At 37.0% G+C, this 230,686-nt stretch carries 243 protein-coding genes, 3 tRNA genes and 1 pseudogene (2 of these 247 cut by a window edge); 43 read left to right on the top strand and 204 right to left on the bottom strand.

Annotated features, from left to right (window positions below):
* The 6 genes from BQ5367_RS08935 to BQ5367_RS08910 form a co-directional block, all read right to left on the bottom strand.
* Positions 1–1,092, bottom strand: partial view of an amino acid adenylation domain-containing protein gene (locus BQ5367_RS08935; RefSeq protein ID WP_071442178.1) — the 5' portion only. It extends 414 nt beyond the left edge of the window; the window shows 1,092 of its 1,506 coding nt (coding positions 1–1,092); it begins with the start codon at positions 1,090–1,092; its stop codon lies off the left edge, out of view.
* Between the two features lie 108 nt (positions 1,093–1,200).
* Entirely contained in the window at positions 1,201–2,784 is a 1,584-nt protein-coding gene (locus tag BQ5367_RS08930) for a HAMP domain-containing sensor histidine kinase (RefSeq protein WP_071442177.1), read from the bottom strand.
* On the bottom strand, positions 2,765–3,454 hold the full coding sequence (locus BQ5367_RS08925; RefSeq protein ID WP_071442176.1) for a response regulator transcription factor: 690 nt from the start codon (positions 3,452–3,454) through the stop codon (positions 2,765–2,767). The genes BQ5367_RS08930 and BQ5367_RS08925 overlap by 20 nt, the downstream gene beginning before the upstream one ends.
* Before the next feature lie 4 nt (positions 3,455–3,458).
* Positions 3,459–4,040, bottom strand: coding sequence for a 4'-phosphopantetheinyl transferase family protein (locus BQ5367_RS08920; protein ID WP_071442175.1), 582 nt, complete (start codon positions 4,038–4,040; stop codon positions 3,459–3,461).
* Between the two features lie 67 nt (positions 4,041–4,107).
* Positions 4,108–4,797, bottom strand: coding sequence for a DNA/RNA non-specific endonuclease (locus tag BQ5367_RS08915; RefSeq protein WP_083383217.1), 690 nt, complete (start codon positions 4,795–4,797; stop codon positions 4,108–4,110).
* Positions 4,798–4,813: 16 nt separating this feature from the next.
* A complete protein-coding gene (locus BQ5367_RS08910; protein WP_071442173.1) occupies positions 4,814–6,769 on the bottom strand; it encodes a sigma-54-dependent Fis family transcriptional regulator in 1,956 nt (651 codons plus the stop codon).
* 154 nt (positions 6,770–6,923) lie between these two features.
* On the opposite strand from BQ5367_RS08910, the gene BQ5367_RS08905 reads away from it, so the two are divergent.
* Positions 6,924–8,861 (top strand): oxidoreductase, encoded by a 1,938-nt coding sequence (locus tag BQ5367_RS08905; protein WP_071442172.1) that lies wholly within the window; start codon positions 6,924–6,926, stop codon positions 8,859–8,861.
* 51 nt (positions 8,862–8,912) lie between these two features.
* Here BQ5367_RS08905 and BQ5367_RS08900 read toward each other — a convergent pair whose 3' ends face one another.
* The 5 genes from BQ5367_RS08900 to BQ5367_RS08880 are packed head-to-tail and all read right to left on the bottom strand — an operon-like array spanning position 8,913 to position 12,553.
* Complete coding sequence (locus BQ5367_RS08900) at positions 8,913–9,665, bottom strand: amino acid ABC transporter ATP-binding protein (RefSeq protein ID WP_071442171.1); 753 nt, start codon at positions 9,663–9,665, stop codon at positions 8,913–8,915.
* Positions 9,666–9,674: 9 nt separating this feature from the next.
* Positions 9,675–10,334: an amino acid ABC transporter permease gene (locus BQ5367_RS08895; RefSeq protein ID WP_071442170.1), complete on the bottom strand. Its 660-nt coding sequence runs from the start codon at positions 10,332–10,334 to the stop codon at positions 9,675–9,677.
* A 4-nt stretch (positions 10,335–10,338) separates the two neighbouring features.
* On the bottom strand, positions 10,339–11,130 hold the full coding sequence (locus BQ5367_RS08890) for a transporter substrate-binding domain-containing protein (protein ID WP_071442169.1): 792 nt from the start codon (positions 11,128–11,130) through the stop codon (positions 10,339–10,341).
* A 1-nt stretch (position 11,131) separates the two neighbouring features.
* On the bottom strand, positions 11,132–12,298 hold the full coding sequence (locus BQ5367_RS08885; RefSeq protein ID WP_071442168.1) for a MalY/PatB family protein: 1,167 nt from the start codon (positions 12,296–12,298) through the stop codon (positions 11,132–11,134).
* Between the two features lie 15 nt (positions 12,299–12,313).
* On the bottom strand, positions 12,314–12,553 hold the full coding sequence (locus BQ5367_RS08880) for a hypothetical protein (protein ID WP_071442167.1): 240 nt from the start codon (positions 12,551–12,553) through the stop codon (positions 12,314–12,316).
* Between the two features lie 131 nt (positions 12,554–12,684).
* On the opposite strand from BQ5367_RS08880, the gene BQ5367_RS08875 reads away from it, so the two are divergent.
* Positions 12,685–13,572 carry a LysR family transcriptional regulator gene (locus tag BQ5367_RS08875; protein WP_071442166.1) on the top strand — a complete coding sequence of 296 codons (888 nt, stop codon included), beginning with the start codon at positions 12,685–12,687 and terminating at the stop codon, positions 13,570–13,572.
* A 41-nt stretch (positions 13,573–13,613) separates the two neighbouring features.
* Here the strand turns inward: BQ5367_RS08875 and BQ5367_RS13965 are convergent, their stop codons facing one another.
* The 6 genes and pseudogenes from BQ5367_RS13965 to BQ5367_RS14020 form a co-directional block, all read right to left on the bottom strand.
* Entirely contained in the window at positions 13,614–13,739 is a 126-nt protein-coding gene (locus tag BQ5367_RS13965; RefSeq protein ID WP_202615289.1) for a cyclophilin-like fold protein, read from the bottom strand.
* A complete protein-coding gene (locus BQ5367_RS13960) occupies positions 13,736–13,960 on the bottom strand; it encodes a cyclophilin-like fold protein (protein ID WP_202615288.1) in 225 nt (74 codons plus the stop codon). Before BQ5367_RS13960 ends, BQ5367_RS13965 begins: the two co-directional genes overlap by 4 nt.
* A gap of 15 nt (positions 13,961–13,975) precedes the next feature.
* Positions 13,976–15,013, bottom strand: a complete 1,038-nt coding sequence (locus BQ5367_RS08865) for an aldo/keto reductase (RefSeq protein ID WP_071442165.1) — start codon at positions 15,011–15,013, stop codon at positions 13,976–13,978.
* A gap of 11 nt (positions 15,014–15,024) precedes the next feature.
* On the bottom strand, positions 15,025–15,555 hold the full coding sequence (locus BQ5367_RS08860) for a flavodoxin family protein (RefSeq protein ID WP_071442164.1): 531 nt from the start codon (positions 15,553–15,555) through the stop codon (positions 15,025–15,027).
* 24 nt (positions 15,556–15,579) lie between these two features.
* A complete protein-coding gene (locus tag BQ5367_RS08855; RefSeq protein ID WP_071442163.1) occupies positions 15,580–16,251 on the bottom strand; it encodes a DUF4405 domain-containing protein in 672 nt (223 codons plus the stop codon).
* Positions 16,252–16,288: 37 nt separating this feature from the next.
* Positions 16,289–16,774 (bottom strand): annotated as a pseudogene (locus BQ5367_RS14020) (flavodoxin).
* Between the two features lie 120 nt (positions 16,775–16,894).
* On the opposite strand from BQ5367_RS14020, the gene BQ5367_RS08840 reads away from it, so the two are divergent.
* Complete coding sequence (locus BQ5367_RS08840) at positions 16,895–17,176, top strand: hypothetical protein (RefSeq protein ID WP_071442160.1); 282 nt, start codon at positions 16,895–16,897, stop codon at positions 17,174–17,176.
* Positions 17,177–17,263: 87 nt separating this feature from the next.
* On the opposite strand, the gene BQ5367_RS08835 is transcribed toward BQ5367_RS08840, so the two are convergent.
* On the bottom strand, positions 17,264–17,857 hold the full coding sequence (locus BQ5367_RS08835; protein ID WP_071442159.1) for a helix-turn-helix domain-containing protein: 594 nt from the start codon (positions 17,855–17,857) through the stop codon (positions 17,264–17,266).
* Between the two features lie 235 nt (positions 17,858–18,092).
* On the opposite strand from BQ5367_RS08835, the gene BQ5367_RS08830 reads away from it, so the two are divergent.
* Positions 18,093–19,832, top strand: a complete 1,740-nt coding sequence (locus BQ5367_RS08830; protein WP_071442158.1) for an N-acyl-D-amino-acid deacylase family protein — start codon at positions 18,093–18,095, stop codon at positions 19,830–19,832.
* 73 nt (positions 19,833–19,905) lie between these two features.
* Here BQ5367_RS08830 and BQ5367_RS08825 read toward each other — a convergent pair whose 3' ends face one another.
* Positions 19,906–20,316 carry a TIGR04076 family protein gene (locus BQ5367_RS08825; protein WP_071442157.1) on the bottom strand — a complete coding sequence of 137 codons (411 nt, stop codon included), beginning with the start codon at positions 20,314–20,316 and terminating at the stop codon, positions 19,906–19,908.
* A 185-nt stretch (positions 20,317–20,501) separates the two neighbouring features.
* On the opposite strand from BQ5367_RS08825, the gene BQ5367_RS08820 reads away from it, so the two are divergent.
* The 4 genes from BQ5367_RS08820 to BQ5367_RS08805 all read left to right on the top strand — a co-directional run bounded on the left by BQ5367_RS08820 (position 20,502) and on the right by BQ5367_RS08805 (position 22,727).
* On the top strand, positions 20,502–20,873 hold the full coding sequence (locus BQ5367_RS08820; protein WP_071442156.1) for a GntR family transcriptional regulator: 372 nt from the start codon (positions 20,502–20,504) through the stop codon (positions 20,871–20,873).
* Positions 20,874–20,875: 2 nt separating this feature from the next.
* Positions 20,876–21,727: an ATP-binding cassette domain-containing protein gene (locus BQ5367_RS08815; protein WP_071442155.1), complete on the top strand. Its 852-nt coding sequence runs from the start codon at positions 20,876–20,878 to the stop codon at positions 21,725–21,727.
* Positions 21,724–22,377 (top strand): ABC-2 transporter permease, encoded by a 654-nt coding sequence (locus BQ5367_RS08810; protein WP_071442154.1) that lies wholly within the window; start codon positions 21,724–21,726, stop codon positions 22,375–22,377. The genes BQ5367_RS08815 and BQ5367_RS08810 overlap by 4 nt, the downstream gene beginning before the upstream one ends.
* A 128-nt stretch (positions 22,378–22,505) precedes the next feature.
* Positions 22,506–22,727, top strand: a complete 222-nt coding sequence (locus BQ5367_RS08805; protein ID WP_071442153.1) for a hypothetical protein — start codon at positions 22,506–22,508, stop codon at positions 22,725–22,727.
* Positions 22,728–22,876: 149 nt separating this feature from the next.
* Here BQ5367_RS08805 and BQ5367_RS08800 read toward each other — a convergent pair whose 3' ends face one another.
* The 19 genes from BQ5367_RS08800 to BQ5367_RS08720 form a co-directional block, all read right to left on the bottom strand.
* A complete protein-coding gene (locus tag BQ5367_RS08800) occupies positions 22,877–23,755 on the bottom strand; it encodes an XRE family transcriptional regulator (RefSeq protein ID WP_071442152.1) in 879 nt (292 codons plus the stop codon).
* 175 nt (positions 23,756–23,930) lie between these two features.
* On the bottom strand, positions 23,931–25,679 hold the full coding sequence (locus tag BQ5367_RS08795) for an ABC transporter ATP-binding protein (RefSeq protein WP_071442151.1): 1,749 nt from the start codon (positions 25,677–25,679) through the stop codon (positions 23,931–23,933).
* The gene (locus BQ5367_RS08790) at positions 25,680–27,482 is read right to left on the bottom strand and encodes an ABC transporter ATP-binding protein (RefSeq protein ID WP_071442150.1); all 1,803 of its coding nucleotides are present in this window, start codon (positions 27,480–27,482) and stop codon (positions 25,680–25,682) included. It lies immediately after the preceding gene.
* A 77-nt stretch (positions 27,483–27,559) separates the two neighbouring features.
* A complete protein-coding gene (locus BQ5367_RS08785; protein WP_071442149.1) occupies positions 27,560–28,180 on the bottom strand; it encodes a TetR/AcrR family transcriptional regulator in 621 nt (206 codons plus the stop codon).
* A gap of 317 nt (positions 28,181–28,497) precedes the next feature.
* Complete coding sequence (locus BQ5367_RS13585; protein ID WP_235858757.1) at positions 28,498–28,908, bottom strand: hypothetical protein; 411 nt, start codon at positions 28,906–28,908, stop codon at positions 28,498–28,500.
* Positions 28,909–29,362: 454 nt separating this feature from the next.
* Complete coding sequence (locus BQ5367_RS08775; RefSeq protein ID WP_143052378.1) at positions 29,363–29,773, bottom strand: winged helix-turn-helix domain-containing protein; 411 nt, start codon at positions 29,771–29,773, stop codon at positions 29,363–29,365.
* 73 nt (positions 29,774–29,846) lie between these two features.
* Positions 29,847–31,703, bottom strand: a complete 1,857-nt coding sequence (locus tag BQ5367_RS08770; protein ID WP_071442146.1) for an LPXTG cell wall anchor domain-containing protein — start codon at positions 31,701–31,703, stop codon at positions 29,847–29,849.
* A gap of 222 nt (positions 31,704–31,925) precedes the next feature.
* On the bottom strand, positions 31,926–33,803 hold the full coding sequence (locus BQ5367_RS08765; RefSeq protein ID WP_071442145.1) for an InlB B-repeat-containing protein: 1,878 nt from the start codon (positions 33,801–33,803) through the stop codon (positions 31,926–31,928).
* 112 nt (positions 33,804–33,915) lie between these two features.
* Entirely contained in the window at positions 33,916–35,973 is a 2,058-nt protein-coding gene (locus tag BQ5367_RS08760; RefSeq protein WP_071442144.1) for an LPXTG cell wall anchor domain-containing protein, read from the bottom strand.
* Positions 35,974–36,141: 168 nt separating this feature from the next.
* Positions 36,142–37,794 carry an LPXTG cell wall anchor domain-containing protein gene (locus BQ5367_RS08755; RefSeq protein ID WP_071442143.1) on the bottom strand — a complete coding sequence of 551 codons (1,653 nt, stop codon included), beginning with the start codon at positions 37,792–37,794 and terminating at the stop codon, positions 36,142–36,144.
* Positions 37,795–37,821: 27 nt separating this feature from the next.
* Positions 37,822–38,361 carry a hypothetical protein gene (locus BQ5367_RS08750; protein WP_143052377.1) on the bottom strand — a complete coding sequence of 180 codons (540 nt, stop codon included), beginning with the start codon at positions 38,359–38,361 and terminating at the stop codon, positions 37,822–37,824.
* A gap of 42 nt (positions 38,362–38,403) precedes the next feature.
* Positions 38,404–38,544, bottom strand: a complete 141-nt coding sequence (locus BQ5367_RS13525) for a hypothetical protein (protein WP_154667088.1) — start codon at positions 38,542–38,544, stop codon at positions 38,404–38,406.
* Between the two features lie 33 nt (positions 38,545–38,577).
* On the bottom strand, positions 38,578–38,922 hold the full coding sequence (locus BQ5367_RS08745) for a hypothetical protein (RefSeq protein ID WP_071442141.1): 345 nt from the start codon (positions 38,920–38,922) through the stop codon (positions 38,578–38,580).
* Positions 38,923–38,974: 52 nt separating this feature from the next.
* On the bottom strand, positions 38,975–40,111 hold the full coding sequence (locus tag BQ5367_RS08740) for a hypothetical protein (RefSeq protein ID WP_071442140.1): 1,137 nt from the start codon (positions 40,109–40,111) through the stop codon (positions 38,975–38,977).
* Positions 40,112–40,206: 95 nt separating this feature from the next.
* Positions 40,207–40,527 (bottom strand): hypothetical protein, encoded by a 321-nt coding sequence (locus BQ5367_RS13105; RefSeq protein WP_074022014.1) that lies wholly within the window; start codon positions 40,525–40,527, stop codon positions 40,207–40,209.
* Positions 40,528–40,572: 45 nt separating this feature from the next.
* Positions 40,573–41,985 carry a helix-turn-helix domain-containing protein gene (locus tag BQ5367_RS13100; RefSeq protein ID WP_074022013.1) on the bottom strand — a complete coding sequence of 471 codons (1,413 nt, stop codon included), beginning with the start codon at positions 41,983–41,985 and terminating at the stop codon, positions 40,573–40,575.
* Between the two features lie 39 nt (positions 41,986–42,024).
* Entirely contained in the window at positions 42,025–42,237 is a 213-nt protein-coding gene (locus tag BQ5367_RS08730) for a helix-turn-helix domain-containing protein (RefSeq protein WP_071442138.1), read from the bottom strand.
* Between the two features lie 223 nt (positions 42,238–42,460).
* Positions 42,461–42,916: an SLOG family protein gene (locus tag BQ5367_RS08725; RefSeq protein ID WP_071442137.1), complete on the bottom strand. Its 456-nt coding sequence runs from the start codon at positions 42,914–42,916 to the stop codon at positions 42,461–42,463.
* 377 nt (positions 42,917–43,293) lie between these two features.
* Complete coding sequence (locus BQ5367_RS08720; protein WP_071440588.1) at positions 43,294–44,937, bottom strand: IS1634 family transposase; 1,644 nt, start codon at positions 44,935–44,937, stop codon at positions 43,294–43,296.
* A gap of 179 nt (positions 44,938–45,116) precedes the next feature.
* Here BQ5367_RS08720 and BQ5367_RS08715 point away from each other — a divergent pair, with 179 nt between their 5' ends.
* The gene (locus tag BQ5367_RS08715; RefSeq protein ID WP_071442136.1) at positions 45,117–45,401 is read left to right on the top strand and encodes a helix-turn-helix domain-containing protein; all 285 of its coding nucleotides are present in this window, start codon (positions 45,117–45,119) and stop codon (positions 45,399–45,401) included.
* 86 nt (positions 45,402–45,487) lie between these two features.
* Here BQ5367_RS08715 and BQ5367_RS08710 read toward each other — a convergent pair whose 3' ends face one another.
* The 7 genes from BQ5367_RS08710 to BQ5367_RS13390 all read right to left on the bottom strand — a co-directional run bounded on the left by BQ5367_RS08710 (position 45,488) and on the right by BQ5367_RS13390 (position 51,154).
* Entirely contained in the window at positions 45,488–46,204 is a 717-nt protein-coding gene (locus BQ5367_RS08710) for a reverse transcriptase domain-containing protein (protein ID WP_074022012.1), read from the bottom strand.
* 95 nt (positions 46,205–46,299) lie between these two features.
* A complete protein-coding gene (locus BQ5367_RS08705) occupies positions 46,300–47,319 on the bottom strand; it encodes a site-specific integrase (protein ID WP_071442134.1) in 1,020 nt (339 codons plus the stop codon).
* Positions 47,300–48,280, bottom strand: coding sequence for a tyrosine-type recombinase/integrase (locus tag BQ5367_RS08700; protein ID WP_071442872.1), 981 nt, complete (start codon positions 48,278–48,280; stop codon positions 47,300–47,302). Before BQ5367_RS08700 ends, BQ5367_RS08705 begins: the two co-directional genes overlap by 20 nt.
* Entirely contained in the window at positions 48,258–49,478 is a 1,221-nt protein-coding gene (locus BQ5367_RS08695; RefSeq protein ID WP_202615287.1) for a site-specific integrase, read from the bottom strand. Before BQ5367_RS08695 ends, BQ5367_RS08700 begins: the two co-directional genes overlap by 23 nt.
* Positions 49,479–49,617: 139 nt before the next feature.
* Positions 49,618–50,253 (bottom strand): reverse transcriptase domain-containing protein, encoded by a 636-nt coding sequence (locus BQ5367_RS08690; RefSeq protein ID WP_074022011.1) that lies wholly within the window; start codon positions 50,251–50,253, stop codon positions 49,618–49,620.
* A gap of 382 nt (positions 50,254–50,635) precedes the next feature.
* Complete coding sequence (locus tag BQ5367_RS13955) at positions 50,636–50,758, bottom strand: hypothetical protein (RefSeq protein WP_268874449.1); 123 nt, start codon at positions 50,756–50,758, stop codon at positions 50,636–50,638.
* 81 nt (positions 50,759–50,839) lie between these two features.
* Positions 50,840–51,154 carry a hypothetical protein gene (locus BQ5367_RS13390; RefSeq protein WP_143052376.1) on the bottom strand — a complete coding sequence of 105 codons (315 nt, stop codon included), beginning with the start codon at positions 51,152–51,154 and terminating at the stop codon, positions 50,840–50,842.
* Between the two features lie 210 nt (positions 51,155–51,364).
* On the opposite strand from BQ5367_RS13390, the gene BQ5367_RS13830 reads away from it, so the two are divergent.
* Positions 51,365–52,480, top strand: a complete 1,116-nt coding sequence (locus tag BQ5367_RS13830; protein ID WP_235858756.1) for a hypothetical protein — start codon at positions 51,365–51,367, stop codon at positions 52,478–52,480.
* A gap of 52 nt (positions 52,481–52,532) precedes the next feature.
* On the opposite strand, the gene BQ5367_RS13095 is transcribed toward BQ5367_RS13830, so the two are convergent.
* The 4 genes from BQ5367_RS13095 to BQ5367_RS08665 all read right to left on the bottom strand — a co-directional run bounded on the left by BQ5367_RS13095 (position 52,533) and on the right by BQ5367_RS08665 (position 54,487).
* Positions 52,533–52,703 carry a cysteine-rich KTR domain-containing protein gene (locus BQ5367_RS13095; RefSeq protein ID WP_074022010.1) on the bottom strand — a complete coding sequence of 57 codons (171 nt, stop codon included), beginning with the start codon at positions 52,701–52,703 and terminating at the stop codon, positions 52,533–52,535.
* The gene (locus BQ5367_RS08675) at positions 52,700–53,686 is read right to left on the bottom strand and encodes a helix-turn-helix domain-containing protein (RefSeq protein ID WP_071442131.1); all 987 of its coding nucleotides are present in this window, start codon (positions 53,684–53,686) and stop codon (positions 52,700–52,702) included. The genes BQ5367_RS13095 and BQ5367_RS08675 overlap by 4 nt, the downstream gene beginning before the upstream one ends.
* Positions 53,687–53,806: 120 nt before the next feature.
* Positions 53,807–53,986, bottom strand: a complete 180-nt coding sequence (locus tag BQ5367_RS08670; RefSeq protein ID WP_027969185.1) for a helix-turn-helix domain-containing protein — start codon at positions 53,984–53,986, stop codon at positions 53,807–53,809.
* 123 nt (positions 53,987–54,109) lie between these two features.
* Entirely contained in the window at positions 54,110–54,487 is a 378-nt protein-coding gene (locus tag BQ5367_RS08665) for a TnpV protein (protein ID WP_071442130.1), read from the bottom strand.
* 702 nt (positions 54,488–55,189) lie between these two features.
* Between BQ5367_RS08665 and BQ5367_RS08660 the strand changes: the two genes are divergently transcribed.
* A complete protein-coding gene (locus BQ5367_RS08660; RefSeq protein ID WP_071440703.1) occupies positions 55,190–56,374 on the top strand; it encodes an IS110 family RNA-guided transposase in 1,185 nt (394 codons plus the stop codon).
* Positions 56,375–56,563: 189 nt separating this feature from the next.
* On the opposite strand, the gene BQ5367_RS08655 is transcribed toward BQ5367_RS08660, so the two are convergent.
* The 5 genes from BQ5367_RS08655 to BQ5367_RS08635 form a co-directional block, all read right to left on the bottom strand.
* The gene (locus BQ5367_RS08655) at positions 56,564–57,007 is read right to left on the bottom strand and encodes a GNAT family N-acetyltransferase (RefSeq protein WP_235858755.1); all 444 of its coding nucleotides are present in this window, start codon (positions 57,005–57,007) and stop codon (positions 56,564–56,566) included.
* Between the two features lie 175 nt (positions 57,008–57,182).
* On the bottom strand, positions 57,183–57,827 hold the full coding sequence (locus tag BQ5367_RS08650; protein ID WP_071442129.1) for a helix-turn-helix domain-containing protein: 645 nt from the start codon (positions 57,825–57,827) through the stop codon (positions 57,183–57,185).
* A 286-nt stretch (positions 57,828–58,113) separates the two neighbouring features.
* Positions 58,114–62,958 (bottom strand): beta-N-acetylglucosaminidase domain-containing protein, encoded by a 4,845-nt coding sequence (locus BQ5367_RS08645; protein WP_071442128.1) that lies wholly within the window; start codon positions 62,956–62,958, stop codon positions 58,114–58,116.
* A gap of 1,155 nt (positions 62,959–64,113) precedes the next feature.
* The gene (locus BQ5367_RS08640; protein WP_071442127.1) at positions 64,114–64,563 is read right to left on the bottom strand and encodes an arsenate reductase ArsC; all 450 of its coding nucleotides are present in this window, start codon (positions 64,561–64,563) and stop codon (positions 64,114–64,116) included.
* 26 nt (positions 64,564–64,589) lie between these two features.
* Positions 64,590–64,925 carry a thioredoxin family protein gene (locus BQ5367_RS08635; protein ID WP_071442126.1) on the bottom strand — a complete coding sequence of 112 codons (336 nt, stop codon included), beginning with the start codon at positions 64,923–64,925 and terminating at the stop codon, positions 64,590–64,592.
* Positions 64,926–65,108: 183 nt separating this feature from the next.
* Between BQ5367_RS08635 and BQ5367_RS08625 the strand changes: the two genes are divergently transcribed.
* Positions 65,109–66,560: a transposase gene (locus tag BQ5367_RS08625; RefSeq protein ID WP_071441052.1), complete on the top strand. Its 1,452-nt coding sequence runs from the start codon at positions 65,109–65,111 to the stop codon at positions 66,558–66,560.
* 101 nt (positions 66,561–66,661) lie between these two features.
* Here BQ5367_RS08625 and BQ5367_RS08620 read toward each other — a convergent pair whose 3' ends face one another.
* The 24 genes from BQ5367_RS08620 to BQ5367_RS08505 form a co-directional block, all read right to left on the bottom strand.
* Positions 66,662–67,645: a permease gene (locus BQ5367_RS08620; RefSeq protein ID WP_143052407.1), complete on the bottom strand. Its 984-nt coding sequence runs from the start codon at positions 67,643–67,645 to the stop codon at positions 66,662–66,664.
* 140 nt (positions 67,646–67,785) lie between these two features.
* Positions 67,786–68,070 (bottom strand): ArsR/SmtB family transcription factor, encoded by a 285-nt coding sequence (locus BQ5367_RS08615; RefSeq protein WP_071442123.1) that lies wholly within the window; start codon positions 68,068–68,070, stop codon positions 67,786–67,788.
* A gap of 177 nt (positions 68,071–68,247) precedes the next feature.
* The gene (locus BQ5367_RS08610; RefSeq protein ID WP_071442122.1) at positions 68,248–69,507 is read right to left on the bottom strand and encodes an ABC transporter substrate-binding protein; all 1,260 of its coding nucleotides are present in this window, start codon (positions 69,505–69,507) and stop codon (positions 68,248–68,250) included.
* A 314-nt stretch (positions 69,508–69,821) separates the two neighbouring features.
* Entirely contained in the window at positions 69,822–71,144 is a 1,323-nt protein-coding gene (rlmD, locus tag BQ5367_RS08605) for a 23S rRNA (uracil(1939)-C(5))-methyltransferase RlmD (RefSeq protein ID WP_071442121.1), read from the bottom strand.
* A gap of 28 nt (positions 71,145–71,172) precedes the next feature.
* On the bottom strand, positions 71,173–71,766 hold the full coding sequence (locus tag BQ5367_RS08600; protein ID WP_083383216.1) for a hypothetical protein: 594 nt from the start codon (positions 71,764–71,766) through the stop codon (positions 71,173–71,175).
* Between the two features lie 34 nt (positions 71,767–71,800).
* Positions 71,801–73,225: an Asp-tRNA(Asn)/Glu-tRNA(Gln) amidotransferase subunit GatB gene (gene gatB / locus BQ5367_RS08595; protein WP_071442120.1), complete on the bottom strand. Its 1,425-nt coding sequence runs from the start codon at positions 73,223–73,225 to the stop codon at positions 71,801–71,803.
* Positions 73,215–74,639, bottom strand: coding sequence for an amidase family protein (locus BQ5367_RS08590; RefSeq protein ID WP_071442119.1), 1,425 nt, complete (start codon positions 74,637–74,639; stop codon positions 73,215–73,217). Before BQ5367_RS08590 ends, gatB begins: the two co-directional genes overlap by 11 nt.
* Positions 74,639–74,932 (bottom strand): Asp-tRNA(Asn)/Glu-tRNA(Gln) amidotransferase subunit GatC, encoded by a 294-nt coding sequence (gatC, locus tag BQ5367_RS08585; RefSeq protein WP_071442118.1) that lies wholly within the window; start codon positions 74,930–74,932, stop codon positions 74,639–74,641. The genes BQ5367_RS08590 and gatC overlap by 1 nt, the downstream gene beginning before the upstream one ends.
* 11 nt (positions 74,933–74,943) lie before the next feature.
* Positions 74,944–76,116: a CamS family sex pheromone protein gene (locus BQ5367_RS08580; RefSeq protein ID WP_071442117.1), complete on the bottom strand. Its 1,173-nt coding sequence runs from the start codon at positions 76,114–76,116 to the stop codon at positions 74,944–74,946.
* Positions 76,103–78,097 carry an NAD-dependent DNA ligase LigA gene (gene ligA / locus BQ5367_RS08575; RefSeq protein WP_071442116.1) on the bottom strand — a complete coding sequence of 665 codons (1,995 nt, stop codon included), beginning with the start codon at positions 78,095–78,097 and terminating at the stop codon, positions 76,103–76,105. Before ligA ends, BQ5367_RS08580 begins: the two co-directional genes overlap by 14 nt.
* Positions 78,098–78,105: 8 nt before the next feature.
* The gene (locus BQ5367_RS08570) at positions 78,106–80,250 is read right to left on the bottom strand and encodes an ATP-dependent helicase (protein ID WP_268874448.1); all 2,145 of its coding nucleotides are present in this window, start codon (positions 80,248–80,250) and stop codon (positions 78,106–78,108) included.
* A 141-nt stretch (positions 80,251–80,391) separates the two neighbouring features.
* A complete protein-coding gene (locus tag BQ5367_RS08565) occupies positions 80,392–81,546 on the bottom strand; it encodes an FMN-binding protein (RefSeq protein WP_071442115.1) in 1,155 nt (384 codons plus the stop codon).
* A gap of 144 nt (positions 81,547–81,690) precedes the next feature.
* Complete coding sequence (locus BQ5367_RS08560) at positions 81,691–82,125, bottom strand: hypothetical protein (RefSeq protein WP_071442114.1); 435 nt, start codon at positions 82,123–82,125, stop codon at positions 81,691–81,693.
* 60 nt (positions 82,126–82,185) lie between these two features.
* Positions 82,186–82,578 carry a bis(5'-nucleosyl)-tetraphosphatase gene (locus BQ5367_RS08555; RefSeq protein ID WP_071442113.1) on the bottom strand — a complete coding sequence of 131 codons (393 nt, stop codon included), beginning with the start codon at positions 82,576–82,578 and terminating at the stop codon, positions 82,186–82,188.
* A 226-nt stretch (positions 82,579–82,804) separates the two neighbouring features.
* Positions 82,805–82,893 (bottom strand) — tRNA-Ser (locus BQ5367_RS08550).
* A 407-nt stretch (positions 82,894–83,300) separates the two neighbouring features.
* Positions 83,301–83,801, bottom strand: a complete 501-nt coding sequence (locus tag BQ5367_RS08545; protein WP_071442112.1) for a helix-turn-helix domain-containing protein — start codon at positions 83,799–83,801, stop codon at positions 83,301–83,303.
* 138 nt (positions 83,802–83,939) lie between these two features.
* Entirely contained in the window at positions 83,940–85,271 is a 1,332-nt protein-coding gene (locus tag BQ5367_RS08540; protein ID WP_071442111.1) for an ABC transporter permease, read from the bottom strand.
* An 89-nt stretch (positions 85,272–85,360) separates the two neighbouring features.
* Entirely contained in the window at positions 85,361–86,038 is a 678-nt protein-coding gene (locus BQ5367_RS08535) for an ABC transporter ATP-binding protein (protein ID WP_071442110.1), read from the bottom strand.
* Between the two features lie 10 nt (positions 86,039–86,048).
* A complete protein-coding gene (locus tag BQ5367_RS08530) occupies positions 86,049–87,662 on the bottom strand; it encodes an ABC transporter permease (RefSeq protein WP_071442109.1) in 1,614 nt (537 codons plus the stop codon).
* Positions 87,663–87,876: 214 nt separating this feature from the next.
* Positions 87,877–88,308 carry a hypothetical protein gene (locus tag BQ5367_RS08525; RefSeq protein WP_071442108.1) on the bottom strand — a complete coding sequence of 144 codons (432 nt, stop codon included), beginning with the start codon at positions 88,306–88,308 and terminating at the stop codon, positions 87,877–87,879.
* A gap of 344 nt (positions 88,309–88,652) precedes the next feature.
* Positions 88,653–89,555, bottom strand: coding sequence for a pseudouridine-5'-phosphate glycosidase (locus tag BQ5367_RS08520; protein WP_071442107.1), 903 nt, complete (start codon positions 89,553–89,555; stop codon positions 88,653–88,655).
* Positions 89,546–90,493 (bottom strand): carbohydrate kinase family protein, encoded by a 948-nt coding sequence (locus BQ5367_RS08515; protein WP_071442106.1) that lies wholly within the window; start codon positions 90,491–90,493, stop codon positions 89,546–89,548. The genes BQ5367_RS08520 and BQ5367_RS08515 overlap by 10 nt, the downstream gene beginning before the upstream one ends.
* A 1-nt stretch (position 90,494) precedes the next feature.
* Positions 90,495–91,085 carry a hypothetical protein gene (locus BQ5367_RS08510; protein ID WP_071442105.1) on the bottom strand — a complete coding sequence of 197 codons (591 nt, stop codon included), beginning with the start codon at positions 91,083–91,085 and terminating at the stop codon, positions 90,495–90,497.
* 46 nt (positions 91,086–91,131) lie between these two features.
* Complete coding sequence (locus BQ5367_RS08505) at positions 91,132–91,884, bottom strand: hypothetical protein (protein ID WP_071442104.1); 753 nt, start codon at positions 91,882–91,884, stop codon at positions 91,132–91,134.
* Positions 91,885–91,998: 114 nt separating this feature from the next.
* On the opposite strand from BQ5367_RS08505, the gene BQ5367_RS08500 reads away from it, so the two are divergent.
* Positions 91,999–92,877 (top strand): class I SAM-dependent methyltransferase, encoded by an 879-nt coding sequence (locus tag BQ5367_RS08500; RefSeq protein ID WP_071442103.1) that lies wholly within the window; start codon positions 91,999–92,001, stop codon positions 92,875–92,877.
* A 56-nt stretch (positions 92,878–92,933) separates the two neighbouring features.
* Here the strand turns inward: BQ5367_RS08500 and BQ5367_RS08495 are convergent, their stop codons facing one another.
* From BQ5367_RS08495 to malQ, 12 genes are all read right to left on the bottom strand, one after another.
* A complete protein-coding gene (locus BQ5367_RS08495) occupies positions 92,934–93,353 on the bottom strand; it encodes a helix-turn-helix domain-containing protein (RefSeq protein WP_071442102.1) in 420 nt (139 codons plus the stop codon).
* A 75-nt stretch (positions 93,354–93,428) separates the two neighbouring features.
* The gene (locus BQ5367_RS13950; RefSeq protein ID WP_202615312.1) at positions 93,429–93,605 is read right to left on the bottom strand and encodes an amidohydrolase family protein; all 177 of its coding nucleotides are present in this window, start codon (positions 93,603–93,605) and stop codon (positions 93,429–93,431) included.
* Positions 93,578–94,258 (bottom strand): amidohydrolase family protein, encoded by a 681-nt coding sequence (locus BQ5367_RS13265; RefSeq protein WP_083383213.1) that lies wholly within the window; start codon positions 94,256–94,258, stop codon positions 93,578–93,580. Before BQ5367_RS13265 ends, BQ5367_RS13950 begins: the two co-directional genes overlap by 28 nt.
* Before the next feature lie 88 nt (positions 94,259–94,346).
* On the bottom strand, positions 94,347–95,006 hold the full coding sequence (phoU, locus tag BQ5367_RS08485) for a phosphate signaling complex protein PhoU (RefSeq protein ID WP_071442101.1): 660 nt from the start codon (positions 95,004–95,006) through the stop codon (positions 94,347–94,349).
* A gap of 1 nt (position 95,007) precedes the next feature.
* Positions 95,008–95,757 carry a phosphate ABC transporter ATP-binding protein PstB gene (gene pstB / locus BQ5367_RS08480; RefSeq protein ID WP_071442100.1) on the bottom strand — a complete coding sequence of 250 codons (750 nt, stop codon included), beginning with the start codon at positions 95,755–95,757 and terminating at the stop codon, positions 95,008–95,010.
* A complete protein-coding gene (gene pstA / locus BQ5367_RS08475) occupies positions 95,744–96,628 on the bottom strand; it encodes a phosphate ABC transporter permease PstA (protein WP_071442099.1) in 885 nt (294 codons plus the stop codon). Before pstA ends, pstB begins: the two co-directional genes overlap by 14 nt.
* Positions 96,628–97,476: a phosphate ABC transporter permease subunit PstC gene (gene pstC, locus BQ5367_RS08470; protein WP_071442098.1), complete on the bottom strand. Its 849-nt coding sequence runs from the start codon at positions 97,474–97,476 to the stop codon at positions 96,628–96,630. The genes pstA and pstC overlap by 1 nt, the downstream gene beginning before the upstream one ends.
* 1 nt (position 97,477) lies before the next feature.
* Positions 97,478–98,332 (bottom strand): substrate-binding domain-containing protein, encoded by an 855-nt coding sequence (locus BQ5367_RS08465; RefSeq protein WP_071442097.1) that lies wholly within the window; start codon positions 98,330–98,332, stop codon positions 97,478–97,480.
* Between the two features lie 128 nt (positions 98,333–98,460).
* Positions 98,461–99,318, bottom strand: coding sequence for a patatin-like phospholipase family protein (locus BQ5367_RS08460; protein WP_071442096.1), 858 nt, complete (start codon positions 99,316–99,318; stop codon positions 98,461–98,463).
* A 10-nt stretch (positions 99,319–99,328) separates the two neighbouring features.
* On the bottom strand, positions 99,329–100,855 hold the full coding sequence (cls, locus tag BQ5367_RS08455) for a cardiolipin synthase (RefSeq protein WP_071442095.1): 1,527 nt from the start codon (positions 100,853–100,855) through the stop codon (positions 99,329–99,331).
* Between the two features lie 94 nt (positions 100,856–100,949).
* Complete coding sequence (locus BQ5367_RS08450; protein ID WP_071442094.1) at positions 100,950–101,594, bottom strand: lysoplasmalogenase family protein; 645 nt, start codon at positions 101,592–101,594, stop codon at positions 100,950–100,952.
* Positions 101,595–101,651: 57 nt separating this feature from the next.
* Positions 101,652–103,094: a 4-alpha-glucanotransferase gene (gene malQ / locus BQ5367_RS08445; protein ID WP_071442093.1), complete on the bottom strand. Its 1,443-nt coding sequence runs from the start codon at positions 103,092–103,094 to the stop codon at positions 101,652–101,654.
* Between the two features lie 277 nt (positions 103,095–103,371).
* Between malQ and BQ5367_RS08440 the strand changes: the two genes are divergently transcribed.
* The 4 genes from BQ5367_RS08440 to BQ5367_RS08425 all read left to right on the top strand — a co-directional run bounded on the left by BQ5367_RS08440 (position 103,372) and on the right by BQ5367_RS08425 (position 105,068).
* On the top strand, positions 103,372–103,902 hold the full coding sequence (locus BQ5367_RS08440; RefSeq protein WP_071442092.1) for an NUDIX hydrolase: 531 nt from the start codon (positions 103,372–103,374) through the stop codon (positions 103,900–103,902).
* Positions 103,903–103,984: 82 nt separating this feature from the next.
* A tRNA-Ile gene (locus BQ5367_RS08435) sits at positions 103,985–104,061 on the top strand.
* A gap of 18 nt (positions 104,062–104,079) precedes the next feature.
* Positions 104,080–104,155: transfer RNA gene (locus BQ5367_RS08430), tRNA-Ala, on the top strand.
* A gap of 652 nt (positions 104,156–104,807) precedes the next feature.
* On the top strand, positions 104,808–105,068 hold the full coding sequence (locus tag BQ5367_RS08425) for a hypothetical protein (protein ID WP_071442091.1): 261 nt from the start codon (positions 104,808–104,810) through the stop codon (positions 105,066–105,068).
* 20 nt (positions 105,069–105,088) lie between these two features.
* Here the strand turns inward: BQ5367_RS08425 and BQ5367_RS08420 are convergent, their stop codons facing one another.
* The 9 genes from BQ5367_RS08420 to epsC form a co-directional block, all read right to left on the bottom strand.
* Positions 105,089–105,754: an N-acetylmuramoyl-L-alanine amidase family protein gene (locus tag BQ5367_RS08420; protein ID WP_071442090.1), complete on the bottom strand. Its 666-nt coding sequence runs from the start codon at positions 105,752–105,754 to the stop codon at positions 105,089–105,091.
* A 6-nt stretch (positions 105,755–105,760) separates the two neighbouring features.
* On the bottom strand, positions 105,761–106,651 hold the full coding sequence (locus BQ5367_RS08415; protein WP_071442089.1) for a phosphatase PAP2 family protein: 891 nt from the start codon (positions 106,649–106,651) through the stop codon (positions 105,761–105,763).
* Positions 106,652–106,729: 78 nt separating this feature from the next.
* Positions 106,730–107,416, bottom strand: a complete 687-nt coding sequence (locus BQ5367_RS08410; RefSeq protein ID WP_071442088.1) for a biosynthetic peptidoglycan transglycosylase — start codon at positions 107,414–107,416, stop codon at positions 106,730–106,732.
* Positions 107,417–107,494: 78 nt separating this feature from the next.
* A complete protein-coding gene (locus BQ5367_RS08405) occupies positions 107,495–108,010 on the bottom strand; it encodes a Fe-S-containing hydro-lyase (protein WP_071442087.1) in 516 nt (171 codons plus the stop codon).
* On the bottom strand, positions 108,007–108,855 hold the full coding sequence (locus tag BQ5367_RS08400; protein WP_071442086.1) for a fumarate hydratase: 849 nt from the start codon (positions 108,853–108,855) through the stop codon (positions 108,007–108,009). Before BQ5367_RS08400 ends, BQ5367_RS08405 begins: the two co-directional genes overlap by 4 nt.
* A complete protein-coding gene (locus BQ5367_RS08395) occupies positions 108,852–110,009 on the bottom strand; it encodes an NAD(P)-dependent malic enzyme (protein ID WP_071442085.1) in 1,158 nt (385 codons plus the stop codon). Before BQ5367_RS08395 ends, BQ5367_RS08400 begins: the two co-directional genes overlap by 4 nt.
* Before the next feature lie 9 nt (positions 110,010–110,018).
* Positions 110,019–111,026, bottom strand: coding sequence for an aspartate--ammonia ligase (asnA, locus tag BQ5367_RS08390; protein WP_071442084.1), 1,008 nt, complete (start codon positions 111,024–111,026; stop codon positions 110,019–110,021).
* A gap of 2 nt (positions 111,027–111,028) precedes the next feature.
* On the bottom strand, positions 111,029–112,321 hold the full coding sequence (locus tag BQ5367_RS08385) for a M18 family aminopeptidase (protein WP_071442083.1): 1,293 nt from the start codon (positions 112,319–112,321) through the stop codon (positions 111,029–111,031).
* Positions 112,322–112,374: 53 nt separating this feature from the next.
* Positions 112,375–112,941, bottom strand: coding sequence for a serine O-acetyltransferase EpsC (gene epsC / locus BQ5367_RS08380; RefSeq protein WP_071442082.1), 567 nt, complete (start codon positions 112,939–112,941; stop codon positions 112,375–112,377).
* Positions 112,942–113,104: 163 nt separating this feature from the next.
* On the opposite strand from epsC, the gene BQ5367_RS08375 reads away from it, so the two are divergent.
* Entirely contained in the window at positions 113,105–113,899 is a 795-nt protein-coding gene (locus BQ5367_RS08375) for a gluconate 5-dehydrogenase (RefSeq protein WP_071442081.1), read from the top strand.
* Between the two features lie 52 nt (positions 113,900–113,951).
* Here BQ5367_RS08375 and BQ5367_RS08370 read toward each other — a convergent pair whose 3' ends face one another.
* From BQ5367_RS08370 to BQ5367_RS08345, 7 genes are all read right to left on the bottom strand, one after another.
* Positions 113,952–114,347 carry a hypothetical protein gene (locus tag BQ5367_RS08370; protein WP_071442080.1) on the bottom strand — a complete coding sequence of 132 codons (396 nt, stop codon included), beginning with the start codon at positions 114,345–114,347 and terminating at the stop codon, positions 113,952–113,954.
* Positions 114,348–114,451: 104 nt separating this feature from the next.
* Positions 114,452–115,315: an aminoglycoside phosphotransferase family protein gene (locus tag BQ5367_RS08365; protein ID WP_071442079.1), complete on the bottom strand. Its 864-nt coding sequence runs from the start codon at positions 115,313–115,315 to the stop codon at positions 114,452–114,454.
* A 146-nt stretch (positions 115,316–115,461) separates the two neighbouring features.
* Positions 115,462–115,791 carry a DUF3221 domain-containing protein gene (locus tag BQ5367_RS08360; protein WP_071442078.1) on the bottom strand — a complete coding sequence of 110 codons (330 nt, stop codon included), beginning with the start codon at positions 115,789–115,791 and terminating at the stop codon, positions 115,462–115,464.
* A gap of 903 nt (positions 115,792–116,694) precedes the next feature.
* Entirely contained in the window at positions 116,695–116,799 is a 105-nt protein-coding gene (locus tag BQ5367_RS13825) for a PF20097 family protein (RefSeq protein WP_235858754.1), read from the bottom strand.
* Positions 116,800–116,879: 80 nt separating this feature from the next.
* On the bottom strand, positions 116,880–118,196 hold the full coding sequence (locus BQ5367_RS08355) for a replication-associated recombination protein A (protein WP_071442077.1): 1,317 nt from the start codon (positions 118,194–118,196) through the stop codon (positions 116,880–116,882).
* Positions 118,197–118,234: 38 nt separating this feature from the next.
* The gene (locus tag BQ5367_RS08350) at positions 118,235–119,134 is read right to left on the bottom strand and encodes a nucleotidyltransferase family protein (protein WP_071442076.1); all 900 of its coding nucleotides are present in this window, start codon (positions 119,132–119,134) and stop codon (positions 118,235–118,237) included.
* A gap of 79 nt (positions 119,135–119,213) precedes the next feature.
* Positions 119,214–121,769: a cation-translocating P-type ATPase gene (locus tag BQ5367_RS08345; protein ID WP_071442075.1), complete on the bottom strand. Its 2,556-nt coding sequence runs from the start codon at positions 121,767–121,769 to the stop codon at positions 119,214–119,216.
* A 270-nt stretch (positions 121,770–122,039) separates the two neighbouring features.
* On the opposite strand from BQ5367_RS08345, the gene BQ5367_RS08335 reads away from it, so the two are divergent.
* Positions 122,040–122,498: a hypothetical protein gene (locus BQ5367_RS08335; RefSeq protein ID WP_071442073.1), complete on the top strand. Its 459-nt coding sequence runs from the start codon at positions 122,040–122,042 to the stop codon at positions 122,496–122,498.
* 9 nt (positions 122,499–122,507) lie between these two features.
* Positions 122,508–122,630, top strand: coding sequence for a helix-turn-helix domain-containing protein (locus BQ5367_RS13090; RefSeq protein WP_074022031.1), 123 nt, complete (start codon positions 122,508–122,510; stop codon positions 122,628–122,630).
* Between the two features lie 716 nt (positions 122,631–123,346).
* Here BQ5367_RS13090 and BQ5367_RS08330 read toward each other — a convergent pair.
* Genes BQ5367_RS08330 through BQ5367_RS08320 form a run of 3 tightly spaced genes read right to left on the bottom strand, consistent with a single transcriptional unit; the run spans position 123,347 to position 125,039 of the window.
* Entirely contained in the window at positions 123,347–123,862 is a 516-nt protein-coding gene (locus BQ5367_RS08330) for a hypothetical protein (RefSeq protein ID WP_015541387.1), read from the bottom strand.
* A 36-nt stretch (positions 123,863–123,898) separates the two neighbouring features.
* Entirely contained in the window at positions 123,899–124,699 is an 801-nt protein-coding gene (locus BQ5367_RS08325) for a helix-turn-helix domain-containing protein (RefSeq protein ID WP_071442072.1), read from the bottom strand.
* A gap of 34 nt (positions 124,700–124,733) precedes the next feature.
* Positions 124,734–125,039, bottom strand: coding sequence for a hypothetical protein (locus tag BQ5367_RS08320; protein ID WP_071442071.1), 306 nt, complete (start codon positions 125,037–125,039; stop codon positions 124,734–124,736).
* Positions 125,040–125,493: 454 nt separating this feature from the next.
* Between BQ5367_RS08320 and BQ5367_RS13080 the strand changes: the two genes are divergently transcribed.
* From BQ5367_RS13080 to BQ5367_RS08290, 6 genes are all read left to right on the top strand, one after another.
* The gene (locus BQ5367_RS13080; protein WP_074022009.1) at positions 125,494–125,907 is read left to right on the top strand and encodes a cysteine-rich VLP domain-containing protein; all 414 of its coding nucleotides are present in this window, start codon (positions 125,494–125,496) and stop codon (positions 125,905–125,907) included.
* 111 nt (positions 125,908–126,018) lie between these two features.
* A complete protein-coding gene (locus BQ5367_RS13075) occupies positions 126,019–126,414 on the top strand; it encodes a replication initiator protein A (RefSeq protein WP_074022008.1) in 396 nt (131 codons plus the stop codon).
* A 289-nt stretch (positions 126,415–126,703) separates the two neighbouring features.
* Positions 126,704–127,540, top strand: coding sequence for a MobV family relaxase (gene mobV / locus BQ5367_RS08305; protein ID WP_456243195.1), 837 nt, complete (start codon positions 126,704–126,706; stop codon positions 127,538–127,540).
* Between the two features lie 72 nt (positions 127,541–127,612).
* Positions 127,613–127,807, top strand: a complete 195-nt coding sequence (locus tag BQ5367_RS08300) for a hypothetical protein (protein ID WP_071442069.1) — start codon at positions 127,613–127,615, stop codon at positions 127,805–127,807.
* A 100-nt stretch (positions 127,808–127,907) separates the two neighbouring features.
* Positions 127,908–129,530 (top strand): recombinase family protein, encoded by a 1,623-nt coding sequence (locus BQ5367_RS08295; RefSeq protein WP_071442068.1) that lies wholly within the window; start codon positions 127,908–127,910, stop codon positions 129,528–129,530.
* 52 nt (positions 129,531–129,582) lie between these two features.
* Positions 129,583–129,927: a hypothetical protein gene (locus tag BQ5367_RS08290; protein WP_071442067.1), complete on the top strand. Its 345-nt coding sequence runs from the start codon at positions 129,583–129,585 to the stop codon at positions 129,925–129,927.
* Positions 129,928–129,978: 51 nt separating this feature from the next.
* Here the strand turns inward: BQ5367_RS08290 and ftsZ are convergent, their stop codons facing one another.
* Together ftsZ and BQ5367_RS08280 are read right to left on the bottom strand one after the other, a co-directional pair.
* On the bottom strand, positions 129,979–131,055 hold the full coding sequence (ftsZ, locus tag BQ5367_RS08285) for a cell division protein FtsZ (protein WP_071442066.1): 1,077 nt from the start codon (positions 131,053–131,055) through the stop codon (positions 129,979–129,981).
* 13 nt (positions 131,056–131,068) lie between these two features.
* Positions 131,069–132,313 (bottom strand): cell division protein FtsA, encoded by a 1,245-nt coding sequence (locus BQ5367_RS08280; protein WP_071442065.1) that lies wholly within the window; start codon positions 132,311–132,313, stop codon positions 131,069–131,071.
* Between the two features lie 191 nt (positions 132,314–132,504).
* Between BQ5367_RS08280 and BQ5367_RS08275 the strand changes: the two genes are divergently transcribed.
* The 3 genes from BQ5367_RS08275 (at position 132,505) to BQ5367_RS08265 (ending at position 134,203) form a co-directional block, all read left to right on the top strand.
* Positions 132,505–133,278: a nucleoside phosphorylase gene (locus BQ5367_RS08275; RefSeq protein ID WP_071442064.1), complete on the top strand. Its 774-nt coding sequence runs from the start codon at positions 132,505–132,507 to the stop codon at positions 133,276–133,278.
* An 84-nt stretch (positions 133,279–133,362) separates the two neighbouring features.
* On the top strand, positions 133,363–133,551 hold the full coding sequence (gene rpmB / locus BQ5367_RS08270; protein ID WP_071442063.1) for a 50S ribosomal protein L28: 189 nt from the start codon (positions 133,363–133,365) through the stop codon (positions 133,549–133,551).
* 22 nt (positions 133,552–133,573) lie between these two features.
* Positions 133,574–134,203: a YggS family pyridoxal phosphate-dependent enzyme gene (locus BQ5367_RS08265; protein ID WP_071442869.1), complete on the top strand. Its 630-nt coding sequence runs from the start codon at positions 133,574–133,576 to the stop codon at positions 134,201–134,203.
* Between the two features lie 519 nt (positions 134,204–134,722).
* Here BQ5367_RS08265 and BQ5367_RS08260 read toward each other — a convergent pair.
* The 7 genes from BQ5367_RS08260 to BQ5367_RS08230 form a co-directional block, all read right to left on the bottom strand.
* Positions 134,723–135,958: a pyridoxal phosphate-dependent aminotransferase gene (locus BQ5367_RS08260; protein WP_071442062.1), complete on the bottom strand. Its 1,236-nt coding sequence runs from the start codon at positions 135,956–135,958 to the stop codon at positions 134,723–134,725.
* A 17-nt stretch (positions 135,959–135,975) separates the two neighbouring features.
* The gene (locus BQ5367_RS08255; protein ID WP_071442061.1) at positions 135,976–136,347 is read right to left on the bottom strand and encodes a RidA family protein; all 372 of its coding nucleotides are present in this window, start codon (positions 136,345–136,347) and stop codon (positions 135,976–135,978) included.
* Positions 136,348–136,365: 18 nt separating this feature from the next.
* Positions 136,366–138,282: a BglG family transcription antiterminator gene (locus BQ5367_RS08250; protein ID WP_143052372.1), complete on the bottom strand. Its 1,917-nt coding sequence runs from the start codon at positions 138,280–138,282 to the stop codon at positions 136,366–136,368.
* A 71-nt stretch (positions 138,283–138,353) separates the two neighbouring features.
* A complete protein-coding gene (locus tag BQ5367_RS08245) occupies positions 138,354–139,517 on the bottom strand; it encodes a MupG family TIM beta-alpha barrel fold protein (RefSeq protein ID WP_071442059.1) in 1,164 nt (387 codons plus the stop codon).
* Positions 139,518–139,546: 29 nt separating this feature from the next.
* Positions 139,547–140,836: a PTS sugar transporter subunit IIC gene (locus BQ5367_RS08240; RefSeq protein ID WP_071442058.1), complete on the bottom strand. Its 1,290-nt coding sequence runs from the start codon at positions 140,834–140,836 to the stop codon at positions 139,547–139,549.
* Positions 140,837–140,851: 15 nt separating this feature from the next.
* Positions 140,852–141,172, bottom strand: a complete 321-nt coding sequence (locus tag BQ5367_RS08235; RefSeq protein WP_071442057.1) for a PTS sugar transporter subunit IIB — start codon at positions 141,170–141,172, stop codon at positions 140,852–140,854.
* 8 nt (positions 141,173–141,180) lie between these two features.
* Positions 141,181–141,492 (bottom strand): PTS lactose/cellobiose transporter subunit IIA, encoded by a 312-nt coding sequence (locus BQ5367_RS08230; protein WP_071442056.1) that lies wholly within the window; start codon positions 141,490–141,492, stop codon positions 141,181–141,183.
* A gap of 492 nt (positions 141,493–141,984) precedes the next feature.
* Here BQ5367_RS08230 and BQ5367_RS08225 point away from each other — a divergent pair, with 492 nt between their 5' ends.
* A complete protein-coding gene (locus BQ5367_RS08225; RefSeq protein ID WP_071442055.1) occupies positions 141,985–142,575 on the top strand; it encodes a flavodoxin family protein in 591 nt (196 codons plus the stop codon).
* Positions 142,576–143,572: 997 nt separating this feature from the next.
* Here BQ5367_RS08225 and BQ5367_RS08220 read toward each other — a convergent pair.
* The gene (locus tag BQ5367_RS08220; protein ID WP_083383211.1) at positions 143,573–145,027 is read right to left on the bottom strand and encodes an MFS transporter; all 1,455 of its coding nucleotides are present in this window, start codon (positions 145,025–145,027) and stop codon (positions 143,573–143,575) included.
* Between the two features lie 49 nt (positions 145,028–145,076).
* Positions 145,077–145,874, bottom strand: a complete 798-nt coding sequence (gene proC, locus BQ5367_RS08215; RefSeq protein WP_235858753.1) for a pyrroline-5-carboxylate reductase — start codon at positions 145,872–145,874, stop codon at positions 145,077–145,079.
* Between the two features lie 195 nt (positions 145,875–146,069).
* Here proC and BQ5367_RS13365 point away from each other — a divergent pair, with 195 nt between their 5' ends.
* Entirely contained in the window at positions 146,070–146,765 is a 696-nt protein-coding gene (locus BQ5367_RS13365; RefSeq protein WP_143052371.1) for a transposase, read from the top strand.
* Positions 146,766–146,873: 108 nt separating this feature from the next.
* Here BQ5367_RS13365 and BQ5367_RS08205 read toward each other — a convergent pair whose 3' ends face one another.
* From BQ5367_RS08205 to BQ5367_RS08180, 7 genes are all read right to left on the bottom strand, one after another.
* Positions 146,874–147,626, bottom strand: coding sequence for a protein-ADP-ribose hydrolase (locus BQ5367_RS08205; RefSeq protein WP_071442052.1), 753 nt, complete (start codon positions 147,624–147,626; stop codon positions 146,874–146,876).
* A gap of 9 nt (positions 147,627–147,635) precedes the next feature.
* A complete protein-coding gene (locus BQ5367_RS13670; protein ID WP_202615286.1) occupies positions 147,636–147,947 on the bottom strand; it encodes a 4Fe-4S dicluster domain-containing protein in 312 nt (103 codons plus the stop codon).
* Positions 147,948–147,951: 4 nt separating this feature from the next.
* Entirely contained in the window at positions 147,952–148,200 is a 249-nt protein-coding gene (locus BQ5367_RS13665) for a pyridoxamine 5'-phosphate oxidase family protein (RefSeq protein ID WP_328586479.1), read from the bottom strand.
* 202 nt (positions 148,201–148,402) lie between these two features.
* On the bottom strand, positions 148,403–148,843 hold the full coding sequence (locus BQ5367_RS08195) for an Rrf2 family transcriptional regulator (protein ID WP_071442051.1): 441 nt from the start codon (positions 148,841–148,843) through the stop codon (positions 148,403–148,405).
* Positions 148,844–148,861: 18 nt separating this feature from the next.
* Positions 148,862–149,434: a thioredoxin domain-containing protein gene (locus BQ5367_RS08190; protein ID WP_071442050.1), complete on the bottom strand. Its 573-nt coding sequence runs from the start codon at positions 149,432–149,434 to the stop codon at positions 148,862–148,864.
* A 78-nt stretch (positions 149,435–149,512) separates the two neighbouring features.
* Positions 149,513–149,809, bottom strand: a complete 297-nt coding sequence (locus tag BQ5367_RS08185; RefSeq protein ID WP_071442049.1) for an MGMT family protein — start codon at positions 149,807–149,809, stop codon at positions 149,513–149,515.
* Positions 149,810–149,819: 10 nt separating this feature from the next.
* The gene (locus BQ5367_RS08180) at positions 149,820–151,088 is read right to left on the bottom strand and encodes a galactokinase (protein ID WP_071442048.1); all 1,269 of its coding nucleotides are present in this window, start codon (positions 151,086–151,088) and stop codon (positions 149,820–149,822) included.
* A 151-nt stretch (positions 151,089–151,239) separates the two neighbouring features.
* Here BQ5367_RS08180 and hutH point away from each other — a divergent pair, with 151 nt between their 5' ends.
* Genes hutH through BQ5367_RS08155 form a run of 5 tightly spaced genes read left to right on the top strand, consistent with a single transcriptional unit; the run spans position 151,240 to position 157,550 of the window.
* Positions 151,240–152,772 carry a histidine ammonia-lyase gene (hutH, locus tag BQ5367_RS08175; protein ID WP_071442047.1) on the top strand — a complete coding sequence of 511 codons (1,533 nt, stop codon included), beginning with the start codon at positions 151,240–151,242 and terminating at the stop codon, positions 152,770–152,772.
* 1 nt (position 152,773) lies between these two features.
* A complete protein-coding gene (locus tag BQ5367_RS08170) occupies positions 152,774–154,762 on the top strand; it encodes a urocanate hydratase (protein ID WP_071442046.1) in 1,989 nt (662 codons plus the stop codon).
* Positions 154,755–155,708, top strand: coding sequence for a glutamate formimidoyltransferase (ftcD, locus tag BQ5367_RS08165; protein WP_071442867.1), 954 nt, complete (start codon positions 154,755–154,757; stop codon positions 155,706–155,708). The genes BQ5367_RS08170 and ftcD overlap by 8 nt, the downstream gene beginning before the upstream one ends.
* Complete coding sequence (hutI, locus tag BQ5367_RS08160) at positions 155,698–156,924, top strand: imidazolonepropionase (protein WP_071442045.1); 1,227 nt, start codon at positions 155,698–155,700, stop codon at positions 156,922–156,924. Before ftcD ends, hutI begins: the two co-directional genes overlap by 11 nt.
* The gene (locus tag BQ5367_RS08155) at positions 156,918–157,550 is read left to right on the top strand and encodes a cyclodeaminase/cyclohydrolase family protein (protein WP_071442044.1); all 633 of its coding nucleotides are present in this window, start codon (positions 156,918–156,920) and stop codon (positions 157,548–157,550) included. Before hutI ends, BQ5367_RS08155 begins: the two co-directional genes overlap by 7 nt.
* A 27-nt stretch (positions 157,551–157,577) precedes the next feature.
* Here BQ5367_RS08155 and BQ5367_RS08150 read toward each other — a convergent pair whose 3' ends face one another.
* A complete protein-coding gene (locus BQ5367_RS08150) occupies positions 157,578–158,384 on the bottom strand; it encodes a mechanosensitive ion channel family protein (RefSeq protein WP_071442043.1) in 807 nt (268 codons plus the stop codon).
* 484 nt (positions 158,385–158,868) lie between these two features.
* On the opposite strand from BQ5367_RS08150, the gene BQ5367_RS08145 reads away from it, so the two are divergent.
* Positions 158,869–159,558, top strand: coding sequence for a queuosine precursor transporter (locus tag BQ5367_RS08145; RefSeq protein ID WP_235858752.1), 690 nt, complete (start codon positions 158,869–158,871; stop codon positions 159,556–159,558).
* Positions 159,545–160,756 (top strand): tRNA guanosine(34) transglycosylase Tgt, encoded by a 1,212-nt coding sequence (gene tgt, locus BQ5367_RS08140; protein ID WP_071442042.1) that lies wholly within the window; start codon positions 159,545–159,547, stop codon positions 160,754–160,756. The genes BQ5367_RS08145 and tgt overlap by 14 nt, the downstream gene beginning before the upstream one ends.
* A 102-nt stretch (positions 160,757–160,858) precedes the next feature.
* Here tgt and BQ5367_RS13945 read toward each other — a convergent pair whose 3' ends face one another.
* The 17 genes from BQ5367_RS13945 to BQ5367_RS08060 form a co-directional block, all read right to left on the bottom strand.
* Positions 160,859–160,993 (bottom strand): hypothetical protein, encoded by a 135-nt coding sequence (locus BQ5367_RS13945; RefSeq protein WP_268874447.1) that lies wholly within the window; start codon positions 160,991–160,993, stop codon positions 160,859–160,861.
* Positions 160,990–161,394, bottom strand: a complete 405-nt coding sequence (locus BQ5367_RS08135; RefSeq protein ID WP_071442041.1) for a hypothetical protein — start codon at positions 161,392–161,394, stop codon at positions 160,990–160,992. Before BQ5367_RS08135 ends, BQ5367_RS13945 begins: the two co-directional genes overlap by 4 nt.
* A gap of 208 nt (positions 161,395–161,602) precedes the next feature.
* Positions 161,603–162,385 (bottom strand): phosphonate ABC transporter, permease protein PhnE, encoded by a 783-nt coding sequence (gene phnE, locus BQ5367_RS08130; protein WP_071442040.1) that lies wholly within the window; start codon positions 162,383–162,385, stop codon positions 161,603–161,605.
* 1 nt (position 162,386) lies between these two features.
* Entirely contained in the window at positions 162,387–163,166 is a 780-nt protein-coding gene (gene phnE / locus BQ5367_RS08125; protein WP_071442039.1) for a phosphonate ABC transporter, permease protein PhnE, read from the bottom strand.
* On the bottom strand, positions 163,163–163,930 hold the full coding sequence (gene phnC, locus BQ5367_RS08120) for a phosphonate ABC transporter ATP-binding protein (RefSeq protein WP_071442038.1): 768 nt from the start codon (positions 163,928–163,930) through the stop codon (positions 163,163–163,165). The genes phnE (BQ5367_RS08125) and phnC overlap by 4 nt, the downstream gene beginning before the upstream one ends.
* A gap of 3 nt (positions 163,931–163,933) precedes the next feature.
* Positions 163,934–164,851, bottom strand: a complete 918-nt coding sequence (locus tag BQ5367_RS08115) for a phosphate/phosphite/phosphonate ABC transporter substrate-binding protein (protein WP_071442037.1) — start codon at positions 164,849–164,851, stop codon at positions 163,934–163,936.
* A 119-nt stretch (positions 164,852–164,970) separates the two neighbouring features.
* The gene (locus BQ5367_RS08110; RefSeq protein WP_071442036.1) at positions 164,971–165,678 is read right to left on the bottom strand and encodes an MBL fold metallo-hydrolase; all 708 of its coding nucleotides are present in this window, start codon (positions 165,676–165,678) and stop codon (positions 164,971–164,973) included.
* A gap of 65 nt (positions 165,679–165,743) precedes the next feature.
* On the bottom strand, positions 165,744–166,397 hold the full coding sequence (locus BQ5367_RS08105) for a hypothetical protein (RefSeq protein ID WP_071442035.1): 654 nt from the start codon (positions 166,395–166,397) through the stop codon (positions 165,744–165,746).
* A 170-nt stretch (positions 166,398–166,567) separates the two neighbouring features.
* Positions 166,568–167,074 (bottom strand): group II intron maturase-specific domain-containing protein, encoded by a 507-nt coding sequence (locus tag BQ5367_RS08100; RefSeq protein WP_235858751.1) that lies wholly within the window; start codon positions 167,072–167,074, stop codon positions 166,568–166,570.
* Between the two features lie 217 nt (positions 167,075–167,291).
* A complete protein-coding gene (locus tag BQ5367_RS08095) occupies positions 167,292–167,576 on the bottom strand; it encodes a hypothetical protein (protein WP_071442034.1) in 285 nt (94 codons plus the stop codon).
* A 274-nt stretch (positions 167,577–167,850) separates the two neighbouring features.
* Positions 167,851–169,104, bottom strand: coding sequence for an LURP-one-related/scramblase family protein (locus tag BQ5367_RS08090; RefSeq protein WP_071442033.1), 1,254 nt, complete (start codon positions 169,102–169,104; stop codon positions 167,851–167,853).
* A gap of 47 nt (positions 169,105–169,151) precedes the next feature.
* Positions 169,152–169,844 (bottom strand): hypothetical protein, encoded by a 693-nt coding sequence (locus tag BQ5367_RS08085; RefSeq protein WP_071442032.1) that lies wholly within the window; start codon positions 169,842–169,844, stop codon positions 169,152–169,154.
* 13 nt (positions 169,845–169,857) lie between these two features.
* Positions 169,858–170,481: a response regulator transcription factor gene (locus BQ5367_RS08080; RefSeq protein WP_071442031.1), complete on the bottom strand. Its 624-nt coding sequence runs from the start codon at positions 170,479–170,481 to the stop codon at positions 169,858–169,860.
* Positions 170,478–171,509: a sensor histidine kinase gene (locus tag BQ5367_RS08075; RefSeq protein ID WP_071442030.1), complete on the bottom strand. Its 1,032-nt coding sequence runs from the start codon at positions 171,507–171,509 to the stop codon at positions 170,478–170,480. Before BQ5367_RS08075 ends, BQ5367_RS08080 begins: the two co-directional genes overlap by 4 nt.
* Before the next feature lie 2 nt (positions 171,510–171,511).
* The gene (locus tag BQ5367_RS08070; RefSeq protein WP_071442029.1) at positions 171,512–173,146 is read right to left on the bottom strand and encodes a hypothetical protein; all 1,635 of its coding nucleotides are present in this window, start codon (positions 173,144–173,146) and stop codon (positions 171,512–171,514) included.
* 162 nt (positions 173,147–173,308) lie between these two features.
* Positions 173,309–175,579, bottom strand: a complete 2,271-nt coding sequence (locus tag BQ5367_RS08065) for a hypothetical protein (protein WP_071442028.1) — start codon at positions 175,577–175,579, stop codon at positions 173,309–173,311.
* A gap of 460 nt (positions 175,580–176,039) precedes the next feature.
* Positions 176,040–177,071, bottom strand: a complete 1,032-nt coding sequence (locus BQ5367_RS08060; protein WP_071442027.1) for a hypothetical protein — start codon at positions 177,069–177,071, stop codon at positions 176,040–176,042.
* A 308-nt stretch (positions 177,072–177,379) separates the two neighbouring features.
* Between BQ5367_RS08060 and BQ5367_RS13940 the strand changes: the two genes are divergently transcribed.
* The 3 genes from BQ5367_RS13940 to BQ5367_RS13520 all read left to right on the top strand — a co-directional run bounded on the left by BQ5367_RS13940 (position 177,380) and on the right by BQ5367_RS13520 (position 179,123).
* Positions 177,380–177,784, top strand: coding sequence for a transposase (locus BQ5367_RS13940; RefSeq protein WP_071442026.1), 405 nt, complete (start codon positions 177,380–177,382; stop codon positions 177,782–177,784).
* A 13-nt stretch (positions 177,785–177,797) separates the two neighbouring features.
* Positions 177,798–178,670 (top strand): IS1380 family transposase, encoded by an 873-nt coding sequence (locus BQ5367_RS08050; protein ID WP_071442025.1) that lies wholly within the window; start codon positions 177,798–177,800, stop codon positions 178,668–178,670.
* 294 nt (positions 178,671–178,964) lie between these two features.
* Positions 178,965–179,123, top strand: coding sequence for a hypothetical protein (locus BQ5367_RS13520; RefSeq protein ID WP_154667087.1), 159 nt, complete (start codon positions 178,965–178,967; stop codon positions 179,121–179,123).
* Positions 179,124–179,129: 6 nt separating this feature from the next.
* On the opposite strand, the gene BQ5367_RS08045 is transcribed toward BQ5367_RS13520, so the two are convergent.
* The 4 genes from BQ5367_RS08045 to BQ5367_RS08030 form a co-directional block, all read right to left on the bottom strand.
* On the bottom strand, positions 179,130–179,378 hold the full coding sequence (locus BQ5367_RS08045; RefSeq protein WP_071442024.1) for a hypothetical protein: 249 nt from the start codon (positions 179,376–179,378) through the stop codon (positions 179,130–179,132).
* Between the two features lie 445 nt (positions 179,379–179,823).
* Positions 179,824–180,627: an aldo/keto reductase gene (locus BQ5367_RS08040; protein WP_071442023.1), complete on the bottom strand. Its 804-nt coding sequence runs from the start codon at positions 180,625–180,627 to the stop codon at positions 179,824–179,826.
* 314 nt (positions 180,628–180,941) lie between these two features.
* Positions 180,942–181,292, bottom strand: a complete 351-nt coding sequence (locus BQ5367_RS08035) for a DUF1016 N-terminal domain-containing protein (protein ID WP_071442022.1) — start codon at positions 181,290–181,292, stop codon at positions 180,942–180,944.
* Positions 181,293–181,566: 274 nt separating this feature from the next.
* The gene (locus tag BQ5367_RS08030; RefSeq protein ID WP_071442021.1) at positions 181,567–182,925 is read right to left on the bottom strand and encodes an ATP-binding protein; all 1,359 of its coding nucleotides are present in this window, start codon (positions 182,923–182,925) and stop codon (positions 181,567–181,569) included.
* 986 nt (positions 182,926–183,911) lie between these two features.
* Between BQ5367_RS08030 and BQ5367_RS08025 the strand changes: the two genes are divergently transcribed.
* Entirely contained in the window at positions 183,912–185,186 is a 1,275-nt protein-coding gene (locus BQ5367_RS08025; protein ID WP_071442020.1) for an ATP-binding protein, read from the top strand.
* Between the two features lie 860 nt (positions 185,187–186,046).
* Here the strand turns inward: BQ5367_RS08025 and BQ5367_RS08020 are convergent.
* The 11 genes from BQ5367_RS08020 to BQ5367_RS07965 form a co-directional block, all read right to left on the bottom strand.
* Positions 186,047–187,069, bottom strand: coding sequence for a PDDEXK nuclease domain-containing protein (locus BQ5367_RS08020; protein WP_071442019.1), 1,023 nt, complete (start codon positions 187,067–187,069; stop codon positions 186,047–186,049).
* Positions 187,070–187,191: 122 nt separating this feature from the next.
* Positions 187,192–187,596 carry a 30S ribosomal protein S9 gene (rpsI, locus tag BQ5367_RS08015; protein ID WP_071442018.1) on the bottom strand — a complete coding sequence of 135 codons (405 nt, stop codon included), beginning with the start codon at positions 187,594–187,596 and terminating at the stop codon, positions 187,192–187,194.
* A gap of 11 nt (positions 187,597–187,607) precedes the next feature.
* A complete protein-coding gene (rplM, locus tag BQ5367_RS08010) occupies positions 187,608–188,042 on the bottom strand; it encodes a 50S ribosomal protein L13 (protein ID WP_071442017.1) in 435 nt (144 codons plus the stop codon).
* 126 nt (positions 188,043–188,168) lie between these two features.
* A complete protein-coding gene (locus BQ5367_RS08005) occupies positions 188,169–188,954 on the bottom strand; it encodes a histidinol-phosphatase (protein ID WP_235858750.1) in 786 nt (261 codons plus the stop codon).
* Positions 188,955–188,965: 11 nt separating this feature from the next.
* The gene (truA, locus tag BQ5367_RS08000) at positions 188,966–189,700 is read right to left on the bottom strand and encodes a tRNA pseudouridine(38-40) synthase TruA (RefSeq protein WP_071442015.1); all 735 of its coding nucleotides are present in this window, start codon (positions 189,698–189,700) and stop codon (positions 188,966–188,968) included.
* Positions 189,691–190,491: an energy-coupling factor transporter transmembrane component T family protein gene (locus BQ5367_RS07995; RefSeq protein ID WP_071442014.1), complete on the bottom strand. Its 801-nt coding sequence runs from the start codon at positions 190,489–190,491 to the stop codon at positions 189,691–189,693. Before BQ5367_RS07995 ends, truA begins: the two co-directional genes overlap by 10 nt.
* On the bottom strand, positions 190,484–191,344 hold the full coding sequence (locus tag BQ5367_RS07990; protein WP_071442013.1) for an energy-coupling factor transporter ATPase: 861 nt from the start codon (positions 191,342–191,344) through the stop codon (positions 190,484–190,486). Before BQ5367_RS07990 ends, BQ5367_RS07995 begins: the two co-directional genes overlap by 8 nt.
* Positions 191,329–192,147: an energy-coupling factor transporter ATPase gene (locus BQ5367_RS07985; RefSeq protein WP_071442012.1), complete on the bottom strand. Its 819-nt coding sequence runs from the start codon at positions 192,145–192,147 to the stop codon at positions 191,329–191,331. Before BQ5367_RS07985 ends, BQ5367_RS07990 begins: the two co-directional genes overlap by 16 nt.
* Before the next feature lie 677 nt (positions 192,148–192,824).
* Positions 192,825–193,319 carry a hypothetical protein gene (locus BQ5367_RS07975; protein ID WP_071442010.1) on the bottom strand — a complete coding sequence of 165 codons (495 nt, stop codon included), beginning with the start codon at positions 193,317–193,319 and terminating at the stop codon, positions 192,825–192,827.
* Positions 193,320–193,521: 202 nt separating this feature from the next.
* On the bottom strand, positions 193,522–194,037 hold the full coding sequence (locus tag BQ5367_RS07970; protein ID WP_071442009.1) for a GNAT family N-acetyltransferase: 516 nt from the start codon (positions 194,035–194,037) through the stop codon (positions 193,522–193,524).
* 10 nt (positions 194,038–194,047) lie between these two features.
* Positions 194,048–194,497 (bottom strand): GNAT family N-acetyltransferase, encoded by a 450-nt coding sequence (locus tag BQ5367_RS07965; protein WP_071442008.1) that lies wholly within the window; start codon positions 194,495–194,497, stop codon positions 194,048–194,050.
* A 321-nt stretch (positions 194,498–194,818) separates the two neighbouring features.
* Here BQ5367_RS07965 and BQ5367_RS07960 point away from each other — a divergent pair, with 321 nt between their 5' ends.
* Positions 194,819–196,555: an IS1634 family transposase gene (locus BQ5367_RS07960; RefSeq protein ID WP_071442007.1), complete on the top strand. Its 1,737-nt coding sequence runs from the start codon at positions 194,819–194,821 to the stop codon at positions 196,553–196,555.
* Positions 196,556–197,135: 580 nt separating this feature from the next.
* Here the strand turns inward: BQ5367_RS07960 and BQ5367_RS07955 are convergent.
* From BQ5367_RS07955 to feoB, 44 genes are all read right to left on the bottom strand, one after another.
* Positions 197,136–198,599: a glycoside hydrolase family 1 protein gene (locus BQ5367_RS07955; RefSeq protein ID WP_071442006.1), complete on the bottom strand. Its 1,464-nt coding sequence runs from the start codon at positions 198,597–198,599 to the stop codon at positions 197,136–197,138.
* A 4-nt stretch (positions 198,600–198,603) separates the two neighbouring features.
* Positions 198,604–200,487 carry a beta-glucoside-specific PTS transporter subunit IIABC gene (locus BQ5367_RS07950; RefSeq protein WP_071442005.1) on the bottom strand — a complete coding sequence of 628 codons (1,884 nt, stop codon included), beginning with the start codon at positions 200,485–200,487 and terminating at the stop codon, positions 198,604–198,606.
* Between the two features lie 102 nt (positions 200,488–200,589).
* Positions 200,590–201,432: a BglG family transcription antiterminator LicT gene (gene licT / locus BQ5367_RS07945; RefSeq protein WP_071442004.1), complete on the bottom strand. Its 843-nt coding sequence runs from the start codon at positions 201,430–201,432 to the stop codon at positions 200,590–200,592.
* A 213-nt stretch (positions 201,433–201,645) separates the two neighbouring features.
* Positions 201,646–203,658 (bottom strand): bilirubin reductase, long form, encoded by a 2,013-nt coding sequence (gene bilR / locus BQ5367_RS07940; RefSeq protein ID WP_071442003.1) that lies wholly within the window; start codon positions 203,656–203,658, stop codon positions 201,646–201,648.
* A gap of 12 nt (positions 203,659–203,670) precedes the next feature.
* Complete coding sequence (locus tag BQ5367_RS07935; RefSeq protein WP_071442002.1) at positions 203,671–205,617, bottom strand: FAD-dependent oxidoreductase; 1,947 nt, start codon at positions 205,615–205,617, stop codon at positions 203,671–203,673.
* Positions 205,618–205,754: 137 nt separating this feature from the next.
* A complete protein-coding gene (locus BQ5367_RS07930) occupies positions 205,755–206,813 on the bottom strand; it encodes a helix-turn-helix transcriptional regulator (RefSeq protein ID WP_071442001.1) in 1,059 nt (352 codons plus the stop codon).
* Between the two features lie 17 nt (positions 206,814–206,830).
* On the bottom strand, positions 206,831–209,377 hold the full coding sequence (locus BQ5367_RS07925; protein ID WP_071442000.1) for a translation factor GTPase family protein: 2,547 nt from the start codon (positions 209,375–209,377) through the stop codon (positions 206,831–206,833).
* 54 nt (positions 209,378–209,431) lie between these two features.
* Positions 209,432–209,983, bottom strand: a complete 552-nt coding sequence (locus BQ5367_RS07920; RefSeq protein ID WP_071441999.1) for a ribonuclease E inhibitor RraB — start codon at positions 209,981–209,983, stop codon at positions 209,432–209,434.
* A gap of 21 nt (positions 209,984–210,004) precedes the next feature.
* Positions 210,005–210,604 carry an O-methyltransferase gene (locus BQ5367_RS07915; RefSeq protein WP_071441998.1) on the bottom strand — a complete coding sequence of 200 codons (600 nt, stop codon included), beginning with the start codon at positions 210,602–210,604 and terminating at the stop codon, positions 210,005–210,007.
* A 36-nt stretch (positions 210,605–210,640) separates the two neighbouring features.
* Entirely contained in the window at positions 210,641–211,285 is a 645-nt protein-coding gene (locus BQ5367_RS07910; RefSeq protein ID WP_071441997.1) for a helix-turn-helix domain-containing protein, read from the bottom strand.
* Positions 211,286–211,439: 154 nt separating this feature from the next.
* The gene (locus tag BQ5367_RS07905; RefSeq protein WP_083383204.1) at positions 211,440–213,746 is read right to left on the bottom strand and encodes an HAD-IC family P-type ATPase; all 2,307 of its coding nucleotides are present in this window, start codon (positions 213,744–213,746) and stop codon (positions 211,440–211,442) included.
* Positions 213,747–213,860: 114 nt separating this feature from the next.
* Positions 213,861–214,226 carry a 50S ribosomal protein L17 gene (gene rplQ, locus BQ5367_RS07900; protein ID WP_071441996.1) on the bottom strand — a complete coding sequence of 122 codons (366 nt, stop codon included), beginning with the start codon at positions 214,224–214,226 and terminating at the stop codon, positions 213,861–213,863.
* A gap of 22 nt (positions 214,227–214,248) precedes the next feature.
* Positions 214,249–215,208, bottom strand: coding sequence for a DNA-directed RNA polymerase subunit alpha (locus BQ5367_RS07895; protein ID WP_071441995.1), 960 nt, complete (start codon positions 215,206–215,208; stop codon positions 214,249–214,251).
* A gap of 30 nt (positions 215,209–215,238) precedes the next feature.
* Positions 215,239–215,637: a 30S ribosomal protein S11 gene (rpsK, locus tag BQ5367_RS07890; RefSeq protein ID WP_071441994.1), complete on the bottom strand. Its 399-nt coding sequence runs from the start codon at positions 215,635–215,637 to the stop codon at positions 215,239–215,241.
* Between the two features lie 19 nt (positions 215,638–215,656).
* Positions 215,657–216,022: a 30S ribosomal protein S13 gene (rpsM, locus tag BQ5367_RS07885; protein ID WP_071441993.1), complete on the bottom strand. Its 366-nt coding sequence runs from the start codon at positions 216,020–216,022 to the stop codon at positions 215,657–215,659.
* Between the two features lie 18 nt (positions 216,023–216,040).
* Entirely contained in the window at positions 216,041–216,154 is a 114-nt protein-coding gene (rpmJ, locus tag BQ5367_RS07880; protein ID WP_022936356.1) for a 50S ribosomal protein L36, read from the bottom strand.
* Between the two features lie 23 nt (positions 216,155–216,177).
* Entirely contained in the window at positions 216,178–216,396 is a 219-nt protein-coding gene (infA, locus tag BQ5367_RS07875; protein ID WP_071441992.1) for a translation initiation factor IF-1, read from the bottom strand.
* Positions 216,389–217,162 (bottom strand): type I methionyl aminopeptidase, encoded by a 774-nt coding sequence (gene map / locus BQ5367_RS07870; RefSeq protein ID WP_071441991.1) that lies wholly within the window; start codon positions 217,160–217,162, stop codon positions 216,389–216,391. The genes infA and map overlap by 8 nt, the downstream gene beginning before the upstream one ends.
* Positions 217,163–217,807: an adenylate kinase gene (locus BQ5367_RS07865; RefSeq protein ID WP_071441990.1), complete on the bottom strand. Its 645-nt coding sequence runs from the start codon at positions 217,805–217,807 to the stop codon at positions 217,163–217,165.
* A 17-nt stretch (positions 217,808–217,824) separates the two neighbouring features.
* The gene (secY, locus tag BQ5367_RS07860) at positions 217,825–219,117 is read right to left on the bottom strand and encodes a preprotein translocase subunit SecY (RefSeq protein WP_071441989.1); all 1,293 of its coding nucleotides are present in this window, start codon (positions 219,115–219,117) and stop codon (positions 217,825–217,827) included.
* Positions 219,117–219,557 (bottom strand): 50S ribosomal protein L15, encoded by a 441-nt coding sequence (gene rplO / locus BQ5367_RS07855; protein WP_071441988.1) that lies wholly within the window; start codon positions 219,555–219,557, stop codon positions 219,117–219,119. Before rplO ends, secY begins: the two co-directional genes overlap by 1 nt.
* Positions 219,558–219,572: 15 nt before the next feature.
* Entirely contained in the window at positions 219,573–220,082 is a 510-nt protein-coding gene (gene rpsE, locus BQ5367_RS07850) for a 30S ribosomal protein S5 (protein ID WP_071441987.1), read from the bottom strand.
* Between the two features lie 12 nt (positions 220,083–220,094).
* Positions 220,095–220,451 carry a 50S ribosomal protein L18 gene (rplR, locus tag BQ5367_RS07845; protein WP_071441986.1) on the bottom strand — a complete coding sequence of 119 codons (357 nt, stop codon included), beginning with the start codon at positions 220,449–220,451 and terminating at the stop codon, positions 220,095–220,097.
* A gap of 21 nt (positions 220,452–220,472) precedes the next feature.
* The gene (gene rplF, locus BQ5367_RS07840; protein WP_071441985.1) at positions 220,473–221,018 is read right to left on the bottom strand and encodes a 50S ribosomal protein L6; all 546 of its coding nucleotides are present in this window, start codon (positions 221,016–221,018) and stop codon (positions 220,473–220,475) included.
* Between the two features lie 17 nt (positions 221,019–221,035).
* Positions 221,036–221,431: a 30S ribosomal protein S8 gene (gene rpsH / locus BQ5367_RS07835; protein WP_071441984.1), complete on the bottom strand. Its 396-nt coding sequence runs from the start codon at positions 221,429–221,431 to the stop codon at positions 221,036–221,038.
* Between the two features lie 20 nt (positions 221,432–221,451).
* Positions 221,452–221,637, bottom strand: a complete 186-nt coding sequence (locus BQ5367_RS07830) for a type Z 30S ribosomal protein S14 (protein WP_071441983.1) — start codon at positions 221,635–221,637, stop codon at positions 221,452–221,454.
* Between the two features lie 13 nt (positions 221,638–221,650).
* Positions 221,651–222,190 (bottom strand): 50S ribosomal protein L5, encoded by a 540-nt coding sequence (gene rplE, locus BQ5367_RS07825; protein ID WP_071441982.1) that lies wholly within the window; start codon positions 222,188–222,190, stop codon positions 221,651–221,653.
* A 16-nt stretch (positions 222,191–222,206) separates the two neighbouring features.
* Positions 222,207–222,515 (bottom strand): 50S ribosomal protein L24, encoded by a 309-nt coding sequence (rplX, locus tag BQ5367_RS07820; protein ID WP_071441981.1) that lies wholly within the window; start codon positions 222,513–222,515, stop codon positions 222,207–222,209.
* Positions 222,516–222,526: 11 nt separating this feature from the next.
* Positions 222,527–222,895: a 50S ribosomal protein L14 gene (rplN, locus tag BQ5367_RS07815; RefSeq protein WP_071441980.1), complete on the bottom strand. Its 369-nt coding sequence runs from the start codon at positions 222,893–222,895 to the stop codon at positions 222,527–222,529.
* A 16-nt stretch (positions 222,896–222,911) separates the two neighbouring features.
* The gene (rpsQ, locus tag BQ5367_RS07810; protein WP_071441979.1) at positions 222,912–223,172 is read right to left on the bottom strand and encodes a 30S ribosomal protein S17; all 261 of its coding nucleotides are present in this window, start codon (positions 223,170–223,172) and stop codon (positions 222,912–222,914) included.
* An 11-nt stretch (positions 223,173–223,183) separates the two neighbouring features.
* Positions 223,184–223,384, bottom strand: coding sequence for a 50S ribosomal protein L29 (rpmC, locus tag BQ5367_RS07805; protein WP_071441978.1), 201 nt, complete (start codon positions 223,382–223,384; stop codon positions 223,184–223,186).
* Between the two features lie 3 nt (positions 223,385–223,387).
* Positions 223,388–223,804 (bottom strand): 50S ribosomal protein L16, encoded by a 417-nt coding sequence (rplP, locus tag BQ5367_RS07800; protein ID WP_071441977.1) that lies wholly within the window; start codon positions 223,802–223,804, stop codon positions 223,388–223,390.
* Entirely contained in the window at positions 223,804–224,589 is a 786-nt protein-coding gene (rpsC, locus tag BQ5367_RS07795; RefSeq protein ID WP_071441976.1) for a 30S ribosomal protein S3, read from the bottom strand. Before rpsC ends, rplP begins: the two co-directional genes overlap by 1 nt.
* A gap of 10 nt (positions 224,590–224,599) precedes the next feature.
* Positions 224,600–224,935, bottom strand: coding sequence for a 50S ribosomal protein L22 (rplV, locus tag BQ5367_RS07790; RefSeq protein ID WP_071441975.1), 336 nt, complete (start codon positions 224,933–224,935; stop codon positions 224,600–224,602).
* A gap of 13 nt (positions 224,936–224,948) precedes the next feature.
* Positions 224,949–225,227 carry a 30S ribosomal protein S19 gene (gene rpsS / locus BQ5367_RS07785; protein ID WP_071441974.1) on the bottom strand — a complete coding sequence of 93 codons (279 nt, stop codon included), beginning with the start codon at positions 225,225–225,227 and terminating at the stop codon, positions 224,949–224,951.
* A 20-nt stretch (positions 225,228–225,247) separates the two neighbouring features.
* Positions 225,248–226,081, bottom strand: coding sequence for a 50S ribosomal protein L2 (gene rplB / locus BQ5367_RS07780; protein WP_071441973.1), 834 nt, complete (start codon positions 226,079–226,081; stop codon positions 225,248–225,250).
* A 62-nt stretch (positions 226,082–226,143) separates the two neighbouring features.
* Entirely contained in the window at positions 226,144–226,431 is a 288-nt protein-coding gene (rplW, locus tag BQ5367_RS07775) for a 50S ribosomal protein L23 (protein WP_071441972.1), read from the bottom strand.
* On the bottom strand, positions 226,424–227,059 hold the full coding sequence (gene rplD, locus BQ5367_RS07770) for a 50S ribosomal protein L4 (protein WP_071441971.1): 636 nt from the start codon (positions 227,057–227,059) through the stop codon (positions 226,424–226,426). The genes rplW and rplD overlap by 8 nt, the downstream gene beginning before the upstream one ends.
* A 3-nt stretch (positions 227,060–227,062) precedes the next feature.
* Complete coding sequence (rplC, locus tag BQ5367_RS07765) at positions 227,063–227,752, bottom strand: 50S ribosomal protein L3 (protein ID WP_074022007.1); 690 nt, start codon at positions 227,750–227,752, stop codon at positions 227,063–227,065.
* Positions 227,753–227,767: 15 nt separating this feature from the next.
* Positions 227,768–228,079, bottom strand: a complete 312-nt coding sequence (gene rpsJ, locus BQ5367_RS07760) for a 30S ribosomal protein S10 (RefSeq protein WP_071441969.1) — start codon at positions 228,077–228,079, stop codon at positions 227,768–227,770.
* 616 nt (positions 228,080–228,695) lie between these two features.
* Positions 228,696–228,968 (bottom strand): hypothetical protein, encoded by a 273-nt coding sequence (locus BQ5367_RS07755; protein ID WP_071441968.1) that lies wholly within the window; start codon positions 228,966–228,968, stop codon positions 228,696–228,698.
* 370 nt (positions 228,969–229,338) lie between these two features.
* A complete protein-coding gene (locus tag BQ5367_RS07750; RefSeq protein WP_071441967.1) occupies positions 229,339–229,707 on the bottom strand; it encodes a helix-turn-helix domain-containing protein in 369 nt (122 codons plus the stop codon).
* Positions 229,692–229,817 (bottom strand): FeoB-associated Cys-rich membrane protein, encoded by a 126-nt coding sequence (locus BQ5367_RS13070; protein WP_083383203.1) that lies wholly within the window; start codon positions 229,815–229,817, stop codon positions 229,692–229,694. The genes BQ5367_RS07750 and BQ5367_RS13070 overlap by 16 nt, the downstream gene beginning before the upstream one ends.
* A gap of 1 nt (position 229,818) precedes the next feature.
* A protein-coding gene (feoB, locus tag BQ5367_RS07745) for a ferrous iron transport protein B (protein ID WP_202615282.1) crosses the window boundary here: on the bottom strand, positions 229,819–230,686 show its 3' portion. It continues 1,463 nt past the right edge of the window; 868 of the gene's 2,331 nt are visible here — the last part of the coding sequence; its start codon lies off the right edge, out of view — the gene reads right to left on this strand; the stop codon is at positions 229,819–229,821.

Here is a 230,686-nt window from a genome sequence, read left to right as displayed (position 1 = left end):
ATTATAATAACCTAATGCCAAAGCTCTTCCAGCCACACAGATTTCACCTGTTTTCATAGCTTCTTTCACTTCTTTACCTTGATCATCTAATAAAAAAACTTTTTCATTAGGAAAGGCTCGTCCAATAGGAAGACCTTGGTCATAACAATTCCTGCGATCAATGATATGATACGTACAGTTACAAGTAATTTCAGTAGGCCCATATAAATTTACAAATGTAGCTTTCTGAAGATGTTCCATCCATATCTGAAGATGTTTTAAAGGCATTGTTTCCCCACTGAAAAGAACTTTTGTTACTGTATGAGGTACCTTATAATCCAAGGCATGGAAAGATGTTAATAGACATAAAGCAGATACGGCCCATACCATTACGGTTACTTGATGTTCACATATGAAATCCAGCAGAGCTGAAGGCTGTGAAAACAGATGTTTAGGAATCACTAGAATCGTAGCTCCCATTTTCAAAGAAGAGTAAATATCTTTGACTGATACATCAAAGTCAAAAGGAGCCTGATTTCCAAAGATCTCATCATTTTTAAACTGAAAGATTTCACAAAATTCATCAATAAAATCAATGACATTGCCATGACTGACAACAACTCCTTTAGGATTTCCTGTTGATCCTGAAGTAAAATTAACATATAAAGGATCCGTATCTAAAGACAGATTTTGGATTTCTTGCAATCGCTTTTCTTGAATAGCCGCTTCTTTTAAATCTTCCATTTTTAAGATAAGCGCTTGAGGAAAGATATTTTTTGCCAATTCCTCATTTTCATGATCTGTAATGACAACCGATGCCTGTAATATTTCTTGGATCTGGTTTAAGCGATATAATGGTAACTTAGGATTCAACAAACAGTAAAAATTTCCTGAATAAACAATTCCTAAAAAGGCTGCTAAGGTATCTGCATTTTTTTCCATAACGACGGCGACCGGTTCGTTATGCTTCTTTAAATTTGCCAATACGCTTCCTATCTGCTTGCTTATCTTTGAAAGCTTTGTATAAGTATAAGATTGCTTTTCATCAATGACAGCTATCTTATAAGGATATTTTCGAGTACTATTTTCTAAATATTTTAATACATTTTGCATAGGTTCCTCCTTTTCATACCACTATCTTATCTGGTTTATCTTCATATAATATTCAGCTAACCTTAATTTTTGTAAAGAAAAAGCCATGCATATAAATCGCATGGCATATTATTTAGATAAAGTAATTCTTATCTCAGTCGCATAAGAAGTTTTATTTCCTGAAAGCAGTTCAATGTGACCATGATGAAGCTCAACGATTTTCTTAACGATTGATAATCCTAATCCGCTGCCGCTGCCGCTTGTACGGGCCACACTTCCTGTAACAAATGGTTCGAATACCTTATGAACAATTTCTTGAGGGATTCCAACTCCATCATCCGCAACTATCAGAATCATTTCTTTTTCTAATTCTGTTAAAGAGACATCAATGGCAGTTCCTCTAGGATTATAACGAAGGGCATTGCTGAGCAGATTATCTAAAAGACGTGTCATCAGCTTTTTATCAAATAAAGTCATTATTTTCTTATCTTCAATTTCTACATTGAGAACAAATTCTTTATCTTCAATTTCACTATATTTTTTTGCCAGAAAAGCCTTTATGAATTCTCCCAGATCGCCTTCTTCTAAATTTGCCTGGTATCCAGGATGTTCCATTTGCACATATTCAAACAAAGTATTGAGTAAATCTGTTGCCAGCTGAGCTTTATTCATAATGGCATTCATATACTTATCCGTATCTTTTTTATCAATTTTTCCATCTATGAATGCTTTCGCATATCCTTGAATTACGGTCAAAGGAGTTTTCAAGTCATGAGAAATATCTACGATTAGTTGTTGTTTTTCTTTATATAATTGATCTTTCTGTTTTTTTGCTTCTTCAAGGTGATCTCTTAAATCTGAAAATTTATCTAATGTCCTTTTAAATTCAAGAGGCATCTTTTTTTCATCTGCATCAACGATATTACCGCTCTGATATGAAACAATTGATTCATCTAATTGTTTCATTGAATTTTTAACTCTTCTTGAAAAGAAATAGCTTTGAACTATAATCATCAGAAAAATAAGCGGTACTGCAAATAACCAAAGCTGATTGGCTTCATTCAGTACCCTTTCATAAGAGTTTTCATTGATATGAGGCGATATAAAGACAAGGATCCTTTTTTCATCGTTTACACTTACATATTCATACTTTTCAATATCTCTTTCTGAATCAAAACGGCCTTGAATTAGATTTAACTCTTGTTTTGTAAGATAGCTTCTGTCTGAAAATAAATTCCCATCAATGATTTGATAATTCTCATCTAATACACAATCATCAAGCAGAGAAAGCGAAGCATCTTCTCCATACTGATAAAATGAAATATAATATCTTTTCTTTTGTTCTATTTGATCAAAACCAATTGACAAAGAGTAAAACGTATCTGCATCATATCCATGAATCAGCATCAAATCATTGCTGCTAAGCTGATTCCTAATATTTTTACTAGTAGAATATAGGTCATTTCCTTTCTCATCATAGATAATAAAATCACAGTCCTGATATTTGTGAATCGGTATCTGATAATATGCATCATGCATCAGATCATCCTGATATTCTAAAAGAGAATCTATAGAAGGAAACGCATTTTCCAGACGCTTGTTTATTGAATAATTCGTCAGCATATATAAAAGCAACAGAACAAATGAAAATAAGAAGAAATGAAAAACACAGATCGTTACAAAGCTGATACTTTTATTTCTTTTTGTTTTCAATTTTATAACCTAACCCCCTCACTGTCTTGATATATTGCGGATTGGCAGGATCCTCCTCGATCTTAGAACGAATATTAGAAATATGAACCATCATTGTATTATCATCACTTTCATAGAGTTCTCCATTGATACATTCATATAGCTGGGCTTTCGTATATACCCGCTCAGGAGTTTTCATCATCTTAGCAACGATTTTTAATTCAGTTAATGTTAAAGGGAGGACTAAGCCATTTTTTCGAAGAATAAACTTCTCCATATCTAATTCAAGTTCACCAAGCTTTAAGACTTCTTTTTCCTCTGTATTCTTAACACAGCGTCTTAATAGCGCTTTGATATAGGCAATAACTTCTAAAGGATTAAAAGGCTTAGAGATATAGGCATCTGCACCGATATCCAGTCCCATGATCTTATCCGCATCCTGATTTCGTGCCGATATGATGACGATCGGTATATCACTGATCTGGCGGACTTCTTTGATGAATTCATAACCATTCATTTCAGGCATCATAATATCCACTAATGCCAACGATATTTTATCATGTTTCATGATTTCTAAAGCTTCTATACCGTTGTTCGCTACGCAAACACAAAAATCAGCACTGTCTAAATAAAGAGTCAGTAATTCAACAATATCTGCATCGTCTTCCGCAATTAATATATTCTGTTTCATTTTATCACCTCTCATCTTTTTTTATTAATATCTCTAATTCCATTTCCCTAGATGAACAAACAGATAAAAAATAACCTTTTTCTAATATAAGCGAATAAAAGAAAACCCCGTTTTTATTCCATGACAGATCCTGATGTCCAGTGATATTTTTTTTATGATTTGGAAGAATAGAAATTGAAGAAAAATTCTCATCAATGCCTTTTCCGATATATTTTGCATAACTCTCTTTTAATGTCCACAAGCGAAAAAAAGAATCAGAATCATGAACAATTGCTGCTTCATCAGGATGAAAAAAACGTTTTGCAAGTTTCAAGTGATCGATCTTTTTTTCTTTTTCAATATCAAGACCTATCTTTTCTTTAAAAAAAACACATGCCCAGCAATCGCCACTATGACTTATTGAAAAATGAATTTTTGGATAATATACAAAAGAAGGTTTTCCATAACTGTCTTTAACCATTTCCAAGTCTTTATCAATCTTGATCCCATTCATCTTGGCATAATGTAGAAATGATTGACAAATATTTCTATATGAGTTGTTTTGATGATTATTTTTTATAATATAAATGACTGCCTTTTCACACATAATAGCTCCTATTATGTTCAAAGAATATCATATTTTATATGTATATACAACAGTTGTATCATGATGTTTAATCAGCAATATGGCTGCTGCCGTCTGCATAATTGATTACGATTCCCGGCTGTACATTATAAACAAAAACATTAAAACTGATTTTGTCATCTTCTACTGAGCGAGCTTCCATTTGTACTCCGGATGCTACCAGATTTTCTCCTTCAAATATTGGTGTTACCCGATATAATACATGATGACCGGTTTCTTCTATATACTCAGCCACCATATTCTCAAAAGGAAGCATTCCTTCAACATTCATATAACGGGTTCCGGTAATCAAGTTTAATTCATTTGCATTTTCTCCTGCTAACTGAAAACCAATCAGATGACATCGATTATATAAATACTTTCCTTCTACGATATCATCATAACGAATCGTCTGCCATCCAGAAGGTTTGACCATACCGATCGATCCTCGCTCTTCCATAGGCATCAAATCAAAACTGAGATTCGCATAAGCAGTGCCGCATCTTCCTAATTCATCCAATTCACTGTAAATTTCAAATGATTCTGTAGTAATCTCACTTTCATCAAACGTCGGCGCATTGCCATTTAATTCTACATACGGATTTCCATCATATGAAGGAATGGATGATAGTTCGATGATATCAGCATTATTTTCAAAACCTAGAAAATTATTTTCCTTAACTGTATATGCCCCTGCTAATACTAATATACCACAAATTACTTTTACTAATTTTTTCATATTGCCTCCATTTTGTTTAAATTCTTTTTTCAAAATCTTTCGGATAAATGTGATATTTATTAATTTTCCGATAAAAAGTACTTAATGACATATGAAGTGCCTCCGCAGCTTTTTTCACATTTCCATGGCTTGCTTTCATTGCATATAGGATCTGATTATATTCCTGTGCTTTAGGATGCAACGAAGAATCTGTTTTTTCTAAACGGTTACTTGCATAGAAATACAGTGAATTTTTTTCTGCATAATAATCATTGATAATATCTAAAGGCAAAGAATTTAATCCTATCTCTTTTCCATTTGAAGCATTGACTGCACAATCAATGACACTTTCTAATTGTCTGACATTTCCTGGCCATTGATAATGCATTAATGCATCTAAACTTTCAGCACTAAGCATAGGCTGTTCTATTCCTAAAGATTCACTATATTGTTTCACATATACTTTTGATAAAACAAGTACATCTTCCATACGTTCTCTTAAAGGAGGAATGGTGATATGAAGACCATTTAACGCATAATAAAGATCTTGACGAAACATACCTTTTTCCACAAGTGTATACAGATTTTTACTCGTGGATGCCAGAATTCTGACATTTAATTTTTTCTTGTAATTTGTCAAAGGATTTATAAATTCATTTGTTTTAATAAAATGATATAGTTTCTCTTGAGCATCCATAGATAAGTTACTTACTTCAACCAAGAAAAGAGTTCCTTTTTGAGCTAATTCCAGTTTTCCCGGTTTTTTATCTGTCAGATCACCACTGCCCCATAATTCAGCTTCCAGATATCCTTTTTGTACTGTACTGCAATTGACACTTACAAAGGGTCCTGTTTTATGACTGCTGGCATTGTGAATCGACTGGGCTACCATATCTTTTCCTGTACCGGCTTCTCCAAAAATCAAGGCAGGCTGATCAGAACTAGCAATCGTTTTTCCAAGAAGCTTTAAATTTTCAATAGCCTTAGAGGTACCTTGAATATCCTCAAATGTGTAAATAGCCGTTGTTCCAGCTAATTGATTCGCCAAACGATGGACTTCATTTTGCAGATCTATCAGTATCAATGTTGAATCCATCGATTGAGGCTTTATCGTTAAAGATACATCTACATGAACTTGATTTGAATTGATGAGCGTACACTCAATATTCGTGTAAGCTTCCTGAAAAGAGCGTAAAGCCTCAGGAAGCGAATCGTAGTTTATGATATCATAGATCGATTTATTCGTTAGATCTTGTTTAGAAAGCTGTAAAACTCTAAATATCTGCTGATTGAAATGAATGATTTTCTGTTGATGATCTAAAACTAAAACAGCACTGTTTAACGACTCCATCGTTGAATTTAAAAGATGATTCGTCGTCGTTAGTTCAAATTCTTTTTCTATACCTGCTACAGCGGCGCTTAACATTCCCATGATCATCGGGTTAAAAGAGGAAAGTGGTCCCACGATCAAAAGGCAGGCAATGATTTGATTCATAAAATCATATATAGGAGCACTATAACAGACAACATTATGATATATTTCTAAATAATGCTCACTTCCTATGACCATCACAGGCCGTTTTTGCTGGAGACAGACACTGATACCATTGGTACCCGCTTTTTCTTCTGTATAAAGACAGCCATCAAAAAGCTGCTTTTCTTTCGCAAATTTATCTTGCTGTTTATTATCTGCAATTCTTTTTAACTGGCATCCTTCTTTATCTACTAGAAAAATTTGATAATCGGTTGATTGAAGATAATGATAAAACTCTAAAAGATAAGAATAAGCAATTTTGATTAAAAGAGCATTTTCCGACATTTTCTTTTCTAAAATATCACTTGATACAAATGACATCTGTTTTTGAAAAGGATCAAGCTGTTGTTTACAGCGTTTCCATGATTGAATGATTTCATCACGGACCCCCTCTATATGATCAGGAATATCATTTGAATGAGCAACATATGTTTCCCATGCTTGTTTGACAATATCCATTTCTTTTTCTCCTTTTTCATTTATTATAACATGATTTGAGAATTTTCAAGATTATTTTCTCATAAAGTTGAGAATTATGAGAAAACATTGTGAATAAAATATCATTGTTTTATAATAACCTTAAACAAGGCTTATATATTAAGGAGGGATTTTGATGAGCACTTGTAAACTGATGGAACCTATTCAGGTAGGAAGTTATACGTTTAAAAATCGTATCGTTATGGCTCCTATGGAAACCAGACTGTGTACGCCGATTGGTGATACGACACCACAGATGTGTGATTATTATGCGGAAAGAGCCAAAGGCGGAGCAGCCGCAATCATTGTTGAAAATACATTTGTAGATTCCATTGCTTCGAGATCTTCCATTTCATCAAGTGGATTGAATAGTGATCATTTGATAGCAGGGAAATATTATCTGGCACAGGCAATCAAGGAAAATGGAGCTGTGGCAATTCTCCAGCTTTCTCATGGCGGTATTCAGGCAAATGGTAATGCCGTTCCTGGACAGGAATGTGTTGGACCTTCTGCTGTTGCCAGCAAGTTTGTAGGAAGAATGCCAAGAGCTTTGGAAGTTGATGAGATCGTGGCAATTGAAGATGCCTTTGCAGATGCCGCTTATCGAGCTAAATGTGCCGGATTTGATGGCGTTGAGATCCATGGTGCACATGGTTATCTGATTTGTAGCTTCTTGAGTCCATATACCAATAAAAGAACGGATGAATATGGTGGAAATCCAGAAAATCGTGCTCGTTTCCTAAAAAATATCATTACGAAAGTACGTGCCAAAGTAGGTTATGAATTTCTTGTTGGTTTAAGAATTAGCGGTTGTGAATATGTTGATGGCGGTCTTACGATCGAAGATACGACAGCCATCGGAAAGATGGTAGAAGATGAAGTAGATTACATCCATGTATCTGTAGGTAATTATGAAACGATGGCAAATTGGATGATTTCTCCGATGTATCGCCCTGAAGGAGCCATTGTTAATCTTGCTTCTGCAATGAAAAAAGCCGTTACTAAAGCAAAAGTCATTACTGTCAATGCTTTAAATCCAGAATTAGCTGAAAAAGCATTGGAAAACGATGATGCCGATCTGGTTGCTTTTGGGCGTCCTTTAATTGCCGATCCTTATCTGCCTTTAAAAGTAAAAGAAGGACGTTTGGAAGATGTTCGTCCATGTATGAGAGGCCATGAAGGCTGCATTACCTCTTTCTTTGCAGGACATCCTATTCGTTGTGAAGTAAATGCCCAGGCCGGACGAGAAAGAGAATTTAAGGTTTATCAGGTTAAAAATCCTAAACATGTTGTTGTCGTTGGTGGCGGTATGGCTGGTATGGAAGCCGCCCGTGTAGCTGACTTGCATGGTCATAAAGTAACCCTCTTAGAAGCTGGCAATGAATTAGGCGGACATTTCATTGAGGCAACAGAAGCTCATTTTAAAAAAGCCGCTCGTGGTGTCTTAAACTGGGAAAAAGTTCAGCTTGAAAAGTCTAAGGTAGATGTTCGCATGAACACAGCTGCGACAAAAGAAATGATTGAAGAATTAAAACCAGATGCACTGATCATTGCCGTGGGTTCTGAATATATCGTTCCTAATATTTTAGGCATCGAAAAAGCTTATACTGCAGAAGAAGTTATCATGGACCCTGATAAAGCTGTTGGCAAAGTAGCAATTATCGGTGGTGGTCTGGTTGGAACAGAAACAGCTTTAATGCTTGGACAAGCCGGTAAAGAAGTAACTATCGTTGAAATGAGAGAAGGTATTGCTCTTGAAGATGAACCTCTTTCTCAGATAGCCTTGAATACTGAACTTTCTAAAGTGAATACAGAAATTTTAGTAAATGCCAAAGTAAAAGAAGTTACAGATTCCGGAATCGTTTATGAAAGTCAAGGAATTACGCATGAATTAGCTTGTGATACTGTTATTGCGGCTTTAGGTCTTACTTCACGCAGTAATGTCGTCGATTCTTTAAAGATTGATGGTCTTGAAACTTATGTGATCGGCGATGCTAAGAAAGGACGCAAGCTATTCAATTGTACAAGTGAAGCCTGGTTAGCTGTTAAGAAAATTAACGGAGATTACGAATAATAATAATAATAAAAGTCTTGGGATGACATTCCAAGACTTTTATTTATGCTCTTATTTATCTGATTCAGTTCTCATTCTAAAAGAACTTAAAAATTGACGTGTTCTTTCATTGACAGGAAAATCAAAAATCTCTTCTGGCTTTCCTTCTTCAACAATCATCCCTTTATCCATAAAAATTACCTTTGTACTGACATTTTTCGCAAAATTCATTTCATGAGTCACGATGATCATCGTCATGCCTTCTTTTGCCAATGTCCGAATAACTTCTAACACTTCACCAATTAATTCAGGATCAAGAGCTGAAGTAGGTTCATCAAATAAGATTACTTCAGGATCACTAACAATGGCTCGAGCGATGCCTACTCGCTGCTGCTGTCCTCCAGAAAGCTGATGGGGATAATAGTTATAACGCTCCTCCATGCCTACTTTAGCCAAGGCTTTCATCCCTCTTTCCTCAGCTTCTTTCTTAGGCATTTTTCTACCTATGATAAGTCCTTCGGTCACATTTTCCAACGCTGTTTTATTCGTGAAAAGATTATAATTTTGGAAAACAAAAGCTGTCTTTTTTCGTATGCGAGCCATATCTTTCTTGCTTACTTTATTCATATCAAAATGTTCATCATCAAAAATCATTTCTCCCGAATCAGCAATTGTTAGAAAATTGATACAACGTAAAAGCGTTGTCTTGCCTGATCCGCTAGGCCCTATGATAGAAATGACATCTTTTTGATTCACCTGAAGACTTATGCCATTTAATACTTTTAAATCACCAAATGACTTTTCAACATTTTTTACTTCAAGCATATTTTCCTCCTATTCTATCTGTAGCTTTTTCTCACAGAGCATCTGTAATTTTGTCAGCACTGTACAGAAAATCAAATAAATCACAGCTACCTCTAAATATAAAGCAAATGTTTCATAAGTTCTCGCAGCAATTCTTTGTGAAGCTAAAAACATATCGTAAATCGTAATGCTGGCTGCCAGTGAAGTATCTTTCAGTAAACCAATCAGTGAATTACTTAAAGGTGGAAAAGCTGTTTTCAAAGCTTGTGGAAGAATGATCCGTCTCATGATCTGAATATAGTTCATACCTACACAATACCCTGCTTCCATCTGTCCTTTTGGTACAGCTTCAATAGCGGCTCTTATCGTTTCTGATGCATAAGCTCCGGTATTAAATGAGAAAACAAGGATTGCTGATGGAAAAGCATCTAAAACGATTCCTAAACTGGGCAGTCCATAAAAAATAACAAATAACTGTACTAAAAGCGGGGTTCCACGAATGATCCACACATAAAATCGAGCCAGCTGTTTGAATACTTTTATATTTGCCACCTGAACGATTGCTGTAATTAAGGCAATGATCATTGCCAATAAAAATGAAATAATCGTTAAAGGAATCGTCACTTTGATACCTTGTATAAAAATTTCTCCAAAAGAACTTATCAGCAAATCAAACAATCTTTCATTCATGACCTTATCTTACCTCATTGCTCGTCACATCCATACCAAAATACTTTTCTGAGATTGCTTTTAATTCTCCTGATTGACGCATTTCTTCAAGTGCCTGATTGATAGCTTCTAATAAATTCTGTTCACCTTTTCTTACAGGAATAAGTGAAGAAGAAGTCGTTTCTGTCAGTGCTACGATTTTTACCGGTTCTTCTGGATGATTTCGCATATAATCACCAAAAGCTGTTTCCGCATTTAATGTCGCATCTGCACGATCACTGCTTAAAAGATCCATTACCTGATTCAGTGTATCCACACTTACAAGCTCAGCTCCATATTCTTCAGCCATTCTGCCCCAGCTGCTCGTTAAATTCTGAGCAGCACGCTTGCCTTCAAGATCTTCAAAAGAGGTGATATCTGTATTATCATCAGCAACCAATAAAGCTCCATGTACATAAGTATAAGCTTCTGAAAAATCATATTTTTCAGCTCTATCTTCAGAATATTCAACTTCATTGATCACCGTATCCACTCTTCCAGAATCCATTGCCGCAAACAAAGAATCCCACTCAGCTTCAAAGAATTCTACTTCAACACCTAAATGTTCACCAACGGCTTTTGCCACTTCTACATCAAATCCTACAAGATTTCCCTCTTCATCATGATAGCTATTTGGAGAATAGGTTCCCTCTGTACCCACTACTAAAACTCCCTCTTCTTGAATTTCTGTTAATTGATCCTGCTCACTCTTTTGATTGGCACATCCTGTTAAGACCATGGCTGACAACAGAATCATCTTGATCCAATTCTTTTTCATATTAACCTCCAATTTTTATCATTTCGATTGCATGATGCAATCTATTTAAAGCATCTATCATTACTTTTCTTGGATAAGCTGTATTCATTCTTAAATAATGAAACCCATCTCCTCTATAAATTTCACCGGAAGATAAAATCAAACCGGTTTTCTTTCTTATCTCATTCACAAGTTCTGTGGAATCATTAGTGATTTCTCGACAATCGATCCATAACAGATAGGTCGCTTCTGAATCAAGCACTTTTAATTCTGGAATATGAAGTGCGATATACTCACGTACTAATTTTTTATTTTCAAATATATAATTGCGTAATTCATCTAGCCAATACTGTGAGTGATATGCAGCAATAGTAGCGCTCATCGCAAAAGCATTTGGCTCTGCCACCTCATCTGTATTGATCGCCCGATTTACTTTATTTCGTAAAGCTTCATTGGCAACGATGATTGCGGCACTTTGCAGTCCTGCAAGATTAAATGTTTTTGAAGGAGCAACACATACGATACTGTTATTTAAACAATTCTTTGAAATCGAAGCATAAGGAAGATAAGATTTTCCAGGATCTGTCAGGTCACAATGGATCTCATCAGATACTACGACCACATGATGTTTCTCACAAAGTTCACCGATTTTTTCAAGTTCTTCTCTGTTCCAGATCTTCCCGATCGGATTATGAGGATTACATAAGATCATCATCGTTGTCTGAGGATCAGATAGTTTGCTCTCTAAGTCTATAAAATCGATCTCATATCTCCCATCTTTTTCAACTAACGGACACTCTAAAACGACTCTGCCATTATTCAAGATAGAATTAAAAAAGATATTATAAATTGGTGTCAACACAACTATTTTTTCCGCAGGTGTCGTTATCTTTCTTACGATACTTGAAATAGCAGGTATTACTCCCGTACAAAACATCAGCCATTCCTTTTGAATTTCAAATTGATGTCTTGTTTGCCACCAATGGATGATACTTTCTTTCCATTCATCCGATACATCACTGTATCCAAATATTCCATGCCGGATCCTTTTAGATAAAGCTTCTATAATTTCAGGTGAAGCTTTAAAATCCATATCAGCCATTGACAATGGCAATTCATTCTCTTGCACATTCCATTTAGAAGAATTACTTCCTCTGCGATCAATTATTTCATCAAAATTAATCTTCATATTTCCTTCCTTTCATCATTTCTTTTCCTTTTCATCATCTTCAATTTGATATGAAAAATAATCAAGACAATCAATCTGGCGTTGTCCCTCATGGACTTGTTCCAATAGTTTTTTACGATGCTGAGAAATAACTTTTTTTCTTTTTTTTATATTGCCATTCTCACAGCATTCTAATATGCAATCAATCGTATCACCGTCACAGCCAGCATCTTTTAGATTTTGTTTAATAAAATCTTCCGTTAACTTTCTTTTCATAAATCACATCTTTCCTTTGCATATTCATCGTAACACTTAAATCTACAGATAACAAATACTTATACTTAATAGTTTGGTATGCTTGATTTGAATAGAAAACTTCATTATAATATCTATAGGAGGATCATTTCATGGAATTAAGAGTATTAGAATATTTTTTAGCGATCGCTCGTGAACAGAATATATCAGCTGCCGCTGAATTTCTTCATCTTTCACAGCCAACACTTTCAAGACAGATCAAAGATCTTGAAGAATCTCTAGGAAAACAATTATTTATTCGAGGAAACCGTAAAATAACCCTCACTGAAGAAGGGATGATCTTACGCAAACGTGCACAGGAAATATTAGATTTAGTGAAACGATGCGAAGATGAACTTACTCTTTCTGATGATATCAGCGAAGGCGATATTTATATCGGTGCCGGAGAAACTGAAGCGATCCGTTTACTTGCCCAGGCAGTTTATCAGCTTCAAACAGATTATCCAAAAATTCGTTTTCATATCGCTAGCGGAGATACGACTGATGTACTTGAAAGACTTGATAAAGGGCTCTATGATTTTGGAGTTTTATTAAGCAATGTTGATACCTCAAAATATGAATATCTTGAAATACCTTATAAGGATACTTATGGTGTTTTGATGCGAAAAGACAGTCCATTATCAAGTAAAAAATTGATTGAGCCTAAAGATTTAGAAGGGCTTCCTTTGATCATCAATAGAAATATCTATGATGGAGACCCATTAACTTCCTGGATGAAAAAAAGTCGCAATGAAATGAATATCGTTGCAACCTATAATCTTATTTTTAATGCTTCTATAATGGTTGAAGAAGGACTGGGATATGCACTTGGATTAGATAAGATCATAAATGTATCCGGTCATTCAAACCTTTGTTTCATTCCTCTTTCTCCTTCTCTTAAAATCAGCATGTATCTCATTTGGAAAAAGTATCAAAAACTATCTAGACCTAGTGAAAAATTTCTAGATCAAATATATGATTTATTTGAATTACAGCATTAATACAAGAAAATGTTCTATTTTATTCAGAACATTTTTTATAATTATTCCAGTGATAAAGTAACCGTCACATCCTGATGACCTAACAGTTTTTTTAATTCTTCTTTGCTTACATTCTCAATTCTTCCAAGCTTTGTGAAATTCCAATAATTCTTAGCATAATAAATCACAAAAAAAAGCCTTGATATAAGATTAAGTCTTTTGCTTCTGTTTGTGTGTACCGGTCATTTACAGGCAGATAAAAACCAAGATCTCCTACTTTTTCCATTCTTGCATAATCGTTCATATGAATCGTAAGCGGACCTTGCGCAAGCTTTTTCTTTAATGCTTTTGTCGAAGAATTATCAACAAGCTCTGCTTTTAAAATCGTATCGTTTACCTTTATAAACATCTTTGCTCCTCCATTTCAGATATTCTGATTACCTGTTGACCATACATGCTTTTCTTTTGCAGCTGCAGGGGTATTCTGAGCCATGACACCCACTAGGGCATGTGGCACATAACATTCTTCCAGATAAATCATTTCATCCTCACTTAATTTCAGATCGACTGCTTTGACAGCTCCTTCAATATGACTCGTCTTTGTTGTACCAACGATTGGAGATGTGACCTTCTTTAAAAGCCACGCTAATGAGATTTCAGTCATGCTGACACCATGCCTATCTGCCAGTTCCATAACTCTTTCAATAATCAGATGATCTTGTTTCGCAGTGGCATCATATTTTAATTTCGCATAGCTATCTTCTACAAGTCTTTTACTCGTTTCATTTGGGCGTTTTGCTAACCGCCCACCGGCTAAAGCACTATATGGAGTCATTGCGATATTGTCCTGTGCACATAGTTTTGCCATTTCTCTTTCTTCTTCTCTAAAGATCAAATTATAATGTCCCTGTACAGATATAAATTTCGCAAAACCATATTTTTCAGCCAAGGCATTAGCTTGAGCCAGTTGAAAAGCAAAACAGTTTGAAATACCAATATATCTTGTTTTACCTGCTTTGACCATATTATTCAACCCTTCCATGATCTCATATAAAGGTGTCTGATAATCCCACATATGATAAATATAAAGATCTACATGATCCATACCTAAATTCTCTAAGCTCTTATTCAACATTCTTTCGATATGCTGCTGACCACTGATACCCTTATCTATTTCTTCTTGTGTACGAGGAAGAAACTTTGTCGCAACCACAACTTCATCTCGTTTCACAAAATCTTTCAAAGCACGTCCTAAATACTGTTCACTCGTTCCACTTTGATAACCAATGGCTGTATCAAAGAAGTTAACACCAAGTTCAATTCCTTTTTGAATAATTTCTCGACTCTTTTTTTCATCAAGCGTCCATGAATGCTGACCATTATGAGGATCGCCAAATCCCATACATCCCATACAAATAGCCGATACCATTAAATCTGAATTTCCTAATTTACGATATTCCATAATGTCTCCTTTTATAAATTTCTACCTAAGCTATAAGCTTCTTCAAGATATTTCCTTGGCATCATCCCTACTGTTCCAGCCCCTTTAGCCAATATCATACCTGCATTTTGAAAATCAAGATAATCAAAAATAATTTCAAAATGTGTTTTAATTCCCTTCATCACTATTTCATCATCATTCCATGCGGTTGTCAGTAAGATGGCCTTCATATGCTTACGAGTAATATTTCCATTTTGTGCATAGAAACGATCGATCATCATTTTTAATTGCGCACTCATACCAAAATAATATATAGGGGTTGCGAAAACAATGAGATCACTTTCTAAGATCTTAGCTAATACCTGATTACCCTCATCTTTTTGAATACATTTTCCATTCATCCCACAAGCATCACAACCTAAGCATGGATGAAGATTTCCATGAGCACAGTCATAGATTTCTACCTGATGTCCAGCTTCTACAGCTCCTTTTTTAAATTCACTTACTAATGTGTTAGAAGTACCTTTCTTATGAGGACTTCCTGTTAATATCAATATTTTCATAAAATCACCTTCCTTATAATTATATTATTTGTTAACTTTTAATGAACGTAACCATTTTGATATATAATATGCGATAAAAATAAAGAAACCCATTAATGCGAGATAATCAAGATAGAATCTGATTTTTGATTCATTGAAATCTAAAAATACAAATTCTGTTTGTACAAGCATATAGGTTAATAAATCACGCTGAATAAACACCCCCAGTCCCATAAGTGCAATAACTACAGCAATCAATAATGTAATACGAGGTTTTAACCTTAATACAAAAACCATATTTTTACGTACAAGAGCTACTAGTACGCCCCAATTCAAACCTAAATGCAAAGCCATCAAAACATAGCTCCAATAAGCTGTTGCCATATGCAAGATCCTCGCAAAAGAAGTCATCCCTTGAATTTTCAGAAATGAAAGTACATGACTTGATAACAAGATACTGCTAATCATAAGTCCGATCATAATGAAAAATAATGATATATCGATGATCAGCTGAAATATACGCACAGGTGTATATCGGCCACGAAAAAGATTTTTATACCATTGGATATTTAATAGATGATGGAGAATAAATAGTATAAATAAGAAAAATCCTACCCACTCATGAGCTGCATCTCCCCAAAACTGATATCCCATTAAAAATAATAATAAGATTGTCATGAGAATATCAACGCCTATTTTTATCTGACTTTTTTTCATTTTACACCTTCTGTCTTTTATAGATCATACTTTATTTTTATATATCAAGACTTGTTAGCCACTGCTTGATTGCCGGCTGTGAATCATCAACATCCAAACGATAGATACCTATAGGTTCTAAGATCGTTACCGTTTCATCAAGCGAATTTGTCAGATCATTGATCGTATTAGATAATCCTCCTGTACCATGCGTAACAAAAGGAATGATCGTTTTTCCAGAAAAATCATATTCTTCCAAAAATGTATGAACGGACATCGGAATCGTATACCATCAGTTAGGAAAACCTAGAAAAATAATATCATATTCATCCATATTCTCAACGTGTGTCGCTAAAGCAGGTCTGGCATTTGATGCCTTTTCCTCAGAAGCTCTATCCAGGCATTCGTCATAATTACTTGAATACAGATCCTCTACTTTTATTAAAAACAAATCACCTCCTACTTCTTCCTGTGATAAAGATGAACAAGCCACAAGTGAAAAAGATAACAGGATTGAAAATACAGTAAAGACATATCTTTTCATTAAAATACCTCCTTTTATATTTGAATTATAAAATTGAAGACTTAATATGTAAATTACTTATAATCTATATTGAATCATGCCTTTTATGCATAGAATTATCTATTTAAAACCTGATACAGCTTGTATCAGGTCAAACGTTACGATATCAGTTATATTTCTTTTGTTTTTCATCGTATGAATGTTTTGACTACAAATTTTCTTGCCACTGTTTCAGCATTATCAAAGGATTTAAGAAATGACGATACATACAGAGTGCTGATTCCGTTAGCTGATCCTGAATTAAATGCAAGGTATCAGTTCTCTTTTTTAAAATCTAATTTAGAAAAGATCATCACAAAAAGTAATAGAAAGTGTTATGCTTTGTGGATGACACCGAACAAATCTCTTTTCATCTGTAAATAAAGTCATACATCTGCCTATCATTCAAAAATGTTTTCTAATAAATAAAGCCACATTGACAAAGCGTTCATGTGACTTTTTCTATATCATTTATTTTATCTTCCAGATATACCGCCAATATTTTAAATCTAAGTAAATTACACAAATTGCAGTAACGATATCTGATAAGAAATAATTCATTCCTTTTTCATGAAACGGAAGCATCCGTGGTAAAAAGAATATTGAAATGATCATGATACTTCCTGTCATAATCTGTATTTTATCCATTTGATGTTTTTTATTCATATCTATAGATGTTATAAACATCAAAATAATGCCTATTCCTAATAAAGCAAGCCAATAAAGTGGAAGTTTTGCATACAATCCAGATGAATAGCCATCCCATCCGGCATTCACAAGACACACAGCTATAAATCGTCCAGCTAGCATTTTAGAATTATGATGGCGTTGTTTTATTTTATCTTTTTTTTGGATTTCTTCATTTGTTTGTCTTATTTCAACTAAATCTGAAACACTTGTTTCTAATACAGCTGCTAATTCTGCTAAGTTTGCTGCAGAAGGTTCACTTTTACCGTTTTCCCATTTGGCTACTGCCTGCCGGCTGATTCCCAATTGATCTGCAATATATTCCTGAGACATTTTTAACTTTATTCGCCTTTTTTTAATATTTTCACTTAGTGCCATTGAGTATTCCTCCTATAATTGAAGTATAGATGCTTTTTATGGTACATGCAAGCAACTATTGGGCAACTTTCTGAAATAAAAATGTCAATACTAAAGTATTGTTCATGCTTGATATGACCTTTCCATTTCTGATCTGTATAAATTTCATAACTAATGCTTAATTACAGTTAAATCATTGACATTTTGTTTATAAAAGCTAGAATATTTACAAAGAATGGTTAGGAGGAGATAGTAAATGTACGATTTGATTATTAAAAATGGAAGGATCGTTGATGGCACCGGCAAAGATGCTTTTTTAGGAGATATTGCAATCACAGATGGGAAAATCGCTGATATCGGCATTTTGGATGAGAAACAGGCATTATCTTCTATTGATGCGAAAAAGCATTGGGTAACACCGGGATTTATCGATCCCCACAGTCATGCAGATATGTCACTTTTGGTATGGCCGCAAAATGAAGCTTATGCCATGCAAGGTGTTACAACACTTATCTGTGGCAATTGCGGATTAGCTGCTGGTCCGATTGGTGATGAAACATGGGAATTCTGGTGCTGGGAATATAAAAGTGTCAATCGTGTCCATAAAACGATCTTTCAGCCTTATACGTTCCAAACAGATGCAAAGAAAATGAAAGAAGCCTTGAAAGAAGATTATCATTTAGATGTGACATGGAAAACATTAGGAGAATTTATGGATATAGCTGAACAAAAAGGTTTTTCATGTAATTATTATCCTTTATCTGGCCATAATCATATCCGCAATGCTGTTATGGGGTGTGCTCAGCGTCCTGCAACTCGTGAAGAAATTGAACAAATGAAGGCCCTGCTTTATGATGATATGGAACATGGATCACAGGGTTTTTCAACAGGTCTCGATTATCTTCCAGGAAGATTTGCCACCATGGAAGAGATTCTTGAACTGGTGAAAGTTGTTGCTGAATATGACGGCGTATACAATACCCATGTGCGTGGTTTTGACCCAGAAAATCCTCAGATACCCAATCGATTATATGGTGTGCGGGAAGCTACAGAAATCTGTCGAAGAACAGGTATAAAAACAAATATCTCTCATATGTCATCACTGTACAGCTACTCGCCATCAATCAATGAAGAAATAGAAAAGCAGATTGCAAGAGCTTCTGTGTTAGAATTAGAAAAAGGCTGGCGTGAAGAAGGATTACCTATGATGTATGATGTTATCGCAAATCCTAGCATGGGTGGTTCCACTATTCCTTATTTAATTTCCCTTCTCCGTCCATGGGTACTGATGTGTGGTTCTATTGAGAATTTTATAGATAAGCTTGCCTATGATGATTTCATAGAGATGATGAAAGAACAGGTAAAAGGCGGAAAAGCCATGATGCTTGCAGATAAAGAAATCGTAGAAATGATCTATATAGAACAATGTGCCTGTCTAAAATATTCAAATAAATCTTTACGTCAGATCATGGAAGAAGAAAATAATGATGATCTGATTGACATCCTGATAAATATCGTTTCAAAAGATGCCTATACGACCATGACTTTCCGTGAATCTGGTGGAGAAGATACTGTAAAGATCCTTCTTGATAGTGAGCGTTCTATGCCATGTGCTGATGGTTTTTCATTTAATTTAGAAACAGAAATGGATCTTCCTCGTCCATTAAATCGTTTACCCCACCCTAATAACTATTGTTTTGCCATCCGTTATCTATTAAATTACGGCCCTCAGCGTTTTGAAGATAAGATTCGTCAAATGACCAAAGTCCCAGCCGACTGGTTCAATATTTCAGATAGAGGCACTTTAGAAAAAGGTAAATGGGCAGATATCGTTATCCTTGATAAAGATCATCTACGTACAAATGAAGATCCGGTAAATCCAGGCAAAGCACCGGATGGTATCGATTATGTGATCATCAATGGTAAAATTACTGTGGATCATAAAAAACATACCGGAATGCTGAATGGAAAAGTACTTCGTAAAATACATAAATAAAATAGGAGTGATTGCTCCTATTTTTTTCACAACTATTAGCTTATTAATTTTTTGTATTTTTTATATCATTTTATTAACCCGTATAAGCATCACCTGCTTTATTCTTGAAATTCTGTTTCTCAAGCCATTGTTTTTCTTCTTCTGTTTCCGGAATATCAATTCTTTCAATTTTGAATATAACAGGTCTTGTTCCATCATTACAGCAGGCAATCATCATTCTTTCATCATTTGTCCACTTATGCATGATAGATCCACCCTGTAAAGCTGTATAAACGTATCTACTAATCGCATCCCATGCTTCACCACAAAACTTTCCATGCATCAGATGATAGAAATCATCTTGCTCTTCATTTCTTTTTAAAAGAAAAGTATCTCCTGCTTTGAAAAAAGGACATGGACCTGATTGAGGATCAGCAAGATATTTTTCTTGATATTCAGGGAATACTTTCGTTTCTAATACAGTTATTTTGCATTCATGCTGCATGTTTTTACCTCCATTCATGATAATTTAATTTTAACATCATCTTCTCAAACTATAAAATAAATCCTGTGTTTAAGACAAGAGCAGATTCTTATCATCTACTGATATATTTATATTAATAAACACCATATAACACTTGACAACAGTTATTTACTGTTATATACTGTTTGCACAAGGAGGCAGATATTATGAAAATCATAATTAATACAAGCTCAATGGTTCCCATATATGAACAAATCATCGATCAAATTAAAACACTTATCCGTAATGGCGACCTTAAAGAAAATGATCAGCTTCCTTCTGTTCGTACTCTATCAAAAGAGCTTAGAATCAGTGCTTTAACAGTAAAAAAAGCCTATGATATCTTAGAAAATGAAGGATTTACAATTACTATTCACGGTAAAGGCACCTATGTAACAGCACCTAATACTGAATTACTATTGGAAGAACAAAAGAAGGAATTAGAAGCCGATTTAGAAAAAGCAATTCAAAAAGGACGGCGTTGTGGTATCAGTGATGAAGATATCAGAAATTTATTTGAATTATTATTGGAGGAGTAGATATGTTGAAAATCGAACACTTACAAAAACATTATGATCATTTCTCTTTAGACTGTTCCTTAGAAATTAAGGAAGGATGTATCACTGGACTCATCGGACAAAATGGAGCTGGAAAAAGTACTACATTTAAGGCTCTATTAGGTCTCATTTCAATGGATGGTGGTAATATTTCTATTTTTGAAAAAGATATTCATGATATCACAGATCAAGATAAGGAAGATATAGGTGTAGTTCTTTCTGATTCTGGATTTAGTGGTTATTTAACGATTCAGGACATTCTTCCTATCTTGCGAAATCTTTATAAAAGATTTGATGAGACTCTCTTTTTAAAACAAGTTCATCGTTTTCAATTACCACTAGACAAAAAAATCAAAGATTTTTCAACTGGTATGAAAGCTAAATTAAAAGTATTAGTTGCCTGTACACATAATGCCCGACTTTTGATTCTAGATGAACCAACTGCAGGGCTTGATGTCATCGCCAGAGATGAACTTTTAGAAATTTTAAGAGAATATATGGAAGCCGATGAAACACGTTCTATTTTGATCAGTTCTCATATTTCCAGTGATTTAGAAAGTTTATGTGATGATATCTATATGATTCATGAAGGTAAGATCATCATGCATGAAGAAACAGATGTTTTATTAAGTGATTATGCACTTTTAAAATTAGATGAGGATCAGTTTGAGAAGTTGGATCAACAGTATATTCTGCGGTTTAAAAAGGAAAGTTATGGATATAGTGCTTTAACCAATCAAAAACAGTTTTATATAGAAAACTATCCTTCAATTGTAATTGAAAAATCAACGATTGATGAAATCATAACTATGATGGTAAGGGGGAAAGAAAAATGAAAGGATTACTCATTAAAGATTTTAAGCTTATGAAAGAGCAAAAGAATTTCCTTCTGATTATTCTTATCATTACTATAGGCATGTCACTTTTTACCAATGACTTATCATTCGCCTTAGGCTTTCTTACATTTATTGTTTCTTTATTCTCATTAAGTACTATCAGTTACGATGAATTCGATAATGGAAATGCCTTTTTATTTACATTACCGATTACTCGTTCTAAGTATGTGATTGAGAAATATTATCTAAGCATGATCCTCGGTATAGGTTCATGGATCTTATCTATCTGTATCATTTCTATCGTTAATATTTTTAGAAATCTTCTTCCTTTCTCAGATGTCCTCATGACTGCTTTATTCATTTTACCATTTATGTTATTGATTCAAGCCATCATGATCCCATTTCAATTAAAATTTGGCGGAGAGAAAGGTAGAATTGCTATCATCGCATCAATCGGAGCTTTACTTTTATCAGGTATCGTTCTCGTAAAGATAGCCTCATTCTTCAATATAGATATCATTTTCATTCTTAATCATCTTCCTGTAGTAAGCATGGGAATGCTGGTGAGTATTTTAATTATTGTTGCAGGTATGCTATGGTTCATATCTTTAAAAATAAGTATGTCCATTATGAACAAAAAAGAATTTTAAAATTTTTATATCTAAAAGAGGTGTCTATATGGATCTAACTATCTTATTTGTAATTCTTTTAATAGGAATAGGAATTCCGGCAAGAAATTCCATTATTAGAAAAATCCGTAATAAAATAGGAGCTCAAGATGAAAGTTTCAGGAAAATGCCCTAAATGTCAATCCACAAATATCATACGTATTCCTGATCAGCCTAAAAGATACATGGCCGGAAATAATATTTATACTACATCAATTACGCTGCTTGGAAAAATTCCAGTCATTCGCTATGTTTGTTGTAACTGTGGCTATGTAGAAAATTGGATCGATCATCAAAATGAATTACATAAAATCAAAGAACATTTTGGATAAAATAAACTCATGCAAGACGCATGAGTTTTTACCATGATTTCCTCCTTACACTTAAATTTATCAAACTATAGTATTTTATCTTTCTGATATACATTAACCCAAGAACATATATAAGTAATAAGTTTCATAAGTTTCTATAACATAAATATTTATATCTTCCCCAGTGATTTCCTAAAATAATATATCAAAGATATGATTGCAGGAACTCCGATCCAAGCAAGAATTGCCACTAAAGTCACTGTTTCAAAATGATCCAATGTCATTGCTCCTAAAATATAAAGAACTGCAATAGGTAATGAAATAAAACCAATCATTTTGTGTGCCAGATTCCATGTATCTTCATCCTGAACAGTCCATGGAAGACGAAGACCTGTATGTCGATTAAATGGTAATTTTGGAGAAATCATTCCAGTAAAAATCATGATGATAGAAACAAATATCATGGCAAGAATTTTTTCGTTATCTTCTGATAGTTTTAAAATACCAAGTCCTGTTAATACTGCAGCTAAAATACAAATCAGTAAAAGACTAACATTAAATATGGTTGTTATTTTTAATGCTCTTATTTTGATTTCATTTGTTGATATGCTTGTAAGAAGTGCGAGATTGCGATATAAAACAGCTAACGCAATTAAAAAACATAATCCGATCAGGCAAATAGAAACTATATGATTTTTTATAAGTAATGCGAAAAACAGCGCTAAAAAACACATAAATATAATGAATCCTCTTTTTTTCTCCGCTAGTTGCATATTTCGTACAAGTCTGTTTTTCTCTGCAATGATCTCATTTGCTTTAGCTAATTCTTCAGCTAAGTTATCAACTGAATGATTGATATTTACACCTAATATTTCATTTACCGAAGTATGGAATAGCTCAGCTATTTTTATGACCATTTCTGCATCCGGTACCGATAATCCATTCTCCCATTTAGAAATGGTTTGTCGGGTTACTGCAAGGTGAACCGCTAAATCTTCTTGACTCATATGAGCATTTTTTCTTAATCTTTTGATGTTATCCTCAATCATATTATTATCTCCTCAAGCATCATTATATCAATTAAACTATTATCTTCAAGCAATGAAAATTAACATAGTTACAATCAGCATAAAGAAAAAGCAGCTATTGATCATAGCTGCTTAATCACTTTCAATATGTGAGATTATTTATATAAATATAATTTTAAGATTAAACAATCTTTAACTACTTACTGTCAATCTGCCATTTCGAACTCTCTTTTTGTAATTCGACCATATGATGATAAAGTCCATTTTTTTCATATAACTTCTCTGGAGATCCTTCTTCCTTGACCTTGCCATCTTCTAAAACAATGATTTTATCTGCTGCTTGTACCGTCCGCATACGATGTGCAATAACTAAAACGGTCTTGTTGGCTAAAAGTCGAGATATAGCTTCTTGAACCTTTGTCTCATTTTCAACATCAAGACTTGCTGTTGCTTCATCAAGCAAGATGATTGGCGCATCTTTAAGAAGTGCTCTGGCAATTGAGATCCTTTGCCTTTCACCACCTGATAATTTAATTCCATTCTCACCTATTTGCGTATCATAGCCGTTAGAAAGTTTTTTAATAAATTCATCACAATTTGCTGCTTTGGCAGCTTTGTATACTTGTTCATCTGTTGCCCCTTTTTTTCCTAAACGAATATTTTCTTTTATACTGGCATCAAACAAAACGACATCTTGAAACACCATTGAATAATCACTCAATAATATCTCGGGATCAACGGTCTTAATATCAACACCACCTACTCTGATAGTCCCTTTATTGACATCCCAAAGACGAGCAGTTAATTTAGCACAGGTACTCTTACCTGAACCAGACGGTCCAACCAAAGCTGTTACTTCACCTTCCTTAGCAATAAAACTTACATCCTTTAATACATCATGATCATCATAAGCAAATGAAACATGATCAAATTCAATATCATGGCCTTTTGGTTCAAAATTCTTTTTGCCTGATGCTACTGGAATATCATAGATTTCCATCATACGATTGGCTGATACCTGTGATACAAACATCTCAGCAATAAGAGCTAAACTTTGATCAAATGGAGCATAAATTCGGGTAATCACTAATAAAAACATAAAGAATATCATAAAGTCAACCTGTCCATGAACGATAAGATTAGCACCGGTTAAGATTGTAGTAGCAACACCTAAACGCATAATAACACTTGCTGCATTAACAAAAAGGCCAGATATCAGTTCTCCTTTAACCATTACTTTTTCATGCTCATCGATTTTTTCATATAGACCTTGAAGATATGTTTCTTCTTGATTGACTGCTCTAATTTCCCTAACATTTTCCAATGTCTCCTGAATACCATCTGATACTTTAAGAGCTGCATGTTTGAGTCTTTGTGAAGCATTTGAAGTAAATTTACGAGAACCAAACAATAAAGCAAATGCGACAGGAACACCCCAAAGACAGGCAATGGCTAAACGCCAGTCATAAATGAATAAAAAAATAGCAATGATTCCTGTTGAAATATACGATCCATGTAAATAACCTAGTACATGTGACCAGACATGTTCCATTCGATTTACATCACCCATAAGGGTTTCTGTAAGATCGGCAATGTCTTTCTTATTGAAATATCCTAGCGGCAGTTTACGAAGCTTTTCTGCTAAAGCGATCCTTGTATCTTTTACCTCACCATAAACAAGTCCATATGTCGCCTGGTATTGTTGAAGATGTGTCATAAATGATAAGAGTACAAATATTATGAGCAAGATTAAGATCATTATTGTATTTATCCCTAATTGATCATCTATTAAAACTGCTATGAGATCATTCATAAGTAAATATAAAACACTGATACCACCCATCACGATCAAATTCACAATAACAGTCCATAATGTACCTTTTTTGACATTCTGAACTCCTTTGTCTGTCAAAGCATACTTACGTTTAAAACTTTTCCCAAACATTTACAAGGCCTCCTTTTCACTTGTTATCTTCCATTTTACCGCCTGATTATAGTCATTCCACATTTTGTGATATAAACCGCCTTTATCTAATAATTCCTGATGAGTGCCTTCTTCTACGATATGCCCCTCATCTAAAACAATGATCTTATCTGCATTTACGATCGTTGATAATCGGTGAGCAATCATGATGACGGTTCGATTTTTGCATAAAACACTGAGTGCTTTTTGAATCAGAACTTCATTTTCAGGATCAGCGAAAGCACTGGCTTCATCTAAAACAATGATTGGTGAATCCTTTAAAATGGCACGAGCTAAAGCAATTCTTTGCTGTTCTCCACCCGAAAGATATGTACCTTCACTGCCAAGGATCGTCTCTGCACCGTTTGGAAGTTTCTCAATGATATCCTCACATCGGGCCGCTTTTAAAGCACGCATGACATCATCATAAGATGCATCCGGATTAGCAATCCTAACGTTTTCTAAGATTGAAGTTTTGAAAAGCTTTGTATTCTGAAAAACAAATGCAATCTGTTTCATCAAAACATGCTGATCGATATCTTTAACATTGACCTTGCCAACCTCAACGCACCCCTCATCTACATCCCAGAATCGTGGAATTAAGCTAGCAAGCGTTGTCTTTCCACCACCTGAAGGTCCTACAAGAGCAATACTCTGACCTGCTTCAGCTTTAAAAGAGATATGTGACAAAGCAGGAAGGCTGGAGCCATCATAAGTAAAACTGACATTCTTAAAAACAACACTATTATCTTTAGGAATTTGAGGATCGTGACAATTTTTAAGAGTTGGAGCTTTCATGACTAAATCTATACGCTTAAGAGCTGTGCTGGCCAGCATGATACCAGATGACGCAAACATTATTTTGGCTAATGCAGTCGAAATAATAGCAGAAAAAACTGCATAGAATATAAAATTTGTAACAAGATCAATGAAGTCACCGCTTTGTAATGCACCTGGAACCAAAATGATAACAACCGGTACCAGGAAAATAAATGCTCCTTCTGTAAAGGTCAAATTAACTGCTTGTGGGATACGACAAACTTTTCCCTGATAATATTCAGCTTTATCACTATATTCTTCAATGGCCTTTTTAAAAGTTTTAAATGAATCAATCGTCTGTTGAAAAATCTTAACGACCGGAATCCCTCTGACATACTCCGTTCCTGCTTTTGTCATCCGATCTTGTGCCGCCTGATAGTCTGCCATAAGCTGGGCATTTTTACCTCCCATCATTGAAAACATGGCAATTATCGATATAACTGCTGACAATAGACAAGCAATGCCCATACGCCAGTCAAAAATAAACATTAAGATAACCATACCAGCAAATAATACGATCGTACCAACGATATCCGCCAGATTATGAGCTAATAAAGTTTCTGTATCATTCGCTGCACTATCCAGTCGTCCTCTGATCAGTCCGGAAGCGTTGTTGTCAAAATAACCTAAAGGCGCCTTCATGATATGAGCCATCCCTATTTTTCGAATATTCTCTGCTGTTCTAAAAGCTGCCAAATGCGTACATATCAAGCCAGCAAAATAAAATATGATGCCCAATACCGCAAAACCAAAAGCGATCCATCCATAAGTTTCTACATTCAAAACTTTATAAAAATCTGGTAGAACAGAAATCAGTTCTCTTGCAACAAGCCAAATACAAACATATGGAACGATACTGCAAAGCATAGAAATGGCTGATAACGTAAGACCAGCAAAAGTCAAAATCTTATAGTTACCGGCATACTCTAATAAAGCAGTCACTGCATTCTGTTTTTTTTCTTTCATCATAGCCCTCCTTATTTAATATCACAGTTGTTAGATAAAGCTAACTTTAGGGGTAAAAATTTGCCAGTTGGCGTATTCTATTTCTCTTCCATCAATGCTAACCAACCAGCTGTATAAAATGCACGAAGCTGTCCAACATCACGAATTGCCTGATTTTTAGGAATATCATGAATGACAACCTCAAAGATTCCTCCAAACATGCCACTTGCAATGATATGACATAATGTTTTATCAAGCTGAGGTACAAAATACCCCAATTCTCTTAAAACTTCTATATATTTAAGCGTATACTCGACTTCAACCTCAACGATATTATGAATAAAATTTTCATAACTTGTACCTTCTGCCTTTGTCAATAAAAGTTTGAACGGATCACGATGATCACAGATATAATCGACCATCCAGCTGACACATGAACTCGACTCTATTCCCATATGTGAAGGCTGTTCATCTTTCGGCAAATCGGCAAATCTTAGTTGAGCCTCCATAAATTTGGCCATCAATGCCTGTGCGTGTGGCTCAACAATTGAAGCAAACAACGCTTCTTTACTGGAAAAATATCCATAAAAAGCACCTGTCGTCACACCGGCATGTTTAACGATCTGACGTAAAGAAGCACCTCTGAATCCTTTTTCCAGGAATTCATCAATGGCTGCCTGCTGGATTTTAACAAGTGTCAGATTTGATGATTCCTGCATTTCTACCCTCCTTATATAACAGTGATATATAACACTGTTATAATACTCTTCTTATTATTTCTTGTCAATCAAGAAAATGATTTTGTAACCAAAATCATATGCAAATAAGCATCTCCCTATCTGCATACCCACCTGCCTTTCTAGCGGCGTGGTTCCACCGACACCTTCACATCTCCTTCTTTTGCTCCTCTCTGAAGCGTAAGGCATTGGCGAAATGTTCCAGTGTCAGCTTATTATTTTTTTTCAGCAGGATTCCATCCCTTTGCCATGCTTCCATCTTCCAGTGAATCGCATGACTGCCGGGTCCTGCTTCTTTTCTATCTGAACAGGCATAAATACGGGGTCCTCTGACATTCCTCCAATGTCGCTTTCCCCAGATCCCTGATCACTTCTTTCCATTCCCTGTATTCATGATATTCGTTCGGTATCCTTTCCCGGTACCCTTCTCCCCTTCTTGCAATCACATACGCTGCACTGTGGTGGATGCTTAGCCCTCCTGTTAACCGATACTTTAATAGTTTGATCTGATTCTTCAGATTCTTTATTTTAGGATCGATCACAGTTGCTTCATACAGATAGTCCTTTTCTGTAGTACCATGCAGTTTCGTTTTCCGGATCATCTTTTCCTTTTCGCAGATGACCTTTTCCAGTTCCGTTTCCTTTTCTCTGATCTTCATTCCGATCCTATTCATTCTTTTATCTGTTTTCTGGATCAGTTTTTTATTCAAGGCAGCATTAGCCTTTAGCAGGGCCTTGGCTTCATAGCCGGATTTGTATTGTCAAGTTTCATATAGTTCTCAAACGGCAGTTCTTCGCCGTCATAGGAATTAAGGCGATACTTTTCGCTCGTTGCCCTCATTTCAGATTCGCTCCAATTGAGATCACGCTTCCGTTTGCTTTTTTATCCCCGGCATTTTATCCCCCTGCGGGGATAGGACAACCGCCCGGTATGTTTATCCCCGTTCATAATTGTTGATATAGGGATTATACCGTCTAATTTTGTAGATTTTTCCGAGATTTTCCGTAGAATTTTCGTAGTCGGTCGCAAGTTTAGACAAGAACAAACAACAAAATGCTGTATAATGTCAAATTTTACCGCCCTTTGAATACTGCACCGTAAGAAAAGACTTTATGGCTCAAATAAATAGGGGAAACGACCTGCTATCAGGTCGTTTCCCCTATTTATTCCGTAATATCCTCAAAACAAAAGCCAACTTCTCGAACACAACGGATAGCAGAAGGTAAGCTGAGTGCTATCTCACGAAATTTTCTGCGCAGGCCGTATACATGACAGCTTACCGCATTGGCTTCATTTCCCATTGGATCTTCTCCCCATACAGCCTCATAAAGCTGCCTGTATGACAACACCCGCCCTTCATACAAGGCCAGTCGGTAAAGTAGTTCATACTCTTTTGTTGTCAGTAATACCTCCTGCTGATTATAGTATACCTTTCTTTTTCCTGTGTCAATTATGAGGTGGTTAAAAATCAATGTCGGTTCAACTACCATTTCAATCAGCTTCAAATCAGGATGACGCTCCAAAATCTTTGAAATTTCCTCTAAAGCAACATTATCCTGGTCTGATAGTTCCAAAATCACAATTCGTTTGATAGTCCCACCTTCCTTCTAAAACAGCCGCCATCTGTCTGATGGCGGCCGTAAAATGTTATATATTCTGTTCCTTTTTCTTTCTGCTGTAAAGCGTCATGCCATAGACGCCGGCTCCGGATGCAGCCAGAAGACCAATCCACAGCATCATGTTGCTGCCGTCCCCGGTCTGCGGACTAGTTGTATCGGAAGACTGATCGCCCGCGCCGGTCTGCTCTCCGTCCTGAACCGTACTGGTTGAAAACGGTGTGTTGGAGCCAAGGATAGCATACTGGCTCAGATGGGTAGTCTCAAACACCAGGAAGTCGCCTTCCGCCACCGCGTCAAAGCGTTCCAGCTCTTCGCCCAGATATACCGCCTGATAGTATTTGTAGCCCTTCAGGTGGTCGTTCATCGGGATTTTGACCGTCATGGGGTTATCCCTGATTTCCAGAGCTTTACCGTCTTTTCTAACACTGATGTCGTAAATAGACAACAGGCCCGGCAGTTGTTCCTTCAGTTCCGGACGGCTTGACAACACGCTTTCCTGCGCGATGGTGTCAGCAGAAAGCTCTGCTCCCTCTGGCACGCCGTCGGTCAGGGAGATGGAAACGCCGGTTTCGGAAGCAGTCAGATCTTTGACGCCAGTATCCTCACCAGGTTTTGTTCCAGGATCAGTGCCCGGATCGGTAGAAGTCCCGGACGGGGATACTTTGATCACATCATTGGTGCAGTAGTAGCTATACATGCCGGTCTTTACCACGTTGGTGGTATAGCCTGCCGGAATATCTTCTTTGGTCGCACCGCTGACGCCTTCTCCAGCCACAGGCACTACAATTTTTGTCAAGGTTGTCTGACCCCAATCCTCCGCAGTTACGTCATCAACGGCGGTCTGATAGACCAACCACTGGGATTGATTCGGGTCTGCTCCCCAATAAAATCTCTGCCCGTCCTTGATCAGCACTGTCATAGAGCTGATATCGCCTGTTTTGGCGGTGATGGTTTCCCCTGAGTCGGTATATCCCTCAGGCAGAACGTCCTTTTCAAGTCCGTCAACGGTAGCAATTTGAACGGCAAGATATTCATTTTGGCTAGGAAGTCCTTCCACCTTCACCAGCTCGTGGATATAGCCCACAGGCTTGCCGTTTGTTAAATCGCTGCCGGTGTAGATTGTTCCGTAATTAACGCCGTATTTCTTTCCGTCCTCGCCCTTGGTGAGAACCTTCCAGTTTTGAGCAACAAATCCATCTTCATATATGACATTTTCCCATTCGGTGGTCTCCCCCTCGATGCCGGAATTGGCGGTCAGGACAAGCTCTGTTTCCAGATTACCTGTGAAGGGAAGGGTTGAGGATGTTGTCGATACAAAGGCCGCAGAATAAGTGTTTTCACCTGCGCTCTTATACGCTGTCACAGAAGCGTTTGAGCCGACCTTGAGCAGACCCTGTGTTCCCTCGGCCATAAAGCGGATCGCCGCAGTCTGAGACGTTTTGTTTTCATTGATGGTCAGGGAGCCGTCTCCGGTAATTTCCAGATTGCCGCCCCAGCCGAAGCCCCATACAACCAGTTCGGCGATATGATTGTCACCCACCAGATGAAGCTTCAAATCGTCGCCCATCTCGTTGGTGGCAAGGGTCATTTCCGGGTGGTTGTAGTTTGTCAGGGTGATGGTGTTGGTAGCCTTGTCATAGACAGCGCCCTCCACCGTGTCAGCCTCGCCGCCGTTGCTATAAAGTACATAACCAAAATAGCTGCCATCGGGTTCTTCTACACTGCTATCATACAGCTGCACCCATGCGGCGCTCATGTCCCCGGACGAGGGGCCGTTCGCCGCAAATGCCGGCACAGCCATTCCAACAGCCATACAAAGCGTCAGCAGTCCTGCAAGCAGTTTTCGCTTCAATTTCATAACTGATTTTTCTCCTTTCAATTTCATAACTGATTTTTCTCCTTTCAAGATAACATTCATGTGAATAAACGGTTTGATAATTCTCTTTGGGGTATCACCGCCTTTTTTTCTGTATTTCTATGCCATCCGTTCCCCGGTGCGCCGGTTCAGGCAGCCAGGGCGGAACGAATAACCTTCTTTGCCGCAGTTAAAGTTCTTTATGCTTTGGTGAATACCAAAGCATAAAGAAGGGATATCCCTTCTGCGTTTTCAGCTTTCCTGCATCTCCCATTTGGCGTAGAGATCCATCGGCGCATAGGGCGCTTCCCTGACGGGACGCTCTTTCAGCTCTTCAAGGATTTTAAGCCCTGTTACCGGGCCGGCGGTGCAGGCTTTATCCCTGTACCAGCCGGTGAATACCTTGCCGCTGCTCGTCGGTTTCAGGCAGGTAGCCTCCACATAGAAAAGCTCCTGGTCTGCAAATTCCAGCGACCGCGGCTTCATATACAGCAGATTGGTCCCGTCCGCTTCAAAAGCCCCGCCGTTGGCATGCAGCCTGACGGCGTACCGGGGATTCCCGTTCTCGTCATTCAGGGCATACTCATCTGCCATTTCCGAACGGAACGCCGCCGTGATGAGAACCTTACGCCGCTTGACTTTCTCCGTCTCCACGGCAGGCTTTACCGCTTTGGATGTGACGGGATCTTCCAGGGCCTTGTAGCCGCCGTTTCCGTCCTTTAACATCCATGCGGCAAAGCTTACGGTGACCGGCTCGGCGCCCTCGCCGCCAGGGAAGTGATAGTCCACACCATCCGGCAGGGGGACAGAAAACTTAAGCCTGAGAAACGGCTTCCTGTTGTAATAGAGCTTGCCCTTCAGGAGCCGCGGGTCATCGTTGTCAATGCTCTTATCCTCCGGATTGATCGTCCCGACCAGTGTTTTCCACATTTTTGTCTCGGGGTCAAGGTAGCGGTAAACCGCCTGGAGCTTGCCGGCCTTTGTATCCACACGGCCCAAATTCACCAGGCCGTCCCTGTAACTGCCGTAGTCCGCGCCGCCGTAGTAAAAGCTCAGGGTAACGGGTCCCTTCCACAGCAGGAACAGCAGAGTCAGCAGGCCCAAAAGCAGAATGGCGGCAATCGCGCCGATGGCAAACGGGAGGTTGCTGTTTCCCTCGTCCGAAGGGACGGGGGCACTGTTGTCCGAAGGGGCGGGGGTATTGTTTTCCGAAGGCCCGCCCGGCTCATCCGCCGGCGTGGAGGTATTGCCCGGCACAAAGCCGGCCGGCTCCCACCTTGCGTACAAATCCATCGGCACATAGGGCGCGACATAGGCGGGTTCTTCCTTCAAATCATCGTTAATGTTCAGATAGGTGACCGGCCCGTCGGTGCAGGCCTCGTCCTTGTACCAGCCGGCGAACACCATATCGCCGTTTGACGGCTTAGGACAGGATGCCTCCACGAAAAAGTCGTTCAGAGCGGAATATTCCAGCGACTGCGGGCACACATACAAATGGTCGCTGCCATCCTCCGCAAAGGTTCCGCCATTGGCTCGCAGGATGACGGCATATTTCGGATGTCCGGTCTCTTCATAGGTCAGCGCGTTTTTGTCTATGACAACCGCCGGAAAAGCCGCCTTGATCACGGCGACTCTTTTTCCTTCCTCGTCCGTCACGATTGCGTTCTGAACATCCTCCGCCGTGACGGAACCATCCAGCTCCTTATACCCGCCGTTTCCGTCGCTCACCACCCATGCGGCAAACTCGGTGGTCTCGGGCGGGCTGTATTCGCTGCCGGGGTAGTGGTAGCTCGGACCCTTGGGGAGCGCAACGGAGAAGCTGGAGCTGTCCGCAACCTCCACATCATAATACAGCCACGCTGAACCGATGAGGTCATGGCTGCCGGTGATGCTTTTGTCCGCAGGATTGATGTCCCCTCCAATTTCCTCATCCCCGAAGTTTATTGCCGCATAGAACCGGCCGGCGCCGGTATCAATATTGCCGACGTCAATCCAGCCTTCCTTATATCTGCCGTAGTCCGCGCCGCCGTAGTAAAAGCGGATGGTAAGGGGATCTCCGGCCGCAAAGGCCGGGACGGCCATCCCAAACACCATACAGAGCGTCAGCAGCGCCGCAAACAGTTTTTTCATAAGTCGCCTCCGTTTCTTTCCGGTCCAGCCGGGGAAGGGCGGCCAGGACACATAGTCCCGTTTCCGTCCGCCGCTTCCCGCCGGCTTTTCCGTTTGGTTTCAGGCAGACGGGCTATTTCCCGGCCGCCGCCTTTTTCCGCCTGTAAAGCAGCATTCCCAGCACGCCGCCGCAGGAGGCCAGCATCAGGCCGATCCACAGCGCCATATCGCTGCTGTCGCCGGTCTGCGGGCTTTCTGTTTGCCCAGAAGGCTTGCCCTGCTGTTCGGGCTTGGCTGGATCGGTTGGCTCAGTCGGGTCGGTAGGAGTGGTCGGGTCAGTAGGATCCGTTGGCTCAGTGGGTTCAACCGGCTCCAAAGAGGAACGAACCTGCACATATTTTTCGTTCTGATACTCTGTGCCGGCAGGATCGCCAATAATTTCCTCAGCCGCAGCAGAATCACCGGCCGCTACAACAGGATCGGTGTAGCCAGATAAGTCAGGTTTCCAGCGCATGGCGCCCTTTCCGCCGCTGGCAGTGACAACCGCTCCGTCGGAGATGGTGAAGATCCCCTTCTGATCGCCGCCCAATTCACCAAAGATATCTTCCTGGCCAGCAAAGATACCATAGTGCTCGCCGCTTGCAGAAGAGGCATTTACTACGGTTCCGGCTCCGCTGACGATGACATCACCGCAGATGCCGTGATCGTTTACGGAAGAAATATTCACCTTCGCTCCGTTAATCGCCGTAAGGTCAGTATTAATGCCCGGAGTGCCGAAACCGGCATCCTGAGTTGCATTGTTCTTCGCATTCAGCGTCGCGCCGTCCACCGTCAGTCCGCCGATTGCTCTGACTGCGGCATATGGCTGATCCTGCTCGTCGCTGGAAAAGTCAACGGTAAGATCTACAGACGCCCCGTCTTCAATGGTAATGGTATTGTTGCCAAACAGGCCGAAATAGGTGCCGCTGGTGGTCAGGCTTCCGTTTCCTTTGACCGTCATAGCCCCGTGGGAATAAACCGCGGAGTGAGGGAAGTCCCCTTCTCCGGTAATCTGATTCTCACCTTTCAGCACAAGGGTAAAGTTCTCTTCCTGCGCCCATACAGCGCCGAAGCCGCTGGATGTCAGCTGGGCGTTATCCAGTGTCAAGGTGTTGGCCGCCGGATCATAGTACGCCGTGGCGCCGTCACCGTCGGCATCACCCAGAATGTCGCTGGCGTTGGCGCTGGTGACGGTGATGCCGTTCACCTTTACCGCATACGTCTGTACCCCGGATGTTTCTACTTCAGCCTTGCACACCGTACAAACCCCGTTTGCTATCTGATGCACTCCGTACTGGTCTTTTTCGGCGCAGCCCTCTGCCGTGCAGGCTTTCCAGTGATGTGTGCCGTCGCTGGTCCAGTCTTCCGCCCAGACATGCTCGTGCTGCTCTTTGTATACCAGCCTGAGATCGTAATATTTATCCACCACCTCATGTACCACTACCACAGGTCTTCCCTCAGTGTTTATAGACCCTACTGTTCTCGACGATTTGATCCTGGTCAAAACCATTTCCGTCGTCAGGTCTGCTTTTGCGACATCCGCCAGCTCAGGAATCGTTGCCTTATTCTCCTCGAAATAGGCATAGAGCAGATCCATTATGGCTTCTATATCAGCATCATCTGCAGCTTCTATGCCCTCCTTGTATAGCTTCTGGTCGCTGCCGGGCAAAGCCACATCTACAACTCCCGTATAATGCTTAATGATCTCCGTGTTGACTTTAGGTGAGTCGTCTTCAACGAATGTCTCTTTGCTCGCGCTGCTCCACTCAGTCCATTCCGTCACATCAAAGCTCGCCGGATTGCCCCGATCGCCGGTGCCGGAAATAGCCTCCCGCGCTTTCACCTCCACGCGAAAGTTTGTGGGTTCTGTTAAATCCCCAAACGTTTTAAAGGTATAGTCAGTAGCCTGGCGAACCGTTTCTTTCTCCTTTAGATTCTCATCGACGAAAAGGGACACTTCATACTCAAAGATCTCCAGCTCTCCGATGGGTTCCGGCTGGCTCCAGCTGACTTTCAAACCGCTGTTTGTCCACTCCCGCTTTAAATCTCCCGGAGCAGCCGGCGCACCCGCCGCAAAAGCGGTCATGGGCAGCACTCCCAACACCATACACAGGGAAAGCAGCAACGCCGTCAGTTTCCTTTTTGCTTGCATTGTATTTTTCCTCCTTGTCAAATAAAATTGCTTATCCTTTGGTAGATATCAAAGGATAGAAGGGATATCCCTTCTTGAAAAAGATACCGGCTGCGCCGGGGCGGGCTGTGGTTTTTGCACGAAGCCCGCCCGCAGGCGCTTTTGCCGGTTTTGTTTTATCTCTCAGCCTTATTTCCCGGCCGCCGCCTTTTTCCGCCTGTAGAACAGCATCCCCAGCACCCCGCCGCAGGAGGCCATCATCAGGCCGATCCACAGCGCCATATCGCTGCCGTCCCCAGTCTGGGGGCTGCCGGTGTCGCCGGAAGGATCCTGCTGACCCTGCGAATCGGATGAATCGGTCGGATCAGTCGAATCGGTTGGCTCTCCGGTTCCCGCTGCAGGGATGGCTTCAGTCTGCACATATTCACAGACTGCACAGCCGCGCTCTCTGGAACCCGCTTCAGTCTCGGTGGCCTCTTTGGTTACTTTCCAATCGCCGTAGGTATGGTTTGCCACATTCAGCTTTTCACCGCAGGAGCATTCCTGCCAGTGGTCGGTTTCGTCATATTTCCACGTTTCATCATGGATGCCGTGCTCATGCCCGATCTCCGGGATGATTTCAACCTGCACATATTCACAGACCGTACAGCCGCGCTCTCTGGAACCCACTTCGGTTTCAGTGGCCTCTTTGGTTACTTTCCAATCGCCGTAGATATGGTTTGCCACATTCAGCTTTTCACCGCAGGAGCATTCCTGCCAGTGCTGGGTTTTGTCATATTTCCATGTTTCGTCATGGATGCCATGCTCATGTTCAAGCATCGGAATGGTTTCGGTCTGAACATGGTCGCAGACCGTGCAGTCACGTGCTTTGGAGCCTTCTTCGGTCTCGGTGGCCGGCTTCGTCACGCTCCATTCGCCGTAGGCATGGTTTGCCACATTCAGCTTTTCACCACAGGAACACTCCTTCCAGTGATTAGTATCATCATATTTCCATGTTTCATCATGGATGCTGTGTACATGGACCGGAATCGTCTCTTTCTGCGTATATTCGCAGACGGAGCAGGTGCGCTCCCGGGAACCCTCCTCCGTTGTGGTGGCCGGCTTCGTCACGCTCCATTCGCCGTAGGCATGGTTTGCCACATTCAGCTTTTCACCACAGGAACACTCCTTCCAGTGATTAGTATCATCATATTTCCATGTTTCGTCATGGATGCTGTGTACATGGACCGGAATCGTCTCTTTCTGCGTATATTCGCAGACGGAGCAGGTGCGCTCCCGGGAACCCTCCTCCGTTGTGGTGGCCGGCTTCGTCACGCTCCATTCGCCGTAGGCATGGTTTGCCACATTCAGCTTTTCACCACAGGAACACTCCTTCCAGTGATTGGTGTCATCTTTCTGCCAGCCATCGAAGATGTGTTCATGGGGGGGAGTAGGACCCTCTCCACCACCGCCGGAGCCTTCAAGTGTAGCCCAGTCACCCCATTCTCCTGGGCTGGTAACGTATTCGTTGGGAAACTCTCCGACAATGATGCAGCTTCTCGCCCTTATTTCAACTGTGTAATTTTCGCGAGCCTCCGTCATCAGGCTGCCATTAAACAGATGATATCTCTGTACTGTAAAATCGGGACCGTCAATTATTGTCTCGCCGAGCTTCAACCGAAGCTCGTATTGATACTGGCCGCCGCCCGAGGGCGCGTCCCACTGTACCATGCTTTTAGGGCTCTCTGCCCATCGTATGTTTTGGGGCATACCTGCGCCTGCCGCCAACACGGCGACGGGCACCATTGCCACTACCATGCATAAGGACAGTAGCAGCGCAAACAGTCTCTTTTTTCTTGGCATCTTTCATTCTCTCCTTTGCAAATAAAATCAGTTTTTGGTATCTCCGCCGTCCGATCCGGACGGATCCTTTCCTCCGGCTGGCGGGTTATCCTGTGCCTTCCGCTTTTTCCTGTATAAGAATACAAGCAGCAGCGCCAGCAGGACAGCCGCCGGTATCGCGGCCAACAGAACGATGTAGACGGCGTTTCCGCCCTTTTCCTCAGCTCCGCCGTCTCCCGGCAACGGGTCGGGTTGGATGATTGCAGAAACGGAGAAGGGGGTATCGGAACCGAGTACGGCATACCGGCCCGGGCCGCCGGCTTCAAAGGCCAGGCTGCCGTCTTCGGCCTTTGCCTTTATGCGCTCCGGCTCGCCGTCCACCCGCACCGCCTGGTAATGGGCGTAGCCCTCCAGATGGCTGTTCATCGGGATGCGCACCGTCATGGCGCTGTCTTTGATTTCCACCGGCTCCCCGTTCTGGCGGATGCTGATCTCATACACCGACAGCAGGCCGTCCAGCACTTCTTTCAGCTCCGGCTTCTCTTCAAGCAGGCTCTCCGCCTCCATGACGCCGGCGTACAGCTCCACACCCTCCGGAACCGCTTCGGACAGGAACAGGTTGTAATAATACTAGCCGATCTTTCTCAGCTCCTCCGCCGCAGCCTGCTGCTCAGCGTGGATTTTTGAGTTGAGCTTATTGACCGCCAGCATTTCCCCCGTCTTGTCCCCGATATTTTTGGCGATGCCGCCCAATTTATCTAAAAATGACATTCCGATTTCCGCCTGTGCCTGCGCCGCTGTTCCCTATACGGCATAATGCCGGTCCGGCACGAAACAGCGGCGGTTGATCATCAGCTCGTTCTCAAGGTACTGGGCAACCTTATCGGCTACGGCGGTCACCGCCCGTTCCTCTCCCTGGGCCGACAGGCCGGGACAGGGTTCACGCATGGAAACCGTCAGTCCGGTCCCCACATCCTGTATCTCTGTCGAAAGGCTGAAGGTGCTGACGTTCCCGTAAACCGAAAGCCGGGCGACCACCGCGCCGCTTTCCTCTTTCCGGTATTCCGCCCCCTCCGCGTCCAGCACGTCGTAAACGGCCATCTGCACATACCGCCGGACATAGGGAAGGAGCCTTTTCACCTGACGCATTCCGTTTCCCTCCTTATCATGTATTCCTTGTTTGCGGTTTTCCGCCGCTTCCCTATTCGATGTAACCGCTGATGGGCTCTGCATACATTTTGTTTTCAGTCACCGGCTTGTAGCGGTCACTGCCGGTGCTTTCATACCATCCGGCCTCCGCCCGGTAGATTTCGCCGGTCTGCGTGTCGTACACGCGCTCGTAGCCGCCGGTTTCGTCGCTCTGCATCTGGCTGGTGATGTCCTGCTCGACGTTCCGGTCCTCCCAGGCCGCCATGATGATTTCCAGCCTCTCGTTGGTGATGCGGCTGATTTCCTTTGACATCGCCACCTTTTCTTCACCGGCCTGCTCAGTGGCTTTTACGAAACTCTCAGAATAGGCGAGCGTTCCAAGGCATTTGGTGAGGACGCTCTCCCATTCGATGAAGGTATCCTTCGCGGCGGTGACCGCCATGACGTTGTATGCCATGTAGTAGCCGCCGTCCGCCCGGGGGATGATATATCCTACCGGCAGTCCTGCGGCAATATCAACGCTTCCGAAGTCCACCACCGACGCGGCGAACATCCCCTCGCCTTCCTTGCCGTTTTCGGTAAAGGACGCCCGCAGCGTCTCTTCTCCCAGAGCATACGAGGACAGGAGGCTGGCCGAGGCAAAGCGGCCGGTCACGGCAAAGCCGTCAAACCGGGGGAAGGTATAGCCGGCATAGCTCGGCTCCCACTGCTCTACAAACGCCGCGTATTCCGAAAACAGCTTGAAAAAGTTTTCGGTGGAGGGGGTTGTCAGCACCGGCGCCTGGGAAAGCATCTGCGCCCATGTGTTCCCCATGGTGACGTTATACGCATAGGCGTCCTTTCCCTCCTGGCTGTGCAGCAGGCCCTCCGCCTTCAGCAGGACAAACATCTGGTTGAGGGGCTGGCTGGGATCCTGCACCCGGATGGAATGGTACATGGCCGTACCGCCGCTGGTGACTGTCCAGCCCTTGGGGATCTGCAGGCTGAAATCCGCCGTTTCATACAGCTCGGTTTCGATGGACCTGGCCGCTGTCTCAGTGATTTTTACGTCGTTTTCTTCTTTCGTGATGGTCCCGTCGCTGTTGACGACAGGCTCCTTTCCGCCCGGCTGCCCCTGCCCGGCGCAACCGGCGAGGGAGAGCGCCAGCGCCGCCGCCAGCAGCAGGGATAATACGCTTTTCTTTTTCATAGCAGAATGCCTCCTGATCGATTTTTATTAATTTCCATCATTTCTTCTCCTCCTGAATTTTTGGGGAACCGCGGCAGACGCCGGGAAGTGGATTCTTACGCCCTCATTTTAGGTGAAAAGAGGCCGGATTGTCTATGCGTAAATCCCGCCAATCGTATCAAAACAGGTGGCGGTGAACCGCCATTTTTCAAAAAACCGATGGCGGTCAACCGCCACTTGTGCATATTATATAAATCAAAGCAACTATTTTGAGGCTTTATATATGCATAACTTCTAATCGTTCCAAGTAGGGGATGAGGTGTGCTTTTCTTTCCTGATTTTTCCTTTCGCGGATGCCGAATGGCGTAAATTTCATTTTTCAAGTGGGGAAAACGATGTTTTTTATCAGGACAATTCGTTACCGCACACAAAAACACCCTGCCTCTCCTGAGAGAAAGCAGGGTGTTCTTTTATCCTGTATGTTAATCGTTACGGTAAAGCAGGTACATAGTGATGCGGGATTTTGCGCCCGTCTTTTCGTACAGGGCGGAGATATGCCGTTCCACCGTCCGCTTGGACAGGAACAGGCAGTCGGCGATCTCCTGGGCGCTGCTGTCCGAAGAAATCATCTGGGAAAATACATCCCATTCCCGTTCGGTCAGCCCGTATTTTGCGATGAACGCCTCCCTGCGCTCTTCGTCCGACTTTTGGGAAGCAGGCGGCTCCTTGGGCTCCATGACGGCGTTCATGCAGGCGGTATACACGGCCATAGCAACGCTGACCGCCACGAACAGCACCAGGGCGATGACAATGGCGGCCAGGCTGTTGCCAGTGGCCAGCAGCGCCACCGATCCGTTGGTGATCAGGGCGGCGCTCACGTTATTCATGGCGCGGCCCATGCCCGCCCACAGCGACGGCAGGCGCATATGCCGGGAAAGCTCCATAAAGCTCGCTGTAAAGAAGACAACGAAAAAGCCCGAGGACAGGTAAAAGACCACCAGTCCGATCAGGAACGGAGCGCCCAGGTTCAGTACCACAATGGACAGAACCGACATCATCATCACGCAGTACATAATAAGCCCCATATACTTCCGCTTGCGGATATCGAAGACAAAGCCTGCGGCGAGGCCGCTGAATGCCAGCAGCAGGCGGGGCCACTGCCCGATATCCGTCCCGCTCGCATGACGGAGAGTCACGGCATTGTCCAGTGTGCTGAACACGCAGGCCATCAGCACTACCAGCAGCGCCAGCATAATGCCCGCCGTCCGTTTTTTCCGGGTGAGGGAAATGTCTTCCGCAGGTTCCGAAGAGGCGCCCGCAGTCTCCGTCATTTCGATGCGGCTTTGGGCGGCCTGTCTCGTTCGGATGACCAGCAGGCTCAAAGCCGCCAGGAATACCGAAAGAAACGCCGCCTCCGCAACCTCCAGGTTGACAAGGTTGTTGTTTGCATACTGGAGCAGAATTCCCAGGGCGTAGGCGATCCCCGCCAGCCGTGCCAATGCATTGTCGCCGTCTATGGTGACGGCAGCCAGATAGTGGACGGCGCTGCCGAAAACGCCCAGCAGCAGGAAGAGCACCATCCCTGCCGTCATGGTCGCCGCATAGGAGATATGCTGCTGGACAATGAAGGTACAGATAATCGCACCCTGCGCCAGGATAAAGGTCAGCGCGCTTTTATAGCGCCTCCCGCCCCAGCGTTCCATGGCCGGATACAAGAAAAAGCCGACGGCGCTGGCGCCCAGCGCATAGTTCTGGGCAATGACAGTTCTCCCTTCCGTCACCGACAGAGAAATCATATTGACAAACAGATATTCCGCCCCTAAAAAGACAAAAGTAAAAATACCGATCAGCAGAATGGCGTTGACAGACGCCGGCTTTCTCAGTTCCCCTTTCATCGTACCACCCTTTCCACAGAAGCCGCTGCAGGCGTCCCGTTATTTCTCCGATTCTTCCGTCAGCTCCACTACATCCCCGATGTCACAGCGGAGCGCCCGGCAGATCCGCTCCAAAACCTCCAGGCTCACATATTCGTCCCGGTTCAGCTTTGCTATCGTAGAGGAGGACACATCTGCCAACTCTGTCAGGGCGGATTTTTTCATCTTTTTATCAATCAGCAATTTCCACAGCCGGTTGTACTGGACAGCCATACGCTTCATCTCCCGCCTTGTTTATGGAAGACAGTATAGCACAAAAATCGTGAAAAGTCAATGGATTTTATGAGATGTCACATATTTTTACGAATGTTAAGCCAAAAGAAAGCAGCCGCTCCTTTTACAGGCTCCTTTTACAGCCATAGACATTTACCGCTTTTTATTTCCAACGAGGTGAAGAAGCTAAAATACAGGGGAAAGGAGTACGATTATTTTCTGTTTACTCTGCAATGTTTATTACCTCGACACCTTTGCTCTTAGCGTAGTTCACTGTATAAAAAGTTCCGCCCTTGTTTTCTGTGAGATAAGAAATACAAGCAGAACTGTTATCAACCAGATGGCGATTGCGTTTATGCATACAGCCCCTCGTGTACTCCTGAGAAGTATATACAACTTTATCGGCCTTCTGTTTGATGTCATCGTATATCTCTATATCTTCCTGCGACCATCCTCTCGTTTGAGAGAAGCAAGGAAGCACGAGGATCAGACGAATATCAGGATAACGTTCCTTCAATTTGAGAACCGCAAAGGCAGCGATTGTATCAAAGCCCAATGCACCTCCAGCTCCAAAATATAGATAGCCTTTTTTTATAAGTCCCTCGATTGCTTCTTCGGTCTTTGCGAAGATTCTTCGACGTTGTCCTGAAGGAATTTCCCTATGCCCGGTAAGCAGCATGTTTTTTCTTTCACATCATCCACTCCTAACAAGTTTCAAACTAAAATGCCCATCGAACTGACACAGTCCGATGGGCTATCTTACAACTCGCTATCTCTTTATGGTTTCTCTTAGAGAAACCATCGGGATGATTCCTGTTCGGCTGTGTTCTACTTAGGATAGGCATCCCATAAATTAAGCATGTGTGTATAGCGGTTGGCAAGACTCTTCCCTCAGTTATATTTGCTCACCTATTTTAGCAACTGTATCATTTAATTATATTTTTGCTCTAAATATTAGTTAAGTGCTTTATATCAAATACAGCGTTAAAAGAGTAAAAAAAGTATAATAATACGTCAACTTCTCAAAAAATTATACATCTATATAAAATGGATATGTTAATTATTAACTAACATATCCATTTGTTCATTTACAAACTTCCTGTATTCTTCTTCTGTTGCTCCCAGTGCCTTTAATATCTTCTTTTGCTTATTTGTCAGTCGATATCTTATATGATATTTCTCATCCGCTAATTTAGTTACTCCCAGCCGTTCATAATCTTTCAATACTTTCGGTACTGTGTACTCTTTTCTATTCGTTTTATACAATTCCTTTAATGACTGATAAATCTCATTCCTGATAATCAATGCTATGAATGATACGAACACTTTGCTTTCAAGTTTCTCTTCCGAATGTACTCTGAATACATCATTCCCTAAATATGTCTTTTCCATCCTGAATATCTTTTCCACCGCATCCCTATCCCGATATGTTTCCAGCGCTTCTTCTGCACTCATCTTTTTTGACGTCACTATCGCAAAATATCCCGCTTTATTTATCAGCTTCATGATTTCGTTATCTTTTCTTTGATAATTCATGAAGTATCCATTCTCATCAAATCCCAATCGATAATATTTCTCATAGCTTTTCACATCTTCTGCTTTCTTTATCTTTTTCTCTTTCTTCTTCTCTAACTCCTCATCCATCTTATTGAATCTGTTATTGATCGTAATCTTTTCTTTTTCCGCTTCTATTCCATTATAATATACATGCACATATTCTTTTTTTCCTGTATTGAATAAATCCTTCTCTACTGTCATCCCGTACAGTTCGTATCCCTGCATATAATTTGAATATCCGTTCTTTAATACTGCTCCTGCTTCTTCTGCCGCTTCCTGTATGAACTTTGCATTCCCCTTCGTCATCAGTATATAGTCATAATTATGCTTTTCGAAATACCTTATATTCCGTAATGAAAAATATCCCCTGTCCAGTATGAATCCTATTTCCCTGCATCCGTACTGCCGGGCTCTCTCCACCATCTTTTCACATTCCGTATTGTCGATGATGCTTCCCGGAAACAATTCATAGAATAAAGGCACCTGATCCGTCTGATTATATCCTATTGATAAATTCACTTGCGGTAATTCATCACGATCCTTCGCATGTCCGTATTCTGCCAATTCAAGATTTCCTGCAGCACTGTTCATATTCGTCGAATCATAAGCTATATAGATTTGCTTCTCAACATGCATATGTACCCACGATCTGATGAACAAATCGATATCCTTTACTTTTATTTTTTTAAACAGTCTTCCTATCGCATTATCATCGAAGTTCTCTGCACTGAACAATGTGTGATTATATCCATAGTCTTCAAAATACTGCATTACGTTATTTTCGCTCATCATCATATATGTCGCTATATCCAGGATCTTGTCCGAATCATCTTTGAAAATCGTCTCCAGCAGTTCTTTTAATCCATTCCCAGCACTTATCTTGTCCGCCACAAAATGAGGTCCCGCAATAACGAAGTCTGCTTTATCTCCGGGTTCATTCTGTTCATATGGAAATATTTCAAAATAGTTCCTGTTTGGAATCAGCTTTCCTTCTTCGTTAAGTTTTCCAATAGCTACTCTTACTGGTCTGGTTTGTTTTAATTCTGGCGAATATTTAACCCTTTGTGTCAAGTACACATAACTGCCACTTCTGCCTTTTATGATGACTGTTCTTTCAGGTAAATCCACAGGATTTTGATGCATAAAATCATCCTTTCTATAGATGTATATTTATACATCTATTATATCATACTCTTTCCGAACAGAAAAGCTCAAATACGCTTATTTTATCACCTATTTGAGCTATTTATATTTTTTCTTTTTTATAGATGTATAAAACTAAATTAAGTTAACGATAATAGAAGAAAGGTAGGTGACTGTAAATGAGTAAAGAGGTTGAATTTAAGAATAGAGATAGATTCATCCAGCTCGGCATTGCAATAGCTGCGCTTCGTAAGATGCGTGGTATGTCTCAAGAGAAGCTTGCAGAGTTATCCAATGTGAGCCGTTCACATATCAGCGCTATCGAAGCTCCGGGTATTGTTCGCCCGTTCTCCCTTGAGGTCTTTTACAATATTGCAGACGCCTTGGACATAGATCCCGCAGATTTGATCAATGCATCGGTATTCCCTGATAAGATTCTAACAAATTCTAAAAAGAACAAATAGGGTAGAGGAGTAAATTCTAGATTTATTGCCCCTCCCGTTGAACCAAACGTACGGTCCTCGTATTTGGCTCTACATTTATATCGAAACTACAAACTCTTAAGATAGTAGTTAAGGGGATTGACTAAACCCGGTCTGTCCCCTTTCTCTTTGCCTAGAACTGCTGGTGATAGTATGAAATTGACCACATCTAATCCACTTCTTCTATACCACCCTAATCTTGAATTTGCACACTTATAGATATCTTCTTCCTCAAATCTGCATTTATACTTGATATTCAATGCCATGAGATTTCTATAGATTGTCTTTTGTCTCTTCCATTGCTTGATGATGATACATCGTATCTTGTGGCGTAACCATTGTCCAAACTTATCAAGAAATGCTTTTATGCTTCCTATCCTGAAATAGTTGATCCATCCTCTCACTATTTGATTGACTTTTGTAAATGTAATTGATAGAGGTCTTGAAACGGCTCGCTTTCTTTTCAGATACTTCTGTATCTTTGTATACAATCGTTTCTTTCTATCTTCGGTAGGTCTGCATTTCCACCCCTGACTATCCTTATAAAAGGAAAACCCCAGGAACTGTCCTTTCATTGGACGTACAACCTTTGTTTTCGTGGCACTAACCTTCAAGAATAGTTTCCTTTCCAGCCATGATGTCACTGACTTCATTACTCGTTTTGCACTCATTTCGCTCTTCACGAAGATGATGCAGTCATCCGCATATCTCACAAATCTTAAATTTCTGGACTCCAGTTCCTTATCAAATTTATCTAAATAGATATTTGATAGTACGACACTGATAGGTCCGCCTTATGTAGAGTTAGTTATTATGCCGAGTTAAGTTTGAAAAGCATTTATTTTATAGGCTTTTCTATTTATTTTCTCGGCATAATATTTTATTTGAACTTATTTAAAAAATCCAATAAATTCTGATCATTCGTCCAGTCATGCTTGAATTCTTCATCTTTTATTATTTTTGGAGCTAATTTATTTATTGCTTTTTCTTTTAAGCGTGTATCAGCTTTTGCGTAGACCATCGTAGTACAAATGCTTTCATGTCCAAGAAAATCTCTAATGTAAACAATTGGAATTTCTGCTGCCACCATATGCATACTTTTACTATGTCTAAACATATGTGGCGTAACCTTTTTAGGAAATGATGATTCTCTTTTCACAATGGAACTTGTATATTTGTCTATGATGTATTTTATGCCATCACGAGATAACTGATTGTTGTCTTTATTAAGGAACAGATAACGATCAGCTCTTCTTGTATTTATTTGAAATTTATCTGTATACTGATTTAAAAGAGCCTTCATAGCGTTTGAAATTGGCACTATTCTTGTTTTATTTCCTTTACCCCTTAATTTAACTGTTGGATGACTTTCGAGAAATATATCTCTTACCTTTAAATCACATATTTCCTGAACGCGTGCACCTGTATCATATAATAGACATAATATAGTTTTATGCTTTAATCCACTTAATCTGTTGATATCGGGTTCATTTATCAACATCTTCATTTGATTTTCGTCTAAATAGCCTATTTCTTTTATCACTGTCTTTTTTGATTTTATATGCATGACTTCCTGTAAATGGGGCATATTTTCAATAGAATCAGTCTGACAATAATTAGCGAAACTCTTCAGAACTGCCAGTCTTTGATTCGCAGTTGAGCAGCTGCATCCAGTGGATCTTAAATGTTCTAAAAATTCAATGATAAGATCTTTAGTGAAATCTTTCATTGTAAATTGATTAATATTAACATCTCTTTCGTTAATTAGAAACCTCACAAAGAGTTTTAACGTATCCTTATAACTAAGAATGGTATTCTTTGAATAATTGCGATGATGCGGTAGAAATTCCGTTAAAAAGGAACCAACATATTGAGAAAAATCAGTAGAACTCTTTTTCATCTAGAATCACCACCTCAATCATTTCTGAGTATGCTTCCTCTAGTTTTCCTGTGAGAATTGGAAAAAGCGATTGAGTAAGCTTTAGATAATATGCTGTTTCTTCAAACGTTTCATGTCCGAGCATTGTTTTCATATATGGCAGACAGTTAAGTAGATTTTTTCCTTCTTCTAGCCACATTTTTAATAAATTGACACAATAAGTGTGTCTGAAATCATGAACTCTTGGACCTTTTCCGGTATGTGAAATGCCTGCTTTTTCTAGATATCGTCTAAAATTACGATAAACCGTATGCAGTTTCATTGGTACGCCAGGAGTTATCATGAAAAAGTATTCATCTTCTTCTGATTCCTGGTGTATTATTTCCTTTAATTCTATACATTTTTGGACCAATATCGGGTGAACTGGTACTATCCTATCTTTCTTGTTTTTTCCGCTTCGAACTATAATATAACCTTTATCCAAATGAAAATCTTTGATTTTTAGAAGCCTTAACTCAGATACTCTTAAACCACTGGTATAAAGGATTCTGAAAAAGACGGGCATGACCAGATGTCTATAAGGTGATATAGAAACACTTTTACTTTGATCCACACTTTTAAAGAATTGCTTTAACTCTTTGTCAGTATAGATATGGGCATCATACTTAGGTGCTTTCCTTACTAGACCTTTAGGCGGAATATAAGCTTCAATTCCCATATCGTTCAAATATGTACAAAAAACTCTTAGGATTGATATTCTTCCTGCTTGATTACTAACGGTTTCATAAGAAGTTTTTCTGCACCATTTTTCCACTATCTCACGTGTTATGGCTTTTTCTGTGATTTTATTTTCATAGAAAAATTTATCCAATCTTAGAAAAGCTGAACATTCCGATGTATATTTGAATCCTTGCGACTGCTTTAATTCTATTAAATCCTGAAATTCTTTTTTGAATACACTATTGAATATTAAACGTTTCATCATCAAAAGTCAGAGGCAATACGCACTCTTTTAATTTATTGATATCAGTTTTTAAATATATTGAAGTAATATCAGGATTTGAATGACCAAGGATTTCAGTAATGATTGGCAGTTGTGTCCCAGCCTCCAATAATAAAGAAGCTAGTGCGTGTCGCATGGAATGAAAACCAGAGTGTCTGTTTTTCGTAATAGGTATTCCAGCTTTGTTCATATATCGTCTGATTATACCATTCAGATGATTTTCTTCAGAAAAAGGGTCGAATGGTGGCGTATGTTTAATGAAAACATAATGCGTATCATAAAAAGCCGGTCTTCCATTCTTGATATAATCTATGACTGCCCAGCCTACTTCATTAGGTAAAGGTAGAGATAATGGCCTTTTTGTCTTGCGCTGAATGAAGGATATTCTTTTGTTTTCCCAATCAAAATTGTCAAATTTTAAATTTTTAATATCACCGCTTCTTATTCCAAGTATGCAGGCTAAAAGAATCATTGCATAATCACGTTTTCCCAATGGACTGTTTCGGTCAATCGCCTTTAACAGTTGAGTAAGTTCTTCAGTGGTCCAAACAGATGGTATCGACCTTGTTTTTGAAATCGAGGGCATGTGAATTTTTGATGCCAGATCAGCAGAAAGCTTATTCTTGAAGTGAAGATATCTCAGGAAATATCTCAATCCACAAATGTTCTGTTCGACTGTTTTGTAACTAAAATTTGAAAAAGTCTTAATAAAATCATTACAGATGGCCAAATCAATAGTGGCTATATCCGTTACCTGTCTTTGTGATAGATAATCCAGGAATACTTTAGAAATGTGAGAGTAATGTTTTATTGTACTGTATGAGAGTTCGCTCTCTTCCAAGTCATTTAAAAATTCATTAAAAATGACTGCATATTCATCCGATAAATGAATTTGATTCTTGGAGGCTGTGTATCGGCGTGTCAGAACCCCATGAAGCTGATAATCCGATAATAAATGAATGACTCTAAGAAGCTGCACTCTCTGCTGAGAAATAGTTCCGTCAATGTATTTCGAAACTATACCATATTGCCTTTCCAAGTAAGCCAATCCTTTATCAAGGCTAAATTCGGTATTGGAGTAATTATCAATCAAGAATAACTCTAATTTCTTCCATTCTCTCTTATAAAATTTGATGGTTTGAGAAGAATAGTTGTTTTGAATAAGAAGTTTTTCCAATCCTTGAATAATTTAATCTAATTTCATATGTATCACCGTCCTTTATTAGTAGAAATTGATCTATTATTTCTACTATAACTGTGATACATTATGCCGAGAAAATAAATAGAAAAGCCTATAAAATAAATGCTTTTCAAACTTAACTCGGCATAATAACTAACTCTACATAAGGTGGATTATGTCGATATCTACATAATCCGCCTTGAGGGACTCCGACTGTTGTGCTTTTAATCAGCCCATCCTCTAACACTCCGGCTCTCAGATAGGCTCGTATGAGATGTATCGTTGTTGCGTCATTGACATGTTCTCTTAAGATTGAAATTAACTTGTCATGATTGACTGTATCAAAGAACTTCTCAATATCCAAGTCTACTATCCATTCATAGCCTTCATTAAGGTAATGCAATACTTCTTCCATGGCCATGTGTACACTTCTTCCTGGTCTGAACCCAAAGCTATGCTCACTGAATATTGGCTCATAGATTGTACTTAATACCTGTGCCACTGCCTGCTGAATGACTCGGTCTGCAACTGTTGGAATTCCTAATGGCCTCTGTTTTCCATTAGACTTTGGAATGTAGACTCTCTTGACAGGCATGGGTCGATACTGTTTGTTCATGATCTTTGTGATTAATTCATTATGATACTGTCCAAACCAGTCTTCGATTTCCTGCACTGTCATTCTGTCCACTCCCGGTGCTCCCTTGTTCTTCTTGACCTTTTTGATAGCTATCTTCAAGTTCTCCTGACTTAAAATCTTTTCCATTAATTTCATTTGCTGCTCCTCCTCTATTTGTAAATCTATCCGGAACCATCCCCACTACCTTTACCATCTATGGTTACGCTCCATAGTTCCAGGCTATCCTCATTTTCGGACTGTCCAGACATTGCTTATAGTGATTTGCACTCTATAAACGTTTCAGTCCTTCGGTATCTCTGCCTACTATGACTTCATCTGACTTCTTATGATAAACCTTTTTCGACCGAGGGTACTATCACTGATTTTAAAGTTTACTAGGCTTCCTCGTCCATAAGACCTCCCGGGGTAATTCATGAATCCTGTTTCTTTCACAACGTCCTGATTTACTGTCTTGGTTTTACGTTTACCTTTTGGACTTCGATTTGTTATGCAACCTTATCCACCATTTAGCCTTATATCAGGTTTCTGTTCGTACGCTCGAAAGAATCGCTACACCACTTCCTTCACCCATGACATCACTGTCAACAGCTTGTGGTTCACTACACTTGGCGGTAAATACCTGTGGTTGGTTTATCTCCAACTGAATTCATGCCATGCCCGGCACACATAAAAAAAGAGGTCGCCTGGGCAGTTAAGCTCAGACGACCTTTCATTATACGCATTACTTATTAGTGCTACGCAGATAATCCTGAAATTCTTTCTTTCGTTTTTCTGTCAGACTGTCCCAGTATTCCAGTATGACAGGATCGTGAAGCCTTGCTTCAGCTGCACGGCGAGCACGTATGGCAGCACTCTTGTCCTTATGCAAACCCAGATTATAATGCTTCTTTTGGAAATTGATATATGCATACCATTTCCCGGTTCTCCTATCCAAGCCAACACCGGTGTGTCCGGAAGTGTTATTTGAACAAAGGTGCTTGGAAACAACAATGTTGCTGACATTGGTTCCCTCAACCATATCTCGACGGTGCTTCACTGTTTCGCTCCTGGTCTCACGGTATTTACAGCCGCAGCTGAGTACACGCCCTGATTTCAGGGCATTTACTGTCTTATAAGTCAAATTCCCGCAATCACATCGCAGTTCCCAAATAACGCTGCCATTGTTGTCCCGTTGCTCAGTGGGACGGACCGCTGTCAGTCTGCCAAATCGCTCTCCTGTAATGTCTTGCTTTCGCAGATCGGTGATATGCTCCATAGCCTTGCAACCACAGCTTCGCGTGCCACCGTGCTTAACCTGCGTAGCAGGAATCTCTTTGGTATTTCCGCAGTCACACTGCCAAAGCCACACAGCTTGCTTTTTTCCGGTTTGTTCTATTGTGGTATATCCAACATGGCGAACGGCCACAAGACGCCCCCAGCGCTTATCAAAAAAGGCGAGGTATACGAAAGCCATCTGTTTACTGCCAAAGATACACGCTTTAAGGGAGAGCCTTTTCTCCGAGAGATAAAGGAAGTGTATACGGAACTTATCAACCGCCATATCTCTGATCCTGAGCAGCACTTAAAGGTATTTGATAAAAACAGCGTCTATCTGCCGACCAAAAAAATCGGCAAGAACAATCCCAAAGAGGACGAAATCAAAGCCGACAATGCCGCAAGACAGGAATGGAACAGGACAGCGGATATGGTGTTATTATCGGGTATCTCTGAAGCAAAGATTTTAGAAGTCAAGCGGACAGAGATACACGAAAAGGCGAGCCAGTCTATCAAAAACAAGGGCTGGCTCCCCAATCTGTTCCGCAGTATCGTCAGCAAGGCAAAGGACTTCCTGCAAAACCTAATCCGTGAACACGATATGCCGCCGAAGCCTGTCCTTGAAATAGATATGGCAGAGTTCCGTACCATGCAAAAGCTGATGATAAAGGCGCAGGATAAGGCGAAAGAAATCCGGCATTTGCAGGATACGGTACTTCCGAAACTGAAACAGCAGTTTGCCGACACAAAAGGGATTTTCAAAGGTAAGGAGCGCAAGGCGCTCACAGAGCAGATACAGCGGACAGAAAAGGCAATCGCTGAAAAGCTGGATAAACTGCCCGATGTTCTGAAAGAGGACGGTTATCCCAATGTGCAGGCGTTCATGGCAACCTACCGCAAGGCGGAGGCTGTTGTGGAGCAGTACAACCGTGACCTTGCCGCATGGGAGCGGCAGGTCAGGGAAAAACAGAAACCCACTCAAAAAGAGCAGGCAAAGCCGCCTGAACGGGAGAGTGTACTAAAACGCCTGCGCCAGCTTCAGGCAGAGGGCAAGCAGAGAAACCCGCCGAGACAGAGAAAGAAATCCTTTGACAGAGACAGCCGATAGGCACGAAAACAGCCGCTATGGTATTACCCATGCGGCGGCTTACATAGTTTGATTAGTGTTCCCGCTTTTGAATAACGGTTATCTGTAAATCCTTTGCGTTGATAAGTGTTTCCTGCTTGCATTTAGGGCAGTAGAGGGGAAAATTCTTTAATTCGGTATCTTCTCGTAATTGAAGGCGTGTTTTACTTTTACAGATAGGGCATAATAGCCATTCTATTCTCATTTTGATTTTTTATCAAAGGCGTTGGTAATTGCAACGATAGCAGGAAACATAACTCCCGCAACAACCCAAATTATCCAACTCTGCCCCCAATTATTTGATGATAGACTATATCCCACATATACTGCTGTTGCTATTACCCAATATGCAGTATATACAGCAACTGCAATAGACGGTTTTTCCTTATTTTCTTTAGAATATTCTCCCTCTTGCAGAAGCTTTTCATAGCTCGCCCATATAATACCCGTCTTAATGAAGCAAATCACACCTATACCTGCAATGATAAATGAAAAGGAAAGCATAATTATTAGAAATAGGTCGTTATCAGCGTCAATTATTGCTCCAACAAAAAGCGGAATTAAGGCAGTAATACACAAACAAGTTCCTGCAATATTATTCTTTGTGTGCAAATCTTTGTATTTTGCTTTGCGTTCTTTAACCATTCCACTCACGCCATACTCGGTTTCAAACTTTTCTTTTTCCAAATATGCAAAGGGAGCGGTTTTGCTACCACTTGATATAAACATTACGGCGGCTATTGCTACAAAAATAATAAGAGCAATCATTCCAATTCCACCTGCAATATCTTCGCTCAAGCCGCCTGACGTACTTTCACTAATTGCACCCAATATCAAAAGAGCTATCGGAGATAAGATACACAAAAAAGCAGCATACGCTATTGTTTTAGCTGTCCTTGATTTTACAGAGAGAAAAGCATTTGCTTCCTCCATAGAGACACGCTTTAATGACGGCATATCATTGGACGAGTTGATATGCTCTGCTTGCTCAATTTCGTCTTTAAGTAAATAATCTGTACTTACTCCGAATAGTTCGGAAAGGCGTATCATTTTATCAAGGTCAGGAACAGATTGTGCTCCCTCCCATTTTGAAACAGATTGTCGTGTTACATTCATTTGTTCGGCTAACTCCTCTTGTGACCAGCCTGCTTTTTTTCGTAACAAAATAAGTTTATCGGCAAAAATCATAATTTTGTCCTCCTGTTAATGTGATTGTTATATTTATTTTAGCGATTGATAAAGTTGCTAACCACCAATCAGCACCATTCAATATGTCAACTGGCAGTTGCAACTGCCCAAAATCCTTTTTTACTTCTCGTTGTTCTTCTTTCTCCTATCTATCGGTTTCTTTGCATCTTTTGGTATGAGCCATACTCTGCTTAAACGTACAACACCCTCAATCCTGTTTTCAGAACATAGTGTCTGTATTCTTCGTTCTGAAATATCCCATTTAGTTGCAGCTTCCTGTACCGTCATATATTCAAACATAACAAACCTCCACATTATTAGTAGATATATTATACTCGGTCAAACGAACAATAGCAAGAAACGAATCGTGAGCACCACCACCCAAAAGAACAGCGGCAGAGATTTCTCCCTGCCGCCTTTGCCTTATGCAAAAATAATCTTCCTCTCCACAATCTCCCTTGCACACGCCCGTATGTTATTGAGCCGCCCTGTCCATTCTAAGGCGTTTTCTGCCTTTAACTGTTCCATAATACCTTGTGCCTGTTTCATCTGCTCTACCAACCGAAAGAACATCTCCTCCATCTGCTTATCAATGTCGGCAAGGTAAGCGTTCAGCCTGCCGCTTGTGAGCAGATTAAGGTATGTAATCCTGCGGTATTCTTTCAAATACTGCAAGTGTCGCTGTCCCCATAAGCCGATAGGCTGTTCTTTTTCGGCTGGTAAGATAAGACAAGGAATATAATAATCTCCTTGCAGTTCATACCACAGATCATTTTTATCATCGTAAATATACTTGTCCATTGAAAAATCCTACATTATAATATATTCGCACATACATCACAGTTCTCCGATTGCCACACTTATGTTTATTCTTGTTATGAGATTTTCTTGCCCTTGCATTTGCCCTTATGAGCAATGAGGGAAAGAGTAAACTTGTGTGTGACCGTATAAAGAGATAAGGCGAACACATTGCGATAAATCCTTTATTTTCAAGGCTTTTGGAGGATTTTATTAAAGCACTGTAACCTCTGTTGAGAGGTCATAATTTACTGATATTCAAATTTGTATTTATTTATTACCTTTTAAAAATATTCCTGAAAAATCCTGATTCCTTACACTTCTATTTGAATCATCTATCATTTTGTTTTTTTCTAAAAAAACATATTCTTCAATCTTCTTTAAATAAATATGACCCTTCATCCATATAATTCCTGGTATATTATAAATGACTCATTTAATAGTCATTTACAGTATACTTTTCCTTTCTATCAACCCTTTAAACCGTGGTTGATTACGGTTTTGTTAATCTGTAAAATTGAATAATGTGAATGTGGATTTGTATTATTCCTTGTGGCTTGACTACTTTAAGGAGGTTCTTACCACACCTTATTCCTAAATAATGATGAGTTAGATGAGTCTTTGAATTCGTATTTTGAACCAGGTTTTGTGGTTTAAGTGTTGTGGATACCATTTTCACGTATTTTAAAGAAAGGATTTTATATCATGAAATTAGTTGGAATCGACATTGGAAAGAATAAACACTTCTTTTGTATCATGGATAAAGATACCGGAGAACTTATCGTTCACCCTGCTTCTTTCTCTAATGATAAACATGGCTTTGATCTGCTTATTCAAAATCTTAAACCTTACTCTAAAAAATCTATCTTAATTGGTATGGAAGATACCGGACACTATCATTTTGCTTTGTTGAGATTTCTTCTGGATAGAAACTTCTCCGTTGCTCTTATCAATCCTACAACCACTGATTTTTCCCGTAAAATGCAAGGTGGTATTACCAAAAATGATAAGCTCGACACTTTGACTATTTGTGATGTCCTGGATACTCCAGAACGTAAAAAGCAGTATCGTATCACGAAAGTTAACAGCTTCGATCTTTATGAACAGAAACAGTTAACCAGACATCATCATAATCTGAAGGAAGAGCTCAATGTCTACTCAAACCGCCTGCAAAGGTGTATTGATATTGTATTCCCTGAATTCAACAGTCTGTTTGATTCCAAATATAGCCGTGTATATATGGCGGTGCTTAAAACTTTTGGCAGTGCTGAAGCTATCGCTAATGCTGATATAAGAAGGATTCGTCGATGCTTTGAATACAAAGGCAGAGGAAGACGTATTTCTTTAACCCCTGAAATGCTTAAGGATCGTGCAAAATCCTCTGTTGGAATTCCTTCATCAGCAGACGTTATTCAGATCAGACATCTGGTCGATCAAATAGAATTGATCCATGAGCAAATTACTGAAATAGATAAAAAAATAGAAGAGTTCTCGCTCAAGACAAACTCTCCTATCCTCTCCATACCAGGAATTTCTCATTTCTCTGGTACTTCTATTTTAGCGGAATTAGGAGATATAAGCAACTATTCTAATGCAAGAAAAATCATAAAGGCTGCAGGGGTGGCCCCTTACCATTACGAATCAAGTCAGTTTGCTGCACAGCATACAGCTATTGCCAAGAAAGGATCAAAGTATCTTCGAAAGACCTTGTATCAGATCATACTGACAGTTATTCGATGCAATCCTGTATTCAAGGAATACTATCAGCTTAAGATCTCTCAAGGCAAGGGACATCGCTGTGCTCAAGGACACTGTGTAAGAAAGCTGCTTAGAGTTATCTATCATTTAGTCACTACGAATCAGCCATTTAATCCTGATTTGTTAAGATAAATAATTAACTTCAAACAAATTTTAGAAATTCCCTTCATCAAGGTTGTTTTCATCATGCCCAAAAAGTACAAATCACTATTCACTTTTCAAAGAACAGCTCCAGCTAACATACAAAACTAGAAATTTTATATTTTCAAACTTTTTCATCTAATTCTCTTGATTTTTATATAGTTAGCTCCTTTATTTTCATTATATAAAAATCAGTGATCGTGATTCAGCCAAATGATCAAGTGTATCTCCAGCAATGCGATACACCGTCCATTCCTTCATAGGTTCTGCTCCTAAAGAAAGATAAAAATCAATACTTAATTTATTCCAATCTAAACACCACCCTCCAATAGCACATCCTCTTTCCTTAGCTATTTTAGCCAGTTTTTTTAAAGAAGCTTTGCCATATCCCACCCCACGATACTCTGGTTTAACATATAAATCTTCTAAATAAATTCCTGCACGTCCAAGAAATATAGAAAAATTATGAAAGAATAAAACAAAACCTACTTCATGATCATCCACTAAAGCAAAAATGACCTCTGACTTTTTCTTCTCGAAAATCCATTCTTTTAACAATGTTTCTGTGGCTACTACTTCATCTAGCTTCTTTTCATATTCAGCCAGTTCTTTAATAAATTGCAAAATTAAATGAACATTATTTTATTTCGCATATCTAAAACTTACATTTTTCATAGTCTATCTTATATCTCCTAATCACTTTTTGTTCATTCAAACACATATATTATCTCATTATTTAAATACTCAACAACCATACTAACAATAAATAATTTAATAAGTGTTTCAAATAGCAATATCCTTACCATTTTCCCTTCTTGATCCTGCCCCCTATCATGACAATAGCGAATAAAATTAATAAGAGTAATATAACAATCCAGATAGGTGAAATGACCCAAATCCAAGGCCAGTCAATATATCCAGTTAGCTTTAAAGCTATAAATAATAAAGTAAGACCACTTGTAAAGCCCATTCCAGTATTTTTAATTTTCTTGTTATTAATTCTTTGCCAAATAAATAGTTTTAAAGATAATCCTAATGTTAATAATAAAAGTCCTATTGATATCGTAATGATAGATAATGTCTGATCAAACTCTTTCAGTGTTGGCATAAAAAATAAAAGAATAGCTGATACAATTAAAATAGATGATATAAAATCTAAAATCTTATTTGATTTTGCATGTTGCATGACATCACTTAATATTTGATCTGATTTTTCTAATACTTCTTCCTTTTTAATTCTTTCACCATTAAATAATTCAGTTAAAGAAATATGTAATATTGAGCATAATGGCTCATATAAAGATGGATCAGGTAAACATTTACCATTTTCCCATTTACTGACAGCTTTATTGCTTACGCCTAACTTTTCACCAAGTTCTATTTGAGTAAGTCCTTCTTTTTTTCTTAGTTCAGAAATAAATTTGCCTATTTTGATCTGATTCATCAAATCACTCCTTCACGGAAAATATATCATGAATTGAATATCTTTGATACCACTTAAAAGTAGAATTCATACTTCTGTAGCTATTGTCGCAAAAAAAAGCTGCTAGTTGGTGGAATAGCAGCTTAAAAAGTTTTCAGATAAGCATCTGATATGTGAGAAACAGATAAACTGTATATCAAATATTTATCTTTCTAACTTTTTTAACAAATTTAATATATATGCTTTATCAGTATAATAGCAGTAAATTTTCTTGTAAAGAGTTAGTCATTCAACTAACTCTTTTATGTTATTTTGCTTCTCTTTTTCTTCTGAGAAGTACGAATGCAAGTACTCCTGCACTCAGAATCATCAGTCCTGCAAATACTGCAACATGATAATTGTCACTTGTATTTGGTCCTTCCGGTTCTGATGGTGTTTCAGGATCAGTTGGTGTTGTTGGTTCGCTTGGTTTTGATGGATCCTCAGGCTTTCCTGTATCCTTCTTCACCAGTCCATTGATTGCATTTTCAATTGCTTTGGCCATCGCATCCACTTCTTCCTGTTCAGTGATATTCTTGCCTTCTACAACACCTGCCAGTGCATCATCCAATGCTTTTACCGATTCTTCTGTATAGATACTTAGATCAGCCGGTACTTTTTCCTTTGCTTTCTCTACCGCACTGTAATCAGCATCTTTATATTCAAGAGCACGGATGGCATCTTCAATAGCTTTTGCCATGGCATCTACCTCTTCCTGTTGAGTGATATCTAAATCAGGGTTGACTGCTTCCAATGCTTTTTCTACTGCTGAGAAGTCCTTATAAAGATCTTTGTTCAGCCCATTAGCTTTTGTAACTGCATCATTGACCTTACTATAGTCAGCATCTTTGTATTCAAGAGCACGGATGGCATCTTCAATAGCTTTTGCCATGGCATCGACTTCTTCCTGTTGAGTGATATCTAAATCAGGGTTGACTGCTTCCAATGCTTTTTCTACTGCTGAGAAGTCTTTATACAAGTTCTTATCTAAGTTCGTTGCTTTTAATATTGCAGAATTCAAAGCTGTGTAATCAGCACCCTTATACTCAAGAGCATTGATTGCATCCTCAATCGCTTTAGCCATTGTATCTACTTCTGTTTGATGCGTGATATCCAAATCATAAACTACATTAGCCAATGCTTCTTCTACTCCTGAGAAGTCTTTATACATATTCTTATCTAATGCATTTACCTTAGTTATCATTTCATCTACTTTTGTATAGTCAGCTTCTTTATAAACTAAACCATCTATTGCAGAATTCAATTCGTCTATACTCTTATCTACTTCAGACTGAGTAACATTACTGTCTTTCACAATGGATATTGCTTGTGATAATACTTTTTCGAGATTGTCCCAAGAATTCGAAGTATATAGATTTTCATTATATGATTCAGCTCTGTTAATTAAATTTATCAATTCTGTTTTATCAATTTCTGTTTTATAAACTTCTGCCTCAGCAACATGGAAATACTTGTTTACAGAGTTTGATTGTCCTACTATTCGAACATATCTCGCACTTATTCCACGTGCATCAAACCATTCACCATTTCCTTCTTCTAGTTCTTCTCCATCTTTGTTAACTAATAATTCAAATTTTTCTCCATCAGTACTTGTATAAACATCATACTTATACCATCTGTACTTACCTTTAGGATCTGTATAGCAAATTACATGGATATTTTCTAAGGAGACTTCCTTTCCAAAATCTAATTGCACATATGCTGGATTTTCCTCACCCATAACTGTAGAACAAGTTGTATCTATTTTGCCATCTAGGATACTTTCTACTTTATTTCCATTGACATTTTCTAAATTTCCTGCAGATAAAATAACCTCCTTGCTATTTGAAATTAAATCGTTTGGATTAACTCTTGGCTTATAAGTATCATAATTTGATACGATCGTTTCCACCTCACCTTTTAATTCATCCAGTGATGGTAAATTTTCAAGAGTCATATTATTGATTTCTTCAATCTTGTTTTCTAATTCTTCAACAAGTTTTTCTGCATATCCATAATAGTAAATATCATTCTGAGCAACTGTGATTTGATCATTAAGATAAGAAACTAACTCTTTTTTAGCCTGTATTTCTTCTTGTGCATTTTCATCAATAGCATAAATCAGGTCTTCTTCATGTTCCTGAAGCCATTCATAGAAAGGTTGTAAAGTGCGAGTACCGCAAACCGTATACATATCCTTTACCGTTCCATTCTTTTGAGGAATATCTTTGAGCACATATGTAGTATGCTGATCAAATAAATGATGAGCATCAGTAAATTTTTCTCTGTAGTTTACACCTTCACCAAATGCTTCCATATATTTTTGAATGGATCCAGCTAAATCTCTTAATGAATTTGCATATGGATATAATTGATCATACATGCCTTTATTTGTATATTGACTCTCATCTAATAAAGTACTGCATGCTTCTACAATTTTATTGATTTCAGTTAAAAGATCATTTGCATTCTCTTTTGTAATTTCCTTTTCAAATGCACTGATAGCTTCTTTGAGTTCTGTGCTACCTTCTCCTTCGCTTCCTCTAGTACTATTATGATTGGTGAAAATTAGCATTGCATCAGCTAAGTCTTCAGTATCCATAATATACTTCATTGAATTGTTGTAAACCTCTTGTGCATCATAGTCCTTTAGATTCCAGGTATATTGAGTTACCATAGGAATAACAGTTTTATTGAACTGTGCCCATTGGAACGGATTCGACATCATACCACTTAAATCTTCAGGATTTAAATCAGTTCTGAAGTTTTCGATTGGCCCAAAATCCAACGCACTAGCATTATCAACTGTTGGATAATTTGTCCACATAAGTGGTGATCTTCTTTCTTCCCCTTCTGCATATCCAGTTTCAGGCCCTACTCCGGCACTTTTAAATAAATCTGCAACTCTTTGATTTGTATCACTGAATACACCCGTTCCGGTAGTTATTATCTGAACATTATCTCTAAAGTTAATATCATAATAAGAAATTTCTTGATATGGATAGGCTTGTTTAAAATAATTGCCAAATCCATTTTGCATCCAGCTTGTTACATATCCTGCTGGGCAGAAGATTAAATCGTAACAGTCACCTTTTTCTTTACACCAGTCAGCCATTATATTTACGATTGCTGTTGTTTCCTTAAGAACTGATTCATCTAACGGTTCGTTTGGATTATAAATATTAGGCCATGGATCATTCAATGTTCTAGGTCCATAGTCACAGTCATCTAGCAACAGACCAAATGTACGTACACCTGCATCATACATCTGTTGAAATTTAGCTTTCAGCAAATTAATATCTGATCCTGGAATGTTTTCGTCTCCCTCTTTATATCTGATTCCATTCTCTCCGGCATTGGCAAGATCAGTATAACCAAAGCAATGAGCCGTCCATACTAAGTCCGCTTTATATTTTCTTGCTGTTTGAGCGGCAATTTCGATATTTTGAATATTGTTTTCTGGATCAACACTTTCATCAGGATATAATTCTTTCCATTTTGTTGTGTGATATGGATCATTTTTAGGAGCAAAAACTATTTTGTTCATCTTGAAATCAGAACCAAATTCTAATAATTCAGCTTTTTCATCCCATGACCATGGTTTTCCATAATATCCTTCTATTAAACCTCTAAAAGACATATCAGCATAATCCTTGATTACAAAATGGCGATATCCTTTTTCATTAGCTTCGATTTGTTCTTTGATAAATTTAATCGTTGTTAAACCACGGAATAAGCCTTCATCATCATTTCCTAGAATAGAAATACCATTATCATCAGCAATAATAATATGAGATTCATTTTTGGCTAAAACTGATTCATCGATATCCGTAGGATATGTTGAAACGATTTTCTCTTTTACCTCATCATCTAGATCATTACGTGCTAAAAATAAATTGGTTCTATTAGGATCTTTTTCATTAGAGAAAGTTACGTTTTCTTCACCAAAAATCTCTTTAATATAGTTAACAGTTACTTCATCTAACGCATTTTTTGAAGATACAACATGAATAAGTGACTGATATTTTGTGTATGAATTCTGATAAATAATTTCATGTGGAGATGGAATAATTTCATATGTAATCAACACTTCCAATTCATCTACTTTACTCTTGTAATCACTCACAATTCTATCAACCGTCGCAATATCTTTTGCATTTTCAATTTCTGCTGTAGCACTCTCTAAATATTGTAATTGAAGTTGTTTGTCCTCATCAGCAAAAATACCATCTTCAGCTTTATAATTTTTGATTTCATCGATTTTTAATGCTCGATATTCAGCAAACTCTAGAAGAGTAGCTAATTCATTTTGACCATTTCCTAAAAGCTCATAAACTTCTTCTTTTGTACTTGCATTGTTGATTTTTTCAGTATAGGCTTGAATAGTTTTTTCTCTTAATTCAGTTTCTTCAGCATTCAGCTTTAAATCTGCTTTGTAATCATTTAATTGTTGAATTGCCTCCCCTTTAATAGTTTCAAGGTCTGTAGTTTCCTTTGCATAAGCTTCCAATTCAACCATTACAAAACCTTCAGCATTTTTACATTTTAAATTTTCTAATTTTATATATCTTGCTGCTATATTGTTTTCCAGTGCAAATTCCGTTACATATTTTCCTGAATTTGGCTCTTTTGATCCTACTTTTTGCCAGTTTACATTATATTCGAAATTTATATCAAAATCAGGATCATTTGAAACATAAATATCATAAATATAATCACGTTCAAATCCACCCTCACGCTCAAAATCATAAACTTTTAATGAACTTAATGAATATGTTTTTCCTAAATCCACAATAATGTAAGCATCAGAATTATAGTAATAACCATTTTCATCCTGTTCCATCGTTTTATCCAACGAACTATCTTTAAAAGATAAGTCTATATAATTTCTTGCTCCCTGTGTTACATACTGGTATCTAGTATCGCCGTCAACGATGTTTTTACCATTATTTACATTCGGTTTAGTATATACCTGAACACCCTCATTCAAAGCAACATTTACAAGTTCATCCTGAGCATGGATTAAGCTTTGATTATTAACACTAACCATATTCGTTGCTATTATTGCAAAAGAAACAAATAAAGCAACTGCTTTTCTTATAATCTTTTTCATATCTTTCCTCTTGCTACAATAAAATCCTTTCTCATTGTTTGGCCTAAATATTTCATATATTTATACATCTGACTGATATATAATGTCTGAAATATATTTCAATATTAATTGATTAATTTAAATATGTTTCTTTCAAAGTAACTCAAACTCTTAATACTCTATGTCATCATATCCCTCCTTATGTTTTTACTACTAAAATTCTTTAACATTATCCCCTGCATCACCTCTTTATCCTTACAAATTTACTTATTTTATTCAATCATGTTATCTCTAAACAAATAAAAAATTCAGTTTTATTAGTAAAATAAATTCTCTAATATTCATCATTTTACATTTACATATTCTTTCTCTATCTTATTTCCTTAACTTTAAACTGTAATTATCTCATACAACATAATTTTTCATACTTTTATATCCCTAAAATATAAAACAAATTCAAAATTCTTTTATTTTTTATGATATGTTATTTCATATATTAAGCAAAAAAATATACCTTTCTTATCTATCATATACAAAGACAATTACAATTTTAGACATATTTAATGCAAATTCAAATTCTTATAATTATTTTATGCAATACAAGATAGATTTTTAATATATAAATCTTCCATAAATGTTTTCGCTATTTTGACAAAAAACTGAAAGCCCTTACGATTATAGTATAGCACTATTTTAGAACTTAAATTTGTAATATTTACTTTTATGTTTATATTTTTTAACTGAATTAGAAGTTATATTTCTTGAGCATTTAGATGTTGATATATTCCATAATAGGATAAATAATTTGCTCTTTCATGATAGCTTATCAATCTTTTTTTGTTAAATAGTCCATACTATCTAATCATCTATAAAATTGCATAGTTTTATTGAAAATCTGATCAATTTTATATTTGTATCAGTTAATATCTACTTTAGAAGGATCTATAATTTTTATCTTTCTATCTTCAATATATTCTTTATTCATGGGTTTTATTTTCACTTTCTTTTTTTACAATCAGGTTCATACTATCGATGGAACTTTGATAAGCAATGTTAACCATCTATAGTCGCAGTTTGTCCTTTTTCAAAAGTTCTGTTATCACAATTTATATTAAAATAAAGCAAATCGCATACTAATTTTTATTTGTATCTTTTATTCTGAAAACAGCCGATATATTATCGACTGTCCTTAAATTCTTTTACATCTTTATTTATAATTTCATTATTTTTAATTTTATTAGCTAACTGAAGTACTTTTGCATGAATTATTTTTATTATATCTTGAAATTCGTCATCACTTTTTCCAGTAGGATCGCTCAATCCCCAGTCTTCTCGATATTGGCAAGGTAAATTAGGACAGTTCACATTACATCCCATTGTTATTACAACATCTACAGGAATTATATCTGACAAAAGTTTCGAATATTGTGTTTTTTCCATATCTATCTGATATAAGTCTTTCATTAGCCGAACAGCATCCTGATTGATTTGATTTTTTATTTCTGTACCAGCTGAATAGCTTTCAAAAACTTCAGAAGCTAAATGTTTTCCCAATGCTTCCGCAATCTGACTGCGACAGGAATTGTGAACACAAACAAATGCAACCTTAGGTAATTGATTTCTCATTTTTTTCACCTTCAATTATTCAAATCCTAAATTTCTTTTAAAATGCTTTTTACTTCCTCTACTGATAAAACTTTTCCAAAAGATACTACCTTTCCATTAACTACTAAAGCAGGAGTGGACATAACTCCATAACTTGCTATTTGAGTAAAATCTGTAATATGTTCAACATTAAGATCAAGATCCAATTCTTGTATTGCCTGTCGTGTTGATTTTTCTAATTGTCTACATTTTGAACATCCTGATCCAAGAATCTTGATTCCTGTTTCTTGTTTTTTGCTTTCAGCTTTTTGCATATTCTCTGCTGTATACTTATCAGCACAGCAGCATGTATTTTCCTGTTTCTTTTTTCCAAATAATTTCATCTTTCAATTTCTCCTTTAAATAAATGAGCGTGGTCGAAAACATTTTAACGGCTTGTTTACGCTCTTTTTTAATTGCCGTTTTTTTGAAATCCCCCCAACTTTTTTCACTTTTTGCTTGACAAATCGCCCTCGTTGCGGGCTCGCTTTGCTCGCCTTTCTGTAGTAAGTAGGTGGTGATCTTCAATGTTAATTTATTTCTCTTCGTCTCAAGATTACAAAGAATTTCTTAAGACAGAAAAGTCTTCTCTTTCAACTTCTGATCTTTTCAGACTTTCTTCTCCTAATTTTAAGTCTGCTATTCATAAGTTGTCTAAACTTGATGTCGACCTTGTCGCCGATATCATCTTTCCTTTATATTCTCCTTTGGGTCGTCCCGCTAACGATCCTGCTATCTATTTGCGTTCTGTCGTTTTGATGCTTCATCTTGGTTTTACTTCTCTTAAAAATTGGTGTTATGAAGTTCATCACGATAGGCTTCTTCAATATCTTATCGGTTCTTGGAATGTTCCTAACCATTCTTCTCATTACGATTTCATTAACCGTATCACTCATTCTTTTTCTCACCATAACGATCTTCTTCCTAAAGGCCTTTTTACGAATAAATCTAATTCTTCTAAACCTAAGAAAGGTGAAAAATTAATGAACTTCTCTAATGATGATACTTATTCTCTTTTCGATAATTACACTCATGATGGTTCTGTTTTTGACCGTGATCGTATGATTTATACTCTTCAATTACTTTTTAACGCTATTGCTGTCATTCCTTCTCATGACATGGGCTTTATTGATTCCTACAATCTTGTCTTTTCTGGTGATGGTTCTGCTTTTCATATTCATGCTTCTCCTTTTGGTCATCAAATCATTAAAGATGACAATATTTTAAACACTCATCGTTATAGCGCTAAAAACGCAGATTTTGGCTGGGACAGTGATCTTGGAATGTATTACTTCGGTTATACTCTCTATAACATTTCTTATCATAACCCTCTAATCCATACTGACCTTCCCGTCTTTATCGATTTAGAGAAAGCTTCTCGTCATGATGCTCTGTCTTCCATTTCCTCTACCGCTCGTTTCCTTGATATTAACCCTGAACTCTCTCCAAAATTCATGTGTTTCGATTCCGCAAGCGATTCTTCTGCCGTTTACCAATTTCTGCGTCACCATAATATTATCCCAATCATTGATTTCAATCAACGTAAATTGGGTAAAAATATTTATAAACACTTTGATTCTATTAGTGAAAACGGCAAACCAATTTGTGATTGTGGTGTTGAAATGTATCACTGTGGCTACGACTATCAAAGGCAAAGAAGAAAATTCCGTTGTCCTCTAAAAATGGGATTGATTGATTCTTGTCCACATGCAGATACATGTTCTCCTTCTCCATATGGTAGAACTGTTTACATTAACGATTCGCTTGATATGCGTCTTTTTGGCCCTGTTCCTTACAAAACAGATAAATGGAAAGAACTATACAAAAATAGAACTTGTACTGAGAGAATCAATAATAGAATTCTCAATGACTATCATCTTCATCAGATGAGAATTCGTGAAGACTCCAAAGCAGCTTTCTTTTCAATCTTTGCCGCCATCAATATTCATCTTGATGCTTGGATTAAAAATGAAACCTGATTTTCGCTAAATTTATTTTATTTCATTTGTGCACTTGTTTTTAGTGCGCTCATTTTTTTTATTTAACTTTTTTATTTAAAATCTCTTCTTTTTCTTTTCGATTAAGTACTACTTTTCGTCCTTACTCTAAATAATATACTAAATATATTAAATACATAACCTACTATTATGATTCCTAAAGCACAAATTCCAATAAACAATGTCAATAGCTTTGGCTTTACAATCTTTTTTAACATTATTATAGATGGAAAACTAAGTGTGGTGACTGCCATCATAAATGATAAGACAGTTCCTAACTCTGCACCTTTCGCCAGTAAAGCTTCGGCAATTGGTATCGTGCCAAAGATATCTGCATACATAGGTATTCCTACAAGTGTTGCCAGAATAACTCCAAATGAATTCTTGCTTCCCAATATACTATTGATCCAGGTTTCAGGAATCCAATTATGAATAATCGCACCAATTCCAACTCCAAGTAAAATATAGGGAAAAACTTTCTTAAAGGTTTCTAAAACCTGTTCTTTTGCGTATTGAATCCTCTGTTTTTTCGTCAGTGAAGGTGAATCAATATCGACATTACTTGCACTTTTCACAAATTCTTCTACATATTTTTCCATATGCATTTTTTCTATTAATGTCCCTCCAGCAACTGCAATAACAAGTCCAAGCAAGACATAAGCTACCGCTACCTTTGTTCCAAAAATACTCATCAGTAATACCAGGCTCCCCAAATCAACCATAGGAGAAGATATCAGAAATGAGAATGTTACTCCTAACGGAAGCCCTGCACTGGTAAATCCGATAAATAAGGGAATGGAAGAACATGAACAAAAAGGTGTCACTGTTCCTAACAAAGCAGATATAATATTCGCCCCTATACCATGAAATCGACCTAATATCTTCTTACTTCTCTCTGGGGGAAAATAACTTTGTATATATGAAATAATAAATATCAGTATACACAACAAAATTGTAATTTTAATTACGTCATATACAAAGAACTGAATACTTCCTCCAATACGACTATTCATCTCCAATCCTGTGCTAGATAAGATATAGCCTATAAAATCATTCAGCCATTTCATTCCCAGTATTTGATCTTGAAAAAAAATCCAAAACAAATTTAATGCTTCCAAGAAATCCCTCCTCGTAATATATCAATTTTTTTTGATGTGTAAAGATTTATAAAAGTCATCTGAAGATGACTCATATATAACAAATAAGATTAATCCCTATCTTTTTGTGAAGTTAATTCTAGTAGCCGTTTAGCTGCATATTCACTACCCGATTTACTGATTCTATAATGTGTCCATTTCCCTTCCTGTCTGCTTACTACAATTCCAGAATCACATAGAACCTTCATATGATAAGATAGAGCAGACTGCCCTATATTCATATACTCAATCAAAACACAAGCACATTTCTCCCCGCTTTTTAAATGATTTAAAATATTCAATCTTTTTTCATCACAGAGAGCTTTAAATATTTTCACATCTTTTGAATAATCCATCCTATTACTCCTTCACATCAAATTATTTTGATGTGTTTATCATATCTTTTAAAGTAATTATTGTCAATAGATATATCAATTTTTTTTGATTTGTTTATCTGAAGATTTCTAGTATTAAAAAAGGCTATTTGTAAATAGCCTAAATAAAGTATAAATTACTTTTATTTTTTAAAAGTTTTATTCGTCTTGCATTGCTGCATTTGTATTGTCTACAGCTTTCTGTAAAGCCGTTGCAGCATCGAAGGATGGATCAGCCGGACCTTTAAATAATTCTTCTAATTGATTACGCATTTCAGAAGATCCTGTGAATACAGGTGCAATAAATGAAACGGGCATCTGATCTTCTAAAGCCTGTAAGGCAGGGTTTGATGCAATGAATTCCTGATAGCTTTCATCTTCAAGAACTGCTGTGTAAGGTGAGTTTGCACTCACTGCTTGTACCCATTCAGAATTACGGCTGATGAAATATTCAACAAAATCAGCTACTGCCTGATCCTGTGCTTCTGTTCCCTTAAATCCGATAGCACCACGATTTGAAATAGAACCCGCATTTTCATATTCTGCATCAGATATCATCGGTATTCTTACGACCTGTAAATCTCCGTTGATACTTGAAAGATCAAGATAAGGCATACCTGCACATGAACCGATATAAGATGCAATCAAGCCACTGTTTATATCTCCTGAGTTGTATCCGTCAGCACTCTGAGCAGTAATCTGGAAATATCCTTCACGTACACCTTCTGCCCACCATTCAACCCATTCAAGAGTTTTTTCATCATTGAAAGCAACTTCATTGTTTTCAAGGTCTACGATCTGTCCTTCATGAGACTGATAGATCAAAATCTGTGCCAGATCAGTTAATGAATCTACAGCAAAACCAACAATACCTGTTTCTTCATAGATCTTTTTAGAAGTTTCTTTTACTTCATCCCAAGTCGTAGGAATTTCTACTCCTACTTCATCATAGATAGCTTTGTTTACAAACAGAACTGGTCCTGATGTATAGACTGGTACAATATGCACTTTTCCATCAGAAAAATTAGTCGATTCTTCATAAATTGCTGGTGTAGTAATATCAGCATAATTAAAATCCCAGTAATCATCAAATGGAATTAATACATCCTGACCATCAAAAGTATTTGCGAAAGTTGAAAAATTAAAGACCAGGTTTGGTCCTACTCCATTTGCGACAGCATCTGTAATGACTGATTCATATGTATTAGGATCATATCCCCCAATAACTTCTACAGTAATGTTTTCATTCTCACTTTCAAAATCATCGGCAATCTGTTCCAGCATGGCTTCATGATCTTCAGTGAAAGTGTGCCAGATTGTGATGGTTGTCGCTTCATCTGTCGTTCCTGTATTACCAGAACAAGCAGCTACGCTGGCAGTCATCGCAAAAGCAACTAATAGCTTGGCTAGTTTTTTCATACGCTTTTTCCTCCTTGTAGCATTACCGTTAGTATTCTATAATCTTAATCTTTTTTACGTCAATATGAAGCAAAATACTTTGTTATTTTTTACATTTTCCATTCATTAATCTTTACACATTTTTTATACTAGCCAAGTTTTATTGATTATTTCATCATAAACAATACATGTATTTGTCCATATGAAAATGCCTGATTTTTATGAAAACCAGGTATTTATCTATTTAGTATCAGTTGATGCCCATTTTTGGAGGATCAATAGTTTTCATCATCCAATCTTCAAAATATCCTTTATTTATAGGCTTATTTGCACTTTTATTTTCTTACTATCAGGTTTACACATTCAACGTGTGTCGTTTGCGGGAACATATCCACAGGCTGTACTTTTTTTACTTCATAACCATTCTGAGACAAGAAATATAAATCTCGAGCCAGTGTTGCAGGATCACAGGAGACATAAACGATTCGCTGAGGACTCATCTTTAGAATGCTCTCCAATGTCTTCTGATCACAGCCTTTACGAGGCGGATCGACACAAATCACATCTAAATGCTGATTATTTTTAGCTATCTCAGAGGCAAATGTTCCAGCATCACTACATACAAACTCAACATTATCAATTTGATTAAGCAAAGCATTTTTCTTTGCGTCTTTAATTGCATCTTCAACAATTTCAATCCCTATCACATGCTTTGCTTTTTTTGCCATAAACATAGAAATTGTTCCAATGCCACAATATAAATCTAATACTGTTTCTTTTCCTGTAAGATTCGCAAATTCAACTGCTTTTTCATATAAGACACATGTTTGAATTGGATTAACTTGATAAAAAGACTTTGAAGATATATTAAACTTAAGACCCATCAAAGTATCCTGGATCGTAGATTTTCCATATAATAGTGTTTCTTTATCACCTAAAATAACATTATCATTTCGCTGGTTTAGATTCATGATCACTGACTTTACATATTCCTGCTGACAAATAACTCGTACTAATTCCTCTAAATGAGGAATTTTTTCTTCTCTGACAATCAATACGACCATCATTTCTTTACTTTCAAAACCGACCTTGATCAAAAGATGACGGAAATAACTGCCAATTTGATATTTTTGAAGCTGTGCTTTAATGATCTGTACCATTTCATTGATTAGAGGATGCTGTATAAGACACTCATTCATATCAATGATATCATTTGAATGAATACGATAAAATCCACAAATTACTTGATCATCTTTCATTCCCACAGGAACTTGTCCTTTATTTCGATAATGATAAGGATCTTCCATTGATAAAACATCTTCAACTTCAAGTTCTATCTTTCCAATGCGAGTGATACAGTCCTGCACTCTCTGCCTTTTAAAAGCTTTTTGAGCTTGCTTAGACATGTGTGAAAGCTGACATCCTCCACACTGCTTATAGATTAAACAGCGTGGCTCTACACGTTCCTTACTGCTTTTAAGAAGCTGCAAGCATCTTCCAAAGGCATAATTTTTCAACACTTTTGTAATGACGATTTCACCCGTTTCACCCTCTAACATATCCTTGACAAAAACAGGCTGACCTTCGTATTTTACTACACCTAACCCTTGATAAGTATAGTTTTCACATTTTCCAATAAATTTCTCATTCTTTCTCATAACGTGCTAAAAAAGGGCTATGCCCTTTTTATTCTCCTTCATTTGTATTCTGATTCTGAACATCATTCGCTACTTCTTCATTTTTTGGTGAACTTACAAGTTCCAATAAAGGTTCGCTTTGAGCACCTGTTTTTGTTAAAACATAATGAATTTGATTATCGCCACTTATTACATTGTAAGCATCAATCTGTAAATCATACATCTTAACATAACTGTCACCTTCACTACGATTTGTGAAATAAGTTTCGATCGGAAGTACTTCATTGACCTTCGCATATATCTGTTGAATAAGAGTGCTGATACTATCAGCTGACATATCATCACTTGTATCTACAAGAATCGCAACACGGGCAGTTTTAAAATTCACCTGTATAGAATCCGTTCCATCAAAAACCAAGGCATTTTCCAAAGAAGTAATATTTTCCTCTGTTATAGCTGGATCTAATTCATTTTGATAACGACTTCCTACTACTGGCTGTGAAGAATCTTCCAGCGAAGTAACTAGAATTGCTGCCAGAATAATGATAGGAATCAAAAGTACAACTATCAATAACCCCAGTACAATATGCGGTTTTTTCTTTACGTTTGTATTTTCTTTTACGTTTGTTTTTCCTTTTGGCATAAAATCAGCTCCTTGCTTCTATTGTACTTGATTTTTAACGTTTCTTCAATTCCTCATTTAAAATTTGATTAGCCAGCTTAGGATTTGCCTGTCCTTTACTAAGTTTCATTACCTGTCCTACTAAAGCTCCAGCAGCACGTCCTTTACCATTTTTAAAGTCAAGGATGGCTTGTTCATTTGCATCCAATACTTGAGTTACCAGCTTTCGGATCTCGTTTGGATCAGAAATCTGTTTCATTCCTTTTTCTTCAACGACCTTCTTTGGATCTTTTCCCTTCATGATTTCTTCAAATACAACCTTTGCCTGTTTAGAAGAAATTTCACCCTTGCTGACCATTTCAATCATTTCCGCAAGATGTACAGGAGAACATGGATTATCTTTGAAACTAATATTTTCTTTATTCAATACTGCCATCAATTCTACCATACACCAGTTACTAGCAAGCTTATATTCTTTGGTATGCTTCACGACCTCATCATAGAAATCACTCAGCTCTTTGGTCTGTGTCAGTGTATTTGCGTCATATTCACTCAGACCATATTCCTGCATATATTTTTCTTTACGTTGTGATGGTAATTGCGGCTGTGTTGCACGAATTTCTTCGATCCATGCCTCATCCAATAAGATTGGGAAAATATTTGGTTCAGGGAAGAATTTATAATCCACATTACCTTCTTTTTTACGCATCAATACCGTTGTTTTAGTAGCTTCATCAAAACGTCTTGTTTCCTGTTCCACCTTTTCACCTGCCAAAAGCAATTGACTTTGACGCTCTATCTCATAGTCAACAGCTTTTTGCACATTGCTGATAGAATTTAGGTTCTTGATTTCTGTTTTTGTACCAAAGGTTTGTGAACCTTCCGGACGAAGTGAGATATTCACATCACAACGCATACTGCCTTCTTCCATTCGACAGTCGCTCACACCTAAATAATAAAGCATATTCTTTAACTCTTCCACATAGCTGGCAGCTTCTTTACCACTACGGATATCCGGCTCTGAAACGATCTCAATCAAGGGTGTACCCGCACGATTAAAATCAATCAGTGTACCATAATTTGTATGGAACTGTTTCGCCGTATCTTCTTCCATATGAATACGATTCAAACGAACCTTTTTTGTTCCTTCTTCCGTTGAGATTTCGATATATCCATTTTTACCAATTGGGTGAAACTGCTGGGTGATCTGAAATCCTTTCGGCAAATCAGAATAATAATAATTTTTACGGTCAAATTTCACTAATGGATCGATCTCACAATGAGTTCCCATGCAAGCTCTTAGTGCTAATTCCACAGCATGCTTGTTTAAACAAGGCAAGGTTCCTGGCATTCCTAGATCGATCTCATTGACACAGCTATTGGCACTCTCACCAAAGCTGACCGGACCCTGTGAAAACATTTTAGTATTTGTTTTTAATTCACAATGAATTTCAATTCCGATTATTGTTTCAAAGTTCATGGTTCCCTCCTGCTGTATGATTTTCAAGACCTGTTTCCTCTTCAATGGCCTTACAGATATTTAAAAGATTCTGTTCATCAAAAGCTTTCGCTGTCACATTGATACCAATTGGCAAATCTTCCACAAAACCACTTGGAAGTGTCAATGATGGATATCCTGACATATTTCCTAAAATCATAAAATTCTCGGCAACCAGATATGTATCACTCATCTTTTCACCAACGCTGTCTTCAGGATGTGGAGCAACTGTTGGCGCTGCACTGGCAATTACACAGTCATATTGTTCTAAGATCTTTTTATATTCATCTACGATCACACGGCGAACCTTTTGAGCTTTTCTAAATAATTTCTCCTGATTCTCTACAAACAAAGAATAACTTCCCAAAACAAATCTTTTTCTAACTGCACTTGAAAAACCTTTCGTTCTGGAATTGATCATAATTTCTTCCAGATCATGACCTTCTTCCCGCATACCAAAGCGTACTCCATCTAAATTAGAATGGTTTGCGCAAGCCTCCGCATTCGCAATGATCAAATATACAGGTAATAACGTCTGAAGCAAAGTTTCATCCATGCTGACTCTTTCTACGATAGCACCTCTTTTTTCAAGTTTTTCAATCACTTCATTAAAATTATCCACGATGCGCTGATCTTCGATCGAATTCATGACATTATCCAAGATCGCAATTTTCTTACCACGAATATCACTATTTAAATTCTTTTCATATTCTTCAATTTTCTCATAAGAAGAAGTCATATCATGATCATCTCTGCCTGCACATACCTGAAGCATTCGAGCTGCGTCCTTAATACAAGTCGTAAAGAAACCAACATGATCCAAACTTGATGCATAAGGAATGACCCCATAACGTGAAATGCGGCCATAAGTTGGTTTAAAGCCAACAATACCACAATAGGCAGCCGGTTTACGAATCGAATCCCCAGTATCAGTACCCATAGCCACCGGTACGACACCTTCAGCTACTAAAGCTGCGCTACCGCCACTGCTGCCACCTGAAATACGATTCACATCATAAGGGTTATTTACTTTACCCGTATAAGCATTTAAATTGGTTCCACCCATCCCCAATTCATCCATGCTTGTCTTTGCGAATAAAATAGCTCCTGCATCTTTTAATTTCTTGATCACTGTCGCATCATAGATAGGAACATAGTTATCTAAGATACGTGAACTTGCAGTTGTTCGGATCCCTTTAGTATTAAAGTTATCCTTGATGGCAATTGGAACACCATATAAAGGAAGAGATTCATCCATCTTTTTAACTGCTTCGATCTGTTCACTAGGATCAATAAAAGTCACGATCGCATTCAGCTTTTTCTGTGCATCTTCACTCAATGCTGCACATTTTTGTACATTTTTTTCAACATCCTTCGTAAATTCCTGAATTTTCATTATTTCACCACCTTTGGTACCACAACATAATTTTCACTTGCCTGCGGCACATTTTTCATTGCATCTTCCTGTGAAATGGCATAGACTTCATCATCATTACGAATAAAAGAAGTCGGTGTATCAAATGGATAAACCATTTCTTCTACATTCTCCGTATCGATCTTATTGAGAAGATCCAACTGCTTTAAATAAGTCTCAAACTCCTCCTGCAATTCCTCGCATTCCTGATCATTTAAATCAAACATGACCTGATTTGCAAGTTTTCTCAGCATCTCCTTACTAAATTTCTCCATGATTCCTCCTCTTAAACTAAACTTGTCGTTATCGTTTCACTATTTTTTGCACGATGGATCAACGCAACCGTATCGCCATCACTTTTTACGTGAATATTAAGTTCACAGCTGTTTTCATTAATATCAGGCGCTAGTGATACGACATATTGAATCAAACTCTGTATTTCAACATAAGTCTTACCACGCATATTAATTTCAATCTCTACTTCCTCAGCCATATTATTTATAAAAAAGACTCTTCCATAAAATCCAACTTCAGTTGGAAAATTTTCAAATAAAGTACTCTTCATTGTTGATATCTGATTGGCTAATACGCTATCTAACTCAGAAAGACGTGTACTTGGCGCAAATGTCCATTCCTGTGTCAAACGCTCATAAGATGTAGAAGAGCGTGTAGTAACATAGCTTTGACCAATAAAACTTCCACTTGTCATACTATCAGAACTTACTGTTTTATACAATAAGACATGAATTGGAAGGTTTCCTACTTCCGGATGATTATTACGCAGATAATTCACCAGACGCTGACCTGCTTCCAGACTTCCATAATTAAATAACTGATCATCGCTCATTTGTCCTGTCTGAGTACCGCTTTGAAGAATCACATTCCCATTTTCATCGGTCGCAACACTTCCATCTTCATTTGTCTGAGCAACTGAATATGTTATATTCTCATTCATGACAATGGTAAACTGAAAACCTACATAATCACCATTTTCATCAACAAAATCTACTTCATAAATATCACTGACAATGATCGCATCATACATATTAATACCAGTACCGCTCTCAACATAAGTGCCTTTTTCCGGATTTAATCCTTCAGGATTATAATCCGTTTTATATTTCAATAAACCAAGTCCTCTTAAACTGGAATCAAAGCGCTCCAATTCACTTGCTTCAAGAATACTTCCTTCAGAAGCATAAGTCGTATTTGGATCAAAATATTGCTTTGCAAGCTCCAGACCCTGCTGGCCCATAAAATAAGTATCTAATTTATTAGAACCATATTTTGAATGAATCACGCTAGTAGAAGAATCCACATAGGGTAAAGAATAACCATAATCTCCCTCACGTATAGGCTCAACTGTCACTTGATCATCTGTATTTCCATCATCTTGATGACAGCCACCCAATATGAGTGAGCCCAGCAATAAAAATGAAAAAAGTTTATATGCTTTCATACTTGTTCACCTCTTCCATAAAAGTCGCTTCATCCATAACAGATACATTTAATTGTAATGCTTTTTCAAGCTTACTTCCAGCATTTTCTCCATAAATGACCAAATCTGTCTTTTTAGATACGCTTGAAGCAACATTCGCCCCCAATCTTTCCAGTAAGGCTCTTGCTTCATCACGGGTAAAAAGACTCAAACTTCCTGTCAAAACAACTGTCTTATTAGTAAACATGCTTTCATTTGTCTCAATCTGATCGCTATCCATGCGACATCCTGCCACACGTAATTTTTCAATCATTTGACGGTTACTTTCCAAAGCAAAGAAATCTAAAATACTAATAGCCGTGATCTCACCAATATCACGGATCTGCGTTAATTCCTCTTTGCTAGCCTGCATGAGCGCATCCATCGTTTTAAAATGCTGGGCTAAGATACGGGCTGCTTTTTTTCCTACCTGACGAATTCCCAATCCAAATACAAGATCTTCTAAAGGGTTTTGTTTACTTGCTTCAATCGCATTCAAAAGCTTATCAACACTTTTTTCCTTGAAACCTTCAAGCTTTAATAATTCATCTCTTTTATCTTTTAGTGAATAAATATCTTCAACGCTCTTAAAGATTCCTTTTTCACAGAATAATTCTACTCGTTTACTTCCTAGTGTATCAATATTCATTGCCTCCCTTGATGCGAAATGAATGATTGATTCACTCACTCTTGCCGGACAATCCTGATTAATACAGTAATGGGCTGCTTCATCCGGATAACGTACCAATGGGGAATGACAAATTGGACAATACTTAGGGAAAACATATTTTTGTGAATGCTCATCTCTTCTTTCCGGTAAAGAGCGAACAACTTCAGGAATGATATCCCCTGCCTTATGAATCACCACAAAATCATTGATACGCACATCTTTTGTCGCAATCATATCTTCATTATGTAACGTGGCTGCACTCACTAAACTGCCTGCCACTCGTACCGGTTCCAATACGGCATTCGGTGTAATTTTCCCCGTACGTCCTACAGTGATCTTTATGTCTTTTAAACGGGTAATGACCTCTTCAGCCGGAAATTTATAAGCAATCGCCCACTTTGGTGATTTAACCGTTTCACCAATCTCTTCCCATCGATCAAGTTCATTGACTTTTAATACCATACCATCAATTTCATATGGCAAGTCATTTCTTCTTTCTGTCATTTCCTGAATAAAGGACCATGCCTCATCGATATCTTTACAAATACGACGCAACGGATTTGTTTTTATGCCATTATGATCCAAAAAAGACAAAGCTTCACTTTGAGTATGACAACCCAAGGCCTGTGCATCCATTAAAAAATACCAATAAGCATCTAATTTTCTTTTTCTGGCAATAGAAGAATCTAACTGACGAATGCTGCCAGCAGCCGCATTACGTGGATTCGCAAAAGGTTCTTCACCGTTTTCTTTTCTTTCTTCATTTAATTTTTCGAAAACAGCTTTCGGCATGATGACTTCCCCACGAACTTCTAGATCATTCTGATATGGAATGCTCATCGGAATCGATGCAATTGTTTTCACATTATTCGTAACATCTTCACCTACGCTGCCATCACCACGAGTCACTGCCTGTTTAAACTGACCATGGGCATAATGTAAGCTCATTGCCAATCCATCCATTTTCAATTCTACCTGGTAAGTGGCATGAGGCACTACCTTACGCACCCTTTCATCAAATGCCAATAAATCTTCATAATTAAAAGCATTCGCCAAAGAAATCATTCTTGTTTTATGGGCTACCTTGACAAAACCTTCTAATACCTCTCCACCCACCTTTTGAGTTGGAGAAGAAGGATCTGCCATATCCGGATATTCATTTTCCAGATCAATTAATTCCTGCATATAACGATCATATTCCTGATCACTGACGGTAGGGGAATCCAATTCATAGTATTCCCTTGAAAGCCTGCGCAGGATCTCTCTTAATTCTAAAATTCTTTCTCTGCTCATATTCGCTCCTATTTCTTCGTAATCGACGGATGATTCGCCGTGATTTTACGTATCCCAAACTTATTCTTAAAAGCAATGGTCCAAATACCTCGAGATGTATCAATCACAACCCCATCACCAAAGCTTTTATGCGTAACTAAATCACCTTTACGTAAACGGATAACATTTTCTCTCACCGCATGTCCATGACCATCATCATCCACCACGATCTGTTTTGGAAGTGCTTCATTTTCCTGCTGCGTACCATAATGAATGATACAATCTTCATCAATTTCACGAATGAAACGAGAAGGAAGCTTTGTGCGATCCAGCACATAGCTATAACCACGGGCATCACTAATATAAAGCTGCTTGCGAGCACGGGTAAAAGCTACATAAGCCAAACGTCTCTCCTCTTCCATTGCTTCTCTGCCGCCTTCGCTGACACTGCGTTCACTCGGAAAAATACCATCCGACATGCTGTAAACAAACACGATATCAAATTCCAGTCCTTTAGCCGCATGAATCGTCATCAGCTGAACGAATTCACCGCCTTCCTCCTGTTGTTTATCGGTATACAAAGCAATCTGTTGGAGATATTCATCTAAAGTTCCATCCGGATACATTTCTTCAAAATCTTCAATATCATTGATCAATTCTTTGATATTTTCAATACGCTCTGTTTCCTTTTCTTCCTCAAGCATCGCAATATATCCGCTTTCTTCCATCAAAGCTTCTAAAAGCATCGATATGGACATGCTATTGACAAGATTGCGATATTTCTCTATCAGTTCAATAAAAGCATTCATTGCCACAAGACTTTTTCCCTTGCAGACATCATGACTCTTAATGACCTCATACATATTTATATTTTCACTTCTTGACAATTCTTCAATCTTCTCAACCGTCTTATTTCCAATACTTCTTTTAGGAACATTGATGATACGCTTCAAAGCGAGATCGATCGCACTATTATTATGAATCAGCATTCTTAAATAAGACAATGAATCTTTAATTTCTGCACGATCATAGAAACGTACACCGCCATAAATACGATAAGGAATCTTCTTTTCTAATAATCTTTTTTCAAGACTTCTTGAAAGATAATTGCTTCGATAAAGTACGGCAATATCACGATAACTATATCCTTCCATTTTTAATTTACTGATACGGTCAGCCACCCAGACAGGTTCTAAATCATCTTCAAAAGCTGAATAATGAATGATTTTCTGTTCATCTGGCAGGTTAGTAAACAGATCTTTTTCAATACGATTACGATTATTCGCAATAACACTATTGGCACCTTTCAAAATTGAAGGAGTAGAACGATAGTTTTCATTTAAAATAATCGTTGTACAAGGTGAAAAATCCTTTTCAAAATTCATAATTAAATTTACATCCGCTCCACGCCACGTATAAATCGTCTGATCCGGATCACCGACCACACATAAACGTGTCTGTTCTCCTACCATAAAGCGAATGATATCATATTGGATCTTATCAACATCCTGAAACTCATCTACATGGATATAATCAAATTTTTTCTGCCATTTTAAACGAATTTCCGAATACATACGTAAAACTCTTCTTGCGAAAAGCAATAAATCATCAAAATCAAGTGCATACATCGCATTCAAACGACTTTCATAATAACCATACACCTGAGCCCTTACATATTCGCTTGTGTAAGGAGAAGCAATTTTTAAAGCCTGTTCAGGTGATACATCACTACATTTACAATTAGCGATATAATCTAAAGTACCTGCATAACTATAGCTTTTCACATCCAGACCATACATTTTATAAGCTTCTTTTAAAATACTTTTTTGATCATCACTATCGACAATCGTAAAATTGCGGGGATAATTCAAATGATGAATTTCCTCACGAAGAAAACGAACACAAAAAGAGTGAATTGTAGAAAGAAAAACTCCCCCTGCACGATCACCCAGACTATCTATCAAACGCTCTTTCATCTCATTAGCTGCTTTATTTGTAAAAGTAATACCCAGGATACGATAAGGCAAAATACCTATTTCATCTATCAGATAAGCAATACGGCTAATGACCACTCTTGTCTTTCCACTGCCTGCTCCAGCAATGATACGGACATGTGTATTTGTTTCCATTACCGCCTGCTTTTGTGCATCATTCAAATCATGATAAGAAAACACTCTACCACCTCTGGTATATTATACAATAAAACGAGTCATTATTCTTCATATTATTTTGAAAATTAGATGAAAATCTATAAGAGCTCATCAAATCGCCCAAATAAAAACAGTCCTTTTTCAAGGACTGTCCGATTTTATTTTTTATTTTTCGTTCATGTAATCAATAGCCATCTGAACAGCTTTCTTCAAAGCTTCAGAAGTAACAGTTGCACCACTTGATACTTCAACGCTTTCAATATCGCTCTGACCTTCGATCAAAGAATTCAAGAAATCAGAACCATCAGCTGTCAATACAGCACCTACACCCTCAGATTCCTGATCATCACGAACTGAAATAGCAGTGATCGTATTATCTGCATCAAAAGTTACATGAGTTTCAATTTCTCCACCGTAACCCTGAGTGACAACTTCAACTGTTGTGCTGCCATCAGCTTCAGTAGCATTTGTTACACCTTCAAACAATTCACCATGAATGGCAAGATAAACTGTTCTCTGGAAGTCACCAACAAATGCGATCGTAGCACCTGAAATTACATCTCTTTCTTCGATAGGTGTACTCTGCTGATTCACTGTTCTAAACATTTCATAAACATCTTCTAATGTCATATCATTTGCCAGAATGTAATCAACGATTGCATCGATCTGTTCACCATAGCTTCTACCACCATTGTATCCAGCATAAGATACACGCTGTTCCCCAGCTACGAATGCCCCATCCACAACAAGTTCATCAAATGCACCCATTAAATCAATAACAAGTGTATCACCTGTCAGCTCTTCAACACCTGATTCAGCAGCTAAATAAGAATATGCAGCAATTGCATTTTCTAATTCCATCGTGCTCTGTGTCGATAAATCAAAAACAACCAAATCTGCAAAAGTTGATTCAGGAGTCAATCCTTCTAAAGAAGCTCTAACCATGAATTGAACACCAGAATCTGTTCCTGGATATTTCACAAATCCGCTTGCAGATAAGTTTGTTAAATTAAGGGCACCATTAACTTCTTCGATAGCTCCATCAGAAACATTCATTTCATATCCATATAGATCTTTCTTTGAATATTCATCTTCCATTCCTTTGTTACGAATAATATCAAAGTTCAATTTTGTAATGATACCATCTGTCGTTTCACCTTCAAAGATAAAAGTATCATTTTTTGGAAGACCTGCTGAAGTTGTACCCTTCATTTCATACTCTGCTGAAAACTCTTCAACAACAGGTTCCTTTGTTGTGCTACAAGCACCTAAAGCAAGCACTAACGTACCTGCAGTTAATAAAGAAAATAACTTTTTCATATGATTTTACCTCCAAATAAAAAGTAACATAGTATTCTTACAATGTCAATTTATACTCGTATCTTTTTTTACTTTTTTATTCATTTTAAGGGTATTTTCATCATAATTTGTGCAATAAAAGTCATTTTTTTCACAAGTGATATCTTATAAATATTGAAACATCTCACTCACTAATTCTTCCTCAACATAAATAAGTTTTTTCGCAATTTCTTTAGATTTTTCATCCGCTGCTTCATACTGATTTAAATATCGGTTTAATGATTTTATTCCCATATTACATCCATCTATCATGATATCTGCAACTGTATGATCCGTTTCATCCATGACAAGCCGAGCATTTGTTTTTATCCAAGACATTGTTTTAGCCATGGGACTAATTTCTTTTCCATCATCATGATATTTATCTAAATAGTTCTCTACTTCTTTCTCTAGCTTTTCATGTTCCAATTTACAGCTGATCAAATAATTTTTAAATTTTTCATTAGATATACTGTCTAATACCTCATCTATAGATGATACACCCATTTTTATACCTGCATCACACTCTCTTAAAAGCTTTATTGTATCCTGTTCGATCATTTGAATTTCTCCTTTACAGGACTAGTATGTGTGCTTAAAAAGAATAATGCCAGCCTTGATTTAAATAACTTTCAGCATCCAGTAATATTTTTTTGTATTATCATGTGTCAACGCTCTTATAGCTTCTTGATATGTCAGTAAAAGATAATCAAAATGCTCATATCCTTGCTGATGAGTTGGTACTTGTTTTTCAAAATATCCTAGATAATAGACAACATGCTTTATACTGCCATTTGGCAAGCAATATTGAATCTGTTTATAAAATTTTGAATTGATATCAGGCATGATAGAAGTCTCTTCCCAAGTTTCTCGCAAAGCACATTCTAATTCTGTTTCATTTTTTTCAATATGCCCTTTGGGAAACCCTATTTTTCCTCTTTCATCTTTAATCAGTAAATAATACCGTTTCCTTTCAATATTCGTATATAAGATGATTCCACATGATTTTTCCATATTAAAAGTATATCATATAACAACTTTCCTTCGAAGCTTAAACGGTACAAGATACGATGGTAACTATGAAGTATTACAACTCTGTCAAGATGAAGTGATTTTGATCATTACTTTTCTTGACCTTTTTCTAAATCCTACTTTTTTAGTGGGATTTATTCATATCTCACCTCTTAATTTGAAATTTCCTAATATATAAAAAAGTGCCTTACAGGCACAAATTCGTATCTGGCGGAGTGGGTGGGATTCGAACCCACGTGGGCTTGCACCCAAACTGATTTCGAATCAGCCCCGTTATGACCACTTCGATACCACTCCATTAACAAAAGACATCACTTACTAAAATGTCTATAATTGATTTTACTAAATAAATAAAAAGAAGTAAATAGTTTTTTAATAACTATCTTCCTGAACCCATATCACTCTTTTCAATAAAACGCTTTTCATATTTATACAAAGTCACATCCAAGGTCTCGTTTACATCAATCTCCCATTTTTTTAGTCTCATCATTTAAATCAAACACTTTCCTTCCATAGGCACTGCTTTTAAGAATCTCCTTTCCTAATTCCCCTATTTCCCTTGTTAAATCAATATAACGTAAAGTAACATCATTCGGTAGAAGATGATCATCTAGAAAATTCTTAACTTTTTTTGTATCTTATTCACTCCTTATACACTATTCCAGTATAAAAATAAAAGAAACGCCATAGCGCTTCTTACATTTCTAATGTTTCTGTCTTTGTAAGACCCTTATTTTAAAAGCCTGTATTTTAACAGCATATTTACTAGTCATGATGACGCCAACGACCATCATTCCAGATGTGAATCCTAGACATACACTTCCAAAAAAATTATCAGCGTTATCCGTAAATAACAATAAACTATAAACCACTGCTGCCAGCAGCCCCGCTATAAACAATACATGCATCCGTCTTGTTAATTTCTTTTTTTCCTCATTGCTGTAATCTGCAACCTTTAATACAACTTCTTCCATCTCTTTATCCATCTTATCACCCTTTCTTTCACCATCTAATAATTCACGTAGATCCACCTTGAAATAGTCAGCCATCTCAATAAGAATATCTAAATCAGGCAAATTACTGCCGGTTTCCCATCTTGAAACCGTTCTACGGGAAACCCCAAATATCTCTGCCAATTGTTCTTGTGTTAAGGCTTTTTCTTTGCGAAGCTCTTTAAAAAAGCTTCCTATTTTCATTTGATTCATTGGCTATCCTCCTTTCGTTAACATCTTAACGCAAATACCCCTAAATTTATAGGACATATAACGAGCATTGACAAAATAGACAAAAAAGTTCCCTGAAAAAATAATTTTTCTGAGAACTTTTCTTTATAATAAAGTAATCTATTCTAAAAGAATTTCTTTAGGATCAAGACGCATGATATAAAATAAAGGAAAGGCAGTAGAAAGCAGAATCGTAGAAAAAGACAAAATAATCAAGATCGAAACATCTTCAAAAGTAATCGTAATCTTATAATTATCAGTAACATCCTGGGCTAACAATTCATAATTTAACGTATCCGTCATATATTCTTCATATTCACTTTCTTCTACTTCAAGTGAATTCTTTAATAAAGAAGAAGAATACTGCTGTGAAATAAGCCAGCCACTGCCAATAGACAAAAATATAGCCGCCATGCCTGTTAAGACACTTTCTAATATGATTTGAAGCATCAAATGAGATTTACGAATTCCCAAAGACATATATATCCCAATCTCTTTTTTTCTATCACGAATAAAATAAAATGAAACGAGTCCTAAGATAATTGTCATGGCAATCATAGAAAACAACAAGATATTTTGTGATATTGCGGAAATACTCTTAACAGGTGAAATCAGTTTTTCAACAGTATCTAATGTAGACGTTACTGTAATTGGATAATTTTCTTCTTCAACGATACTATTCGCACTTTCGCTCAACTGAAAAAGATACTCACTTGAACTGACAACGATCGTTGCAGAATCGATCCAGTATTTTGATTGAAATCTCTCATTACTGCTCATCTCACTATATTTATGATAAATATTTTTTATATTCTGGTTAGGTGTATAAAACATCTGGATATTATTTGAGTTTTTCACATCAGAAAATTTATTGTCAATTACCTGAAAAGTTCCTACGACCCGATAAGAGAATGTTTCTTTATCAGTAATAATAAATTTATTCGTTTCCGGATCATATTCCTCAATTTTAATCTCAAACTCAATGACATCATTTGGTTTTACTGGCCGTCCATCAATGAAGACAGCCTCATTGACGATCAAGACATTATCGCCATTCTTCATCTGTTCTTCTGTAAACTTCTCTCCATTTGTAAATTGAATATATCTTTCTTTTTCATCAATCAATTCACGATTTTCAATACCATGAAGAATAGAATAGCCATTGGGATATTGTACGCTCTCATCCAATTCGATATTCTGTCCCTCTACTAAGTCGATTCCATCGAAATGAAGCGAATAGTCGGCATAAGCAATATTATTTTTAGAGGCCAGATAATCATAGATTTCCATAAATCTATTCATTTGTAGGTTATAAGAAGTTTCATCTAAGCTCAAAACATTCCTGCTAGCAGAAATATTTGCTCCGGTTAAAACAATCTTCCCGCCTATCCTTTCCAATAGATTTCGTTCGATATTTTGACCAGATTGCTGGATACTGATCGAAACAGCCATGACATTTCCCATCAGAAACGCTACAAGCAAAATAACAAGGGAAGCAACTTTTCGTCGTGTTATACTAACAAATACACGTTTAATTAGATTCATTCAAAATTGAAGGACTGTGTATGAGAATACAAACGAAGTATCTCATCACTTTCCCTGGCCACTTCTTCAGAATGCGTCACGACGATCACACATTTATTGAGATCATGAGCCAGGTTTTTAAAAATATCTACGATGCCCCTTCCTGTTTTCTTATCAAGGTTGCCAGTAGGTTCATCTGCAAGAATGATATCAGCATTGGTCGATAGAGCACGTGCAATCGCTACCCTTTGCTGTTCACCGCCAGACAGCTTCGTAACTCTGCGATCTGCTTTTGTACGGTCGATACCTACTTTCTCTAATAACTCTAAAGCCGTACTAGAAATATCCCCTCCTACATCATTTTCTGTTATTCCCATTGCAATTCGAACATTTTCAAGAGCTGTCATATACGTAATAAGATTATAATTCTGAAAAACGATTCCCACATGATTTCGGCGATATTTCTCAAAACCAATATCTTTGATATTGATGCCATTATAATAGATATCACCACTCTCAGCCTTATCCAAAGCACTGATCAAGGAAAGAAAAGTAGTTTTGCCACATCCGCTGGATCCCAGAATCGTATAAAATTTACCACAATCAAAAGAAGCAGACACATGATTCAAGATCGTTTTTCTATGATCGCCATCCGGATATGTAAAGTAAATATCTTTCACTTCTAAAATGCTCATATTTTTCCTCCTACAATAAAATATCTTTTGGATTCATCCTTGCAATTACTATGATGATGCATCCTGATGAAGCTAATAGGATGATGACTGAAATGGATGATGCGGCAAGAATATTGGTATCATCAAGATACTCTTCATATTCATTCATGGCTCCTATAGGAGTCATTCCGTTCATCATCTTCCTTTCATCTTCGCTTAGTGTCTCAGTCTGCTTGCTCATGCTGATGATACTGTCAGCAAGGCTCTTTCCAAACTCTCTTGCTGTTAGCATCGAACCTGCAATCCCTAGCAGTCCTACCAGTAGAATCTCTGCCATCATCTGCATTATAACTTTCCGCTTATGTTCTCCTAGTGAAAGCAATATACCAATCTCCTTTTTCCTGTCTTTCATAAATACAAGCGACAAACAGCTGAGGATGATGAATACGACAATGACAGCTACAATGATAATAAGCTCGGACAAATCATTCACAGTACTTAAAGGCCCTGCAACTTTCATATACAGATCGTTATTGACCTTTATATTAGAATCAATCTGATATTCATCAAGGACTGATCTTGTCTTGTTGACAAAACTTTCGATCTCAGAATTATCATTCAGTTCAAAATAGGTAAACAGACTTATTGTAGATAGAAAATTATAGTTTCTAGGAAAGCCTTCTTTATTATTTGTGTCCACAAGGCCTTTGCCTATATATTCAGCGACCTTTTCATTATGCTTTTTATTCTGATGAATATAAAAGTTCAAAGGCATATAGACATTGTTGATGATGTCAAAATCCTTTTCTTTTCCAAAATCACTCTTATAAAAACCGATGACCTCAGCTTCCACTACTTCCTCATATAGAATGCTTTGTTCATTCTTTTCCTGAAACATATCGATTTCTTCTTGAGTGAATTCTCCATACATGCCTCCGTTTTCCATAGGAAAGAAATCACTGTCATTAATCGGATCACTATCATAGATACGGAATACAAATTCAATTTTCTCATTCAGTTCAAATTTTTCCTGTCCGTAGAACTCTGTATTTTCTCTAGGATAAATCTTTCTAGCTGACTGGGGAAGGATGACGACTGCTTTACCTTCTCTGATTTCTTCTTCGGTGAAGAATCTGCCTTCAACGATTTCAAGGTCATTGTTCATAAAATAATAGCTATCAGGATTATATACCCCTACCACAGTAGCTTTATTATAAATATTATCAAATCTGAATAGATTTCTATCATAAGTTGTATCTAACATGGAATATGAAATACTTAAATTCTTTATTTTATCTACAGTAGTCCAGTGCTGACTTAACATTCCAAAATCAGCATAAGCTACTTCATCAAACTGAGCAATTTCTAAAAGAGCATCGATATAGCGGTATCCATATTCATCTATTTCACTATCATCAATGCTTATTGAGCGTGATAAGCTATTGATACGCACATCCACTGGTGTCTGGATTGTTGCTGCAGGTCTGATCTGTTCATGAATCTTATCACTTACTTTCTGAGTAGCATGATAAATAATGAAAGAGCCTGTTATAACATTTCCCGCAACAAAAACAACGAGTATCAAAATAATCGTTTTGACAGGTCTTCGGATAATACTTAGAAAAAATCTTTCCAGCTTTTTCATAGACATTTCCTCTCTTAAAAATACACAAAGAATTTATATGAAAAAAGAAAGGTCTCTACTTTCCTATTTAAAGTTTCTACCTGACTGGGTAGTCTTGATTGTAATAAATAGAATAGACCCTTTCTTTTAGTGAAAGTTTTTAGTTATATTTTTCTGAAACTTTTTTATAATTAAAACTTTGAAATTAATTATAAGAAATCCTAGAAATAGAAAATTAAATATTTACAGTTGCTACTACCTGGGCAGACTGTTTATAATTATGAGTATATTGTACTTTCAAATAAAGAGTTACTTTAGCTCCACCCGTTCTGTATGAATAATCATAATCCAGCAATGTTACTTCATAATATCCAGCTCCTCCTGTCGGATGACTAACTCCATCTGGTAATGAAACAGAAACTTGCCAGTTCTGAATACCGTTTGGATTGGTTGCTAATATGTAACTACCAGAAAAATCAACATAAACAAATTGTTTGTCTAAGCCTGGCAGCTGTACATCAGCTTTCTCTCTTCTATTTACTTTTATTTCACGAACGATTGCATAAGGTTCAATTTCAACTGCATCGGTTTTATTTGGCATAATTGCCATTCCGCCCATGAATAGACTTGCGCATAGAATTCCTTTAAACAATTTTGACAACTTCATAAATTTCCTTCCTCATTAAAGTGTCGTATCTTTTTTTTACCTTATATATCTGCCTTTTCAATTATTTCTTGTTGTAATCAACACATCATTGGATGATCCCAATTGAATGGCAGATATATCATTAAATATATCCATGGGTCTATCCTCCTTTGCACTTTTATTATAATAGAATATTTTATAATATAATATACTTATTTTTTATATATATTTGTGTTATAATTATTTATGGGTTCAGGATTTATTCAGATAATTAATGATCTTATTAATTAAATTTCTTATAATTCAATTTCCAACTAGTTTCTTGACAAAAAAAAGAAACGCTTTTTTTGCGTTTCTTATCAATCTTATTTGCAGTACTCAGTAGCAATCTTAGCCCCTAAACGAGCATTGTTATAAACAAGCTGAATATTACTGTTAAGACTCTTTCCTTCAGTCTTATCTTTTACTGCTGCTAACAAGAACGGTGTTACATCTTTTCCATGTACACCTTTTTTATTTGCATCTGCCAAAGCTTCATCAATGACACCATTGATAAAAGACTCTTCTAAGGCATATTCTTTTGGAATTGGATTTGCGATGATGACACCGCCATTTAAACCCATTTCCCATTTTGCTTTAATTGCATCCGCAATTTCTTTTGGAGAATCCATCTCATAATCAAGTTCGAGTCCGGAATGAATAGAATAGAAGCTAGGAAGTTCTTTTGTTTTATATCCCAAGACAGGAACACCTTGTGTCTCCAAATATTCAAGTGTCAATGGCAAATCTAAGATAGCCTTTGCACCAGCACATACAACCGCAACATTCGTATGAGCCAATTCCTGTAAGTCTGCGGAAATATCGAAAGTTTGCTGAGCACCACGATGTACTCCGCCAATACCGCCTGTTACGAAAACTTTAATGCCTGCCATAGCTGCTACGATCATTGTCGTTGCCACGGTTGTAGCTCCCCACTGTTTTTTCGCAACAATGACTGGCAGATCACGGCGACTTACTTTCGCAATACCTTTTCTTTTACCAAATTCTTCAATTTCATCAGGTGTCATACCTGCAACACAAACTCCGTCAATAATACCGATCGTTGCAGGAACAGCCCCATTTTCACGGATGATCTTTTCAACATTCAAAGCTGTTTCCACATTCTGTGGATAAGGCATTCCATGAGAAATGATCGTTGATTCCAGTGCAACTACAGGCTGGTTGTTATCCAATGCTTTTTGAACTTCAGGGTTCACTTTTAAATACATAATTTTTTCTCCTTTACATTAAATTTCAGCTTCTCTTTTCGCTGATTTACCATCTCTAAACTTAATCTTCTGCATACGCTTTGATCCGATTCAATCGTCACAACGCTACAGCTCTGCGCAAACTTAATCTTATCCATAAAACTATAATCCATCAGTGTTGCCGCTATGATACCACCCATGAAAGAATCTCCCGCACCTGTCGCATTCGCAACAGCTATTTCTTCTGTAGAACATAAAACAGCACAGTCTTTTGTATATGCTTTTACACCTTCTTTACCAAGCGAAATATAGATTTCATCGATCCCGCAAGAAAGAAAATACTTTCCCATTTCATCGACAGAATCTTCACCCTCATACTTGATCCCGCTAAGTCTTTCAGCTTCATAAACATTTGGCTTAAACGTATGAATATAGCTAAGAAGCCCCTCTAGCTTTTGCACTTTTTCACTAGAAATCGGATCTACAAAAATATCACACGGTGCATGCTTCATCATATACGCAATCAATTCTTTATCCAGATTAGTATCAATTACCAAAATATCATCTTTTTTAATCTTTTTAAAAACTTTATCAATATGTTCTCGATCTAAAAAACGCAAGATATCCATATCATTAATTGCTATGCTCATATCACCTGTCTCATCTAAAACAGCTAAATAAGTAGAAGTTCTTTCATTTTCTACGATGCGGCAATCACTCATATCCATTCCACACTCTTCACAATAACGGATACAATTCAAACCATTATAATCATTTCCAAAAATACTGACAAAATGAACCTTCACACCTAAACGAGCTGCATTCTCTGCAATATTGCGACCGACTCCACCATAGCTTTGAACCACTTTGCCAATATTGGAATCAAAAGGAATAAGCGAATGATCACTTCTGCCAATAATATCAATATTAGCTCCACCAATAATATAAGCTTCCCGCATATTAACTTACCGCAATAACCATCGCTTTTCCATTGTAGACAAGACAAGTCATCGTCAGCTTCGTCTTCAATTCATCACTATTGATACTTGTATCTGCATACTCTACACTTATTTCATACTCATATCCATCATAAGTTTCATCAAGATAACTAACTTGTTTGGCAGTTGTACTTTCAACAGTCACATTTGTTACCTCAGGCAGAGCATCTTCTCCCTGCTCTGTTACGATCGAATCATAATTTCGATAGAAATGCTGCTGTGCAAAAGAAGTAAATTCTTCCACACGATTTTGTGGCAGATAAGCTAAGCCTCCAATATCCGTACTATCTTCTTTATTTTTCAATGTGAAAAAATCATAGACAAAACAAACAGCTACATCCTCGCTCAGCTGTTCCATATCATTGGCTGCAATATCTTCAGCTAACTGATTAAATACCAATGTGTACGCATTTGAAGGATTTTTGGGATCCGCATAAATATCATTGCTGACAATACTGACTACTTCTTCCTCAACCGGTTCTTGCTGTTCCTGTTGCTGACATCCACATAAAAGTAATGCAGAGCAGCTTAATACTTTTAACAATCGTTTCATAATAATCTCCCTCAACTATTAGATTATAACACTTGCCGTATCATTTTCAATTGCTTTTTATTTTATTTAATAATTGATGAATGCTTGTATTAATAAACATCGGTTCACAATTCAATATTTTACTGGCTTCTTTGATAATATCATAATACTTTTCAATCGTGAACAGCATCTGATCACCACAAGTCGTAATGATCGCAAATTCATCATTTTTATTATCTACAATTTCAAGAATTTTCATCATCTGAATAAATTTAAGACTTGGTACATGAATCTGAGTGTTTTTTTCCGCAGGGAAAACACCAATAGCAACATACCTGTCTTCGCTGATTTTTTCATAACTGATCTTAACATCATAATCATCTCGAATCATGCCATTTAAAGATACCTGCAATTCATTTTTTTGCTGAGAGCTCAGACATTTTCCCTTAAAGCGGCTCACCATAAAAAAATCAGTAATATAATGATCGACACACTCACAACGATAGACACCCTGAACCATCTTATTCATCAAAAGTGATAAAGTTTCATTTTGAGCATGGATATATCTTCTGCCAGGATTTACCACCATTACTGCTTCACCTTCTAATTTTTCATGTAAAAGATGATAAACAATCCCATTTTTTTCTTTTAGTTTTAATACTTCATACTGATTGATATAGCCATGATCAGGATGACGTTTGTCAGCGTAAAAAATCGTGTTATCAAACGTATGCCAAAAAAAACCTTTATCCTCGATCACTTCTTTTACTTTTGTCTTTAATTCACAACATCTAAAATCGTCATAATACTTGTTTTTCATCAAAACACCTCGCTTTCTTTTATTATACCATATTTCAAAGAATAAAAAATTGTGAAAGTATGGGTTTCAAAGACTTGAAAATATGATATGATAATCTGGATTGGAAGTGAATATATGAATCAGACAGCATCAGAATGGAAAGATTATGAATGTATCGATACCGGAAATGGTGAAAAACTGGAAAGATGGAAAGATGTCATCCTTCGTCGTCCCGATCCACAGGCATTATGGCCCATTGAAAAAGAAGACAGGCTTTGGCTTCATCCTCATGCCCATTATCACCGTTCAAGATCCGGTGGTGGAAGCTGGGAATTTCTCAAGCCTTTAAAAAATGAATGGAAGATCAATTATAAGCATCTGACCTTCAAAGTCTCACCTACAGGCTTTAAACATACCGGTCTTTTCCCTGAACAGGCAGCTAACTGGGATTTCATGATGGATAAAATCCAAAAAGCAAATCGTGATATTCGTGTCCTAAACCTATTTGCCTATACAGGAGGTGCAACCATGGCATGTGCAAGTGCCAATGCTTGTGAAGTAGTCCACGTTGATGCCTCTAAAGGAATGGTAAATTGGGCAAAAGAAAATATGGTCCTGTCACATCTGGAAAATAAAAAAATTCGTTTTATCGTTGACGATGTCATTAAATTCGTAGAAAGAGAAAAAAGACGTGGCCGAACCTATCATGCCCTCATCATGGATCCGCCAAGCTATGGCCGTGGACCAGGCGGTGAAATATGGAAAATTGAAGAACAGCTTTATCCGCTTATCCTCAAATGTATGGATATTCTTGATGATGATCCTCTATTTTTCCTAGTAAATTCCTATACAACAGGCTTTTCACCAACCGTATTAAATAATATTCTTCATTCTACTTTATTAAGAAAATATCCTAATGGTATCATTGAATCCGGAGAAAACGGTTTACCAATCACCCGTACTCAAACGATCTTACCTTGTGGTATTTATGGTAGATGGGTTTCTAAAAAATAAGCAGGACATCTGCTTATTTTTATAAATCACCAACATAGACCATCTTATACGCTTAATTATTCCACTATTTCTTCTATTTGCTGATCAATAGTGTCACGATCCTTAAGACTATCGAAAGAAATCATATTCATCAAAACAAGTAAAAGATTTAAAATGATAAACACAGAAATAACAGCTGCTATAATTTTAAGAATCAGTTTTGAACGTCTGTTTCTTATTGCTAACTGTTCATTGATTCGGACAAGCTGTTCAGTTAATGCATCTCTTTTATCTTCCTCTTCTATTTTTTTACCTAATAAATCACCAACATTTACTTCTAATATTTCAGCTAATCGAATCAGCATATCTGAATCTGGAACCGAAATACCTTTTTCCCATTTAGAAATCGTCTGTCGGACAACATTTAAACGAATGGCTAATTCTTCCTGAGATAATCCCTTTTGTTTTCTGATTGTCTTTAAATTTTCACTAAGCATAAATCATTCTCCTTTTTCAACCTGATTCTATCCAAAATAATAGCGTTGCACAAGCAACGCAAATGCACATTAGACTCACAGGCTCATTATTTTCTCAATATTTTGATAAGCGATCTTAAAAGCTTCTTCCTCAGTAAAATCCATCTGATTCAGCGTATTAAAATAAAATTCATAAATTTCTTCAGGCTTCAAGAAATGATTATCTGGATAATCACTTGCGAAGATCAAACGGTCCGGTCCAAAAAGACGCATGATTTCATTTGTTTTTTTAAGACCATAATGTTGAATATAGTCAGGCAGGATGGCTGAAATGTCGATGTAAACATCTTCGGGAAGCAGCTCTTCCCATTGATAAGCCCCATATGACACACAATCATTATTAACTGCGGGAACTGTTCTAATAGATGGACAATACGTTTAGGAGCACATGGATCATCTTTTGAATTTGGATAAGAATGAATCGCTACAGGTATCTTATTTTTTTGCGCATAAGTGAATATTGACTTATTATATTCATCATCAGCATTCATCCCTGTATTGCTTGGATGCAGCTTGATACCATCTAATCCTGATTCGATTGCTCTTTCAACCGCCTTTACAGATTGCATGGATGTATTTCGAGCATCTACATCAGCAAACGCATAGAATGAATGAGGATATTGCTGCTTCATTGCACAAAGATTTTTATGTACATTAGAAATTGTAAATTCCATAGACATTAACCACGGATCATTCAAAGGCATGATCACCGCTTGATCGATATGATACTTTCCCATCATTTCATGATACTTATGCAGATCAGCCTTTTTCCAGACATCCTCTGAATCAGGGTTCGCTTCATGTACTTCATCCGGAAGAATATGAATATGACCATCTATCTTTTTTATCTTAAACCAGTCCACCATATTGAATCTCCTATTCAATCATAACTCATTTATGCACATTATAACATGAAAAATATAAGAAAAAAACTTCATGCCGATTCATGAAGTTTTAAGCTGATTTAATATCAATTTTTTTATGTTTTCCTGTAATTGAGTACTCTACCCATTCCGCAATATTCGTTGCATGATCACCAATTCTTTCTAAATATTTGGCAATCATCAAAATATCCAAGTAATCACGTCCTGATTTTGGATCTTCTTTAACCGCATCGATCAGATCATCTTTGACTTTTTCAAAATAAGCATCGATTTCATCATCATCTTTCATTACTGAAAGCGCCATTTCTAAATCCGAATTGACAAACGATTCAACACTTTTCGATACCATGCTGATCGTATTTTTAGCCATCGCAATGATATGTTTTTCTACCTTTTCATCCTTAGCAATTTCCACGGGTGACATCAATGAGATATCATATGCCTGATCACCGATTCTTTCCATATCGCTGATCATTTTCAAAGCGCTGGATACTTGCCTTAGATCACTTGCTACTGGCTGCTGACGAAGCAAAAGCTTCATGCATAACTGCTCGATCGTTCTTTCTTTTTGATTGATTTCATTTTCAATCTCTGTCACCTTTTCTTTAATTTCATCACTTGGATTCTTTAAAGAGCTTACAGCATAGGTAATTCCTGCTTTACATAAATCACCCATCAAGATCAATTCATCATTAAGTTCTTTTAACTGTTCATTATATCGATTTCTCATATTAACCAAACCTTCCTGTAATGTAATCTTCTGTTTTCTTGTTGTCCGGCATTGAGAACAGCTTGTCTGTCTTATTGTATTCGATAAGATCACCTAATAAGAAGAAAGCGGTCATATCTGAAATACGTGCTGCCTGCTGCATGTTATGTGTAACAATAATGATCGTATATTTCTTTTTTAATTCTAAAACAAGATCTTCAATCTTAGATGTTGAAATAGGATCCAAAGCACTTGTTGGCTCATCCATCAGTAATACTTCAGGATCAACTGCCAAAGCCCTAGCGATACATAAACGCTGCTGCTGACCTCCCGAAAGTCCTAAAGCACTCTTATGGAGACGATCTTTAACTTCATCCCATAAAGCTGCACCTTTTAATGCCTTTTCAACGATCTGATCTAATTCTTTTTTATCTTTGACACCATGTGTCTTAGGCCCAAAAGCAATATTGTCATAAACACTCATTGGGAATGGATTTGGTTTTTGAAAAACCATGCCCACACGTTTACGAAGCTGGTTCACATCTATTTTAGAATTAATATTGACACCATCCAAACTAATTTCACCAGTAATGCGACAGCCTTCTACCAAATCATTCATGCGGTTCAAACATTTTAAAAATGTCGATTTCCCACAGCCGCTTGGTCCGATAAAAGCTGTAACCTGATTAGCTTCAATATCCATATTGATATTTTTTAACGCCTGAAAATCCCCATACCAGAGATCCAGATTCTTGACACTAATTTTGCTCATTCTTTCCTCCCATATGCTTTACGATTTTATTCGATGCAAAGTTAATCATCATTACCATCAAAAGAAGTACAACCGCTGTTGCATAAGCCTGATTGGTATAAAGTCCTTCACTTAGCAGTGCATACATATGAACCGATAAGCTTCGTCCGGATTGCATGATATCTATAGCAATATTTGGCAATGTACCTGCTGTATAAATCAAAGCTGCACTCTCTCCGACAATACGTCCGATACTTAAAATAATACCATTAAGAATACCGCCTGTTGCACTTGGTAAAATAATCTTAAAGATCGTTCTTACCTTACCAGCACCCAATCCATAGCTGCCTTCACGATAAGAATCAGGAACAGCTCTAAGTGCTTCTTCAGTTGTTCTCATGATCAGCGGCAGGATAATGATTGACAAGGTAATGACACCTGAAAGCAAAGAATAGCCTAAACCGCAAAATATACATAAGAATAAATATCCAAAAAGACCAAAAATAATTGAAGGAATACCTGAAAGTGTCTCTGTTGTCAAACGAACGATTTCCACAAATTTGCTTCCTTTTTTCGCATATTCCACTAAATAAATAGCACTGCCGATACCCAAAGGAAGAGCAATCAGTAAAGATAACACCGTATACAAAAGTGTATTAATGATTGCAGGCATCATTGATACATTATCTGTATTATATTCCAATGCAAACTGATCAAGGGTGATATTTGGAATACCTGTAATCAGAATATAAGCAATCATGATCACCAGCACAGCCATCGTAACAAAAGCACTGATTTTAACTAATAAATTTAAGACAGTCGATAATTTATCTTTATGAATGACACGCAAATCATTAGCTTCCTGCTGATATTCGCTAATCTTCTTAACCATTATCGAACCCTCCTTTTTAAGAAGGCAAATGCCAGATTAATAATCAGAATGAAAATAAACAATACAACTGCTGTAGCGATCAAAGCTTCACGATGCAAATCAGTTGCATATCCCATTTCCAAAACGATATTAGTTGTCAAGGTTCGACCACCTATAAAAATATCAAATGGCATAAGTGCCTGATTTCCAATAACATAATTTACAGCCATCGTTTCACCAATAGCTCTTCCCATGCCTAGAATAATACCTGCAATAATACCAGATTTAGCTGCCGGTACGCTTGCAAAGAAAACACTTCTTTCATGAGTTGCACCTAAAGCTAAAGCTCCCTCATAATAATTTTTATCTACCGCCTTTAAAGAAGATTCTGAAACGCTGACAATAGTTGGCAGAATCATGATTCCCAGTAAAAAGCCAGCGGTAAAGATGCTTTTTCCGCTGCCACCAAACAAATTTCTAAAAATCGGTACAATACAAACCAATCCAAAGAAACCATAAACGATTGAAGGAATACCCGCAAGAAGATCAATCACACTTTTCATTTTTGGATAAATTTTCTTAGGGCAGAAATAAACTAAAAAAATGGCACATAGCAGTCCAACCGGAACACCGAATACAAAGGCCAGCAAGGTTACTTCCACACTTCCCAATATCATCGGAAGTATCCCAAAAATATTGTTTAACGGCTTCCAGACTGTTCCAAATATAAATTCTGTAAAGCCAATCTCTCCCATCGTGCTGAATCCATTGACAAATAAAAAAGCACAAATAAGAAAGACACATAAAATAGAAGCGGATGCAGCGGCTGTAAACAGCCACTTCATCCCTTTTTCTTTTATAGAATTCATCTTACTGCACTTCTGAGAAGGAAGTGATTTCACCTGTGAAGATCTGCAATACCTGTTCAGAAGTTAATTCTTCTAATGAGTTTTCGTTATTTACGATAACAGCGATACCATCGATACAAATCTGAGTACCTGTCACACCACTTTCAAGTTCGCTATCTTTTAAATCACGGCTTGCCATACCGATATCACATAGACCTTCGATGGCATTGTTCACACCTGTCGTTGAATCTGACTGCTGAACATCTACCTGAACATCAGCATTCAATGCTTCATAAGCTTCTGCCAGTTTTTCCATCACTGGAGTTACTGAACTTGAACCAGCTACTGTAATCGTACCACTTAAACCGCTAGCTGTATAATCACCCTGATTACCTTCAGAAATATAACCTTCTTCTTCGATAACTGCCTGACCCTGAGCACTCATAATAAATGTAATAAAGTCAGAAGCTACTTCACTTAAATTTGCACCTGTAACGATATTAAATGGACGAGATACTTTATAAGAACCATCTTTTACTGTATCTACGCTTGCTTCGGCACCATCAATCTTTACTGCTTTTACATCATCATTTAAAGATCCTAAAGATACATAACCAATCGCATTTGGATCACCCTGTACAGTTGTCAACATAACTGAAGTTGAATTTGTTTCTTCAGCTGTTGCTGTAGTCATATCAACAGTTTCCCCATTTTCATCTTCTTGTTCAATTCCGAACAGTTCAATAAAAGCTCCTCTTGTTCCGCTTCCCTGTTCTCTTGTCAATACATGAATCGTATCATCTGCTGTGTTGTTTGAACATGCAGCTACGCTCATAACCATAAAAGCTGCAACGATTCCTTTTAATAGTTTTTTCATAGTTTTACAATCTCTCCTTTTTCAACTACGTCCTTTATTATAGTCATAGTATGTAAAAGAATAAGCATTCGTATGTAAATTAACCGTAAAAAGAAAAGAAAGTGAAAGTCCACTCTCTTTACATTTCTTTACTTTATCTGATTCATAAAAGCTCTAATTTCATCAATCCGCTTTAACGTATCCTGGTACCCTAAATCATACCATTTACCTAGCTTTTCACCATCTGTTGTATAGCGGGTGATCCCCATATCCATACTTGGACGAAGAATCAAGGCCCGGTTTTCCCTTTCCAGTTCTTTCACTTTGTTCCACTGTTTCTTATAATTCTCATGACGTATGCTTAAGTCTTTTGCGATATAAGGTTCCTTGCGAAAAAGAATTCGAGCTAAGCACATTTGCCATTTTGGTGCCGGTTTACGGATATAATTTTCTTCTTTTGTAGAAATGAAAACAACGCCTTTACATTCATTACGCAATGCCTGTTCAACAGGAATCATATCTATCAAACCGCCATCCATATATCTTTCACCTTTGATCCTGATAGGATGAGTCAGCATCAGAAGCGAACAAGCCGCTTTTACGACCAATCCATCATCCGAATATTGTTCCTTATTAAAATATTCAACCTTTCCTGTTTCTATATTATAAAGCCCCATTTCTAATTCACACGGATTTTCACGGAAAGTCTTAATATCCAATGGAACTTTTTCTTCTACAAAATCATAAGTGGAATTAATTCCAAAAACAGCTCTTTCATGAAGGATCGGATATAAGCCAACTGCTTCTTTTCGAGCCGTAGAATCAACACCAGTAACACGCAGACGATCTTTTTGCTTTGAAACATACGACAAAAGACAAAATGCACCGGCACTGATTCCTGCCGCATATGGAAATTCAATCTGCTGATCTAAAAAGCATTCTAGAACTCCTGCTGTATAAGCAGCTTTTGTCCCTCCGCCTTCACATATCAAACCAATTTTACTCATATGTACCCCCTTATAATAATGGTGAAAACAAATTCAGGATCGAACGTACGATTCGAACCAAAACATTTGTTTTCATATACTCCTGATATGTAATTTCATGACATTTATCAAGTGTTTTTAAAAAATCATCTCTGCATTCTAAGATTGCTTTTGATCGATACATCCAAACACCACATTCAAAATGCAGAAAATAACTTCGATAATCAAAATTAATACTGCCAATCACACCGAATTCATCATCACTAACTACCGTTTTCGCATGAACAAAACCTGGGGTATATTCATAAATACGGACACCGCTTTCTAAAAGATATTCATAATTTGATTTAGTAACCTGATTGACCAATTTCTTATCAGGAATACAAGGCACCATGATACGAACATCTACACCATTCTTACTCGCCAGTGCCAAAGCATCTCGAACAACATTATCCAGGATTAAATAAGGTGTCTGAATAAAAATATATTCCTTGGCTGCATGAATAATATTTAAATGAACATTCTGGCCTACACTTTCATCATCTGTCGGTGCATCACTGAAAGGAATCACATACCCATCATCGTTTCTTGGATAAGACATCAAATAAGATGAGAAGTCGCTCTTAATACTTTCTCCATAATCCCAAAACTGTAGAAACATAAACGTCAATGAACTTACCGCATCACCTTTCAGCATGATTCCCTGATCTCTCCAATGTCCATAAACCTCTTTGATATTCATGTATTCATCTGCCAGATTGATACCGCCAGTAAACCCTGTCTTGTTATCAATAACAGTGATCTTACGATGATCACGATTATTCATCTGGATGGCCAAACGAGCCTTGATCGGATTAAATACCTTGCAGCGGATCCCCATTTGACTCATCTTCTCATCATATCCATCTTCCAATTTAACAATACAGCCAACATCATCATAAATCAGACGTACATCTACACCCTTTTTAGCTTTTTCACATAAGACATCAAGAATATCATTCCACATTTTTCCTTCTTCAAGGATAAAATATTCAAGAAAAATGAATTTTTCTGCTTTTTTGATTTCTTCCATCAAAAGTTCATAATATTCCCGTCCGCTAGCAATAAAAGTCGTCTCGGTCTGACTTAAACATGGATAACCTCCATATTTCATCAGATAATTCGCTTGCTTGGCAGCTTCAACATTTTCCTTCCGCAGTTTCTCAAGCAATTTTTCTTCCTGAAGCATGATCCCTTTGGTATCATCATTAGAACGATCGATAATTCTACGCAGCTCCTTTGAAACCTTCTTGCCGCCAAATAACATATAAAGCACACCGCCAACGGTTGGTAAAGCTAAAATCACTGAAGTCCATGCCAGCTTATATGACGGATTGTCATTGCGGTTATAGACATATATGACCATTAAAACACTAAATATCTTTAAAAACAATGAAATCGGCTTTGATATCGATGAAAGAAAAGATACGAACAAAAAGATCAGAAAGAGTTCAAAGATAATAATATAGGCAGTAATCATCATTTTACTAAATAAAATATTGATTAATCTTTTTTTCATAATCTCTCCCTTTATTGAATATTATAACCTAATTATACTTTAAAAAAAAGAGACACTTTTCACATATGAATCATTGTCTCAACACTTATCACGATCATATAAATATCGTACACGCCAACAGACCAACAGCACTATAATAAGTAAACAGATTGAAAAAACGCATGATTTTTACCTTATCCTCATAAAAATAAATAAAAAGCAAAAGAAAATCAGAAATAAAAAATAATAGACATCCTGCAAAAACATTCCAATAATCAATATTCAGCATCAGCATATCATACCCTTTAACACAAAGCAATGTTACGACCATCGAATAAAGAATCACCGCACTTTTATGCTTCCCTACATGAAACTTTGGAAGCCGGATCAAAAAGAAAGTGACAGCTCCAATGCCTAAAGGCAATATCAGATCCCATATTTCTAAAAAAGTAAGTTCACTCATCTTTAAGATAAAAATAAGGTGTCCGCCTACAAAACTTACAAGCCCCCACACAAAGAAAGCATTTTTTTCCTTTCTTTCATCCATTCCTAAAAGCACATCTCCCAGAAAACAAAAAAGAAAAGCCGCCAGCCATAATCCAAACAGCTTTTCTCTCATTGTCCAATAAGCAAGCATGACGAAAACTGCACTCGTCATCGTTTTAAATATAAGATAATACTTTGCATATCTTTTTATATAAACTGCTATCATCAACAGTCCAAAACATAAGATATAAAGTATCAGCAGCATTTCTTTCATAACAGCTTCCCTCTTCCATTATGACATATCTTAATGTTTATCACAATGAAAAAATGTCTACCGTTGTGATATTTGAATCATTTCAGAAAATCTATCCAGTTTTTTCTCAAAATCTTTAAAATCAGCCAGTTTCCATGTCCAGTTCGTATCTATCAAAGTCCCTGGTGTATTCATACGACTTTTCGCATTTAAATGCAGAATATCCTGCATTGGAATAATTACCATATTTGCTTTACTATTCATTAAAAAAGCAATTAGATTATCAATAACATTTTCATAATGATAACCGGAAGTATCTAAAAATACTTTTGTTCTTCTTCTAAAAGAAGACGATTGTGAACTAAACCAGCTTACTAATGGCTGATTATCATGTGTTCCCGTATAAGCCACTACGTTTTCAACATCATTGGCATAGGGTGTCTGCGGATTAAAAGTAAACTGTAAGACTTTCATGCCCGGAAGATGATAATGGTCTCTTAACTTAAGTACTTCAGGTCTAAGATTACCCAAATCTTCTGCAACGATCTTTAAGTTGTCTATTTTTTGAAATAAGACATCAAAAAGTTCATATCCAGGCGCTTCCATCCATTCTCCTTCCACAGCAGTCGGACAACTGACTGGAATCTTCCAATACGTATCAAATCCCCTGAAATGATCGATACGGATCATATCAAATAGCTGAGCATTATAGGCTAATCGATCACACCAAAAATCAAAATCTTGTTTTTTCATATAATCCCAGTCATATAACGGATTACCCCATCGCTGACCTGTTACGCTGAAATAATCAGGGGGTACACCGGCAATAAAAGTTGGATGTGATTTATCATCCAATAAAAAATAATTTTGATTGGCCCATACATCAACACTATCAATACCTACATAAATAGGCAGATCCCCCATGATTTCAATACCATTCTCATTCGCATATGTTTTTACCTTCATCCATTGCTGATACAATAGATACTGAAGAAAGATCTCATAATCGATCTTTTCTTTAAGTGAAGTTAAATCATAGCTATGATCTTTGATCCAGTTCTGTTGTTCTTGCGGCCATTCATGCCAGATCTTCATATCATTCATTTTTTTAAAAACAAGAAATACGGCATATTCAATGACCCATTTTTGTGAAGCAAAGGTCTGATATGATTCATCCTTTTTAAAATTATGATATGCTTCATGATAATAAGCGCTTTTGAAGCGACGTACTTCATCATAATTCACTCTTTTTTTAGAAGCATTAAACTTTTTTGTGTTTTCAATCAGTCCCATTTTCTTTAGTTCATCTAAAGAAATATATAGCTCATCCATTGCCTTTGATGAATATGCCTGATAGGGACTATTGCCATAGCCTAAAGGATTCAAAGGAAGAATCTGCCAGATATGGCAGCCGCATTTCTTTAAATCATCAATAAAATGTAGACAGTTTTCACCAAAATCACCAATTCCGTAAAAAGATGGCAATGATGAAACAGCCATTAAGATACCTGCTTTTTTCATATATTCTCCTATTTGATGTAACTCATGTGTTTCCTAGTTAAAATATATCATCAGAAATCCATTCTTTCAAGGATGACTTTAAGAAAGTGCTTTTTTAAACTCGGATTTAGATAGCTTTACGATCTATTTCTTTTTTTAGCCTTGCGGAAGGAATCAGTTTGAGAAAGTTGCTGATATACCTTATTCATATGCAAGTCCCAACAGTTCAAGAACAGCTTCTTCTTTTTTAGATAGTCAGGAAAACAAGAATCGTTTATAATAGAAAAGGGTGATTGATATGGAAAAGCAGCTTAGCAGTCAGCTGATTTATGACGGACACGTCATTAAAGTAACAAAAGATGAAGTATTATGTGAAAATGGAGCTACAAGCTATCGTGAATGTGTAAAAGCTCCAGGCGGTGTTGCTATTTTAGCAGTAAAAGATCATGCTCTTTTACTTGTTAAGCAATATCGTTATGTTGTTTCTGAAGAAACAATCGAAATCCCTGCCGGAAAAATTGAACCAAATGAAGATCTGGCAATATGTGCTAGACGAGAATTAGAAGAAGAAACTGGCTATAAGGCCGAAGAAATGATCAAACGTTTTACTTTCTATCCAACACCAGGCTTTTGTGGTGAAATCCTTCATATCTATGAAGCAAAAAATCTTGTTAAGGCTGAACACCCAAAAGCCATGGATGAAGATGAATGCATTAACAGTTATTTCTTAGATCTTGATGAGGCATATAAGCAAGTACTCGATGGAACGATTCGTGATAGTAAAACTATTATTGCGATTCAGTATGCCATCAATACTTATAAAAAGTAGTTTGATAAAATAAAAATTTTTTTAATTTTTTTGTTGACAACTGTTTCTGTTGATGGTATTATATACGAGCAATCGATGATATGGGCCTGTAGCTCAGGTGGTTAGAGCGCACCCCTGATAAGGGTGAGGTCGTTGGTTCAAGTCCATTCAGGCCCACCATCGATTTAAAATATACATGGGGTTTTAGCTCAGCTGGGAGAGCACCTGCCTTGCACGCAGGGGGTCAAGGGTTCGAATCCCTTAAGCTCCACCATGTAATAAATAAAGCCTAAAAATAGGCTTTTTTTTGTTATTCAGATTTATCGTTGGAAAGATTTTGGAAAGATAAATCTAAACATTTAACTAATTCATCTTCATTTTTTATTTCAAAACTTTGTATTTCCTTAAGCTCTGCCATGTAATAAACAAAACCTTTTTCAAAGCTTTGTTTATTTGTTGAATGTACTATTTATTGGAAACGTTTAAAAAATATTATCTATATTTTCAAAAAATCAAAAATAAGGAAAATTCCCATATTTAGGTTTATGCAAGTTCTTGATAGTTTTTCATAGTAAGTGTCGTCAATACCTTAGACAGATATCCTAACAAAAAAATAAGCTAATTCATTTTTTATGATATAATACTTAAGTAAATTCTATTAAAATAGAAATCATTAAAATGTACTTAATTACAAGAAGGAAAATAAAAAAAAACTATTAAGTATATTACTTGCATTAGGTCTCTGTTCAGGTCTTACGGCTTGTGGCAATAATAACAGCAATGCCGATAATCCAAGCAATGAAAATGAACAACAGGAAGAAATAAATGAAAAAAGCGATCTAGAAGCTGTTAAGGAAGTCTTTACATTAGAAACGGAAACAAATTCATATGATTCTACCTTAGGATTGGCTAAAAATGATGACGGAGTGAAATTCAAAGTATATATCACTCTTGGCGATCAGGAGGCATCGGTTGTAGAAGCCTTTGGTGCTGGTGTCGGTACTCTTATCTATTGTGCCAGTGGTGATGATTCAGAAACCTATATCGTAGATAATGATACAGTTTTAATGACTTTTTCTGATGCTACTAATGAATCCATGAAAGAAGATATGGAAAATTATTTAAGCAGCAAAGGATTAACCTTAGATCAAATAAAAAATGCACTTCAAGAAGAATTTAAATACTAAGGCATCACCGTATGCCTTTTTTAATTCATTCCTTTACTATCAAAATAATCAATAATGCTATCAGCAATACATTCAACAATTTTATTCTGATAGCTTTCATTTATAAGATTTTTACGATCCGAAGGGTTGCTTAAAAAGCCACATTCAATCAATACTCCTTGTATCCTGCTTTCATTCAGAATAAAAAAGTTACCCTTTGTAATCCTTTTATCTTGTTCTAAGGCAACATTGGCATTTTCCTGAATATAACTAGCTAATAATTTAGATGTTCCATCCTTATAAAAAACATGGAATCCTTTCACACTTTCACTTTGATATTTATTCATGTGAATGCTAATAAATAAATCATTCTTTTCATCATTGATAATCGCAATTCTTTTATTCATATCTTCCTTTTTACGGTTTGCTGCCGTAGCAGAAGCTAAATCATTCTCATCCTTTCGTGTCAGAATCACAGTACAGCCTAACGTTTTCAGCTTTGTCTCAAGTTTTTTCACAATGGCTAAATTTAAAGGAGCTTCATCAACTCCCTGTTCACTGGCACCCAAATCTTTTCCACCATGACCACTATCCAAAACAATTGTGACTCCACTTAAAAGCCTTCCCTGCTGAATTGTCTTCACATAGGAAGGAATAAATAAAAGAAGGGCTAAAAGCGGAATTAAAATCCATCTTATTTTTTTCATATTTCATTATATGTTTTCTTCTTTTACATCTTGACCATTTTCCTTAAAGATCAGTTTCACAAGCAGTCCTTGTATCATAAATGCAATCATCATGCCAAACGTAATATCACTAAGAAAATGAGCTCCGGCAACAATTCTTGATAAACCTACTGTCAAAGTAAAAAGCAAGCTTCCATAAAAAAGTACATTCCTTTTCTTTTTAAAAGAATCATGAATCAATGGCAATACACATAAAGTCATCATACAGGCAGCACTCGCCGTATGAGCTGAAGGAAAAGATTTGAACTCATCTGCCCGTATTCCCTGCATGTTTAACTGTTCTTTAATAGAATTGCCGATAGTCCACCATGGCTGAAAATCAACCTCAGAATGCACGGAAATAAGCCTCATGCGAGGACGTTGCCAAGGTGTTTTAATAAGATTGATGACAAGCAATGTCAAAACAGGCGTCAGCAAAAGAAACCAGGCTGTTTTACGAATCATTTGATTATCAGATTCTTTGAATATTTTCCATGTTAATATATTAAAAATTAAAATGATGATAAGAGCTATTATAACTGATAAAGAAACAGGAAGAGCAGGAATATATTTAAGGGTATCAAATGCAAGCATCACAAAAACAAAAAGATCAATAAGAAATACAAAGCCTAAGGTTAATACAAAAAGACCTTTTTTTCTATCTTTATAACTATATGCATCTTTGACCAATAAAGCAGCACCACAAATCAGACAAATCATCGCCGGCAGCTGTCCATAACCCGCTAAGAAAATACCAAATGGGTTATTGGCATCATAAAGATTCACAGATATATGATAATCATAAAAAGAACCTATAAGTATCAGACTTATGATGATCAATGACAAGACCCATAATTGTCTGCGAGAATATAATTTCAAAACGATTCCTCCTCGTCTTTGTTTATCTTAACATAAACAGCATTACTTTTTCATTTCAATTCTGTAAGTAAAATGGACTCACTCTGAGTCCATTAATTCTTTTATTTCATCTTCGCTAAATGTTTGTGTATCAATCAGCGTCTGAATGACTGCCTGCTGCCGTTTATAAGCATTTTCCGCATGATCACTTAACTGATAATTACTTGGTGATTGTGGAATACCTACGACCAGGGTAGCTTCATTGAATGTCAGATCTTTAGGTTCTTTTCCAAAATAACCTTCACTTGCCTGATAAATACCCATATGATTATCTCCATAATTAATGATATTTAAATAGATTTCCAGGATCGTATCTTTATCATATTGACTTTCAATATCATGAACCATGAAAAATTCCGCAAACTTTCGTATGATCGAAGGCTCATAACCAAAATAAAGATTTTTCGCTAACTGCTGGGTAATCGTACTTCCCCCACCGCTAAGTTCACCCGTTGTCAAAAGAACATAGGCAATTCTTCCATAGGCGATGAAGTCAACACCCGAATGTGAATAAAAGCGCTGATCTTCTGTTGAGACAGTAGCCTTTAATACATAGTCGCTAATATCTTCAATTTCAACATAATCATCTCTTGCCTGAATCTCTGCCACTTTATCTTTCAAAGATATTTCACTAATTGCCTTTTTATATTCTACAAAACCTAAGGACGTTAGAATGATAAAAACAAGTAAAATAATTGAAAACATCCACTTGATGAATTTCTTCATTTTGATCACCCGTTTTCATTATACACAAATTCAGTTTAAAAAGGGGCTTTCTTGCATAAGTGTAAGTAAAATGTAAGGTTAATAGACACTATTTCCATGACTATCAATTGCGACAATGCAAGGAAAGTCTTCAACTTCATAGCGATAAATTGCTTCTGCTTTTAAATCTTCAAAAGCAATACACTCCGCCTTTTTAATACTTTGACTCAGTAAGGCTCCTGCACCACCGATACAAATCAGATAACATGCATGGTTACGGATAATGGCATCCTTGACCTCTTGTGTACGATACCCCTTTCCAATCGTTGCCTTGACTCCCAGATCATAAAGCAAAGGAGCATAAGCATCCATGCGCATACTGGTCGTTGGACCAGCACTGCCTACGATCGCATGAGGTGGAGCGGGTGTCGGTCCTACATAATAAATACAAGCATCTTTTAAATCAAAAGGAAGCGTTTCATTTTTATGAATCATGTTCACAAGACGTTTATGAGCTGCATCACGAGCCGTATAGATGATGCCGCTTAGCTGTAAAGAATCACCCGCATGAAGATTCTCACAAATTTCTTTTGTCAAAGGTAATGTTACTTTCATTCGATCACCTCACTGATATGTCGTGTAACATGACATGAAATATTAACAGCTACCGGTAAACCTGCGATATGTGTCGGTGCCTGTTCAATATTGATTTTTAAGACACTTGTCTTACCGCCCAATCCCTGTGGACCGATATTCAGCTGATTGGCTTCTTCCAGCAATTCTCTTTCAAGCTGAGCATAGTCAGGATCTGGATTTTCTAACATACAGTCACGCAAGGTAGCTTTTTTAGCAAGTACAGCTGCATAATCAAAGCTACCACCAATACCAACACCGACCACCATTGGCGGACAGGCATTCGGTCCTGCATTTTGAATCGCTTGAAGAACAGTTTCTTTAACGCCTTCAACCCCCTGGGCCGGTTTCAGCATTCTGATAACAGACATATTTTCACTGCCAAAACCTTTACAGCCAACAGTGAGCTTTACCGTATCACCATCTACGATGGAAGGATAGATGATACATGGGGTATTATCCTGTGTATTGATGCGATGAAACAGTGGATCAGCAACGATACTTTTACGTAAATAACCCTCTTCATATCCTAAAGCAACACCTTTTTGGATAGCTTCATTTAAAGATCCATCGACTAGCTGAACATCTTGTCCGATTTCAATAAATACGATGACCATGCCTGTATCCTGACAGATCGGAATTCTTTTTTCCGCAGCAATCTGACGATTCTTTTCTAATAGCCCTAAAATTTCTTTTCCTAAAGGATTCGTTTCATTTTGTGAAGCTTTTTTTAATAGTTTTTCAATATCTTGTGGATAATGAAAATTTACTTGCTGAACCATGTTTTTGATCTTGTCATGGATTTCAAGAACACTGATCTGTTTCATTTTAAAGCCTCTTTTTTTACTGCCTCAGCTACAACTTCCGCAACCCTAGGATTAAAGGCATCAGGAATGATATATTCTTCATTTAATTCATCATCGCTGACAATGCTGGCAATCGCTTTTGCAGCCGCCAGTTTCATAGCCTCAGTAATATCCTTTGAGCGAGCATCTAAAGCACCACGGAAAATACCTGGGAATACGAGCACATTATTGATCTGATTCGGGAAATCACTTCTGCCTGTCGCAATCACTCGAGCACCGCCCTTTTTAGCTTCATCAGGCATGATTTCTGGAGTTGGATTCGCCATTGCGAAAATAATCGCATCTTGATTCATCGTACTTACCATTTCTGCTGTTAATACATGGGGTGCACTAACACCGATGAAAACATCACGACCTGCAATCACCTTCTTTAGATCACCACGTATTTTTTCCTGATTAGTAAGCTGAGCCATTTCCTTTTGAGCTTCATTCATCCAAGGCTCACCCTCACACAAAGCACCCTTTTTATCTACCAGTACACAGTTTTTCATACCTAACTGAAGCAAAAGACGAGCAATGCTGATTCCAGCGCTGCCGGCACCATTTATGACAAAACGAGCTGTTTCAATATCTTTTTTCACAAGTTTTAACGCATTGATGATACCTGCACTGACAACGATTGCTGTACCATGCTGATCATCATGAAAAACCGGAATATCACACTCTTCCTTCAATCGTCTTTCAATTTCAAAACAGCGAGGTGCTGAAATATCCTCTAAATTGATACCCCCAAACGTTGGCGATAAAGCTTTTACGATACGAATGATTTCTTCAGTATCCTGCGTATCCAAGCAAATCGGAAAAGCATCAATACCTGCAAACTCCTTAAATAAAATAGATTTTCCTTCCATGACCGGCATGGCAGCTAACGGACCAATGTTTCCCAATCCTAACACTGCAGAACCATCACTCACCACAGCTACTGTATTACCTTTAGTTGTATATTTATAGACATCTTCACGATTTTCATGAATCTTACGGCAAGCTTCTGCAACCCCTGGTGTATAAGCAAGACTTAGATCATGCATATTTTTAACTTTGATTTTACTAGTAACTTCCAATTTTCCTTTATGTTCTTCATGTAATTTCAATGATTCTTCATATACGCTGCTCATAATTTCTCCTTATAATAAATTGATCTCATTTTCTTTACATTCCCGACGCATTTCTTCGCTCCACATCGACACTTGAACTTCACCGATATGAGCCTTATTCAACAAAAGCATACATAAACGTGATTGTCCGATTCCCCCGCCAATCGTTAAAGGAAGCTTTCCTTCAAGTATTTGTTTGTGAAACGGATAATTCAATCTTTCACTCGCATTCGCCTTTTCACATTGACTAACCAAACTCTTTTCATCAACACGAATTCCCATGCTGCTTAATTCAAAAGAGCGATCAAGCAGAGGATAATAAACTAACAGATCCCCATTCAATTGCCAATCATCATAGTCAGGTGCCCGTCCATCATGCCTTTGACCACTTTTCAATTGATCTCCGATCTGCATCAAAAAAACTGTTTGATGTTTTCGACAGATCGCATCTTCTCTTTCTTTAGGTGTCAGATCCGGATAAAGATCTTCTAACTGCTGGGTTGTAATAAAGAAGACATTATTGCTCACCATCGGTTTTAACTGCGGATAAGCATAACGTAAAATCGTCTGTGTCTGAACGATCGCCTTTACAATTTTTAAAACCGTTGCCTTGAGCGTTTCAAGATTACGATTCTCTCTAGTTATAACTTTCTCCCAGTCCCATTGATCGACATAAACAGAATGGAGATTGTCTAATTCTTCATCACGGCGGATTGCATTCATATCCGTATAAAGACCTTCAAACCCTCTTAAATCATAACGGTTTAAAGCAGCTCTTTTCCATTTAGCCAATGAATGGACAATTTCAACCTGTTCATCTAAATCTTTAATTTCAAAACTAACCGGTCTTTCAATACCATTAAGATCATCATTCAAACCACTTTTCTTAGAAACATAAAGCGGTGCTGAAACACGCACCAGATTCAAACAATCCGCCAATCTTTTCTCAAACTGATCTTTAACGATTTTAATTGCGATTTCACTATCTAAATAAGATAGCGGATTTTCATAATTTGCCGGCAAAATCAATTTACTCATAATTAAACCTCCCACTGATGATCTTTTTCATGAATATTTGAATCATAGAAAGCTGTACAGGCATGGATCATATGTTCAATATCCTCAACCCCTGCACACTCTACACTTGAATGCATCGCTAACTGTGCACAGCCAATATCAATGCTTTTAATCGATACATGCGACGTTGAGATATTTCCTAAAGTAGAACCTCCACGCACATCACTTCGATTAACAAAAAACTGATAAGGCACATCATTTTTCCTACAGATTTCTGTAAACAAAGCCACTGATACTGCATCACTGGTATATTGTTGATTAGCATTTGATTTGATAACTACACCTTCATTCATATAAACCGCATTATTTCCATCATAAAATTCAGGATGATTATAATGCAGGGCATGAGCATTATCGACACTCAGCATCATCGAATGAGAAAGCGACATCAAATATTCTTCATATGTATAATTCAATCCCTTTTGAATTCTTCTCATCACATCTTCTAAAAAGGAAGAATCTGCCCCCTGCTTCGTATTACTTCCTACTTCTTCATTATCAAAAGCAGCAAAGATATTAACACGACGTTCATTGGTTGAATTTAAAAAAGCCATTAATGTCGTATAGACACTCTCTAAATTATCAATTTTTGGGCTTGAGAAAAACTCGTCCTGTAAACCAAATACCTTTCCTTTTTCATCAACAACTAAATAAAGATCACTACTGATATAGTCTTCTTCACGTATATTTAAATCCTCACAGATCCTTTTCTTTAGAGCTCCTTTTTTCAAAGTTGAGCTAAAAAGAGGCATCATATCATTTTGCGGATTATAAACATAACCATCATTCAACTTACGATTCATATGAATCGCAACATTTGGAATACTACAAACAGCTGTTTTTGAATCATATAAAACTTCTTCGATCTTTCCATTACGACGAATGCATACCCTGCCCGCTAAACGCAATGGCCGATCTAACCACGTATTCATGATCATGCCCCCATAAGCTTCTACATTGCCCTTTAAAGCATGATTCGCCTCTACTTCTCCATTCGCCTTCAATTTGAAAGTTGGTGAATCTGTATGTGAAGCACAGATATTAAAAGCCAGATCATCCATATATTTACCAATCGTAAATGCAATTACAGATGAATGATTCCGTGTTACGATGTAGCTTTTCCCCTTTTCAAGCTGCCATTTTTCCCCTTCACTTAATTCAATAAAATTAACACATTTTTTCTTCACATTCTCCACTGCATGAAACATGCTCGATGAGTCATGAATAAATGTTAAGCATTCTTCTATATGTTTCATTAAATCACCTCCTCAACATTGTATCATAATTCAAAAGAAAATGAGCGAATAAATCACTCATTTACATTTTCTATGATCGGACATTTTTCATGTTCCTGCTTTTTGACTTCTTTGATGCTCGCAGCCATTCCATAAGCCACCTGATCATCTCCAATATCCTTTACAACAACACTGTTTGCGCCAATCTGAACATTATTGCCAATTGTAATATTCCCTAATACACTGGCATTGCAGCCGACCATCACATGGTTTTTCAACGTTGGATGACGTTTTGCTCTCTCCTTGCCATTACCGCCTAAGGTAACACCATGATACAACAGACAGTCATCACCAATCACCGCTGTCTCACCGATCACACAGCCTGTTCCGTGGTCAATGATCAAACCTTTCCCGATCGTAGCCCCCGGATGAATCTCAATGTTCGTCCAAAAGCGTCCCATCTGTCCAAATAAACGAGCGACAAAATACCACTTATGCGTATAGAAGAAATGACCGATCCGATAATGAATCAGTGCATTGATATGTGGATATAAAAGGAATACTTCTAACTTGCTTTTCGCAGCCGGGTCCACTTCCATGACCCGATTCAAATTGTAATTTAATAACGAAAACCAATTCATAAACTCACATCCTTTTGTCTATATTATATGATATGTGAAAAAGATGCAAATGGTGTGACTTTTGTAAATAAAAAACTTCCTCATTATTCTGCCCAACAAAAGAGTTGAAAGTCAAATCAAACATCAGTATACTTAAAGGGAATAAAGAAAGAAGGTACAAAAAATGAAAGAATTCACACCAGAAAGCTTCCGTTTAGACGGTAAGATTGCTTTAGTTACGGGTGCTTCTTATGGAATCGGTTTTGCGATTGCCAGCGGATTTGCGAAATCAGGCGCTACGATCGTATTTAACGATATCAACCAGGAATTAGTCGATAAAGGTTTAAAAGCTTATGAAGAAGCTGGTATTCAGGCACACGGCTATGTATGTGATGTTACCGATGAAAATGCCGTTCAAGAGCTTGTCAAAAAAATTGAAGAAGAAGTAGGTGTCATTGACATTCTTGTAAATAATGCCGGAATCATCAAGCGTATCCCAATGATTGAAATGAGTGCCGATGATTTCCGTAAAGTAGTCGATATTGACCTAAATGGACCATTCATCGTATCAAAAGCAGTCATTCCTTCAATGATCAAAAAAGGACATGGCAAGATCATTAACATCTGTTCCATGATGAGTGAACTTGGACGTGAAACGGTATCTGCATATGCGGCTGCAAAAGGCGGATTAAAAATGCTAACTCGAAATATTGCTTCTGAATATGGTGAATACAACATTCAGTGCAATGGTATCGGTCCAGGATATATCGAAACACCTCAGACTGCACCATTAAGAACAGAAGGTCATCCATTCAATAGCTTTATTATTTCTAAGACACCTGCAGCTCGATGGGGTACTACAGAGGATCTTATGGGACCAGCTGTATTCCTTGCTTCTGATGCCAGCAACTTTGTCAACGGACACATTCTTTACGTTGATGGAGGTATCTTAGCTTATATCGGTAAGCAGCCACAATAAATAATATTGTCCAGTATCGCTACTGGACTTTTTTTTACACTTTTTTCATCAGTCAAGATCTGTTATTTCTCTTTTTTTGAATATAAGCAGCCATAAAAAACAAAATATAACAGCACACAATCGCAATCATACCAATTTCAGGGATAACTGCTAATGGATATAAATTATAAATAACAAGTATCACATCTGCGATCGTCCATGTAGATACTAGCCCAGATGAAAAAGCACAAGCCATTTCTACACTTAACAGATCATTCCCATTGCGATTTTTTCGAAGAGAGCTATATGTAAACATTGATATAAATGCCAACAGCAACATTGCCCATAAGATCCATTTTCCTGCAAAATCATTAATCACTCCATTTTCATTCCAATGTATGACCAAATCACCTTCAATTCCAAAAGTACCCATCAAAGTAAAAAGGGCTGCTACAAAAACCAATGTCATGGAGATATATCTCCATGATCTTATCGGAGCTAAACGAAACACTTGATCCACCTCTTTCTGTTTATCTAATTCTCACAATGAATTACTCATATCAAAATTGGTTTTCAATCGTTTAATCCTTCTCTTAAAATAGCATCAACAGTATATCGTGCACTTTGTTTAAAATTTTCATCACTATCGTCATAAGTAATCAAAGCTTTCCATAATGCCCAGCCTCTTGCACGATTTACCATGTCCTCAGGTAAACCTTCTAAAAAAAATCTCCTGGCTTCTTCATTAAAATAAGTCCAGGCCATTGCATAATCACAAGCAGGATCTCCAATGCCAAGTATTCCAAAATCAATAAGCCCATAAAACTTATTATTTCGAAGCAAGATATTTCCTGGCGCTATATCACCATGTACCCAAACTTTTTTACCTTTATATATCTTTGAAATACTCGTTTCCAATATATGAGATAACTGTTTTACTGGCAAACGATTTTCCAGATTTTTTAAAGCATTGAGTGTCTCTTGATGATATATTTTCAAATCACCGCCTCGATAGAAATTATGCTTTCCTGCTTCCGGTCCATTCTGACAATCCACCATCTGTAATTTATGTAATGCCTCCGCTAAATCTTTCGCAAATTGCTTCTGATCAACATCAAAACATTCAAGTAACGTATTTCCTTCAATCCATAAATTGATTGACCAGGAAAAAGGATAATAGCTCGTTGGTTTCCCAGTAGCGATTGGTTTTGAAATAGCATAATCAAGATGCTCCTGTAAATAAGGCATCCACCTGTTTTCTTTCTCAACTTGTGCCACATAATCAAATCCACTAGGTAAACGAACTGTCATTGTATCTCCTAAATGAAATGTACGATTATCAAACCCGCTTTTCGCAACGGGAAAAATATCAAGCTGCTGCCATTGAGGAAACTGTTCTCTCACTAATTTTTTTACCATTTCTACTGTAATATCCATAATTTCCCTGATTCCTTTCAAAACTCACAATTATCAAATCAATCTATAAAATATTTTGGCTTAAACCTTTTACTTGAATTTAAAAAATTTCTAGATAAATCTATCCCATCCTTATATCATCTCATTCATACTTTCATAAATAATAATTATTCATCTTCATATAGTTCAAGAATTGCATAAACATGGTTTATCTGAGGCGGTAAGCTTTGTTCAATAGTTCCATTATAATAAACAGCTACTTCATCCCCAATAGTAAAATCTGTTATGCTATCCTCATTTTCTACTTCAAGGGAAACAAGAATACGTGAATAATCTTTATATAGATCATCATCTTTATTTACCTCGATAACTATATATGCATCACTTGTTTCAGAAACAACTCCCCTTACACATGGTTCATCGTCAATAATATCATTCATATCCTTTTTACATCCGCCTAATCCCAATAAACAACTCATAACGATAAACACTGACATGATTTTTTTTCATAAATTTCCTCCTAATTATCAAATGTATTCGTTGTTCTGCAACTACTCCTACCAAAGCCAATATCGTAAGTGTCAAAATGATAAATTTTCTTACAGTCAGATAAACATAAATATAACCCTATATTCGTTAAACCCATTTTTATTATACCAAAAAAAACATCCTCCTGTACTATTCAACAGAAGGATAATCATTTTTATTCTTTTATTCTTTTTGGTTACTGTTTAGTGAGAAGTAAATAATAAGAAAATAAACTTTTTTCATTCTTTTTTAGGAAAAATGACATTTTCATGGATATAGAATAGTAGGTGTCCTACAAAGGAGGGAGTGAGGATCCATGACACCTATATTATTTGTATGGAGGGGGTGCAGTTGGGTTTTGAACTCATCATTCTTCTCCAGTTATTATATGAAAATGTAGTAGCTGTGAAAGAATGTTTGCGTTTGATCATACTGTACATCAGTCTGATTCAACGATAATCTGCGATCCTCCCTCCTAAATGAAACCCCAGTGGCGCAACACTGGGGTTTCCTATTTGTATGGAGTTCATCCGTTATTATTCTAACATATCTTATCCAATTTGTCGATATCATTTCATTTTTCTGAATTTCGAAATTTACATTGTAGAAGTATTTAATCCATTTTTGCTTTTTACGCCATCATTTATATCATCATGAAAATATCCTCGTATAATTTCTAACTCCCCATCATAAATTAAATGTGCATTTTCAATAATAGATCTTTCTTTGCTTAGTTCTTTTTCAAATAGAAATTTATCTCTCTTCCTTCAATATTATAATACCACATACTTCACAATAATCTGCATTTGCATGAATGCCAAGCAAAGTATTCTCAGAAACAATTCTTCTGCAATCTTTTGAGTAGCTTGTTTTTAATAAACTTTGTTTTTTCCATCAGGAATCCACTGTGCAGGCGTTGTATCTGTAGGAATATAGCCATGCTGCATTTCTTTACCACAATACGGACATTTCATCATTTCATTTCTAACTGTTTATTCATCAAAATTACTTAAATATTCTTTCATCAAATTCATTTTCTTTTAACAGTCGTAACATATCACTGATGTTCCTTTTTCCATTTTTTAATTGCATCAAGTCTTACCTGATATTTCTGTTCCAATCCCTGATTCGATGGATGGTAATATTCTCTTTCCTTTAATGAATCAGGAAGGCATTGCATATTAGTGAGTTTTTCTTTGGTATTATGAGCGTACTGATAGTCCTTACCATAATTAAGTTCTTTCATAAGTCTGGTAGGAGCATTGCGAATGACTAAAGGTACCGGTTCAGCCAAATGATTCAAGGCATCTTTTTTAGCGTTTTCATAGGCAGTATACAAAGCATTTGATTTAGGAGCTAAAGCCATATAAATGACTGCTTCACTAAGATTTACCGTACATTCAGGCATCCCGATCAAATGAGCCGCCTGATAAGCTGCCACCGCTACCTCTAAGGCTCTAGGATCTGCCAGTCCTATATCTTCACTGGCAAAACGAATGACTCTACGAGCAACATACAAAGGATCCTCTCCAGCTTCTAACATCCTTGCCAGCCAATAGATGGCTGCATCCGGATCAGAGTTACGCATAGACTTATGTAAAGCTGAAATAAGATTATAATGTTCTTCACCAGTCTTGTCATAAAGCAGCGATTTTCTAGAAATACACTGTTCCAATATTTCCATGGAAATATGAATACCATTCTCATCCATATGACCATTTAATATCACCATTTCCAAAGTTGATAAAGCACTACGAGCATCTCCATTCGCAAATGTCGCAATCATTCGTAACATATCTTCAGATATATCTATTTTTTGATATCCAAAGCCTCTTTCATCATGAATAGCTCTTTTTAGAAGTGATACAACTTCATCAATGCTTAAAGCCTGTAAGACAAAAACCTTACATCTTGACAATAAAGCAGCGTTGATTTCAAAAGAGGGATTTTCTGTAGTAGCACCTATAAGGATAATGCTGCCTTTTTCCACGAAAGGTAGAAAAGCATCCTGCTGGGCCTTATTGAAGCGATGAATTTCATCAACAAATAAGATCGTCCGCTCTCCAAAACGACGATTTTCCTCTGCTCTTTGCATGACTGCACGAATCTCTTTGATACCGCTTGTTACCGCTGAAAAGTCAATAAAAGCACTTTTTGTCTGATTGGCAATGATACGAGCCAAGGTCGTCTTTCCAACACCGGGAGGTCCCCAAAAGATCATCGAAGAAATCTGATCACTTTCAATGAGCCTTCTTAACATTTTCCCTTCGCCTAATAAATGTGTTTGTCCTACAAATTCCTTTAAATTTCTTGGACGCATTCTTGAGGCTAAAGGAGCACTTTGTCCCTTTTCAAATAAACTTGTTTGTTCCATTTAATCACCTCCTAAATGACAAAAATGGAAATAGCGAGCTATTTCCATAATGGTTCAGGATAACATCCTTTTTTATATAAAGAAGCAATACCTTCTTTAACACTTTCTTTATCTTCCTGATAAGTCACACCATACCATTTATCATGACTTTCCAGCATCTTTACATCACATTTATGCTCCCTTAATAATTCACCAACAACATTCGGGATATAGAACTCACCTTTCATAGGATCACTTTCCAATACCTGCTGGAACTCTTCAAACTTTTTGGTGATTTCATCGATAATATCAGGTGTAAATGCCCACATATTCATCGATACAAGTGTATTTGGATCAATATCTTGCCATTCATTATCTAAGAAAAGCACTACCTTGCCATCACGCTTTTCAATCTTGGTGCGTTCGATCACATTCACAAGCTTTCCATTTTCTACGATACATTGTCCACGAGCTACACTGCCATGATCCGTTAATGTATTGTGAAGCACATAACCTACCATGGCATAATGATGTTCACTCGCTTCATTGTTTAAAAAATCATACAGTGTCTTGAAGCAGCTTTGTCCATAATAATCATCCGAATTGATGACTGCAAATGGTCCATCCAGAACATCTTTGCAACAGTACAGGGCATGTGCTGTACCTAGTGGCTTTTCTCTTCCCTCTGGAACTTTAAAACCTTCCGGAACACAGGCAAAATCCTGAAATACATATTCTACCTGTACTTGTTTAGAAAGCTTATCACCAATCGCTTCCTTAAATTCTTTTTCAATTGCTTTTTTAATAATAAATACGACCTTATCAAACCCTGCTTGAATAGCATCATAAACTGATAATTCTAAGATGACTTCTCCATTAGGTCCGATTGGATCGATTTGTTTTAAACCACCGTAACGGCTACCCATTCCTGCGGCCAAAACAACTAAAGTTGTACTCATTTCTACTACCTTCCTTTACGAGAAAATAATATCATAAGTTTGCTCTTTTGTCATTGTTAATCATGATTTTATGATTCAATCAGTTAAATAATTTACTCAATTCATTCATCAAAATCGTACTCATCGATAAACCAAATACGATCAGCCACTGGGTAAGTGTCAAAGGAATCGTCTTAAGAAGCATATTCATAAAAGGAAGCTGACAGACAAATATCTGTAGAATAATTCCCATTACTACTGTCAGCAATAACCACTTATTCTTAAAAAAGCCAATCTTAAACATCGAAACATGAATCTGCCGGCAATTCAATGAATGAAACATCTGAGAAAGAGAAAGCACCATGAATGCCATGCTTTGCCCACATAAATCACTTGTTTTTAAACCCGCTTTAAATGCAACTAATGAAATCGTCCCAATAAACAATCCATTACATATCACAAAAATCAGACCACCATGGGCAAATAAGCTTTCATCAGTTGGTTTAGGCTTTTGTTTCATCACTTGTTTTTCATCTGCCTCTACACCTAATGCCAAGGCCGGAAAAGCATCTGTTACTAGATTGGTCCATAAAAGCTGAATCGCACATAAAGGAGGTACATGCTGTGTTAGAAAAAGACTGGAAAAGAATAAGGTCATGATTTCTCCTAAATTACAGGAAAGTAAATAAAACACGCTTTTTTGAATCTTTAAATAAATATTTCTGCCAGCTTCAATCGCCTTTACAATCGTTGTAAAATGATCATCCATCAAGACAATATCACTTACGCTCTTACAAACATCACTACCACCTTTCCCCATTGCAATACCGATGTCTGCTTTTTTAAGGGCAGGCGCATCATTCACCCCATCCCCACTCATTGCGACAATTCTTTCCTCTTTTTGATAGGCTTCTACCAGTCTTACCTTATGGCTAGGAGAAACACGAGCAAATATTTTGATTGTTTTGATCTTATTTTTCAACTGAACATCACTGCATTCATCAATATCACTACCACTCATCACTTCTTTTTCATGACTTACAAGCCCACATTCTTTACCAATCGCAAAAGCTGTTTTTAAAGAATCCCCGGTAATCATGACAACTTCAATTCCAGCTTCATGACATCTTTCAATCGCATCCTTCACTTCTTCCTTTACAGGATCTTTCAAACCAACAAGACCTAAAAATGTCGCATCACTCTCATATTCACGATTGGTCAATGAACTTTTCTTCATACATAAGCCAAAAACTCTTAAAGCCTGATTTTCCATGATGGCACAAGCCTCTAAACAACGTTTACGTTCATATTCTCCTAAAGGAACTTTTCGCTGTTGAATCATGATAAAAGAACATTGTTTGAGAATATGTTCCAAGGAACCTTTAGAAAATATATATTGATCCTGATCCTTTTGATGAACGGTACTCATCTTCTTACGTACAGAATCAAAAGGAATTTCATCAATACGTAAGTATTCACAGTTGATATCTGAAATAGATAAACGAGGCATGACATATTCCACCAGTGCTTTTTCACTGGAATCACCCACAAGAATATCACCAATGGCAACATTTTGAGCACAAGCCATACAGACAAGTCCCATAGCAGGTACTTCCTGATCAAATTCATGATTAAAATAAGTACTGACAACGCTCATCTTGTTTTGTGTCAAAGTTCCCGTCTTATCTGAACAAATCACATTGACAGATCCCAATGTTTCCACTGCGCTGAGCTTACGTACGATGGCCTTATTTTTAGACATCATGCTGACACCCATCGACTGCACGATCGTCACAACCGCCGGTAATCCTTCCGGAATTGCAGCAACCGCTAAAGAAATTGCCAAAAGCAGCATCTCTAGAAAATTTTTACCCTTTGAAAGACTGACCATCAGCATAATGATACAAATGCCTACCGCCAGCATCCCTAACATTTTGCCAAGCTGATTCATTCTTTTCTGAAGTGGTGTCATCTCACTAAGATCTTCATTTAAAAGGTCCGCAATCTTCCCCATTTCACTATTCATTCCACAACTTACGGCAATTCCTTTTCCTCTGCCACTGGTAACATATGTAGACATAAAAACCATATTATGCTGATCACTTATAGCCGCTTTATCTTTCGTACGATAAAACTCATTTTTTGAGACATTATGACTTTCTCCACTCAATAGACTTTCATCCATCATCAATCGTGTCGTGCTCACAAGACGTATATCACACGGAATACGATCCCCTGCTTCAAATTCAATGACATCTCCTGCCACTATCTCTCTTGTTTCAACGATCAAGACACTACTATCACGCATAACCTTACAAGTTGGCTGCATCATTGCCTGCAACACCTCTAAAGCCTTTTCACTCTTCACTAGCTGAAAGGTACCTATCCCCGCATTTAACATCACCACCAGGCAGATAATCAATGCATCGATGATTTCTCCTAAGAATAGAGATAAAATAGCCCCTATCAACAATATCAGTACCATTGGATCTTTAAACTGTTCCAAAAAGATCATCCATATCGTTTGCTTCTTTACACTGACAATTTCATTATAACCATCACTTTGCAGTCGCTTATAAGCCTCCTGATGTGATAGCCCATGCTGTACGCTCGTATTAAAAAGCAGTTCAACTTCTTTTATGCTGTACTTGTCCATGACTCACTCTCCCCTAGCAATTTATGAGAAAAAAGCAAGCCTTAGAACTATAGATGAAAGAAGTTCTAGGGAATCCGAATGAATATGAAAAAATACAAGAATATCAAAATAACATCTTCTGGTCGTATCGTTTAAAAGATTATCAAAAAACAAACTGGTGGAGCAAAACTGCAAGTACAGATATCCGCCATTCAATAACGATAAGAAGTGCAAATACCATGAAAAAGATATTAGAAATATGTCATAGATAATAGTTAGTGAGGAAATTTTATGAAAAAGAAATTAATGATCGTACTGATGATTTTGTCTTTATTTGGATGTAGTAAACCGAATGATGGTACCTATGAAGCCAGCGATGATGAAATAGCACTGCAAATACAATTAGATATTAAAGAAGATATAGGTTTGCTTATTGTAGATTATGAAGCAAATGAATCTAGTGGCAGTGGCGGTACATCAAATGCAGATAAATCGTTGTTGAAACATGATGAATTCATTATTTACACATTAAGCAAACAAGAATTTAAAAATCCAAGTGATGTAGAAAATATGACTATCCAATTTACGATCATCACAGAATATGTAGATCCTAATTATGAAAATATCTATCCAGAGGAATATACAAAAAAGATGAATACAATTTCTTTACATGCGAAATTTGGTGAATCTTACTATATTACGATTACCGGAGATAAGACAAATGGATATGAGGCTGTATTAGAAGAATAACTATTTAGAATAGATAAATTTATTGCGGAATGTCGTAAAAATAAAAATCTAACACAAGTAGAACTTGCCCGACAATTAGGGACCACAGATAAATCAGTTTCAAAATGGGAAAATGGGGGTTCACTTAGATAAAGATACCACATCTATCCCACGCTGACTTTTGCTCAACCGATACAGCCGGAGGGCTGGACAACAAGAAAAGGCGGTATGCGCCCCGTGGAGGGGGTAGCGTACCGCCTTTTCTTGTGGGGGTTTCCAAAGGGGGCAACGCCCCCATTTGGCACACGACTTTGCAAAGCAAAGTGTAGTGTGTTATACGCTCTGTCGGCGTTGCCGTGAAAATGCCGTTGCCGCCGGGGAGGGCAAGGGCATTTGAAGCGGCAGGAAAACAGGGCTGTGCTTGCGTGGCGTGGAGCCGCAAGCGCAGGTCTGGTTTCATCGGCAGACAGGGCGTATATGAAAGCTCCGTCCCTCGTCCTACGCTCCAACTTGTGGACAAAGTGTCCCGAAGTTGTGACCACACTCCCGGAAAAGTAGCAGGACAGCGGGCAACTGTCAAGGCTGAAATGAACGGGCTTACACCCGGCCTTGACCGCCACCCGCCGTCCCGCTGAATGGGTGAACAAGGCGACCAATCCCTCAAAGTGCTTGGCCGCTCTCTTTCTGATTTTGGAGTGTTTAAAGATGTAAAAATTAAAATGGGTGGGAAGCCATTTTAGGGCTTTCCCGCCTTGATTGCCCATCAGCAAAGACGGGCGGGACTGTCAACGGCGGCGCATGAAATGCGCCGTTCATCTTGACCGTTGACTGGCTCGGCTGGCTTTTCTATTTTCTCGATGAAAAACAATTTATTCGTACTTATTTCCATCATTGTCATAGTAAACCACATGAATGGAATACTCTTTTTCTGGGTTTTTAATTGAGATAATATCCATATCATCTGTGCTGTATCTCAATGTATCTTGCACTTGTCCATTTATTGTATAAGTGATTTCGGCATACTCTGTTTTAGCACCATTAAACCAAATTAAATCATACCATTCTCCGTTTATTGCAACGCCACCAACAATAATCTCATCACTATTTCGGTTTGTTGATGTACTAAATTTGTAATCTCCATTTCCTGTTGGTTCAAAGATGGCAAGTGTAGATTTATTATCTGCACTATATGCTCCACTCACGATATAACCGCCAAGTTCCAGTTCTTTTGCAATAGTCCATTCATTCCCCTTTGAAATTGCGGTGTTCAGTATGCTTTCTCTGCTGGTAATGGTATCTCCTTTGGGAGTTAAACTAAAGAAATATAAAAAAGCGGCAGCAACGCAAATAACAGTCGCTGAAATTATCAGTAACCATTTTTTCATAACCAATACCTCCATATAATCTGATTTATTATTCTCTTACTTCCGTCCTCGCTGCGGCTTTGGATTTTTCAGCAAGTCCGACTTCTGTGCAATCTTTTTCAGCCACTTCTTTTCTTCCTCGGACAGCTTCTTATAATTCAGTTTGAGCCGCTTGCAGATAAACATCATAGCCGCCTGCTCCGGGTCGCTGTCCGGGCTGGTGGTTTCCTCTGCGGTCTGCAAGAAATCTTCCAGCGGGTTGTCCTCCGGGACGCTGAAAAAATCGTCCTTATGGGCTTCCCGCAGGTCGAGGGCTATCTTGTTTATATCCTGCTGTATCACATAGCGGCAAAAGCTGTCGTCGTCAATATGGGCGGCGATAAGCTGCCTTAACTGCGGGTCAGTCAAGCCGGGATTGTGTTGTTTCATAATCGTGGCACTCACAGCGTCCACAATGGCGTTTGCGCTCTGCACCTGCTTTCCCGCTACGCCGTTCACATAGATTTCAAGGTCGGCCATGAGCCGGGGAAAATCCGGGTGTGTCGCCAGCTCACACAAAAGAGAATTGTCCACCAGCCCGCTTTTCAATAGTTCAATCATATCATCACTCAAATGCAGGTCTGCAAGATCGGCGTTTGGGTGATTTCTTGTTTGAGAACGGCCCAGCAGATAATCAACAGTCACTTCATAAAACTTTGCCAGTTCAATAAGGGCATAGTGGCTGATGTCCTTGAAGTTGTCCCCCTCATAACTGCCTAAAGCGGACTTGGAGAGATGGGTTTTCTCCGCAAGCTGTTCCAGCGTCAAGCCACGCTCCACACGCAGGTCTTTCAATCGTTCTTGTATGGATAACTCCATGCTCTCCCTCCTTGTTTGTTCAATAAACGGGAAATTAGTTTCCTCTGTATGTCGAATAAAAAATGACTTTCTTCCCTTTACTTTTTGCAAACGCAATTTCTTTGGAAACTTGATTTCCAATGTATCCTTGAATATCCACAACATAAATTGCATCGGAGAGTTCGATTTTACTATAATGCGCATTTTCAAGAGCAACCTGTTCCATAGGTGTAATGTCCAAATTATCTACATTATATACACATTGTAAAACATTCATATTATGTTTTGTTTCTAACAGAAATGCTATCCTTTGCATTTCTGTTTCAAATTTCATACTTCCACATATTGTAACTGTTTTCATCCTGTACCTCGTTCAATTAAGATTTGTCGTTCCGTTGTTTCCATTATACCACAATTCCGAGAGCGTGGAAATAGCCTGTTTTTTAAGCCGATTTCCTACCTCTTGGATATACGGGACGGGCGGTCATTTAGGTGTAGACTTAGGGTAGTTCATCGATGGACAGCACCTTGAAAACAGAATGACCGTCCGAAAAGGAATACCCCGGCTGGGGAAGCACCGCAAGGAGCCGGACTTCGGGACAAAATGTCCCGAAGTATGGGGAGCGTGCCAACGCCGGAACACGCCGCTATTGTCGGGGCCCCCGCAAAGCCGCATGGCTTTGTGGGGAGAGGAGGAGCAGCGGAGCGAGTGAGTTTTGCCGCTTGCGGTGAAACGAACGATACGCAGCTTGCGACGACGAGGCAGGAAACCTTTTCGGGGAAAACGGCAACGGAAAGCAAAATGGAGGGAACGCATGAAAGATAACCCCTATAAAAACTTGCCGCCGCTGGAACGCAGGCCGGACGGTTCCCTTTACCGCATGACACCGGCGCAGAGGAAACAGGCGGCCAGCCTGATACGCCGGGAGTGCTGTTGTTGTGAGGACGGCAACTGCATTGTCCTTGACGATGGGGACACCTGCACCTGCCCGCAGACAGTTTCTTTCTCGGTCTGCTGTAAGTGGTTCCGCTGGGCGGTCTTGCCGCTGGACGGAACGCTGGAAGCGGGGATTTTCCGGGATAAGGACTTGAAACGCTGTGCGGTCTGCGGCGGCGTGTTCGTCCCCAAATCCAACCGGGCAAAATACTGCCCCGGCTGTGCCGCCAGAGTTCACAGGCGGCAGAAAACAGAAAGTGAACGGAAAAGGAGGTCTGCTGTGGACAGTTAGGAGCGAAAAAAGCCTTGATTTATCAGGCTTTGCAAGCCCCAAACCGGGGCAGGTGGTATAAAGTATCGCCCGCCCCGGAAAACGGGCTTCTAACCGTCCACAAAACGCACTATGACAAATACCATCTATATCCATCAGCCGGAAAAGGCGTTCAGCTTCACCCGGCTCCCGAATTTCCTCTTTGAAGCCCCCACATTCAAGGCCCTGTCTAACGAGGCAAAGGTTCTGTACGCCTTTATCCAGCGCCGGACAGAGTTATCCCGCAAGAATGGGTGGGCGGATGACTGCGGACGGATTTTCCTGTATTACCCTATCTGTGAAGTGGTCACACTGCTCCATTGTGGGCGGCAGAAAGCGGTGAATACCCTGCGGGAACTGCAATACGCCGGACTGGTGGAGATCCAGAAGCAGGGCTGTGGAAAACCCAACCGCATTTTCCCAAAATCCTATGAAGCGGTTCCAAACACCGACTTCAAGAAATCCGGTTCTGGTACGCCGGAGGACTGAAAACCGTACCCATGAAGTACGGAAATCACTCCTGAGACGTACGAAAACCGGACGGTATATAGAAATACAAAGATAAAAAGATTGATTTATATTCTATCCATTCCAATCCTATCCGAGCTATTTTCTGCGGGATTTTCCCTGTGGAAACCCCCGGATAGGAAAGGAATGGGGAAAGGAGCAGAATGGCACAACACGCAATTTTACGGTTTGAGAAGCACAAGGGCAACCCGGCAAGGCCGCTGTAGCCCATCACGAAAGACAGAAAGAACAGTATGCCAGCAATCCCGACATTGACACAAGCCGGAGCAAATACAACTTCCATATCGTCAAGCCGGAGGGACGCTATTACCGCTTCATTCAGAGCCGGATTGAGCAGGCCGGGTGCCGAACCCGCAAGGACAGCACACGGTTTGTCGATACGCTGATAACCGCCAGCCCGGAGTTTTTTAAGGGGAAATCCCCAAAGGAGATACAGGCGTTCTTCCAAAGGGCGTCGGACTTCCTCATTGGCCGGGTAGGACGGGAAAATATCGTGTCGGCGGTGGTACACATGGACGAGAAAACGCCCCACCTGCATTTGACCTTTGTTCCGCTGACAAAGGACAACCGCCTGTGTGCAAAGGAGATTATCGGCAACCGGGCAAACCTGACGAAGTGGCAGGACGATTTTCACGCCTATATGGTGGAGAAATATCCTGACTTGGAGCGTGGGGAGAGTGCCAGCAAGACAGGCCGGAAGCATATCCCCACCCGGCTTTTCAAACAGGCTGTTTCCCTCTCCAAACAGGCCAGAGCCATTGAAGTCGCCCTTGACGGCATTAACCCGCTGAACGCCGGAAAGAAAAAAGAGGAAGCCCTCTCCATGCTGAAAAGGTGGTTCCCGCAGATGGAGAACTTCTCCGGGCAGTTGAAAAAGTACAAGGTCACGATCAATGACCTGTTGGCGGAGAATGAGAAGTTGGAAGCAAGGGCAAAGGCCAGCGAAAAAGGAAAGATGAAAGATACGATGGAACGGGCAAAGCTGAAAAGCGAACTGGACAATTTACAGCGGCTGGTTAACCGTATCCCGCCGGATATACTGGCGGAACTGAAACGGCAGCAGCGGCACACGGTAAAGGAAAGGTGATAGATATAAGCAGAAAATTTCGCCGCCCTTGTGCGGCATTGTACCTTGAAAACTGAATATGGAGGACACTGGATGGCAAAAAGCGAAAGCGATACTTTTACACCCCGGACAGGGCAGGTCATACAAGCAGAGAACGGCACGCAGTATTTTGTATGTGGGAACAACCGTATAAAATTCTCCGAACACTTCGCCGCAGGCGGGAAGCCCCTCGGTGATCTGATTGTAGATGTGGTGCGGCACACCGCAGAAAAAGCCGCTTCAACCTGATAGCCCATCATTGATAGCACGCCCACGCTTATGATATAATTGCCATAGAGCAAAAGTATTGTAAGCGTGGGTTGTTTCTTTAGAAGGAGGATTTTTAACGGTGAAACAACCTTACAATACTACGATTTACAACACGGCGCTTTATATGAGATTGAGCCGGGACGATGAACTGCAAGGAGAAAGCGGGAGTATTCAGACACAACGCATGATGCTCCGGCAATATGCCGCCGAGCATGGCCTGAATGTCATAGATGAATATATCGACGATGGATGGTCTGGAACGAACTTTGACAGGCCGGATTTTCAGAGAATGATTGATGACATTGAGGACGGGAAAATCAACTGCGTTGTTACGAAGGATTTATCCCGCTTAGGCAGAAACTACATTCTGACCGGCCAGTACACGGAAATCTACTTTCCCAGCAAAGGCGTCCGCTATATCGCTGTCAATGACAATGTGGACACCATCAACGGAGAGAATGAGCTTGCCCCATTCCTCAACATTCTGAATGAAATGCACGCCCGCCAGACCAGCAAAAAGGTAAAGGCGGCCATGCGGACACGGTTCGCAAATGGCGCACACTATGGAGCCTATGCTCCGCTTGGCTATGTCAAAGACCCAGATAAGAAAGGCCATCTTCTGATTGACCCGGAAACAAGGTGGATTATCGAAAAGATTTTTGACCTTGCCGTTCATGGCCGGGGAGCCGCCAGCATTACACGGATTTTGGTCGAAGAAAAAGTGCCTACTCCCGGCTGGCTAAATTTCCAGAGATACGGCACTTTCGCAAATATCTATGCCGGAGCGCCGGAGGAAAAAGCCTATGCGTGGACGATAGCGCAGGTAAAAAGTATTCTGAAAGAGGAAACCTATATCGGACACAGCGTCCACAATAAGCAGACCAACATTTCATTCAAAAACAAGAAGAAAGTACGCAAGCCAAAAGAGGAATGGTATCGTGTGGAGAACACCCACGAAGCGATTATTTCCGAAGAAGTGTTCCGTCAAGTACAGGAGCAGATTTGCAACAGGCGCAGACGGCAGAAGAATGGCACAACGCAGATATTTTCCGGGCTGGTAAAATGTGCGGACTGCGGTTGGTCGCTGGCCTATGGTGTGAACAGTCAGAACAAAAATCCCTATGCCCACTACCATTGTAGCAAGTACGGGCAAGGATTGCACCAGTGTTCCATGCACTATATCCGCTATGATGTGCTTTACGCCTATGTCCTTTCCCGTCTGCAATACTGGTCTGTGCTGGCACAGCAGGATGGGGACAAACTTCTGAAACGGCTACTTAACGCCAGCGACAAGGAACGCAATACTGCAAGGAAGCGGCAGACAGCCGAACTGAAAAAGGCGGAAAAGCGCAAAGCAGAAGTAGACACCCTGTTTGCAAAAATGTATGAGGACTGGTCTGCCGGACGCATTACAGAATACAATTTCAATATGCTGTCCGAAAAGTATCAGGGCGAACAGCGAGAATTGGACGCAAAAATTGAACGGCTTCACGAAGCGATGGAGGCCGCCGCCCAGACAGCGGTTGACGCTGAAAAGTGGATAGGTCTGATGAAACAGTATGTCAATCCCACAGAATTGACGGCTGAACTTCTGAATACGCTGATTGAAAAAATCCTTGTCCATGAAGCGGTCAAAAGTGAGGACGGAAGCCGGGAACAGGAGGTAGAAATCTTCTACCGCTTTATCGGCAAAATCGAATGACACATCTTGAAATACCCAACAATATCTTTAACTAAGGGAAACGGGTTATTGTTTGCCTGATGCTTCATTGTATGAGCCTTTATGTCACCTTTTAGATATTTCGATCAATGATTTATTTGCAGGACAAAAGATAGCTGATGATGATTATAGAAAGTGTGCTGATGAAAATCTATTGGCCTTGCTGAAACATCACTTATATGATTTAAGTGATAAAACTATTTCCTTTAAAGAATTTGATGATGCACTCAATCGAATTTCTGAAACGACCATATTATTAAATTCATTTAAAACTAAAGATGATGCCATTGATTATTTAGTGAAAGAAACACATCTTTCACTAGAAGAATGCACAAATGCCTATGACATTTATATAGATTTATTTAAGATAAATAATTAGAAATGAACATCTATTTAAAAACGCTGTCGTTTAACACAACAGCGTTTTTTACTATTTATTCATAAAGAATTTAGGAAAAATCTCAGGTTCACTCTTTTCAACATGACTTCCTGATGGATTTGTTTTTACCGTTTTTGGTACTTCATAGGATTCACGTGTATAAGCTGATTCAGGTGTATTCTCTGCCGCATCAAATCCTGTCGCAATGACCGTAACGATGACTGCATCTCCTAAGTTCTCATTGATAGCAATACCATAGATCGTATCGATTTCACCGCCACAAGCTTCCGCAATCACGCTACGAGCATCTTCCGCATCATAAAGTGTCGTGCTGGCACCACCTGTCAGGTTGATAATAGCATTCGTTGCCCCTGATACCTTTGTTTCCAATAATGGTGACTGAATAGCTTTTTCCGCAGCTTCCTTCGCCTTGTCTTCACCTTCGGCCATACCTACACCGATGACACAGGTTCCCTGATTGGACATGATGGCCTTAACATCCGCAAAGTCAAGGTTGACCAAGGCTGGTACTGCAATCAGGTCCGTAATCGTCTGTACACCCTGACGAAGTACATTATCAGCTGCTTCAAAAGCTTCACTGATTGGCTTTCTGCCCATGATCTCTAACAAATTGTTATTAGATACAACAATCAGAGAATCTACATATTCTTTTAATTCCGCAAGACCTTTATTGGCTTGCTGAGTTTTCTTTTTTCCTTCAAATGTGAAAGGCTTCGTAACGATACCTACCGTCAATGCACCTTCTTCTCTAGCAATCTTCGCAAATACAGGAGCTGCTCCGGTACCTGTTCCACCACCAAGTCCAGCAGTAATAAATACCATATCGCTGCCTTTGATTGCTTCACGAATTTCTTCTACACTTTCTTCGGCAGCCGCCTTACCGATATCAGGATTACCACCTGCACCTAATCCGCCTGTCAATTCTCTACCTAATACAATTTTATTAGCAACTGGTGATATGGCTAATACTTGTGCATCCGTATTACATACATAAAAATCTACACCACGCACACCTTCTTTAGCCATTCGGTTTACGGCATTACCGCCACCGCCACCAACTCCAAATACTTTGATTTTAGCTACCTGTCTGAAATCTAACTCACCCATAACTGTTCTCCTTTTATTTTTCATTCATGATGATGCTCATGAGTTTTTTTGTAAATCCGCTTTCTTCTGAATTTTTTCCTTTTACGACTTTCAGCGACTCATCAATCAAACGTTCATCCGCTACCAATAGCCAATTGTTTCGAATCACATTTATTTCTTTCCACGCATAAAACATACCCAGCGTACATGTCAAAGCACAATCACGTCCACCAATTGTCTGTGGAACATAAATCATAGCTTTCTCATCAATTTGACTGATAACCTCATCCATGCCACTGATCTCACAGCCTTCTCCACTTAAAATTACTTGACATTTTCCATTTTCCATCATCGGCTGACAAGCATTTTTCATCAGTTCCAGCCATTTCTTAGAAGCATCTTTTACTGCCTCATGTAATTGCTTCAATGAAAGGGTCCTTTCCTGATTTCCACTTGCCCATAAAAACACCGGGACATCTGGATAATCTTTTTCTTTTAAAACCGCATTTTCACTTAAAAGACGCACACAGACCTCACTTTTAAGCCCTGTCATATTCGTCAACGGTGTCAGCCATTCTCCATATCCTTCATACAATACTTCACTATTCAACAGTTTACCATGTGAAAATAAAGATAATGTCGTTGTCTGTCTTTCCAAATCAATCAAAACAATATAATTTCCAATCGCCTGTTCAAACAAGGCAGCTTCTTCACCAATCGCATATGAATCCAAACAAATATCCAGAATTTCCAGATTTGCCTTTTCAATCACATTGGCATAAGCATATAATGTATTCTTGTCACAATAAAATAAATCTAAATCTATTGAAAAAAGATCACACTCTTCATTCAGCGGCATCTTTCTTGAAGTAATACCATTTACAACATATTTGATGCCTCCGATATTCACAAGTTCAAGATTTTCATCATGACTGCTCATAATTACTTCATTGATCCCTCTTTGAATATCTGAAAGCTGAATCCTGTCACCCTTTACAGAAACATTAACTTTTCCGTTCAATTTTTTCATGTTGACACATGGAACTGCCAACAATACTCTTTCTATTTTATAGCCTAGTATTTTAGAAGCATTATCACATGCTTTCATCAAAGCATTTACAATCGTACCTTCATGAACGATTTTTTGATTCTCAACGCCATTGTGCCGTACTCTTTCTACTCTAAGGATATTTAAGTGATTTTCATGAAACTCGCCAACGACAAGTCTGACTTCATGATCTGCAATTTCAACACTTGCATGAATCTGTTTATTCGCCACAAAAATACCTCCTAACTGCTTTCCTTATTATAATAACATAATTTGAGGTACATAAAAATAGATTTTAACGTTTTTTTCAAGGAAACTTTCAAATAATTGGAAGTGTTTTCCTGAAAGTGGAAAGATTACAAAAAGGCTTTATTGACTTTAAAATAAGATATGCTAGAATAGGATAATAATGAGGTGATAACATGCTGCTAGAAGAATTTGACCCAACAAAAAAAGCCGTCATTGATCCTGAAAAAACGGTTGATAAAATCAAAGATTTCCCCCCTATTACGATTTCTGTTTTTTCAAAAACACTTTTTGAAGAAGTATTGAGTCTTCTTGAACATAAAGAAATAGCTTATAATACATCATGCAATGGTATAAATCCTATTTATGAAATTACCTATAAAGATCATAAATTTTCCTTCTATAAATCTTATGTTGGTGCTCCGATGTGTGTGGGAGATTATGAGGAAGTGCATCAGATGGGCAGTGAAGCTTTAATTCTTTTAGGAAACTGCGGTGTCTTAGATCAATCAATCGAAGATTGCGGTATTATCATTCCAACAAGTGCTTTACGTGAGGAAGGAACCAGTTATCACTATGCTCCTGCCAGCGATACGATTCAAGTAAATAAAAAGTATGTACCTGAATTTAAACAAATTTGTAAAGAGAGCGGTTATCCTTACATTGAGGGCAGATGCTGGACAACAGATGCCTTTTATCGTGAAACTAGAGATAAGGTAAATCGAAGAAAAGCACAAGGTGCTTTATGTGTTGAAATGGAGTGTGCTGCAATGCAGGCCATGTGTGATTTTAGAGGCATTGATTTTTTCCAATACTTTTATGCCGGAGATAACTTAGATCACAGCGACTGGGATCCACGTTCTTTAAGCGGACATGCGAAATTAGATGAAAAAGTCAAAATTGTCTTTCTTGCATTCGAATTAGCCTTAAAAATCGCTGAAAATCGCTAAAATTTATACTTGCAAATTAGGTTAGATAATGGTATAGTAATAAAGCAAATTATGGACAAGTAAGTCGAAAGGAGGGTTTACGTTATGTCAAGAGTTTGTGCAATTTCTGGTAAAGGCCCTTTAACAGGGAATAAACGTTCTCACTCATTGCGTGCTACTCGTCGTAAATGGAATGTGAATTTACAAAAAGTAAAAGTGGTAGTAGATGGTAAGCCTCAAAAGATGCGTATTTCTGCTCGCGCACTGAGAACATTAAAGAAACAGGGTATGTAATCCTGTTTTTTTGTTTATGGTCATGATTCAAGAAAATATTTACAGAATTAAAAATACTTTACCAGAAAATGTTCGTTTAATTGCCGTCAGCAAAACTTATCCCCGCAATTGTATCGATGAAGCCATCCAGACCGGACAGCTTGACTTTGGTGAAAACAAGGTACAGGAGCTGCTTGAAAAATATCGGCCTGATGAAGATATACGCTGGCATATGATCGGTCACTTACAGACAAATAAAGTGAAATATATCGTAGATAAGGTCGTTCTTATTCATTCTGTTGATTCGCTTCATTTATTGGAAACCATTGAAAAGGAAGCTCAAAAAAAAGATATTATCGTCAATGTCTTGTTGCAGGTAAACCTTGCTCATGAAGAAACGAAGTTTGGTTTTGATGAAGATGAATTAGAGGATGTCTTGACACATGCTTATAAGCATGTCATGATCAAAGGGCTGATGGTCATCGGTCCGAATACGGATGATGAAAAGAGAATTGAAGAAGTCTTTTGTAAGGCAGAACAGTTAAAAAATAAATATCACTTTCAAGAATTATCCATGGGTATGAGCCATGATTACAAGATTGCACTGCGTCATGGAACAACGATGGTACATATCGGAAGCGATATTTTCGGAAAACGTGATTATTCAAAATAATCGTCTATCACCTTCTATGAGATAATGGTTCTGTAAACCGTTATTTATAGAAGGTATTTTTTATGGATGAAATCGATCAAATTATTTCTTTTGTTTTGAATATTTCAAAATCTCAATTGAATTCTATCTCTACTGCTATTGAGAATGGACAATTCCTTATTTATAAATAATAGCTATAAAAGACCTTTTAAAATCCCTAAACCTCTTCTCGATCACTTCAATATTATCTTCAAAATTTCTCACTACAAATATCTTGATTGTAGGTACTCATGGAAAGAGTCACCATTCATAAAGACAAGCAAATCAATGATTTGAGTACATATCATCATTCGCGAATCGTAGTCCTTTTATACAATATAAACAGAAATCAAAAACGATATATACCATCAATAAAAAAAGGATTTACATTAAAATAATATTTATCGTGACGGTCCACACATACATAAAAAAGCTATCACATTTCGATAGCTTTTTTAACGTTATTTGGTATCATCAAATCGTGTGGCAATACTATCGGTGCTATATCTTAATATCTATCACCTGGTCTTTCTTAGATAAATTTTGCCATTTTATTAATGCATCCTTTATGCTATATAATGCATTAATTACTTTATCATTATCTTTATATACACCTAATACAATTCTTAAATGGCCCTCTCCACCTATACCATAATTTATACCATCATTTACAGAAACTTTAGCTTCTCGTATTAAATAAGAAACGATTTCGGAAGAATTTCCAATCTTAGAGACATCAATCCATCCTAAAAAACCTGATTCAGGCAAATCCATAGAAACGTTTGGAATTGAATTTATTATTTTAAAAACCTGATGCCGGCGATAATCAAAAGCTTCTTTAAATTCATTCATAAAAGAAGAATCTTTCAAAGCCGGAATGATTGCACGTTGACACATTGTATTCGTAGCACCTAATACAGAAACGGCATTTGCAAACATAGAATCCATTATAATATCACTACATACAAGATATCCTACTCTTAATCCGCTAAGTCCCATTCCTTTTGAAAAAGAAAAAACAGTGATTGTCCTCTCAAACATTCCTTCTAATGATGCCGGAGTAATAAATTCATTTTCATAGCAAAAATCCTCAAACGCTTGATCACAAACAAGTATAAGATCATGTTTAATAACAAAGTTTCTCAATATCTCCAATGACTTTTTATTAAACACTGTTGTTGTAGGGTTATTCGGATGTGTTAATAGAATCATTTTAGTCCTAGGAGTACAATACTTCTCCAATATTTCTTCATTCAGTTGATAATGTTCTTCTTTACTTAAAGGAACACTGATAGGTTTTCCTTTCATAATCGAAATGTTCAAGAAGTTATTTGGATAACTAGGAGATGGAATCAATACTTCATCACCTTGATCAATAAAAGGTAAAATTGCAAAATAAAGACCACTATCAGATCCAGGTGTGATAAGAATATTTCTACAAGGATCAACTTTTAAATGATTCTTCTCTTTTAATTTTTTTGCAATTTCATTTTTCAATTCTTGATTTCCAATAGGAGCGGTATAGTGTGGAGCAGCTGCCTGATCTATTTCCGTCATAAGCGCTTTTTTCACATGAGCAGGTAAAGAATAATCTGGCATAAATGGGTCAGCCCATCCCATCAGACGGATTCCCTTTCTTTCCATTTCTTGATATGATCCGCCTACATCTGCTTTTTCAACCTTACTAAACAATCCTCCTTGTGCATATTTAAATGCGTCTATCATTTTGTTTTTCATTTGTCCACCTTTTTATATTAAATATGTGCGATTACCTCTATTTCACATAATACTCCTTTTGGTAACTCTTTAACAGCTACACAAGATCGAGCCGGGCAATTTGTAAATGTTTCACTATAAATTTGATTGAATACAGAAAAATCTTCCATATTAGCTAAAAAACAGGTTGTTTTAATAACATTATCTGTTGTCATTTTTGCTTCTTTTAGTATTGCTTTAAGATTTTTCATGACTTGCCGAGTCTGTTCCTCTATTGTGGAAGCAATATTACTTGTATCTGGATCAATAGGTAATTGTCCTGATACAAATAAAAAATCATTTAAAAGTATTGCTTGAGAATATGGTCCAATTGCTGCTGGCGCTTTTTTTGTAGATATTTTAGTAAACATTGTATTATCCCTCTCTTTTCATAAATATTTTATAAATTCGAAATAAGAGTTTGCATTGATTAATTGAGCAGCTGTCTTTGGGTCATTGAATAATTTTCCAATATGTTCCACAAAGAAACGAAAAACATTTTTATCATCTTCAGAAATAGCAAGTAAAACAATAACAGAGATTGGATATGATCCCCATATGATTGGTTTACTTAAAACTGAAATAGAAACAGCTGTTTTTTTTGCAGAAAAGTCCGTAGCATGGGGTAATGCAAAACCATTTTTAAAGCTTGTTGATGCCGCCTGCTCTCTTTCCATAATACGCTCAAAATATGTCTCATCTACATACCCAAATTTCACCATATCATCTGTAATAACTTTAATTATTTCTTTTGGTTTTTTACTCGAAAAATAAGTATAAAATAATTCTTTTTTTACATATTTATTTTTAAACTCTTGAACCAATTTCGCATTCTTTTTTTCATCTAACTCTAACAACACCTTATGTATCATAAATTCATCTTCGCTTGTTAAAAAAACATTGATTTCAATAATAGGAATATTAATTATCTGTGTAGTTCTTAAAGGAATGGTAGTCAATACAAAGTCAATATTTTGCTTATTGATATTTACTTCATCTAAATATGCAGATACATCTACAATGTTTAGTTTTGAATTGAAAGATTTATTTATTTTTGTCATACAATTTTCAGTCGTTGCTGCCCCTAAAGGTGAAATCAACAAAACTTTATATTTATCATTTTGAATATATCTATCATAAGCAGTACCAAAATGCAAACAAAGAAGTCCAATCTCATCTTCATTTATAGAAGTATTCAAATATTTGTCTATAATTTTCTTTGATGTTACGGCCATTTCAAATAAAAGCGGAAATTTACTTTTTATATCAGATAGGTACACATTATTAATTGATTCGTTATTTTCTTTTATTCGTTTAAATAAAGATTCTAAATGTAACGAAAGACTGTTTGTAAAAAGAAAATCATCTTTGAAATCAATGCCATAATTTTCATAAATAGTATCTTTAATAGCATTAATTATTTCTAACACTGTCATATTACTATTTTGATTATTCGCTGGCCGTTCTGCTAACCTTACAGAATGTAATAAGTACGCAACTTCTTTAATCTCATAATACGAAATATTGATGCCCATCTCTTTTTTTATGGAATTGAAGTATTCAACCAGAATTGATTCCTCTAGATTTATGGGAACTTCATCTTTTTCAGAAAATTCCATTCCTTTATCATATTTGGCAAGACTAACTATTACACCTATATGTATCATGATTAAAGGTATATATTCGATTTTTATTTGATAATTTTTATTAGATAAAATTTTTAACAATTTATCTTTCAGATAAACCAAATCAAATCCTTCAAATAATTTTGCAACTGAGGTAATATTGGCAAAATTTCCTTTAGCTTCTTTTTTTATTAATTCACTTAATAATTGTTTCTTTTCTTCATCTTTACCACTTAAAACCAGACAATTATGTTTCCTTTCTATTATAAGTGAACCAAACTTGGAAATCATATTATTTAAAAGCTTAATGTCTTTTTTGATTAAATAATCACTGATATATAATTCCTCAGCAAGCTTCTGAATTCGAACTGAATTGTCTTTTGCCAATAAAAGTTTTCTGAGTATAGCATGAGCTGTTTCATCTTTAGTTGTTGGAGCAGCTGATATTTCATCATCAAGAAAGGAATTTTCACACAACTTATAACCAAATCTTTTATTTGCTATAATAATATCATCATAAACAATATTTATATTTAGTATATCATTACGAATTGTTCTATCAGTCACTTTAAAAAGCTCTGATAATTCTTTACCAGTGATATAATCTTTTCTTTGTTTTAAAATTTCTAATATGAAAAACTGTCTCTTATTTAGCATAATTATAAAATACCATTTATTCAACTTGTGTCAATCTTTATTTTTGTTTAATAAATCTCCATGGTTAAGTTGAATATTCCTTTCTTAATAATATTTTATTTTCTTACAAAAGAAAAACATTTTCCTGGATCTAGATACTCTAGAAGAAACATCTCTTCGTCAATAATATGACCCACATAATTATGATATGGTTCTGCTTTAATAGCTTTTCTCACAATATGTAGTTCACCCATATATCTAGGAATGATATTGTTGATAATAATAATATCTCCAGGACTATAATATTCTTTATTTGCTTTAATAGAAGCTATATCACTATTTGTAAATACACAACGTGACCATCTCGATCTAAATATCGTATGATTATATTCTGCCACATTATGTTTATCATAACTAAATAGAATATCCATTTCATCTTTACTGATATTTTCGTTCACTATAATTGTTAATGGTATTCTCAAAATATCTCCTTCAGGAACAAAATGAGTATTGCCCTTAAAAATGCCTTCTTTATCTGTTACCGTAACATATGATTCTTTTATCACTTTCTGAATATCTTCGAACTCTTCTTTTGAGGCATGACCATTTCCAAATATAACTGAACTGATTCCTCCCATTGCAAGCAAATGTTTAAGCTGCAAAGATGGTGGTATATCACGATGCATTTCTATAGTTGGAAGTCCATCCCTAAGAGGCCATGGCCCATGGGCATTTTCTACTGCCGACGATATAAAAATTTCAACTTCAATACCTTTTTTTTCAAAAAAATTATTTACCTTTATTACATCTTCCGGGCTCGCCCCAGTATTTCTTAATGGATAAAAATTATATGAAGCCATTATTTTTTTAGGATTACCTCCTGCTTCTAGTATTCCCTCTACAGCCTGCATTTCACTTGCATTTAATTCAATTTTTATTCCATATTTATTTTCAATCATTTCTAAATCTCGGTAATCACCAAAAACCCCATCCATTCTCAATACGTCAAATCCCATTTCTTCAAATACAGATAAATCTGAAGGCGTAGCTTCCATTTTTTGCATAAATTTTGAATTGCAGTCGCCAATCACTTCCATATGATTATTATGAGCTATTTCAGACAATTTTTTAAAATAAGAAATGATTTTACTTTTATCATCCTGTACAGAAAATAAACTTGTAAATACACGAGTAAATCCATAATTATTAGCAAGCTTTAAATAATTTTCAATTTCTTCTATTGTTTCCTGTTCTGGATATACTGATACTCCTAATTTCATTTTAACCTCCAATTTTTTTACCATTTCTACTACAAATCTACATTTTCCAGATCAATGCTATCAGCATCTGTTAAAGTGATTGTTTCTGTTTCTTCTTGGTTAAGATATGTTCTATCAAGAGCTATAAAGAAAGGTGCATATATTAAAACATCTATAATTACCAAAACTAATTGCATTAATGCGACAGATATTCCACCAGCTAAAAATCCTGAAATAATAACTGGACAAGTCCATGCAATAGAAGCACCATTAGTAAATGCAACCAATCCAATACTTGTTGCAAAATATGATAACCCAATATTAACAATTGGTACTAAAATAAAAGGAACTGCAATATAGGGATTTAACATCATTGGTAATCCATAAACTAGTGGTTCTGAAATATTAAATAGTGCTGGTATCAAGGAAATTCCGCGGACTTTTTTTGATCGTCTTGATTTTCCAAAAATAAACATTGCAATAACTAGTGCCAGCACACTGCCAGCACCACCATAACCAGCATAATGATATTCAAAAAAACTTGTCAAAATTTCCGGATTGCCTATTCCTTTAGTAAAGTAAGCTAAATTTATGGCATCATTTCGATAAAAATAAGGCATACAAATAGTTTGTACAAAAGCACTATTAATCCCAAATACCCAAAGTACCATTTTAATTAGATATAAAAACATATATCCCCATACAGAAGTCGCTACCATTCCCAATGAATTATTTAATAATATATTAATTAAATCAAATGTATTATATCCAAATGCAGAAGTTACAAGGAAAACCAATAAAAATATACAAATTACTATAGCTGAAGGAATCAAAGATATAAATGAATCAGCAACGGCCTCAGGAGTACCTTTAGGCAATGCTATCCGCCAGCCTTTATTATGTATTTTTTCATAAATATATCCTACAAATAATGCTGTAACAATTCCAATCATTATACCATTGGAACCTGTTCGATCCGTTGAAAGATCACCCATAATCAAAAAATAGCATCCCATAGCTAAAATACATAGATTGATTCTTTCAAGATTTTTAACTTTAGCATAAGCATAGGCAGTACCAACAACCATATATAGGCCAAGAAAGCTAAAGCATGCGTTTGTGCCCTGCAATAAAATATTGAATAATGATGCTTCACCAATTTGAATAGAATTTATAAAATTGGCTACAGACTCTACTGGAAAACTAATTATGATCATAAACATAGAACATATAATCAGCAATGGCATAGTTGGTGTAAATGCCTGAAATATTATTGTCATGTATTGATTTTGTGAAATTTTATTACATACATTAATTAATTTATCTAAGCTTTTTTTCATTGGTTTCTCCTCCTTTTATTTTTTATTAAATGTTTTAAGTAAATAAATAGCTTGTTTTAATACTGCTTCACCATTAACCATTCCATAATTTTCTGCAGATATTACTCCAATCGGAATTTGCTTATATTTTTCAGTAATTGTTTCACTTCTAAATCCAATCTGCGGACCTAACAATATAACATCAGGAGTATCATTTTTAATTTTTTCATCAATCTCTGTAAAAGAGAATGCTTTAACCATCACTGGTAATTTATATTTCGTAGCTGCTTCTTGCATTGACTGCGATAATAAACTTGTTGACATTCCCATATTGCAAAACAAATAAAATTTTCTCATAATCCACCTCATAATATTTCTTTACATAAAGCTATGTATTCTTCCGCTATTACGGAAATCGTTTCTACACTTGACATCTGGTCTTCAGAATGAATGAGTAATAAATTAATTTCTAAATTATCATCTTTAGAAGCACTTTTCTGTAGCATTTGAGCATGAATTCTTTGTCCTTCTAACATTCGCTGTTCACCTTTTTTCATTAGCTCATTAACATTATTATATTCTTTTTTTCTCGCTTTTCTCATAGCTTCAACAAATAAACTTTTTGCTTCTCCAACTTTAGAAATTATTTGACAGCATATCATAACTATATCTTCCATTTTATCCCTCCTTTCCTTGTCTATATAATAAAATACTTTTTTACATTTTAGAGATACCTTATTCTTAAATGATAGGAATTATAAAATTTCCTAATACTTAGGAAACTTTATAATTAAATTAAATCGTGACAATTATAAAATATGTAGGTTAAAAATAAAAGGATAAATCCCAAATGCAACCAAAATAAGAATTTAAATATCAGTAAATTATGTTCTCTCAATAAAACCACCTATATAATCTGGCTGACAAGCAGCAGACTGAACGTTTATTTTACTGATAAAGTACCTTAGAATGTATACAGAAAATAATTAACATATGAGTATGTACAAATGAAGATCATAGAAAAAATCTTCTATAAAGCGAACAAATGGCATATATTATTGGTATTGATTATCAATGTATTTCATTTTATAATATATTAGTTCCCGAGTGGAATTTAAGAATTGGTCATAATAGATGCCAGAAATCCTATATATTTTCAGAGAGGTTAGATATATGAAAAAATACTTATAATTCAGAGTAGTGGAAAAGCAAAAGGTAATACTGCACAGCTTGTAGAAAGCTTTGCCAAAGGAGCTACTGAAAAAGGTCATAAAGTTGAAGTAATCTCACTTGTAAAAAATGAGGTAAAACCTTGCTTAGGGTGTAATGCATGCCGCTATGAAAAGCCGTGCATTCAAAAAGACGCTTTTAATAGTCTAGTACCCAAAATCAAAGAGGCTGATTGTCTTGTTTTTGCGTCTCCACTTTATTTTTGGTCAATGTCTGCTAGAATAAAAGCATTTATTGAGCGATTTTATTGTATAGCCATAAAAGATGAAAACCCTCCATTTGGAAGACATGAGAAATACCCAATAAAAGATTGTGCACTTCTTATGACAGCTGCAGGTAATAATTTCTGGACATTTGAACAGGCTGTATCCTATTATCAATATGTATTTATAAATTATATTGGGTTTAAAGACAAAGGTATGCTTTTGGCTGGCGGATGTGGTCACACTGACGGAAAGCCTCAGATTGACAAAACGAAGCATTTAAACGAAGCATATGAATCTGGAAGAAATATCTATCCAGAGCAATAATTTTATAAATTTTTTATTCAAGGAAAAAGATTATAAACAATATAAAAAAACCAATATTCATCAAATAACTACTTGATTTATAGGCAAAATCTGTCAAGCTGAAACATTTACTTTAAAAAAATCAAGAAATTGAAACCACAAAGAAATATGTAATCGTTTGATACAGCTTATAGCTTATTTGATTATCTTACCAAGTCCATAAAAATATCGCATTGATCTTATCAAAAGTGATAATCTATTATCGAGAAGAGGCAATTCTCAATTGCATCAACTAATGAATTTTTATGACGATCAGAATAAAGAGCAGTTCAAAACTTACAAGGACTGTCTTTTTCTAAAATTATTCTACTGAAGAATGTCAGAATTTTTTTCAAAAACAACAAAAGGAAATCAGCAGGTTCAGGACCTGCTTTCTAATTCGCTCGACTGTTTGAATTCATCAAAACTTGATGTATTAACTAGATCCATATTCGATAGTCAGAGATAATTTGCAGGCAAAACTATGCTGGGATATCAATACACCCTCTACAATCATTTGAAAAATTGAATGAAAATGAAAAAGTTTAACGAATATCATCCTGTTATGATACTACAGGAGATATCTATAAGGATACATGGATATTCAAAATCATTTCATTAAAAATATTACAGACTGATACAGACCATCTGATTAATCCAAACCATACTGAGTGAAGATGATGAGCCAAGAAAAGACTATACAGATAGAATGATGAGAATATACCAACGAATATAACAAAAATAAAAAAACGATCATTCAAGAGAAAAAGGACCAATAAATCAAAGATATCATATTGTAAGATATATTAATCTAACTTGTAAAACCAAATAAAAAAACAAGGTTCAATTGAATTTTTTTGTGCTGCGTGAATACATCAGCCCTACACATCAAAAAAATCCCTCATCTTTTTGTATGAGAGATTCATAAATTCGACATTTCTGTAAATCCTTATTTATTGCATTAGATGTATCCCATCCTTTAATTTTCTTTTTGTACTGTCTCATCAACATAAGTTTCATCAGATAGAGATTCACGAACGACCTCTAAATCACTTTGATATGACTTAAAATAATCAATTGCTTCTTCATCTGTTTTTTCATCACTATATAAATTTATCTGTGATATTATTAACGAGTCTGATTCTAAATCCACATCTTCACTGCTGCTGATAGGATTAATACGGACACTATAATACTCTGTATTTGTTTCTGTTTGTGACGTGTACTCTTCAGTAACATTCGTTCGATATACATAATAAGCCGTACCTTCATGATAATAACTGTTATAAGTATAATAAACCCCAATCAAATCACAACTGTTCATTACGACTGTATCAGGTCCAAAAAAGCTTTGAGTTTCTTCAATATCTTCTTTTAATGCTGTTTCTGTAGCTTGTGCAAATTGTGAAGACACATCTTCAGGGATTTCTTCAAATGTACGATACACTACTTCTAATCCTTCAACTGTAAATTCTTTTTGTGGATTTAACACTTCAATTTTACTTCCTTTTGCTGTTTCTTCACTATATATTGCCTTTAATACTATCGTATCTCCATTTGACAATGAACCATTATTTTCAATTTCATAGTATACATTATTTACAAAAGTCATAAAATTTGTATTATTTCTATCATAATCTACATTACAATTGACATCAGCATAACCTTCTCCCGATACCCCGCTATATGTCAATTCACACGTTGAAGTAAGATCAATAGGAGTTTTCTTCAAACTGAAATAAATACTTACTGCAGCAATCACTATGATCACACCAGCAATACCAATACCACCATAGCGTACTGTCTTTTTTCCTTTCTCAGTCGCATAGTAAGCTTTCCACTTCTCAGAAAGTTTATTCGCACCTTTACTAGCAGCATCCATAGCTAGAGAAGCTTTTTCCTTTGCAAATTCTCCAAGCTGTTCAGCATCCTCTTTTACTGCAGACACATCCAATTCCTCTGTTTTCTTGACAAACAAAAGATAACCAGCAAAACCGCCTTGAGCAATTTCACAAGCTATAAATAGAAATAGCATCGTACCTAAGCTGCCTATACCACTCAAGCCAAAAAGTGCCATAAAATTACCATTCAACAACTGATAAAGTGCATGTACACCTGAAAAGCTTAAAAGTCCCATCAGTGTACTAAATACACTTAAACCACCTAAAATCTTAACTGTGATTTCATTATCCTTGATATAAAACAAACGAAAAGCGAGAGAAATGCTCAAAAGCAACGAAAAAAACAAATCAATGTAAAAGAGTACACACATAAATTTAAGAAGCGACAAAGCATTTCCCAAATCATCAAGGCTTGAGACATTTCCACCAGCAGAAAGATACAGGATTCCCAAAACAATAGCAACGATTCCAATCACTACATTTCCTAAATAAACATTTTTACGTGTTAAATATAATCTTAACTTTTCCATCATATGATATCCCCCTCTTTTAATCAATTATAAATGATATTATGACTATATTTCAATACTCATTTTTATTCTCAGCAGCATCGATCGCTGATATGACGGCTCCTCTAAAGCCATCCCTTTCTAATGAAGCTACCCCTTTGATTGTTGTTCCATTGGGTGAACACACTTTATCCTTCATGATTCCCGGATGAGTTTCCGTTTCTAAATATAATTTCCCCGTGCCATAAATCATCTGCGCAACCATACGATAAGCACTTTGACGTGGCAATCCATGCTTAACAGCGGCATCTGCCAAAGCTTCCATATACATCGCTGTATAAGCCGGTGTACAGCCACAAATCGTTCCGGCAATCGACAATTTAGAAGTTTCTACCATTTCAATCAAGGCAATCGGTTCAAACACCTGATAGAAAAACCGTAGTTCATCCTCACTTAAATTATGGTGATCTTCACATGCGATCATTCCAGCTCCTACCTCAATCGGTGTATTTGGATTCGTGCTGATATGATGAACTCCTTCAGGAAGAATCTTTTCATATTTATCAAAAGTATAGCCAGCAGCTACCGATACAACGATCTTTCCAATAAGTGCATTACCAAGCGGCCCTACCACCTCTTCAATCTGATAAGGCTTAACAGCAATTACGATCATATCAGCCTTTCTAACGACATCTTCTGCATCCTCACAAGGATTGATTCCTAGCTTTTGGGTATTTTCTACTAACTTATCATAATGTTTCGCACAGGCATAGATATTTTCCGGACTTATTACTTTTTCTTTCACAAGTCCTTTAGCTATGGCCTGTGCCATATTACCATAGCCAATAAATCCCATTGAAATCTTACTCATCATACTCCTCCTTTAAAACTTATCTTACTTAAAATATTACCATATTCCTACAATCTTGTCTTTTCTGGTGATGGTTCTGCTTTTCATATTCATGCTTCTCCTTTTGGTCATCAAATCATTAAAGATGACAATATTTTAAACACTCATCGTTATAGCGCTAAAAACGCAGATTTTGGTTGGGACAGTGATCTTGGAATGTATTACTTCGGTTATACTCTCTATAACATTTCTTATCATAACCCTCTAATCCATACTGACCTTCCCGTCTTTATCGATTTAGAGAAAGCTTCTCGTCATGATGCTCTGTCTTCCATTTCCTCTACCGCTCGTTTCCTTGACATTAACCCTGAACTCTCTCCAAAATTCATGTGTTTCGATTCCGCAAGCGATTCTTCTGCCGTTTACCAATTTCTGCGTCACCATAATATTATCCCAATCATTGATTTCAATCAACGTAAATTGGGTAAAAATATTTATAAACACTTTGATTCTATTAGTGAAAACGGCAAACCAATTTGTGATTGTGGTGTTGAAATGTATCACTGTGGCTACGACTATCAAAGGCAAAGAAGAAAATTCCGTTGTCCTCTAAAAATGGGATTGATTGATTCTTGTCCACATGCAGATACATGTTCTCCTTCTCCATATGGTAGAACTGTTTACATTAACGATTCGCTTGATATGCGTCTTTTTGGCCCTGTTCCTTACAAAACAGATAAATGGAAAGAACTATACAAAAATAGAACTTGTACTGAGAGAATCAATAATAGAATTCTCAATGACTATCATCTTCATCAGATGAGAATTCGTGAAGACTCCAAAGCAGCTTTCTTTTCAATCTTTGCCGCCATCAATATTCATCTTGATGCTTGGATTAAAAATGAAACCTGATTTTCGCTAAATTTATTTTATTTCATTTGTGCACTTGTTTTTAGTGCGCTCATTTTTTTTATTTAACTTTTTTATTTAAAATCTCTTCTTTTTCTTTTCGATTAAGTACTACTTTTCGTCCTTACTCAATTTTTCATATATTTCTTTATCTTCATCTTTAAACACATTAAAAATAACTTGTTTCAACTGAGAAGCAGGTAAATATCGTTTGATCGTATCAATAGCAATCATGGCAGCTTTTTCATGTGGAAAACGAAAAACACCTGTTGATATACAACAAAAAGCAATGGAATCCAGCTTCATTTCATCTGCCTTTTTCAGACAATTCTGATAACACATTTTCAACAGTTCCTCATGCCTTTTTGTTAGCGTAGAAGATACGATCGGTCCTACTGTATGAAATACATAACAACTTGGAAGATTATAAGCAGGTGTAACCTTTACTTGTCCTGTTGGTTCTAAATATCCCTGTTTTTTCATTAGCTCATTACATTTTAAACGCAATCTTATTCCTGCATACGTATGAATCGCATTATCAATGCAGTGATGTCCAGGAACAAAGCATCCTAGCATCTGTTCATTAGCAGCATTGACGATCGCATCCGCTTTTAAACGTGTTATATCTCCTTGCCATATAACGATCCGTTCATCATCATCCAATTTTATGATTCCTTTTTCCTTTAAAATCTGTTGTAAATATTCATCTTCTATTTTCAAATACTCATCATCCATTGGCAAAGGTTCTCGTAGATTCACTAATGCTCGATACAGATCAAAGTTATACGCATTTTTATCTGCTTGCTGATGACGCTCCATCAGCAATCGATCAATTAAATAAATTTCTCTTTCTTTCTGATTCATATTGACTCCTTATATTTTTACGATGACTTGCTTAGGGCAGATTTCTGCACATTTTGCACAATGCAAACAATGTTTCTGAATAATCTTAACAGGTATTTGAGTGATATCAATACACTTCTGAGAACATACTTCATAACATATATGACAACCGATACATCCCTCTAGTACCTGATATCCACCCTTGGGCAATGATTGCTGATAAGAAAAAGGAATGCGTACAATAGGTGTTTGGCTTAGATCAAAATATTCACCACTGAATTGTTCAAAACAAAATACCTCAAGAATATCTCTTGCCTGAACATTTGGATATATCTTTTTCATATAGTCATTTTTTTTCAAAAATTTCCTGAAGTTTTTTATGTTTAATATTTTTTACTTTTCCTTGCAAAGAAATCGCTATGGATGAAAGTGTATTATTTCCTTTAATTCCTGTTAAGGAAACAAAAGGATGGGACATAAGTCTTTGATAGAATGCTTTACCACGGGCCGTTAAAAAATAAAGCGTATCATCTTCATATAACATTAAATCAATCGCACAAGTAATGGGATGATCATTTTCATCAACGGTTGCGATAATAACGGGTATGGATGTCTTTCTGTAGAATATTCAATATTTCACTTGTTTTCATAAAACCTCCCTTTTAACGTTTTTATCACTTATCCTAGTTAAAAATAGAATCGATCGTTTTGTTGTAATGTTTTAAATTACATCTAATAAAGTATCACTTCTTAGTTGTAATGTCAATAGTTACATCTTCATTTTAAAAAAACCAGCTCTATGACTGGTCATTCACAAGTATTTTATCTAAATCTTTTTTTACGTCAGCTAAGGTAATCGACGCTAATTCATTTTCCATTGCCTGCTGAACACGTAATAACTTATCATCCAATATCGAATGAATATTGCGTCCTACAGGACAGGAAGGATTTGGATTTTCATGAAAATGAAATAATCCGTTGCTTTCTACACATTCTACTGCTTTATAAACATCAAGAAAGGTGATTTCCTCTAAGGGTCTTGTAATATCAGTACCACCACTGCCTCTATGTACTTTTACAAGTCCTGCTTTTTTTAGTTGTCCTAATATTTTACGTATGATAACTGGATTGACTTTTACGCTATCCGCCAGAAATTCACTCGTTATTTTCTCATCCTTAAATCGATCGATACAACAAAATATATGTATCGCAATCGTAAATCGGCTGGAGATCTGCATATCTACCTCTCCTTTCTTTTATTTTGAAAACATCTCTACATAGATTCCTTTTAATTGGTCTTGTTCATCCTCATTCATTTGTCTTTCATGAGCATCATGACCCTCTATTGTTCCTACATGACCGCTAAGTGCTTCACCATCTTCTACAACTACAACAAGCGGTACAAATAATGCAACATTTCCTTCATCATCTGTATCTTCAAATTGTCCGACATATGAAAGAATCGCTGTTTTTTCTTCATCAGTATAGATCAAATTACGCTCTTCATCTCTTGTCTGAACATAGTAAATATTCTTATCATTCTCTTTGGCAGCCTCTTCCATGATTGGTAAAGCTTCTATGCACCAAGGACAATCAGGAAAACCAAAATACAGAATACAACTCTCTTGATTCTCAAACATATCAATCGCTTCCTGCATAGTAATTTCAATAAAAACATCACTTTCATTTATAAATGTTTCATATTCATCACTGTTTGCCAGACACTCATCACTATCAAAACTACAGTATGCCGGATCACTCTCAGGCTCTTCCTGGTTTACACATCCACTCATTAATAAAACAAGCATCAATAAAAGTTTTTTCTTCATGTTCTTCACCACTCTTTTTGGTATTATATCATGTCCATGTTGTAATATCAATGATTACATTTTCCCAGGATTTAACTCTTAAACTTTCCACTGATATTTTTTCATATCTACATGATCATTCTTTTTAAATTCAATACCTTCCTCTAGTAATAGTTCTTTTTGTTCATCCCAATGTGGTACAAGTCGTCCGGATTGACTTACCACTCGATGACATGGATATTTCCCATAATAGGAAGCATGTGAAAGAATACGCCCGACTAATCGAGCATTTTTGTCATGGCCTGATAACTCGGCAATCTGTTTATAACTCGCTACTTTGCCTTTGGGAATCTCAGAAACAATAGCCAGTATCTGATAAATGAATGCTTCATCCATACAAACTCCTTTAAATCATTCGTATACTGCCTTGTTTTCTTATTTTTAACCTATGACAGCTGCCTTCACCAAAAATTTTTTCTATTTCTTCTTTATAGATAGATGCCTGAGCATCTTCTACAAAAGTTTGAATCGTTCCCGCAAATCCACCGCCATGAATACGACAAACGCCTTTATCTTTTAAGATCATTTCAGAAAGAGCGAGTGCAAGGCTCATACTTTGGTGGGCAGCATCCGCATATACATTCTGTAAATATTTAAAGCTCGAATTACCAGAAAGCTGAATGATTCGTCTAAAATCTTCAAATCTGTTTTCTTTCAATGCTTCTACTAGCTGAACGACTCTTTTATTCTCATTAAAATAATGAATAGCTCGTAAAACCGGACGATCTCCACACTGCTCTTTTATAGTATAAAGATGTTCATAAAATGCAGCTTCATCAACTTCACGTAATACTTCTTTTCTAAAAAAATGAGCCACTTTTTTCATTTCTGATGGAATCGCCGCATATTCATCGGTCAAATCACTATGCGATCCTTTGGTATCAACGATACATAAACTGTGATGAAAAGCAGAAAAATCAATCTGAAGGTTTTCTATCAACGGTTGTGTGATATCTTTAAAATCAATCGTAATAAGCCCTCCAAAAGCACAGGCGCATTGATCCATTAGTCCACATGGTTTACCAAAATATACATTTTCCGCATACTGGGCAATTTTCGCAAGTTCTTCGGGTGCGATCTTTTGTTCATTGTAAAGTCCTGAAAGGATCGTTGCAATCATGACTTCAAATACGGCAGATGAGGACAAACCGGCTCCGATCATCACATCACTGGTGATATATGCCTTAAAACCGCCTATTTGATGTCCTAGCTGTTGAAAGCGAGAAAGAATTCCTCGCACTAAAGCTTCGGAGGTTCCTTTTTCATCTTCTTTTAGATGAAGATCATCTATATAAATATCTTTTAAGAAGAATTGATCAGATATAATAGAAACTTTATCTTTTTGATCACTTACTGCCGCAATCGCATCTAAATTAACACTGGCTGCCACGACACAGCCATGCTGATGATCCGTATGATTTCCACAAACTTCACTTCTTCCAGGTGTATTATAAATTTCTACATCATCATTTCCATAATAAGCGATATATTTTTCAAGCATTTTTATATAGCGCTGATTTTGTTTTTCTATACGATCTTCATCTTCATAAAGATCCAATAATAATGAATCATAATTTTTGTCAATAAAGCCTTTCTTTATCTGTTCAGCTTTCATGTTTTTTTCCTAAACGTTTTTACGTTTCCTTTCATTTCTATTTTAACTTGTTATAGTTGAACTTGACAAGTGATTTTCCTAGAAACTCTTTTTATCAAAATTATTTATGAAAGCGCTTATAAATGATATAATAGTTTTCGGGAGTGATAAAATGAATTCAATAGAAATTGATGGTCATCATTTGACTTTAGATGACGTCAAGGCAGTAGCTCGTGATCATGTACGGGTTACTCTTCATGAAAAGGCAAAAGAAAGAATTATCAAAGCTGAAAAAATGGTGGAGCATTACGTCTCTGAACAGCGTATCAGCTATGGTATTACGACGGGTTTTGGAAAGTTTTCTGATACGTTGATATCGAAAGAGGATACGAGTCTTTTACAGCGTAATCTCATTATGTCTCATGCCTGTGGGGCTGGTGACATTTTTGAAGAAGAAGTTGTACGAGCCATCATGCTTTTACGACTCAATTCTTTAGCTTTAGGATATTCTGGTATCCGTCTTTCAACATTCAATACATTGATGGAGATGTTGAATCGGGATGTATATCCTGTTGTTTATGAAAAAGGATCTTTAGGTGCTTCGGGTGATTTATGCCCCTTAGCTCATCTAGCCCTGGTGCTGATCGGTGAAGGTGAAGCTTTTGTGGAAGGTCAGCGTGTGAGTGGTAAAGAAGCCATGGAAAAGGCTCATCTAACTCCTGTAAGACTATCAGCAAAGGAAGGATTGGCGTTGATCAATGGCACACAAGTGATGTGTGCTGTAGGTACTTTAACATTATATGATGCTTTAGCGCTCAGCAAATGTGCAGATATTGCCTTATCTTTAAGCATGGAAGCTTTGCAGGGTATCAAAGATGCCTACGATCTTCGCTTGCATCAAGTACGCCCTCATCAAGGACAGATAAGCACAGCTGATAATGTGCTGCGTCTGCTAGAAGGAAGCAAACATATCACCAGACAGGGAGAAATGCGTGTGCAGGATGCTTATTCTTTGCGTTGTGCACCACAAGTACATGGGGCTTGTAAAGATGCTTTTGCCCATATCAAAGATAAAATGGAAATTGAAATCAATTCTGTGACGGATAATCCTATTTTATTCTGTGACGATGATGATGCGATCTCAGGTGGAAACTTCCATGGAGAAAGTGTTGCTTTAGCGTTTGATTATCTGGGTATTGCTTTAAGTGAGCTTGGCAGTATTTCTGAGCGTAGAATTGAAAAAATGGTCAATCCGGCTATTTCTCATGGTTTACCTGCCTTTCTTACAGAAAATGGCGGTTTGAATTCGGGGTTTATGATCGTCCAGTATTCTGCAGCTGCGCTTGTTTCTGAAAATAAGGTACTTGCTCATCCGGCAAGTGTTGATTCTATTCCTTCCAGTGCAAATCAGGAAGATCATGTTTCCATGGGAACGATTGCCGCTCGTAAAGCGAAAGAAATCTTAAAAAATGTCCGGCAAGTCATCGCTATGGAAATGATGTGCGCATGTCAGGCGATCGATCTTCGACAACCTCAAACACTCGGTCAAGGAAGTCGTGTTGCCTATGATCTTGTGCGTCAAAGAGTTCCTTATATCAAAGAAGATACGATCATGTATCCTTATATTCATCGTATCAATGAATTGATACAAGATGAAACGATTACTTTACAAGTTGAAAAAATGATCAAATTAAAGGAGGTATAATATGATCTTAAGTGAAGTGCCAAAAACAAAGCCGGCTTTTGTAGAAGGAATCCGTCGTGCTCCAAAACGTGAAGCGAATCTTTCTAAAAAGGATATTGAATTGGCTTTACGTAATGCATTGCGTTATGTTCCAAAAGAATATCATGAAGAACTGGCAGGTGAGTTTTTAGAAGAATTAATGACACGTGGCCGTATTTATGGCTATCGTTTCCGTCCTGAAGGAAGGATTTATGGAAGACCTATTGATGAATATGAAGGAAAATGTATTGAAGGCAAAGCACTTCAAGTGATGATCGATAATAATCTTGATTTTGAAACGGCTTTATATCCTTATGAGCTTGTCACTTATGGTGAAACAGGACAGGTATGTCAGAATTGGATGCAGTATCGGTTAATTAAGAAATATTTACAAGAGCTCACGGATACACAGACACTTGTTGTAGAGTCTGGGCATCCTTTAGGATTATTTCATTCACCCAAAAGTGCTCCTCGAGTGATTATAACGAATGGTCTGATGGTAGGTGAAGCGGATGATCTGGAAAACTTTAAACGTTTTGCCGCCATCGGGGTGGCGAATTATGGTCAGATGACGGCAGGCGGCTGGATGTATATCGGTCCTCAAGGCATCGTTCATGGCACTTATTCTACTCTTTTAAATGCTGCCAGAATGCTTAGAAAAGGCCAAAATGATATGCAGTATATGTTGTTTGTTTCCAGTGGCTTAGGCGGTATGTCCGGAGCTCAGGGAAAGGCTGCGAAAATTGCCAATGGTGTCGCAATCGTAGCTGAAGTAGACGCTTCACGAATTGAAACCCGTTTGAAACAAGGCTGGATCGATGAAGTCGTTGAAAGCAAAGAAGAAGCTTTTTCAAAAGCTCATTTCTATCAGGAAAATAAGACTCCTCGAGCCATTGCTTATCACGGTAATATCGTTGATTTATTAGAATATGCCTTAGAAAAGGATATCACGATTGATATTCTTTCTGATCAGACAAGCTGTCATGAAGTCTATGAAGGCGGGTATACACCACAGGGCATTAGTTTTGAACAACGTACTCGTCTTTTAAAGGAAGATCGTACAACTTTTAAAAATTTAGTGAATACAAGTTTAAAAGCTCATTTTAAGGCAATTAAAAAGCTTCATGATAAAGGCACTTATTTCTTTGACTATGGCAATTCTTTTATGAAAGCTGTTTTTGACAGTGGTGTAAAGGAAATTAGTAAAAATGGCAAAGATGACAAAGAAGGCTTTATCTTCCCTAGTTATGTGGAAGATATCTTGGGACCCCATCTTTTTGATTATGGATATGGACCGTTTCGCTGGGTATGCCTAAGCAGCAAGCAAGAAGATCTTGATAAAACAGATCATGCAGCAATGGAGTGCATTGACAAAGATCGCCGTTATCAGGATTATGATAACTGGAAATGGATCAAAGATGCGAAAGAAAATAAATTAGTGGTTGGTACCAAGGCACGTATTCTTTATCAGGATGCTTTTGGCAGGATGAAAATAGGTTTAAAATTTAATGAAATGGTACGAAATGGTGAAATTGGTCCTGTGATCATGGGTCGTGATCATCATGATGTTTCGGGTACCGATTCACCATTCAGAGAAACTTCCAATATTAAAGATGGCAGTCAGTTTATGGCTGATATGGCCACCCAGTGTTTTGCCGGAAATGCTGCTCGTGGTATGAGCATGATTGCCTTGCATAATGGCGGTGGTGTAGGTATTGGTAAAGCGATCAATGGAGGTTTTGGATTAGTTCTTGATGGTTCAAAACGTGTTGATGATATTTTATATCATGCGATGTTATGGGATGTAATGGGTGGTGTTGCCCGCAGAAGCTGGGCCGGTAATCCACATTCTATCGAAACAGCAAGTGAATACAATGAATTAATGAAAGAAACAGACAGTATCACCATGCCATATCTTGCTGATGAAAAAATGATTCATCAATTAGTAGAGAGGAGCATCAATGATGACTAAAATCGTTGAATGTGTGCCAAACTATTCGATCAGCAGTGATATCGAGGGATTAAATGAAATCTTAAGACCTTTTAGAGAAAATGATAACGTATCTCTTGTCAATGTTGAGCCGGATACCAGTTATAATCGAACGGTTGTAACACTTATCGGTGAACCTGAAGCCTTAAAAAAGGCCATGGTTGAATCTTGTAAGGCGGCTGTTCGTATCATTGATATGAATCATCATCATGGTGAGCATAAACGTATGGGTGCCATTGATGTCATTCCTTTTATTCCTATTCAGAACATGACCATTGAAGAAACAATTGCTTTAAGTGAAGCATGTGCAAAAGAAATTTATGAGGCTACCCGGATTCCTATCTTTTTATATAATCTATCCGCCAAAAGAAAACAATGTGAAAATCTCCCAGATATTCGTAAAGGAGAATTTGAAGGTATGGCGGAGAAATTAAAAGATCCTTATTGGAAACCTGACTTTGGAGATGAGGTCCACCCGACTGCCGGAGTAACTGCCGTTGGCTGTCGTCCTTTGCTTATAGCTTATAATATCGATTTAAATACCAATGATCGTAAAATTGCTGCCAATATCGCTAAAATGATCCGATTCTCTTCGGGAGGTTTCCGCTATGTTCAGGCAGGTCCTGCTTCTTTAGAAGATCATGTACAAGTAACCATGAATGTGACAGATTATCAGAAAACCTCTGTATATCGAGTTTTTGAAACTGTAAAAATGGAAGCAAAAAGATATGATGTTGAAGTGATTGGCAGTGAATTTATTGGTTTGGTCAATCTGGATTGTCTTAAAGATATCGCCGCTTATTATTTAAAGAAAAACAGCCGAGATGAAGTTGATCTGACACTGGAGGAAATCGTAGATGTTGTCAGTGAGAAATTACTGCTTCATGGCTTTAATTCAGAGAAAGTGATTGAAACTTATGTCAAATAGAATTATTTATACGAATATTTCAAAGCTTTATTCGATGGAAGGCGGCATTCGTGCAGGTAAAGCATTAGAAGAGTGTGCCATCTATGAAGATGCTTATATGATTTGTGAAGATGATAAGATCGTGGAAACAGGAGAGATGAAAGATCTTCAGCTTCATGATGAAAAGATTGTTGATCTTGAAGGCAAGATCGTCATTCCCGGATTGGTCGATGCACATTCCCACCTTGTTTTTGGTGGTGATCGGGTCAATGAATACACGATGAAGATCAAAGGTGCCAGTTATATGGATATCTATCATGCCGGTGGCGGGATTCATGCGACTGTACGTGCAACTCGTAAAGCCAGCTTTGATGAACTTTATGATAAAGCTGAAAAAACCGTCTATGAGTTTTTAAAATGCGGGGTCACCACATTGGAAGCAAAAAGCGGCTATGGACTCAATAAAGAAGATGAACTAAAGCAGTTAAGAGTGGTTCAGAAACTGAATATAAATACACCTATGGATCTCATATCTACATTCATGCCTGCTCATGCTCTTTATAAAGATTATCAAAGTGCTCAAGAATATTTTGATTTGATCATTTCAGAAGTCTTGCCTGTTGTTGTTAAAGAAAATCTTGCGGAATACATGGATTGTTTCCTTGAAAAAGGAGTCTTTGATGCGAATGAATCACGTTATATCCTGGAAGCAGGCAAAAAGGCTGGTTTAAAAATCAAGATCCATGTTGATGAAATGGAAGACATCGGTGGTGTCGATGTCGGTGTCGATTTACATGCAACTAGTCTTGAACATTGCATGGTCACATCCCTAGAAAATATGGATAAGATGAAAGCAGCTGGTATTACAGCTGTCATTCTGCCAGCAACTTCGTTTAATCTGGGCAAAGCATATGCCAATGTCCCTGCAATGAAAGAAAAAGGGGTCATCCTGGCTCTTTCCTGTGATTATAATCCTGGATCATGTCCTTGCAGCGATCCGCTCTGGATGGCACGTATTGCATCTCGTGGCTGCCATTTGACTCCTCATGAAGTATTAAGCATGATGACCATCAATAGTGCCAAAGCACTTGATCGTGATCATCTCATCGGTTCATTAGAAAAAGGAAAACAGGCGGATTTTGTCGTTATCAATGCCACTTGTTTTGATGAAGTAATTGCACATTTAGGGGCAAATCCGATACATTCAGTATATAAGAAGGGAATAAAAGTATGTTAATAGAAAAAAAAGGTCTGGAAATATTAGATGAAATCGACAGTTCTTCACCAACTCCTGGAGGAGGCAGCATAAGTGCTCTTGTTGCTGCTCTAGGAATCTCTCTTTCACGTATGTATGCCCATTTAAGCATTCATAAAAAGAAGTTCTTATCTTTGGAAGAAAATGTCCAGCAGCAATTCCATGAACATTTTACTGCTCTTGAAAGCCTAAAAGCAGAATTGATTCAAGCAATTGATCAAGACTGTGCAGCTTATGATCATGTCATGACTGCCTATCGTCTTCCAAAAACAACCGATGAAGAAAATCAGCATCGTCAGAAAGAAATTCAAAAAGCAACTTATATCGCAATTGAATCTCCTTATCATATCATGGAGCTTTCTCTTAAGGCGTTACATCTTTGTGAGAAGATGATCGAGCAAGGTAATAAAAATGCTGTTAGTGATTTAGCTTGCGGCATTCTCTTCCTTGATGCTGCCATTCAAGGAGCCGGGTTAAATGTTGAGATCAATTTATCCTCACTTGATGAAAAAGAAAAGCTTGAATGGAATACAAAGATGGAAAATCTTCTAGATGAAAGTCATCAAATAAAAGCAAGATCGATCAAACAAATTAAAACACTTCTATAAAGATAAACCATTGCGATTCGCAATGGTTTATTTAGTTAATGTAATATGTGGATAAGGTATTTCAATACCTGCTTCATCAAAGGCCTTTTTTATCTGTAAGCGACATTGACAGCATAATTCAAAGCTATCATCGATATTACGAGTTGTCATTCTAGCACGTAATGTAATACCACTATCCTTCAATTCCGTACAGTGAATTTTCACTTCTTCACCTACATCATAATAAAGAGGATGATTTGTAATGACTTCTTTCATGATTTCACTTGCCTTATCTAAGTCACTTTCATAAGAAACATCAAAAGAAAGGTAAGCAATCTTATACTCTGTTTCATGGGTCATATTCTCTACAATTGCCTTATTGACCAAAGTATTCGGGATCATGATCAAATTTTTCTCTAAAGTTTCTATAACCGTGTGTGATAAGGTAATTTCCGTTACTTTACCACGAAGATCATATTCCTTAAGTATGATCGTATCCCCTACTTTAAATGGTTTGGACATCAAAATCATCATGCCGCTGACAGCACTGCTTGCCGCTTCCTGACTCGCTAAACCAACAATAACAGCAACAATTCCTCCTCCAGCAAGCAAGGTAGTTGCGATATCCTGTAAGAAAGTAATTTGCGATAAGACACTAAAAATCAATAATGTCCATAAAAGTACACTCTTGATTCTCAAAACTGCTTCCTTATGTTTAAATTCACGCTGGCGAATAAATTTAGTAATCAAATGATTCGCTATTAAAAATACAATAATATAAAATAATATGGTTAATATTCCATTTACAAATCCACCTTTAAATAAACTATCTAATTGTTCAATTGTACTTTCCATGATCCACCTCGTTATTATTATATCAGTATTTCTATTTTTTTCCCAAACATTTTGTATGACTCAAAACTCAAAACGGTTATAGACCACCGAAGAATAAAGATGAAATGTTATCGACAAAACGCATAAGATATGTTAGAATAATAACGGATGAACTCCATACAAATAGGAAACCCCAGTGTTCGTGGCACTGGGGTTTCATTTAGGAGGGAGGATCGCAGATTATCGTTGAATCAGACTGATGTACAGTATGATCAAACGCAAACACTCTTTCACAGCTACTACATTTTCCTATAATAACTGGAGAAGAATGATGAGTTCAAAACCCAACTGCAACCCCTCCATACAAATAATATAGGTGTCATGGATCCTCACTCCCTCCTTTGTAGGACACCTACTATTCTATATCCATAAAATTGTTATTTTTCCTAAAAAAGAATAAAAAAATTTATTTTTTTCCTTATAAATCGTAACTAGGATGGTTCATATGATAAATCTGACTGTTATCCTATTATTTTTGTGCTATAATACTTTCATGTCAAATTTTAAACAAAAGCTTTTGATATACTTTGCTGCAATTTCAGCGAGCACCTTATTGATGTCGAATCTCGCCGCTATTAAGCTGTGGGATTTTTTCGGCATTGCTGTCGATGGAGGTATCGTTGTATTTCCACTTACCTATATTATTGGTGATTTGATCGTTGAGTTTTATGGTAAGGAAACAGCAAAAAATGTTGTATGGGCAGGTTTTTTAGTGAATATTATTGCTATTGGGGTCTTTTATGCTGTGATTGCTTTGCCTGCTTATAAGGGATGGATCATGCAAGAAGCCTATGCCAGTGTATTAGGATTTACTCCACGAATTATTATTGCTTCGCTTATTGCCTATATCTGTTCCAACCTTTTCAACAATCATCTTTTTATTTCGCTGAAAAACAGACATGATATTTTCTCAAAAAGTTTTATTGCCAGAGCACTGGGATCTTCTGCTTTTGCCCATTTGATCGACTCTGCAATATTTGAAACGATTGCTTTTATTGGTGTACTGCCTTTCAAAGATTTTTTAACACAAGCGCTTTTTGCCTATCTTCTTGGCATGGGCTTTGAAATCATCTTATCGCCATTAGAAGCACTTATCGCAAACATGTTAAGAGGTAAGTTAAATGAAAGAATATAAAAACAACAATCAGTTCAGCTTTGAAATTACTAAAAAAATTGATGGTAAATTAGGACGTGCCGGTATTATACATACACCTCATGGTGATATCCATACACCTGCTTTTATGTGTGTAGGTACAAAAGGTGAAGTACGTTTTGTCAGTAGTGATGATTTAAATGCCATTCATGCCCAAGCTATGTTAAGCAATGGTTATCACTTGCGTAATGTATCCAGTGAAATTGCCAGGAATGGAGGCCTAGCAGAATGGTCAGGATGGCAAGGACCTACACTGACAGATTCCGGCGGTTTTCAAGTCATGTCATTAGGAAGTGGATTAGGCAAGGTTGTCAGTATGAAACGTGAACAGGAAGTGATCAATACTGATCCAAAAGATCGTTTGGCTCATGTAACAGAAGATGGGGTTCATTTTCATGATCCTTTTACTGATCAGGATGATTTTATTGGGCCTGAAGAATCAATGCAGATTCAATGCCGGATTGGGGCTGATATCCATATGGCGTTTGATGAATTGACTTCATTAGCGGATAGCTATGATTATAATGTAGAGGCTTTGGCACGAACAGAAAGATGGGCACAGCGCAGTCTTGATGAGCACTTGAAACATCGTGATGATCTTGGCTATCGCCAATCATTATATGGTGTGCTGCAGGGAGGACGCTGGGAAGATTTACGTCGCTCTACCGCCAAAAAGTTAGCCCAAATGGATTTTGATGGTTATGGACTTGGTGGTGCTTTCTTAAAAGAAAGCTTAGGTGAGATCCTTCGCTGGTGCTGTGAAGAACTACCTGAAAACAAACCTCGTCATCTTTTAGGTCTATCACACCCTGATGATATTCTGATTGGTTCAGAAATGGGTGCCGATACGTTTGACTGTGTAGCACCAACCAGAGAAGCACGTCATGGCCGTATTTATACAAAATATGGTCCTATCAGTCTGAATAAATTTGATGGCAGTAATGAACTATTAGATGCAAACTGTGACTGTCCTACTTGTAAAGCAGGATGGACCCGTACTCAGCTAAGGGCTTTGATGAAATCTGAAAAACAGGAAGATAAACATCAATACTACAATCTTGCTTCCATGCATAATTTACGTTTTATCATTCGTTTGACTGAAGAAATACGTGAAGCGATCATCAATGGTACTTTTGAAGAATATAAAAAAGAGTTTTTAAAAAATTACTATCATCGATAGAAAGTAGGAGATAGTCATTAAACTACCTCCCCTTATCAAACCGCATGTGCCTTATTAAGGCGTACGGCTTACCAATATGCTTATCTATGTAATTAACCATTACTATTTCGCAAACACATATCCTGTGCTTGCGATTTTTCTAATTCTTTCCTGTGTATAATACTCTATTCCTTTTTCCTTCAGCTTTTCTATGTATCTTTCATGTCTCTTTTTATTCTCTTCTGTTTGTATTTTCATATAAACTGGTACTTTTTCTTGACATAGTACCACATCTTTTCCTTTTCACAGATGACCTTTTCCAGTTCCGTTTCCTTTTCTCTGATCTTCATTCTGATCCTATTCATTCTTTTGTCTGTTTTCTGGATCAGTTTTTTATTCAAGGCAGCATTAGCCTTTAGCAGGGCCTTGGCTTCATGGACTGCAGACAGAGGGATATAGTCATTGAGATGAAACTGCTTTTTAAGGAGCGGGTGAAGCTCGCTGTCCTTAAACGCGGCTCCCTTATAGGCACGATCGTAAAGACATTTATAGGCCTTATGAAGGACACGGTTGTAGACATCAAGATCATGAAGAACGGTGTTCTTCAGATCAGGGAATTCGCGGTAATAGAAACGGTTGGAAAGAGAAAAGACTTTCATGATGCCTCCTTGACAGAAATGAGATGTTTTGTACATATATTATATCATATTAATAACTATAATGATACTATAATTTCAAATTAATTATATATACCATCATAACATAAATAGTATTTAACTTTTTTTATTTTCTTTTATCATCTTTCTATTAATCAAAAATGAAATTTCCTAATATACAAAAAAGAGGTGGCACTGCCACACTCCTTTATTAACGAAGTTTTTTACGAATATATCCTGTTAACATATCCAATAAGAATACTGTTACAATGATCGTGAGTAATACAATACTGATCCTGCCCCATCTTCTTCCTTGTATCGCAAAAATCAGCATTGCTCCAATTCCTCCTGCACCTACTAGTCCTAACGTTGAAGCACTTCTTACACCAATTTCAAAGTGATTTAAGATCAATGATGTATAAATAGGTAAAAGTTGTGGAATACGGGCATAAAATAATGTTTGAAGACCATTCGCACCTACTGCATGACAAGCTTCTACAGGCACTTCATCCATTTTTTCCATTTCTTCAGTAAATAATTTACCTAACATACCAATCTGATGAACACCAATCGCTAAAACGCCCGCAAAAGGGCCTGGCCCAACAACACGAATAAATATGATGGCATAAACCAATTCTGGAAATGAACGAAGCGCATCCAGTATAAATTTACCAATACGAGGAATAAGCTTATTTTTCTTCCAAAGATTCTTGCTTGAAAGCAAGACAAAAGGAAGACATAAAACCGTCCCGATTGCTGTTCCTACAAAAGCAATGCACACAGTCATGATCATCAAAGATAAAACATCTTCACCACTGCCATTATAGAAAAAGCTCCATTCGGGTGACATCATACTTTTTAAAATACTTGCAAAGCTGCCCCATGAAAAATAACTTAAACTTGACCAGTCCAAATCATAAGAACAAAACCAGATAAGCAAAATAAAACCTATAATATATAATAATTTCTTTACATTTGGATTGATTTTTACCATCCTAGACCAGCCTCCTTTGAATTCTTTCAGAAATAAAGTCGACAATCAATACAACTGCGAAAATAGAAAGAATTACCATTGAAACCCGATCGTAGCGGAAAAGTCCTAAAGAAGCACTCAAGCTAACTCCTATACCTCCAGCACCTACATAACCTAAAACCGTAGAAGCACGTACATTGATTTCAAAGGCATAAAAGAAATAACTGATAACCGTTCTCATAATTTGTGGCCAAATTGACCATATAGCAATCTGCAAACGATTTGCACCTACCGATTCATTCGCTTCAATCGGTTCATATTCAATCGTTTCTATACTTTCATAAATCAGCTGAGAAACCATACCAAACGTAAAAATCGCAATCGTTACGATACCTGTTGCTTCCCCAATACCGATGACAGCAACTAAAATTGCTGCTAATAAAAGATTTGGAATTGTACGAATAATATTTAAGAATAAACGTACGATATTGGTAATGATCGGATTTTTGGTGGCTACTTCTGTGGCCATAAAGGAAAGTGGAATAGCAATCAAAACACCTATAATCGTACCTAGCATTGACATTTTTAACGTTTTTAACATTGGAGATAACAATTCTGGTAAATATGAGAAATCCGGATGTGATAATCTTTCTAAGAAAGTTCCCATCTCATCCAAATTTGAAAATACTTCTGTAAGAGAAGCTCCAGTTAAAGCTGAACTCCCAAAGAAAAGAACAGCAATGACAAATACCACAAATAAATGCTTATACCATTGGAAATGAACGGTATCCTTTATTTTCATTGTCCTCCCTCACTTCCTTTTAAGAAGGAGTCTCCTTTATAAATCATCGTCAAAACCTCATTTGTCAACGATTCAGGTTTGCCATCAAAAACAAGCTTGCCATCCTGTAAGGCAATGATTCTTTTAGAAAACTTTTTAGCTAATTCGACTGAGTGAATATTCACAATAACAGTTTTTCCCATATTCTCATTGATCATCTTTAACTCATCCATGATTTCCAAAGAAGTTACCGGATCCAAAGACGATACGGGCTCATCTGCTAATATGATATCTGCTTGTTGAAATAAAGTACGGGCAATTGAAACACGCTGTTGCTGTCCACCTGATAAATTATCACATCTTTCATGTAGTTTATCAGACATTCCAACTTTTTCTAAAACTTCATTACATAGCTCATAATCAGCTTTAGAAAAAATTCCTAAAATGCTCTTCAAAGTTGAATAATACCCTAATTTTCCTGAAAGAATATTTTTCTGAACTGTACTTCTTTTCACCAAATTAAACTGCTGTGAAATTAATCCAATATGACGACGGATATGACGCAACTCTTTTTTATTAGCTTTCGTAATCGATTCTCCATTAATCGTGATTTCTCCTTCACTAATTTCATTCAAACGATTAATAGCACGTAAAAGGGTGCTCTTTCCAGCCCCACTTAAACCAATGATGGAGACAAAATCTCCATCATCAATTTTTAAGCTAACATCAATAAGTCCTTTGACACCGTTATCATATGTTTTCGATACGTGATCAAAGACAATCATCTTTTATTCTCCCGCTGCTTCAATATATTCAGCTGTTGTATCATAAGCCGCTTCATCTGATTCAACATAACCTGTATGTCCCCAGGCACTCATGATTTTTAGACCTTCTTCATCAGATGCCATCGTTAAGAAAGCTTCTTTTACTTTTTCTTTCAATTCATCACTCATAGATGGTAAAACAGCAATTGCATCATTTGGAATATCTCCTTCTGACAAGATAGCAGCTTTCGTAGTTTCAAATAGATCTACTGGATTACCAGCATCATCTGTAACAACATTATTAAATACATAACGAGAACCCTCAAATGTAAAGCATGCATCTACCTGCCCGCTGATAACAGCTTTGATAGCTGATACTACATCATTGATGGCCGTAAAATTAACACTATCAATATCAACCCCAGCTTCTTTCATTTCCGCAACCGGATAAACATAACCAGAAGCTGAAGTAACGCTTAAATATGCAACATTCTTACCTTCCAGATCTTTCCATGAAGAAATATCTGCATCAGCACGAGTAATGACTTCAGCTTTAAAAGTTCCTACTGAAGTACCTTCAACTGGCATTTCATTTTCATCATAATCTACTAAAGTAGAAGATAAAATTGAAGTAGCAGCATCTAAGCTTCTAGCCTGCACATATGCAGCAGGAGGCATGATACCAACATCTACCTGACCTGATTCCATAGCTTCTACGATCGTAGTATAATCTGTAGCAACTGTAACCTCTACATCCATATCTAGCAGATTTTTCATGTATTCTGCAAAGGCAGCTGTCGTTGCATCTACACTATCACTGTTTGTAGGTACAAACTGAATCGTAAGAGAGGTCTGTTCTTCACTTCCACCATTTGAGTTTGAACATGCCCCTAACCCCAATACCATAGTAGCAGTTAAAAATAATTTGAATAGTTTTTTCATTGAATTTTCCTCCAAATTTACCATTCACATTATACATTTGATTAAACATCATTTCAATAAAAAATCATTGATGTTTTAAGGTTATTTTGCTTATTTACACAAATTTTATAAATTTTACTCTATATTTTGACAATTTGAAATCCATTTTTAATTGCATCTTCCACACATGCATGATTTCTGATATGCATAAGATAGACACAGCTGTGTAAATGCTGAGGTATCACAGAAGAAAGCTTATCAATATTTAAATGGACATCATCAGGAATATCTAAATCGGTTCCTTCCATATAAATCGTTGCTATATTATCATAAGTATCTATAAAATGAACTACATTATCAACGACATTCGTATCAGCTGAGTAAAAAACAGCTCCTTCTTTAGATTCAAAAACAAATGAATAACAATGTAAGTCTTTAGTATGTGAAGTAAGATCATAACGCACCTTTTCAAAATTTATAAATCGATGATCCAATTCTTCTTCATACACAAATTTATAAGTATCTTCATTACCAAACAATTCCATTAACAATTTTAAAGAATGAATATATGCACTATCATGCGGTATGATAAGCTTCATTTTGATTTTTTTGACATATTTACAATATAAACCAAGGCTTCCCAACGATCCACAATGATCACTATGTGTATGAGATATGAGTATATAAACATCATGAATATCATTTAATATATTTTTTTCTATCAAAGTGCTAAAGACACTTTCTCCGCAATCTATTAAAAATAAAGTCTGATTTTCAATGAAATAAGCCGAAGTATTACGTTCATATACGTTAAAAGCAGCCCCTCTGCCTAAAAACTTTAGATCCATAAGAACACCCTCTCTATATTCTTTATAATTATTATACATAATTCTTTTTTATTTCACATATTATTTTAATTATCATCACTGTCATTACCTTTTTTTCTAAACATCCCAATCATCACCGGTGTATTATACCCCGGAACCATATTTGGATAAATAAGAATTGTATGATTTGAATCAATGGCTATTAAATGTTCATACCATTCATCGATAGATTTCGGCATTTTTCCATTGATAAGTCGATGAGGGCTGGCACATAAACTGATAATAAAATCTTTCTTTTCTTTTGTACATAAACGAATGATATGCTCTGTAGCCTCACAGGGTTCTTGAGCAATTATAGCATCATATTTTAAGATTGACGTTTTTTCATAATTAAAGAAGTCCTGAATACCTTCGATAGAGTCTTTGATATTTTCCAGTTTAGGATCCATCGCACTCATTTTATATCCTTTTGAAACAAGTAAAGAAGATAATCTTGCGTGATGGCCACATCCCACCTCTAAAAGATGAGGATATTTATCCTGTGTAAAAATACGTGCAACATAATCTGCGAAATATTCTTGTCTGGACTTAAAGCCTTTTATCCAAAGCGTATAATCGACCATCTCATCACAGATTAAACCAATTCGAGGATGTTCTAATTCATATTTGAGCCTATTTAGTTGTTCTTTACTAAAATCAAATGGATTTTCTTTACAAAACAAATCTAATTTTTCTTTCATGATTTTTTCCTCTTATAATCATGACTATTATAAAATATTTTAACGAAAATGAATACTATTAAACTATTCTATTCAACATAATAGGGTAGAGGAGTAAATTCTAGATTTATTGCCCCTCCCGTTGAACCAAACGTACGGTCCTCGTATTTGGCTCTACATTTATATCGAAACTACAAACTCTTAAGATAGTAGTTAAGGGGATTGACTAAACCCGGTCTGTCCCCTTTCTCTTTGCCTAGAACTGCTGGTGATAGTATGAAATTGACCACATCTAATCCACTTCTTCTATACCACCCTAATCTTGAATTTGCACACTTATAGATATCTTCTTCCTCAAATCTGCATTTATACTTGATATTCAATGCCATGAGATTTCTATAGATTGTCTTTGGTCTCTTCCATTGCTTGATGATGATACATCGTATCTTGTGGCGTAACCATTGTCCAAACTTATCAAGAAATGCTTTTATGCTTCCTATCCTGAAATAGTTGATCCATCCTCTCACTATTTGATTGACTTTTGTAAATGTAATTGATAGAGGTCTTGAAACGGCTCCCTTTCTTTTCAGATACTTCTGTATCTTTGTATACAATCGTTTCTTTCTATCTTCGGTAGGTCTGCATTTCCACCCTTGACTATCCTTATAAAAGGAAAACCCCAGGAACTGTCCTTTCATTGGACGTACAACCTTTGTTTTCGTGGCACTAACCTTCAAGAATAGTTTCCTTTCCAGCCATGACATCACTGTCAACAGCTTGTGGTTCACTACACTTGGCGGTAAATACCTGTGGTTGGTTTATCTCCAACTGAATTCATGCCATGCCCGGCACACATAACAAAAGCAGACAAGAGCCATTCGCATTTCTTGTCTGCTTTTATCCGACTATTCAGATTTAAATAACTTTAACCGCACTGGTAGTGATTGCAAAAGCTATTCTAGTTAGTTTCTCGTCAAAATCCGGATCATCGGAGAATTCGAATGGAATTCCTGCCTGCACCAACATCTGGCATATATGCTGCTTTTGACTCTGCGTCGGATATTTAATGCCGATAGATACCAAACAAGAAAACTCCTCACTGGCAGCAACGCCTCGCAAGATTTTTTGATGAAAATTGGTCTTGCTCATTGCATTAATCCGTTCAATACATTCTTTAGCATCGGCCATGCATTTTTTCATTAATATTATCCCCCCCCAATTTAAGCTGACAAATTTAAGCCGTGCATTAAGTTTTTATCTGCTTATATCTTACTCCATAGCTTCTTCTCGGTTCTGCAATAAGCTCATCATAAGTAATCTGTCCATTTGCTGTTTTTTTCATATTTACACAGTCACCGGATAAGTATTTATAATGATCTCCACCAAGATGCTTTATTGAATTGAGTACTTTGTAAAAGCTATATTGTTTTATTACGTCAATCTTTGACTTTTCCTGCTCTTCTTCCGTCAGAGTCTATGGCTTTGATTTGTCATTGATAGTAACTTTGATACCGTATTCGCCTTCAAAAATATTTACGGCTTCCGTCACTTTATTCTTATCATTGGTTTGCATGATAATAAGCTGCGATGATTCTGCCCACCGCTTGCCCTCATCCCGTCCACAGCCATATAGGGTACGAATTGCTTTCACTAAATCCGCTTGATTTCCGGATTTTAAGGCCGTCAGAACATATTTATATTGCTGATTTGTTGAAGCACTTGGAGAGGTATCTGCTTTTTTTTCAGTGCAAGACGGCGATGTTCCTACGTTTTTTTGTGGATGGAGCTGCGTCCAATACAGGCCGGAGGACATCTTAATGCTATGCTTTTTCAAAAGAAGATCCAAAAGCGGAATAAGCTCGTGCAACTGATATGTGGAACATTCTTTCCAGTCGTTTCTCAGCATGACATAGGTTCCGTTATGGCGGTATTCTTCCCGTATTTCTCCATCATAGAACTTGCCACTTTTAGTGAGAACCAAAATGTATTTTTCCTCACGAGAACATCCTACACGTTCTTCGTTTTCGTTTCGGCGTTTTAATAACCAATATGTCTCTCCCGGAACATATTTTGTTTTGGTTGTTTCATAGGATTTGAGTTTAAGGAAGCCGTAGCGAACCTTTTTCTTGTATTCTTCTTTCGTGAAAATGGTTCCGTCTGTTTTGATATTTACCTTTTCAAATAAGCTTACACAGAGTTTTGCGTAAGATGCGGCTTCTTCCACGGTTAACTCATGACTCGTAGCTACAGCCTGCGCAAGCTCTTCCTCGGATATGTTTGAGTACATTTCGTTAGATAGCACGGTGTGTTGGGATGTTGTGCTTGCCGGTGGAGCACTTCTGTTCTCAAAATTCCATGAATTGCTCGGGTCTATGGCCGCAGAGGGTAGTGAGGCTGCCGATTCCCGGCTGTAATAATCTGTACCGGAGCCCCAGAAAGACGGTTGACTTTCTCCAACCTTATTCCCTTTGGCATCGTAAACATTAGTATGATTTCCAAAGAGAGCTTGATGTTGTTCACCGGTCTTTTTCCCTTTAGCATCATAGACATTAATATGGTCTCCAAAGAATGATTTTTCTTGTCTGGCAACCTTATTTCCTTTTGAGTCATAGACATTGACATGATCACCAAAGATTGCCTTTTCGCTATAACCGACTTTTTTGCCGTGTTCATCGTATATAATTGTGCGATCTCTGAAGGGATCTTTTTCGGAATGGTATTTCTTCATAAAAAACCACCTTTCTTTCTATATTGATAGCTAAAAGAATATAGAAATCATTTGTTAATTCTATTCACGGCTTCTGCCAAAAAATCCTCAAGCTCTTTTATAGACATTTTTTCAATATACTGTCCCCGATCAAGTACATCTCCATCTCTAAATAAGACTATACTTCGATTACTATGATTTAGTTCCACATAGCTGGAAGCACCTACAGCAGCATTACTGATAAGTCTGAAATATTCCTGCATTTCTCGATAGGCCGCTTTTTGTGCTACCATTTTCCGTATATCATCCATTAAGCCACCTAATACTTCATACTTTCTACTGAAATATCTCTTGTGACCGCCAACATGAATGCTCCCGTCCGCCCATTTGGTTTTTATGTAAGATCCTAGCTCGTAATAAATCTCATGTTCGCCGAGTGAATAACAGTGTTTAATTACAGACGTATCTTTTTTGCCGGGCATCTTCCATGAAATCCACTTATCTTCACGAATCAGTTTTGCTGCCTCCTGAAACAAAGCCTGCCTTTGCGGGTCGAACTTTGATAATAAAGTAGATTTATATACAGAAGCATTGCTAATATCTTCATACACATTTGTTTTCCAATGTTCTTTGCACACAAATTTTGTCCGGTTAATGATGTTGCCATAATACGCCTCTTGTTTTTGCATCTCCTGCTCGATCCGCTGCTTTTCCTCTGTCTCTTTTCTTAACTGCTGATATTTATCTGTTAAACTACCCATGTGCTTATCCTCCTTAATATTTCGGCAGAATCAATCGCTTTTCTACCACCTCAGCCACAAGCTGTAAAGTATTCTGGTAGCCCGTTTTCTGCAAGATATTCTTGATGTGGTACTTGACTGTATTTAGCGTAATATCCAGATCTGCCGCAATCTCCTCGTATTTTCTGCCTTGTGCAAGCTCCCGAATAATATCAAATTCCCGACTGGTAAACTCGGTGCTGTTGCTGTACCCAATGCGAATCACCGGCGTGTCCTCGGGATAAACAAATTCGCCGTTCATCACCCGGTCGCAAACCTCCATCAAAGCAGTGCTGCCATATTCCTTGTACCAAAAGCCATTACAACCACATGCTTTTGCCTTTTGAATAAAGGAATGTTCCGGCATGGAGGTCATAATGATAATCTTGATTTTAGGGTTGTATTGCTTAATCTTTGCCGCAGCTTTCAAGCCGGATTCTTCATCGGCCGTACAGACATCCATCAGGATTAAATCAACGTGCCCACGAAGACAGGCTATTTCTGCATTCGCTGCATTTTCTATGGAGGCGTACAAAACATATTTTTCTGATTTGGCGATCTGACTTTCAATGGCGTCCCGGGTAATCCTGGAATCTTCTACTACTAAAACCTGTATCATGTTCGCCCTCCTTTCTGAGCTTCGTCAAAATCAAAGGGAATATTGACAATGAGAGAAACGCCATTGTCACAGAGCACTTTTAGGGAGGCTCCTTCTTGTTCTAATCGTTGCCGCAATGCACTAAGGCCGTTGCCTTCCGTAATGCTTGAAACAGATACACAACCATTGTCGGATATTTCAATGTAATAACCCTGCTTGTTTTGTTCAACCTTTACCATTAATTCCGTGGCATTCGCATGACGTACCGCATTGGTGAGCGCCTCTCGGATAGCGGCATATAATAATTGTAAGGTTTTGCGCTGAGTGGGCTGTTCTCCAAGGAATACAACCTTACAGCCAATCAGCTCCGCCACCTGAAGCAGTTCAGATTGCAAGGAGGAATCGGGAACTGTCCACGCCATAGGAATATTGGAGAAATCGCGAATGGTGCTGCTCCAGCTTTCCCGCAGTACGACAGCGTTCTCGGCCAGACTGTCTTCGGTAATCGCCTTAGTGGTGGCCAACAAACAGTGACCCAGCTCATCATGAATATGCATTTTTGCAGCAAGAATCTCTTTATTTAAATTAACTTCCACGATACTGTCCAGCAAGGCTTTCTGTCGCTTTTGCATCTCCTGCAGCCGAATGGTGTTCTCGTACAGTTCTTCGCTGAGCCGGTAGAGTTCTGTAATTTTCGCCGCCTCGATCTGAACGGTATTGGAATCAAGAAATCTCAGTTCAAAACGCCAGACCGAGCTGTCGGAGAAACGGAAGAACAACTGTTGGTGGGTGCTTCCATTTTCATTGTTCGTATCTTTTGGCAGCCAGGATTGGGTTAGCTTTTCCGCCTTGCCGTTATTGGCAAAGTTTGTGAGTTCCTCCCACGCCGCCTTTTCGTTCAGAATTGTATGTCCGGTCAGCTCCAGCACCAGCTGATTCATCTTCTCATTAACAAGAATGACCCGCCCATCCAATGCGGAAAAGCAGATTCCGCCGGGGTAAGAGTCGATGGCTTTTTTAATCATTTTAGCTGACGTATTCTTTTTCATGACTACACCACCTCTCCCTCCTGCAAGAGCAGAAGTCGATATCCTGCTTGGATTTTTTCTGCCTGAAGTCCATATCCGTCTTCCAAAGAATGGGAAACAAACTCGCAGGCTGTACCGGTAATCTCAAAGCAAACCGTATCGCTGATTTGGATTACCACAGAAGACAAACGAAAATCTGCCTTCTCTAAAATCCCTTCCAAAGTTTTCATAATGAGAAGAATCAGCTCTGGTTCTAAATTCAATGTGGGGCAAAAATCCAAACTTGTCATGATTCCAAGATTCTTCATGCATTTCGCCATATCCTGCAAGCTAATGGCTAAGTCACCCATCGGAATCGTCTGCTGCTCCTGATAAGTGAGCCGCAAGTTGCAGAACCGCTTGATATACGTGCCGATGAGGCAAATGCGGTTCCAGTCGTTCTCTGAAAGGGATTCTTTTGATAAAAGTTCTGTCAGCAAGGTAAGCTGCCCAGACACCTCCGAGGATAGGCTGTCATAAATATCATTGCGCGCCTGAACGCTTGCTTCGTCCGATTGGATATGGATTTCCTGTGCCAGCAGATCTTGTTCTTCTTCCAGTTTCGCATTCAGTCTCTGAAGCTCCCGTAAAGCATGATTGATCTGCGAGAGATCTGTTTGCCAGACCATATATCCGCCCAGAACAGGATGCAGGTGCATGGTAATATCTTCCGTAGCAAAAAATCGCTGCTCCTGCTTTAGGGCTTCCAACATAGCAGGCGTAATCTCCGCCGCGTTTTCCGATGCTGCAATCGTCTCGCCGCTTGGTAAAAGAATCTGCATAGCCACCGTAGACCGCCGGAACACTTCCTCGTACTGTGTGTTTACTGGAATCAGTCCGACCAGGATATAAATCTGCCAGCAAAGCACAAGAATAAAAATCAGTCCTGCTGAATATTCCACCAGCTCAAATCGAACCACATAGGCTGTAGTTGCATAAGGAATGCTGAATAGGAGCAGCAGAATCGGCTCGTAAAAAGGAATCAGCTTTCGGTAAAGCGAATCAGACTTCGCCGTGCCATTGCGCCGGTAGATTACATATACCTGATAACTGATGATACTAAGTCCCCAAATATAGACGATATATGTTCCGATGTAGGGGTGAAAATACAAATTTGGCTGGGATTCCTCCGGCATAATGTAATAGAAAAAATGATGCAGATCATTCGTCAGCGCCAGTACGCTTAAAAGGCACGCCGGAATCAGAAGCAGATACCACTTTTCGCTGATCCGATAATCGTCTGCCTTGCCAAGATAGAATGCGACGTAAAGACCAAACAGCGGGATGAAAATAGCCGCGATATTGATGAAGTATCCGGTAAAGCGCATCCACGGAATATTGACATAGAGGAAGGCATCCTGGACAAAGCGAACCGTTAAATACAGGATACTGACGATATTTTGCGCAGTTAGATGGCTGCGCATGGTTTTTTGTGTGATTTTCGTACTGATCGTATATTGCCAACCGAAAAGCAGGAGCATATAGACCACCCAGACAAGATATGACCGCAGAGCATCCTCCGGCAAGTATCGCATGCTGAGCTGCCGGTATGCGGAGACTGCAAAAAGCAACGCCGTAGCCGCAAAAAGCCGGACAACGGATTTTTTTCGCTTGCCCATTCTATTCCCCTCCTTGCCCAAAGATGATTCCTTAGAATAAGATAAGAATATTATAGCATGAAAGATCAAATTCGCCCCACACAAAAGGGTAGCTTATTCGGCCTTTTTAATAATAAGCAATACCCACAAGCATCATTCGGCTTGTGGGTATCTTACTTTTAACTAGTTATTAACCTTTTTGCGTTTTATAAAATAAGTACAGCTTAATCCAGCCGCAGATGCGAGCATGACTACTATCCATAAAGCAATGTTCGCTGAATCTCCAGTCTCTGGTGATGTTGTATCCGTATTCGGATTTGTAGGATCACCAGGCTTAGATGGCGTTGTGTCGGAAGTCAATTTAGGGATGCTTACCGTTTTTGTTGCACCACAGGTCTTGCAAGTATATGTTTTGATACCTTCTGCATCCTTTGTAGCCTCTTTTGTGACCTTTCCGTCATCCCAAACGTGAGCCTCTTTCTGAACATCTCCGCAGGAGCAGGAGCGCTGGTGATTGCTTCCATCTTTACAATCCGTCCATTCTCCATAAGAGTGGGTGTGAGTCGCAGCTACTTTTTTGTATCCGATCATGACAGGAGAGGTTCCCATCAGGCGGAACGATATGCCATTCTCACTCTCTGTTACTTCAGGGGTCTCCACTTCTCCGGCATGATGACCATTCACATCTTCATCGAACATATGCGTAACAACAAAATCGTACTCGTCAGCATTGGTTCCCTCTGGATAAGGAAGTGTTACCACAATTCCTTCTTCTGGGAAGTTCTCAGCAGTAACCGGAACCCATGTCCGTCCGCCATCCTCGCTTGTTACAAGCTCAATGTCATAAAGCATGGTATTGTCTTCCGTGTAACCTTCATTGGAAACGATGGTTTCTGTCAATTTGTTTTCAATCTTTTCAACCGTATTGTATTCCGTATTTCCAAGATTACCGGTCACTTCACTGAGACCTTCCTTAATGTTGACTTTTGACTCATCAGGTATCTTATAGTATTCGATTGTCGGGGCATCAGGTTCTTTGAATCCCAAAATGCTTATGGCGTTATTTTCTGAATCGTAGGAACAATCATATATATTCCCGTCCGGAGTCCAATCCATATGATAAACGAAATAATTATCATCTTTTTTTCCAGAATACTCATATGTTCGTGTGCTGCCGTCTGCATATGTGACCTTAAATGTAAATCCGTTAAGATTCGCTTTGCTTCCGTTTTCTCGAATATCTTGAATAATGCTGTCCGGCACTGACAAAAATTCGATTTTTGTCACTTGTTTTGATTCGACAAGCTCGAATCGAGCATTATCTGTTGTTGGAGAAAACTGAAAATTAATAGGATCGGTGCCCTGTCTGCGGTAAGTATTATAACGCTTTTCCCCAGCGAAAATGCCAAAACCTGTGGCTTCTGCAGTTCCACCATCTGTCCAAAGAGTGTAAGATCGGTAAGATCCATCATCAGGCGCATCCGTAGGCCGATACCGATAATATAAATCTTGCCCATCCTTATCGGATATATTGTAAACTGTGTCTGATTCAATCTCTGTAGGCTCAACTACTTCAAAATCAAAACATGCTTCTACACATGGATCAGGACCGACGTTTTCAGTATATAAGATTAAACCATCAGGACGTTCAAGCGGCTTATTTCCGGTAATAGTAAATATATAACCGGTAGAGTATGTCGTCACTGTGATGTCAATATCAGTAGTTACATAAGTGTAGTCCCATTGAAGATCCATTTGTTCTGTACTCACAGGTGACTTCGTTCCGTCCGGGCGAGTTTCAATAACCTGCGCTCTATATTGGATTGGCTGTCCAATGACTGCAGTTACTTTGTCTAAAGGTGTATTTGCAGAGTCGTCCCATCTGGAAAGAACCCATTCATAGGTTGCCTCTTGTGATGGTTCTTCCGGAGGCGTGCCAATTGAGAAGCTGTAAGTTGCCGTGATTACCGGATTACCATTCTCATCTTTATTTACGGTAACCTTCATAGGCTCTCTTTCACCAGTGCCATTCATATATTGTACATAAACATTGTTTTTCCCAGACAATACATAATAGTAATCTCCATGATAAGACTCAAATGATTGGAACGTCATTTTCATCGTATATCGGCTATTATTCTGGAATGTGTCAGCAGCAGTTAATTTTTTACCGGTGCTATCGTAAAATTCCTGAGTGGATACGACATAATCAAGAATAGAACCGTCCTCCCACGTTGGTTCTGCCGCGACAGCCAGCCAACCACCATTACCAGCTGACGTACCAATCATATCATCCAACGAAGACGGGAGCTGAACAATAAGATCATTTTCTATGACCTTCTTTTCCGCATCTGGCCCTGCAAGAGAATCTCCATTCGCCATTACAGTTGTCGGGAACATCATGACTATCATGCATAATGCAAGCAAGAGTGCTCCCCATTTTTTTAGTTTCATCAAAAACTCCTCCTTTTTGTGCGTATAAGATAAAAGCCTGTTTAAGCTACTTTATAGTAACACTTCTAAAAAGAAAGCACCCCACACAATCAGGTAGTTTTTGAAAAATAATTAAAAAATATGTCCACACTGTTCTTTTTTGGAAAATAAGATCAAAAATCAGTACCATGTTCACGAATGTTGTCGCTGAAAACTAAAGATGAGAAGGGGAAATTGACCAAGATCATCAACTTTACACTACTTAAGTAGACCCCCATCAAGGGCCTTCTTGGATAGCGGCGAAACTTATGAATTTACGTGGATTGTCAAGAAATCCACCGCGGAAAATTAACGATACAAAAATATTATAGGGCATATTCCGTCCAAGATTATTGGGTTGAATTGGACTTTCATGAATAGAGTAAAATAATCCGCCAAGGTGCAAAAGTCTTGGCGGATTATTTTACTCTTGTCGCGAAGTCTATTTATAGTCTTTTAATACTTCAGCATTTTCGCAAATCATTTTTCCTAGTTCGTCGACTCTCATTGAATATCGAATTGGTTCTCCACTGGATGTGTCCACGTATTGTGCCTCGATAACGGAAGGCGGAAATATAATATAAGGTGCTGGAGGTACACGAAACTTTGCGAATAGACTATTATACCCCTCCTGAGAAGCCATTGGTGGAATTCTATTGGACTCAATTCCAATAGCAAATATTTGTAATAATGAAGCGTAATGCATGAACTCATCTGAAAAAATGTCTTGTAGTGGTGCTATCGCAGCCATAAGTTCCACAAAATCGTCATCCGTATATTTCGTATGATTTACCGTATCTAACGCAAGTTTATCACCGACACGTGTTTTCTGCTTTTCGAGTTCGGTAAACATGTCATAAACAAGCGCTTTTAGAAATTCCGATTCTTGTTTATCTCTTTTGAGTTCTTTAATCACAAAGGCAACCCTTGGAGACAAATTAGGCGTATTCCTGATAAGTGTTTCTCTCAGTATTGCATACTTTAGTGCGGTAGCTAGAAATAAACATAGACCTTCCACTTTTCCTTTTCCAATTGATATTTCTGAATTTCTTGCCAAACACTCTAGAGTTGTAGACACTTCCTCCGGGATAAATACATCGGTTTGAATAATATTCCATATTGCCATAGAAAGGTCAAAGTACTCATGAGGCGATATCACTTCGGGTATTATTTTTATGAATCGCTCTACTGCAATACCTACTGCACCATCTTTTTTAAATGCAGCTACTACGGCTTTTGGTACTGGACGCTCACCTTTTCTGAATTTTGATAGTGCCGTCTTATCAATTGCCTCATTGAATACGAGATGCTTCTCTTTTTCGTCCTTTGTCATAGCTGCTGGCAAGAGAATATATCTGTCTATGTTTTCGCGAGTAGGTTTAACTTTTCCTCCATATTCTAATTCAGTGTCGATATCTCCACTACAAAATTTCACAAATTCATTTTCAAATGCCACATAGTTTAATTCTTGCATCTCTAAGGCCCCTTTCATGTCAACTCAAACGTCAACTCTACGTCAACCTCACTGTCGGCTACATTTAAATTTGCCTGCAATATAATAACGTCAAGAAAAGCGAGAGGTGCTAAATACGAGACCTAACCACTCTCAGATTTATATATTACCTGAAATATTCATGAAGAAAAAGAAAAAGAGCGCAAATCCTTTATTTATAAGGTTTGCGCATATTTATGGTTTCACCCGTCAGGTGCTTTATTCACAGGTGCGATTCCTGTATAATATTGGTGACAAAACCTGTTTATACAGAAAGGAATCGCAATACCATGATACACAATATTACGCAATTTGACAACTATGATTTTAACGGCGGCAGCCTTTCAAGTGATGGAGGATCGATTCTCCTGATCCGGTTTATCCAAAAGAATCATCTTCTTGATTCTTTTGACTCGCTGCCTTTTTTTGATATCCGTAAAACATTCATACATTCCAACGAAAGTATCCTTTCCCAGCTCATTATTCGTAATCTTTTAGGCTACTTCAGTCAGGATGAACAGGAGGTCCTTCTTCATGATCCCCTGCTTTTCAATCATTCGCCTGTCGCAAGCCAGCCTTCCGTTTCAAGATTCTTTGACAGAGTGACCCGTCTTACGAATGTACAGTTCAAGCATCTTCTTCAAAAGCTAACCTGTACATATATCAAACAGATATGTTGCTTCCCCTATTCTTGACGCCGATTCCACGATGGTTGCGACTGATGGAAAACAGGAAGCCGCTTCCTTCATCCATCACTATCAGGAAACCGGCTATCATCCTCTTGTAATCAATGAATTTCATTCAAAACTGCTAGTCAGCGCCCAGCTAAGAACCGGTAAAAGCTACTCGTCAAACAGAATCGTTGAAGAACTCAGAGAGATCATGCCGATGATTCAGGGAAAGTACTCCAAACATATCCGATTCAGAGGCGACAGTGCTTTCTACAGCGATGAACTGATGACCTATCTGGAAGGAATGAACTGCCGTTATTTCATAAGAACCAAATCGTTTTCAAAACTGACGAATAAAATTACTGATATAATCAGCAATAGAAAAATCGACATAACACAGTATACACCTCAGCATCCGTACTATGGAGAAATCAGATACAGGATGACAAACAGCACAGCGACAAGAAGGGTGTGCTACAAGGCATATCATGTAATGGATCAACATGGGCAAGTATCACTGCTGCCTGTCATTTACTGTGTGATAACGAATCAGGAAAACGGCAGTCCAAAGTCAGTCATGGATTTCTATGAAGAAAGGGGAAACAGCGAGAACTTCACCAAGGAACTGAAAGATGATTTCAATGGCGTGAAGCTTTCTCACAGAGAGTTTCTCAAAAACGAAATAGAATTTTTGATTTCATCGTTATCATATAACATATTTCACATGTTTCAGAATATGATACTGGAGAATGACGACAGGAAAATAAGAATGAACACCTACAGAAGCAAATATCAAAAGATAGCCGTACGGGTAGTTAAACATGCAAGACAGGTGGAGCTGCATTTCAGCAGTGCGTATCCAAGACAGGATCTATTCAATCGTTATATGAATAAAGTGCTTCTTCAATAATCATAAAATTCGATAGCCAACAGTGCAGTTGATTGACTGCAGTTTTTACTGTGGAAAACTCATAAACGATTCATCCAAATCTCAGACATTTTCGCAGATCATCTCTTTTTTTGACAGTTTTATTCACCTCTTTGCTTTCATGAATGTTTCAGGTTAAATTATATTCTCACCAAGCCAGATATATTTAAAGTTTTGCTTAAGACAGGTATGTACCATAATTATATTATGAACCAATATAAAAAAATTGACTTTCTCCATCATCCTAAGTTATCTCAATTAAGCAAGGAAGCTTACATGCTGATTTGTTCATATACCACCTCAGGAACAGAACAGTTACTATTGTATATGCTGGATCATCCTAATATAAGCAATGTTAATGAAATTGCTGAAACATTATATAATATGAATGCACATGCTTTTTCTCAAATTGTATATCTTTCAAAAGGCCTATAAACCTTCTTAATTATAAGGTCTTTTTCTTATACTCTGAATATAGTCATCGATTTCCTTAAGTCTTTCATTTAGCTGCTTATCTTTTTCTTGTAATAAATCATATTCAGAATTATCTAAAGCATCATCTTTTTGACGCATTTTCTTTAATTGAAGTCTCACTCTAGGAATTTCAATATACAATAACTGATTTCTTTCTCGAATTAGTGCTTCATATTTCTTTTTTGTCAAAGGTAAAAGAATCCTATAATATCTCACAATAACCTCCATTTATGAATAATCTATTATTGAGTCATTAACATTTAAATATTTTATGTTCAATCATCATTTACATATTTATTATAATACTTTTAGATCATGAATGAGAGATTTATTTATGTTTACAATAAATCAAAGGGAAGAAAATAATTTTCGTACTTCTTATTGCACATACGAATCTCGTATACAGTAATACATTTATATGTTAACACAACCTATCAAAGATAGTAGCCTAGTGGATTGCCCCATCTAATCTTTCCTCTTTTCTTACAGCTTCACTGAAGTGATATGGCTGTTTTTTTATCTTTTCATATAGGTTTTGAAATACTTGTCAATTTCATCCACTGTCATCTTATCAATGCCAGACATACATATCAAAATTTCCCAGGGCTTATTTACTGAAAACTTCTATTTTTATTATAAAATGAATTTTAACTTTTCCTGATTAATCATACCAATGAAACAATGATTGCCCTTGATCCAATTTTTGAATTTGTTTTATATCATCTTGTGATAATTCAATATCAAATACATTTATATTTTCAATCATTCTTTTTCTATGAACTGTTTTAGGAATCACGATGATACCATTTTGAATCAAATAAGCTAATGCAATTTGCGCAACACTTTTATGATGTTTCTTGGCAATCTCTATTAATAATGGTTCATGAAAAATATCTTTCCTGCCTTCTGTAAAAGATGCCCATGATTCCATTTGAACACCATCTAAATCCATCTGATGTTTAAAGTGAAATTGTGGATGATAAACATGTGATTCTATTTGATGAATGGCTGGTTTCATGCCACAGTTTTGTATAAAATTATCATAATATTGTCCTTGAAAATTTGAGATTCCGATAGCTCTGACTTTCTTTTGCTGATAGGCTTCTTTCATAGCTTCATACATTTCAAGCGACCTTTCATAAGGTTCATGAATCAGTAGTAAATCGATATAATCAGTTTGTAATGCTTTTAATGAATCTTCTATACCTTTTTGGGCTTGCTCATAGCCTTGACATGATGCATTGAGTTTTGTTGTGATAAAGATCTTTTCTCTTGGTATACCACTTCCGATGATAGCTTGACCAACGATATCTTCATTCTCATACATCTTAGCTGTATCAAGCAACCGATAACCAACTTCTAATGCACTAACAATTGCTTTTTTACCTTCTTCACCTCTCAAATCCCATGTTCCATACCCTAACATTGGCATTTGAATTCCATTATTCAATGTCACATATTTCATCCTTCATCACCTCTTCAACCTTATTATATAAATAGAGATTGGAGATGTAAAATATTTAAAATCTATATTTAATTATTCGGAAGTAGAATATCAATATATAGTCTGTACATTTTTGATACTTGAGAGCATTGAAATAATCCGGTTTTCTTTATATTATACTTTCAAATATGAATAATTAATAAGCTGCTCAAAAAAAAGATTATCAAGAATAAAAAACGAAAAAGAATCATTCAAATCTCTTAGTATCATTCCAGAATATACTTTTAAACAACAGTAATATTTCCTTTAAAAACCTCTCTACCTTACTTTCAAAACTATAATAATTCGCAATAATGTGACCAACTTAATTTGCTAGACAGTGTCTGGCAATTTGGATATTTTAAATAAAACAATCTCATATTTTGAAGATTTTCTCGAGAAAATCCTTTTCCAAATTTATTTGTAAGAGTTTTCGATAGTGTAAATAATTTTTTTCCATATTCGCCACGCTGAGATTTTAACTCACCCTCAACTATAATAAGTCCTATATTCCAATATTCATTAATTAACTCATATTCATTAATTAACTCAGCATTAATATTTTTAATGACATTATTTCTAGCATTTGTGATAATACTAGCGATTTTACTTACTAATGCATCATTGTTTAACAAATTATTTTCCACAATCAACTACTCCTTTCAATATTAATTATTCTTATTATACCCTTCTTTTAAAAAAAAAAAAAAGAAGCATCTAAACACTCACTATGTCTAAACACTTCTCTAATCTTCTCACAACAATTATTACTAACGTTTTGAGAACTCCGAAATCCTATGAAATATAGGTTTTATGGCATATTTGTTTCTTACCTGTTGGATTTCCTTAACTGCTTAGTCCAACACAAATAAACACAATACATCTTTTATTCTATGAACCGCCATGATACCTATTATTTTTCTATAACATAAAGGTCATATAAGGTGGAATACAAACTATGTCGTCCTTGATAGATAAATTCTTAGGATGAATAATATAACATTCTCCAATTCGATTTTTATATTTTTCTTTAAATTTAAGTAAAGAAGATGTCGAATATTTCTTGCCTGATTTAACCTCAATCGGATATAGTTTATACTTTAATTTACTATTGTTCGATAAGAGAAAATCTATTTCAATATCATTACGATGTTTTTCAGTATTGTAATGGGTATAAAAATATAATTTATGTTTATTTGCTACAAGCATCTGTGCTATTGCATTTTCATATAACATTCCTTCATTTAAAGATAATTTATCTAAAAGTATTTGTTTGTAAACTTCTTCCTCAAGCAACTCATTTTCGTCAAAAGCGTGACTAACTAAAAGACCCGTATCTCCTAAATAACATTTAACATAAGTTCTATCTTCATTTATTGATAAACCTACACTTGGATCATTACACAAAAAACACTCATTCGAAATCATTGAATCAGCTAACCAGAAAAAAGTTTCTTCGTATTGATCGGCTTGAGAACCTTCCTTGATTTCCTTAAAAACAACTCTTTTTTCATGTTTTGATAAAAGTCCTGGAATTTGATCAAAAATTGCCAACACTTTACTTCTATATCGAGCATTTATTTTCATGATATCTTCTCTATAAAGGGATAAAATATCTCTTTTTTCTTTATCTGCCTCAAAGAAACTTTTATCATTTTCAATATATTTGATTACAGGCATCGGCATACCACCAACAAGCATATATTGTTTAAATAGTAACATTGCTTTTTTGTGCAATGATTCTTCCAGAGGCTTTCTTTCTCTAAAACACGCTTTAATATAATCAATTATTATTTCCTCATTTAATGCATAACAAAATTCCTCAAAATCCAAAGGATACATCGAAAGTTGTCTTTCTTCAGAAGGGATTACAATGTTTTTAACATTCTCTTTAATTGAGATTAAAGAACCTGTTTCTATATAATCATACCTACCATCTAATACTAAATATTTTATGGCAGCTCTTGCTTGAGGAAACATTTGAACTTCATCAAAGATAATAACTGATTTCCGTCTTCTAAGATGAACCCCAAAATGAGCTTGAAGCAGCATAAAAAGAGTATCTAAATCATTCAAATATTTATTAAAATACGATTCAACTTCAATATCTTTCTTTGCAAAGTCAATCAATATATAGCTTTCATATTCGTTTTTGGCAAATTCTTCAGCAATTGTACTCTTTCCTATACGGCGTGCCCCTTCAATAAGAATGGCTTTCCCACCATTGCTTTCATTTTTCCATTGCAATAATTTATCATATACTTTCCTTTTTAATATCATATTGCCACCTTTTCCTATTATACGCAATATTTATATACATTTACTTTCTGATTATACGCATATTATAACTCTATTTAAGATTATACGCAAGTTTAAATAATACTCTTTATAAGATTAAACGCACATTTATTTAAATTCACTTTTTTAGAAAAATAAATCTTCCTAATAAATCTTGTTCTTCCATATCAATAGTTTATCCGTACTGTAATTCATATAATCTCTAAATTTTACTTATTTACAGTCAAATACTATCTTTGTCTACAATACATGCTACATATTATGAAAATATGCCATATCACATCAATACAAAGCTAAAAGTTACCCAAATTCGATAAATTTGATTACTTAGCAGTTTTTTTATAACCATATTATTCCACTTATCACACAAAAAAAAGAAGCATCTAAACACTCACTATGTCTAAATACTTCTCTATTCTTCTCAATACAACGATTAACGTTTTGAGAACTCCGAAACCTTATAAAATAAGGGTTTTTAAGCCTTTTTGTCGCTTACCTGTTGCATTGCCATAACTACTCATAAAAGCATATATATGCTCAATCTCTATTATTATTAGACGATATTGTAGCTTCAACTTAATTAATTAATGTTTGCCACATTACCTTTATCAGTACATAAAATCAAGACAATTGGAGAATTATCATTTTTATCTTTAACTTCCACTGCATAATAATTTAAATACATATAGGAATCATCACAATGATTAGGCATCGTATTCATGTAATTTTTAAGGTGCAATTTTTACTACTAAAACTATTTCCTTATCACAAGGCTATCGCCTAGTAGATGAAAACAAGAATATTTTTTAAGAAAACTCAATTATAATAAGTGGGGAAATTATAATTAATAAAATTAGCATCATCATACAAATGATATTATTTATTGTCTCATGTTCACTAAAGTGTTAAAATATATCTAGAAGTTACGACATATTCGTCGATACTTCTAGATAATGAGAGGGTGTTATATGTTGATTAATCGTGATTATTATCTTAATCAAATTATTAATAGTATGTGGGATGGGCAGACTAAAGTAATTACAGGCTTGAGGAGAGTTGGTAAATCAGTTCTTTTATTCGATTTATTCAAAGAATATCTCACAAATAAAGAAATTAAAGAAGAACAAATTATTACATTATCTTTAGATCAAAGAAAATATTACAAATATAGAAATCCTATCATGCTTTGCGATTATGTAGAGAATCTGATTACCGATACAAACAAAGAATATTATCTTTTTATTGATGAAGTTCAACTTTCTCGTACTGTTATCGATGAAGAAAATGATAATATCCCTGTAACGATTTATGATATGCTAAATGAATTAAACTCATATAAGAACTTAGATGTATATGTTACTGGATCAAATTCTAAAATGTTATCATCCGATATCATAACTGAATTTAGAGGACGATCAACTCAAATTCATGTATATCCTTTATCTTTCCAAGAATACTATTCATTCTTTGGTGGAGATACAAAAGAATGTTTAGAACAGTATTTATTGTATGGTGGCATGCCTCGTATTCTTTCATTCAAAGATGAAACAGCTAAGAAAAAGTATTTATCTTCTTTATATGATGAAGTCTATATAAAAGATATTATTGAGCGTAATAAAATCGAAAGACCTGATATTCTTGAACAATTATTAGATTATTTATCTTCTCAAATCAGTTCACTTACTAATCCTACAAAAGTAGCAAACGCTATCAGTGATGCACGTAAAGAAAAAATTGATAGTAATTTAGTTTCGAGCTATATCAATCATTCTATCGATGCTTTTCTTGTTTCAATCGCCAAAAGATATGATATTAAAGGGAAATCATATTTTAAATATCCTAATAAATATTATTTTACAGATCTAGGATTAAGAAATGCACGATTGAATTTTAGACAATATGATCCAGGACATTTGATGGAAAATGCAATTTACAATGATTTGATTCGCAGAGGATACTCTGTTGATGTCGGAGTTGTAACTGATAGAAGAGATGGAAGAAACGCATTAAAAGAGATAGATTTTGTTGTGAACGACGGAGATCGTAGAATTTATATACAATCCGCATTAAGAATGGAAGATGAGAAAAAAATAGATTCTGAATTAGATTCATTTAAGTTAACAAAAGATTTCTTCAAGAAAATAGTTGTGAGAAATGACATCAGTCATAACTTTTATGATGATAATGGATTTTATCATTGTAGTTTAGTTGATTTTTTGCTGAATAAAGTTGATTTATTCTAATAAAGAAAAATGATTTCAAAGGAACTTCAAATTGTTGGAGTTCCTTTTTCTTATCAACAAATAAAGGTGATACTATTCTACCGAGCAAATATCAATACACCTATAAACTATACTATGAACTGTCACAGTATATCATGCTCATTGGAAAGATTTCATTAATATCCAAGCATACAAATTCTCATTTAAGTATACTCGGATTTACATAACAATGAATCTGCAAAGAATAATTAGGACTTGCAAAAAGTATTATCCGATACTTAAAAATCAGAGATTTGTTCAATGTTATGTATTTCATATTGACACATTTAATGGAACCTTATAATCTCAAAAATTGTTACACAATATTGTACTAGATATACTTGTATTTCTCTATTAGAAAGAGGAAGAATGGTTCAGACATCTTTTAAAATTATAGTAAGTCATCAGGTGCTATATCATAGGCTGAGTAAATTTATAAATATCTAGAAATTAATACTTTAATAGAAGCAATAAACAAAATGTATGTTCCATCTTTAAAGTAAATTTGTTATACTCATTAGTAAATATAAAGTGCAATTATCTCACCACATTTTTCATAAAAATTTGTATATAAATAAAGATAAAGCAGCAAGGCCACATTCTATCACCACATAGTTAGTGAGAATACTTGCTGCTTTATTGTTACCTTATTGCTACTTTAAGCTAAAAAACTAGTTCTAAAAAGGTGAAAAAAAGCCCCATTTTATGGGGCTTTCCTTCTCTCTTAAACCTAAAAATATTAACGTTTTGAGAACTCCGAAACCTTATAAAATAAGGGTTTTTAAGCCTTTTTGTCGCTTACTTGTTGCATTGCCATAACCACTCACAAAACTTATATCCACTTATTCTGTATTATTATTAGATGATAATACAGCTTCAACCTGAGCAATTAATTGTTCCTTATCAGGCATATATGTTACATATTTTGAAGCAAAAATATTATTACTCAAGCCTCCTAATGCATACTGCATATCAACATTGCCTTTATCAGTGCATAAAATCAATCCAATTGGTGGATTATCATTTTCGTCATTAATTTCTGCTGTATAATAATTCAAGTACATATTAAGTTGCCCAACTGCTTCAGGCATTAATTTGATAGTTTTTAATTCTATCAATACATAAGATCTTAAAATTTTATTATAGAAAACCATATCAACATAATAATGAGTATTCCCGAACGTTACTCTTTGCTGAGTTCCTACAAACATAAATCCTTTTCCAAGTTCCAAAAGAAACTTTTCAATTTGTCTAACAAGAGCTTCTTCCAAATCAGATTCCATCATTGGTTTATTTTCTGGCAGACCTAGAAATTCAAAAACATAAGGATCTTTTACTATATCTTCTGGTTTGGCAATTTCATTTCCTTTTAGCGCTAATTCAAGAACCTTCTTTTTATTAGTCTCCCCATTTGATAATAACAACCTTTCGAATAATGAAGAGCTAATTTGTCTTTTTAACTCTCTTACTGACCAATTTGCATTAATTGCTTCTTTTTCATAGAAACTACGTTTGTCATCATCAGATATATATAATAATTCGCAATAATGAGTCCAGCTCAATTTTCCAGTCACTGACTGGAAAATTGGATATTTCGTATAGAACATTTTCATGTTATATAAATTAGATTGTGAAAAACCTTTTCCAAATTTATTAGTAAGATTTTTTGAAATAGCAAGTAATTGTTTTTTCCCATATTCACCACGATTATTCTTCAATTCATCTTCAACAATAACACGACCAATATTCCAATAAGCATTTAAAAGTTCATTATTTACTTGTTTTGCGACATTATTTCTAGCATTTGTGATAATACTAGCAATTTTATTTACTAATGCTTCATTGTTTAACAAATTATTTTCCACAATCAACTACTCCTTTCAATATTAATTATTCTTATTATACCCTTATTTTAAAAAGAAAAAAAGAAGCATCTAAACACTCACTATGTCTAAATACTTCTCTAATTTTCTCACAACAATTATTACTAACGTTTTGAGAACTGTGGTGCTCTACGAGCTGCTTTCAGACCGTATTTCTTACGTTCTTTAGCACGAGGATCACGAGTAACAAATCCTGCAGCTTTTAATGCTGGTCTGTAATCAGCACTTGCCTGTAATAAAGCACGAGTGATACCATGACGCATTGCTCCTGCCTGTCCAGTATATCCTCCACCATAAACGTTGATCTTCACATCAAACTGACCTAAAGTTTCAGTCAATTCAAGTGGTGAACGAACAACCATTCTTAAAGTTTCCAAAGGTAAATATTCTTCCAAAGTTTTTCCGTTTACAACGATATTACCTTTGCCAGGAGTCATGTAGACACGAGCAACAGAAGTTTTACGACGTCCTGTACCATTGTAAGTTACGTTATTTTTCTTAGTAGCCATATCTCTTCCTCCTATCCTTTAATTTCCATCACAACTGGCTTCTGAGCAGCGTGTGGATGTTCTGCACCTGTGTAAACGAACAGGTGTCTTCTCTGCTGGTCACCTAAACGAGTGTGTGGCAGCATACCCTGAATAGCTAATTCTACCCATTCAACGGTATATTTTTCCTTCATCGTACGAGCTGTACGAGTACGTAAACCTCCACGATACTGTGAATGGTTATAGTATTTCTTTCCTTCCATATCGCCAGTCATGACGATCTTGTCAGCGTTGATTACGATTACATAATCACCGCAGTCAACGTTTGGTGTGAAAGTTGGTTTGTGTTTACCATGCAACACTGCTGCTACCTGAGTAGCTAGACGACCTAATGTCTGTCCTGCACCGTCAACAACATACCATTGACGCTTTACTTCTGCAGGCTTAATAAATGTAGTTTGGCGCATATTTCAATTTCCTTTCGATTTTTAGTTTCCGGGGCTAAAAAACAAAAAGTGGCCTTCTTATATTTTACTTTAAAATAGCCCCATGTCAAGCATAAATTGACAATTTTAAGCTTTATCCGTGATAAATTACTCGTAATGTAAGAAATCAATATCTTCTACGATTTCCATCTTCAAATCTTTTAGCTTATTGTAAGAGACTTCATATAAACTCGTATCTCTCAAATGTTTTGGAGAATGTGCATCAACACCAATAATAACACGATTTCCATACTGTGCCGCAATCTTCCAAAATTCATCATGAGGATATTCCATGATCCCTCTTGAAATAGAACTTCTAAGTCCTGCCAGATTATATTCCATCAACACATCATGCTCTTTGCAGTAAGCACTAAGACGATGAGCTGCTTCTTCACATTTCTTATCCCAGCGGCGAGCTCGCATGAACAAATCAGGATGAGCTAAATAACAATAAACACCTGTATCTAATCCCTCTATTGTACTTTCAACATATTTATCCAACATTTCATCATTGCGAGTACAAGCTCCATTATACATATGATATTCATCACTCTCATAATAATGGTTGCCAAAGATTAAATAATCTAATCGATATTCTTTCGCAAATGATTTCAGCCATTCCATGTACTTTGGATAATATTCACATTCTAATCCTATCTTGATTTCAATTTGATCCTTATATTTTTCTTTTAAAGAAGAAATACTCTGATAATACTCATCAAACTGAGATAACGGCATTCGCATATTCGCTACAAAATCACTATCATACTTCCATGGCGTATGATCTGAAAATCCAAGTACCTCATAACCTGCCTCAATGGCTGCCAGTACATATTCTTCATCTTTGCCACTGGCATGCATACAACGGCTTGTATGCGTATGAAAATTCTTCACTTCAACACCTCCTAATAATTTACCTCTACTAAATATAAACCACATGCTGCTGCTTTATAACGACAAGCATGTTTATCACAGGCATCCAGCATCCTTTTCACATCTTTAACTTCAAGATGATGCAAACCTGTTTCAATAATTGTTTGAGCCATCATTCTTACCTGATAACGTAAGAAGCCATCTCCTCTAAATATTAATTGAATATGATCATCAAATACATGTACACTGCATTCACTGATCGTACGCACACGACTTTTTTCTTCATGAATCTTACTTGATGTAAAACTTGTGAAATCATGAGTACCAACAAATACCATTGCAGCCTCTTTCATCGCATCCGTATCCAGCTTTCTTTTCTCTACGCACATATAATTTCTTACAAAAGGATTCTCATCATCCAACGAAATATAATAATCATAGCGTTTCGATACACATGAAAAGCGAGCATGAAAATCATCTTTTTCCAAAACTACCTCACGTATACGGATATCTTTAGGCAAGAGCCGATTCAGTTTATATTTCCACTTATCCATTTCCATTTCCTTCATGGTTTCAAAGTGAAAAACTTGACCTATCGCATGCACCTGCGCATCTGTTCTTCCTGAAGCAGTGATTTCGATACGCCCGCCACCATGAATCAGAGCCAATGCATCTTCAATTTCTTGCTGGACCGTTTTTAAGCCTGGTTGAATCTGCCAGCCTTTATAATTTGTTCCATCATAGCTGACAATACATTTTATAACCATATCATGATCCCTATCGTTGAAAGAAGTACAAGCATGCATACTGCAAGCATAACAAAATCACGACCTGCCATTTGTAACTGACGATAACGAGTACGTGTCCTGCTTGGAACATAGCCTCTTGCTTCCATCGCATTCGCAAGTTCTTCCGCTCTTTGATAACTTGATACAAATAAAGGTACGATCAAAGATAAGATTGCCATGACTTTTTCTTTTAATTTTCCTTCCTGCAAATCAACACCACGAGATGTCTGAGCCTTGATAATACGTTGTGTCTCCTCAATCAATGTAGGAATGAAACGCAATGCAATCGAGATGATCATCGCAATCTCATTAGCAGGAAAACCTATCTTTTTCAAAGGCTTCATCAAATCTTCTAACGCTATTGTCAGATCCGTCGGCTTTGTTGTTGCTGTCAGTAAAGTCGTAATAACGATCATCAATACCAGACGAACCGCAATATATCCTGTCTGTGACAAGGCATTCCAATAAATCGTAAAGCCAGCAATCGTAATCAATGGCTCACCACTTTTTACAACCAGAACATTAATTACTAACAATACCCCCAGCATAAAAAACATTGGCTTCATAGCATTCCAGAAAAATTTCAGATTTAGCTTTGATGCGTAAATGCCAATACAAATAATGAAAAAGATCCCAATATATCCCACAAAACCGCTTGGTATAAAAATCGCAATCATCAAAAGGAACATAGCTACGATCTTAGCTCGTGGATCAAAACGATGCATCAATGAATCAAGAGGGATATATCTTCCTAAGGTAAAGCTATTCATGATCCTTCACCTCTTTCACAATATCTGCCACGCATTCCTCAATCGTAAAAACATCATCACGTATATGAATTCCTCTTTCAGCACACATGTCTTTTAAAAGCAATATCTGTGGCGGATTGATGTTCAGTTTTCTTAACAGTTCGCTGCTTCTAAAAAATTCTTTCACTGGACAATCTTGAATGATATGACCTTCACTCATCACCAAAACACGATCGCAGTAATTCATGACGTGCTCCATATCATGAGAAACAAGAATCACAGTTTTATGATATTCTTTGTTTAATTTACGGAAAAGCTCCATCATGTCCTTTGCACCTTTAGGATCCAGACCTGCCGTTGGTTCATCAAACACTAAAATATTAGGATTCATTGCTAAAATACCAGCAATCGCAATTCTTCTTTTTTCACCACCGGAACACTCAAAAGGACTTTTCTCCAAATAACTTTCATCAAGTCCTACGACCTTAATCATTTCCCGGGCAATTTTTTCTGCTTCTTCTACTTCTACTCCAAAATTCTTAGGACCAAAAGCGATATCTTTTAATATTGTTTCCTCAAAAAGCTGATACTCTGGAAATTGAAATACCAGCCCTACTTCTTTACGCAATGCTTTTAAACCTGTATTTTTCACATGGGCATAAATACACTTCCCATTGATTTCAAGTTCGCCTTCACTAGGTAATAATAATGCATTTAAATGCTGAACAAGAGTACTTTTACCACTACCTGTTTCACCGATCAAAGCACACATTTCACCATCTTCAATACGCAGACTAATTTCATGGATCGCTGTTTTTGCCAAAGTTGTATCTGCATGATAAGCATGCGAAAGATTTCTTATCTCAATTGGCATAACTCATCCACCAGCCCTTCTAATGTAATTGACTTCTTTAATTCAATTCCCTGTTTTTTTAATTCGTTGATCACTTTCAATGAAAAAGGAATATCAAGCTTTAAGTCAATCAGCTGCTTTTCATGAAGCAACACATCTTTTGGTTTTCCTTCAAGCACAACCTTACCTTTATCCAAAACGATCACATAATCGCTTTTTACGACTTCCTCAATATCATGCGTAATTGAAAGAATCGTCATCTGATTTTTTTCATTTAATTCATGAATCAACGCATTGATCTCTGCTTTTCCTTTAGGATCAAGCATACTCGTTGCCTCATCAAAAATAATGATATCTGGATTCATGGCTAAAACACCTGCAATGGCTACACGCTGTTTCTGTCCGCCACTTAAAGAGACTGGTTCCCGATTCAGATAATCACTCATATTTACTCTTTTCGCATACTCCTGAATGATCTCATCCATCTTTTCACTTGCCACTTGATGATTTTCTAAACCAAAAGCAATATCATCCGCAACTGTTGCGCCAATAAACTGATTATCCGGGTTTTGAAAAACGATCCCGACTTTTTCACGAATATCATTTAGATTTTCTTCATTCAAAAGAAGTCCATCGATCTTGATTTCTCCGCTTTTCATCTCTAATAAGCCGATTGTAAGTTTTGCGATGGTACTTTTACCGCTTCCGTTATGACCTATAATGGTGGTATAGCTTCCTTCTTCAACAGAAAAAGAAATGGAATCTACAGCATTAACAGTATCGTCATATGAAAATGTACAATCTTTTACTTCAATTTTTTTCATTTCTTCCTCCACAACACGCCATTTATTATACTTCATCACTACCGCTTTTGCAAACTTTCTCTGCTTTTCCAAAGCGTTAGTTTCAATCCTAAATAATTCATATTCATTTAAGCACAAAACAAAATGTCATAAAAAAGCATGAACCTAATATCATACTTTAGTTCATGCCATGAAATATTATTTTCAATTTTAGAGAATACTGTATATCAATCATTTATAATTATATGAATTAGTGTTAATTCTCTATCTTCATAAACAGATTTGCTTCACCTCAAATATGTATTTCCCGTTTTCGAACCATAAAACGACTAACTGATTCCTTTCATAGTCATCTGTCTTCATTTAATCCGTGATTTATTAAGCATATATTTTTTGTTGATTCATATGCATGCTTTCAGAAAAAATATAATATATTTCCAATATCAGTAAAATACCATTTCTCATTAATTTTAAAACATACTATTTGTTTTTGAGTATCAATAAAAGCAGGCAAATTAAATTTGTTAAAGCAATAACAACAATATTTAATTTAGAAGCTTTCCACCTTTTAAGCTTATACAATATTAAAAAGTAGATATTTCCAAAAACTAATATAAAATACGGTATAAGACTATAATTTAAAAATCCTATTACCGATACAATTATTATAAAAAACAGCCAATATAAATAAAGCATTTTCACCACTTTGTATATTTCTCATATTGCTTTACAAATCCGGTATAATTGGAATTACGATATGTAGTTATAACAGTTTTCATACATCTCCCGGATATATAAGTCTTAGAAATATAATACACACCTTCATAACCACCATAAACAGTAGTAGCTACCCCAGTAGCTGTAACCAATCCACTAACAACAAGCGCTTTTGTTCCTGCCAAAATATTTCCGCTTAATGCTCCAACAATTCCAAGCCCAATAGTATCAGCAACACTTTTTTGAGTATTCAAAGCATTAACACTACCCTTAGATGTATATATAAGTTTCCATGGGCCGTTAGTTTGCCCATAACTGCCTTGCAACCATTCTTCTGATTCATCACCATTTCCACCTGGTCTTCCTGGCCATGCTGTTGGACTAATTTCTTCTGCATTAACATAAATAGGTTTAGAAGCAGATAGGACAGTAAAAAAGCTAACTAAAATTACACATAAAATCTTACTGAATTTCATAATAAATTCCTTCCCTTCTCATCATGTATTGTGAAAGGCTTTCACAACTATAAAATATCATAGTATAATAGGTATGTCAATAATATATGTAAAGTATCTCATACATCTTCATCAGTTTTTTATAAAACAATCTAGCTTAATCATCCAATCATTAAAATTATAAAAACAATATAATAAATTCAAATATTCTGGCATAGCTTCTTTAAAGAATCTTTCCCATTTCAATACGCACTTCTTTTTTATTTATATCTTCATTTGAATAACTAATAAGATCAAACCCGATCATTATAAATCCATGTTTCTTATAAAAAGAAATGGCCTTATCATTACAGCTTTGTGTTTCTAAAACAATCGCTCGTGCTCCAAGCACTTTAGCCCTTTCCATGGCTTTATTCATCAGCCTGGAACCAAGCCCCTGATGTCGTCTTGAATCATTGACCCAGATATTTGAAATACGTAAGCGACGATTCCAGCTCTCTAAACTTATTTCAATAAATCCTATCATTTCATCCTTTTCTTTGATTACATAAAGTTCAGGATTTTCCAGCCAATCTTCAAGTAAGGTACTTTTAAATTCTTTATGGACTTCTTGTCCAAATGGTGTACGTACAAAACGCACACTAAAATCTTCTCTATAAACTTCATAATAATATTCACTTGTATAACGAAATACAATTTCTTTACCTTTATATTTCTCTTTCATTTGAACAATTTCCATAATAACCCCTCTATATTTGTTTTACATATACTGGCAATTCATTTAATGCATGAATTTCATCTCTTTTACGGTATCCATGATGCTGATAAAATCCCTGAGCATCCGGATCACTTGTCAACATCATTAAATGTATATCTTGTTGTTTAAAATACTGTTCACAAGCTTCAAGCAGAGCACTCCCACATCCTTGATGCCGTTCATCATTATTCACCCAAAATTCACGAATAAAACCAAACTTTTCTTCAAAGAACCAATTAGATAACAATTCCTCTTTAAACTGAATAAAACCGATGACTTTATCTTCTTGTTTCAAAACATAGGCAACATTCTCACCTTCATCATTCATCTCTCTGAAAAGCTTGTTCCAGTCATCTACGTGAATTTCTAATTCTTTAAAATACTGTTTAAAAGCGTCACAAAAAAGCGGATCCAAAAAATCCTTTATTAAAATCAATTCCATTTTTCCTCCTATACTATCGTTTTTTAAATAGCCGAGAAATTGAAACGATTATGAATAAACAACTCCCTCGGTCTGATTTTCTACATGATTCAGCATACAGACCACCTCGCTTTCAATATGAACATTATAACATTTTTTTACTCTATAAGAAAAGAGGACTTCTTGATCATAATGAAGCGGGAGTTTAACACCTTATCAAATTAATGATATTTAATATAAGGCTTAAAATAAGCTTTTTTTTAATGAAATTTTGTCAATTTTTATGTTTTTATATGTAGTGTTTTGTGGTATTCTGTGTTATAATATATCTGGTGATATTTTATGCGTGTCAGTATCAGTAAATCTACAAATGCAGAACAGGTTTATATTATTCATTCTTTCCGTGATAGGAATGGAAAAAGTACTTCTAAAATCTTTAAAAAGCTTGGTTCCATGGATCAATTGCTCCCTCTTCATGATAATGACAGGGATAAGGTCATTGCCTGGGCGAAACAGCAGGCTAAACTTGCTACCGATTCCTATAAAAAAGAAAACGAAACCATTTCTATCCCTTTTCATCCTAATATGCAGATCAAATTAAACGAGCAAAGAAATTTCAACTGCGGCTATCTCTTCCTTCAGTCGCTATGCTCTGATCTGCGTTTCGATAATATTTGCCGGAATATCAGGAATCGCCATGATTATGAATATCCTTTTCAGGATATCCTGCTTGATATGGTCTATGCCCGTATCCTTTATCCTGCCAGCAAGAAGAGCACTTATTCTTTTGCACAGACTCTTCTGGAACAGCCTGAGTATGATCTTCATCACATGTATCGTTCTCTTTCTGTCCTTGCAGGCGAGTCTGATTATATCCAGTCCGAACTCTATCGCAATAGTCATTTCGTACACAGCAGAAATACGAAGATTCTTTATTATGACTGTACTAACTATTATTTTGAAATTGAAGAATCCGATGAATTGAGGAAATATGGCAAGAGCAAAGAACATAGACCTAATCCTATCGTTGGAATGGGACTCTTTATGGATGCAGACGGTATTCCTCTTGCTTTTGATATTTATCCAGGCAGTCAGAATGAACAGAAAACTCTAAAACCTCTCGAACAGAAGGTCATCCGTGATTTCGAATGCTCTGAATTCATTTTCTGTTCAGATTCCGGACTCGCTTCTCAGGACAACAGGCTCTTCAATGACATGGGCGGAAGAGGCTATGTAGTTACCCAGTCACTGAAAAAGCTGAAACAGGAATACCGGGAAACTGCCTTAGATCCAAAACAGTTCAGAAAGCTGGGAAGTAACGAATGGATCGATATTTCTGCTCTGGATGAGACGAATCCTGAAGTATACGAAACCATCTACTATAAAGAAGTGCCGATCGAATCAAAAAAACTGTCAGAAACCATGATCGTTACCTATTCGCCAAAATACAGAGCTTATCAGAAAAAGATCAGAGAGCAGCAATTAGAACGAGCAAAGAAGCTGATCGAAAGTGGAGATAAATTGAAGAAGGAGAGAAGGAATCCAAACGATCCTGCTCGCTTTGTGAAGAAGACATCAGTTACGGAATATGGCGAGGTAGCAGATAAAGAAATATATGAACTCGATAAAGACATGATAGACAAAGAAACTATGTATGATGGTTTCTATGCAGTGGTAACCGATATAGAAGGAGATGCAGCACAGATCATAAACATTAATAAGCGCAGATGGCAGATTGAAGAATGTTTCAGGATCATGAAAACAGAATTCGATGCAAGACCTGTATATTTGCGTAGAGAAGACAGAATCAAAGCACACTTTCTGATCTGTTTCATTGCACTGATGATCTTTCGATTACTGGAGATCAGGCTGAAAAAAGAATATACAGCCGAACAGATCATCAGCACACTGAAGAAGATGGAAGTATGTAGGCTAGAAGAATATGGATATATTCCGACATACACAAGAACAGAATTAACGGATAAATTACACGAAGTATTCGGATTCAGAACTGATACAGAGATCATCAAGAAATCAAAGATGAGAAGCATCATTAAAAAAAGTAAGGAAAAGCAATAAAATACTACATATCTTTACAAAACCAAAACCTCAGGAATAACCCTTAATCTCGGTGTTTTCTTGAGGTTTCTTACTTTTTAACTGTCAAAGATGGGATTATAACATTTTTTTACTCTATAAGAAAAGAGGACTTCTTGATCATAATGAAGCAGCCCTTTCATCTTTATATATTGATATTGTAAAACATATTTTCATATTTAATTTTATTTTTATTGGGAATTTTGATCATTTAGTGCATATATAATAGTAAGGAGATATATCATCTAATTGGGCTTTACTTATCAAGTATGTAAGTCCCTTGGCTTGTGAGATAGAAAAAAAGCACCTGAGCCTACAGGTCAGTCGATTGTAGAAAGGCAAAGGTACTGATATGGTAGATTTGATAAAAGAAATACGCCTGCTGATCCATTCAATCAGACGACTTCTTGAAATCATAATAAAGCTATCTTGCAATAAAAAAGAAAGATAGTTTACTCCCATAAAAAACTATCTCACAGCCCTATTATAAATAAAATGATTATAAATCGCAAGTAATATTTACAAAAAGACCGCTCTTAATTAAAAGGGCAGTCTTATAAAATTAATCTAAATCTTCTCCATTAGAAGCAATGACTTTTTTATACCAGTAAAAAGAATCTTTATGGTATCGATTATAAGTACCTTTTCCTTCATTATCTGCATCAACATACACAAATCCATATCTCTTTTCCATTTCACCATATGTTGCAGATACGCAATCAATACAACCCCATGTTGTATAACCTAAAACTTCAACTCCATTATCAATAGCTTCTTTTAGTTTCTCAATATGTTTTTTTAAATATTCAATGCGATAATTATCATGAATTTTTCCATCAACAAATTTATCATATGTACCTAATCCGTTTTCTACAACAAAAATTGGGAGCTTATATCTATCGTATGTTCTATTTAAAGTAATTCTTAGTCCTTCAGGATCAATTCCCCATCCCCAATCAGTCATTGGAATATTTGGATTCTTCAGCTTCTTAACAAGATAACCTGGTTCTTCCCTTTTATCTTCATCATCACTAACTACATAAGACATATAATAACTTAATGCAAGAAAATCAACTGTATTATTTTTTAATATATTTTCATATCCTTCTACATATTCAATATGAATATCTTGTTCTTCAAAATATCGATACATTCTTTTAGGGTATTCACCCCTAGCCATAATATCAAAGGAAAAAAAGTTAATTTGATCTTCTAAAAGAGTCGCAGCAACATCTTTAGGCTTACATGTGTATGGATAGCATTCAAGTCTAGCAATCATACTACCAATTAAACAATTGGGAGCAGTTTCATGAAGATATTTAACTGTTAGCGCAGAAGCAACATATTGATGATGTAAAGCTTGATAAATTGCTGAGAAGTAATTTTTTCCTGTCTTTTCAATAAAGAAGCCTCCACTAGTAAAAGGATGACATATTAAAGCATTAATTTCATTAAATGTTATCCAGTACTTTACCTTATCTTTATATTCATCAATTAATGTGTTAGAGTACTTCAGAAATAATTCTATAAGTTTACTTGATTGCCAGCCATTATATTTTTCTACTAATGCAGCAGGCAATTCATAATGAGTCATTGTCACCAAAGGTTCAATATTATATTTATGCAATTCATCAAAAACATTATGATAAAACTGTAATCCTTCCCTGTTTGGTTCCATTTCTTCACCGGTTGGAAATATTCTGCTCCAAGAAATGGACATTCTGAATACTTTGAAGCCCATTTCTGCGATCATTGCGATATCTTCTTTATAATGATGATAAAAATCCGTTGCTCTTCTATATGGAAAATATAGTTTATTCTCATTTTTTTTATTATAACAATAAGTCTTATAGTCTAGTTCACCAATATGACGAATACCTTTCTTTCTAGCGTTAGGGATACTACAAATATAATCATAATTTGATTTTCCTCTCCCACCTTCGTTAAATCCACCTTCGTATTGTGTTGCTCCTGTTGCTCCTCCCCATAAGAAATTTTTTGGGAATCCACTTTTCATTTTTTCCATATTACTATGCTCCTTTTAAAATTGTTATTAATGTATCGTTAACATTTACATTTTTTAAGTTTGTTTCTACAACATCCAAAAACTGTTTACTATTTGTAATAGTAACAGGAGAGATAATATCATATCCAGCTTTTCTTATATTCTCTATATCAAACTTGATTAGTAATTGACCTTTTGTTACTTTATCACCTTGCTTTACAAATGCCTTAAAATACTGTCCATTTAATTTACATGTATCTATTCCAATATGAATCAGTATTTCTTCATTATCATCTCCCGTTATTCCAATTGCATGATTAGTTGGAAATAGTGAAGTAACTTTTCCATCAATTGGTGAATAAACTTCTCCTAAGGTTGGAATAATTGCTATTCCATTTCCTAAACCACCTTTTGAAAAAGCATCATCTTCAACCTTTTCTAAAGGTACAAGTTTTCCCTTCATCGGACTAGTTACAATCTTTACTGAATGTTCATTTATACTAGTCGTAAATGCCTCATCTTTATAACCGATATATGTTAAAATAAAAGTAATAATCATACCTGCAACTACACCAACGATAGCCCATAACATATTAGAAACATCACCTGATGTTGGATCTACAAATGTTGGAAATTGAAAAATTCCCCAACCGCCAAATGCAAATTTCTTTACTCTGAACAAACCAAATAATGCTCCACCAATAGCATTTCCAATACAACAATAAATAAACGGTTTTTTTAAAGGTAATAAAACTGAATATAATGCAGGTTCAGTTAATCCGAAGAAAGCACTTACTGCTGATGAAATAGATAATTCTTTCATTTTAGAATCTTTACTTTTTATAAAAATAGCAATCATTGCTGCAAAAGCAGTAAATACATTAATAATACCTGGAGCTGAAATCAAATAATCATATCCATATGTTGCGACATTACTTATACAAAAAGCAATTAAACCAAAATGCAAACCAAAAATAATTAGGACTAGTATCACACCACAGACGACAGCACCATAAATAACTGGAGATATGTTATATATAAATAACAATCCTTCAATTATTAAATTAGATAAAAGATTAATTGCAGGTCCAATAGCTAAGAAAGAACAGAACATAGTAATAACGATCGTAAACGTTGTTGAAAGAGAAAATCTTAATACTTCAGGTATAATAGAATCTAAAAATTTATGTACTTTAGATCCAAAATATACTGCTGCAATAACTGGAATAACTGTACTTGTATAGTTTTGTGCAATAATTGGTAATCCTAATAAAGAAGTATATGCTTTCATTTCATAAGCTGTTCCTTCAAGTAATGTCAAAATTGGTTCACTACTTTGCAATGCTGATAGTTGTACTGAAGGATAGCATAATATGGCTCCAATCAGTGCTCCTACAAAAGGTTTCATACCAAATTTTTTAGCTGAAGTATAACCTAAAAATACTGGTAAAAACATAAACATAGCATCACCACAAGCATTTACTATTAAATATGTACCAGATGTATCTCCATAGAATTTAAGTAGAATAAATAGATTATTAAATCCTTTTATCATTCCTGCTGCTATTAATACGCCTAATACTGGTTGGAAAATCTGAGAAATCGTTTCAAATAAACGATCAAAAAAAGATTTTCTAACTATATTTTCATCTTCAGGTAACGAGCCTATTTGTTTTTCAATTGCTTCATAGAAAATATCTACTTTGGTTCCAATAACAACTTGAAATTGACCACCACCTTTTGTAACAGCAACCACTTCAGGAAGTTCATTGATTTTATCAGAATAAGCTTTTGTTTCATCAAATAATACAAAACGAAGTCTTGTTGCACAATGAGTAAGAGCTTTAATGTTAGATTTTCCACCAACTAATTGAACAATTTTTTTTGCAGTTTCATCATAATTTTTCATAGTTTTTTCCTTTCCTAAAATTACATTTATTTAGATGCTTTTTTATTCCAGGTCTAGCCACTAAAGTGTCACTATCCAATAATGTTTTTTTATATCATAGTTTCACTCCTCCTTTTCATATCTATATGCAATTCTATGTACATGAATAGTCAAATATAATAATTCATCTTGTGATAATATATAATCAAAGTTGTTTTTTACAAATTCCCCAATATATTGAACACACTCAAAACTTTTTACGTATTGCTCTTTTACAATATTAAATAATGAGTCATCAAAATTATCATTATTTTTTTCTTTTAAAAATAATCGTTGAGCAAAAAATTTAAGGTGAGTAATGAACCGATAATAGTAAACAGAGTCTTCATTATATGTGATATTTAATCTTAATCTTATAATATTCAAAATATTTTGAATGAGACGTGTTGTCTCATATGCAATTGGTTTTTCACTATTTATCTGAGCATTCACAATGTTTAATGCAATAAATCCTGCTTCATCTTCATTTAATTGAATATTTTCTTTTTCTTTGATCAATTTTATTGCATGCAAACCAATATTAAATTCGTCGGGATAAAATCTTTTTATATCAATAAGTAAAGGATTAGTAATTAAAGTATGTGCTTTGGCTCTTTCTATTGTATATGCAATATGATCTGAAAGAGAAATATAAATGATATCATTCAGTCTTACTCCCATATTTATAGTTGCATATTGTATTATTTCTTCAGCTAAATCAAGATATTTAAAATCTATTTGTGATACTAGTTCTTCGAACTTTGATTTGACGCTATTGTCCAAACGATATATTTTTTCAATAGCAGCACTTTCAATTTCATCTCCACAACTTTTTTTATAAGAAATTCCCTTTCCTCGTACAATGACCTCTTCATCATTTTCAATACAAATCAGAGCATTATTATTTAAAATCTTAGAAATTATCATACTACGACTCCTTTCTAATAAATACATATAAAATAAAAGACCAGTCCACAACAAAACGTTGTAAACAGGTCCTGCTTAACTTAATAATCACAATACTGATTTACAAAATTAATATAGCATAAGATGTAAGCGTTGTCAATATAGTTAATTTCATTTATATAAGTTCATCTTACTAAAAAGATTCCTCTCATGAAGAGAAGAATCTTAATATCATTAAATTTCGTTAGCTGCGTTATAACCAGAACGAATGGCTTCCGCAATACTAGCTGTTCTATCACCTGAACAGTCACCTACATAAGTAAGTGGAGTCGTAACACCTTCAACATCCAGCGTATTCTTCTTAGAACCAACAGCCATGACAACCATATCGCAGTCAATTTCTACATCTTTTCCTTCTGCAGTGTTTGTTGCCAATACTTTCTTGCCATCATCAGTAATGCTATTTACTTTTGTATTCACATACTGAGTCACACCATTCTTCGTAAAGTCAGCCATGATCAATGGTAAGATCGTTCCAGATTCACCATTAGCGATCTTATCCATCATTTCAACAATAGATACCTTGCAGCCTTTTTCAAGCAGATATTCAGCCGTTTCTGTACCTACGAGCCCTCCACCAATCACAGCACAGTGACCACTTACGTTTACCTTACCTGCCAATACATCCCAGCTTGATACAACATTGCTTGAATCAGCACCTGGAATCGGTAACTGTAAATCATGAGCTCCTACAGCTACGATTACTGCATCCGCATCATTCATGATATCTTTTGTTGCTTCACTATTCAAATGTACATTGACATTTAAACGAGGAAGGATCTTTTCATAGTATTCAACTGAACGCTTGATTTCATCTTTTCTAGGTGGTACTGCTGCTAGATGAATCTGACCACCAACACGATCTTCTTTTTCATATACATCGACTTTATGTCCACGTAATGCAGCCACACGAGCAGCTTCAAGACCAGCAATACCTGCACCTACGATCACTACATGCTTGCTTTCTTCACTTGGTTTGATGAAGATCGTTCCTTCATCGCCATTTTCTGCATTTAATACACAAGAGATATATTTACGTCCCTGAATTGCATCAACACAACCTTTGTTACAGTTGAGACATTCACGGATTGGTTCGCCTCTTTCAGCTTTTAATGCGATATCTGGATCACATAATAATGAACGGCCATAACCAATCACATCAGCTTCACCATTATTCAAGATTTCTTCACCAGCTTCTACACTAACAACACGTCCAACTGTAGCTACTGGAATACTTACAGTTTCTTTTACACGTTTACAGATTGGCAATGTCCAGTTATATGGAACTGTTCCCATTGGTGGAATCGTATCACCCATGTTACCTGTATGGTTTGCCTGAGCCACCTGAATCATATCAACACCAGCTTCTTCCAGCTTCTTGGCAAACATGATACCTTCTTCTTCATATAAACCACCTTTACCACGATCACTGCCATCTGCATTTTTAGTAATGAAAGGAAGCTTATATTCTACCATCAATGATGGAGCTGCTTCTTTAATTGCTGTAACTACTTCTAAAGCATAACGAATACGATTTTCAAAAGACCCGCCATATTCATCTGTTCTGTGATTCAATACAGTTGAACATAAAGAACCTAATAAACGGTCACCATGTACTTCAATTGCATCTACACCGGCTTCCATCGCTCTTCTTGCACACTGAGCAATAGAATTTTTAATATCATCTAACTGTTCTTTTGTAGCTTCACTTACAAAGTGCTGCATATCATGATGTAATTTCGCATAAGCATCAGCCGTCACTTTCTTAGACTCTGCCATTTTTGCTTCAAAAGTAGCCATATCACCAGCTTCTTTTGCTTTCTGAGCAGCTACTCCAGCCATTCTGGCAGCCATGATCATTCTTCCTACGCCTGGCACATCATATTCAGGATGGAAGATCTGTAAAGCTAATTTACAGTCATATTCATGTAAAGAATCAGCCAGTTTCTTAAATGTAGGAATCTGAGAATCATCACATAGTTTTGGTGTTGGTGAAGCTGTATTGACAGGAGCAACATCACCGATAACAACATAAGATGCACCGCCTTTTGCCAGTCTTGTATAGAAATTGAAACTTCTTTCTCCAATGGAGCCATCTCTTTCCTCATAACCTGTTGTCAGAGGGGGAAACATCACACGATTTTTTAATGTCAGATTACCAACTTTGATTTCATCTAATAATTTCATAATTACCTCCTATTATAATTGTCTGGCGATTTCATATCCGTAAGAAATCGCATCTTTGATATTGCCGACCTTATGGGCATCGCCAATAAGGTGATAGCTAACATTTGCCTTCTTCAGCATTTCTTCTACACCTGGATCACTCTTATAACCTACGGCAAAGACTAACGTATCTGCATCATTAATACAATGTTCAACACCATCTTTGACATAATAGATCTTATCTGTTTCAACCTTCGTCACCTGTGCTTCACAGATCATTTCAATGCCTTTACGCATCATTCGCTGAACTAAAAGACTTCTACCTGGTCCGCTTTCATTCATCATGATACCTTTGGCCATTTCTAATACGATGATCTCACGATTTCGCAGATAAAGATCATGAACGACCGGAGCCAGATAATCCGCAGTTTCACAGCCAACGCTGCCACCACCGATAACAACGATCTTTCTTCCTGGGAAAGCAGCCCCTGTTAAGATATCATCGGCGCTCATCCACTGTTTAAAACCAGTAAGATTGTTCAGAATAATTGGTTTTGCTCCTGTTGACGCAATGACTTCATAACCAGCAAATTCATCCTCCAGCATTTCTTCATTGACAGCAGTATTATAACGAATATCAACATCCATCTGTTCCAGACGACGCTTCATAAACTTAACCACTCTTGTCAGATCCTGTTTGCCAATTGGAACTGAAGCAGCTTTGAGTGCACCACCAAGTTCATCATTAGCTTCACATAAAACGACATGATGTCCTCGTTTGGCAGCCACATAGGCAGCTTCCATACCGGCAACACCGCCACCGATCACCAATACATCCTTCTTCACTTCAGCACTCTTTAACGTATCCTCATTTTCAAGTTCAAAGGAAGGGTTGACCGTACAAGAAACTCTTTTACCAAACATGATACCATTGAGACAACGCAGACATCCGATACAAGGACGAATATCATCCTCTCTTCCTTCTTTTGCCTTATTCGCAAATTCAGGATCACACAAATTAGCACGTCCGATCATACAAGCATCTGCCTTACCATTCGCAATCAGTTCTTCTGCGATCCAAGGTTCTGTGATTCGTCCTACTGTTGTTACCGGAATAGAAACATGCTTTTTGATCTCAGCCGATAATGCCGCATGAGATCCCATCTTTGTTCCAGGAGCCGGAATCGAGCTTCCACGAGCAATCGTCGTACCTCCAGATACATGAAGCATATCAACACCTGCTTTTTCTAACTGTTTCGCAACATAGATCATATCATTGATATTTAGGCCACCATCACTATATTCATCACCTGAAATACGCACATCAATGATAAAATCCTTACCGCATTTGCGACGCACCTCATCAATAACTTCTAAGGTCAATCTCAAACGTCCGTTAATATCGCCGCCATACTCATCTACACGTTTATTATACAAAGGTGAGAGGAATCCTCCCAAAAGTCCGTGTGCATGAGCCGCATGAATTTCTACACCATCTCCGCCAGCCTGTTTAACACGATAAGCAGCTTCTCCAAATTGTCGAATGATAACTTTCAATTCATCCTTTGTAACCGGACGTGGTGCTTCTTTCGCATAATATGGACCAACATGACTTGGTGCAATCAGCTGTGGTGTTCCCGGAATCGGAAAAGCCATATAAGCTGGATGAAATAATTGAGGCAATATCTTTGCACCATATTCATGAACACCATCGACTAGCTTTTTCCAGCCTTCAATAAATGAATCATCATGAATTGACATATCACCTGGAAGATAAACATAGGTAGGCTCAACTGTAACAACTTCTGTTACGAAAAGACCAACACCACCTTTGGCACGAGCTTTATAATGTTCTACCAGCTCATCTGTCACATATCCCTTGTTCCCTAGATTTGTTGACAAAGGAGGCATAAAAATTCGGTTCTTTACAACCGTTTCACCTATTTTGATCGGTGAAAACAAATGTGGATATTTATCCATCTGTATCAACTCCTTTATGGTTTCATTCTAACATACTTTGTGCATTTTTTCACCAGTATATCTTGATAGTAAAGGTTGTTTTTTGTCATTATTTGCACTTTTTATTCTACCATCAAGAACAAAAAAAGACGTTTGATTTACGTCTTCTTTTCCCCAAAAGATAATCGTATAATATCTTTTTCTACTACAAACTGACTCGCCTCTTCCTTCATTGACATAGAATAGCCTGCAGACTGTTTTGTTAATACAATTTTTTCATCTTCATATAAAAGAGAATCTTTTTGTGTCAAATGAGCTAATAAAGATAACTGCTTTTCATCTAAAGCCATTTCCTGATCACGATTTTCTTCATTATATTTCATGTTACGTACAAATTGTTTACGATAACTGCTTGGCAAGATACCATACATCTCCTTAAAAGCCACTGTATATGCTTTAGCATTCGGCATTCCACAATCCCTGGCAATCTCCTCAATCGTATGTTTTCCTTCAAGCAGCGCCTCTAATGAAGCTCTTAGACGTACATAAGAGAGATACTTCACAAAAGGTATCTGATTATATTTTTTAAACAGCTTTGAAGTATAAGAAATACTAAAATTCAATGTCTTCGCAATGTCTTCTAAACGCAGATCTTCCTGATAATGACGATCAATATAGCGAATAGCCTTCATATAGTTTTCATTGTGCTGTGAGGATAAAGGCAATTCTTCAATTGAATATTCTCTAGAATCAGAAGCAATGGCCATTAGCTCCATCATCAGCTTATTCAATTCAAAAATATTATAATCTTTCTTCTGAAGCAAGCCAATAAGCTGTCCAATACATTTCTTAAAAGAATCAAGTATCAACTTATGACAATTTTCAGTACAAATCATAGAAAGAAAAGATTTTCGATGCCCTACCATTGAATCCGGAAGCTTAGAAAAATCAATATGAATCGTTAAGACAACATTTTCACCTTTCCCATGGCAACAAATCTTATGAATATCATCCGGAGCAATCAAAGCCAGTTCATGTTCCCGTAACAATCCTGAAAAATGCTCAGTAATGACCTCATATTCTCCCTTTAACACATAACAGATTTCAAGACTTGGAATACGTGAAAAAACGACCCGCTCAAAACTATTGATGCTTAAGCTTAAAGGATAACCAAATTTCTGACCGGAAAAGTCATAATAGTAGTCCATATTCTGCATATCCGTTTCCTCCAAAATTATTTTTTCTCATTAGCCTCACGCAATCCTTCAAGCATTCGATGTCCTATTCTTTTTTGTTTTGATTCGTATTCTTTCATACCTGTTTCACAAACAAAAGCAACTTCTTTCTCAAATTCACGTGCCGATATACGTAAAGCCTGTTGCCCGGAAATAATAAGCTGCTCCAGAAAATCACTCGTTGCGACCCGAACCTGATAGTCCTCATTCATTTCATGCGTAGCCTTCTCAATATAAGCATCCGCTGTCTGTGCCGTTTTTGTGTAAACGATATAGATGCTGCCATTATAAGTCATACTGCCAATATTATCTTTTACCTTATATGCATCAAACACTAAGATCAGTAAACATTTTCGATATCCCTGATAACTAGAAAGAATATCGATCAGACGATTCCTTGCGGCATCCAGATTATCTTTTGCCAATAAAGCCAGCTCTTCCCATGCATGAATGATATTATACCCATCCACTAATAGACACTGTTTCTTGATATCACTTTTAACCTCAATATTCTCCTCTATCTCCACTTTCGAAGGGCGATATAGCCTTGTTTGAATAGGCCCATAGGTTCGCTCATAGACTCTTAAAACCTCTTCTTCATCCACTTTTCTTGGCTGATACGGACGATACTTTTCCGCATCACTACGAACTACTTTTTTTAAATGCATATACTGTTCAACTTTATCATAAGGAACTAAAAAACCTGCTCCATTACGGCAAAAAACAGAACCACATGGATTTTCAATATCACTATCACAATCATAACCGATAGAAGCTATTACCTCATTCTGATCCACACATTCTTCATAGCCTGCAAGACTACAGATCATTTTTCCTCGTCCCTTTGTATAATTCAAAACTTCAAGCTGATAATTACGCATAAGCCTTACTGGTGCCTTCCCGCTTAATACGCTCATTTCTCCCTGGTTTTCTTCAACTTGAAATGTACCATGCATCTTTTCAATATCATAGATAGCTCGGCTTAAAACATTCGCAGGAAGCGTTAACTGAAAGGCATAATACGGTTCTAAAAGTAGACTAGTTGTACTTCTTAGCCCCTGTCGCAGTGCACGATAGGTCGCTTCCCGAAAATCACCGCCTTCAGTATGTTTAGGATGAGCTTTCCCTGTTACAAGCGTTATTTTCATATCTGTGATTGACGAACCAGTCAATACACCCTTATGAACTTTTTCTTCAAGATGAGTCATCACTAATCGCTGCCAGTTTTTTGCCAGCACATCCTCACTACAGCGATTGTCAAATATAAGACCTTCTCCTCTTTGTAAAGGTTCTAATAATAAATGTACTTCTGCATAATGACGTAAAGGTTCAAAGTGACCCACACCTTCTACAGATTCAGTAATCGTTTCTTTAAAAATGACACTTCCCTGATCAAATTCAACTTCTACTGAAAAACGATCTAAAATCAGATTCTTTAATATTTCGATTTGAACTTCTCCCATGACCTGAAGATAGATCTGTTTAGAAGCCTCTTCATAACTCACCATCAGCTGTGGATCTTCTTCACTTAACATCTTTAAATTTCTGACCATATTTAATACATCGCATGCTTCAGGCAATATCAGACGATATTTCATATAACTTGTTAGAAGTGGTGCATGTGATGGTTTTTCATAACCCAAGGCATCATGAATCTGTACTTCATTTAAACCACTAACAGCACAAATTTCACCTGCCTCAACACTTTGAACACTTTCATAACGATCCCCTGAATAAAGACGAATCTGATCCGCCTTTTCCTCGTTGATCTTCTCTTTGACCTTTAAACTGCCTCCTGTAATTTTTAAATGAACCCATTTTTTATGATCTTCATGAGTAATTTTAAAAACACGTGCTCCAAACTGCGAAGGGTATGTCTTCTTTACAGTATAAGTATCTAAAAGGTCCAATAGACGTTCTACATGATCTCCTTTCAAAGCACTCCCAAATACACAACCAAAAAGATGTAAAGAAGCAATTTCCTGTTGAATGGTACGATCATCAATCTTATGGTCCATATATTTTTGAAACATTTCATCACTGCTGGTAGCCATCTGTTCGATAGCTTCTTCCATCGATAAAGTTACATCTGTAATTCTCATATCTAACTGATGTAAATCTTCCATCAGCTTATCTTTTGATAAATAACTAATATCCATCTTATTCACAAAGATAAATACCGGTATCTGATAATGCATCAATAAGCGCCAGATCGTCTCAGTATGACTTTGTACTCCATCACATCCATTGACCACTAAAATAGCCGCATCCAATACAGATAAGCTTCTCTCCATTTCACTTGAAAAGTCCACATGTCCTGGCGTATCAATCAATGTAAAACGCGTATTTTTCCATGAAAAACGTGCCTGCTTAGAAAAAATCGTAATACCTCGATCTCTTTCCTGTGGATCATAATCTAAAAATGCATCCTGATGATCCACTCTTCCTTTTTTTCGAATGGCTCCTGTCAGATAAAGCAGACTTTCAGACAAAGTTGTCTTTCCCGCATCAACATGAGCTAAGATTCCTATCACCTGATGATTCATACTACCATTATAATATTGAACATAAAAGAAAAAAAGAGTTATTTTTCAAACTCTTTATAATACCTTTCTTGATTGCCAGCCTTGATAAATACCGTTATGTTTGATCGCCTGATTAGCAAGATAATATACATTTACAAGTAATTCACTGCGGCTAATCGGTGCAATATGAAGTACACTTAACTGTAAAGGATTTTCTCCACGAGTAACGACATAACCTTTTTCAATGACTGCATGTTTAAATGCTTCCATATCTTCTTCAGTCTTAAAATCAACAAAATGCTGGATCGGTCTTTCTTCTTCTAAATGATCATCTGCATCCGCAAGCTGTGAGATAACAGAATCACTTTGCTGTTCAAGCTGAGTTTTCAAGTTCTGATCAATTTCATCCGTCATAGGATTCTCATTTGTTTCAGGTTTTATATCTGCTTCTGTTTCACAGTTGCATCCAATATCACCTTCATCTTCATCTTCTGTCTCATCTTCACCAGCAAGCATATCCAATTCATGATCTAGATATTTCTTTTCTTCGTTTTCTTTTTTCAGTTTATAGGCAACTGCTCCGGCAATTGCACCTAATACTACGATAGCTGTTAATGTTTTTTTCATAATATCACCACTTTCTTTCTCCTATTCTATCATGTTTGTTTTCTTTTTTCTACTAATAGCTAATCCATCTCCTTCATTTATGAATGAAGTGTCATAATTCTCATTGTTTTCTAAATAAACAATATAATTCTTTATTTTTCTTACAAGTCCTCTTAAGTTACGAGACATCTCTCTTTCAGGATGTTCCACATATCCGTGAAAAGAAAGATTATCACTGACGATCACGCCATCATCATTTAATAACTTTTCATATTTTTCAAAGAAACGAATATACTGGGCCTTAGCTGCATCTATAAAAATACAATCAAATTTTCCATCAATATCCATTTCTAGCGCATCACCGTGAATAAGTGTAACTTGTTTTTTTAAGCCGCTTCTTTCAATATTTTCTACTGCCTTCATATATCGTTCATCATCTCTTTCAATTGTAACGATATGAATATCGGGATCAAGACGGGCCAATTGTATTGCACTATAACCAATTGCACTGCCGATTTCTAGGATGCTTTTGATATGATTTTCAATAATTAGCCTCTGAAAAAAAGCAAGTCCTTCTTTCTGCATGATCGGTATATCATATTCAACTGCATATTTTTCCATTTCTTCTATTAGTTTGTTCATGAAAATATTATATCATACTCAAATCTAGAGGTACATTTATTTTCTGATCATTGTGAAAGATTGTATACCTAAACTTAGACGTTCTGGAAAAGAACATAAAATTTGATCTTTATCTGTGTCATATGTCAACTGAATTTGTTCATCTTCTATGTTATAAGTTTCATCATTCAATTCTATTGAATAGATATATAAGTTATTAAAATTCATTTCAAAGTTTATTTGACCCTTCCATGACCATGTTTCTGACCATCTGTCATTTAAATAAACATCAAAACTTACATTATTATCATGTGCATTTAATATGAAATAATAATTACGTTCTTCCGGCTGATAGATATATTCCCCTTGTAAATTATTTGATAACAAATCATTGGTTTCCTTGTATCTTTGCATATAGAAAATAATATTTAAGATAAGTGAAAGAATCAATACTACAGTCATACCATATTTCCGTATTAATCTTTTTTTATTGGTTTCTTTTTGTTTTTTACCAAATACAACTTCATCTAACGTCACATTGAATAACTTTGATAAGATAAGCAAATTATTGGTATCTGGTAATACTTCATTGCTTTCCCATCTTGATATTGTCTGTCTTGATACATTACATTTCTGTGCCAGTTCTTCTTGTGAAAGATGATTCGCTTTTCTAAGCTGTCTGATATTATTTCCAATATTCATAAGTAACCTCCTAATTTTATTTTACTTATTCCATATAAGAAAACTACCCCTTTTATGTTTATTTTTGTCACATCTATGTTACATTATAAGAAAAGGAAGTCATTACGACTTCCATTCTCTGCTTTAAGTATATCTAATTTATAAAACCTGATGATCATTTTTTCCGCTCATAGATCTTTTCCACGAGCATGCTGCCAAATTTTGAACCAGCAATCAGAATCAAAGCTATTACACCTACATCTAATAAAATAGACATTGAGCGTATCGGCAGCATACTGATAATATCATGTGCCCAGAATAATCCGACGGCAATACCTATATAAACGAAAACTAAAATAATCTTTCTTAATAAAGTAAATGGATGAGAGACTTTTGTTAGCACAATACATCCATTGATCGCAATGGTAATGACAGCAAGCTGAGTAATTACTTCTGAACTGAAACCCTGTATCGAAGCTATTATATATATGTAAATAATACATAAAATGACACTTACTGCAGATGGCAATGATACTTTGATCACATTTTCTAAAAATTTCTTTTCTACACGGTTGCGGTTAGGTTCAATGGCCATAAAGAAGGCTGGGATACCTATTGTTAATGAAGATACAAAAGTCAGATGAATTGGCACAAACGGATATTCAAATGGCAAAATAATTGTTATAAAAGCTAAAAGAATTGAAAAAATAGTCTTTGTCAGAAAGAGCGTTGCCACACGCTGAATGTTATTGATGACCCTTCGACCTTCATATAAAACTTCAGGCAATGCATCAAAATTTGAATCTAAGAGTACTAGATTGGCACTTGATTTTGCCACATCACTGCCACTTGCCATTGCAATGCTGACATCTGCTTCTTTAAAAGCCAGTACATCATTAACTCCATCACCACTCATCCCCACACAATGACCTTGCCTTTTTAAAGCAGCTATCAGTGCTTTTTTTTGTTTAGGTGTGACTCTGCCAAAAATATGATACTTGTTTGCTGCCTCTTCAATTTCATCATCATTTAATTGAGAAGCATCTATATAGGAATCATAGTGTTCAAGATGAACACGCTTTGCTATCTGACTGACAGTCAATGGATGATCCCCACTGATAATTTTGATATCTACATCCTGTTTTTTGAAATAATCAAGTGTTTCCCTTGCATCTTCACGTATCTTATCCAATAAATAGATATCTCCGATCCATTCTAAATGCTTTAATTCTAAATCTTCCGGTGTTGTCTTTGCAACACTGATTACACGGTAACCTTTCGCACTAGCATCTTCGACACTTTTCAATTGTTTTTTATCAGGCTGATTCATGATAAAAGAATAAGCACCCATAATATAGATAGCATCACGATAAATAACACCACTGTATTTTTTTGAAGAATTAAATGGCAGAGTTTTAACACATTCGAAACTTTTTTCTGGTATAAAATATTCACGAATCGCATCAATCGTTGCATTCGCATCCTCAAGATCATGAGTCATATTTTTCATGATTTCTTTAAAATGTTTATTTTCTGAACGATAACTATCTACGATCATCTTTCCTTCAGTAATCGTCCCCGTTTTATCTAAACAAAGCACATCGACACGGGCCAGCGTTTCTATGCAGTATAGCTCCTGTACAAGAGTACGATGCCTTGCCAGATTAATAACACCTACAGCTAAGGCAATGCTTGTAAGAATGACCAGTCCTTCCGGTATCATACCAATCAAAGCTGCACTTGTATTTAGGATACTGTCTTTTAATGTTCCATTTAAGATGAAATATTGTTTTGAAAAAAGGATGATTCCTAATGGTATAATAGCAATACCAATATATTTTATAATCTTATTCAACATATCTCTCAATTCAGAAGGATATTTTGAATATTTCTTTGCATCTTTGGTCATCTTGGCTGCATAATTATCATTTCCAACATGAACAGCCTGTACATAGGCATTACCACCTGTTACAAAACTACCGGAATATAAAAAATCTCCTTCGTTTTTAATAATCGTGTGACTTTCACCTGTCAGTAAAGATTCATCTACTTCTAAAGACCCTTGTCTTACGATACTATCACTGACTATTTGATTACCCATTTTTAATTTCAATATATCATCAATAACAATTTCTTCAACAGAAATTTGTTTTTCTCTTCCATCACGTATACAAGAGACCTTCATCGAGTGAATCAAAGAAATCTTATCCAAAACTCTTTTTGTTCTTATCTCCTGAAATGTACCTATGATAATATTTGAAATCACTACTCCTAAAAAAAGAAGATTACGGTAAGAGCCTGTAAATATGATCAATCCGGCGAGAATTACATTGATCAAATTAAATAATGTTAAAAGATTATCTTTAATTATCTGCTTATATGATTTTGTTGTATCCTGATCGGAAATATTGATCAGTCCTTTTGCAATACGATCATGAACTTCCTGCTGATTCAATCCTTTTTTAACATCAATTTCTTTCATTTTTATCAATCACCCACGTGCATTATTTTATCATAAGCCTAAATAAAAAGCGAGAATCCTCGCTAAATAATACAAAACTGTAAGTTAAAAAAAGGTGAAGTTTCCCCCACCTTATTAGTCAACTAACTTTAAGATTGCCATTGGAGCACAGTCACCACGACGGTTTCCTGTTTTGATAACCTTTGTATATCCTCCATTACGATCTTTATATTTAGGACCGATTTCATTGAATAATTTCTGCAGAGCAGTTGTACCAGTCTTTTCATCAACGACAACATCGCGAATATAGCTGGCAGCCTGACGGCGTGCATGAAGATCGCCACGCTTTGCAAGAGTGATCAATTCATCGACAACACTGCGAAGATCCTTCGCTTTCATTTCAGTTGTTTCGATTGATCCATGTGCAATCACGCTTGTAGCCATATTTCTCAGCATGGCTTTACGGTGGTCTGCAGTACGTCCAAATCTACGATTCCACATAATTTTTATCCTCCTTTAACACCTATTCAAAACTCTTAAAAGTCAAACCTAAGTCATAGATTTTTTCTTTTACTTCTTTTAATGATTTCTTACCTAAGTTTCTTACTCTCATCATTTCGTCCTCAGTCTTCTGAGTCAGCTCTTCTACTGTCTGAATACCAGCACGTTTCAAGCAGTTATAACTACGGACAGATAAGTCTAAGTCTTCAATCATCATAACAAGACCCTTATTTACAGGATCTCCTTGAGCTTCTTTCATGACTGATTCATAGTCATTGACAGCTTCATGTACATTTGTAAGTAATTCTAAGTGGTCAATTAATATTTTAGCACCCAATGCAATTGATTCCTGAGGTGTAATAGAACCATTGGTCCATACCTCAAAAATAATCTTATCAAACTTAGCATTCTGACCAACACGTGTTGGTTCAACTGAGTAAGATACTCTTTCAATTGGTGTATAAATAGAGTCCGTATAAATCGTTCCTAAAGGCTGGTTTTGTGTCTGATACATCTGTTTATTTAATTCGGCATTAACATAACCTCGGCCATTATGAGCCTGAAGTTCCATTTCTAAAACTCCGTCTTCTTCCAAATGACAGATTACTAAATCTTTATTTAAAACCTTAACACCTTCCGGACAAATAATATCGCCCGCCGTTACAACACCGGGACCCTTTTTTGAAATACGCAGAGTATATACTTCATCATCAGCAATTTCCATAATGAGAGTCTTGATGCTTAAAATAATAGCTGTCACATCTTCCTTTACACCGGGAATCGATGTGAACTCGTGATAAATTCCGTCAACTTTAATTGAAAATACGGCAGCTCCCGGTAAAGAGGAGATCAAAACACGTCTTAGTGCATTCCCAATAGTCTGGCCGAAACCTCTTTCTAATGGTTCAATCACGAATTTTCCATAATTCTCTGAGTCAACAAACTCTTTTACTTCAAAATGTGCACGTTCGAATTTTTGCATTACGATACCTCCTCAATTAAAAGTTTAAAATTAACCACGTGGCCGTTTTGGTGGACGACATCCGTTGTGTGGAATTGGAGTTACATCGTTAATTAATGTAATTTCTAATCCTGCAACTTGCAATGCTCTGACAGCTGCTTCACGTCCTGGTCCCGGACCTTTTACGTTAACTGCTACTGTTTTCATACCGTTATCAACGGCAGCTTTTCCTGCTGCTTCTCCAGCCTGCTGAGCAGCAAAAGGAGTAGACTTACGAGAACCTTTATAACCTAACGCACCTGCGCTTGACCATGCAATCGCATTTCCTGCTTCGTCAGTGATCGTTACGATCGTATTGTTGAAAGTTGAATGAATATGAGCTACCCCACGGGCAACATTCTTTCTAACACGACGTTTACGAGCACCAGCGGCTTTTTTAATCTTTGCCATAGTTTCTACCTCCTAAGTCCTATTTCTTCTTACCCGCAATAGCACGAGCCGGACCTTTACGTGTATGCGCGTTTGTCTTTGTACGCTGTCCTCTTACAGGCAATCCTTTTCTATGACGGATGCCTCTGTAACAGCCGATTTCCATTAAACGTTTGATGTTTAACTGAACTTCACGACGTAAATCACCTTCAGTTTTGATTTCGTCTACTTTTGCACGGATTGCGTTTTCCTGAGCTTCTGTTAAGTCTTTAACACGAATATCTTCAGAAATACCGCATTCCTTCAATATTTTCTTTGATGTTGGTACACCGATACCATATACATAAGTTAATGATATTACTACACGTTTGTCACGTGGAATATCTACACCTGCAATACGAGCCATATTGTTTTTTCCTCCATTTTAACCTTGTCTTTGTTTGTGCTTAGGATTTTCACAAATAACCATCACACGACCTTTACGTTTGATGATGCGGCACTTATCGCATATTGGTTTGACAGATGGTCTTACTTTCATGCGTGTTTCCTCCTCTTTCCGACTTACTTATGTCGGAATGTTATGCGCCCACGTGTTAAATCATACGGTGAAATTTCAACAGTGACACGATCCCCTGGTAAAATGCGAATGTAATGCATACGGATTTTACCAGAAACGTGAGCCAGTATTTCGTGACCGTTTTTTAATTTCACTTTAAACATTGCGTTTGGAAGAGTATCTACGACTACTCCTTCAATCTCAATTACGTCTTGTTTACCCATTCTTCTGAAGTTCCTCCTTATTTAATGTTGTAAGAATTTCATACCCATCTTTCGTTATTACAATGGTATGTTCATAATGGGCCGTGTTACTTCCATCCTTTGAAACAACACTCCACCCATCTTTAAGGGTCCTCGTTTGAGGCTTTCCTGCATGTACCATTGGTTCAACGGCAATCGTCATGCCTTCCTTTAAGATGACGCCACGACCAGCTGGGCCAAAATTGGGAACAATGGGATCTTCATGTACCTGTGTACCAATCCCATGACCAGTATAATCACTTGGTATTGAGTAACCATGTGCAATGACATACTCTCCAATCGCATGAGAGATATCACTTAAATGGTTCCCTGCTTTCGCATGGCTTAATCCGACAAATAGCGCATCATGTGTCACCTTCATTAAATCTAATGTTTCTTCATCAACATCACCGATGGCATATGTCCATGCACTGTCGCCGTGATAGCCATGGTAGCAGGCACCAATATCTACTGAGATTATATCACCATTTCTCAGTTTCGTGTTACTTGGAATACCATGAACGAGAGTTGAGTTAACTGAGGTACATACAGCTCCTTTAAACCCGTACAAGCCTTTGAAAGATGGCGTTGCATGATGATTTAAAATTACTTGCTCACAGATTTCTTCGATCTGCTTCGTCGTCGTTCCTGCCACTAGATAAGGCTGTAATGCCTTATGAGCTAAAGCAACGATGCGACCAGCTTTGCGCATATACTCAATTTCTCTTGGTGATTTGGTCGTAATCATTTAATCCTCCAAGGCTTTTTGGACATCTGACCACACATCTTCGATACTTTGATTTGCGTTGATCGTCGTTACCAGTCCCTTCTCTGTATAATAATCGAGAACAGGCTGAGTAAGCTTTTTATATTCGTCAACACGAACTCTTAAGCTTTCAATCGTATCGTCTTTGCGCTGATACAGATTCCCTCCACATACATCACAGATACCTTCCTTCTTGGCTGGCTTGTTTGTAATGTGGTAAATCGCACCGCATTCCTTACAAATACGGCGGCCTGTAATCCGCTGTGCCAGAACATCGAAAGGAATATCCATAAAGAGAACCTTATTGATTTCCAAATCACTTCCAGCAACCAGCTCATTAAAAGCACGAGCCTGATCGATAGTACGAGGATATCCATCAAGCAGATATCCTTTACTATGATCACTCTTTTCAAGAAAGCTTTTTACCATTGAATTTGTAACATCATCTGGTACTAGCAATCCTTTATCAATATAGCTTTTCGCTAACAGACCCAATTGTGTTTGTTGTGCAATTTCAGCACGGAAGATATCTCCGGTAGAAATATGTAGAATGTTAAACCTATCAAGTATTTTTTCAGACATGGTGCCTTTTCCAGCACCAGGCCCGCCCATAATCAATAAGTTCATACAGCACAACCCCCTTCTTAATGTGTTAAGAATCCCTTATATGTCTTCTGCGTAACCTGGCTTGTTAAAGACTTCACAGTTTCAAGTGCAACACCGACAACGATGATGACACCCGTACCACCTAATCCAACATTTGTATTCGACAATGCTGGCATTACAAGTGGAATTGCATACGGTAAGATTGCAATAAATGCAAGGGCAATCGAGCCAACAACTGTGATTCTATTTAAAACAGTTGATACATAATTTTTTGTATCATTACCCGGACGAATACCCGGAATATAAGTTCCGCTTTTACTAAGATTTTCCGAAATCTTTTCAGGATCGACCTGTAGATTGGTATAGAAGAACGTAAAGAGAATAATCAAAACTACATACAATATTAAACCATGCCATGAACTAAAATTCAAGACATTCGTTAACCATGTTGTAAATCCATTCGCAGGGAAAAAGCTAGCAATTGTTACTGGAGCCACCATTACTGAACTAGCAAAAATGACAGGCATAACACTTGCAGAGTTAATTTTCAGCGGCAAATATGTTAATTCGTTTGTTTTCGCTTTAATAGCTCCACTTGAAGTATACTGAATCGGAATTCGACGATTTGCAGTATTCATCAAAGTAACAAATACAATAATAACAACAAAAGTCAGACAGTATAATCCGAATAACAGCATACCATTTGCCGATGCACTTTCACCTGTACAAAGGGCATTATATGCTGAAGTAAACTGTGCCGGAAAATTAGATACAATTCCTGCGAAAATAATCATGGATACTCCGTTTCCAATTCCTTTAGCACTAATCTGATCACCTAGCCACAATAAGAACATTGTTCCTGCAGTCAATATGATAGAGACAAACAGGAATGTAGAAACAGAACTTTCTTCCAGTATACCATATGTCTGATCAAAGGCATATGTCATCGTCAAAGACTGAAACAGACACAAAGCAACACCTAAATAACGTGTATAACGGTCAATTTTTTTACGACCGACCTGTCCTTGTTTTGATAACTCACTCAATGCTGGTATAACATCCATTGAAAGAATTTGAATAATGATGGAAGCAGTAATATATGGTCCGACACCCATCGCAAAGACAGAAAATCTTTCAAAATTACCTCCACCGAGCAAATTCATTAATCCTAAAAGTGAATTTTCACCCATTCCGGCAATCAATGCCGTTGAATCAACACCAGGTACTGGAATACTAGCGCCAAATCTAAAGATGAACAGCATCAATAAGGTAAAAAGAATTCTTTTACGAATATCTTTATTCTTAAAGACGCTGATAACTGTTGAAAGCATTATAGAACCTCTGCTTTTCCGCCTGCCTGTTCAATCACTGCAGTAGCAGCAGCTGAGAACTTATTGGCCTGCACCGTCAGCTTCTTGGTAAGTTCACCTTGTCCAAGTATCTTAACTCCGTCAAGCTCTTTTTTAATCAAACCAGCTTCTTTCAGCATTTCTACAGTTACAACTGTTCCATCTTCGAAAACGTTTAAATTTTCAACATTAACGATTGCGTATTCTTTACGATTGAAATTTGTAAACCCACGCTTAGGCAAACGTCTTGCCAACGGTGTCTGACCACCTTCAAAACCTAAACGAACACCACCGCCGCTACGTGCGTTCTGTCCTTTGTTTCCTTTACCAGCAGTTTTACCATTTCCTGAACCATGACCACGGCCAATTCTTTTTTTAGCCTGTCTGGCTCCATCCGTATAACTCATTTCATTTAATTTCATGTTGTGTTCCTCCCACTAACGAATTTCCTGAGGCTTTTTGCCACGTAATTCACTAGTTGTTTCAATTGTCTTCAAATTCTGAAGAGCATTGATTGTTGCACTTACAACGTTCACTGGTGTACGGGAACCTAAACATTTTGATAAAATGTTTGCAATTCCTGCTAATTCAACGACTGCACGTACAGGTCCACCGGCAATAACTCCAGTACCTTCTGTAGCAGGACGTAAAATAACTTCGCCAGCTCCATAAATTCCTACAATTTCATGAGGAATCGTTCCATTTACGACTGGTACATTAAAGACGTTTTTCTTTGCGTCTTCAATTGCTTTTTTAATTGCGTCAGGCACTTCATTGGCCTTGCCTGTACCAAAGCCAACGCGTCCTTTTTTATCGCCGATTACTACAAGGGCAGCAAAGCGGAAACGGCGTCCACCTTTTACAACCTTCGTAACACGGTTGATTTTAACGACACGTTCTTCGAATTCTTTATCGCGTTCACGATCTCTTCTTGGTTTGCGTTCCATTCGCATGTCCTCCTAAAATTCTAATCCGGCTTCACGAGCTGCATCAGCAAGAGCCTTGACACGTCCGTGGTAGATATATCCGCCACGGTCAAATACTACTTTTTTAATGTTTTTAGCTTGAGCACGTTTTGCAATTTCAGCGCCAACTTTCTTAGCAGCTTCTACATTACCACCGTTTTCAAGCTTCATATCAACTGAGCTGCAAGCAACTAAAGTATTACCAGCAACATCATCGATGATCTGCGCATGAATATGCGCATTTGAACGGAATACGTTTAAGCGAGGGCATTCAGCGGTACCAGATACTTTGGTACGAACACGTGCATGACGACGTAAACGCTCATCGTTTCTAGAAATTTTCTTAAGCATGTTCTATCTTCCTCCCACTCGCTATTTCTTACCTGCTGTCTTACCTTCCTTACGATGAACATATTCACCTTTATAGCGAATACCTTTGCCCTTGTAAGGTTCTGGTTTTCTAGCAGCACGAATATTTGCAGCAAATTCTCCAACTTTCTGCTTGTCAATACCTGACACAACAATTTCAGTTGGGCTTGCACATTCTACTTTTACATCACTCCACAATTCCAATTCAACTGGATGAGAATAACCGATGTTCAAAGTAAGTTTATTACCTGAAACGGCAGAACGGAATCCGATACCTACCAGTTCCAGTCTCTTTTCATAACCTTCGCTCACACCTACTACCATATTGTGCAGTAAAGCACGAGTTGTACCATGCAGCTGTTTTGTAGCCTTCAAGTCATTTGGACGAGTTACATGGCATTCACCACCATCTACCTGGATTTCAAGCATTGGTGCAAACTGACGGCTCAAGGTTCCCTTAGGACCTTTAACCGTCACTTCATTCCCACTGGCAACTGTTACTTCAACACCAGCTGGAATGGTAATCGTTTTATTACCGATACGTGACATTTTGCTTTTCTCCTTAATTACCAAACATAAGCGATTACTTCGCCGCCACAGTGCTTAGCTCTTGCTTCTCTGTCTGTCATCAGACCTTGTGAAGTAGAGATAATGGCAATTCCTAAACCATTAAGTACTCTTGGCAGATTCTCAACCTGAGCATAAACACGCAATCCAGGTTTAGAGATTCTCTTAAGACCAGTAATTACTTTTTCTTTGTTAGGACCATATTTTAAAGTTACGGTCATTACTTTTTTTACATCGCCTTCTACTTTGTAATCTGTGATAAATCCTTCAGATTTCAAAATTTTTGCAATTGCTTCCTTTTCTTTGCTTGCTGGTATTTCTACTGTTTCGTGACGAGCCTGTAACCCATTACGAATTCTAGTAAGCATATCAGCAATCGGATCTGTCATCATCATGACTTTATTCCTCCTATCTCTTACCAACTAGCCTTTTTTACACCCGGAATCTGACCTTTATAAGCCAGTTCACGGAAGCAAATTCGGCATAGTTTATATTTACGTAATACTGAGTGAGGACGTCCACAACGTTCACATCTTGTATATTCACGAGTTGAGAACTTCTGAGGGCGGTTTGCTTTATTGATCATCGCTTTTTTTGCCATTGAATTGTCCTCCCTATTTAGCGAATGGCATACCTAATTCTTCAAGTAATGCCTTGGCTTCTTCATTTGTATTAGCTGTTGTTACAATAACAATATCCATACCACGAACTTTGTTTACTTTATCAAAGTTGATTTCTGGGAAAATGATTTGTTCTTTAATACCTAGTGTGTAGTTACCACGGCCATCGAAAGCAGTTTTGCTCACGCCACGGAAATCTCTAACACGAGGAAGAGAAATACTTACTAATTTATCCAAGAAATCATACATTTTTTCTTTTCTAAGTGTAACTTTACAGCCAATTGGAGCACCTTCACGCAATTTGAAATTCGCAATTGACTTTTTAGCTTTTGTGATTACCGGCTTCTGTCCAGTAATCTGTGCTAATTCAGCTACAGCATCTTCTAGTGATTTAGGATTTGCAATCGCATCTCCACAACCTATATTGATGACGATCTTATCAACATAAGGAACTTGCATCACTGATGTGTACCCGAATTTTTTAGTTAAGTTTTCGACAACAGTTGTTTTGTACTTTTCCTGTAAACGGTTCATCTTTTACGCTCCTTCCTTATTTGACAATGTTACCTGTCTTTTTATAGACACGTACTTTCTTGCCATCTTCTATCTTATATCCAATTCTACTAGCTGTCTTAGCCTTTGAATCATAGGCCATGACATTTGATACATGAATTGGAGCTTCTCTTTCAATAATCTTTCCATCAGGATCCTGCTGTGTTGGTTTCATGTGCTTTTTGATAATATTCACACCTTCAACGACAACTTTATTTTCCTTAGGAAGTACACGAGTTACTTCAGCAACAGTACCTTTATAAGCACCGCTGATTACTTGAACTTTATCACCTTTTTTGATTTTCATGAAAGTTCCTCCTATAACACTTCCGGTGCTAAAGACACGATTTTCATGTAATCTTTATCACGCAATTCTCTTGCCACTGGACCAAAAATTCTTGTTCCACGTGGTGTTTTATCTTCTTTGATCAACACAACTGCATTGTCATCGAATTTAATATAAGTACCATTTTCACGACGAATTCCGCGTCTGGTTCTTACGATAACGCCTTTTACGACGTCACCTTTTTTTACAGTACCACCTGTTGAGGCCTGTTTTACTGTACAAACGACTACGTCACCGATGTTAGCAAATTTTCTCTTGCTTCCACCCAAGCAGCGAATAACTAGAACTTCTTTAGCTCCGGTGTTGTCAGCGACTCTTAATCTACTTTCGTTTTGAATCATGATCAATTCCTCCTAACTAAAGAACTTCAGCCTTCTGCAGAATCTTAACCAAGCGGAAACGTTTCGTAGCAGATAATGGACGTGTTTCCATAATTTCTACAAAATCACCGATCTTTGCTTCATTAAGTTCATCATGAGCTTTGAATTTCTTTGAATACTTTACACGTTTTCCATATAAAGGATGTGTTTTTCTAGTTTCAATAATAACAGTAATTGTTTTATCCATCTTATCTGAAACAACTGTCCCACGATAAGTTTTACGGTTAGATCTTTCCATCTCTATCCTCCTTAGTCCCGAATACCAAGCTCACGCTCAGTCATCACAGTTTTAATACGAGCAATCGTCTTTTTAATAGTTTTCATACGAGCACCATTGATAGTCTGACCAGTTGCTTGTTGGAAACGAAGGTTAAAGAGTTCAGCTTTAAGTGTTTCGATCTCAGCAAGTAATTCTTCATTACTTTTTTCTCTAATTTCTTTTACGCTCATCGTTTACTCCTCCTTACCTTTAACAACGAATTTCGTTTTAACAGGAAGTTTGTGAGACGCAAGTCTGAATGCTTCGCGGGCAACAGCTTCGTCTACACCGGCAATTTCAAACATGATGCGTCCCGGTTTTACTACGGCAACCCATCCTTCTGGAGCACCCTTACCAGATCCCATACGAACTTCAAGCGGTTTCTTCGTAATAGCTAAATGTGGGAAAATTTTGATCCAAACTTTTCCACCACGCTTCATATAACGTGTCATGGCAACACGTGCTGCTTCAATCTGACGGTTACTTACATATCCACCAGTATCAGCCATTAGACCATATTCACCGAAAGCTACTTCACGTCCTGCTTTTGCACGTCCTTCATAACTTAATCTGTGAGGTCTTCTATATTTTGTTCTGTTAGGCATTAACATTAGTTGTTACCTCCTTCATTAGCATCTGTTTCAGCTTTTGGAGCTGCTTCAACCTGCTGCTGACGAGGCTTGCGATCATTTCTGCGGTTACGATCATTTCTGCGTCTGCGATCATTTGATCCAAATTTAGGAGCTTCTGGTTCAGTTACCATTTGTCCTGGAAGAACTTCTCCACGGCAGATCCAAACCTTAACACCTAAACGACCGTAAGTTGTGCTTGCTTCTTCCCATGCATAGTCAATATCAGCTCTTAGTGTATGCAGAGGAACGACTCCTTCTGAATAACCTTCTGTACGAGCCATATCAGCACCGCCAAGTCTTCCTGAAACAGCCGTCTTGATACCTTTAGCACCGGCACGCATCGTTCTCTGAATAGCACGTTTCTGGGCTGTTCTGAAAGATGCACGCTGCTCCAGCTGATCAGCAATGCTTCTGGCAACGATTCTAGCATCCAAATCAGGGTTCGCAATTTCAACAACCTTGATGTAGACGTTTTTGCCATTTGTAAGCTTTGTTAATTTCTTTTTAATGTTCTCTACGTTCTCACCATTTGTTCCGATGATCACACCTGGACGAGCAGAACGAACGATAACTTCAACACGGTTTTTAGAACGTTCGATTTCAACTCTTGAAACTGCAGCCGCTTTTAGCTCAGCAAACAAGAAGTCACGAATCTTAATATCTTCTAATAATAAATCGGCATAATCTTTATTAGCATACCAGCGTGATTCCCAATCACGGATCACACCGACACGCATTCCGATAGGACTAACTTTCTGACCCATACTTTACCTCCTAAGCACGTTCACTAACCACAACAGTGATGTGGCTAGTGCGTTTGTGGATCGCACTTGCAGATCCTTTTGCACGAGGCATGAATCTTTTTAGTACAACACCTTCGTTAGCATAACATTCTTTAACATATAACTTGCTTTCATCCAAACCATTATTATTAACAGCGTTGGCGATTGCAGATTTTAATACTTTTGCAGTAGCATCAGCAGCAAAGTTTGGTGTAAATCTCAAAATAGCTGCAGCCTCTTCTACGTCTTTTCCACGAATCAGATCTAAAACAAGACGAGCTTTTCTAGGTGGAATACGTAATGTTTTTGCAGTTGCTTTTACTTCCATTTTTCAGTTCCTCCTATTTTCTAGCTTTCTTATCGTCACCTGCGTGACCAGTAAATTTGCGTGTTGGCACAAATTCGCCTAATTTATGACCTACCATGTCTTCCGTTACATAAACCGGCAAATGTTCTTTACCGTTGTAAACAGCAAAGGTATGTTCAACGAATTGAGGGAAAATTGTAGAACGACGTGACCACGTCTTAATAACTTCTTTTTTACCAGACTCATTCAGTTTTTCCACTTTCTTCATTAAGTGTTCATCAACAAAAGGTCCTTTTTTCAAACTACGACTCATTTTTCATTTCCTCCTTTCGCCTATTTACCATTTCTACGACGAACGATCAGTTTCGTAGATGCTTTTTTGCTGTTACGGGTCTTAACACCCATAGCTTTCTTGCCCCAAGGTGTCATTGGTGATTTACGTCCAATTGGCGTACGGCCTTCACCACCACCATGAGGGTGATCATTCGGGTTCATAACAGAACCACGAACTGTAGGACGGATACCCATCCAGCGGCTTCTACCAGCTTTACCGATATTTACCAATGAATGATCCTCATTACCGACAACTCCTACTGTAGCACGGCAATTTCCTAAGATTTTTCTAACTTCTCCGCTCGCCAGACGAACGGTTACATATTTATCTTCAATACCCAAGATCTGAGCACTGACACCAGCACTTCTGGCCAGCTGTCCACCTTTACCAGGTTTCAACTCTACATTGTGAATGAACGTACCTTCTGGCATCCTTCTCATTTCCAAAGCATTACCAACTTTGATATCAGCTCCTTCTCCCGAAAGAACCTGAGAACCTACAGTCAATCCTTTTGGTGCAAGAATGTAACGCTTTTCACCATCTGCATAGTTTAACAATGCGATATTGGCAGATCTGTTTGGATCATACTCGATAGTAGCAACCGTTGCCGGAATGCCATCTTTATTTCTCTTAAAGTCAATAATACGGTACTGACGCTTATGTCCGCCACCCTGATGGCGAGTTGTGATGCGTCCGTTGTTGTTGCGGCCACCCTTGCTTTTCAGCGGTGCTAGCAGGCTGCGTTCAGGTGTAGATGTAGTGATCTCATCAAACGTCAGCACAGACATATTACGACGGCCGTTTGTTGTTGGCTTATATTTCTTGATTGCCATAATATTCCTTTTCCTCCTTACGTGTTTTTAGCGGGAAATAGCGTGAATCTCCCCGGATATCCTTATTCGCCGAATAAGTTGATATCTTGTCCTTCCGCAATCTTAACGATCGCCTTACGAACAACTTTTGTCTTTCCTGTGTATTTTCCTACACGTTTTGTTTTTGGCTTTGTGTTCAATATGTTCACACCCACCACTTTAACACCAAAGATGTTTTCAACAGCCTGTTTAACTTCAGTCTTGTTGCTTCCTTTTGCTACTTCAAAAGTAACTTTGTTGTCAGTTTCCATGAGTTTCATGGATTTTTCAGTGATAATTGGGCGGATAATAATATCTCTATAGTTATTCATTACCCAATACCTCCTCAACTGCTTTCACAGCTGCTTCAGTAAATACAACCTTATTTGCATTTACTAAATCATAAACATTGATTTTATCAGCATTCAGGAACATCATAGTTTCAATGTTTCTTACTGATAAATATGCATTCATGTAATCTTCATCATTTGCTGCAACAAATAATGCTTTCTTACCGGCATTGATGTTTTCGATAACCGCAACCATATCTTTTGTCTTTGGTGCTTCCATCTTTAAAGCATCAACAACGATCATATCATTTGCAGCTACCTTTTCGCTCAATACAGATTTCAAAGCTAAACGGCGAACTTTTCTGTTCAGCTTTGTCGCATAGCTTCTAGGAGTTGGACCAAATACGATTCCACCACCACGATACTGTGGAGCTCTGATAGAACCCTGACGAGCATTACCAGTACCTTTCTGACGGTAAGGCTTACGTCCGCCTCCTCTTACTTCACGACGATTCTTAACATCGTGAGTACCCTGTCTCATAGATGCACGCTGCATAACGATGGCATCAAAGATTACTTGCTGATTTGGCTCAATGCCAAATACTTCAGGATTAAGAGTTATATCTTTAACTTTTTCACCTGCTAGGTTAACTACGACCATATTAGGCATATCTTATTCCTCCTCATTTTTTTTGCTGTAGTCCACTAATACTTTAGGTTCTACATCACCTTTGCTGCACTTAGCAGACTGGATCATGACTAAACCTCTCTTTGGTCCAGGCACGTTTCCTTTAATTAACATGTAGTTGTTTTCAGCATCAACCTTAACAACTTCCAAGTTCTTGTTCGTTGTGCGATCAACACCATAGTGACCAGGCATCGTGAATCCTGGGTCAATTTTATTTGTACCCAAACCTGTCGTAGCCGCACTACCCATGTGTCTGTGAACCGGTCCGCCACCATGAGTCATTTTCTGGATTTTCTGGTTGTGACGCTTGATAGCTCCTGTAAATCCATGACCTTTGCTTGTTCCGATCACATCAACCATTTCACCGGCTGCAAAAATATCAGCCTTGATTTCTGCTCCTAATTCATAGCTCATCATTTCTTCAGAGCGGAATTCACGAATATAACGCTTTGGAGCAGCGTTTACTTTCTTTGCGTGTCCGACAGCAGCTTTTGTAGCTCTGCTTTCTTTCACATCTTCCATTCCTAATTGGATAGCAACGTATCCATCATTTTCCATTGTTTTTTTCTGTAAAACAACATTTGGCTGAACCTCAACGACTGTTACTGGAATCAGAATACCATCTTCCGTAAAGACTTGAGTCATACCCACTTTGCGTCCTAATAATCCTTTCATGATGTCACCTCCAGCTTACAGCTTGATCTCGATGTCAACACCACTTGGCAGTTCCAAACGGCTCAATGCATCGATTGTTTCTGCTGTAGGTCCAACGATCTCAATCAATCTCTTGTGTGTTCTGATTTCGAACTGTTCACGAGAGTCTTTATATTTGTGTACCGCACGCAGGATTGTTACTACCTGCTTTTCAGTTGGAAGTGGTACAGGTCCAACGATTTTTTTGGCACCATGTGCCTGGGCAGCTGTTACGATTTTTTCTGCACTAGAATCAAGGATTCTGTGTTCGTAAGCTTTTAAGCGAATTCTAACGCTATTCTTTGCCATGTTATCTCTCCTTTTCTTCCGTTCTTGACGGAGTTTAACCGCTCGATACAAATTCCCTGACTGTACACCGTGACAACGCATCTCAGTGTGTCAGCAACCTCGCATGTCAACGCGGAACCTCCAATATTATAACAAGCAAAAAAGCATAATGCAAGCCTTTTTTTAGCTTTTTTTACACTATTCTTTTAATATGAATAACTTCATATTTTAACTCTTGCTGCTTTTTATTTATCGCTTTTCATTTTAAATAATCGATTCAAAAAAATTCGTAAGCATTTAGATCATTTTTTCAAACATATTCCTTTTTTTAGTATTTAAAGAATACATCCATGATCATATTTTTGTAATAAATTCAAATCTATCGTAAAACTTGTAAACAGCATTTCATAAAAACAGGACAAATCAGCTGCCTCTTTGTCCAAAATTTGCATATTCTAACATTAAAAACATCATTCTTTTTAAAACGCTTTTATCTTTCTAAAGAATCATCAGCACATAATTTTAAAATCTTTTCCTTTACAAGAAAATGATTTTGTAACCAAAATCATATGCAAATAAGCAACTCCCTATCTGCATACCCACCTGCCTTTCTAGCGGCGTGGTTCCACCGGCACCTTCACATCTCCTTCTTTTGCTCCTCTCTGAAGCGTAAGGCCTTGGCTTCATGGACAGCAGACAGAGGGATATAGTCATTAAGATGAAACTGCTTTTTAAGGAGCTGGTGAAGCTCGCTGTCCTTAAACGCGGCTCCCTTATAGGCACAATCGTAAAGACATTTATAGGCCTTATGAAGGACACGGTTGTAGACATCAAGATCATGAAGAACGGTGTTCTTCAGATCAGGGAATTCGCGGTAATAGAAACGGTTGGAAAGAGAAAAGACTTTCATGATGCCTCCTTGACAGAAATGAGATGTTTTGTATATATATTATATCATGTTAATAACTATAATGATACTATAATTTCAAATTGATGATATATATTATCATAACATAAATCACACTTAACTTTTTTTATTTTCTTTTATCATCTTTCTATTAATCAAAAATGAAATTTCCTAATATATAAAAAAATAATTTAACATTTATATTTCAATATTCACCTATCTGCCAGCAATCATTTAATAAACTATAATATTCTGATTAAAAACATTTTTAACATTATCAAAGTTTTGTCTTGATGAACCGAAAAGACAATTCTTTTTTACAAAATAAGTGAATAAGAAAAACAAGGAAGCCAGTATTTCCTTGTCTTTCTTTCTATAAATGCTTACATAAGTCTTTAAGGTTGTCTTCATTTAAGGTTATGACCAATGCAAGCGCTCCTTCTCTTGCATCAAACTCGCTTAGATGCACAATTTGATGAAAGTAGTAGAAAATCTTTTCATACAGGGGTAACATCCGTTCCATAAGATCTTTCCCTGTATCACTTAACAGATACATCTGCTGTTTCTGATGTATAAGATAACCTTTTTCCGTAAGTGTTGCCAGTATCTTACGAATCGAAGCTCTTGATACTCCGAGTGCTGAAGCAATATCAATGCCTCGAATGCCCTCACAATTTGCTTGCTGTGTAATCACTCCCAGCAACAGGCATCTTAACTGTCCTCTTGTTAATGACGGCCGCATTTCTGACATCCTGCACAGTTCCCTGAGCATCCGCATGCTTTTGATTTACGCATCGAACGTATAGCCAGTGTCACACAGCCAGCTAGGATCAATATGACAACTACATCCATATTACTCACTCTTCTTGGCTGGACGTAATAACAGATAAAGTAATCCGGCCAATACTACAATGCCAAAGATAGTTTCGATTCCAAAGACACCTGTTGTGATCCAAGTACCTAACTGATAAATAATAAGAGCAACAGCATAAGCAAAACAGCACTGATATCCAATTGCGATCCACGTCCACTTCGCACTGCCCATTTCTCTTGAAATAGCACCAATAGCTGCAAAACATGGGGCACACAGCAAATTGAAAACTAAGAAGCTGTAGGCAGATAGCATGGTATATTCACTTGCCAGCGTACCCCAGATTTCAACACCATCTTCTGCAACTTCCGCAAAGCCATAAAGGACACCGAATGTTGATACAACATTTTCTTTAGCGATCAATCCTGTAACAGTTGCAACTGTTGCTTTCCAGTTTCCAAAGCCAAGCGGCGAGAAAATAAAGGCAAAGGCATTACCAATCGAAGCTAAGATAGATTCATTGTTATCAACCATTTCTAATTGCCAGTTGAATCCCTGTAAGAACCAAAGCACGATAGCTGAAACGAAGATGATCGTACCTGCCTTCTTCGCAAAGGCCTTAGAACGATCCCACATATGTAAAAGGACTCCTTTTGCCTTTGGCATATGATAGGCTGGAAGTTCCATCACAAATGGAGCAACATCGCCTTCAAAAAGTTTTGTTTTCTTTAATATAATTCCACTCACAATAATGGCAGCCATTCCTACAAAGTACGCACTAGGTGATACCCAGGATGCATTATTAAATAATGCACCCGCAATCAAAGCAATAATTGGGAGTTTAGCGGAACAAGGAATAAACGTTGTTGTCATGATCGTCATTTTACGATCACGATCATTTTCGATTGTA

The organism is Traorella massiliensis (assembly GCF_900104665.1).
GTDB classification, from domain to species: Bacteria; Bacillota_I; Bacilli_A; order Erysipelotrichales; family Erysipelotrichaceae; genus Traorella; species Traorella massiliensis.
Note: the sequence above shows the minus strand (reverse complement) of the source record. Positions and strands in the feature narration are given on the sequence as shown.

Coding starts and splice junctions, on each gene's coding strand:
- BQ5367_RS08925 (WP_071442176.1), bottom strand. CDS start 3,454: ATGAAACAGAATATATTAATTGCGGAAGACGATGCAGATATTGTTGAA.
- BQ5367_RS08920 (WP_071442175.1), bottom strand. CDS start 4,040: ATGTGTGAAAAGGCAGTCATTTATATTATAAAAAATAATCATCAAAAC.
- BQ5367_RS08915 (WP_083383217.1), bottom strand. CDS start 4,797: ATGAAAAAATTAGTAAAAGTAATTTGTGGTATATTAGTATTAGCAGGG.
- BQ5367_RS08910 (WP_071442173.1), bottom strand. CDS start 6,769: ATGGATATTGTCAAACAAGCATGGGAAACATATGTTGCTCATTCAAAT.
- BQ5367_RS08905 (WP_071442172.1), top strand. CDS start 6,924: ATGAGCACTTGTAAACTGATGGAACCTATTCAGGTAGGAAGTTATACG.
- BQ5367_RS08900 (WP_071442171.1), bottom strand. CDS start 9,665: ATGCTTGAAGTAAAAAATGTTGAAAAGTCATTTGGTGATTTAAAAGTA.
- BQ5367_RS08895 (WP_071442170.1), bottom strand. CDS start 10,334: ATGAATGAAAGATTGTTTGATTTGCTGATAAGTTCTTTTGGAGAAATT.
- BQ5367_RS08890 (WP_071442169.1), bottom strand. CDS start 11,130: ATGAAAAAGAATTGGATCAAGATGATTCTGTTGTCAGCCATGGTCTTA.
- BQ5367_RS08885 (WP_071442168.1), bottom strand. CDS start 12,298: ATGAAGATTAATTTTGATGAAATAATTGATCGCAGAGGAAGTAATTCT.
- BQ5367_RS08880 (WP_071442167.1), bottom strand. CDS start 12,553: ATGAAAAGAAAGTTAACGGAAGATTTTATTAAACAAAATCTAAAAGAT.
- BQ5367_RS08875 (WP_071442166.1), top strand. CDS start 12,685: ATGGAATTAAGAGTATTAGAATATTTTTTAGCGATCGCTCGTGAACAG.
- BQ5367_RS13960 (WP_202615288.1), bottom strand. CDS start 13,960: ATGTTTATAAAGGTAAACGATACGATTTTAAAAGCAGAGCTTGTTGAT.
- BQ5367_RS08865 (WP_071442165.1), bottom strand. CDS start 15,013: ATGGAATATCGTAAATTAGGAAATTCAGATTTAATGGTATCGGCTATT.
- BQ5367_RS08860 (WP_071442164.1), bottom strand. CDS start 15,555: ATGAAAATATTGATATTAACAGGAAGTCCTCATAAGAAAGGTACTTCT.
- BQ5367_RS08855 (WP_071442163.1), bottom strand. CDS start 16,251: ATGAAAAAAAGTCAGATAAAAATAGGCGTTGATATTCTCATGACAATC.
- BQ5367_RS08835 (WP_071442159.1), bottom strand. CDS start 17,857: ATGGCACTAAGTGAAAATATTAAAAAAAGGCGAATAAAGTTAAAAATG.
- BQ5367_RS08830 (WP_071442158.1), top strand. CDS start 18,093: ATGTACGATTTGATTATTAAAAATGGAAGGATCGTTGATGGCACCGGC.
- BQ5367_RS08825 (WP_071442157.1), bottom strand. CDS start 20,316: ATGCAGCATGAATGCAAAATAACTGTATTAGAAACGAAAGTATTCCCT.
- BQ5367_RS08820 (WP_071442156.1), top strand. CDS start 20,502: ATGAAAATCATAATTAATACAAGCTCAATGGTTCCCATATATGAACAA.
- BQ5367_RS08815 (WP_071442155.1), top strand. CDS start 20,876: ATGTTGAAAATCGAACACTTACAAAAACATTATGATCATTTCTCTTTA.
- BQ5367_RS08810 (WP_071442154.1), top strand. CDS start 21,724: ATGAAAGGATTACTCATTAAAGATTTTAAGCTTATGAAAGAGCAAAAG.
- BQ5367_RS08805 (WP_071442153.1), top strand. CDS start 22,506: ATGAAAGTTTCAGGAAAATGCCCTAAATGTCAATCCACAAATATCATA.
- BQ5367_RS08800 (WP_071442152.1), bottom strand. CDS start 23,755: ATGATTGAGGATAACATCAAAAGATTAAGAAAAAATGCTCATATGAGT.
- BQ5367_RS08795 (WP_071442151.1), bottom strand. CDS start 25,679: ATGTTTGGGAAAAGTTTTAAACGTAAGTATGCTTTGACAGACAAAGGA.
- BQ5367_RS08790 (WP_071442150.1), bottom strand. CDS start 27,482: ATGAAAGAAAAAAAACAGAATGCAGTGACTGCTTTATTAGAGTATGCC.
- BQ5367_RS08785 (WP_071442149.1), bottom strand. CDS start 28,180: ATGCAGGAATCATCAAATCTGACACTTGTTAAAATCCAGCAGGCAGCC.
- BQ5367_RS08770 (WP_071442146.1), bottom strand. CDS start 31,703: ATGAAATTGAAAGGAGAAAAATCAGTTATGAAATTGAAGCGAAAACTG.
- BQ5367_RS08765 (WP_071442145.1), bottom strand. CDS start 33,803: ATGAAAAAACTGTTTGCGGCGCTGCTGACGCTCTGTATGGTGTTTGGG.
- BQ5367_RS08760 (WP_071442144.1), bottom strand. CDS start 35,973: ATGCAAGCAAAAAGGAAACTGACGGCGTTGCTGCTTTCCCTGTGTATG.
- BQ5367_RS08755 (WP_071442143.1), bottom strand. CDS start 37,794: ATGCCAAGAAAAAAGAGACTGTTTGCGCTGCTACTGTCCTTATGCATG.
- BQ5367_RS13525 (WP_154667088.1), bottom strand. CDS start 38,544: ATGTCATTTTTAGATAAATTGGGCGGCATCGCCAAAAATATCGGGGAC.
- BQ5367_RS08745 (WP_071442141.1), bottom strand. CDS start 38,922: ATGCGTCAGGTGAAAAGGCTCCTTCCCTATGTCCGGCGGTATGTGCAG.
- BQ5367_RS08740 (WP_071442140.1), bottom strand. CDS start 40,111: ATGAAAAAGAAAAGCGTATTATCCCTGCTGCTGGCGGCGGCGCTGGCG.
- BQ5367_RS13100 (WP_074022013.1), bottom strand. CDS start 41,985: ATGAAAGGGGAACTGAGAAAGCCGGCGTCTGTCAACGCCATTCTGCTG.
- BQ5367_RS08730 (WP_071442138.1), bottom strand. CDS start 42,237: ATGGCTGTCCAGTACAACCGGCTGTGGAAATTGCTGATTGATAAAAAG.
- BQ5367_RS08725 (WP_071442137.1), bottom strand. CDS start 42,916: ATGCTGCTTACCGGGCATAGGGAAATTCCTTCAGGACAACGTCGAAGA.
- BQ5367_RS08720 (WP_071440588.1), bottom strand. CDS start 44,937: ATGCATCAAAATCCTGTGGATTTACCTGAAAGAACAGTCATCATAAAA.
- BQ5367_RS08715 (WP_071442136.1), top strand. CDS start 45,117: ATGAGTAAAGAGGTTGAATTTAAGAATAGAGATAGATTCATCCAGCTC.
- BQ5367_RS08705 (WP_071442134.1), bottom strand. CDS start 47,319: ATGAAAAAGAGTTCTACTGATTTTTCTCAATATGTTGGTTCCTTTTTA.
- BQ5367_RS08700 (WP_071442872.1), bottom strand. CDS start 48,280: ATGAAACGTTTAATATTCAATAGTGTATTCAAAAAAGAATTTCAGGAT.
- BQ5367_RS08690 (WP_074022011.1), bottom strand. CDS start 50,253: ATGAAATTAATGGAAAAGATTTTAAGTCAGGAGAACTTGAAGATAGCT.
- BQ5367_RS13830 (WP_235858756.1), top strand. CDS start 51,365: ATGCTCCATAGCCTTGCAACCACAGCTTCGCGTGCCACCGTGCTTAAC.
- BQ5367_RS13095 (WP_074022010.1), bottom strand. CDS start 52,703: ATGAGAATAGAATGGCTATTATGCCCTATCTGTAAAAGTAAAACACGC.
- BQ5367_RS08675 (WP_071442131.1), bottom strand. CDS start 53,686: ATGATTTTTGCCGATAAACTTATTTTGTTACGAAAAAAAGCAGGCTGG.
- BQ5367_RS08670 (WP_027969185.1), bottom strand. CDS start 53,986: ATGTTTGAATATATGACGGTACAGGAAGCTGCAACTAAATGGGATATT.
- BQ5367_RS08665 (WP_071442130.1), bottom strand. CDS start 54,487: ATGGACAAGTATATTTACGATGATAAAAATGATCTGTGGTATGAACTG.
- BQ5367_RS08660 (WP_071440703.1), top strand. CDS start 55,190: ATGAAATTAGTTGGAATCGACATTGGAAAGAATAAACACTTCTTTTGT.
- BQ5367_RS08650 (WP_071442129.1), bottom strand. CDS start 57,827: ATGAATCAGATCAAAATAGGCAAATTTATTTCTGAACTAAGAAAAAAA.
- BQ5367_RS08645 (WP_071442128.1), bottom strand. CDS start 62,958: ATGAAAAAGATTATAAGAAAAGCAGTTGCTTTATTTGTTTCTTTTGCA.
- BQ5367_RS08640 (WP_071442127.1), bottom strand. CDS start 64,563: ATGAGAAATCAATTACCTAAGGTTGCATTTGTTTGTGTTCACAATTCC.
- BQ5367_RS08635 (WP_071442126.1), bottom strand. CDS start 64,925: ATGAAATTATTTGGAAAAAAGAAACAGGAAAATACATGCTGCTGTGCT.
- BQ5367_RS08625 (WP_071441052.1), top strand. CDS start 65,109: ATGTTAATTTATTTCTCTTCGTCTCAAGATTACAAAGAATTTCTTAAG.
- BQ5367_RS08620 (WP_143052407.1), bottom strand. CDS start 67,645: ATGAAATGGCTGAATGATTTTATAGGCTATATCTTATCTAGCACAGGA.
- BQ5367_RS08615 (WP_071442123.1), bottom strand. CDS start 68,070: ATGGATTATTCAAAAGATGTGAAAATATTTAAAGCTCTCTGTGATGAA.
- BQ5367_RS08610 (WP_071442122.1), bottom strand. CDS start 69,507: ATGAAAAAACTAGCCAAGCTATTAGTTGCTTTTGCGATGACTGCCAGC.
- rlmD (WP_071442121.1), bottom strand. CDS start 71,144: ATGAGAAAGAATGAGAAATTTATTGGAAAATGTGAAAACTATACTTAT.
- BQ5367_RS08600 (WP_083383216.1), bottom strand. CDS start 71,766: ATGCCAAAAGGAAAAACAAACGTAAAAGAAAATACAAACGTAAAGAAA.
- gatB (WP_071442120.1), bottom strand. CDS start 73,225: ATGAACTTTGAAACAATAATCGGAATTGAAATTCATTGTGAATTAAAA.
- BQ5367_RS08590 (WP_071442119.1), bottom strand. CDS start 74,639: ATGAAAATTCAGGAATTTACGAAGGATGTTGAAAAAAATGTACAAAAA.
- gatC (WP_071442118.1), bottom strand. CDS start 74,932: ATGGAGAAATTTAGTAAGGAGATGCTGAGAAAACTTGCAAATCAGGTC.
- BQ5367_RS08580 (WP_071442117.1), bottom strand. CDS start 76,116: ATGAAAGCATATAAACTTTTTTCATTTTTATTGCTGGGCTCACTCATA.
- ligA (WP_071442116.1), bottom strand. CDS start 78,097: ATGAGCAGAGAAAGAATTTTAGAATTAAGAGAGATCCTGCGCAGGCTT.
- BQ5367_RS08565 (WP_071442115.1), bottom strand. CDS start 81,546: ATGAAAAAGTTATTTTCTTTATTAACTGCAGGTACGTTAGTGCTTGCT.
- BQ5367_RS08560 (WP_071442114.1), bottom strand. CDS start 82,125: ATGATCGAACAGGATACAATAAAGCTTTTAAGAGAGTGTGATGCAGGT.
- BQ5367_RS08555 (WP_071442113.1), bottom strand. CDS start 82,578: ATGGAAAAATCATGTGGAATCATCTTATATACGAATATTGAAAGGAAA.
- BQ5367_RS08545 (WP_071442112.1), bottom strand. CDS start 83,801: ATGAATCAAATGAAAATAGGAAGCTTTTTTAAAGAGCTTCGCAAAGAA.
- BQ5367_RS08540 (WP_071442111.1), bottom strand. CDS start 85,271: ATGGCTGTTTCGATCAGTATCCAGCAATCTGGTCAAAATATCGAACGA.
- BQ5367_RS08535 (WP_071442110.1), bottom strand. CDS start 86,038: ATGAGCATTTTAGAAGTGAAAGATATTTACTTTACATATCCGGATGGC.
- BQ5367_RS08530 (WP_071442109.1), bottom strand. CDS start 87,662: ATGAAAAAGCTGGAAAGATTTTTTCTAAGTATTATCCGAAGACCTGTC.
- BQ5367_RS08525 (WP_071442108.1), bottom strand. CDS start 88,308: ATGAAGTTGTCAAAATTGTTTAAAGGAATTCTATGCGCAAGTCTATTC.
- BQ5367_RS08520 (WP_071442107.1), bottom strand. CDS start 89,555: ATGTATTTAAAAGTGAACCCTGAAGTTCAAAAAGCATTGGATAACAAC.
- BQ5367_RS08515 (WP_071442106.1), bottom strand. CDS start 90,493: ATGCGGGAAGCTTATATTATTGGTGGAGCTAATATTGATATTATTGGC.
- BQ5367_RS08510 (WP_071442105.1), bottom strand. CDS start 91,085: ATGAAACGATTGTTAAAAGTATTAAGCTGCTCTGCATTACTTTTATGT.
- BQ5367_RS08505 (WP_071442104.1), bottom strand. CDS start 91,884: ATGAAAAACAAGTATTATGACGATTTTAGATGTTGTGAATTAAAGACA.
- BQ5367_RS08500 (WP_071442103.1), top strand. CDS start 91,999: ATGAATCAGACAGCATCAGAATGGAAAGATTATGAATGTATCGATACC.
- BQ5367_RS08495 (WP_071442102.1), bottom strand. CDS start 93,353: ATGCTTAGTGAAAATTTAAAGACAATCAGAAAACAAAAGGGATTATCT.
- BQ5367_RS13950 (WP_202615312.1), bottom strand. CDS start 93,605: ATGCGTCTTTTTGGACCGGACCGTTTGATCTTCGCAAGTGATTATCCA.
- BQ5367_RS13265 (WP_083383213.1), bottom strand. CDS start 94,258: ATGGTGGACTGGTTTAAGATAAAAAAGATAGATGGTCATATTCATATT.
- phoU (WP_071442101.1), bottom strand. CDS start 95,006: ATGAGAAATCGATATAATGAACAGTTAAAAGAACTTAATGATGAATTG.
- pstB (WP_071442100.1), bottom strand. CDS start 95,757: ATGAGCAAAATTAGTGTCAAGAATCTGGATCTCTGGTATGGGGATTTT.
- pstA (WP_071442099.1), bottom strand. CDS start 96,628: ATGGTTAAGAAGATTAGCGAATATCAGCAGGAAGCTAATGATTTGCGT.
- pstC (WP_071442098.1), bottom strand. CDS start 97,476: ATGAATTCTATAAAAGAAAAAGGGATGAAGTGGCTGTTTACAGCCGCT.
- BQ5367_RS08465 (WP_071442097.1), bottom strand. CDS start 98,332: ATGAAAAAACTATTAAAAGGAATCGTTGCAGCTTTTATGGTTATGAGC.
- BQ5367_RS08460 (WP_071442096.1), bottom strand. CDS start 99,318: ATGAGTAAAATTGGTTTGATATGTGAAGGCGGAGGGACAAAAGCTGCT.
- cls (WP_071442095.1), bottom strand. CDS start 100,855: ATGAAAAAAAGATTAATCAATATTTTATTTAGTAAAATGATGATTACT.
- BQ5367_RS08450 (WP_071442094.1), bottom strand. CDS start 101,594: ATGAAAGAAATGCTGCTGATACTTTATATCTTATGTTTTGGACTGTTG.
- malQ (WP_071442093.1), bottom strand. CDS start 103,094: ATGAAAAAAGCAGGTATCTTAATGGCTGTTTCATCATTGCCATCTTTT.
- BQ5367_RS08440 (WP_071442092.1), top strand. CDS start 103,372: ATGGAAAAGCAGCTTAGCAGTCAGCTGATTTATGACGGACACGTCATT.
- BQ5367_RS08420 (WP_071442090.1), bottom strand. CDS start 105,754: ATGAAAAAAATAAGATGGATTTTAATTCCGCTTTTAGCCCTTCTTTTA.
- BQ5367_RS08410 (WP_071442088.1), bottom strand. CDS start 107,416: ATGAAGAAATTCATCAAGTGGATGTTTTCAATTATTTTACTTGTTTTT.
- BQ5367_RS08405 (WP_071442087.1), bottom strand. CDS start 108,010: ATGAAAGTAACATTACCTTTGACAAAAGAAATTTGTGAGAATCTTCAT.
- BQ5367_RS08400 (WP_071442086.1), bottom strand. CDS start 108,855: ATGAAACAGATCAGTGTTCTTGAAATCCATGACAAGATCAAAAACATG.
- BQ5367_RS08395 (WP_071442085.1), bottom strand. CDS start 110,009: ATGAGCAGCGTATATGAAGAATCATTGAAATTACATGAAGAACATAAA.
- asnA (WP_071442084.1), bottom strand. CDS start 111,026: ATGAGTAAATTGATTTTGCCGGCAAATTATGAAAATCCGCTATCTTAT.
- BQ5367_RS08385 (WP_071442083.1), bottom strand. CDS start 112,321: ATGAAACATATAGAAGAATGCTTAACATTTATTCATGACTCATCGAGC.
- epsC (WP_071442082.1), bottom strand. CDS start 112,941: ATGAATTGGTTTTCGTTATTAAATTACAATTTGAATCGGGTCATGGAA.
- BQ5367_RS08375 (WP_071442081.1), top strand. CDS start 113,105: ATGAAAGAATTCACACCAGAAAGCTTCCGTTTAGACGGTAAGATTGCT.
- BQ5367_RS08370 (WP_071442080.1), bottom strand. CDS start 114,347: ATGACATTGGTTTTTGTAGCAGCCCTTTTTACTTTGATGGGTACTTTT.
- BQ5367_RS08365 (WP_071442079.1), bottom strand. CDS start 115,315: ATGGATATTACAGTAGAAATGGTAAAAAAATTAGTGAGAGAACAGTTT.
- BQ5367_RS08360 (WP_071442078.1), bottom strand. CDS start 115,791: ATGTCAGTGTTTATCGTTATGAGTTGTTTATTGGGATTAGGCGGATGT.
- BQ5367_RS13825 (WP_235858754.1), bottom strand. CDS start 116,799: ATGATGAAATGTCCGTATTGTGGTAAAGAAATGCAGCATGGCTATATT.
- BQ5367_RS08355 (WP_071442077.1), bottom strand. CDS start 118,196: ATGGAACAAACAAGTTTATTTGAAAAGGGACAAAGTGCTCCTTTAGCC.
- BQ5367_RS08350 (WP_071442076.1), bottom strand. CDS start 119,134: ATGAGTACAACTTTAGTTGTTTTGGCCGCAGGAATGGGTAGCCGTTAC.
- BQ5367_RS08345 (WP_071442075.1), bottom strand. CDS start 121,769: ATGGACAAGTACAGCATAAAAGAAGTTGAACTGCTTTTTAATACGAGC.
- BQ5367_RS08335 (WP_071442073.1), top strand. CDS start 122,040: ATGAAAAAGAAATTAATGATCGTACTGATGATTTTGTCTTTATTTGGA.
- BQ5367_RS08330 (WP_015541387.1), bottom strand. CDS start 123,862: ATGAAAAAATGGTTACTGATAATTTCAGCGACTGTTATTTGCGTTGCT.
- BQ5367_RS08325 (WP_071442072.1), bottom strand. CDS start 124,699: ATGGAGTTATCCATACAAGAACGATTGAAAGACCTGCGTGTGGAGCGT.
- BQ5367_RS08320 (WP_071442071.1), bottom strand. CDS start 125,039: ATGAAAACAGTTACAATATGTGGAAGTATGAAATTTGAAACAGAAATG.
- BQ5367_RS13080 (WP_074022009.1), top strand. CDS start 125,494: ATGAAAGATAACCCCTATAAAAACTTGCCGCCGCTGGAACGCAGGCCG.
- BQ5367_RS13075 (WP_074022008.1), top strand. CDS start 126,019: ATGACAAATACCATCTATATCCATCAGCCGGAAAAGGCGTTCAGCTTC.
- BQ5367_RS08300 (WP_071442069.1), top strand. CDS start 127,613: ATGGCAAAAAGCGAAAGCGATACTTTTACACCCCGGACAGGGCAGGTC.
- ftsZ (WP_071442066.1), bottom strand. CDS start 131,055: ATGGGTGAGTTAGATTTCAGACAGGTAGCTAAAATCAAAGTATTTGGA.
- BQ5367_RS08275 (WP_071442064.1), top strand. CDS start 132,505: ATGCTGCTAGAAGAATTTGACCCAACAAAAAAAGCCGTCATTGATCCT.
- rpmB (WP_071442063.1), top strand. CDS start 133,363: ATGTCAAGAGTTTGTGCAATTTCTGGTAAAGGCCCTTTAACAGGGAAT.
- BQ5367_RS08265 (WP_071442869.1), top strand. CDS start 133,574: ATGATTCAAGAAAATATTTACAGAATTAAAAATACTTTACCAGAAAAT.
- BQ5367_RS08260 (WP_071442062.1), bottom strand. CDS start 135,958: ATGAAAAACAAAATGATAGACGCATTTAAATATGCACAAGGAGGATTG.
- BQ5367_RS08255 (WP_071442061.1), bottom strand. CDS start 136,347: ATGTTTACTAAAATATCTACAAAAAAAGCGCCAGCAGCAATTGGACCA.
- BQ5367_RS08245 (WP_071442059.1), bottom strand. CDS start 139,517: ATGAAATTAGGAGTATCAGTATATCCAGAACAGGAAACAATAGAAGAA.
- BQ5367_RS08240 (WP_071442058.1), bottom strand. CDS start 140,836: ATGAAAAAAAGCTTAGATAAATTAATTAATGTATGTAATAAAATTTCA.
- BQ5367_RS08235 (WP_071442057.1), bottom strand. CDS start 141,172: ATGAGAAAATTTTATTTGTTTTGCAATATGGGAATGTCAACAAGTTTA.
- BQ5367_RS08230 (WP_071442056.1), bottom strand. CDS start 141,492: ATGGAAGATATAGTTATGATATGCTGTCAAATAATTTCTAAAGTTGGA.
- BQ5367_RS08220 (WP_083383211.1), bottom strand. CDS start 145,027: ATGATGGAAAAGTTAAGATTATATTTAACACGTAAAAATGTTTATTTA.
- proC (WP_235858753.1), bottom strand. CDS start 145,874: ATGAGTAAGATTTCAATGGGATTTATTGGCTATGGTAATATGGCACAG.
- BQ5367_RS13365 (WP_143052371.1), top strand. CDS start 146,070: ATGTATTACTTCGGTTATACTCTCTATAACATTTCTTATCATAACCCT.
- BQ5367_RS08205 (WP_071442052.1), bottom strand. CDS start 147,626: ATGAATCAGAAAGAAAGAGAAATTTATTTAATTGATCGATTGCTGATG.
- BQ5367_RS13670 (WP_202615286.1), bottom strand. CDS start 147,947: ATGAAAAAGATATATCCAAATGTTCAGGCAAGAGATATTCTTGAGGTA.
- BQ5367_RS08195 (WP_071442051.1), bottom strand. CDS start 148,843: ATGCAGATCTCCAGCCGATTTACGATTGCGATACATATATTTTGTTGT.
- BQ5367_RS08190 (WP_071442050.1), bottom strand. CDS start 149,434: ATGAAGAAAAAACTTTTATTGATGCTTGTTTTATTAATGAGTGGATGT.
- BQ5367_RS08185 (WP_071442049.1), bottom strand. CDS start 149,809: ATGGATGAAGCATTCATTTATCAGATACTGGCTATTGTTTCTGAGATT.
- BQ5367_RS08180 (WP_071442048.1), bottom strand. CDS start 151,088: ATGAAAGCTGAACAGATAAAGAAAGGCTTTATTGACAAAAATTATGAT.
- hutH (WP_071442047.1), top strand. CDS start 151,240: ATGAATTCAATAGAAATTGATGGTCATCATTTGACTTTAGATGACGTC.
- BQ5367_RS08170 (WP_071442046.1), top strand. CDS start 152,774: ATGATCTTAAGTGAAGTGCCAAAAACAAAGCCGGCTTTTGTAGAAGGA.
- ftcD (WP_071442867.1), top strand. CDS start 154,755: ATGACTAAAATCGTTGAATGTGTGCCAAACTATTCGATCAGCAGTGAT.
- hutI (WP_071442045.1), top strand. CDS start 155,698: ATGTCAAATAGAATTATTTATACGAATATTTCAAAGCTTTATTCGATG.
- BQ5367_RS08155 (WP_071442044.1), top strand. CDS start 156,918: ATGTTAATAGAAAAAAAAGGTCTGGAAATATTAGATGAAATCGACAGT.
- BQ5367_RS08150 (WP_071442043.1), bottom strand. CDS start 158,384: ATGGAAAGTACAATTGAACAATTAGATAGTTTATTTAAAGGTGGATTT.
- BQ5367_RS08145 (WP_235858752.1), top strand. CDS start 158,869: ATGATAAATCTGACTGTTATCCTATTATTTTTGTGCTATAATACTTTC.
- tgt (WP_071442042.1), top strand. CDS start 159,545: ATGAAAGAATATAAAAACAACAATCAGTTCAGCTTTGAAATTACTAAA.
- BQ5367_RS13945 (WP_268874447.1), bottom strand. CDS start 160,993: ATGAAAATACAAACAGAAGAGAATAAAAAGAGACATGAAAGATACATA.
- BQ5367_RS08135 (WP_071442041.1), bottom strand. CDS start 161,394: ATGAAAGTCTTTTCTCTTTCCAACCGTTTCTATTACCGCGAATTCCCT.
- phnE (WP_071442040.1), bottom strand. CDS start 162,385: ATGGTAAAAATCAATCCAAATGTAAAGAAATTATTATATATTATAGGT.
- phnE (WP_071442039.1), bottom strand. CDS start 163,166: ATGAAAATAAAGGATACCGTTCATTTCCAATGGTATAAGCATTTATTT.
- phnC (WP_071442038.1), bottom strand. CDS start 163,930: ATGATTGTCTTTGATCACGTATCGAAAACATATGATAACGGTGTCAAA.
- BQ5367_RS08115 (WP_071442037.1), bottom strand. CDS start 164,851: ATGAAAAAACTATTCAAATTATTTTTAACTGCTACTATGGTATTGGGG.
- BQ5367_RS08110 (WP_071442036.1), bottom strand. CDS start 165,678: ATGGATCTAAAGTTTTTAGGCAGAGGGGCTGCTTTTAACGTATATGAA.
- BQ5367_RS08105 (WP_071442035.1), bottom strand. CDS start 166,397: ATGAAAGAAAAATTAGATTTGTTTTGTAAAGAAAATCCATTTGATTTT.
- BQ5367_RS08100 (WP_235858751.1), bottom strand. CDS start 167,074: ATGAAAGGACAGTTCCTGGGGTTTTCCTTTTATAAGGATAGTCAAGGG.
- BQ5367_RS08095 (WP_071442034.1), bottom strand. CDS start 167,576: ATGAAAAAATGCATGGCCGATGCTAAAGAATGTATTGAACGGATTAAT.
- BQ5367_RS08090 (WP_071442033.1), bottom strand. CDS start 169,104: ATGAAGAAATACCATTCCGAAAAAGATCCCTTCAGAGATCGCACAATT.
- BQ5367_RS08085 (WP_071442032.1), bottom strand. CDS start 169,844: ATGGGTAGTTTAACAGATAAATATCAGCAGTTAAGAAAAGAGACAGAG.
- BQ5367_RS08080 (WP_071442031.1), bottom strand. CDS start 170,481: ATGATACAGGTTTTAGTAGTAGAAGATTCCAGGATTACCCGGGACGCC.
- BQ5367_RS08075 (WP_071442030.1), bottom strand. CDS start 171,509: ATGAAAAAGAATACGTCAGCTAAAATGATTAAAAAAGCCATCGACTCT.
- BQ5367_RS08070 (WP_071442029.1), bottom strand. CDS start 173,146: ATGGGCAAGCGAAAAAAATCCGTTGTCCGGCTTTTTGCGGCTACGGCG.
- BQ5367_RS08065 (WP_071442028.1), bottom strand. CDS start 175,579: ATGAAACTAAAAAAATGGGGAGCACTCTTGCTTGCATTATGCATGATA.
- BQ5367_RS08060 (WP_071442027.1), bottom strand. CDS start 177,071: ATGCAAGAATTAAACTATGTGGCATTTGAAAATGAATTTGTGAAATTT.
- BQ5367_RS13940 (WP_071442026.1), top strand. CDS start 177,380: ATGATACACAATATTACGCAATTTGACAACTATGATTTTAACGGCGGC.
- BQ5367_RS08050 (WP_071442025.1), top strand. CDS start 177,798: ATGGTTGCGACTGATGGAAAACAGGAAGCCGCTTCCTTCATCCATCAC.
- BQ5367_RS13520 (WP_154667087.1), top strand. CDS start 178,965: ATGCTGATTTGTTCATATACCACCTCAGGAACAGAACAGTTACTATTG.
- BQ5367_RS08040 (WP_071442023.1), bottom strand. CDS start 180,627: ATGAAATATGTGACATTGAATAATGGAATTCAAATGCCAATGTTAGGG.
- BQ5367_RS08030 (WP_071442021.1), bottom strand. CDS start 182,925: ATGATATTAAAAAGGAAAGTATATGATAAATTATTGCAATGGAAAAAT.
- BQ5367_RS08025 (WP_071442020.1), top strand. CDS start 183,912: ATGTTGATTAATCGTGATTATTATCTTAATCAAATTATTAATAGTATG.
- rpsI (WP_071442018.1), bottom strand. CDS start 187,596: ATGGCTACTAAGAAAAATAACGTAACTTACAATGGTACAGGACGTCGT.
- rplM (WP_071442017.1), bottom strand. CDS start 188,042: ATGCGCCAAACTACATTTATTAAGCCTGCAGAAGTAAAGCGTCAATGG.
- truA (WP_071442015.1), bottom strand. CDS start 189,700: ATGGTTATAAAATGTATTGTCAGCTATGATGGAACAAATTATAAAGGC.
- BQ5367_RS07995 (WP_071442014.1), bottom strand. CDS start 190,491: ATGAATAGCTTTACCTTAGGAAGATATATCCCTCTTGATTCATTGATG.
- BQ5367_RS07990 (WP_071442013.1), bottom strand. CDS start 191,344: ATGCCAATTGAGATAAGAAATCTTTCGCATGCTTATCATGCAGATACA.
- BQ5367_RS07985 (WP_071442012.1), bottom strand. CDS start 192,147: ATGAAAAAAATTGAAGTAAAAGATTGTACATTTTCATATGACGATACT.
- BQ5367_RS07975 (WP_071442010.1), bottom strand. CDS start 193,319: ATGAAATTCAGTAAGATTTTATGTGTAATTTTAGTTAGCTTTTTTACT.
- BQ5367_RS07970 (WP_071442009.1), bottom strand. CDS start 194,037: ATGGAAATTGTTCAAATGAAAGAGAAATATAAAGGTAAAGAAATTGTA.
- BQ5367_RS07965 (WP_071442008.1), bottom strand. CDS start 194,497: ATGGAATTGATTTTAATAAAGGATTTTTTGGATCCGCTTTTTTGTGAC.
- BQ5367_RS07960 (WP_071442007.1), top strand. CDS start 194,819: ATGCGTGTCAGTATCAGTAAATCTACAAATGCAGAACAGGTTTATATT.
- BQ5367_RS07955 (WP_071442006.1), bottom strand. CDS start 198,599: ATGGAAAAAATGAAAAGTGGATTCCCAAAAAATTTCTTATGGGGAGGA.
- BQ5367_RS07950 (WP_071442005.1), bottom strand. CDS start 200,487: ATGAAAAATTATGATGAAACTGCAAAAAAAATTGTTCAATTAGTTGGT.
- licT (WP_071442004.1), bottom strand. CDS start 201,432: ATGATAATTTCTAAGATTTTAAATAATAATGCTCTGATTTGTATTGAA.
- bilR (WP_071442003.1), bottom strand. CDS start 203,658: ATGAAATTATTAGATGAAATCAAAGTTGGTAATCTGACATTAAAAAAT.
- BQ5367_RS07935 (WP_071442002.1), bottom strand. CDS start 205,617: ATGGATAAATATCCACATTTGTTTTCACCGATCAAAATAGGTGAAACG.
- BQ5367_RS07930 (WP_071442001.1), bottom strand. CDS start 206,813: ATGCAGAATATGGACTACTATTATGACTTTTCCGGTCAGAAATTTGGT.
- BQ5367_RS07925 (WP_071442000.1), bottom strand. CDS start 209,377: ATGAATCATCAGGTGATAGGAATCTTAGCTCATGTTGATGCGGGAAAG.
- BQ5367_RS07920 (WP_071441999.1), bottom strand. CDS start 209,983: ATGAAAAAAACATTAACAGCTATCGTAGTATTAGGTGCAATTGCCGGA.
- BQ5367_RS07915 (WP_071441998.1), bottom strand. CDS start 210,604: ATGAACAAACTAATAGAAGAAATGGAAAAATATGCAGTTGAATATGAT.
- BQ5367_RS07910 (WP_071441997.1), bottom strand. CDS start 211,285: ATGAATATTGGAAATAATATCAGACAGCTTAGAAAAGCGAATCATCTT.
- BQ5367_RS07905 (WP_083383204.1), bottom strand. CDS start 213,746: ATGAAAGAAATTGATGTTAAAAAAGGATTGAATCAGCAGGAAGTTCAT.
- rplQ (WP_071441996.1), bottom strand. CDS start 214,226: ATGTGGAATCGTAGATTTGGACGTACTGCAGACCACCGTAAAGCCATG.
- BQ5367_RS07895 (WP_071441995.1), bottom strand. CDS start 215,208: ATGCAAAAATTCGAACGTGCACATTTTGAAGTAAAAGAGTTTGTTGAC.
- rpsK (WP_071441994.1), bottom strand. CDS start 215,637: ATGGCAAAGATTAAAAAAGCCGCTGGTGCTCGTAAACGTCGTGTTAGA.
- rpsM (WP_071441993.1), bottom strand. CDS start 216,022: ATGGCTCGTATTGCAGGTGTAGATATTCCACGTGACAAACGTGTAGTA.
- rpmJ (WP_022936356.1), bottom strand. CDS start 216,154: ATGAAAGTAAGACCATCTGTCAAACCAATATGCGATAAGTGCCGCATC.
- infA (WP_071441992.1), bottom strand. CDS start 216,396: ATGGGTAAACAAGACGTAATTGAGATTGAAGGAGTAGTCGTAGATACT.
- map (WP_071441991.1), bottom strand. CDS start 217,162: ATGATTACGACCAAATCACCAAGAGAAATTGAGTATATGCGCAAAGCT.
- BQ5367_RS07865 (WP_071441990.1), bottom strand. CDS start 217,807: ATGAACTTATTGATTATGGGCGGGCCTGGTGCTGGAAAAGGCACCATG.
- secY (WP_071441989.1), bottom strand. CDS start 219,117: ATGCTTTCAACAGTTATCAGCGTCTTTAAGAATAAAGATATTCGTAAA.
- rplO (WP_071441988.1), bottom strand. CDS start 219,557: ATGAAATTAAATGAAATGAGTTATACGGATGGAGCCAGACAGGCTAAA.
- rpsE (WP_071441987.1), bottom strand. CDS start 220,082: ATGGAACGCAAACCAAGAAGAGATCGTGAACGCGATAAAGAATTCGAA.
- rplR (WP_071441986.1), bottom strand. CDS start 220,451: ATGCTTAAGAAAATTTCTAGAAACGATGAGCGTTTACGTCGTCATGCA.
- rplF (WP_071441985.1), bottom strand. CDS start 221,018: ATGTCACGTATCGGTAATAAAACGATTACCATTCCAGCTGGTGTTGAA.
- rpsH (WP_071441984.1), bottom strand. CDS start 221,431: ATGATGATGACAGATCCGATTGCTGATATGCTTACTAGAATTCGTAAT.
- BQ5367_RS07830 (WP_071441983.1), bottom strand. CDS start 221,637: ATGGCAAAAAAAGCGATGATCAATAAAGCAAACCGCCCTCAGAAGTTC.
- rplE (WP_071441982.1), bottom strand. CDS start 222,190: ATGAACCGTTTACAGGAAAAGTACAAAACAACTGTTGTCGAAAACTTA.
- rplX (WP_071441981.1), bottom strand. CDS start 222,515: ATGAAAATCAAAAAAGGTGATAAAGTTCAAGTAATCAGCGGTGCTTAT.
- rplN (WP_071441980.1), bottom strand. CDS start 222,895: ATGATTCAAAACGAAAGTAGATTAAGAGTCGCTGACAACACCGGAGCT.
- rpsQ (WP_071441979.1), bottom strand. CDS start 223,172: ATGGAAAGATCTAACCGTAAAACTTATCGTGGGACAGTTGTTTCAGAT.
- rpmC (WP_071441978.1), bottom strand. CDS start 223,384: ATGAGCGTAAAAGAAATTAGAGAAAAAAGTAATGAAGAATTACTTGCT.
- rplP (WP_071441977.1), bottom strand. CDS start 223,804: ATGTTAATGCCTAACAGAACAAAATATAGAAGACCTCACAGATTAAGT.
- rpsC (WP_071441976.1), bottom strand. CDS start 224,589: ATGGGTCAGAAAGTTAGTCCTATCGGAATGCGTGTCGGTGTGATCCGT.
- rplV (WP_071441975.1), bottom strand. CDS start 224,935: ATGGAAGTAAAAGCAACTGCAAAAACATTACGTATTCCACCTAGAAAA.
- rpsS (WP_071441974.1), bottom strand. CDS start 225,227: ATGAGTCGTAGTTTGAAAAAAGGACCTTTTGTTGATGAACACTTAATG.
- rplB (WP_071441973.1), bottom strand. CDS start 226,081: ATGGCAATCAAGAAATATAAGCCAACAACAAACGGCCGTCGTAATATG.
- rplW (WP_071441972.1), bottom strand. CDS start 226,431: ATGAATAACTATAGAGATATTATTATCCGCCCAATTATCACTGAAAAA.
- rplD (WP_071441971.1), bottom strand. CDS start 227,059: ATGCCTAATATGGTCGTAGTTAACCTAGCAGGTGAAAAAGTTAAAGAT.
- rplC (WP_074022007.1), bottom strand. CDS start 227,752: ATGAAAGGATTATTAGGACGCAAAGTGGGTATGACTCAAGTCTTTACG.
- rpsJ (WP_071441969.1), bottom strand. CDS start 228,079: ATGGCAAAGAATAGCGTTAGAATTCGCTTAAAAGCTTACGAACACAGA.
- BQ5367_RS07755 (WP_071441968.1), bottom strand. CDS start 228,968: ATGAAAGTCTTTTCTCTTTCCAACCGTTTCTATTACCGCGAATTCCCT.
- BQ5367_RS07750 (WP_071441967.1), bottom strand. CDS start 229,707: ATGCGGCCGTCATTAACAAGAGGACAGTTAAGATGCCTGTTGCTGGGA.
- BQ5367_RS13070 (WP_083383203.1), bottom strand. CDS start 229,817: ATGGATGTAGTTGTCATATTGATCCTAGCTGGCTGTGTGACACTGGCT.